Origin of the sequence: Shinella sumterensis, assembly GCF_004514425.2 — a bacterium.
GTDB lineage: Bacteria > Pseudomonadota > Alphaproteobacteria > Rhizobiales > Rhizobiaceae > Shinella > Shinella sumterensis.
In genome coordinates, this window is the sequence record NZ_MYFN02000001.1 from 1 (window position 1) to 227,948 (window position 227,948).

215 protein-coding genes and 7 pseudogenes (1 of these 222 running past the window's edge) are annotated in these 227,948 nt (G+C 64.1%); 95 read left to right on the forward strand and 127 right to left on the reverse strand.

Going from position 1 to position 227,948, the window contains the following annotated elements:
- From B5M41_RS00005 to B5M41_RS00065, 13 genes and pseudogenes are all read left to right on the forward strand, one after another.
- Positions 1–265: pseudogene (locus tag B5M41_RS00005) on the forward strand (ABC transporter permease); the annotation flags it as partial.
- Positions 265–999, forward strand: a complete 735-nt coding sequence (locus B5M41_RS00010; protein WP_134652671.1) for an SDR family NAD(P)-dependent oxidoreductase — start codon at positions 265–267, stop codon at positions 997–999. The pseudogene B5M41_RS00005 and the gene B5M41_RS00010, both read left to right, overlap by 1 nt.
- Positions 1,000–1,013: 14 nt before the next feature.
- On the forward strand, positions 1,014–1,781 hold the full coding sequence (locus B5M41_RS00015) for an SDR family NAD(P)-dependent oxidoreductase (RefSeq protein ID WP_134652669.1): 768 nt from the start codon (positions 1,014–1,016) through the stop codon (positions 1,779–1,781).
- Between the two features lie 72 nt (positions 1,782–1,853).
- The gene (locus tag B5M41_RS00020; protein ID WP_134652667.1) at positions 1,854–3,086 is read left to right on the forward strand and encodes an ABC transporter substrate-binding protein; all 1,233 of its coding nucleotides are present in this window, start codon (positions 1,854–1,856) and stop codon (positions 3,084–3,086) included.
- Between the two features lie 68 nt (positions 3,087–3,154).
- Positions 3,155–4,249, forward strand: a complete 1,095-nt coding sequence (locus tag B5M41_RS00025; protein WP_134652665.1) for an ABC transporter ATP-binding protein — start codon at positions 3,155–3,157, stop codon at positions 4,247–4,249.
- 37 nt (positions 4,250–4,286) lie between these two features.
- Positions 4,287–5,168 carry a polysaccharide deacetylase family protein gene (locus B5M41_RS00030; protein WP_134652662.1) on the forward strand — a complete coding sequence of 294 codons (882 nt, stop codon included), beginning with the start codon at positions 4,287–4,289 and terminating at the stop codon, positions 5,166–5,168.
- Between the two features lie 56 nt (positions 5,169–5,224).
- Positions 5,225–5,557, forward strand: a complete 333-nt coding sequence (locus B5M41_RS00035) for a hypothetical protein (protein ID WP_134652660.1) — start codon at positions 5,225–5,227, stop codon at positions 5,555–5,557.
- Complete coding sequence (locus B5M41_RS00040) at positions 5,550–6,617, forward strand: CobW family GTP-binding protein (RefSeq protein WP_134652658.1); 1,068 nt, start codon at positions 5,550–5,552, stop codon at positions 6,615–6,617. Before B5M41_RS00035 ends, B5M41_RS00040 begins: the two co-directional genes overlap by 8 nt.
- Positions 6,618–6,625: 8 nt before the next feature.
- Positions 6,626–7,858, forward strand: coding sequence for an ABC transporter substrate-binding protein (locus B5M41_RS00045; protein WP_134652656.1), 1,233 nt, complete (start codon positions 6,626–6,628; stop codon positions 7,856–7,858).
- A 2-nt stretch (positions 7,859–7,860) separates the two neighbouring features.
- On the forward strand, positions 7,861–9,216 hold the full coding sequence (locus B5M41_RS00050; protein ID WP_134652654.1) for an amidase: 1,356 nt from the start codon (positions 7,861–7,863) through the stop codon (positions 9,214–9,216).
- Positions 9,217–9,472: 256 nt separating this feature from the next.
- Positions 9,473–11,641, forward strand: coding sequence for an ATP-binding protein (locus B5M41_RS00055; protein WP_134652652.1), 2,169 nt, complete (start codon positions 9,473–9,475; stop codon positions 11,639–11,641).
- Between the two features lie 3 nt (positions 11,642–11,644).
- On the forward strand, positions 11,645–12,103 hold the full coding sequence (locus tag B5M41_RS00060) for a response regulator (RefSeq protein ID WP_134652650.1): 459 nt from the start codon (positions 11,645–11,647) through the stop codon (positions 12,101–12,103).
- 10 nt (positions 12,104–12,113) lie between these two features.
- Positions 12,114–13,106 carry a sensor histidine kinase gene (locus tag B5M41_RS00065; RefSeq protein ID WP_230639929.1) on the forward strand — a complete coding sequence of 331 codons (993 nt, stop codon included), beginning with the start codon at positions 12,114–12,116 and terminating at the stop codon, positions 13,104–13,106.
- A gap of 99 nt (positions 13,107–13,205) precedes the next feature.
- On the opposite strand, the gene B5M41_RS00070 is transcribed toward B5M41_RS00065, so the two are convergent.
- Entirely contained in the window at positions 13,206–13,577 is a 372-nt protein-coding gene (locus B5M41_RS00070; RefSeq protein WP_134652646.1) for a response regulator, read from the reverse strand.
- Between the two features lie 264 nt (positions 13,578–13,841).
- Here B5M41_RS00070 and B5M41_RS00075 point away from each other — a divergent pair.
- The 3 genes and pseudogenes from B5M41_RS00075 to B5M41_RS00085 form a co-directional block, all read left to right on the forward strand.
- Positions 13,842–14,393, forward strand: a pseudogene (locus tag B5M41_RS00075) (hybrid sensor histidine kinase/response regulator); the annotation flags it as partial.
- 167 nt (positions 14,394–14,560) lie between these two features.
- On the forward strand, positions 14,561–15,148 hold the full coding sequence (locus B5M41_RS00080; RefSeq protein WP_167719466.1) for a biliverdin-producing heme oxygenase: 588 nt from the start codon (positions 14,561–14,563) through the stop codon (positions 15,146–15,148).
- Complete coding sequence (locus tag B5M41_RS00085; protein ID WP_413713154.1) at positions 15,132–17,675, forward strand: HWE histidine kinase domain-containing protein; 2,544 nt, start codon at positions 15,132–15,134, stop codon at positions 17,673–17,675. The genes B5M41_RS00080 and B5M41_RS00085 overlap by 17 nt, the downstream gene beginning before the upstream one ends.
- A gap of 14 nt (positions 17,676–17,689) precedes the next feature.
- On the opposite strand, the gene B5M41_RS00090 is transcribed toward B5M41_RS00085, so the two are convergent.
- The 3 genes and pseudogenes from B5M41_RS00090 to B5M41_RS00100 all read right to left on the reverse strand — a co-directional run bounded on the left by B5M41_RS00090 (position 17,690) and on the right by B5M41_RS00100 (position 22,238).
- Positions 17,690–18,967, reverse strand: coding sequence for an arsenic transporter (locus tag B5M41_RS00090; protein WP_134711020.1), 1,278 nt, complete (start codon positions 18,965–18,967; stop codon positions 17,690–17,692).
- 8 nt (positions 18,968–18,975) lie between these two features.
- A pseudogene (locus B5M41_RS00095) lies at positions 18,976–19,686 on the reverse strand (MFS transporter); the annotation flags it as partial.
- Positions 19,687–19,775: 89 nt separating this feature from the next.
- Positions 19,776–22,238 (reverse strand): PAS domain-containing protein, encoded by a 2,463-nt coding sequence (locus B5M41_RS00100; protein WP_209020890.1) that lies wholly within the window; start codon positions 22,236–22,238, stop codon positions 19,776–19,778.
- 488 nt (positions 22,239–22,726) lie between these two features.
- Here B5M41_RS00100 and B5M41_RS00105 point away from each other — a divergent pair, with 488 nt between their 5' ends.
- The 8 genes from B5M41_RS00105 to B5M41_RS00140 all read left to right on the forward strand — a co-directional run bounded on the left by B5M41_RS00105 (position 22,727) and on the right by B5M41_RS00140 (position 30,799).
- On the forward strand, positions 22,727–23,680 hold the full coding sequence (locus tag B5M41_RS00105; protein ID WP_134651121.1) for a DUF1403 family protein: 954 nt from the start codon (positions 22,727–22,729) through the stop codon (positions 23,678–23,680).
- Between the two features lie 2 nt (positions 23,681–23,682).
- A complete protein-coding gene (gene scpB, locus B5M41_RS00110; RefSeq protein ID WP_134651119.1) occupies positions 23,683–24,381 on the forward strand; it encodes an SMC-Scp complex subunit ScpB in 699 nt (232 codons plus the stop codon).
- 95 nt (positions 24,382–24,476) lie between these two features.
- A complete protein-coding gene (locus tag B5M41_RS00115) occupies positions 24,477–25,436 on the forward strand; it encodes an AraC family transcriptional regulator (protein ID WP_134651131.1) in 960 nt (319 codons plus the stop codon).
- A gap of 186 nt (positions 25,437–25,622) precedes the next feature.
- Entirely contained in the window at positions 25,623–26,900 is a 1,278-nt protein-coding gene (locus tag B5M41_RS00120; RefSeq protein WP_134651117.1) for an ABC transporter substrate-binding protein, read from the forward strand.
- A gap of 65 nt (positions 26,901–26,965) precedes the next feature.
- Entirely contained in the window at positions 26,966–27,829 is an 864-nt protein-coding gene (locus tag B5M41_RS00125) for a carbohydrate ABC transporter permease (protein WP_134651115.1), read from the forward strand.
- Positions 27,826–28,638, forward strand: a complete 813-nt coding sequence (locus tag B5M41_RS00130) for a carbohydrate ABC transporter permease (protein ID WP_134651113.1) — start codon at positions 27,826–27,828, stop codon at positions 28,636–28,638. The genes B5M41_RS00125 and B5M41_RS00130 overlap by 4 nt, the downstream gene beginning before the upstream one ends.
- A 17-nt stretch (positions 28,639–28,655) precedes the next feature.
- A complete protein-coding gene (locus tag B5M41_RS00135) occupies positions 28,656–29,699 on the forward strand; it encodes an NAD(P)-dependent alcohol dehydrogenase (RefSeq protein WP_134651111.1) in 1,044 nt (347 codons plus the stop codon).
- Positions 29,700–29,701: 2 nt separating this feature from the next.
- On the forward strand, positions 29,702–30,799 hold the full coding sequence (locus B5M41_RS00140) for an ABC transporter ATP-binding protein (RefSeq protein ID WP_134651109.1): 1,098 nt from the start codon (positions 29,702–29,704) through the stop codon (positions 30,797–30,799).
- Between the two features lie 45 nt (positions 30,800–30,844).
- On the opposite strand, the gene B5M41_RS00145 is transcribed toward B5M41_RS00140, so the two are convergent.
- The 4 genes from B5M41_RS00145 to B5M41_RS00160 all read right to left on the reverse strand — a co-directional run bounded on the left by B5M41_RS00145 (position 30,845) and on the right by B5M41_RS00160 (position 33,286).
- Positions 30,845–31,312 (reverse strand): DoxX family protein, encoded by a 468-nt coding sequence (locus B5M41_RS00145; RefSeq protein ID WP_230639931.1) that lies wholly within the window; start codon positions 31,310–31,312, stop codon positions 30,845–30,847.
- A 20-nt stretch (positions 31,313–31,332) separates the two neighbouring features.
- Positions 31,333–32,085, reverse strand: coding sequence for an HvfC/BufC N-terminal domain-containing protein (locus B5M41_RS00150; RefSeq protein WP_134651129.1), 753 nt, complete (start codon positions 32,083–32,085; stop codon positions 31,333–31,335).
- Positions 32,086–32,087: 2 nt separating this feature from the next.
- Entirely contained in the window at positions 32,088–32,942 is an 855-nt protein-coding gene (gene bufB / locus B5M41_RS00155; protein ID WP_134651105.1) for an MNIO family bufferin maturase, read from the reverse strand.
- Between the two features lie 62 nt (positions 32,943–33,004).
- Positions 33,005–33,286, reverse strand: coding sequence for a BufA1 family periplasmic bufferin-type metallophore (locus B5M41_RS00160; protein ID WP_134651103.1), 282 nt, complete (start codon positions 33,284–33,286; stop codon positions 33,005–33,007).
- A 201-nt stretch (positions 33,287–33,487) separates the two neighbouring features.
- Here B5M41_RS00160 and B5M41_RS00165 point away from each other — a divergent pair, with 201 nt between their 5' ends.
- Both B5M41_RS00165 and B5M41_RS00170 read left to right on the forward strand, forming a co-directional pair.
- Complete coding sequence (locus tag B5M41_RS00165; protein ID WP_134651101.1) at positions 33,488–34,042, forward strand: sigma-70 family RNA polymerase sigma factor; 555 nt, start codon at positions 33,488–33,490, stop codon at positions 34,040–34,042.
- Between the two features lies 1 nt (position 34,043).
- On the forward strand, positions 34,044–34,679 hold the full coding sequence (locus B5M41_RS00170; RefSeq protein ID WP_134651099.1) for an NrsF family protein: 636 nt from the start codon (positions 34,044–34,046) through the stop codon (positions 34,677–34,679).
- A gap of 12 nt (positions 34,680–34,691) precedes the next feature.
- Here B5M41_RS00170 and B5M41_RS00175 read toward each other — a convergent pair whose 3' ends face one another.
- The gene (locus B5M41_RS00175) at positions 34,692–35,708 is read right to left on the reverse strand and encodes a helix-turn-helix transcriptional regulator (RefSeq protein ID WP_134651097.1); all 1,017 of its coding nucleotides are present in this window, start codon (positions 35,706–35,708) and stop codon (positions 34,692–34,694) included.
- 141 nt (positions 35,709–35,849) lie between these two features.
- Here B5M41_RS00175 and B5M41_RS00180 point away from each other — a divergent pair, with 141 nt between their 5' ends.
- From B5M41_RS00180 to B5M41_RS00200, 5 genes are read left to right on the forward strand one after another with little or no spacing between them, the layout of a single operon-like run.
- Complete coding sequence (locus B5M41_RS00180; protein WP_160871112.1) at positions 35,850–36,710, forward strand: sugar phosphate isomerase/epimerase family protein; 861 nt, start codon at positions 35,850–35,852, stop codon at positions 36,708–36,710.
- Positions 36,707–38,224, forward strand: coding sequence for a sugar ABC transporter ATP-binding protein (locus B5M41_RS00185; protein ID WP_134651093.1), 1,518 nt, complete (start codon positions 36,707–36,709; stop codon positions 38,222–38,224). Before B5M41_RS00180 ends, B5M41_RS00185 begins: the two co-directional genes overlap by 4 nt.
- Complete coding sequence (locus tag B5M41_RS00190; RefSeq protein WP_134651091.1) at positions 38,221–39,198, forward strand: ABC transporter permease; 978 nt, start codon at positions 38,221–38,223, stop codon at positions 39,196–39,198. The genes B5M41_RS00185 and B5M41_RS00190 overlap by 4 nt, the downstream gene beginning before the upstream one ends.
- A complete protein-coding gene (locus tag B5M41_RS00195) occupies positions 39,195–40,178 on the forward strand; it encodes an ABC transporter permease (RefSeq protein WP_134651089.1) in 984 nt (327 codons plus the stop codon). The genes B5M41_RS00190 and B5M41_RS00195 overlap by 4 nt, the downstream gene beginning before the upstream one ends.
- A gap of 52 nt (positions 40,179–40,230) precedes the next feature.
- Entirely contained in the window at positions 40,231–41,361 is a 1,131-nt protein-coding gene (locus tag B5M41_RS00200) for a substrate-binding domain-containing protein (RefSeq protein ID WP_230639932.1), read from the forward strand.
- A gap of 110 nt (positions 41,362–41,471) precedes the next feature.
- Here the strand turns inward: B5M41_RS00200 and urtE are convergent, their stop codons facing one another.
- The 8 genes from urtE to B5M41_RS00240 form a co-directional block, all read right to left on the reverse strand.
- Positions 41,472–42,167 carry an urea ABC transporter ATP-binding subunit UrtE gene (urtE, locus tag B5M41_RS00205; protein WP_134651087.1) on the reverse strand — a complete coding sequence of 232 codons (696 nt, stop codon included), beginning with the start codon at positions 42,165–42,167 and terminating at the stop codon, positions 41,472–41,474.
- Positions 42,167–42,916 carry an urea ABC transporter ATP-binding protein UrtD gene (urtD, locus tag B5M41_RS00210; RefSeq protein WP_134651084.1) on the reverse strand — a complete coding sequence of 250 codons (750 nt, stop codon included), beginning with the start codon at positions 42,914–42,916 and terminating at the stop codon, positions 42,167–42,169. The genes urtE and urtD overlap by 1 nt, the downstream gene beginning before the upstream one ends.
- Position 42,917: 1 nt before the next feature.
- Positions 42,918–44,057 carry an urea ABC transporter permease subunit UrtC gene (gene urtC / locus B5M41_RS00215; protein WP_134651082.1) on the reverse strand — a complete coding sequence of 380 codons (1,140 nt, stop codon included), beginning with the start codon at positions 44,055–44,057 and terminating at the stop codon, positions 42,918–42,920.
- Between the two features lie 4 nt (positions 44,058–44,061).
- Positions 44,062–44,955 carry an urea ABC transporter permease subunit UrtB gene (urtB, locus tag B5M41_RS00220; RefSeq protein ID WP_134651080.1) on the reverse strand — a complete coding sequence of 298 codons (894 nt, stop codon included), beginning with the start codon at positions 44,953–44,955 and terminating at the stop codon, positions 44,062–44,064.
- Between the two features lie 67 nt (positions 44,956–45,022).
- On the reverse strand, positions 45,023–46,270 hold the full coding sequence (locus B5M41_RS00225; protein WP_134651078.1) for a transporter substrate-binding domain-containing protein: 1,248 nt from the start codon (positions 46,268–46,270) through the stop codon (positions 45,023–45,025).
- Between the two features lie 249 nt (positions 46,271–46,519).
- Complete coding sequence (locus B5M41_RS00230; protein WP_134651076.1) at positions 46,520–47,128, reverse strand: ANTAR domain-containing response regulator; 609 nt, start codon at positions 47,126–47,128, stop codon at positions 46,520–46,522.
- Positions 47,129–47,136: 8 nt separating this feature from the next.
- The gene (locus tag B5M41_RS00235) at positions 47,137–48,288 is read right to left on the reverse strand and encodes a transporter substrate-binding domain-containing protein (RefSeq protein WP_134651074.1); all 1,152 of its coding nucleotides are present in this window, start codon (positions 48,286–48,288) and stop codon (positions 47,137–47,139) included.
- A 222-nt stretch (positions 48,289–48,510) separates the two neighbouring features.
- Complete coding sequence (locus B5M41_RS00240; protein ID WP_134651072.1) at positions 48,511–50,058, reverse strand: amidase; 1,548 nt, start codon at positions 50,056–50,058, stop codon at positions 48,511–48,513.
- A gap of 456 nt (positions 50,059–50,514) precedes the next feature.
- On the opposite strand from B5M41_RS00240, the gene B5M41_RS00245 reads away from it, so the two are divergent.
- The 4 genes from B5M41_RS00245 to B5M41_RS00260 all read left to right on the forward strand — a co-directional run bounded on the left by B5M41_RS00245 (position 50,515) and on the right by B5M41_RS00260 (position 54,664).
- On the forward strand, positions 50,515–51,411 hold the full coding sequence (locus B5M41_RS00245; RefSeq protein WP_134651070.1) for a fructose bisphosphate aldolase: 897 nt from the start codon (positions 50,515–50,517) through the stop codon (positions 51,409–51,411).
- A 59-nt stretch (positions 51,412–51,470) separates the two neighbouring features.
- Positions 51,471–52,379: a LysR family transcriptional regulator gene (locus B5M41_RS00250; RefSeq protein ID WP_134651125.1), complete on the forward strand. Its 909-nt coding sequence runs from the start codon at positions 51,471–51,473 to the stop codon at positions 52,377–52,379.
- A 117-nt stretch (positions 52,380–52,496) separates the two neighbouring features.
- On the forward strand, positions 52,497–53,522 hold the full coding sequence (gene mgrA, locus B5M41_RS00255; protein WP_134651068.1) for an L-glyceraldehyde 3-phosphate reductase: 1,026 nt from the start codon (positions 52,497–52,499) through the stop codon (positions 53,520–53,522).
- Between the two features lie 80 nt (positions 53,523–53,602).
- Positions 53,603–54,664, forward strand: coding sequence for an aldo/keto reductase (locus B5M41_RS00260; RefSeq protein WP_134651066.1), 1,062 nt, complete (start codon positions 53,603–53,605; stop codon positions 54,662–54,664).
- Positions 54,665–54,714: 50 nt separating this feature from the next.
- On the opposite strand, the gene B5M41_RS00265 is transcribed toward B5M41_RS00260, so the two are convergent.
- On the reverse strand, positions 54,715–55,215 hold the full coding sequence (locus B5M41_RS00265; RefSeq protein WP_134651064.1) for a gluconokinase: 501 nt from the start codon (positions 55,213–55,215) through the stop codon (positions 54,715–54,717).
- A 22-nt stretch (positions 55,216–55,237) separates the two neighbouring features.
- Positions 55,238–55,993, reverse strand: coding sequence for an SDR family oxidoreductase (locus B5M41_RS00270; RefSeq protein ID WP_134651062.1), 756 nt, complete (start codon positions 55,991–55,993; stop codon positions 55,238–55,240).
- Between the two features lie 97 nt (positions 55,994–56,090).
- Between B5M41_RS00270 and B5M41_RS00275 the strand changes: the two genes are divergently transcribed.
- The gene (locus tag B5M41_RS00275; RefSeq protein WP_167719350.1) at positions 56,091–56,753 is read left to right on the forward strand and encodes a methyl-accepting chemotaxis protein; all 663 of its coding nucleotides are present in this window, start codon (positions 56,091–56,093) and stop codon (positions 56,751–56,753) included.
- A gap of 31 nt (positions 56,754–56,784) precedes the next feature.
- Here the strand turns inward: B5M41_RS00275 and B5M41_RS00280 are convergent, their stop codons facing one another.
- From B5M41_RS00280 to B5M41_RS00295, 4 genes are all read right to left on the reverse strand, one after another.
- The gene (locus B5M41_RS00280) at positions 56,785–57,303 is read right to left on the reverse strand and encodes a hypothetical protein (protein ID WP_134651058.1); all 519 of its coding nucleotides are present in this window, start codon (positions 57,301–57,303) and stop codon (positions 56,785–56,787) included.
- A 140-nt stretch (positions 57,304–57,443) separates the two neighbouring features.
- Complete coding sequence (locus tag B5M41_RS00285; RefSeq protein WP_134651056.1) at positions 57,444–58,640, reverse strand: M20 metallopeptidase family protein; 1,197 nt, start codon at positions 58,638–58,640, stop codon at positions 57,444–57,446.
- Entirely contained in the window at positions 58,627–59,805 is a 1,179-nt protein-coding gene (locus B5M41_RS00290) for a M24 family metallopeptidase (RefSeq protein WP_134651054.1), read from the reverse strand. The genes B5M41_RS00285 and B5M41_RS00290 overlap by 14 nt, the downstream gene beginning before the upstream one ends.
- A 43-nt stretch (positions 59,806–59,848) precedes the next feature.
- Positions 59,849–60,715, reverse strand: coding sequence for an urea carboxylase-associated family protein (locus B5M41_RS00295; protein WP_134651049.1), 867 nt, complete (start codon positions 60,713–60,715; stop codon positions 59,849–59,851).
- Positions 60,716–60,940: 225 nt separating this feature from the next.
- Between B5M41_RS00295 and B5M41_RS00300 the strand changes: the two genes are divergently transcribed.
- Positions 60,941–61,531 (forward strand): YqaA family protein, encoded by a 591-nt coding sequence (locus B5M41_RS00300; protein ID WP_134651048.1) that lies wholly within the window; start codon positions 60,941–60,943, stop codon positions 61,529–61,531.
- On the opposite strand, the gene B5M41_RS00305 is transcribed toward B5M41_RS00300, so the two are convergent.
- The 3 genes from B5M41_RS00305 to B5M41_RS00315 all read right to left on the reverse strand — a co-directional run bounded on the left by B5M41_RS00305 (position 61,510) and on the right by B5M41_RS00315 (position 67,337).
- Complete coding sequence (locus B5M41_RS00305; protein ID WP_134651047.1) at positions 61,510–62,166, reverse strand: 4'-phosphopantetheinyl transferase family protein; 657 nt, start codon at positions 62,164–62,166, stop codon at positions 61,510–61,512. The two genes, B5M41_RS00300 and B5M41_RS00305, sit on opposite strands and share 22 nt — an antisense overlap.
- Positions 62,163–66,134, reverse strand: a complete 3,972-nt coding sequence (locus B5M41_RS00310) for a Pls/PosA family non-ribosomal peptide synthetase (RefSeq protein WP_230639972.1) — start codon at positions 66,132–66,134, stop codon at positions 62,163–62,165. The genes B5M41_RS00305 and B5M41_RS00310 overlap by 4 nt, the downstream gene beginning before the upstream one ends.
- 300 nt (positions 66,135–66,434) lie before the next feature.
- Positions 66,435–67,337 carry a LysR family transcriptional regulator gene (locus B5M41_RS00315; protein ID WP_134651045.1) on the reverse strand — a complete coding sequence of 301 codons (903 nt, stop codon included), beginning with the start codon at positions 67,335–67,337 and terminating at the stop codon, positions 66,435–66,437.
- A 130-nt stretch (positions 67,338–67,467) separates the two neighbouring features.
- Between B5M41_RS00315 and B5M41_RS00320 the strand changes: the two genes are divergently transcribed.
- From B5M41_RS00320 to B5M41_RS00380, 13 genes are all read left to right on the forward strand, one after another.
- Positions 67,468–68,241: an SDR family oxidoreductase gene (locus tag B5M41_RS00320; protein WP_134651044.1), complete on the forward strand. Its 774-nt coding sequence runs from the start codon at positions 67,468–67,470 to the stop codon at positions 68,239–68,241.
- A 62-nt stretch (positions 68,242–68,303) separates the two neighbouring features.
- Complete coding sequence (locus B5M41_RS00325; protein ID WP_134651043.1) at positions 68,304–68,570, forward strand: hypothetical protein; 267 nt, start codon at positions 68,304–68,306, stop codon at positions 68,568–68,570.
- A gap of 194 nt (positions 68,571–68,764) precedes the next feature.
- A complete protein-coding gene (locus tag B5M41_RS00330; protein WP_134651042.1) occupies positions 68,765–70,156 on the forward strand; it encodes a sigma-54-dependent transcriptional regulator in 1,392 nt (463 codons plus the stop codon).
- Positions 70,149–72,164, forward strand: a complete 2,016-nt coding sequence (locus B5M41_RS00335; RefSeq protein WP_134651041.1) for a sensor histidine kinase — start codon at positions 70,149–70,151, stop codon at positions 72,162–72,164. The genes B5M41_RS00330 and B5M41_RS00335 overlap by 8 nt, the downstream gene beginning before the upstream one ends.
- Positions 72,165–72,396: 232 nt before the next feature.
- Entirely contained in the window at positions 72,397–74,049 is a 1,653-nt protein-coding gene (locus B5M41_RS00340; protein ID WP_134651040.1) for an OFA family MFS transporter, read from the forward strand.
- Between the two features lie 274 nt (positions 74,050–74,323).
- Positions 74,324–75,352, forward strand: a complete 1,029-nt coding sequence (locus B5M41_RS00345) for a substrate-binding domain-containing protein (RefSeq protein WP_134651039.1) — start codon at positions 74,324–74,326, stop codon at positions 75,350–75,352.
- Between the two features lie 196 nt (positions 75,353–75,548).
- Positions 75,549–77,075: a sugar ABC transporter ATP-binding protein gene (locus B5M41_RS00350; protein WP_134651038.1), complete on the forward strand. Its 1,527-nt coding sequence runs from the start codon at positions 75,549–75,551 to the stop codon at positions 77,073–77,075.
- Positions 77,076–77,097: 22 nt separating this feature from the next.
- Positions 77,098–78,087, forward strand: a complete 990-nt coding sequence (locus B5M41_RS00355; RefSeq protein WP_134651037.1) for an ABC transporter permease — start codon at positions 77,098–77,100, stop codon at positions 78,085–78,087.
- Between the two features lies 1 nt (position 78,088).
- Positions 78,089–79,108 (forward strand): sugar-binding transcriptional regulator, encoded by a 1,020-nt coding sequence (locus B5M41_RS00360; protein WP_134651036.1) that lies wholly within the window; start codon positions 78,089–78,091, stop codon positions 79,106–79,108.
- Complete coding sequence (locus B5M41_RS00365) at positions 79,105–80,100, forward strand: aldo/keto reductase (RefSeq protein WP_134651035.1); 996 nt, start codon at positions 79,105–79,107, stop codon at positions 80,098–80,100. Before B5M41_RS00360 ends, B5M41_RS00365 begins: the two co-directional genes overlap by 4 nt.
- Positions 80,101–80,112: 12 nt before the next feature.
- Entirely contained in the window at positions 80,113–81,837 is a 1,725-nt protein-coding gene (locus B5M41_RS00370) for a glycerol-3-phosphate dehydrogenase/oxidase (RefSeq protein WP_167719348.1), read from the forward strand.
- The gene (locus B5M41_RS00375) at positions 81,834–82,676 is read left to right on the forward strand and encodes a class I fructose-bisphosphate aldolase (RefSeq protein ID WP_134651033.1); all 843 of its coding nucleotides are present in this window, start codon (positions 81,834–81,836) and stop codon (positions 82,674–82,676) included. The genes B5M41_RS00370 and B5M41_RS00375 overlap by 4 nt, the downstream gene beginning before the upstream one ends.
- 74 nt (positions 82,677–82,750) lie before the next feature.
- Complete coding sequence (locus tag B5M41_RS00380; protein ID WP_134651032.1) at positions 82,751–84,280, forward strand: FGGY-family carbohydrate kinase; 1,530 nt, start codon at positions 82,751–82,753, stop codon at positions 84,278–84,280.
- A 10-nt stretch (positions 84,281–84,290) separates the two neighbouring features.
- Here B5M41_RS00380 and B5M41_RS00385 read toward each other — a convergent pair whose 3' ends face one another.
- The 12 genes and pseudogenes from B5M41_RS00385 to B5M41_RS00435 form a co-directional block, all read right to left on the reverse strand.
- Positions 84,291–84,998, reverse strand: coding sequence for a ParA family protein (locus B5M41_RS00385; RefSeq protein ID WP_134651031.1), 708 nt, complete (start codon positions 84,996–84,998; stop codon positions 84,291–84,293).
- Between the two features lie 105 nt (positions 84,999–85,103).
- A complete protein-coding gene (locus tag B5M41_RS00390) occupies positions 85,104–86,204 on the reverse strand; it encodes a protein-glutamate methylesterase/protein-glutamine glutaminase (RefSeq protein ID WP_134651030.1) in 1,101 nt (366 codons plus the stop codon).
- Positions 86,204–87,067 carry a CheR family methyltransferase gene (locus tag B5M41_RS00395; RefSeq protein WP_134651029.1) on the reverse strand — a complete coding sequence of 288 codons (864 nt, stop codon included), beginning with the start codon at positions 87,065–87,067 and terminating at the stop codon, positions 86,204–86,206. Before B5M41_RS00395 ends, B5M41_RS00390 begins: the two co-directional genes overlap by 1 nt.
- A 16-nt stretch (positions 87,068–87,083) precedes the next feature.
- Entirely contained in the window at positions 87,084–87,578 is a 495-nt protein-coding gene (locus B5M41_RS00400) for a chemotaxis protein CheW (protein WP_134651028.1), read from the reverse strand.
- Positions 87,579–87,580: 2 nt separating this feature from the next.
- Positions 87,581–89,392, reverse strand: coding sequence for a methyl-accepting chemotaxis protein (locus tag B5M41_RS00405; RefSeq protein WP_230639933.1), 1,812 nt, complete (start codon positions 89,390–89,392; stop codon positions 87,581–87,583).
- Positions 89,393–89,577: 185 nt separating this feature from the next.
- The gene (locus B5M41_RS00410) at positions 89,578–91,491 is read right to left on the reverse strand and encodes a HAMP domain-containing methyl-accepting chemotaxis protein (protein WP_134651025.1); all 1,914 of its coding nucleotides are present in this window, start codon (positions 91,489–91,491) and stop codon (positions 89,578–89,580) included.
- A 176-nt stretch (positions 91,492–91,667) separates the two neighbouring features.
- Positions 91,668–92,783 (reverse strand): annotated as a pseudogene (locus B5M41_RS27105) (methyl-accepting chemotaxis protein); the annotation flags it as partial.
- A gap of 483 nt (positions 92,784–93,266) precedes the next feature.
- Positions 93,267–93,767 (reverse strand): annotated as a pseudogene (locus B5M41_RS27110) (MCP four helix bundle domain-containing protein); the annotation flags it as partial.
- 12 nt (positions 93,768–93,779) lie between these two features.
- A complete protein-coding gene (locus B5M41_RS00420; protein ID WP_134651023.1) occupies positions 93,780–94,298 on the reverse strand; it encodes a chemotaxis protein CheW in 519 nt (172 codons plus the stop codon).
- Positions 94,295–96,295 carry a chemotaxis protein CheA gene (locus B5M41_RS00425; RefSeq protein ID WP_134651022.1) on the reverse strand — a complete coding sequence of 667 codons (2,001 nt, stop codon included), beginning with the start codon at positions 96,293–96,295 and terminating at the stop codon, positions 94,295–94,297. Before B5M41_RS00425 ends, B5M41_RS00420 begins: the two co-directional genes overlap by 4 nt.
- Positions 96,292–96,660: a response regulator gene (locus B5M41_RS00430; protein WP_134651021.1), complete on the reverse strand. Its 369-nt coding sequence runs from the start codon at positions 96,658–96,660 to the stop codon at positions 96,292–96,294. Before B5M41_RS00430 ends, B5M41_RS00425 begins: the two co-directional genes overlap by 4 nt.
- Positions 96,657–96,986: an STAS domain-containing protein gene (locus tag B5M41_RS00435; protein WP_134651020.1), complete on the reverse strand. Its 330-nt coding sequence runs from the start codon at positions 96,984–96,986 to the stop codon at positions 96,657–96,659. Before B5M41_RS00435 ends, B5M41_RS00430 begins: the two co-directional genes overlap by 4 nt.
- Positions 96,987–97,349: 363 nt before the next feature.
- Here B5M41_RS00435 and B5M41_RS26965 point away from each other — a divergent pair, with 363 nt between their 5' ends.
- On the forward strand, positions 97,350–99,074 hold the full coding sequence (locus B5M41_RS26965; protein WP_167719345.1) for a type VII secretion target: 1,725 nt from the start codon (positions 97,350–97,352) through the stop codon (positions 99,072–99,074).
- A 162-nt stretch (positions 99,075–99,236) separates the two neighbouring features.
- Here the strand turns inward: B5M41_RS26965 and B5M41_RS00445 are convergent, their stop codons facing one another.
- On the reverse strand, positions 99,237–100,592 hold the full coding sequence (locus B5M41_RS00445; protein ID WP_134651018.1) for a sigma-54-dependent transcriptional regulator: 1,356 nt from the start codon (positions 100,590–100,592) through the stop codon (positions 99,237–99,239).
- On the reverse strand, positions 100,589–102,430 hold the full coding sequence (locus tag B5M41_RS00450; protein WP_134651017.1) for a sensor histidine kinase: 1,842 nt from the start codon (positions 102,428–102,430) through the stop codon (positions 100,589–100,591). Before B5M41_RS00450 ends, B5M41_RS00445 begins: the two co-directional genes overlap by 4 nt.
- Positions 102,431–102,652: 222 nt before the next feature.
- Here B5M41_RS00450 and B5M41_RS00455 point away from each other — a divergent pair, with 222 nt between their 5' ends.
- Positions 102,653–103,984 carry a dicarboxylate/amino acid:cation symporter gene (locus B5M41_RS00455; protein ID WP_134651016.1) on the forward strand — a complete coding sequence of 444 codons (1,332 nt, stop codon included), beginning with the start codon at positions 102,653–102,655 and terminating at the stop codon, positions 103,982–103,984.
- A 92-nt stretch (positions 103,985–104,076) separates the two neighbouring features.
- On the opposite strand, the gene B5M41_RS00460 is transcribed toward B5M41_RS00455, so the two are convergent.
- From B5M41_RS00460 to B5M41_RS00545, 19 genes and pseudogenes are all read right to left on the reverse strand, one after another.
- Positions 104,077–104,559 (reverse strand): Lrp/AsnC family transcriptional regulator, encoded by a 483-nt coding sequence (locus tag B5M41_RS00460; RefSeq protein ID WP_134651015.1) that lies wholly within the window; start codon positions 104,557–104,559, stop codon positions 104,077–104,079.
- Positions 104,560–104,693: 134 nt separating this feature from the next.
- Entirely contained in the window at positions 104,694–104,939 is a 246-nt protein-coding gene (locus tag B5M41_RS00465) for a hypothetical protein (protein ID WP_134651014.1), read from the reverse strand.
- Between the two features lie 465 nt (positions 104,940–105,404).
- Complete coding sequence (locus tag B5M41_RS00470; RefSeq protein ID WP_134651013.1) at positions 105,405–105,791, reverse strand: DUF983 domain-containing protein; 387 nt, start codon at positions 105,789–105,791, stop codon at positions 105,405–105,407.
- A 101-nt stretch (positions 105,792–105,892) separates the two neighbouring features.
- Positions 105,893–107,296 carry an aminotransferase-like domain-containing protein gene (locus B5M41_RS00475; protein WP_134651012.1) on the reverse strand — a complete coding sequence of 468 codons (1,404 nt, stop codon included), beginning with the start codon at positions 107,294–107,296 and terminating at the stop codon, positions 105,893–105,895.
- 137 nt (positions 107,297–107,433) lie between these two features.
- Entirely contained in the window at positions 107,434–108,807 is a 1,374-nt protein-coding gene (locus tag B5M41_RS00480; protein WP_134651011.1) for an aspartate aminotransferase family protein, read from the reverse strand.
- Between the two features lie 142 nt (positions 108,808–108,949).
- Positions 108,950–110,446: an NAD-dependent succinate-semialdehyde dehydrogenase gene (locus B5M41_RS00485; protein WP_134651010.1), complete on the reverse strand. Its 1,497-nt coding sequence runs from the start codon at positions 110,444–110,446 to the stop codon at positions 108,950–108,952.
- Positions 110,447–110,578: 132 nt separating this feature from the next.
- The gene (locus B5M41_RS00490; RefSeq protein WP_134651009.1) at positions 110,579–112,192 is read right to left on the reverse strand and encodes a GMC family oxidoreductase; all 1,614 of its coding nucleotides are present in this window, start codon (positions 112,190–112,192) and stop codon (positions 110,579–110,581) included.
- A 10-nt stretch (positions 112,193–112,202) separates the two neighbouring features.
- Positions 112,203–113,420 (reverse strand): mandelate racemase/muconate lactonizing enzyme family protein, encoded by a 1,218-nt coding sequence (locus B5M41_RS00495; protein WP_134651008.1) that lies wholly within the window; start codon positions 113,418–113,420, stop codon positions 112,203–112,205.
- A 33-nt stretch (positions 113,421–113,453) separates the two neighbouring features.
- Entirely contained in the window at positions 113,454–114,878 is a 1,425-nt protein-coding gene (gene aldA / locus B5M41_RS00500) for an aldehyde dehydrogenase (RefSeq protein ID WP_134651007.1), read from the reverse strand.
- A gap of 199 nt (positions 114,879–115,077) precedes the next feature.
- A complete protein-coding gene (locus tag B5M41_RS00505) occupies positions 115,078–115,977 on the reverse strand; it encodes a LysR substrate-binding domain-containing protein (RefSeq protein ID WP_134651006.1) in 900 nt (299 codons plus the stop codon).
- A gap of 84 nt (positions 115,978–116,061) precedes the next feature.
- Positions 116,062–117,387: a GGDEF domain-containing protein gene (locus B5M41_RS00510; RefSeq protein WP_167719342.1), complete on the reverse strand. Its 1,326-nt coding sequence runs from the start codon at positions 117,385–117,387 to the stop codon at positions 116,062–116,064.
- A gap of 157 nt (positions 117,388–117,544) precedes the next feature.
- Complete coding sequence (locus B5M41_RS00515; RefSeq protein WP_134651004.1) at positions 117,545–117,763, reverse strand: hypothetical protein; 219 nt, start codon at positions 117,761–117,763, stop codon at positions 117,545–117,547.
- A 222-nt stretch (positions 117,764–117,985) separates the two neighbouring features.
- Complete coding sequence (locus B5M41_RS00520) at positions 117,986–120,157, reverse strand: TonB-dependent siderophore receptor (RefSeq protein WP_134651003.1); 2,172 nt, start codon at positions 120,155–120,157, stop codon at positions 117,986–117,988.
- Between the two features lie 165 nt (positions 120,158–120,322).
- A complete protein-coding gene (locus B5M41_RS00525) occupies positions 120,323–121,207 on the reverse strand; it encodes a helix-turn-helix transcriptional regulator (RefSeq protein ID WP_134651002.1) in 885 nt (294 codons plus the stop codon).
- 153 nt (positions 121,208–121,360) lie between these two features.
- A complete protein-coding gene (locus B5M41_RS00530) occupies positions 121,361–121,564 on the reverse strand; it encodes a hypothetical protein (protein ID WP_134651001.1) in 204 nt (67 codons plus the stop codon).
- Between the two features lie 188 nt (positions 121,565–121,752).
- Positions 121,753–122,253 carry a heme-degrading domain-containing protein gene (locus B5M41_RS00535; protein ID WP_134651000.1) on the reverse strand — a complete coding sequence of 167 codons (501 nt, stop codon included), beginning with the start codon at positions 122,251–122,253 and terminating at the stop codon, positions 121,753–121,755.
- Positions 122,254–122,358: 105 nt separating this feature from the next.
- Positions 122,359–122,652: a DUF6074 family protein gene (locus B5M41_RS00540; protein ID WP_134650999.1), complete on the reverse strand. Its 294-nt coding sequence runs from the start codon at positions 122,650–122,652 to the stop codon at positions 122,359–122,361.
- A gap of 96 nt (positions 122,653–122,748) precedes the next feature.
- A pseudogene (locus B5M41_RS26970) lies at positions 122,749–122,823 on the reverse strand (helix-turn-helix domain-containing protein); the annotation flags it as partial.
- Entirely contained in the window at positions 122,823–123,359 is a 537-nt protein-coding gene (locus B5M41_RS00545; RefSeq protein ID WP_230639974.1) for a DUF2585 domain-containing protein, read from the reverse strand. The gene B5M41_RS00545 and the pseudogene B5M41_RS26970, both read right to left, overlap by 1 nt.
- Positions 123,360–123,490: 131 nt before the next feature.
- Between B5M41_RS00545 and B5M41_RS00550 the strand changes: the two genes are divergently transcribed.
- On the forward strand, positions 123,491–124,507 hold the full coding sequence (locus B5M41_RS00550) for a fumarylacetoacetate hydrolase family protein (RefSeq protein WP_134650997.1): 1,017 nt from the start codon (positions 123,491–123,493) through the stop codon (positions 124,505–124,507).
- Between the two features lie 102 nt (positions 124,508–124,609).
- On the opposite strand, the gene B5M41_RS00555 is transcribed toward B5M41_RS00550, so the two are convergent.
- Positions 124,610–126,091 carry an NAD-dependent succinate-semialdehyde dehydrogenase gene (locus B5M41_RS00555; protein ID WP_134650996.1) on the reverse strand — a complete coding sequence of 494 codons (1,482 nt, stop codon included), beginning with the start codon at positions 126,089–126,091 and terminating at the stop codon, positions 124,610–124,612.
- Between the two features lie 91 nt (positions 126,092–126,182).
- The gene (locus B5M41_RS00560; RefSeq protein ID WP_134650995.1) at positions 126,183–127,457 is read right to left on the reverse strand and encodes a 4-aminobutyrate--2-oxoglutarate transaminase; all 1,275 of its coding nucleotides are present in this window, start codon (positions 127,455–127,457) and stop codon (positions 126,183–126,185) included.
- Positions 127,458–127,646: 189 nt separating this feature from the next.
- Between B5M41_RS00560 and B5M41_RS00565 the strand changes: the two genes are divergently transcribed.
- Positions 127,647–128,462, forward strand: coding sequence for a MerR family transcriptional regulator (locus B5M41_RS00565; RefSeq protein ID WP_134650994.1), 816 nt, complete (start codon positions 127,647–127,649; stop codon positions 128,460–128,462).
- Between the two features lie 2 nt (positions 128,463–128,464).
- Here B5M41_RS00565 and B5M41_RS00570 read toward each other — a convergent pair whose 3' ends face one another.
- Positions 128,465–128,773, reverse strand: coding sequence for a ribbon-helix-helix domain-containing protein (locus B5M41_RS00570; RefSeq protein ID WP_134650993.1), 309 nt, complete (start codon positions 128,771–128,773; stop codon positions 128,465–128,467).
- A 212-nt stretch (positions 128,774–128,985) separates the two neighbouring features.
- Here B5M41_RS00570 and B5M41_RS00575 point away from each other — a divergent pair, with 212 nt between their 5' ends.
- From B5M41_RS00575 to B5M41_RS00590, 4 genes are all read left to right on the forward strand, one after another.
- On the forward strand, positions 128,986–129,381 hold the full coding sequence (locus B5M41_RS00575; protein ID WP_134650992.1) for a VOC family protein: 396 nt from the start codon (positions 128,986–128,988) through the stop codon (positions 129,379–129,381).
- Between the two features lie 57 nt (positions 129,382–129,438).
- Complete coding sequence (locus B5M41_RS00580) at positions 129,439–129,969, forward strand: gluconate 2-dehydrogenase subunit 3 family protein (RefSeq protein ID WP_134650991.1); 531 nt, start codon at positions 129,439–129,441, stop codon at positions 129,967–129,969.
- Between the two features lie 77 nt (positions 129,970–130,046).
- Positions 130,047–131,618, forward strand: a complete 1,572-nt coding sequence (locus B5M41_RS00585; RefSeq protein ID WP_134650990.1) for a GMC family oxidoreductase — start codon at positions 130,047–130,049, stop codon at positions 131,616–131,618.
- A gap of 112 nt (positions 131,619–131,730) precedes the next feature.
- Positions 131,731–132,111 carry a c-type cytochrome gene (locus tag B5M41_RS00590; RefSeq protein ID WP_134650989.1) on the forward strand — a complete coding sequence of 127 codons (381 nt, stop codon included), beginning with the start codon at positions 131,731–131,733 and terminating at the stop codon, positions 132,109–132,111.
- Between the two features lie 6 nt (positions 132,112–132,117).
- Here the strand turns inward: B5M41_RS00590 and B5M41_RS00595 are convergent, their stop codons facing one another.
- The gene (locus B5M41_RS00595; protein ID WP_134650988.1) at positions 132,118–133,020 is read right to left on the reverse strand and encodes a DMT family transporter; all 903 of its coding nucleotides are present in this window, start codon (positions 133,018–133,020) and stop codon (positions 132,118–132,120) included.
- Positions 133,021–133,176: 156 nt separating this feature from the next.
- Between B5M41_RS00595 and B5M41_RS00600 the strand changes: the two genes are divergently transcribed.
- Positions 133,177–134,961, forward strand: a complete 1,785-nt coding sequence (locus tag B5M41_RS00600) for an IlvD/Edd family dehydratase (protein ID WP_134650987.1) — start codon at positions 133,177–133,179, stop codon at positions 134,959–134,961.
- A 6-nt stretch (positions 134,962–134,967) separates the two neighbouring features.
- Here B5M41_RS00600 and B5M41_RS00605 read toward each other — a convergent pair whose 3' ends face one another.
- From B5M41_RS00605 to gcvA, 7 genes are all read right to left on the reverse strand, one after another.
- Positions 134,968–135,846 (reverse strand): DMT family transporter, encoded by an 879-nt coding sequence (locus tag B5M41_RS00605; RefSeq protein ID WP_134650986.1) that lies wholly within the window; start codon positions 135,844–135,846, stop codon positions 134,968–134,970.
- 202 nt (positions 135,847–136,048) lie between these two features.
- On the reverse strand, positions 136,049–137,482 hold the full coding sequence (locus tag B5M41_RS00610) for an aldehyde dehydrogenase family protein (RefSeq protein ID WP_134650985.1): 1,434 nt from the start codon (positions 137,480–137,482) through the stop codon (positions 136,049–136,051).
- Positions 137,483–137,610: 128 nt separating this feature from the next.
- Positions 137,611–138,021: a Cu(I)-responsive transcriptional regulator gene (gene cueR, locus B5M41_RS00615; protein WP_134650984.1), complete on the reverse strand. Its 411-nt coding sequence runs from the start codon at positions 138,019–138,021 to the stop codon at positions 137,611–137,613.
- Positions 138,018–140,504, reverse strand: a complete 2,487-nt coding sequence (locus tag B5M41_RS00620) for a heavy metal translocating P-type ATPase (RefSeq protein WP_134650983.1) — start codon at positions 140,502–140,504, stop codon at positions 138,018–138,020. Before B5M41_RS00620 ends, cueR begins: the two co-directional genes overlap by 4 nt.
- A 72-nt stretch (positions 140,505–140,576) precedes the next feature.
- A complete protein-coding gene (locus tag B5M41_RS00625; RefSeq protein ID WP_134650982.1) occupies positions 140,577–140,789 on the reverse strand; it encodes a heavy-metal-associated domain-containing protein in 213 nt (70 codons plus the stop codon).
- A 52-nt stretch (positions 140,790–140,841) separates the two neighbouring features.
- Entirely contained in the window at positions 140,842–142,020 is a 1,179-nt protein-coding gene (locus B5M41_RS00630; RefSeq protein ID WP_134650981.1) for an aminotransferase, read from the reverse strand.
- Positions 142,021–142,036: 16 nt separating this feature from the next.
- The gene (gene gcvA / locus B5M41_RS00635) at positions 142,037–143,053 is read right to left on the reverse strand and encodes a transcriptional regulator GcvA (protein WP_134650980.1); all 1,017 of its coding nucleotides are present in this window, start codon (positions 143,051–143,053) and stop codon (positions 142,037–142,039) included.
- A gap of 172 nt (positions 143,054–143,225) precedes the next feature.
- Between gcvA and speB the strand changes: the two genes are divergently transcribed.
- The 6 genes from speB to B5M41_RS00665 all read left to right on the forward strand — a co-directional run bounded on the left by speB (position 143,226) and on the right by B5M41_RS00665 (position 149,002).
- On the forward strand, positions 143,226–144,278 hold the full coding sequence (gene speB, locus B5M41_RS00640) for an agmatinase (RefSeq protein WP_134650979.1): 1,053 nt from the start codon (positions 143,226–143,228) through the stop codon (positions 144,276–144,278).
- 69 nt (positions 144,279–144,347) lie between these two features.
- Positions 144,348–145,436 (forward strand): ABC transporter substrate-binding protein, encoded by a 1,089-nt coding sequence (locus B5M41_RS00645; protein ID WP_167719339.1) that lies wholly within the window; start codon positions 144,348–144,350, stop codon positions 145,434–145,436.
- Positions 145,437–145,529: 93 nt separating this feature from the next.
- The gene (locus B5M41_RS00650; RefSeq protein WP_134650978.1) at positions 145,530–146,564 is read left to right on the forward strand and encodes an ABC transporter ATP-binding protein; all 1,035 of its coding nucleotides are present in this window, start codon (positions 145,530–145,532) and stop codon (positions 146,562–146,564) included.
- Positions 146,561–147,415 (forward strand): ABC transporter permease, encoded by an 855-nt coding sequence (locus B5M41_RS00655; protein WP_134650977.1) that lies wholly within the window; start codon positions 146,561–146,563, stop codon positions 147,413–147,415. The genes B5M41_RS00650 and B5M41_RS00655 overlap by 4 nt, the downstream gene beginning before the upstream one ends.
- Positions 147,412–148,215 (forward strand): ABC transporter permease, encoded by an 804-nt coding sequence (locus tag B5M41_RS00660; RefSeq protein ID WP_134650976.1) that lies wholly within the window; start codon positions 147,412–147,414, stop codon positions 148,213–148,215. Before B5M41_RS00655 ends, B5M41_RS00660 begins: the two co-directional genes overlap by 4 nt.
- Before the next feature lie 4 nt (positions 148,216–148,219).
- Positions 148,220–149,002, forward strand: a complete 783-nt coding sequence (locus tag B5M41_RS00665) for a carbon-nitrogen hydrolase family protein (protein WP_134650975.1) — start codon at positions 148,220–148,222, stop codon at positions 149,000–149,002.
- Positions 149,003–149,643: 641 nt separating this feature from the next.
- Here the strand turns inward: B5M41_RS00665 and B5M41_RS00670 are convergent.
- From B5M41_RS00670 to B5M41_RS00695, 6 genes are all read right to left on the reverse strand, one after another.
- On the reverse strand, positions 149,644–151,314 hold the full coding sequence (locus B5M41_RS00670) for an amidohydrolase (RefSeq protein ID WP_134650974.1): 1,671 nt from the start codon (positions 151,312–151,314) through the stop codon (positions 149,644–149,646).
- 18 nt (positions 151,315–151,332) lie between these two features.
- Complete coding sequence (locus B5M41_RS00675) at positions 151,333–152,514, reverse strand: serine hydrolase domain-containing protein (protein WP_134650973.1); 1,182 nt, start codon at positions 152,512–152,514, stop codon at positions 151,333–151,335.
- 71 nt (positions 152,515–152,585) lie between these two features.
- The gene (locus B5M41_RS00680) at positions 152,586–153,626 is read right to left on the reverse strand and encodes an ABC transporter substrate-binding protein (protein WP_134650972.1); all 1,041 of its coding nucleotides are present in this window, start codon (positions 153,624–153,626) and stop codon (positions 152,586–152,588) included.
- A 36-nt stretch (positions 153,627–153,662) separates the two neighbouring features.
- Positions 153,663–154,466: an ABC transporter permease gene (locus tag B5M41_RS00685; protein WP_134650971.1), complete on the reverse strand. Its 804-nt coding sequence runs from the start codon at positions 154,464–154,466 to the stop codon at positions 153,663–153,665.
- On the reverse strand, positions 154,459–155,382 hold the full coding sequence (locus B5M41_RS00690; RefSeq protein WP_134650970.1) for an ABC transporter permease: 924 nt from the start codon (positions 155,380–155,382) through the stop codon (positions 154,459–154,461). The genes B5M41_RS00685 and B5M41_RS00690 overlap by 8 nt, the downstream gene beginning before the upstream one ends.
- Positions 155,383–155,384: 2 nt before the next feature.
- Positions 155,385–156,485 (reverse strand): ABC transporter ATP-binding protein, encoded by a 1,101-nt coding sequence (locus B5M41_RS00695; RefSeq protein ID WP_134650969.1) that lies wholly within the window; start codon positions 156,483–156,485, stop codon positions 155,385–155,387.
- Between the two features lie 258 nt (positions 156,486–156,743).
- Here B5M41_RS00695 and B5M41_RS00700 point away from each other — a divergent pair, with 258 nt between their 5' ends.
- Entirely contained in the window at positions 156,744–157,430 is a 687-nt protein-coding gene (locus tag B5M41_RS00700; RefSeq protein WP_134650968.1) for a GntR family transcriptional regulator, read from the forward strand.
- A gap of 78 nt (positions 157,431–157,508) precedes the next feature.
- A complete protein-coding gene (locus tag B5M41_RS00705; protein ID WP_167719335.1) occupies positions 157,509–157,673 on the forward strand; it encodes a hypothetical protein in 165 nt (54 codons plus the stop codon).
- A 19-nt stretch (positions 157,674–157,692) separates the two neighbouring features.
- Here B5M41_RS00705 and B5M41_RS00710 read toward each other — a convergent pair whose 3' ends face one another.
- The 13 genes from B5M41_RS00710 to B5M41_RS00770 form a co-directional block, all read right to left on the reverse strand.
- Positions 157,693–158,538: an amidohydrolase family protein gene (locus B5M41_RS00710; protein WP_134650967.1), complete on the reverse strand. Its 846-nt coding sequence runs from the start codon at positions 158,536–158,538 to the stop codon at positions 157,693–157,695.
- A gap of 182 nt (positions 158,539–158,720) precedes the next feature.
- Positions 158,721–161,102 (reverse strand): aldehyde dehydrogenase family protein, encoded by a 2,382-nt coding sequence (locus tag B5M41_RS00715; protein WP_134650410.1) that lies wholly within the window; start codon positions 161,100–161,102, stop codon positions 158,721–158,723.
- A 9-nt stretch (positions 161,103–161,111) separates the two neighbouring features.
- Positions 161,112–162,065: a deoxyribose-phosphate aldolase gene (gene deoC / locus B5M41_RS00720; protein WP_134650409.1), complete on the reverse strand. Its 954-nt coding sequence runs from the start codon at positions 162,063–162,065 to the stop codon at positions 161,112–161,114.
- A 29-nt stretch (positions 162,066–162,094) separates the two neighbouring features.
- Positions 162,095–163,096, reverse strand: a complete 1,002-nt coding sequence (locus B5M41_RS00725) for an ABC transporter permease (RefSeq protein ID WP_134650408.1) — start codon at positions 163,094–163,096, stop codon at positions 162,095–162,097.
- A complete protein-coding gene (locus B5M41_RS00730; protein WP_134650407.1) occupies positions 163,089–164,582 on the reverse strand; it encodes a sugar ABC transporter ATP-binding protein in 1,494 nt (497 codons plus the stop codon). The genes B5M41_RS00725 and B5M41_RS00730 overlap by 8 nt, the downstream gene beginning before the upstream one ends.
- Positions 164,579–165,565 carry a sugar-binding transcriptional regulator gene (locus B5M41_RS00735; protein WP_134650406.1) on the reverse strand — a complete coding sequence of 329 codons (987 nt, stop codon included), beginning with the start codon at positions 165,563–165,565 and terminating at the stop codon, positions 164,579–164,581. Before B5M41_RS00735 ends, B5M41_RS00730 begins: the two co-directional genes overlap by 4 nt.
- Position 165,566: 1 nt before the next feature.
- Complete coding sequence (locus tag B5M41_RS00740) at positions 165,567–167,078, reverse strand: FGGY-family carbohydrate kinase (RefSeq protein ID WP_134650405.1); 1,512 nt, start codon at positions 167,076–167,078, stop codon at positions 165,567–165,569.
- A 61-nt stretch (positions 167,079–167,139) separates the two neighbouring features.
- Entirely contained in the window at positions 167,140–168,162 is a 1,023-nt protein-coding gene (locus B5M41_RS00745; protein ID WP_134650404.1) for a galactitol-1-phosphate 5-dehydrogenase, read from the reverse strand.
- Positions 168,163–168,261: 99 nt separating this feature from the next.
- Complete coding sequence (locus B5M41_RS00750; protein ID WP_134650403.1) at positions 168,262–169,245, reverse strand: substrate-binding domain-containing protein; 984 nt, start codon at positions 169,243–169,245, stop codon at positions 168,262–168,264.
- Between the two features lie 331 nt (positions 169,246–169,576).
- Positions 169,577–170,416 (reverse strand): alpha/beta hydrolase, encoded by an 840-nt coding sequence (locus B5M41_RS00755; RefSeq protein ID WP_134650402.1) that lies wholly within the window; start codon positions 170,414–170,416, stop codon positions 169,577–169,579.
- 16 nt (positions 170,417–170,432) lie between these two features.
- Positions 170,433–171,896, reverse strand: coding sequence for an NAD-dependent succinate-semialdehyde dehydrogenase (locus B5M41_RS00760; RefSeq protein ID WP_134650401.1), 1,464 nt, complete (start codon positions 171,894–171,896; stop codon positions 170,433–170,435).
- A gap of 21 nt (positions 171,897–171,917) precedes the next feature.
- Entirely contained in the window at positions 171,918–173,117 is a 1,200-nt protein-coding gene (locus tag B5M41_RS00765) for an iron-containing alcohol dehydrogenase (protein WP_134650400.1), read from the reverse strand.
- Positions 173,118–173,138: 21 nt separating this feature from the next.
- Positions 173,139–174,143, reverse strand: a complete 1,005-nt coding sequence (locus B5M41_RS00770; protein WP_134650399.1) for an Ldh family oxidoreductase — start codon at positions 174,141–174,143, stop codon at positions 173,139–173,141.
- A gap of 72 nt (positions 174,144–174,215) precedes the next feature.
- On the opposite strand from B5M41_RS00770, the gene B5M41_RS00775 reads away from it, so the two are divergent.
- From B5M41_RS00775 to B5M41_RS00800, 6 genes are all read left to right on the forward strand, one after another.
- Positions 174,216–174,929: a GntR family transcriptional regulator gene (locus tag B5M41_RS00775; RefSeq protein ID WP_167719234.1), complete on the forward strand. Its 714-nt coding sequence runs from the start codon at positions 174,216–174,218 to the stop codon at positions 174,927–174,929.
- Complete coding sequence (locus B5M41_RS00780; RefSeq protein ID WP_134650397.1) at positions 174,926–176,518, forward strand: sugar ABC transporter ATP-binding protein; 1,593 nt, start codon at positions 174,926–174,928, stop codon at positions 176,516–176,518. Before B5M41_RS00775 ends, B5M41_RS00780 begins: the two co-directional genes overlap by 4 nt.
- Positions 176,481–177,479 (forward strand): ABC transporter permease, encoded by a 999-nt coding sequence (locus tag B5M41_RS00785; RefSeq protein WP_134650396.1) that lies wholly within the window; start codon positions 176,481–176,483, stop codon positions 177,477–177,479. The genes B5M41_RS00780 and B5M41_RS00785 overlap by 38 nt, the downstream gene beginning before the upstream one ends.
- Positions 177,480–177,526: 47 nt before the next feature.
- Positions 177,527–178,492 (forward strand): substrate-binding domain-containing protein, encoded by a 966-nt coding sequence (locus B5M41_RS00790; protein WP_134650395.1) that lies wholly within the window; start codon positions 177,527–177,529, stop codon positions 178,490–178,492.
- A gap of 63 nt (positions 178,493–178,555) precedes the next feature.
- The gene (locus B5M41_RS00795; RefSeq protein ID WP_134650394.1) at positions 178,556–179,143 is read left to right on the forward strand and encodes a DJ-1/PfpI family protein; all 588 of its coding nucleotides are present in this window, start codon (positions 178,556–178,558) and stop codon (positions 179,141–179,143) included.
- Between the two features lie 174 nt (positions 179,144–179,317).
- Positions 179,318–179,944: an RBBP9/YdeN family alpha/beta hydrolase gene (locus B5M41_RS00800; protein WP_134650393.1), complete on the forward strand. Its 627-nt coding sequence runs from the start codon at positions 179,318–179,320 to the stop codon at positions 179,942–179,944.
- Between the two features lie 3 nt (positions 179,945–179,947).
- Here the strand turns inward: B5M41_RS00800 and B5M41_RS00805 are convergent, their stop codons facing one another.
- From B5M41_RS00805 to tauA, 3 genes are all read right to left on the reverse strand, one after another.
- Positions 179,948–180,787: an ABC transporter permease subunit gene (locus B5M41_RS00805; RefSeq protein ID WP_134650392.1), complete on the reverse strand. Its 840-nt coding sequence runs from the start codon at positions 180,785–180,787 to the stop codon at positions 179,948–179,950.
- Complete coding sequence (locus tag B5M41_RS00810; protein ID WP_134650391.1) at positions 180,784–181,590, reverse strand: taurine ABC transporter ATP-binding protein; 807 nt, start codon at positions 181,588–181,590, stop codon at positions 180,784–180,786. The genes B5M41_RS00805 and B5M41_RS00810 overlap by 4 nt, the downstream gene beginning before the upstream one ends.
- Before the next feature lie 87 nt (positions 181,591–181,677).
- Positions 181,678–182,682 (reverse strand): taurine ABC transporter substrate-binding protein, encoded by a 1,005-nt coding sequence (gene tauA, locus B5M41_RS00815; protein ID WP_134650390.1) that lies wholly within the window; start codon positions 182,680–182,682, stop codon positions 181,678–181,680.
- A gap of 464 nt (positions 182,683–183,146) precedes the next feature.
- On the opposite strand from tauA, the gene B5M41_RS00820 reads away from it, so the two are divergent.
- On the forward strand, positions 183,147–183,614 hold the full coding sequence (locus B5M41_RS00820; protein ID WP_134650389.1) for an RrF2 family transcriptional regulator: 468 nt from the start codon (positions 183,147–183,149) through the stop codon (positions 183,612–183,614).
- A 21-nt stretch (positions 183,615–183,635) separates the two neighbouring features.
- On the opposite strand, the gene B5M41_RS00825 is transcribed toward B5M41_RS00820, so the two are convergent.
- From B5M41_RS00825 to B5M41_RS00840, 4 genes are all read right to left on the reverse strand, one after another.
- Positions 183,636–184,715, reverse strand: a complete 1,080-nt coding sequence (locus tag B5M41_RS00825) for an acyl-CoA dehydrogenase family protein (RefSeq protein WP_134650388.1) — start codon at positions 184,713–184,715, stop codon at positions 183,636–183,638.
- Positions 184,716–184,976: 261 nt separating this feature from the next.
- A complete protein-coding gene (locus B5M41_RS00830; RefSeq protein ID WP_134650387.1) occupies positions 184,977–186,461 on the reverse strand; it encodes an NAD-dependent succinate-semialdehyde dehydrogenase in 1,485 nt (494 codons plus the stop codon).
- Positions 186,462–186,738: 277 nt separating this feature from the next.
- Positions 186,739–188,007, reverse strand: coding sequence for an SfnB family sulfur acquisition oxidoreductase (locus B5M41_RS00835; protein WP_134650386.1), 1,269 nt, complete (start codon positions 188,005–188,007; stop codon positions 186,739–186,741).
- Between the two features lie 312 nt (positions 188,008–188,319).
- Positions 188,320–189,561, reverse strand: coding sequence for an AGE family epimerase/isomerase (locus B5M41_RS00840; protein WP_134650385.1), 1,242 nt, complete (start codon positions 189,559–189,561; stop codon positions 188,320–188,322).
- Between the two features lie 359 nt (positions 189,562–189,920).
- On the opposite strand from B5M41_RS00840, the gene B5M41_RS00845 reads away from it, so the two are divergent.
- The 4 genes from B5M41_RS00845 to B5M41_RS00860 all read left to right on the forward strand — a co-directional run bounded on the left by B5M41_RS00845 (position 189,921) and on the right by B5M41_RS00860 (position 192,114).
- Positions 189,921–190,073, forward strand: coding sequence for a hypothetical protein (locus B5M41_RS00845; protein WP_160871198.1), 153 nt, complete (start codon positions 189,921–189,923; stop codon positions 190,071–190,073).
- A 467-nt stretch (positions 190,074–190,540) separates the two neighbouring features.
- The gene (locus tag B5M41_RS00850) at positions 190,541–190,819 is read left to right on the forward strand and encodes a hypothetical protein (protein ID WP_134650384.1); all 279 of its coding nucleotides are present in this window, start codon (positions 190,541–190,543) and stop codon (positions 190,817–190,819) included.
- 184 nt (positions 190,820–191,003) lie between these two features.
- Positions 191,004–191,525: a YcxB family protein gene (locus B5M41_RS00855; RefSeq protein ID WP_134650383.1), complete on the forward strand. Its 522-nt coding sequence runs from the start codon at positions 191,004–191,006 to the stop codon at positions 191,523–191,525.
- Between the two features lie 58 nt (positions 191,526–191,583).
- Positions 191,584–192,114 (forward strand): hypothetical protein, encoded by a 531-nt coding sequence (locus B5M41_RS00860; protein WP_134650382.1) that lies wholly within the window; start codon positions 191,584–191,586, stop codon positions 192,112–192,114.
- 142 nt (positions 192,115–192,256) lie between these two features.
- Here B5M41_RS00860 and B5M41_RS00865 read toward each other — a convergent pair whose 3' ends face one another.
- From B5M41_RS00865 to B5M41_RS00880, 4 genes are all read right to left on the reverse strand, one after another.
- Positions 192,257–193,309 carry a hypothetical protein gene (locus tag B5M41_RS00865; protein WP_167719231.1) on the reverse strand — a complete coding sequence of 351 codons (1,053 nt, stop codon included), beginning with the start codon at positions 193,307–193,309 and terminating at the stop codon, positions 192,257–192,259.
- A gap of 79 nt (positions 193,310–193,388) precedes the next feature.
- The gene (locus B5M41_RS00870; RefSeq protein WP_134650380.1) at positions 193,389–195,347 is read right to left on the reverse strand and encodes a DKNYY domain-containing protein; all 1,959 of its coding nucleotides are present in this window, start codon (positions 195,345–195,347) and stop codon (positions 193,389–193,391) included.
- 95 nt (positions 195,348–195,442) lie between these two features.
- Positions 195,443–196,627, reverse strand: a complete 1,185-nt coding sequence (locus B5M41_RS00875) for a hypothetical protein (protein WP_134650379.1) — start codon at positions 196,625–196,627, stop codon at positions 195,443–195,445.
- Positions 196,628–196,742: 115 nt separating this feature from the next.
- Positions 196,743–197,300 carry a hypothetical protein gene (locus tag B5M41_RS00880; protein WP_230639935.1) on the reverse strand — a complete coding sequence of 186 codons (558 nt, stop codon included), beginning with the start codon at positions 197,298–197,300 and terminating at the stop codon, positions 196,743–196,745.
- 11 nt (positions 197,301–197,311) lie between these two features.
- Between B5M41_RS00880 and B5M41_RS00885 the strand changes: the two genes are divergently transcribed.
- From B5M41_RS00885 to B5M41_RS00895, 3 genes are all read left to right on the forward strand, one after another.
- A complete protein-coding gene (locus B5M41_RS00885) occupies positions 197,312–197,905 on the forward strand; it encodes a Crp/Fnr family transcriptional regulator (RefSeq protein ID WP_230639936.1) in 594 nt (197 codons plus the stop codon).
- 149 nt (positions 197,906–198,054) lie between these two features.
- On the forward strand, positions 198,055–198,567 hold the full coding sequence (locus tag B5M41_RS00890; RefSeq protein WP_230639937.1) for a sigma-70 family RNA polymerase sigma factor: 513 nt from the start codon (positions 198,055–198,057) through the stop codon (positions 198,565–198,567).
- A gap of 117 nt (positions 198,568–198,684) precedes the next feature.
- Positions 198,685–198,912, forward strand: a complete 228-nt coding sequence (locus tag B5M41_RS00895) for a hypothetical protein (RefSeq protein ID WP_134650375.1) — start codon at positions 198,685–198,687, stop codon at positions 198,910–198,912.
- A 9-nt stretch (positions 198,913–198,921) separates the two neighbouring features.
- On the opposite strand, the gene B5M41_RS00900 is transcribed toward B5M41_RS00895, so the two are convergent.
- Both B5M41_RS00900 and B5M41_RS00905 read right to left on the reverse strand, forming a co-directional pair.
- Positions 198,922–199,302, reverse strand: a complete 381-nt coding sequence (locus B5M41_RS00900; protein ID WP_134650374.1) for a hypothetical protein — start codon at positions 199,300–199,302, stop codon at positions 198,922–198,924.
- A gap of 64 nt (positions 199,303–199,366) precedes the next feature.
- Complete coding sequence (locus B5M41_RS00905) at positions 199,367–200,698, reverse strand: NAD(P)/FAD-dependent oxidoreductase (protein ID WP_134650373.1); 1,332 nt, start codon at positions 200,696–200,698, stop codon at positions 199,367–199,369.
- Positions 200,699–200,846: 148 nt separating this feature from the next.
- Here B5M41_RS00905 and B5M41_RS00910 point away from each other — a divergent pair, with 148 nt between their 5' ends.
- The gene (locus tag B5M41_RS00910) at positions 200,847–201,122 is read left to right on the forward strand and encodes a hypothetical protein (protein ID WP_134650372.1); all 276 of its coding nucleotides are present in this window, start codon (positions 200,847–200,849) and stop codon (positions 201,120–201,122) included.
- Positions 201,123–201,405: 283 nt separating this feature from the next.
- Here the strand turns inward: B5M41_RS00910 and B5M41_RS00915 are convergent.
- Positions 201,406–201,603: pseudogene (locus B5M41_RS00915) on the reverse strand (hypothetical protein); the annotation flags it as partial.
- 113 nt (positions 201,604–201,716) lie between these two features.
- Between B5M41_RS00915 and B5M41_RS00920 the strand changes: the two are divergent.
- Positions 201,717–202,061, forward strand: coding sequence for a DUF6894 family protein (locus B5M41_RS00920; protein ID WP_134650371.1), 345 nt, complete (start codon positions 201,717–201,719; stop codon positions 202,059–202,061).
- Here the strand turns inward: B5M41_RS00920 and B5M41_RS00925 are convergent.
- Complete coding sequence (locus B5M41_RS00925) at positions 202,042–202,776, reverse strand: Crp/Fnr family transcriptional regulator (RefSeq protein WP_230639938.1); 735 nt, start codon at positions 202,774–202,776, stop codon at positions 202,042–202,044. The genes B5M41_RS00920 and B5M41_RS00925 overlap by 20 nt on opposite strands.
- A gap of 215 nt (positions 202,777–202,991) precedes the next feature.
- Here B5M41_RS00925 and B5M41_RS00930 point away from each other — a divergent pair, with 215 nt between their 5' ends.
- The 3 genes from B5M41_RS00930 to B5M41_RS00940 are packed head-to-tail and all read left to right on the forward strand — an operon-like array spanning position 202,992 to position 204,568.
- The gene (locus tag B5M41_RS00930) at positions 202,992–203,216 is read left to right on the forward strand and encodes a hypothetical protein (protein WP_134650369.1); all 225 of its coding nucleotides are present in this window, start codon (positions 202,992–202,994) and stop codon (positions 203,214–203,216) included.
- Between the two features lie 13 nt (positions 203,217–203,229).
- Positions 203,230–203,451 (forward strand): hypothetical protein, encoded by a 222-nt coding sequence (locus tag B5M41_RS00935; RefSeq protein WP_134650368.1) that lies wholly within the window; start codon positions 203,230–203,232, stop codon positions 203,449–203,451.
- Between the two features lie 37 nt (positions 203,452–203,488).
- On the forward strand, positions 203,489–204,568 hold the full coding sequence (locus tag B5M41_RS00940; protein ID WP_134650367.1) for a DNA topoisomerase IB: 1,080 nt from the start codon (positions 203,489–203,491) through the stop codon (positions 204,566–204,568).
- Between the two features lie 59 nt (positions 204,569–204,627).
- Here the strand turns inward: B5M41_RS00940 and B5M41_RS00945 are convergent, their stop codons facing one another.
- Both B5M41_RS00945 and B5M41_RS00950 read right to left on the reverse strand, forming a co-directional pair.
- Complete coding sequence (locus B5M41_RS00945; RefSeq protein WP_134650416.1) at positions 204,628–204,924, reverse strand: DUF3175 domain-containing protein; 297 nt, start codon at positions 204,922–204,924, stop codon at positions 204,628–204,630.
- Between the two features lie 2 nt (positions 204,925–204,926).
- Positions 204,927–205,544 carry a flavodoxin family protein gene (locus B5M41_RS00950; protein ID WP_134650366.1) on the reverse strand — a complete coding sequence of 206 codons (618 nt, stop codon included), beginning with the start codon at positions 205,542–205,544 and terminating at the stop codon, positions 204,927–204,929.
- A gap of 181 nt (positions 205,545–205,725) precedes the next feature.
- On the opposite strand from B5M41_RS00950, the gene B5M41_RS00955 reads away from it, so the two are divergent.
- From B5M41_RS00955 to B5M41_RS00965, 3 genes are all read left to right on the forward strand, one after another.
- On the forward strand, positions 205,726–206,220 hold the full coding sequence (locus B5M41_RS00955; RefSeq protein ID WP_134650365.1) for a BON domain-containing protein: 495 nt from the start codon (positions 205,726–205,728) through the stop codon (positions 206,218–206,220).
- A gap of 400 nt (positions 206,221–206,620) precedes the next feature.
- Entirely contained in the window at positions 206,621–207,490 is an 870-nt protein-coding gene (locus B5M41_RS00960; protein ID WP_209020883.1) for an SDR family oxidoreductase, read from the forward strand.
- 11 nt (positions 207,491–207,501) lie between these two features.
- On the forward strand, positions 207,502–207,762 hold the full coding sequence (locus tag B5M41_RS00965; RefSeq protein WP_134650364.1) for a hypothetical protein: 261 nt from the start codon (positions 207,502–207,504) through the stop codon (positions 207,760–207,762).
- 156 nt (positions 207,763–207,918) lie between these two features.
- Here the strand turns inward: B5M41_RS00965 and B5M41_RS00970 are convergent, their stop codons facing one another.
- From B5M41_RS00970 to B5M41_RS01025, 12 genes are read right to left on the reverse strand one after another with little or no spacing between them, the layout of a single operon-like run.
- Positions 207,919–208,239, reverse strand: coding sequence for a type 2 periplasmic-binding domain-containing protein (locus B5M41_RS00970; RefSeq protein WP_230639939.1), 321 nt, complete (start codon positions 208,237–208,239; stop codon positions 207,919–207,921).
- A complete protein-coding gene (locus B5M41_RS00975) occupies positions 208,223–208,450 on the reverse strand; it encodes a hypothetical protein (protein WP_230639940.1) in 228 nt (75 codons plus the stop codon). The genes B5M41_RS00970 and B5M41_RS00975 overlap by 17 nt, the downstream gene beginning before the upstream one ends.
- A gap of 29 nt (positions 208,451–208,479) precedes the next feature.
- Positions 208,480–209,517, reverse strand: coding sequence for a Gfo/Idh/MocA family protein (locus B5M41_RS00980; RefSeq protein WP_134650362.1), 1,038 nt, complete (start codon positions 209,515–209,517; stop codon positions 208,480–208,482).
- A 7-nt stretch (positions 209,518–209,524) separates the two neighbouring features.
- On the reverse strand, positions 209,525–209,974 hold the full coding sequence (gene aroQ / locus B5M41_RS00985; RefSeq protein ID WP_134650361.1) for a type II 3-dehydroquinate dehydratase: 450 nt from the start codon (positions 209,972–209,974) through the stop codon (positions 209,525–209,527).
- A gap of 32 nt (positions 209,975–210,006) precedes the next feature.
- A complete protein-coding gene (locus B5M41_RS00990; RefSeq protein ID WP_134650360.1) occupies positions 210,007–210,375 on the reverse strand; it encodes a 5-carboxymethyl-2-hydroxymuconate Delta-isomerase in 369 nt (122 codons plus the stop codon).
- A gap of 13 nt (positions 210,376–210,388) precedes the next feature.
- Positions 210,389–211,243, reverse strand: a complete 855-nt coding sequence (locus tag B5M41_RS00995) for a shikimate dehydrogenase (protein ID WP_134650359.1) — start codon at positions 211,241–211,243, stop codon at positions 210,389–210,391.
- Between the two features lie 21 nt (positions 211,244–211,264).
- Complete coding sequence (locus B5M41_RS01000) at positions 211,265–211,999, reverse strand: amino acid ABC transporter ATP-binding protein (RefSeq protein ID WP_134650414.1); 735 nt, start codon at positions 211,997–211,999, stop codon at positions 211,265–211,267.
- 45 nt (positions 212,000–212,044) lie between these two features.
- Positions 212,045–212,869 (reverse strand): transporter substrate-binding domain-containing protein, encoded by an 825-nt coding sequence (locus tag B5M41_RS01005; RefSeq protein ID WP_134650358.1) that lies wholly within the window; start codon positions 212,867–212,869, stop codon positions 212,045–212,047.
- 35 nt (positions 212,870–212,904) lie between these two features.
- Positions 212,905–213,555: an amino acid ABC transporter permease gene (locus tag B5M41_RS01010; protein ID WP_134650357.1), complete on the reverse strand. Its 651-nt coding sequence runs from the start codon at positions 213,553–213,555 to the stop codon at positions 212,905–212,907.
- 10 nt (positions 213,556–213,565) lie between these two features.
- A complete protein-coding gene (locus tag B5M41_RS01015) occupies positions 213,566–214,234 on the reverse strand; it encodes an amino acid ABC transporter permease (RefSeq protein WP_134650356.1) in 669 nt (222 codons plus the stop codon).
- A 53-nt stretch (positions 214,235–214,287) separates the two neighbouring features.
- Positions 214,288–215,103 carry a sugar phosphate isomerase/epimerase family protein gene (locus tag B5M41_RS01020; RefSeq protein ID WP_134650355.1) on the reverse strand — a complete coding sequence of 272 codons (816 nt, stop codon included), beginning with the start codon at positions 215,101–215,103 and terminating at the stop codon, positions 214,288–214,290.
- Entirely contained in the window at positions 215,100–215,822 is a 723-nt protein-coding gene (locus B5M41_RS01025; RefSeq protein WP_134650354.1) for a GntR family transcriptional regulator, read from the reverse strand. The genes B5M41_RS01020 and B5M41_RS01025 overlap by 4 nt, the downstream gene beginning before the upstream one ends.
- Before the next feature lie 250 nt (positions 215,823–216,072).
- On the opposite strand from B5M41_RS01025, the gene B5M41_RS01030 reads away from it, so the two are divergent.
- Genes B5M41_RS01030 through B5M41_RS01045 form a run of 4 tightly spaced genes read left to right on the forward strand, consistent with a single transcriptional unit; the run spans position 216,073 to position 219,228 of the window.
- Complete coding sequence (locus tag B5M41_RS01030) at positions 216,073–216,966, forward strand: intradiol ring-cleavage dioxygenase (RefSeq protein ID WP_134650353.1); 894 nt, start codon at positions 216,073–216,075, stop codon at positions 216,964–216,966.
- A gap of 20 nt (positions 216,967–216,986) precedes the next feature.
- Positions 216,987–217,769, forward strand: coding sequence for a 2-oxo-hept-4-ene-1,7-dioate hydratase (gene hpaH, locus B5M41_RS01035; protein ID WP_134650352.1), 783 nt, complete (start codon positions 216,987–216,989; stop codon positions 217,767–217,769).
- An 8-nt stretch (positions 217,770–217,777) separates the two neighbouring features.
- Positions 217,778–218,548 carry a 4-hydroxy-2-oxoheptanedioate aldolase gene (hpaI, locus tag B5M41_RS01040; RefSeq protein WP_134650351.1) on the forward strand — a complete coding sequence of 257 codons (771 nt, stop codon included), beginning with the start codon at positions 217,778–217,780 and terminating at the stop codon, positions 218,546–218,548.
- On the forward strand, positions 218,548–219,228 hold the full coding sequence (locus B5M41_RS01045) for a transporter substrate-binding domain-containing protein (RefSeq protein WP_134650350.1): 681 nt from the start codon (positions 218,548–218,550) through the stop codon (positions 219,226–219,228). Before hpaI ends, B5M41_RS01045 begins: the two co-directional genes overlap by 1 nt.
- A gap of 122 nt (positions 219,229–219,350) precedes the next feature.
- Here B5M41_RS01045 and B5M41_RS01050 read toward each other — a convergent pair whose 3' ends face one another.
- The 3 genes from B5M41_RS01050 to B5M41_RS01060 all read right to left on the reverse strand — a co-directional run bounded on the left by B5M41_RS01050 (position 219,351) and on the right by B5M41_RS01060 (position 221,562).
- Positions 219,351–220,832, reverse strand: a complete 1,482-nt coding sequence (locus B5M41_RS01050) for a phospholipase D-like domain-containing protein (RefSeq protein ID WP_134650349.1) — start codon at positions 220,830–220,832, stop codon at positions 219,351–219,353.
- A 160-nt stretch (positions 220,833–220,992) separates the two neighbouring features.
- Positions 220,993–221,163: a hypothetical protein gene (locus B5M41_RS01055; RefSeq protein WP_167719228.1), complete on the reverse strand. Its 171-nt coding sequence runs from the start codon at positions 221,161–221,163 to the stop codon at positions 220,993–220,995.
- A gap of 96 nt (positions 221,164–221,259) precedes the next feature.
- Positions 221,260–221,562 (reverse strand): DUF982 domain-containing protein, encoded by a 303-nt coding sequence (locus B5M41_RS01060; RefSeq protein ID WP_134650413.1) that lies wholly within the window; start codon positions 221,560–221,562, stop codon positions 221,260–221,262.
- A 223-nt stretch (positions 221,563–221,785) separates the two neighbouring features.
- Here B5M41_RS01060 and B5M41_RS01065 point away from each other — a divergent pair, with 223 nt between their 5' ends.
- Positions 221,786–222,322: an acyloxyacyl hydrolase gene (locus tag B5M41_RS01065; RefSeq protein WP_134650348.1), complete on the forward strand. Its 537-nt coding sequence runs from the start codon at positions 221,786–221,788 to the stop codon at positions 222,320–222,322.
- Between the two features lie 422 nt (positions 222,323–222,744).
- Here B5M41_RS01065 and B5M41_RS01070 read toward each other — a convergent pair whose 3' ends face one another.
- The 6 genes from B5M41_RS01070 to B5M41_RS01095 form a co-directional block, all read right to left on the reverse strand.
- Complete coding sequence (locus B5M41_RS01070) at positions 222,745–223,554, reverse strand: IclR family transcriptional regulator (protein ID WP_134650347.1); 810 nt, start codon at positions 223,552–223,554, stop codon at positions 222,745–222,747.
- Positions 223,555–223,567: 13 nt separating this feature from the next.
- Entirely contained in the window at positions 223,568–223,963 is a 396-nt protein-coding gene (locus tag B5M41_RS01075; RefSeq protein WP_134650346.1) for a RidA family protein, read from the reverse strand.
- 19 nt (positions 223,964–223,982) lie between these two features.
- Positions 223,983–224,753, reverse strand: a complete 771-nt coding sequence (locus tag B5M41_RS01080) for an amino acid ABC transporter ATP-binding protein (protein ID WP_134650345.1) — start codon at positions 224,751–224,753, stop codon at positions 223,983–223,985.
- Positions 224,754–224,764: 11 nt separating this feature from the next.
- The gene (locus tag B5M41_RS01085) at positions 224,765–225,430 is read right to left on the reverse strand and encodes an amino acid ABC transporter permease (protein ID WP_134650344.1); all 666 of its coding nucleotides are present in this window, start codon (positions 225,428–225,430) and stop codon (positions 224,765–224,767) included.
- A gap of 4 nt (positions 225,431–225,434) precedes the next feature.
- Complete coding sequence (locus B5M41_RS01090) at positions 225,435–226,097, reverse strand: amino acid ABC transporter permease (RefSeq protein ID WP_134650343.1); 663 nt, start codon at positions 226,095–226,097, stop codon at positions 225,435–225,437.
- Positions 226,098–226,185: 88 nt separating this feature from the next.
- A complete protein-coding gene (locus tag B5M41_RS01095; protein ID WP_134650342.1) occupies positions 226,186–227,025 on the reverse strand; it encodes a transporter substrate-binding domain-containing protein in 840 nt (279 codons plus the stop codon).
- A 160-nt stretch (positions 227,026–227,185) separates the two neighbouring features.
- On the opposite strand from B5M41_RS01095, the gene B5M41_RS01100 reads away from it, so the two are divergent.
- Positions 227,186–227,948, forward strand: partial view of a D-TA family PLP-dependent enzyme gene (locus B5M41_RS01100; protein ID WP_134650341.1) — the 5' portion only. 329 nt of this gene lie beyond the right edge of the window; 763 of the gene's 1,092 nt are visible here — the first part of the coding sequence; it begins with the start codon at positions 227,186–227,188; the stop codon falls past the right edge of the window.

The following is a 227,948-nucleotide window of genomic DNA, read 5'->3' on the forward strand; positions in this document are numbered from 1 at the left end:
GATCTTTCCCGGCGTGCTGTCGGCCATGCTGTTTGCCTTCACGCTGTCCTATGACGAGTTCTCGCGCACCCTGTTCGCCTCGGGCCGTGACCTGACGCTGCCGCTCGCCATCTACGGCACCTTCTCCGTGGAAGTGCATCCGAACGTCTTCGCCTTCGGTGTGCTGACCACGCTGTTCTCCTTCGCGCTGCTCGGCACCTATGCCGTGCTGATGGGCATGTCCGTCAGACGCGCCAAGCGCATGGCCATTCAGGAGGAGGCGTGATGAGTGGCGTCGCTCTCGTCACCGGTGCGGGTTCCGGCATCGGCCGCGCCATCGCGCTGAAGCTCGCCGCAGACGGTTATGCCGTGACGGTCAACGACCTCTCGCTTGACCGTGCCGAGGCGGTGGCAAACGAAATCCGCGGTGCAGGCGGCAAGGCCGTGGGCGTGGCCGGCGATGTGTCGAGCGAAGCGGATGCGGCCGCCATTCACCGCGCCGCGATCGCCGCGCATGGCGATGTCACGCTTTTGGTCAACAATGCCGGCATCGCGCATCAGGCGCTGTTCGAAAACCTCGACGTGGCCGACTTCGATCGCATGTTCGCGGTCCACGTGCGCGGCACGTTCCTGATGACCAAGGCCGTGCTGCCCGCGATGCTGGCGGCCGGTGCGGGCGTCATCGTCAATGTCGCCTCGCAGCTCGGCCAGATCGGTGGCGTCGAGCTGGTGCACTATTCGGGCGCGAAGGCTGCGATCATCGGCATGACCAAGGCGCTTGCCCGCGAGGTTTCGGCTCGTGGAGTACGCGTGAATGCCGTTGCGCCGGGGCCGATCAACACGCCGCTCGTCATGCAGCTTTCAGAGGAGTGGCGTGACGCCAAACGCGCCGGCCTGCCGCTTGGCCGCTTCGGCGAGCCGCAAGAGGTGGCCGAGACCGTCGCCTTCCTCGCATCCCCCGCCGCCAGCCTTTTTGTCGGACAGACGCTCGGACCGAATTCCGGCGACGTGATGCTTTGATACCGGAGAAAACCATGCCTGCAGAAAACAAACGCATCGTCATCGTCACCGGGGCCGGCATCGGCATTGGCGCGGCAACCGCGAAAGCCTTCGGCGCGCTCGGCGACCACGTCGTCGTCACCGATATCCTCGAAACGGAAGGTCGCGAGACCGCCGAGGCGATCGTCGCGGCCGGCGGCTCGGCGGAATTCCATCGCTACGACGTTCGTTCCACCGCCGCGACGGATGCGCTGGTTTCCGATATCGAGGCGCGGCATGGCCGCATCGACGTGATCGTCGCCAATGCCGGCATTGCTCATCGCACGCCGCTTGCCGACCTCACCGACGAAAAATGGGACCTGACCTTCGATATCGACCTGAAGGGCATCTTCCGGCTCGTGCGCGCGGCCGCGCCCGGCATGCGCAGCAGACGCTCCGGCGCGGTCATCGCGCTCTCGTCCATCATGGGTGTCGCCTATGGTTGGGACGAGCACGTGCATTATTCCGCCGCGAAATCGGGCGTCGTCGGCCTCGTGCGCGGTCTGGCGGTTGAAATGGCGCGCGACGGCGTTCGCGTGAACGGCATCGCGCCGGGCTACATCCGCACCGCCCAGCTCCTCTCCGAAGAGAATTCGCTCGGGCCGGCGGGTGCTGAAAAGGCGGCCGAATTCATTCCGATGGGACGGCTCGGCACGGGCGAGGACATCGCCGATGTCGCTGCATTCCTCGCCTCCGACAATGCGAGATACATGACCGGGCAGGTGCTGGTCGTGGATGGTGGCCTGCTGGTGGGCCGGTACTAGCCGCCCCCAAAGGGCGGAGAACAGGGGCCGCAAAACGGCTCCAGGGAACGACAAACAAACTGGAGAAGAGATATGTTCAAGTCGGAAATAAATCGCCGCTCGCTCCTTAAGCGCTCGGCCGGAGTGATGGCGCTTGCGATGGGCGGCGGCACGCCGTTCCTGTCCTCGCGCATGGCATTTGCGCAGGCCGCCGATCTCGCCGGCCAGCAACTGCGCACCATCGGTCTTTCCGTCACGGTGCAGGAGCGCATTCTCGAGGAGTTCAAGAAGGAATCGGGCGTCGGCGGCACCTCGGGCACGGCAGCGACCTTCCCCGACGCGCAGACCAAGATCCTTTCGGGCTCGAAGGATTATGACTGCTGGGAGATCATCGCCGAGCGCCTGCCATCCATCGTCATGACCGACAATGTCGAGACGATTCCGGCCGCTTCGCTGAAGAACTGGGCCAATATCCGCGATACCTTTACCACGGCCAGCGACAAGTGGGACCGTTCCGCGCAGATCGTCGGCCAGATCTGGGCCGATGAGGCGCAGACCGTGCTCAACATGGTTCCGGCCGTCTACAACTACGACTCGATCGGCTACAATCCGGATGTGGTTTCCGAGGAAGAGGCCAATACCTGGGCCTGCATCTTCGATCCGAAGTGGAAGGGCAAGTCGGGCCTGAATACCGACCCGCTGATTGCTTTCGGCCAGGCCATCATGGCCATGAACTCGCTCGGCCTGTCCGACGTGAAGAACCCGGGCAACCCGACCGCCGCCGAAATCGACGAGGCCGCGGCCTTTCTCATTTCCAAGAAGAAGGAAGGCCAGTTCCGCGCGCTGTGGGGCGATTTCGGCGAACTCGTCAACCTCATGGCATCTGGCGAAATGGTCGTCTCCGACGCATGGCAGCCGGCCGTCATGGCCGTAAAGGCACAGGGCAAGCCGGCGAAGTATGCCGTTCCGAAGGAAGGCTATCGCGGCTGGGCCATCGGTCCGTCGATGATCGCTGGCACCACCAACCGCGACGCCGTCATCGCCTATGCCGATTACTGGCTGTCGGGCGAGCCGGGCATCACGGTTTCCGAGCAGGGCTACTATTCGCCGTCCACCAACATCAAGGATGTCATGGCGCCGGAGAAATACGCCTTCTGGTATGAGGGCAAGCCCTGGGTCGGCGCGGAAGAGCGCGGCATCAAGGAAGGCGACCTGCGCGACGGCGGCTCCCTTGAGGAGCGCGCCAAGAACGTCGCCTACTGGCACCAGTGGCCGGAAGAATACGACCACCTCATCCAGAAGTGGGACGAATTCCTCAACGCTTGATCCCAAGACGTGTGGACCGGGGCGCGCATGGCCCCGGTCCACGGACCGACAATTCGCGAGATGTCCCCATGATTTTCGACCTGGAACTCAAATCCGTCGGCAAGGTCTATGATAACGGAACGCCCGCCGTCATCGACTTCAACCTGTCCGTCACCAAGGGCGAGTTCATCGCCTTTCTTGGGCCGTCGGGCTGCGGCAAGACGACGACCTTGCGCATGATCGCCGGCTTCGAAGGCATATCCTCGGGCGACATGCTGATCCGCGGCGAGCGCATGAACGACGTTCCCCCGCAGCGCCGCCCGACGTCGATGATCTTCCAGAACTATGCGCTCTTCCCCCACATGACCGTGCGCCAGAATGTGGGTTATGGGCTCGATGTGAAGGGCATCGCCAAGACCGAGCGTGATGCGAAGGTCGACCGCATCCTCGCGACGCTGGGCCTTGAGGATATTGCGAGCCGCAAGCCCGACAAGCTGTCCGGCGGCCAGCGGCAACGCATCGCGCTGGCACGCGGCCTCGTCGTGGAACCGGATATTCTGTTGCTGGACGAACCGCTCGGCGCGCTCGACGCGAACCTGCGCAAGGCCATCCAGAACGAGCTGAAGCTTTTGCAGAAGAGCCTCGGCGTCACGTTCATCTTCGTCACCCACGCGCAGTCCGAGGCGCTGGCGCTGTCAGACCGCATCGTGGTGATGAACCAGGGTCGGGTCGAGCAGGTGAGCCCGCCCCACCAGCTCTACACCCGGCCGAACACGCCCTTCGTCGCGCAGTTCATCGGCCGCAACACCGTCCTTTCGGGCGAAGTGGCCGGCAACGAGGGCGAGGACGTCGTGGTCACGACCGGCATCGGCACGCTGTCCGGCCGGGCCAACGGGACCGTTGCCCACAAGGGCCGCGTTAACCTCGTCGTGCCGGCGGAAGCGATCGAGGTCTATGTCGCGGGTGAGGGGACGGCCCCGGGCGCCAAGAATCGCGTCGACGCCCGGATCGAACGGTCGGAGGTGGTCGGCCATATCGCGCATCTGACGGCACGGCTGGGCGACGGCCGATCCGTCTCGCTGGAAGCCCATGTCGATAAGTACCGCCCGGGCAGCTTCCCGGCCGGCACGCCCGTCCTTTTGAGCTGGAACCCCGCCGAAGCGACGGTCATTCCAGCCCACTGACAATTCGAAAACACGTAGGGAACCAAGGAGATACCCCATGGCAAAAGAGATTTTTTGTAGTTTCGGCATCGACGTCGATGCCGTGGCCGGATGGCTCGGCTCCTATGGCGGCGAGGATTCGCCCGACGATATCTCGCGCGGCCTGTTTGCCGGCGAGGTTGGCAGCCCGCGGCTTCTGAAGCTCTTCGAACGCTTCGGCATCAAGACGACCTGGTTCATCCCCGGTCACTCCATCGAGACTTTCCCTGAGCAGATGCAGGCTGTTGCCGATGCCGGCCACGAGATCGGCATCCACGGCTACACCCATGAAAACCCGATCGCGATGACCCGCGAGCAGGAAACGGAAGTGCTCGACAAGTGCATCGAGCTCGTCACCAAGCTGTCCGGCAAGCGTCCGACCGGCTATGTCGCGCCCTGGTGGGAGTTCTCCAACGTCACCAACGAGCTGCTGCTCGAGCGCGGCATCAAGTACGACCATTCGCTGATGCACAACGACTTCACGCCCTATTATGTGCGTGTCGGCGACAGCTGGACGAAGATCGACTATTCCAGGAAGCCGTCCGACTGGATGGTGCCCTTGAAGCGCGGTCATGAGACCGACCTCATCGAAATCCCGGCCTCCTGGTATCTCGATGACCTGCCGCCGATGATGTTCATCAAGAAATCGCCGAACAGCCACGGCTTCGTGAATCCGCACGACATCGAGCAGATGTGGCGCGACCAGTTCGACTGGGTCTATCGCGAGATGGACTATGCCGTCTTCCCGATCACCATCCACCCTGACGTCGCCGGGCGCCCGCAGGTATTGATGATGCTGGAACGTCTTTATGCCCATATGATCAAGCATCCGGGCGTGAAGTTCGTCACGATGAACGAGATCGCGGACGATTTCGCCAAGCGCTTCCCGCGCCAGAAGTAAATATCGAGGGAGCGGGTTTGCCCGCTCCCTTGCCCGGTTCGGAAAGGAACGGCGTTATGTGTTCGCTGTGCGGCGTCATCGGCGGAAACGAACATTGGACGGATGCAGTCGCCCGGCCCGGCGTCTTCACGCGCAATGTCGAGCGGCTCGACCGCCGGCGCGAACGTGCCCGGCGCGTTTCGGCGGCAAACAGCGTGCTGTCGGCCTTCGGCATGAGCGTCTCGGACTGGCAGGGGTCTGCATTTGTGCTGGCGACCCGCACTGGCAAAAGCGAGATGATCGAGGACCTCGGCCATCTCTGGCCGGCGGCGGAGCGGCTTTCCGGGCGGGTGTGCGATCCGCTCGACCCGCAGCTGATTTCGTGCATGGAAGAGGCGAACCATGGCTGAGATGCCCGCCTTCACGCCCGTCCACCTGCTGACCGGTTTTCTCGGTTCCGGCAAGACGACGCTGCTCAAGCGGCTGCTTGCCGCTCCCGCGCTTGCCGATACCGCCGTTCTGATCAACGAATTCGGCGAGATCGGCCTTGATCATCATCTTGTCGAGCGTATCGACGACACGATGGTTCTGCTGCAATCGGGCTGCGTGTGCTGCACGGTGCGCGGCGAGCTTGCCGATGCGCTGCGCGAGCTCCATTCCAAGCGCGACCGTGGCCTCGTGCCCTCTTTCACGCGTGTGATCATCGAAAGCACTGGTCTGGCGGACCCTTTTCCGGTGCTTTCCACGCTGAAATCCGATCCCGTTCTGCGTCACCATTTCCGGGCCGGCACCGTCGTCACGACAGTGGATGCCGTCAACGGCTTGGCGCAGCTCGATACCTATGTGGAATCCACCCGGCAGGCGGCTATCGCCGACCGGCTCGTCATCACCAAGGCCGATCTGTGCGAGGACAAGGCCGGCCTGAGCCGCCTCCTGTCGCGCCTGACGGAGTTCAACCCGGATGCCCAGCGTATCATGGCCGGCAGCGACGATCCGGATGCCGATGCGCTTTTCGGTGACGATGTGGCCCAGCGCGCCACCAAGCTCCAGTCGCCGAGCGGTTTCTACTGCGATACGCCGACGTTGCGGGTGACGGCCGAGGGCGTGGCGCTGCATACGGCCATCTCCTCCTTCGTCATCACCGTCGACAGGCCGATCGACTGGACCGGCTTCGGGATCTGGCTCACCATGCTGCTCAACCGGCATGGCGAACGTGTGCTGCGGGTGAAGGGCATCCTCGACCTCGTGGGCGAGGATCGCCCCGTCGCCGTGCACGGCGTACAGCATCTCGTGCACCCGCCGGTGCACCTCGATGCGTGGCCTCTTGGGGAGCGTGTCTCGCGCCTCGTCTTTATTGTTGACGGTCTCGATGCGAACCTGTTGAAACGGTCCTTCAACGCCTTCGCGCTTGCCGGGAACAGCGATGCCCGTCCACAGCCAGAGGCCGCAGCGCAGATCCGGAACGCCTAGAGCCCTTCATGAACAAGCATTCCCCGAAAGCGGTTCCAGCAGCTCCGGCCGTCCACACCGCCGGACGCCCGAAGCTGCGCGTGCTGGGAACCGCAATCTCTCTCCTGGAGGAATTGCGGCTCAAGGCGGAGGCCGATCTGGGCATCGATATCTGCTTCGACAACAACGATTTTATCGTGACCCAGCACAAGGCCGCGCAGGAGCCGGACAGCTACGATATCTACGATCAGTGTTTCCACAATCTCGATATCGTCTGGTACTGGCGGGCCATCCAGCCCATCGAGACGGCGCGCATAACGCTGTGGGACGAAATCAACGATCTGACGAAGACCGGCCAGATCGGTCCCAGCGCCCGCATGGGGCTGGGCGATGTTCCGGCGCGCAAGCTCTATGTGCAGCCGAGCCTCGCGCTCGGTGACGCGCCGACAGCGCGCATCTCGATGCTGCCGACGACCCACAATTTCGACAGTTTCGCCTATCGGAGCGATGCCGTGGAGCACCGGCCGGGCATGGCGAGCTGGGCCGCCCTTCTGGACGAGCGTTGGAGCGGCCGGGCCGCCTTGGTCGACGAGCCGGCCATCGGCATCTTCGATGCGGCACTTGCAGCCCAGGCCGCCGGCCTGATGACCTTCGGCGACATCGGCAACATGACCGTCGCGGAGATCGATCAACTGGTGGATATCCTGGAGGCGCGTCGCAAGGCGGGCTTCTTCCGCAGCTTCTGGCGTACGGCCGAGGATGCCGCCCGGCTGATGATCGACGGCGACACCGATATCCAGAGCATGTGGTCGACGGGTATCGGCATTCTCAACAGCCAGGGCCTGCCCGTCGAGCAGGCGGCGCCCGCGGAAGGGTACCGCGCCTGGCACGGCGGTCTCTGCCTGTCGCGCAACCTGTCCGGCCGCATGCTCGATGTCGCCTATGAATATCTCAACTGGTGGATTTCCGGTTGGCCGGGTGCCGTGGTGGCGCGGCAGGGCTATTACATCTCGACGCCGGAGCGCTCGCGCGGCTATATGACGCCAGCGGAATGGGACTACTGGTACGAGGGGCTTCCGGCGCGCGAAGACCTGCCCGGGCCGGATGGAACCGTCCGCATCAGGCGCGGCGCGGTGCGCAGCGGCGGTTCCTACTGGCAGCGTGCCAACAGCATTGCCGTCTGGAACACCACCATGGATGAACACAACTACCTCGTCCGACGCTGGATGCAGCTGGTCGGTCGCGCAGACAAGGATATCTGAGCATGACCCCTCGCTCGATCGCGCAGCTTTCGGTTCTTCTCCAGTCGGGTGCGCTCGACCCGGTCGATCTCGTGGAGGAAACGCTCGCCGCCATTGCCGGCCACCCGGACCAGACCATCTTCACGACGGTGCTGGCCCAGCGCGCGCGAATGGAGGTAGCGGCCTCCCGCAAGCGGCTGGCGGAAGGCCGTTCGCGCGGCGTTCTCGAAGGCGTGCCGCTCGCCTGGAAGGATCTTTTCGACATCGAGGGCCTGCCGACCACCGCCGGCTCCCGTGTGCTTAAGGACAGCGCGCCCGCCAGACAGGACGCGGCCGTGGTGCGTGCGCTTGCCGATGCCGGCATGGTGAGCGTCGGACGGGTCAACATGAGCGAGTTTGCCTTCTCCGGCCTCGGCATCAACCCGACGTTCGGCACGCCGCGCAATCCGGCTTCGCCGCAGGGTGAGCACCGTATTCCGGGCGGCTCGTCGTCCGGCTCCGGCGTTGCGGTCGCCGCCGGGCTTGTGCCCGTCTCCATCGGCACGGATACGGGCGGATCGGTGCGCATTCCCGCCGCCTTCAACGGCGTCGTCGGCTACAAGGCGACGCGCGGGCGCTACGCGATGGATGGGGTCTTTCCGCTGGCAAGGAGCCTGGATTCGTTAGGGCCGCTCTGCCATACCGTGCAGGATGCGGTCTGGATCGATGCGGCGATGCGCGGCGCGCCGGCCGCCGGTGTCTTGAAGCGCGTGGCGGTTTCCGACCTCTCCTTCGTCGTCCCGGAGACCGTGATGTTCGACGGCGCGGAACCAGAGGTCGTCACGGCTTTCGAGGCGGCCGTCGAGCGGCTGGCGAAGGCGGGTGCCCGCGTCCGTCGCGAAGCCTTTCCGGAATTCGCCGCCATCTTCGACCTGATGGCCAGGCACGGTGCGCTGGTAACCGCCGAGGCCTATGTGCTTCACCGCGAGCGCATCACGGGCGCGGCGGCGGCTGACATGGACCCGCGCGTCGTCAAGCGCACGCTCATGGGTGAGAAGATTTCCCTCGCCGACTATATCGCGACGCTTGAAGCGCGCGAAAGGCTGATGGCGTCGTTTACGGCTCGCCTCGGCCCTGGCGATTTCCTCATCAGCCCGACGCTTCCTCATGTCGCGCCGGCAGTTCAGCCCCTGCTCGACGATGAAGACTTGTTCTTCGCGACGAATGCCAAAACGTTGCGCAACACGCTGATCGGCAATTTCCTCGACGTCTGCGGCGTTTCCCTGCCATGCGGCACGGGCGCGGCCGGCATGCCGGTGGGCCTCCTCGTCTCGGGCCCGAAGGATAGCGACGACGCCCTCCTTGCGGTGGCGGGTGCCGTGGAAAGCCTGCTTGGCTGACAATTGCGCCGCCGGTTTCGGGTAAAGCCTTTCCGATTCAGCGCGTTCGTGCCATCCGGGGTAAAAATCCGCGGCCGGGCCTTCCCCTTACGTGAGGGATGTGCCGTTCTGGCCTTTCCAAACACGCTTCGGGCCTTACATTGAGCAATGAACGGCTTTGCGGCTGTCAGGGCTTGGATGCCGACCCGTGACGTCGGGCCGGTGGTGATGTGAGGCGCATCTGGGTGTTGTTTGCGTTTTGCCGACGGAGGATTTGATGCACGCAAACGGTGTTGACCTCGATAGCTGCGCGCGCGAACCCATCCACGTTCCCGGATCGGTCCAGCCGCATGGCGCGCTGCTCGTGCTCGATCCCGCCGATCTCCGCATTCTGCAGGTTTCCGCGAATGTCGCCGACATCGCCGGTACGGATGCAGCCGGCATTGCCGCGGTGCTTTCGCCCGAGCTTGCCGCTTGGAAGGCGTCGGGATCTCTCCCGGCGCGCCTCGCTGCGCCCGGCTATCCGCTCGATATCGCCGTGCATCTTCATGATGGCCGCGTCATCGTGGAGCTGGAGCGGGCCGCATCGGAAGCGATGGACGATCCGTTCGCGCGGCTGACCGCATTCGCGCAACAGATGGCCGGCAACATCGAACTGGGCGACGCGCTTTCGGCTGCGGCCCGGCTGATCGTCCAGCTCTCGAACTTCGACCGTGCGCTCGTCTACCGGTTCGATGCGGACTGGAACGGCCACGTCGTCGCGGAAGCCGGCAACGGCACGCTGCCGTCCTATCTGGATCTGCGCTTCCCGGCGGGCGACATCCCCGCCCAGGCGCGCGACCTCTATCGTCTCAATCCCTTGCGCCTGATCCCGGACGCCGACTATACGCCCGTGCCCTTGCTCGCCCTGGACGAGGAGCAGGGCCTGGCGCCGGTCGACATGACGTTCACGCAGATTCGCAGCGTGTCGCCCGTCCACCTCGAATATATGCGCAACATGGGCACGCTGTCGTCCATGTCCATATCGATCCTGATCGACGGCCGGTTATGGGGCCTGCTCGCCTGCCATAGCCGCCAGCCGCATATCGTTCCGGTCCGGGTGCGCGACGCCTGCAATTTCGTCGCTCAAAGCCTTGCGATGCAGATCGGTGCTGCCTCGCGTGCGCAAACGGCGGCCATCGGCGTCGAGCTCGGGCGGCTGCATACGAAGCTCCTGGCATCCATGGCCGATGCGGACCGCTGGGACGACGGGCTGGCGAATGCGTCCGACACTCTGCTGGCCCTCACACGCGCGTCCGGTGCGGCGATCCTCTCGCAGAACGGCTTCTCGCGGGTGGGAGATGCGCCGGACGAGGAGGCGGTGCGCCGGCTGACGCAATGGCTGTCCGAAAACGGCATCGCATCCGATGTCTATGCGACGGACTGCCTGGCTGCCGCCGGTTTCGACGACAGGAGCGTGACGGAGACCGCCTGCGGCATTCTCGCGTGCCGCATCTCCGAAAGCGATGACAATTGGCTCGTCTGGTTCCGGCCGGAGGTCATCCGAACCGTCACCTGGGGCGGCGATCCGCACAAGGTGGTGCGCGAAAGCGGCCGGATCCATCCGCGCAAGTCTTTCGAGGCATGGCGGGAAAGCGTACGTGACAGGAGTGCGCCCTGGCATGAGGCGGAGATCGGCGCGGCACATGATCTTCGTGCCTCCATTGTCGAGATCGTCCTGAAGAAGGCCGAGCAATTGGCGCGGCTTGCGGCCGACCTGCAGAAATCCAACAAGGAGTTGGAGGCGTTCTCCTATTCGATCTCCCATGATCTTCGCGCGCCGTTCCGGCACATCGTCGGTTTCTCGCAGCTCCTGACCGAGCGCGAGAAAAATCTCGACGAGCGTTCGCGCCATTATCTCAAGATGATATCGGACTCGGCGCTGGCTGCCGGCGAACTGGTCGATGACCTCCTGACATTCTCCCATCTCGGACGGGCGACGCTGGCGAGCGGCAAGGTCGATATGAACAAACTCGTCGAGGAAGTGCGGCTGGGCCTGGCCGAAGATATCAAGGACCGCGCTATCGAATGGCGGGTCGGGGATCTGCCGATGACACGGGGCGACGGCGCACTGTTGCGTCAGGTCTGGCACAACATGATCGAAAACGCCGTGAAGTACACCCGCCCGCGCGCGCCCGCGCGCATCGACATATCGGGCGAGCCCGTTGATGGCGGCCTTTTATACCGGGTGCAGGACAATGGCGTCGGCTTCGACATGGCTTATAAGGCAAAGCTCTTCGGTGTCTTCCAGCGCCTTCAGCGCAGCGAGGATTTCGAGGGAACCGGTATCGGTCTTGCACTTGTCAAACGCATCGTGGAAAGGCATGGCGGCAGCGTTGATGCCACGGGTACGGTCGATGGCGGCGCCTGCTTCACTTTTTTCCTGCCCGTTCTACCGGAGGAGTAACGCGTGTCCGACCTGAGGCCCATCTTGCTGGTGGAAGACAATCCCCGAGACCTCGAATTGACCTTGACGGCCCTGGAGAAGTGTCAGATCGCCAACGACATCATCATTGCGCGCGACGGCGCCGAGGCGCTCGATTTCCTGAACCAGGACGGGGCATTCGCCACGCGCGAACCGGGCGACCCTGCCGTGGTGCTGCTGGACCTCAAGCTGCCCAAGGTGGACGGATTGGAGGTGCTGGCCAAGGTGAAGGGCGATCGGAACCTGCGCCACATTCCCATCGTTATGCTGACGTCCTCTCGCGAAGAGCAGGACCTCGTCAACAGTTACGAACTCGGCGTGAACGCCTTTGTCGTGAAGCCGGTCGAGTTCAGCCAGTTTTTCAAGGCGATCCAGGACCTCGGCGTGTTCTGGGCGCTGCTCAACGAGCCCCCGCCGAAGTCCCGGCAACGTGGCGGGAGCTGATATGGATTGCATGCCCAAGATTCTTCTTCTGGAAGACAGTGCCGTCGATGCCGAACTGATCGAAGCCCAGCTCGAAGGTCTGGAGGGGACGGTGACCCTGACCCGGGTCGCGACGCGGGCGGCGTATGAGGCCGCGCTCGCGCGCGAGAGCTTCGATATCATTCTCTCCGATTTTTCCCTGCCGGACTTTGACGGCATGGCCGCGCTCGATGTCGCGCTGTCGGCCGCGCCCGGTGCGCCGTTCATCTTCGTGTCTGGGGTGCTTGGCGAAGAGGCGGCGATTGCGGCCTTCCGCAAGGGCGCGACCGATTATGTCCTCAAGCAACGCCTGGTGCGCCTGCCGGCGGCCGTCACGCGGGCGCTGAACGAGGCGCGCGAACGGGACACGCGCAAGCGGATCGAACAACAGAAGGATTTGCTGGTCCGTGAACTCAGCCACCGCGTCAAGAACAACCTCGCCGTCGTCCTGTCGCTGATCCGCCGTACCGGTCGAAACTGCGCCACCGTCGCCGAGTTCGAGGCGAAGCTTGTTGCCCGTGTCCGCGCCATGGCAGATGCCCACGAGCTTCTTTTCGAAGGCAACTGGGATGAGACCGAGCTTCTCAACGTCTTCCGCAGGGCGGTACGCCCCTACAACGCCGATCTGTCACGCTTTGATTTCGGCCGTCACGATCTCGTTCGGCTCGATCCGAAGGCCGCGCTTTCGATCGGCATGGTGGTCAGCGAACTCGTCACAAACGCAGCGAAATACGGGGCTCTGACGAATGATCAGGGGCGTGTGGCGATCGAGTGGTTCGTCCAGCAGGACACGAATTCAGGCGCTATTCTGCACTTCACATGGTCCGAAAGCGGCGGGCCAAGTGTTGCGACGCCTGACGGCGAGGGCTTCGGCACGCAGCTGATCAAGACCAATATCGAATATGAACTCGAGGGTCAGGCAAGGCTCGACTACAAGGATCAGGGCTTTGCGGCGGAGATCAGCATTCCGCTTCCCGTGACCTAGAGCATTTCCAGCCGGAGCGAAGTCGCTTCGGCGTCGGATAATGCGGTAAAAACAGGGATCTAGAGCATTTCCGGTGAACCGGAGTTTACCGGAAATGCTCTAGGATGCCTTGTCGATCTGCTCCAACAGGCGGCGATGCAGGAGGCTGAGGTCGCAGGGCTTTGGCAGGAGCACGACATTGCTGAGATCCGCCTGCGTTTCCGGAAGTTCGGCATAGCCCGAGCAGACGACGAGCGGGGTGCCTGCCTTGTCCAGTTGTTCGATGACGGGATAGGAGTAGACCCCGCGCAAATTGAGATCCAGAACGGCAGCGTCGATGCCTTCGGAGACCGCTCGCAAAGCCTGCTCGACGCTGGACACGGGACCGACGACCCTCGCACCGAGGTCGGTGAAGAAGTCCTCCAGGTCGAGAGCCAGGAGCGGGTCGTCCTCCAGAATGAGGACGCGCTTGTTTTCAAATCCGTTGTTCACTTGATATTCCGATATTTCCTGTTAGCGAGCGCTCGCTGTAAGTAGAGCCTTGTCGGCCTTGTTCAATATCGGCAGCAAAGTTGTTTCGGTGGGAGCTGAGCACCGTTGGCAATTGGCGGCCGGCTCCTATGTTATGCAAGCGTTGCACCGAAGGCGGATTTTTGAGTGGATTTGAAAGCGTTGTCCCGAGACGAACTCGAACGCGAGGTCGTTCGTCTTCGCGCGTTGGGGACGGAGGCGGAAGCCGATACGGCCGAGGGCGCCATGCTGCGCGCGCAGGCGCGATACCGCGCGCTGTTCGAGGCGATCGACGACGGTTTCTGCATTATCGGCTTCATCGACGGGCCGGAAGGTCCCATGAGCGACTATGTGCATGTGGAGGCCAATTCCGGCTACGAGCGCCACACCGGTATCCCCGATATCGTCGGCAAGCGCCTCCGTGAAATCGAGCCCGCCAATGCGGATATCTGGCTGGAGCTGTATGGGGGTGTCCTGCGCACCGGACGGGCGGTTCGTTTCGAACAGGAATTCAAGGCGGTCGGCCGCTTCATCGAAGTGTCAGCAACCCGTATCGAGCCTGAAAGCCTCTGCCAGGTCGCGGTCCTGTTCCGTGACGTGACCGCGCGCAAGCTTGCCGAGGCGGCCCTGCGCGAGAGCGAGAGCCGTGCGCGCTACAACATACAGCGTGTCCAGCTCGCGATGGCCGCGGGTGCCATCATAGGCACATGGTTCTGGGACGTTCCTTCGGACCGCTTCACGGTCGATGAGGGTTTCGCCGAGGCTTTCGGGTTTGATCCGCAGAAAGGCCGAAGCGGCTTTGAACCACGGCCATCTGGAGCGCGGCATGCAGGTGGTGACGAAACCGTTTCCCTCTGAAACCCTCGCACGCCGTGTTAAGGACCTTATCGGCGGCGCGGCGGCGTAGCCGTCCGTCAGTTGTCCAGATCCGATTCCAACACTGCCATGCCGCGATGGAACGCGACATGGCGCCTGAATTCGAACGACCGAGGCACATGGCTTACAGCGAACGACGCTTTGAACTGAGAGACCGGACACGCGATGGCCACGAGCGGCTGGACGCGGCCATTGGCGCGTTTGACAGCGTGCAAAGCTATGGCCGCTATGTCGGCTTTCTCGGCACATTCCGAGCCACGATGGATGACCAGCTGGCAGGTGTCGCCTGGCCCGCTCAGTGGCGTTGGCGACCCACCATGGTCTCGGCAGCGTTGGCTCAGGATGCGCACGATCTGGGGCTGGAGGTCGCCCGGTCGATGAAGGTGGTGATCGACCTCGGCGATCCAAGTGCCCTGCTCGGTGCCCTTTATGTGCTTGAGGGATCGACCCTCGGTGCGCGCGTTTTACGGCAGCGCGCTGCGGACCTTGGCATGACTGGCGGATACGGGGCGAGACATCTGTCCCTTATGTCAAATGATATAGCGCAGTGGCAGTCGTTCCTAGTATTGTTGGACGACGCAGGCGATTTCGATATGGACCGCGCGGCCGCGACGGCCAATGAGGTCTTTGCCCTTGCCTTGCGATGCTTTGAAAGTGGTCGTGTTGTCTACCAGTGATGCTGTAAACCTGAGTACCTGCGATCGTGAGCCGATCCACATTCCCGGCAGCATCCAGCCGCACGGATGCCTGATCGCGTGCGATATAAGCCTGACGCGGATCGAGCGTGCGTCCGCCAATGCCGCCGATATTATCGGATATCCCGGCAACCTTGTCGGCCGGGACGCTGCCGAGGTGCTCGGCGAACAGTTGCTGCACGATCTTCGCAACGCCATGGCTGCCACCAATTCGGCATCGCGGCCGGCGCTTATGCTGGACGTGGCACTTGGTGAACGCGTCTTCGATATCGCAATCCATCATTACAAGTCTGCGGTCATCATCGAATTCGAGCTGGCACCGTCTCTCGGCCAGCCCTTGCACATTGCCCGCGAGATGATCGGCCGGATCAGCGATGTCACGGAGGTGGAGCGGCTCGTGCAGCGCGCGGGCCGCGTCGTCGCTGGCGTGACAGGATATGACCGGGTCATGGTCTACCGCTTCGAACAAGACGGTTCGGGCAAGGTGGTGAGCGAAACCAAGCGTGCGGATCTGGAGAGCTTTCTCGGGCAGTACTTTCCCGCGAGCGACATTCCGCAGCAGGCGCGAACGCTCTACCTCAAGAACACGATCCGGGTGATTGCGGATTCCAGCGGCAGCCGCGTGCCGATCGAGCCCGTGCTGGATGCGTCCGGTGAACCACTCGATCTCAGCTTCGCGCATCTGCGCAGCGTATCGCCGATCCATTGCGAGTATCTGCGTAACATGGGCGTTGCCGCCTCGATGTCCATCTCGATCGTGCTCGACGGCTCGCTGTGGGGACTGATCGCGTGCCACCACTACGCGCCGCGCGTTCTACCGATGGCGCAGCGTGTCGCGATGGAGGTGTTCGGCGAGTTCTTCTCCCTGCACCTCAAATCACTCAAGGAGCGCCAGCGCGTAGCCGCCGTGGCGGGAACGCGCGAGGCGCTCGATCGCTTTCTGATCCTTTCCTCCCATCATGAAGATCTCGGCGCCCTGCTGCGGCAGAGCCTGCAGGAGTTTTCCCGGCTTCTGCCCAATGATGGCGCCGGCGTCATGTTCGATGGCCGGTGGACCGGCACGGGTGCCACGCCACCGGATGATGCGTTGCCTGGTCTTCTCGATTTCGTGCAGCGGGTGGGAGAGGGGCGTATCTGGGCGACCCACAGCCTGTCGCAGAAAATGCCCGAAGCGAGCGCCTACGGCGACCGCGTGTCCGGTGTGCTCGCCATTCCGCTGTCGCAGACGGGATCGGACTGCCTGTTCTTCTTCCGCAAGGAACTCGTCCAGACGCTGAATTGGGCGGGCAATCCCGATAAGACCTACGAGGCAGGCCCGCTCGGCGATCGTCTGACGCCGCGCAAGAGCTTCGCGATCTGGAAGGAGACGGTGAAGGGACAGGCGCAGTCCTGGGTCGAATCCGAGCGCGAGATCGCCGAGATTGTGCGCGTCGCAATCGTTGAAATCGTTCTTCGGCAGAACGAGCTTATGGCGGGGGAACGGCGCAAGTCGGAAGTGCGCCAGCGCATGTTGAACGAGGAACTAAGCCACCGGGTGAAGAACATCCTGGCGGTCATCAAGTCTCTGGTGACGAGCCCGCAGCAGCACAAGAATACGCTGGAGCAATATGTCGCGACGTTGCAGGGACGGATCGAGGCATTGGCCATCGCCCATGACCAGGTGGTGCGCGGCGATGGCGGCGGCATACTCTCCGAGCTTCTCGATGCCGAACTCCGGCCCTACCGGGCCAAGGAGGCGACGATCGTCCTCGAAGGCCCGGCGATCTGGCTGGACAGCCGCGCTTTTTCCGTCATGGCGCTGGTCTTTCACGAACTTGCCACCAATGCGGCGAAGTATGGTGCCCTTTCGGTGCCGACCGGCACCGTCGCTGTGACGTGGGAGATGACGGCGACGGGAACCTGCGAAATCCGCTGGCGGGAGCAAGGCGGACCGGTTGTCAGTGTTCCCTCGCGCAGCGGTTTTGGCAGTGCCCTTATCGATCGCAGCGTGCCCTATGACCTTGGCGGCGAGAGCGTGGTCAAGTTCGAGCCGTCGGGCCTCGTTGCGGAATTCCGCATTCCCCCGCCGCATGTGAAGCTGACAGCGTCCAAGGTGCAAACGACGATGCGGGCCGCCGAGCGCGCTCCGGAGGCCGCCGACACGCTGGCCGCGGCCGATCCTTCGGTTCTGATCCTGGAAGACCAGATCCTCATCGCGCTGGATCTGGAGGCTATGCTTGCGGACGAGAGACTGACCAGAGTGATGACGACGAGTTCAGTCCGGCAGGCAATGGCACAGATCGAAACCGAGGCGCCGGACCTTGCCATCCTGGACATCAATCTGGGGCAGACCACATCCTTCCCCGTTGCCGAGGAGCTTCGGCGGAAATCCATCCCGTTCGTCTTCGCGACCGGCTACGGCGAAAATGCACAGCTCCCGGAAGAGCTTGCGGGTGTCCCGATTGTTCACAAACCCTACAGCCGAAACACCATCGTTTCGGCGCTGACGTCGCTCCTGCAAAAGCGATAGAGGCACGCCTCGGCTTACTGCAGGGATGTGAGCGGCCCCACGATAATGAGCGTCGCGAGCGACAGGATGACGGCCGGTGTGGCAACGACTGCACCGATTTTCAGGAATTGCCATGCGCCGATATGCAACCCTTCCCGGCGCAGCGCCGTCAGCCACAGGATGGTGGCGAGCGATCCGGTGACGGACAGGTTGGGGCCGAGGTCGACGCCGATCATGGTAGCCGCCGATACGAGTTGCGGCATGTCGGCCGTGTGAAGGGCGCTTGCCGCGAGAAGCCCGACCGGAAGATTGTTCGCAAGATTGGAGAAGAGTGCCGCGGCAATGCCCGATGCGAAGGCTGTGGCGTAGACGCTCTGCGCTGCGCTCTGCACGATCCAGCCGCCGATCAGGGTATGAAGACCGGTGGCTTCCGTCGCCTCGACCACGACGAAGAGGCCGGCCACGAGAAGAAGGGCGGTCCAGGAAATGCCACGGAGGATGTCGCCCGGCCCCTCGCGATTGGCGATCAGGATCAGGGCGGTCGTCACCGCGCCGGCGAGGAACGTTGTCAGGCCGAGATCGCCGCCGAGCGCCGATACCGCCACAAGCAGAACGGCGGTGACGCAAAGCGCCAGGCCGGCAAGCCGCGCCTGGCGTGTCAGTGAAACGACTTCGACCGTGGTGGAGACGGTGTCTTCTGTCAGGGCCTTGCGCTGTGTCCACCAGAGTGCGGCGAAGGTGACGAGGATGGCGACGACGGAGGGAAGCGCAAACAGGCTCAGCCAGTGCAGCAGCGAGGGCATGGTGCCGTTGCCGAAGAGGACGAGATTGGCCGGATTGGAAATGGGCAGCACGAAACTCGCGGCGTTGGCGATGAACGCGCAGATCAGCAGGTAGGGCATGGGATCGCGCACCTTTGCCGCCTTGCACGCGGCGTAGACGGCGGGCGTGAGGACGACGGCGGTGGCGTCGTTCGAGAGAAACGCGGTGACCAGAATGCCGCATCCATATATCAGCACGAAGAGCCGGCGCGGCGAGCCGCGGGCATGCGATGTGGCGAAGGCGGCCAGCCAGTCGAACAGCCGCTCGCGGCGCGCGATCTCCGACAGCAGCATCATGCCGATGAGGAAGAGGTAGACATCCGTACCTCGCCCTACGGCCTCCAGCGCTGTGGATGGCGCAAGCGAGCCGACAACCACGAGCAGCGTGGCGCCGGCGAGCGCCCAGACGGCCTCCGGCCAGGCGAAGGGACGAAGGACGACGCCGGTCACCGTAAGGCCCGCGACAATCCAGGTCAGTGAAAAGGTGCTCATAAACGTTCTCAGGAGGGCGCGGTCATCGCGTTGCGGTGGTCTCCCTCGTCGTCCGACCGTGCCGGCGCGATCAGGCGATGCGCGGTACAGAACACGACGAAGGCCAAGATCGACACTGCGCCATGGACCCAGTAGGCCAAGCCGTAACCGCCGATATCGGTCAGCCACCCCGCTACCACATTGCTGAGCGATGCGCCAATCCCCTGCACCGTCATGACGGCGGCAAGGCCCACGTTAAAGCGCCCGGTTCCCGCCAGGATGCGCTCCGCGGCGATGGGGGCGGCAATGCCGAGGAGGCCTGCGCCCACGCCGTCGAGGATCTGCACGGGGTAGATCCAGGCAAAGCTCGAAAACGTGCCCGCAAGGGCCCCGCGGATGGGAAGTGCGGCAAGCGCCAGGAGAAAGACGCTTGCCAGGCCGAACCGGCGGATGAGCAGGGGGGCCGCCACCGCCATGACGATCATGGAAAGCTGTGCGACACCGGTGGTGATGGCGGTCGTTCGGAAGGGGGTGCCAAGCTGGATGGAAAAATCCTGGGCGATCAGACGGCTGATGGGGGCGTTGCCGAAGTGAAAGATCATCAGCGTGATCGCGAGAAGGATCAGCCCCTTACGGCTCACCAACACGGCAAAGCCTGATGGTCCCGGCTCGCCTTCGTCATGGGCGAGGCCGCGCGCCACCGCATGGTCTACCTTGGACGGATCGATGGCGTGGACTGCATGCGCGGCGGCCTCGATCAAGCGCGATGAGTGGAAAAAGCCTCCTGAAATGGACAGAAGGAAAAAAGGTTCCACGCCGCCGAAAATGGCTATCCATCCAAAACGTGGCGGATCTTCTCGGCAAGCTGGTCGAGGCTGAATGGCTTCTGGAGCAGATGCGTGCCGGGGTCGAGGATGCCGTTATGGACCACGGCATTGCGCGTATATCCGGTCGTATAAAGCACCTTGAGATTGGCGACCTTCGAGGCTGCGATTTCGGCAAGCTCGCGACCGCTCATCTGCGGCATGACGACGTCCGTAAACAAAAGGGTCGGCTTCAATCCGGCATCGAGGAGCGCCAGGGCCGCAGGCCCGTTCGCGGCTTCCGCGACGGTATAGCCAAGTTCTCGCAGCGCTTCGGTCGAGAAGGTGCGGACGCGCTCGTCATCCTCCACCACGAGAACAAGTTCGTCACGCCTGCCGCGCGCCGGCTCATTGCCGAGCGGCGCGAGGTTCTTGGTTTCGCCGGTACCGTAATGACGGGGAAGGTAGATCTTCACATTGGTGCCGTGTCCAAGCTCGGAATAGATCCTGACATGCCCGCCCGATTGCCTGACGAAACCGAAAACCTGGCTGAGACCGAGGCCGGATCCCTTGCCCACTTCCTTGGTCGTGAAGAACGGATCGAACGCTTTGGCCAGCGTGTCTTTCGTCATGCCCGCGCCGGTGTCCGTCACGGCGATCATGACATATTGACCGACGGACATGGAATGCTCTCTGGCATAATCCTCGGCGATGAAGGTATTGGCGGTTTCCACCGTGAGCTTGCCGCCCTGGGGCATCGCATCGCGGCCGTTGACGGCGAGGTTGAGGATGGCATTCTCCAGCTGGCTCGGATCGGCGTTGATCCTCCACAGCCCGGCCGCCATCACGGTCTCCACCTGGATCTGTTCTCCAAGCGCGCGGGCGAGCAACTCCGTCATGCCCGACACCATGCGGTTCGGCTCGATCACCTCGGGCTGGAGCGGTTGCCGGCGGGAGAAGGCCAGCAGGCGCTGGGTGAGGGCGGCCGCCCGGTTCGCGCCGTCCTTGGCTGCCTCGATGTAGCGGCTGAGATCGGTTTCGCCGCGCGCGAGCCGCCGTTCCAGAAGGTTCATCGCGCCCAGGATAACCGCAAGCATGTTGTTGAAGTCATGCGCGACACCGCCCGTGAGCTGGCCGACCGCTTCCATCTTCTGTGCATGGCGCAGCTGGGCTTCGGCTTCCATCAGCTTGGCTGTGCGCTCCTCGACGGCCTTCTCGAGCTCTTCACGCGAACGGGCAAGGACTTCCCGCGCGTCGACGATGTCCTGGATATCCGTGCAGGAGCCGAACCAGCGCGTGATGCTGCCCGCATTGTCGCGCACCGCCTGCGCGCGGCCGAGCACCCAGCGGTAAACGCCTGATTTGTGCCGGAGGCGGTATTCGATGTGATAGGGCTCGCCGGTCGTCAGGCATTGACGCCAGACGTTCCAGGCGCGCTCCTGGTCGTCGGGGTGGAACATGCCGTTCCAGCCTTCTCCATCCGTCGAACCGACGGGAACGCCGGTGAAGTCGTACCAACGCTGATTGTAGTAGTCGTGATGGCCATCCGGCAGCGTCGACCAGAGCATCTGGTCGATCGAGTTGGTGATGGCACGAAACCGCTCCTCGCTGTCGCGCAGGGCGGCCTCGGTCTTCTTTCGCTCTGTGATGTCGAAGCTGACGCCGGGAAAGCGCAGGACGGTTCCATCCGGGGCAAGCGTCGGCCTTCCTTCGGCGATCACCCATCGGCTCGTACCATCCGGCTGCAACAGCCGGTACTCCTGCGAGAAGTTTTTTCCGGTCTTCATCGCCGTGTTGATGGCGTCTCGGACCGCTGGCAGGTCGTCGGGGTGCAATCCAGCGAAAAATTCGGCGATCGGCGCGCCCGCGGCGGCTCGCTCCCGCGGAACCCCATAGAGTTTGGCAAAGCGCGCGTCCGCGATGATCGTGTCGTTCGGGACGTCCCAATCCCAGGTCCCGACCGTGTTGGAGGCGCCCAGCGCGAACTCCAGTCGCTCTTCGCTGGCGCGAAGCGCGCGCTCCGCGGAAAGGCGCGCCGTCGTCTCGTTGCCCTGGTTGAAGATGCCGAGAACGCGATCCCTGTCATCGACGATGGGCGCAAAGCTGTAGTCCCAATGGGTCTGCTGCACGCGGCCGCCGCGCTCCATCGGCAGCATCTGGTCGGCGACGGAAAATCCCTTGCCGGTCGTCATGACCGCCGCCAATTGCGGCTGGATCACATGCCATATGTCCGCCCAGACCTCACGGGCCGGTCGCCCCAGCGCCCACGGATGCTTTTCCCCGGCAATGGGCGCCCAGGCATCGTTATAGATGAGCCGCAACTCGTCGCCCCAGTAGATGGCAGTGGGCAGAGATGTGTTCAGGCACAGATTGACCGCCATCCGCAATTCCGATGGCCATTCGGACGGGTTGCCCAAGCCATGGCTGCCCCAATCGAGCGCCTGGACATGTCGGCTCATTTCACTGGTCGGCTCTGCGGGGATCGTCATCAGGTGATCTCGGATATTTGTTCGACGTATATGGGCTTCGATCCCGGTTTGGAAAGCACATATGCAAGAGTTTCCGATCCGTTACATCTGTTTCGAAAGAATGGCCGATGTCGTTGCGGATGAGACCGCATCGACCGCTGAAAATCCGGGCGCGGTGAGACCAGCACGATGCCGCTCGACCTTGCACGAAGCTGCCGACGATATCGCCGAAATCACCGCCGCGGTCAGCGACGCCGCGGGGGACTTGATATCTCCGCGAGGCTCCCCATCTAACGCTCACAACCCGTCATCGATGACTGCCTGCAGCGATAACCCCCTCGTCGCGCGTTCGTAGTTGTCCGGGTCCAAAGGGCGCTCCCCGAAAGGGTCGAGCGCCCTTTTTGTTCTGGAGGCGGCGACGGGCCTTCGAGTTCCCGCGCGCCGCATTTCATGTGCGGTTGTGCACGATCCGTCTGGCAAGAACCGCACGCGGAATGTAGGCTGCCGACATGGATTCGCGCGTTTCATCCCCTCGACCGGCCGCCACGCCGGTACCGCAGCTGCCGGGCTGGATCCGCTCGCGCGGGGGCGAACCTAATGAGAGCGATGCCGCTTTCGCCGCCGGCGTTGCCCTGAAAGCGCTCGACGACCTCGTGCGTTCAACGCCCGTCTGGGCCGGCTGCTGGCGCGCGCGGCAGGCCTTGAAATGTGCAGGGGTCGCCGTGCGTCTGATGGGACGCAACGAAGACGAAGCGGCGCTGCGCGACGCCGTGCTCCTGACATCGGCGGGCGACGATCCGGGTCCGGCCGGGCGCGTGTCTGTGGCGTTCCGGCGGATTGCGGCGCGAAAGCCCGGCTTTTCCTCCAAGGCCGTCGGCGAACTGGCCGACCTGTTTGGCCTCGCCTCGGACGAGCGGCTGCTGGCGGCGGTCGATCACGCGGATGCAGCGCTGCAATCGGGCCGGGCGCCGCCCTTCGCGGCCGTTGCACTGGTGACGGCGATCATGCGTGACCGGCCCGATGGCGAGATGCTGGCCTGGGCGCTGGCCGACCTGCTCATCGCGCGCATGCTCGACTGGCCTTCCACGGTGCCACTCCTGATGGCGGAGCGTTACGGAGCGGCTTTCCGCACGCCGGCGGGCCGGGGGCGCTTGCAACCCGGCGAACCCGCTTTTTCCGGCGCCGTCTGCGTCGCGCTCGCCGAGGGGGCCACGACCGCCTTGCGGTCTGCCGGCGAAATCGCGCATCGCGCCGAAACACTTCTCGCCGTCGCGCCGAAGGTGCGCACCAAGGGAGCCGCGCCTGTTATCGCAAGGCTGCTCGATGACGACGCCGTGCCGGCATCGGCGCCCGGCAGCAACCTGTCCCGCTGGGCCGCCACCCGCCTGTTCGAACGACTGGAAGGTTTTGCCGCCGTCCGGGAGCTTTCCGGGCGCGCATCCTTCCGGATTTACGGGCTGTGACGATGGACGCACCTGATGGCACGAAGGCACGGCGTGGCCGCAAATCCAGGGCGCAGGACCAGCAGTCGCTCGACCGGGAGCTTGCCGACCTGCCTGCCGAGCTGCGCTGGCGCGAGTGGATGCTGCGCATCGAGGCGGTCCTGTTCGCCGCGGCCGCGCCGGTCGGTCGCGAGACGCTGTCGCGCGTCGTCGGCAAGGATTGCAGCCTCGATCTCCTGATCGACGATCTGCAGGAGGAACTGCGCGGCCGGCCCTACGAGATCGTGTCGGTCGCGGGCGGTTGGCAGCATCGAACGCGTCCCCGTTACGCGGAGACGGTCCGGGCGTCGCAGGCGCCGACGCGCAGCGCATCCGCTGCCTTATCGGACTTCGAGGCCATGGTGCTGATGGCGATCGCCTATTTCCAGCCGGTGACCCGAGCCGAGCTGTCGCGGGTTTTCGGCAAGGAGATAAGCCGCGACACGATCGCGTCCCTGCGCAATGCCGGCTTCCTTGCTTCCGGCCCGCGCAGCCCCACACCGGGCGCGCCCTATACCTATGTGACGACGAAGCAGTTCCTGACCGCCTTCGGCATGCAGACGCTGCGCGACCTGCCCGATATCGAGGCGCTCGAGGATGCGGGTCTGCTCAGCCGGCAGGCTGTGCAGACGGAGGCGGTGGAGGCCGGCGTCGAGACGGATGCCGAGGGCGAGGAGCCGTAGCAGCTGGGGCGGTTGTCCGGCCGCGGTTTTGTGGTCAAAATGCCCGCTATGATGTCGTGGCAATGCAGGAGCACGGATTGAGCAGCCCCACCAGCATGCGGGAGCGCAGGAGCATACCGGAGCCGAAGTTCAGCCCGCTTTCGGCCAGCCCGCCGACCTTCGAGCACATCATCACGGGCATCGACGAGAGCTTTCTCTGGCGCATCGACGATTATCCGTGGGAGCGCAATGTCTGGAACTTTCATCCGGAATTCGAGATCCATCTCATTCGCAAGGGCACCGGAGTGGCCTTTGTCGGCGATTATATCGGCGCGTTCTCCGCGACCTATCTGACCGTTATCGGCAGTGACCTGCCGCATGACTGGGTGACGATGACCGCACCCGGCGAGGTAATCGAGGGACGCGACGTCGTCTTGCAATTCCATCCTGATCGCATCCGCGAGGCGACCCGGATGCTGCCGGAATTCGCGCAGCTGGAGGACTTCTTTGCTCGCGCTCAAAGAGGCCTCGTCTTCAGCGGCGAGACGCTGGCGCGCGGCGCCGATCTCGTCGAGCGCATGGGCACGCAGAAGGGCTTGGCGCGGCTCGTGCTTTTCCTTCAGCTGCTCGATCTGCTTGCCGGCTCGACGGAATACGAGGTGCTGTCATCGCCCGAATATTCGCCAAAGCTCGACGCCGAAACCCTTGATGCTCTCCAGCGCGCGCTCGTCTTCATCTACCGCAACTTCGCGACAGATATCCGCCTGTCTGATGTCGCCGATCTCGCTGGCATGAGCGAAAGCGCCTTCTCCCGCTTCTTCAAGAAGAACACCGGCAACACCTTCACAGACCATGTCAACAAGCTGCGCATCTGGCAGGCCTGCAAGCTTCTGGCGGAAACCGACATGCCGATCACCGATATCTGTTTCGAGGTCGGCTACATGAACATTTCCAATTTCAACCGGACCTTCCTGCGCCAGCATCGCATGACGCCGTCCGCTTATCGCCGGCTCACGCCGCAACGCCGCTCCCTGCGGGGCGATGTCCCCGTCCCCGATGAAACCTTGCGCGGATAGTGTTGTTTTTTCGCAGTGCAGCATGAAATTGCGCATTAAAGTACAGATTCACTGCAACAGACACGCTAGTTTCCGCGATTTCCCGGCATAATATGCATTTTAGCGAAGTCATTCGCTGGACGATTGGCGCAGGCGACGAGGAGGTCGTGCGGCGCCGACCAACGATACCTTGAGGGAGGTTCACCCATGACATCCGTGAAAACGCTCGTTTCGAGCATCGCCTATGCATGCCTTCTCGCCAGCTCTGTCTCATCGGTCGCGCTGGCGGCGGAATGCTCCGGTACCATCCGTGTGCTGGCCCAGCCGCGCGACGGCCTGACGCTTCTGGAAAGCCACAAGGACGAGTTCGCCAAGCTTTCCGGCGGCGCATCCTTCGAAATCGACTATCTCAACGAGAACGACCGTCGCGCCAAGACCAAGGCGGATGCGTCGACCATCGGCAAGTACAATGTCTATTACATCGACGAGGCCAATGTGGCGCTGTTCGCGTCTGCCGGCTGGGTCGCGCCGCTGATGGATTATTATCCCGCCGAATATGATTATGCCGACTTCGACCCCGGCCGCCAGAAGGTCGCGACCTATGACGGCAAGGTCTGGTTCGCACCGCTGACCGGCGGCGGCGACCTGCTTGTCTACCGCAAGGACCTGCTGGAAGCTGCCGGCGTCAAGCCACCGACGACGCTCGACGAGATGAAGGAAGCCGTCAAGAAGCTGCATCAGCCGGACAAGGGCATCTATGGCATCGCGTTGCGCGGCCAGCGCGGCTCGGGCGCCAATGTCTGGCGCTGGATGCCTTATTTCAAGGGCTTCGGTGGCGAGTGGTTCGACGGCAACGAGCCGAAGTTCAACAGCGAGGCGGCCGTGAAGGCCACCGAGACCTATCTCGAACTCTTCAAGTATTCCGCACCCGGCACGCAGACCGGCGGCTGGGATGAATCGGTCGGCGCTTTCACGTCCGGTCAGGTCGCGATGCTGGTGGAGTCGACTCCGCTTGTCGGCATGGCGATCGATCCGAAGTCGTCGCAGGTCGCCGGCAAGGTCGGCTACCTGCCGCCGCCGACGCCGCTCACCGGCGGTGGCTACGGCCATGGTCTTGCGATCGGTACCAAGGCCAATGCGGATGACGCATCGAAGGCCTGCGCGGGCCTGTTCATCGCCTGGGCAACATCCAAGGAGAACGAGCAGCGCCGCCTGGAGGCCAACCAGTTCAGCGAACTGAACCGCACCAGCATCATGACCAGCGACACCTTCGCCAAGCTCTACGGGCCTGACCTCGGCCAGGCGCTTGCCGACACCGGCAAGGTGACGGCTGTCAACTTCTGGCAGAGCCCGCTCTGGCCTGATCTCGGCGACCGCTGGGGCATCATTCTCGAAGAGTTGATTGCCGGTTCACGCACGGACATCAAGGACGGCCTGAACGAACTCGAAGGCTTCGCCAAGGAGCTCGTCGCTCGCAGCCAGTAAGCCTTGAGCAGCGCGGCCGCCACCGCACTCCCGAGACGGCGGCCGCGCGATCACGAGGAAAATCCATGACATCGAGAACCCGCCTGCCTGCCGTCTTCCTCGCGCCGCCGCTGCTCATCCTGGCGGTGCTTGCCTTCGTGCCGACGGCCTATGCGATCTACATTTCCTTCCGCAACCGCGAGCTCAGCCGCCCGGACGGCAGCTTCGTCGGCCTTGCCAATTACATCGATCTCTTTTCGGATCGCCGCTTCGTCAATGCCATCGGCGTGTCGCTGACCTGGGAGCTTGTCACGGTCACGCTGACGTTGCTGGTGGCCATCGTGCTCGGCATCCTGATGTTCGAATTCGCCTCGGCGCGCCAGCGGGCGGTGCTGACGCTGATCTTCCTCGTACCGGTCATCCTGCCGCGCGTTTCGGCCGCCTTCGTCTGGAAGTTCGCCTTCCATCCGCTCTACGGCATCGTCACCTATCCCTACAAGGCGATAACCGGCCAGCCGCTCGACCTGCTGTCGAACCCGGCAACGGCGCTGATGACGGTGGCGCTCGTCGATGTCTGGCAATGGGGGCTGTTCTTCGGTGTCATCGTGCTGAAGCTTCTGGAAACCCTGCCGCCGCAGCCCTTCGAGGCCGCCCGGCTCGATCACGCGCGCCCCTGGGAAGTCTATCTCTATGTGGCACTTCCCATGCTCAAGGCGCCGCTCATCTCGCTCACCTTCATCAAGATGATCGAGTCACTGCGCGCGTTCGACCTCATCTATGTCATGACCCGTGGCGGGCCCGGCATCGTGACGGAAACGCTGGATATGTACGCCTTCTCGCAAGGCTTCATCGAATCGGGCCGCATCTCCTACGCCTCCAGCATGGCGGTGCTGATGATGGTCGCGACGACGGTCATCTTCACGGTGATCTGGAAGAGGGTGAAGCCATGAGCCTGTCACGTTTCCTCGGCAAGTCCGTGCTTTATCTCGCGGCCTTCTCCGCCGTGTTTCCCATGGTGTGGACGGCGATCAACGCCTTCAAGAACCGCGTCGACATCGTGACGCCGACGCCGCTCTTCATCTTCACGCCGACGCTCGACAACTTCGCCTATGTGCTGGGGCGCGACAGCGTGGCGGCCGGCCTCGTCAATTCGGTGATCGCCGCGGGCGGTTCCGTCCTGATCGGTGCGCTGCTCGGCCTGCCGGCCGCCTATGCGATCGCCCGCTATCCCAACCGCTGGTCCGCCGACATCCAGTTCTTCGTGCTGTCCCTGCGGTTCCTGCCGCCGGTCGCCGTGGCGATCCCGCTCATGGTGATATGGCTCGATCTTGGCTTCTATGACACGCGGCTCTCGCTGATCGTCACCTATACCCTGCTGACGCTCGCCACCGTCATCTGGCTCGGCGTCCCGGCCTTCGCCCGCGTGCCGAAGGAAGTGGAGGAGGCGGCAAGGGTCGATGGCTACGGGCCCTATGCCGTGTTCTTCCTGATCGCATTGCCCATTGCCTCGCGCTCGCTGATCGGCGCCGTTGCCTTCGCCTTCGTGCTTGTCTGGAACGAGTTCCTGATCGCGCTGATGCTGACGACCTCGGATGCCAAGACGCTGCCGATCGTCGCCTCGGAACTCACGCAGCTCGGTCGCGACGTGCCCTGGGGCATCCTCAATGCCTCGGTGGTTCTGCTTTCCATACCGCCGCTCCTGCTCATCGGCATTCTGAGCGGCCTTCTCAACAATGCCTTCCGGCGCAAGAGCAATTGATGACAGGACATATAGCCATGCAAGCCTTGGTTCTCGAAGAAAAGGGCGTGCTTGCCCTTCGCGACATCGACCTCCCGCAGACCGTCGGCCCCGACGATGTGAAGATCGCCATCCACACGGTCGGTGTCTGCGGCAGTGACGTCCATTACTACACCCACGGCGCCATCGGCCCCTATGTGCTGCGCGCGCCCATGGTGCTCGGTCACGAGGCGGCGGGCACCATCGTCGAGGTCGGCGAGAATGTGCGCTCGCTCGCCGTCGGCGACCGGGTGTGCATGGAGCCCGGCATTCCCGATCTCTCCTCGCGCGCCTCGAAGCTCGGCCTCTACAATGTCGATCCCGCCGTCCGCTTCTGGGCGACACCCCCCGTGCACGGCATTCTCGCGCCCTATGCGGTGCATCCCGCCGCCTTCACCTATCGCCTGCCCGACAGCGTTTCCTTCGCCGAGGGCGCGATGGTCGAGCCCTTCGCCATCGGTATGCAGGCTGCGACGCGCGCCCGCATCGTGCCGGGCGATGTGGCGGCCGTCATCGGCGCGGGGCCGATCGGGATCATGGTGGCACTCGCGGCACTGGCCGGCGGGTGCAGCCGGGTGCTGATCTCGGACTTTTCCGCCGAGAAGCTCGCCATCGCCGCCGCCTATCCCGGCATCGAAGCGGTCAACCTCAAGGAAACCACCTTCGCCGCTGCCGTCGATACGGCCACCCGCGGCTGGGGCGCCGACGTGGTGTTCGAGGCGAGCGGCAGCGCGAAGGCCTTCGAAGGCCTCTTCAATCTGGTGCGGCCGGGCGGCGCGGCGGTGCTCGTCGGCCTGCCGGTGGATGCCGTGCGTTTCGACGTGGCCGGCGCCATCTCGCGCGAGGTGCGCATCGAGACGGTTTTCCGCTACGCCAATGTCTTCGACCGCGCGCTGGAGCTCATCGCGTCCGGCAAGGTCGACCTTAAGCCGCTGATCACCGGCACCTATGCCTTCAAGGACAGCATCGCCGCCTTCGACCGGGCGGTGGAGGCGCGGCCGACCGATGTGAAATTGCAGATCCTTGTCGCGGAGGAGGGGTGAGCATGGCCAATATCGTCTGTTCCCATGTCGACAAGGCCTACGGTGCCGTCAACGTCATCAAAGACTTCAACCTCGAAATCGACGACCATGAATTCGTGGTCTTCCTCGGCCCGTCCGGCTGCGGAAAATCCACGCTTTTGCGCATGATCGCCGGGCTGGAGGAAATCTCCGGCGGCACCGTGTCGATTGCCGGGCGCACGGTCAACGACCTGGAGCCGCGTGACCGCGGGGTCGCCATGGTGTTCCAGAACTATGCGCTCTACCCGCACATGACGATCCACGACAACATCGCCTTCGGCTTGAAGCGCATGAAGGTCGACAAGGCGGAAATCGAAAGCCGTATCAAGACGGTTGCCGGTACGCTCGGGTTGGAGCCGTATCTCTCCCGCAAGCCGACGGAACTGTCGGGCGGCCAGCAGCAACGCGTGGCGATCGCCCGCGCGATGATCAAGACGCCGCGCGTCTTCCTCTTCGACGAGCCGCTTTCCAACCTCGACGCCAAGCTGCGCAATCACATGCGCGTCGAGATCGCGCGCCTGCATCAGAGCCTGAAGACCACCACGATCTACGTGACCCACGACCAGCTCGAGGCCATGACGCTCGCCGACCGCATCGTGCTGATGAAAGGCGGCGCCATCGAGCAGGTCGGCACACCGGCGGAGATCTACGAGCGGCCCCGAACCCTGTTCGTCGCCGGCTTCATCGGCACGCCGAACATGAACTTCCTCGACGTCACGGCGCGCGCGGACGCCGGCACATGGCTGCTGGATGGTGACGGCGTGCGGTTCCGCGTCAGCCGCGAGCGCTTCGAGATCACCGAAGGCCAGGCGCTGACGCTCGGCGTTCGGCCCTCGGCCCTGTCGCCGTCGGCGGATGCCCGCGGCGGCGAGAACACGCTTGCCGGCGTCACAGATCTCGTCGAGTTCCACGGCGACAGCGCGCTCATCTCCTTCCGTGTCGGCGGCAAGGAAATCGGCGCCCTCGTCCCGGCCGGCAGCCGGCCGACGCGCGACGCCCCGGTCTCTTTCTCCGTCAGCGGCGAAAACCTGCACGCGTTCGATCGCACGACAGGCCTGTCTGTGCTGCGCCGTAATGCCTAGGACAGACCCAGGCGTTCAAACGCGGTGGCTGGGAATGAGGCCCCCTCACTTTCCCCGCCGCCTCGTTTGACCCGCGATCAGCGCATCCAGCGATAGGGGACACGGTCCCCGGGCTGCGATGAAAAGCAGGCAGGCCGCCCAGGTGCCATGAGTCGGCCAGGCCCCGGGATAGACGAAGATCTCGATCACCAGCGTCATGCCGAGGAGCGCCAGCGCGGACAGGCGGCTCGCCAGGCCGATGACCAGCAGAAGAGGAAATATATGCTCTGCCAGAGCTGCGAGATGAGCGGCAAGCCAGGGGTCTATAAGGGGGAGCTTGTATTCATTCTCGAAAAGGTAGAGCGCATTGTCGGAGAGCATCCAGCCATTGACCTTCGTCTGGCCCGACTGCCAGAAGACGGCTGCGATGGAGAGGCGTGCGATCAGCGCGATCAACCCGTTCGGGATGCGTTCGAGCGCCGCGACCACCCTTTCGGAAAGGCTGCGGGCGACGCCTGTTTTATGATCAGTCATCGCGTCGGTTTTCATTGGCTTTAGCCCTCCCTGAATGTCGTGAAAGCCCCGGAACGGAGCAGGATGGCAAGGGCATGCGAAAGATCGAAATCCTCGCCGCCGGCAAGTGCTGCTGCTTCGCCGAGCATTGATCCGGCAGCAAGCCTGCGCAGGAAGTTCGCGCAATCGCCCGGCAGCGGGATGACGTCGACGATCAGGCGTGGGCGAACGACAAGCACGTGCTCTCCATCCCAGTGCTCCAAGTCGGCGAGCGGCCGCTCGCCGGTATTCATCGCCCAGATGGTATGAAACGGATGGAGCGAGGACAGGATCGATAGGGATGGATGGGGAACGAAGATCAGCTCCCCAAGCCGGTGCGGATCGATACCGGCGAGCTTATCGGGATCGAGCGATAATGCGTCGGCCGCGTGATAGGCCTGGCCACGCGCGAACTCCAGCCGCATCACATCCGCCAGATAGACGACGTCTCGTGCCGGCTCGAAGCGCGCGGCAAAATCCGGGAACGCGTCGCCATAGGCAAGCAGCACGGGTGAGCGCGGTGGACAGGCCCTGATGAACGCGCCGGCCATGGCGCGGAAGAAATCCGCTCCCACGATGCGTTCGGCTGCCGGAAAGCGAGCGGCGAGCGCCCCGGTCAGGCTTGTCTCGACATTGTTGCTGTAGACGGCGTAGCGCCTCCGAGGCGTCGCCTTGTTCCAGGCGGCCAGGCCCGGCGGTGGCGGGTGCGCGTCGAACAGCCCGGCGGCGAAAGCGGATTGCATGGTTTGCGACATGGTCAAGCCACTCTCTTGCGTGCGGCCGCGTCGAGCAGCCGCTGCGCGGCCGACGCCTCCTCGCGCAACACCGGCCAGGCGGGCACGTCGTTGTCCCATTCGATCAAACTTGCGATCGGGCCGGTGTTTTGAAGAACCGTCCGATAGAGCGCCCAGACGGGGTCCTTCACCGGCGTATCGTGGCTGTCGACGAGCAGAGGGGCGCCGAGATCGTCGACGGTCTCGGAATGACCGCCGAGATGGATTTCGCACACGGCCTCCAGCGGGAAGCGGGCGATGTAATCGTGCGGGTCGATATTGTGGTTGGTTGCGGCGACAAAGACGTTGTTGACGTCGAGCAGCAGCCCGCAGCCGGTTCGCCGCGCGATTTCCGCAAGAAACGCCGTCTCCTCGATCGTGCTTTCGGCGAAAAGAAGGTAGGTCGCAGGATTTTCCAGAAGCATGCGGTGGCCGAGAACCGCCTGTACCGTGTCGATATGATCGCAGACACGGTCGAGCGTCTCCCGTGTATAGGGCAAGGGCAGCAGGTCGTTGAGGAAGACGCCGTCATGCGTGGACCAGGCGAGGTGCTCGGAAAAGCTTTCCGGCTGGTAGCGGTCGCAAAGCGTTTTGAGGCGGGAAAGATGCGGGCGGTCCAATGCCTGCATGGAGCCGATGGAAAGGCCGACACCGTGGATGGAGAGCGCGTAGTCTTCACGCAGCCGGGCAAGCTGGGCATGCGGTACCCCACCGTCGCCCATGTAGTTTTCCGCATGCACTTCGAAAAAACCGACGGGCTGCGGCTCGGCGAGGATGTCGGCGAAATGCTCCGGCTTGAAGCCGATGCCCACGCGCGAGGGAAGGGAGGACGCAATCATGGCAAACCTTTCGGACGGGAGGTGACGGCGTCGTATGACGCCGTCCGTTGGCAATCCGGCGATCAGGCGGGAGCCGGGCCCTGTTCCAGCATGCCGTGGCCGGTCGGGGTCTTCATCGAAACGCAGGTGCCTTTCGGGACCAGCTTGAAGGCGTTCTGCTGATAGTCGACCTTGGAGGTGCCTGCGCAGGTGGTGCCAGGTCCGGCGGCGCAGTCGTTCTGGCCCTTCATCGCAATGCCGTAGCACTTCTCCTTGGCGTCATCGGCGGCGGCTGGCGTGGCGATGGCGGCAAGCGCGGACGCGAGCGATCCTGCAAGAGCGAGGGTGGCGATCGTGGTCTTCATTCTTCATCTCCGTTTTCGGCCCAGCCGTCATTGACTGAACATGAACGGCTACGCTGAGCACCGGGGCGGCGTTACAGGATCGAGAGCGAATTTTCGTGCAACGCTGTTTCATCGTGCCGTGTGCCGCCTTTTACGAGGCGGGTCGCATTTCTTTTGCGGGTCGGGTAACAATCGCGTGTTTGCCAGCGTAGGCCATTAGACGTGAAACAGTCGGCGCGCGAAGAGGAATGGGCGGCCTGGCTGCGCCTTGCCATGAACGGCGATGCGCAGGCCTATAACCGTTTCCTGATTGCAGTGACGCCGCACCTGCGCGCCATGGCGCGGCGGCGCTGCGACCAGTACGGCGCGCCGGCAAGCGAAGCGGAAGACGTGGTGCAGGAAGTCCTGCTGGCGGTTCATCTGAAGCGTGCCACCTGGGACACGACCCGACCCCTCGGCCCTTGGCTGACGACGATCGTGCGCAACAAACTTGTCGACAGCCTGCGCCGCCGCGGCCGTCATGCGCATGTTCCGATCGAGGATGTCGCGGATTTTCTGGAGGCGGGGGAAGTGTCCAGCGATGCGGCCGACCGGCTCGACACGGAAAGCGTTCTGGCGCGTCTGAAGGATCCGCAGCGTGATATCGTGCGTTCCATCTCTCTGGAAGGGAAGGGCGTGCGTGAAACGGCGGCGCGGCTGAAAATGAGTGAGGTCGCGGTGCGCGTTGCTCTCCACCGAGCGCTGAAATCGCTGGCCGCCCTTTACCGGAGCGAATGACATGAAGACAGACGATCTGATCACCCTAATGGCGCAAGATGCGCCCGTTCGGCTTCGTTACAGCCGCGGGATGATGCTTGCGCTGGGGGTGGGCATCGTCTTGTCGGCTCTGCTGCTGACCTCCACCGTCGGCCTGCGGCACAACCTGGCCAGCGTCGTCGAGACGCCGCGGGTGTTCTTCAAGATCATGGTCACGGTACTGCTCGCCGTACTTGCCGCGCGGCTTGTGTCGCGCATCGGCCGGCCCGGGGCCGCAACGCGGCTCCCGGCCTTGCTGCTTGTCGTGCCCGTTGTGGCCGTTTCGGCAGCGGTATTCACCGAACTTGTGGCGCTGCCGGTCGCTTCCTGGCGGGCCGCCTGGCTCGGTGGCAATGCTCTGTTCTGCCTGTTCTTCGTGCCGCTGCTGTCGCTTGCGCCGCTTGCAGCGCTTCTTTTCATTTTACGCAATGGCGCGCCGGAAAACCCGACATCTGCGGGGGCTGCGGCCGGTCTTGCCGCCGGTGCAATCGCCGCCGCCATCTATGCATGGCATTGCCCTGATGACAGCCCGCTCTTCCTTGCGACCTGGTATACGATCGCCATCGGGGCCGTAACCGCCGTCGGGGCGCTTCTCGGCCGCAGGCTGCTGCGCTGGTAACCGGCCAGGCGCCTAGCGCGCGTGGCTCGGGGCATGGCCGTAGCGCTTCTTGAAGGCGTTGGAGAAGTACTGACTGGAATTGAAGCCGCAGCTGAGCGCGATTTCCGTCACGCTCGTATTGTGCGGCTCCCGCAGAAGGCGTGAGGCTTGCTCCAGCCGCAGGTGCTGGAGGTACTGGCGCGGCGCCATGTTGGTGAGCTTCTTGCAGTAATCGGAAAAGCGGGTGCGCGACAGGCCGCATTCCTCCGCCATGCCTTCCAGCGTCCAGTCCTCGTCCAGCGCATGCGCGAGACGGCGCAGGAAAATCGCGACCGTGTGCTGCGAGGTGGAAAGGTCGGGATCAAGTGCCGGCACCTGCTCGCTCATACGATCGATGAGGCTCAGCATCATTGCGTTGATCGCGACCTTGAGGCGAGTCTCGCCGTCCTCGGGGCTGCGTTCCAGAAGGATGGAGGGGATCGCCTCGAAGGCCCGGCACAGTTCGAGGCCGCCGTCCCAGACGGGCTGGTTGTTCTGCGTCAGGATTTCGCCGAGACGGGTCGCCTCCGCGCGGGAAAAGACAAGCCAGTCCGGCCAGTCCGGTGTCTCGCTCGGCCGGCGCAGGCCGGCATCGAGGATGATCCAGAGCAGCCGGCTCGGCCCGACATTCGGGCTGCCGATCGAATGCAGCTGCCATGGGCGAATGACGATGAACTGCCCCTGGCTCAGCGTATGGGGCGTGTCGTCCACGACGAGATCGAGGCTGCCGCGCGCGAGGTAGGCTATCTTGAAGCCTTCGTTGCAATGCCGGCCGAGCCCCCAGGTCTGGCTGTGGCGCGCGTCCCAGAAACCGACGGTCCGGATGCCCGACAGTCGCCCATCCAGCGAAATGCCGGGATAATTTCCCCGCGTCCAGGCATGCAGTTCGACCTCGCCGCGGCGCGCCGCGGCCTGCAGTTCCTTGCAATTGTCAGCATACATGACCGAGTCTGGCTGGCGGAAAACCGAGGGCCTGTAGCCGGCCGGGGAAATCACCGTGTGCCTGTTCATTTCGCGCCTCCCAACACAAAACGACTTAAGAAATTTACCACTGTTGTCATCCGCAAGATTGCACGAGTCAAGTCTGTCATTGTGGGTCTCGTTGACGGTGGTCCTGAGGAGAGGGCCATCGCGGCGAAGGGGAGGACGTCAGTGAAGGTCGCATTCAACCTGCTGGTCATCGGTGCGGATATCGGCATGCAGCACGCGCGCCAGCTCGAGCGGCTGAAGGCGCTCGGCTACGATGCCGTAGAGGTTCCCGTCTTCTCCGGCAAAGAGCAGCACTATGCGGCGGTCGGCCGGCTTCTTGCCGATATCGGCCTCGTCGCCGGTGCCGCGGCCGTCGCGACGCCGGAGGCCAACCCCATCAGCGCAGACGCGTCGGTGCGGGCGAAAGCCCGCGATCACCATCGCTGGATCGTCGACTGCACCGCAGCCATGGGTGGGGAGATTGTCGCCGGCCCGCTGCACTCCCCTGTGGGTGTCTTCACCGGGTTTGGGCCGACGCCGGAGGAATTCGATCGCTGTGTGGAGGCGATGCATGCACTGGCCGACTATGCGGCACCGGCGGGTGTCCGCATTTCGGCCGAAGCGGTCAACCGTTTCGAATGCTACATGATGTCGACCGTCGCGCAGGCGTCGGCCGTCTACCGCGCCGTCAATCACCCGAATTATGGCTACATGTTCGACACGTTTCACGCCAATATCGAGGAAAAGGATCCGCCGGCGACCTACGAGCGCTACCATAATGAGATCAACCATTTTCATGTTTCGGAGAACGATCGGGGCGTCCCGGGCTCCGGCCATGTGCCCTTCGCCGCGCATTTCGATGCGCTGCGCCGCTGCCGCTACGATGGCTGGCTGACGGTGGAATCTTTTGGCCGTGCCCTGCCGGAGCTTGCCGGTGCCACACGCGTCTGGCGCGATCTTTTCGATGACCTCGACAGCCTCTTTGCCGAAAGCGTCGCCTTTGTCAGGCGCGAATGGGCGGCGGCGGGAGAGCGGCTGGCATGACGGTCGAACCCGCCCTCGCCATGACCGGCATCAGGAAGGCCTTTCCGGGCGTGCGTGCACTCGACGCGGTGGATTTCGAGTGCCTGCCGGGCGAGGTCCATGCGATCTGCGGCGAGAATGGCGCGGGCAAATCCACGCTGATGAAGATCCTTGGCGGCAGCTACCGCCCGGATGCGGGCGAGATTCGTCTAGCGGGCAGGGCGGTGCATTTCACGCATCCACGGCAAGCGGCCGAGGCGGGCATCGCCATCATCCACCAGGAGCTCAGCCTCCTGCCGCACCGCACGGTGGCGGAAAACATCTTCATGGGCCGCGAGATCGCCAAACGCGGCATGCTCGACAAGGCAGCCATGCGGGACAGGGCGGCAGGGCTTCTTGCGCGCGTTGGCGCGGATGTCGATCCGCAAACGCTCGTCTCCTCGTTGTCCATCGCCGTGCAGCAGCTTGTCGAAATCGCCAAGGCGCTGCTTCTCGACGCGCGCATCCTTGTCATGGACGAGCCGACGGCGGCCCTCGACGAGCGCGACAGCCGCACGCTTCTTAATCTCGTGCGCATCCTGCGCGGCGAGGGGGTATCCATCGTCTATATCTCCCATCGCATGCCCGAGGTCACGGCCATCGCCGACCGCATCACCGTGCTGAAGGACGGCCGCAGGATCTGGACGCGACGCACCGGAGAGGCGCCGGTCGGCGAGATCGTGCGGGCGATGGTCGGCCGTGACCTCAAGGATTTCTACCCAGCCCCGCCATCGTCCGCGCCCGGCCCTGTGCTGCTTGCGGTTGAGGAGGGTGCGAATGCCTACATGCGGGACATCGCCTTCGAGGTGCGCACAGGCGAGATCGTCGGCGTGGCAGGACTGGAGGATTCCGGCAAGGCGGCGCTGGCGCAGGCGCTGGTCGGCGACGCGCCGTTAACGAGCGGAACGGTGTTCCTGCGTGGTCAGCCGTTGGCGCTTCGAACACCCCGCCAGGCGACGGCAGCAGGCATCGGCTATCTGCCGGGCGACCGCAAGGGCGAGGGGCTGGCACTGCGCCAGTCCGTGCGCGACAACGCGCTTCTTGCCCTGCGCGCCATCGCGGGGCTTTTCACGCGGCCGGAACATGGCCGTCTGGCGCCCGATGCCATCGACGAGAAACTGCGTGCCATGGATGTGCGCGCGGCGGATTTCGGCCAGGAGATCGGCACGCTCTCGGGCGGCAACCAGCAGAAGGCGATCATCGCGCGCTGGCTGGCGCAGGAATCCGACGTGCTGGTCTTCGTGGAGCCGACACGCGGCATCGACATCGCCGCCAAGGCTGCGATCTACGAGACCATGCGCCGCTTCGCCGATCTGGGGCGCGGCATCGTCGTCGTCTCTTCAGATATGCCGGAGCTGATCGGCATCGCTGATCGCATCGTCGTCATGCATCGCGGCCGAATGGCTGGAACAGTACCGCGTGGCGCGCAGGAGGAGGACGTCATGCACCTCGCGCTCGGCACCAGCGGTGCGCCGGAAAAGGAGGAAAGCCCATGACGACGGATATTACCAGGATCACGCCGCGTGCGCCGCGCCTGCCGGTCTCCGTACTGCTCGCGGGCTTGTCTCTCGGCTTCTACATCATCATCGCGCTGTCGACCGGCGAAACCGCGCAGTTGAGCCCATCGGGCATCCTCGGCCTCTTCCAGCGCATGGTGGCGCTGGGTCTGGTGGCCATCGGGCAGACCTTTGTGATCCTCGTCGGCTCGATCGACCTTTCGGTCGCGGCACTCATCAGCGCCGTCGCCGTTCTCGCCTCGCACGTCATGCAGGGCGATCCGACCATGATGCTGCCGGCCATCGTGCTTTGTCTTGGTCTCTGCCTCATGGTCGGCCTGATCAACGGCGCGCTGGTCGCATATGGCGGGATCAATCCGCTGATCGCCACGCTCGGCACGGGGCTCGTCATCCAGGGCGTTCTGGCGGCATCTTTCGGCATGTTGCAGGGGGCGGTTGCGCGCGAGTTCCAGGTCCTGGCCTATGGTGGGCTACTAGGGGTGCCCTATTCGCTCGTGCTTCTCGCCGCGCTGTCGCTGGCCGCCGCCTTCGTGCTGGACCGCACCCTGTTCGGCGCGCGCATCTATGCCGTCGGCGGCAATCCGGACGGCGCGCGGCTTGCCGGTATTCGCACCGAGCAGGTGATCCTGTCCGCCCATGTCGTGGCCAGCCTCTTCGCCGGTGCGTCGGGGCTCTATCTTGCCGCGCGCCTGCAATCGGGCACGCCCTGGATCGGCCGCGACGGCATCTACGATCTCGAATCCATCGCCGTCACGGTCATCGGCGGCACGATCCTGGCCGGCGGCAAGGGCGGGGTGGCGGGCACGCTTGCCGGCGTGCTGCTCTTTGCCAGCCTAGATGCGGGCTTCAACATGCTGGGCATCGATGCCTTCCTGAAACAGGTGCTGCGCGGCGCCATCGTGATCGCAGCCGTCGCCGTCCACGCCGTCCGCACGAAGGGGCATGTCGCATGACCACCGCGCCGCAGGCCTCTGCGCTTCCCCGCCGCCCCGCGCGCATCGCGCTCAATGCCGGCCTCGTGATCTTCGTCGTGCTCTATGCCGCCATCGCCTTCATCCAGCCGAACTATCTGGAGCCGGGGCTGTTCATGAACTTCCTGCGCCGCGCGGCACCGCTCGTCATTCTCGCCTGCGGCCAGCTTTACGTCATCCTGACCGGCGGCTTCGACTTGTCCATGGGCGCCGTCGCGACGCTCGTTGTTCTGGCGGCATCGATCCTCATCAACGGTGATCCGGAGACGACCTGGGCCGTGATCGGCGCACTCTATGTCATGGGTATCGCCGTCGGTCTGGTAAACGGCCTCGTCGTCGCCTTTCTCAAGGTGCCATCGATCATCGCGACGCTCGGTGCCATGCTGTCCGTCAACGGTCTGGCGCTTGCCTGGTCGGGGGGGGCGGCGCGCGGCGACCTTCCCGAGAACTTTCGCAATCTTGGTCGGCTCGTGCTGCGCGACGTGCCGTTCGTTGGCACGCTTCCACTGGCGGTGATCGTCCTCTTGGGCTTCGTCGCGATCGCCTGGTGGGGGCTGAACGGTACGGTCTATGGCAAGCGCGCTCTTGTGGTCGGCGACAACCCGCGCGCGGCGGAACTGGCCGGCACGCCGGTCGCCGCCACGCGCATCCTCGCTTTTGTCGTCTCGGCCGTGTCGGCGGTGACGGCGGGCATCCTGCTTGGCGGCTTCTCCGGCGTTTCGGTGAATGCCGGAGAGGGACTGGAACTGCAGGCCATTGCCGCCTGCGTCATCGGCGGCGCGCAGCTGCTCGGCGGGCGGGGCTCGGTGTGGAGCGCGGTGTTCGGCGCCCTCAGCCTCTTTGCCCTTTTCACCCTGCTCAATCTGCTCGGCCTGCCGCAGGCGCTGCGCGACAGCATCCAGGGCGCGATCCTGATTGCCGCCGTGGGCGCAACCGTCTGGCGTGGCCGCCGGAGGGCCTAGGGGGAACTCGACATCAACCGCCGGCAAAGCCGGCATTCTGGAGGAGGAAGACATGACATTCAGGACACTTATGGCGACCACGGTGGCGCTCACATTCGCCAGCCAGGCGCTGGCGCAGGATTTCAACGATCCAGCCGAGTTCAAGAAGCAGCGCGAGCAGTTGGCGATGACGCCTCAGGGCCCGGAAGGCCAGCCCTGGGCGCAGCATCTCGGCGAGGGAATGGTCGATACGGTGAAGTACAAGAAGGACGGTCAGGTCACGCTCTGCTTCTCCAATGCCGGCGTCTTCAACCCATGGCGCGTGGTGGGCCTCAACAACCTCAATGCCGAGGCTGACCTGCACAAGGATCGCCTCAAGGAACTGATCGTCGTTGACGCGGAAGGCAAGGACGACAAGCAGATTTCCGATATCGAGGCGCTGGTCAGCGGCGGCAAGTGCGATGCGCTGATCGTGTCGCCGAACACGACGGCGGCGCTTACCCCGGCTGTCGAGGCGGCCTGCGACAAGCTCCCGGTCATCGTCTTCGACCGCGGCGTCAACACGTCCTGCCCGGTCACCTATATCCATCCGGTCGGCGGCTACGGCTTCGGGATTACGTCGGGCGAGTTCATAGCCGGCAAGCTGAAGAAGGGCGACAACGTGCTGGCGTTGCGCATCATGCCCGGCGTCGACGTGCTGGAGACGCGCTACTCGGCGGCGAAGAACATCTTCGATGAAGCCGGCATCAACGTGATCGGCTCTGAATTTACCGGCAGCGACCGGGCGAAGACAAAGTCCGTCGTGGAAGACTACATCAATCGCGGGGTCAAGATCGACGCGGTGTGGATGGATGCCGGGGATACGGCGACGGCTGCGCTGGAAGCCTTCGAGGATGCGGGCCTGCCCTATCCCGTCATCAGCGGCGAGGACCAGCAGGACTTCCTGCGCAAGTGGCAGTCGGACAAGCTGACGGCTATCGGCCCATCCTATCCGACTTATCAGTGGCGCACGGCCGTTATCGCCGCGCTGGATGTGCTTGACGGCAAGCAGGTGCCCGGACCCGAATGGGTGCTTCCGCAGCCGGCGATCACGCAGGACGTGCTGGCCGACTATGTCGACGAGCGGATGCCGCCGCTGCACTACAGCCTGTGCGGCTGCCAGGATCTGCCGGGCTATCCCGAGCGCTGGGGCGGCAAGAAGTAAGGGAACGGAAAAGCAGGGGGAGGGGGCGGTTTCGCCCCCTCGTCGCGTGGAGCGGCGGGCCGGCTCTCTCGGCCCGCCCTGTCTCCGGCCCTCCCTGCTTTCCGCACGGACTAAACCGTCATATGGCGATGCACGAGGTCATCCGTCAGCGCGGAAACCGGGCCTTGCGCGACGATGCTGCCCTTTTCCATCATGGCGAAATGATCCGAGGCCTCGCGCGCAAAGGCGATGTTCTGCTCCACGAGGATCACGGTCATGCCGAGTTCACGGTTGAGACGCACGATGGCACGCTCGATTTCCTCGACGATGGAGGGCTGGATGCCTTCGTTGGGCTCGTCGAGCAGCAGAAGCTTGGGGCCTGTGGCGAGCGCCCTTGCAATGGCCAGCTGCTGCTGCTGCCCGCCCGACAGGAGGCCGCCCTGACGGTCGAAATTCTCGACCAGATAGGGAAAGAGCTCCCCGACCAGTTCAGGCACGACATGCTTGCGGTCGGCACGTGCGAACGAGCCCATGAGGATGTTTTCCCGCACGGTGAAATCGGGAATGATCTCGCGGCCCTGCGGCACATAGGCGATGCCGGCGCGCGCGCGTTGGTGGGTCTGCGCAGATGAGATATCCTGGCCATCCAGCACCAAGGCGCCGGTGCTGCGGTCCGTCAGTGCCATCAGGGTCTTGAGGAACGTCGTCTTGCCGGTGCCGTTTCGACCGAGAACGCTTGTAATCCTGCCGGCGGGCACTTCCAGCGATATGCCTTGCAGAACATGACTGCGGCCGTAATAGCTGTTCAGGTTCTTGATCGAGAGCATCAGGATATTCCCTTCGAACCGAGATAGGCCGCGCGCACCCGCGCATCGGTCTCGATCTCCGCCACGCTGCCTTCCGCCAGCACCTCGCCGAGATGCAGGACGGTAATGTGCTGGGCGATTTCACGCACGAACCCCATGTCATGCTCGACGACGAGCAGGGTGTGGCGACCCTTGAGGCGGTTGATGATATCGGCGGTCTTGGACGTCTCGGCATGGGTCATGCCGGCCGTCGGCTCATCGAGCAGAATGACCTTCGGGTCCTGCGCCATCAGCATGCCGAGCTCCAGCCATTGGGTTTGCCCGTGGCTGAGGAACGCCGCCGTCTTGCGCGCGACCGCAACCAGGCCTGTCAGGTCCAGTATCTCGGCGATGCGACGCCGCTGCTCGGCCGAAACACCGAAGCGAAGATTTGCGAAAACAGACGGATGCTTGTTGCAGCAGGCCACCTGAATGTTCTGCTCGACGGTGAGATCGCGAAACACGCTGGGTATCTGGAACTTTCGGCCGATGCCGGCTCGGGCGATGCGGTGCTCCGGCCAGTTCGTGATGTCATGGCCGAAGACGCGCACGCTGCCGTCGGTGCTGCGGATCTTGCCGCTGATGAGATCCATCAGCGTGGTCTTGCCCGCGCCATTGGCGCCGAGGAGGACCCTGAGCTCGCCGCTCGCGACGCTCAGGCTGACATTCTTGATCGCCTTGAAGCCGCCGAAGGCAACGCTCAGACCGTTGAGTGCGAGTGCCTGGTTCATGTCACGCGGTCTCCGATCGTGCGGCACCCGCGGTCGCGGAGACCGAAGGCTGTTCATCCCGTTGGAAGCGGGCGACAAGCGAATGGGCGAGCCCGCCCAGGCCGCGCGGCATGAAGAGCACGACGAGCACGAAGATGAGCCCGATAATCGCCTTCCACGCTTCGACAAGCGCCTCGGTCTCGCTGACTTGCGCTTCGATCATGTTGATCAGGATGGCGCCGATGCAGGCGCCGAGCAGCGACGAGCGCCCGCCGACGGCCGCCCACACCACCATCGTCACCGAGAAGGAGAGGTCCATGAAGGTCGGCGAGGCGAATTCGGTGACGACCACGTAGAGCATGCCGGCATATCCGGCGATGGCCGCCGACACGACGAAGAAGAACGTCTGGTAGACGGGCACGTCGAAACCGAGGTAGCGGGCGCGCAGCTGGTCGTCGCGGATCGCCTGGAGGATAAGGCTCGCCCGTGTGTCGGCCAGCAGCCGTGCGGCAATCAGAGTGAGCGAAAGCGATGCCGCGCAAAGATAGTAGGTGGCCCGGCTGTAGGGATCGAACTCGATGCCGCCGATCGTCAGCCAGCCGAGGTCCGTCAGGCCGTTGAAGCCGTTGGTTATGGGTTGCGCGTCGACCAGGACGAGCCGCACGAGAAGCACGAGCGCCAATGTGATGATCGACACGAAGACGCCGGAGATGCGTTTGCGGAAGATGATGGCGCCGAGCACGCCTGCGATGACGACCGGCAGGACGATACCCATGGCAAGGCCGAACCACTGGTGCTGGAAAGGCAACCAGAGGACGGATCCCTTGTTGATGCAGCACAGGTCCGTCGGCGCTCCGGGCTCTGCGTTCCACAGCATGAAATCCGGCACTGGCGTGTCCGAGCCCTGCGCCAGGCTTGTGGGACTGGAAAGCTTCAGCGACATGGCGAGCATATAGGCCCCCATGCCGAAGAACAGGCCCTGTCCCAGGTTGAGAATGCCGGCATAGCCCCATGTCAGGGCGATGGCGACCCCGAGCATGCCGTAGACGAGATATTTCGCGATGCGGTTCAGCCAGAACTCGTCGCCGAAAGCCGGAGCGAGGAAGAGCGCGGCAATGAACAGTCCATAGGCCGCGAGCTGGATCTTGCGTTCGAGCGCCATGGGGTCAGCGTCCTTTGTATGAGAAGAGCCCGTTGGGCCTGAACAGGATCACGCCGATCACGACCGCGAAAACCACCGCGCGCGCGATGATGTCGTTCGTGCCGATTGCGACGAGCGCATTGATCTCACCGAGAAGGCCCGAGGACAGGATCGTGCCGAAAATGCTGCCGACGCCGCCGGTGACGACGACCATGAAGCCATCGACCACCATGGTCGCGCCCATATCGGGAAACACGGTCTTGAAGCCCGACATCATGACGCCGGCAACGCCTGCGAGCCCCGAACCGAAGGCGAAGGTCAGCGCGTTGACGCGCTTGACGTCGATGCCGCAGGCGGCGGCCATCTTCGGATTGCGGATGATCGCGCGCACCTGCACGCCGGCCGATGTGCGGTAGAGGATGAGCCAGGTCAGCGCCGTCAGCGCGAGCGTCACGCCGATGATGAAGGCGCGGTAGCCGTTGAATTCCAGCCCGGCGACGGAGACCGTACCCTGCAGATAGGCCGGCACGGTCACGTTCTGAAGACCAGGGCCGAGCCCGTCGATATGGATGCCGAAGAAGGTGAGGCCGAATTCGAGACGCACGGCCTGCTGGATGAGGATGGAAATCCCCCAGGTGGCCAGAAGCGTATCGAGAAGGCGGCCATAGAGGCGACGCACCACGAGGCGCTCGATGAGAAGCCCGAGCAGGGCGGTCACCACGAAGGCGATGGGGATGGCGAGCAGGAAATTGGCGCCGAGCCAGATGCTCGACAGCACGGCGACATAGGCGCCGATCATCACCATTTCGCCATGCGCCATGTTGATGACGCCCATGGCGCCATAGGTGATGGCAAGCCCCAGCGCCACCAGCAGCAGGATCGAGCTGAGGCTGAGGCCAATGAAAATCACATCAAACATTGAGCTGTTCCTTCCGGTCAGCGAAAGCCGCCGGGCCGCAAGGACCCGGCGGGCGCTGTTCGCCGCCTTAGCCCTTGAGCTTTGCCTGATCGAGGCCCTTGGCGGTGCAGAACAGGTTGTCTTCGGTCTCGCCATAAGCGGAATAGGGCAGCGGCTTCACCGGGGCCGGCTCCTCGCGGACGATCTTGCTCTGGCCGTCGGCCTGCCACTGGCCGATGCGCGGCGTCATCCAGCAATGCAGATTGTCGGCGTCGATCGTCACCTTGCCGCCGGGCGCATCGTAGCTCTGGCCGCGAATGGCGTCGCGCACACCCTGCGGATCCAGATTGCCAGCCTTCTCGACCGCCTGTTTCCAGAGGAAGACCTGGAAGTAGGCCGCTTCGAGCGAGTGATAGGTAACGGCCTTCGGATCGTTGGTGAACTTGCGGAAATTGTCGATGAAGGTGCGGTTCGCAGGCGTATCGATCGACATGAAGTAAGGCACCGACATGTAGCTGCCGGCCGCATATTCCGCGCCCATCGCGGCGATCTCGATTTCCGAGGTCACCGTCGCGCAGATCGGGATGGTCTCATGGGAAAGACCCTGGTTCTTGAACTCGCGATAGAAGGCGATGATGCTGTCGCCGACCACGTTGGAGAGCACGACGTCGGCGCCCGATTCCTTGATCTTGTTGACCATGACCGCCCATTCGGAATGGCCGAGTTCCAGATACTCGTCCGCCACCCATTCGGCGCCGCTGGCCTCGATGAGCTTCTTGGAGACCTTCGCCATCTCGCGCGGATAGACGTAGTTCGAGCCGACGATGAAGAACTTCTTCTTGCCGAGCGTCTCCACGATCCAGGGAATGTACTTGCCGAGCTGCTGGTTGGGCACCGCGCCGGAATAGACCACGTTTCGCGAGCACTCGAAGCCTTCGTAGTGGGTCTGGTAGAACAGCGTGGCGTTGCGGCGCTCGAAGATCGGCAAGACGGCCTTGCGGCTCGCCGAGGTGTGGCAGCCGAACACGGTATCGATCTTGTTCTTGAGGATGAGGGACGAGGCCTTCTCGCTGAAGGTCTTCGGATCGGAGGCGCCGTCTTCCACGACGACCTCGATTGGCCGGCCGAGCACGCCGCCTGTGGCGTTGATCTCGCTTGCGGCCATCTGCACTGCATTGGCAAGAAGCTTTTCGACGACCGACAAACCGCCGGTCTGGGAGTAAAGTGCGCCGACGCGGATCGGGTCGGCAGCAAAGGCGCGGCCGATGAGCGTCGGCGCCGAAAGGACGACCGATGCGGCCGCTGTGGTCTTCAGGAAATTGCGTCTGTTCAACATTGTGTTCCCCTTGTTGATGAACGTTGCATGCCGCGACGCCTCCGAACGCCGTAGAACGGCATTCCGGCGCTGATTTTCGCTTTGGTGGGACTGACGACCTTGTCAGGCGACAATAAAAAAACCCGCGAGGCTCCTTCGAACCTGCGGGCTACCTTGCCGTTGGCACTTTCCTCTGTGCCGCTTCCATGAATGGCCATGACGTTGCACGGGGACCCATGGATATATTGTGTCCCTCAGGACAGGGACGAACTAAGCACGTTTCGGAGAGGCGCGCAAGTGCTCCTCGGATAGAACGATGGACTTCGCCACCTCCTCGATGGAAACGCGGCGCTCCATCGCCTGTCGCCTAAGATCTTGATATGCTTCGTTTTCCGTCGCCCCATTGTGGGCCATGAGAATGGCCTTGGCGCGGGCGAGCTGCTGGTCGCCCATGGCTTTCCTGCGGTACTTGCGTGCCTCCTTGAGGAGGCGCTGCTGCTCCAGCCAGAGGTTTCTGGCAATGGCGAGATTGGTCAGCAGGCCGAAAGGTTTTATCGGCCGCTCGACCACGGCCTGGGCTCCGCTTTCCAGCACGATCTGGAGTGTCGACGGGTTCTCGTAACCGACGATCGCCAGCATGGTCGGGCCGGGTTTGGGCTGGTTCTTGATGAACCGCTCGATCTCGGGACGGGCGTCGTCCTCGATCGCCAGGAAGACCACGTCGGTGCCGAGGGGCAGCTCCGGTGGAACGGGCCAGATCTGGGTGGGAGTGCAGCCGATACGCCTTAGATGCTCGGTCAGCGACTGGCCCTCGGCGTTGTTGGGATGGAGCACGAGCACCTTGAGGTCCCGGAGATCTCGTAGAAGCGCAAATGACATCCTGCCTCCTAAAGACCGACGGCATCGCGGGTCGCCGACATCGCCGACTCCGGTCTGTATTCCAGCATGAACGGATCGGGCGCGACGCGGACGGAGGGATCGTAGACGATGTCGTATTCGCCGTTTGCGTTCACCTTCGCCACCCGCGGCCACAGATGGGTGTGATTGGTGGCGCCGTCTATCTTCACCAGCCCCTGCGGTGCATCGTATTCGACGCCCGCAAGGGCCGGCAGCAGATCACCGAGCGCCATGCTGCCTGTCCGTTCGAGGGCCTGGGCGAAGAGGTGGACCTGGAAATAGGCCGCCTCGGCCGGTGCGGTCGGAAGGACGTCGTCACCGAATGCCTTGTGGTAGCTTGCGACGAATTCCCGCGCCTGGGGGCGGTTGATCGTGGAGAAGAACGGCGCTGCGGTGACGTGACCCTCGGCGACGCTGGGCGCCAGCTGCCGGAAGTCGGCCTCGCTGGTCGATTGGCTGGCGATAGGCATGTGTTTGGAATCGAAGCCCGCCGCTTTGAAGGCCTTGAAGAAGGGAACGATGCCGTCTCCCACGACCGTGGAATAGATGACGTCGGGCTTCGTGCGACGGATGCGCTCGATGATCGTTGCGATGCTGGCGTCATCAAGGGCGAGTGGAACATACATCTCGTCCACCACCTGGCCGCCGCCGCGCAGGAAGAGATCGGCGATGGTGCGGTTCGATTCATAGGGATAGACGTAGTTCGAGCCGACGAGAAACACCCGGTTGCCGTAGTTCTGCGTGAGGAACTGGACGAGCTGCACGGAATTCTGGTTCGGCGCCGCGCCCGTATAGATGCAGTTGCGCGAATATTCGAAGCCCTCGTAGAGGGTGGGATAGAACAGAAGCGCGCCGCGCGCCTCGATCACCGGCAGTGCGGCCTTGCGTGTGCTGGACATGTGGCAGCCGAAGACGACGTCGACCCGGTCCTGGTCGACGAGCTTCAAGGCCATGTCGCGATAGTTCGCGGGGATGGACGCGGGGTTGTAGGCGATCGGCACGATGGGCCGCCCCCGCACCCCGCCGGCGCGATTGATCTCGTCTATCGCGAGGAATGTCGCGGCGCGCTGTGTGCGCTCCACCGCGCCGGTCACCCCGGTTTCCGAAAAAAGGACGCCAACGCGCCAATCATCATTTCGCATGCCTACCGCCAAAACAAAAAAGCTCCCGCCCGTTGCCGGTCGAGAGCCACCCCGCTCAAGGATCCTGAAATACCAATAGCCCGGATCATGTCAGGCCGCCGGCAATCTGGCAAGGGCGACATTGCCACGCCGCGCATAAGAGTGAGCGTCGCCGTGCCGTCACACGACCGTTCGAGACGAACCGGGCCGGCACGCCATGCCGGCCCGGCTTTAGCGCAGCGGTCAGACCGCCGGCTTGCGATGCAGCGTGGCCTGCTCATAGGCATAGGCGAAGTTGATGATCTTGGCGTCATCCCACTGCCGCGCGAGGAAGATGAGTTCGAACGGCGCGCCCGAAGCATAGTATCCGGCGGGCACGGTGATGCCTGGAATGCCGGCAATGTTGAGCTCACCCACCGTGGTTTCCTTGATCGCATCGCCGGAATGCAGGCCGGGCAGTTCGCCGAGCATCTGCGGATAGGCGAGCGCGTCGAGCTGGTGGTGCGCGAACACCGTATCGAGCAGCCTGAGATAGGTTTCCTTGAGGGCCGCGAATTCCGGCATGGCCGGCGGCACGGCCGGCGCCTTCACGGCTTCCAGGAAGTCCGGCAACTCGTTGAGGTAGCCGAGGATCGCGCCGGGGGCGAGCGGATTTTCCGCGCTCGTCGCAGCGGCAAACTCCTCCCAGCTCTTCAGAGCCGCCTCGGGACCGAGGCGGCGCAGATAGCAGGTGATGTCGTAGGGCAGGGATTCCAGTCCGCGCCCGTCGAAGAACGGCGTGCCGGGCGTGATCTGCCGGTGGGTGTTGAAATCCGTGCCGGCAAAGGGATCGTCGACGAGGATGGCGCCGGCGGCGGCCAGTTCGCCCTTGGCGCGCTCGTAAAGTGCCGCCGTCTCGTCGGAAAGCGTATCCTTGCGCCAACCCGGACCGTAAAGGCCGATCCGCTTGCCCTTGAGGGCGTCGCGCGAGAGATTGGCGGCAAAGCCGCCCGGCGGAATGTGACCGATGGATGCGAGCGTCTTGGGGTCCTCGCAGGTGAAGCCGGCGATAGCGTCGAGGCAGAGGGCGGCGTCTGCGACCGTGCGGGCGATCGGCCCGACGACATCGCGATTGCTCGAAAGCGGAACGACGCCGGCATTCGGCACCATGCCGATGGTCGGCTTGATGCCGACGAGACCCTGTGCGGAGGCGGGGTTCTGGATCGAGCCGCCGGTTTCCTCGGCAAGGCCGACAAGGCACATATGCGCGGCGACGGCACTTGCCGTGCCCGCGCTGGAGCCGCCCGGCGCGCGGTCCTCGATGGCGACGTTGATCGTCGGTCCCGCCCAGCTGTCATTGGCGTGGGTGCCGGTCCAGCTCAGGATCGGCACATTCGTCTTGCCGAGGATCACGGCGCCCGCGGCCTTCATGCGCGCCGCCACCGGGGCATCCCGCTCGGGGAAGAGATCGACGCCGCCGGTGCCCGAATAGAGCAGGCGCCAGCCTGCCGTGGTCGGATAGCCCACCATGTCGACCGTATCCTTGATGACGACGGGGATGCCGGCCAGCGGCCCGAGCGCTTCGCCGGCCGCCCGGCGGCGGTCGATCTCGCGGGCCTGCTCAAGGGCGTCGTCGCACGAGAAGATAATGGCATTGTATTTGCCGTTCAGCTTCTCGACCTGGGCGAGCGAGGCGCGCACGAGGTCTTCGGAAGTCAGCGTGCCGGCCGCGAAGGCTGCCTGCACCTGCGCAATGGTGAGGCTGCCGAGATCGGCGAGCAGATCGGGAACGATTCTGGCAGAGACGGTCATGATGGGTCCTTTCCGCGCGAGACAAGCGCATGGGGCACCCGGAGCGGTGCTCCGGCTGCGCAAGATGGACCGCAACAGGCAAGACGCGCGCCTTTGCGCGGCGCACGACATCGACGGTTGCGGGTTGATTGTCTGACGTCCTTGTCAGGAGGAGGATCGGCTCGCATCCCCATGTGGCGGGGCAGATGCGCCTGGCCGTGACCGTGGCCTTGCGGCATGGCCGGAGCGGGCAAGGGGACGGTCGAAGAGAGTGTGCGACGCCTGCGAATGTCCGTCAAGGTGGATTCTTGCCGGACACCCCGCAACCCCGCGGCGTTTTGGCGGACACGGTTCGCCAGTCGCGCGGCGTATTGAAAAAGCGACCGGGTACCGGTTGGATTACGTCCGTTCTGGTCTATGTTCACAGTCAGAAACAGGCCCGGCCGGAGCGAAGCCGGTAAAACAGGAGGAGGCGAGATGACCGATCCGAAAATGATGTCGCAGATGGAAGACAAGCCCGGATTTATCGCCGCGCTCGACCAGAGCGGCGGTTCGACGCCCGGTGCGCTGAAGCTCTACGGCATTGCCGAGACCGACTATGACGGCGATGAGGCGATGTTCCGCCTGATGCATGAGATGCGGGTGCGCATCATGACCGCGCCGGCCTTCTCCGGCGACCGGGTGATTGGGGCGATCCTGTTCGAAAAGACGATGGATGGCGAGGCGGGCGGCAAGTCCGTGCCGACCTATCTCTGGGAAGACCGCGGCGTCGTGCCGTTCCTGAAGGTCGACAAGGGCCTAGCGGCAGAAGAAAACGGCGCACAGGTGCTGAAGCCGATGCCCGATCTCGACGCGCTGCTCAAGCGCGCGACCGCCAAGGGCATATTCGGCACCAAGATGCGCTCGGTCATCGCCAAGGACGACAAGGCCGGTGTCGGCGCGGTCGTGCGCCAGCAGTTCGAGATCGGCCGCCAGATCCTTGACCACGGCCTCGTCCCGATCATCGAGCCGGAAGTCTCCATCGGCAGCCCCAGCAAGCAGGAGGCGGAAGCGCGCCTGCGCGACGAACTCGCCCGCGAGCTGGATGCGTTGCCGGCCGGCACGCGGGTTTTCCTCAAGCTCACCCTTCCGACCCAGGCGGATTTTTACAAGCCGCTGGTCGAGCACAAGGCCGTCGCGCGCGTCGTGGCGCTGTCGGGTGGTTACAGCCGCGCGGATGCCTGCGAAAAGCTCAGCCGCAACCACGGCATGATCGCCAGCTTCTCCCGCGCGCTCACGGAGGACCTGCGCGCGACGATGGACGACGCGGCGTTCAATGCGAGCCTCGGGAAGACGATCGAGGAAATCTACGCGGCGAGCGTCAACAAGGTCTGACCGCGCTTTGACGCGCTCCGTCGCGCGATTTATGACGGGGCGAGGGGGTGACGGTGAGCATGGTTTCCAATCGCAACGAGCTATCCGATCTGGCGGTGTTCCTCCAGATCGTTCGCGCCCGCAGTTTCCGCAAGGCCGCCGACCAGCTTGAAATCTCCGTGTCCGCCCTCAGCCACCGCATGAAGGCGCTGGAGGCGAGGCTCGGCGTGCGGCTCTTGAACAGGACGAGCCGAAGCGTTTCCCCCACGGCGGCGGGATCCGCACTGGCCGAGAAGGTCTCGGCCGGTCTCGATCTCATCGCGAGCGGGCTGGAGGAGTTGCAGGGTCGCTTCAGCGGTATCGCGGGCAGCGTGCGCATCAATGTGCTGCGCGATGCCGTCGACCTGCTGCTCACGCCGGTGCTGCCGCTGTTTCGCGAGCGCTATCCGAATATCGAACTGGAAATCGCCTCCAACGACTACTTCGTGGACGTGACGGCGGAGGGCTTCGATGCGGGTCTGCGCTACGCCGGCACCATTCCCGAGGACATGATCGCCGTGCCGGTGACGGAGGCGCTGAACTGGGTGGCTGTCGCCTCGCCCGCCTATCTCGCCCGCTCGGGACGGCCCACCAAGCCCGAGGACCTGCTGTCGCACAATTGCATCCGTATCCGCACGGGGCGTGGGCAGATCTATCACTGGGAATTCGAGCGCGGCGAGGACAAGCGGCAGATCGATGTGCCCGGTGCGCTGATATCGGGCTCGACGGATGTCTCGGTGTCGGCGGCGCTATCGGGCATCGGCATCGCCTATTGCCTGGAGAAGGTGGCCGAACCGTATCTGCGGGCCGGTCGGCTGGAGCGTGCGGTGCCGGACTGGTCGTCGCTCGGGCCGCCGCTGGCCTTCTACTATTCCAGCCGGCGGCAGGTGCCCTACGGTTTGCAGGCGCTGATCCAGACCATCCGCGAAGTGCAACCGCGCCATCGTTGAGCCTGGCTCAATGATCCGTTGAGCGATTGGTCATTGATGCAATGATCGCGACGGCGTACCCCTGATGCCGGACTGCCGGAGCCCGGTCCCGCCCGGCTGAAATACAAAGGAGACAGCATGTATCTCGCCAATCCCAACCGTTACGACGGCACCGATTATCGCCGCAGCGGAAACGCCGGTCTCCGCCTGCCGCCGATTTCGCTCGGCCTCTGGCACAATTTTGGTGGCATCGATCTCTTCGAGACCGGTCGAAGCGTCGTGCGCCGCGCTTTCGACCGTGGTGTCACGCATTTCGACCTCGCCAACAATTACGGCCCGCCGCCCGGTTCCGCGGAAGAGAATTTCGGCGTCATCCTGAAGAAGGATTTTCTCCATCACCGTGACGAGCTCGTCATCTCGTCGAAGGCGGGCTGGGAGATGTGGGACGGGCCCTATGGCCGCGGCGGCTCGCGCAAGCACTTGCTCGCGTCCCTGGACCAGAGCCTGCAGCGCATGGGTCTCGACTATGTCGATATCTTCTACTCCCACCGTCCGACGGAGGATGTGCCGCTCGAGGAGACGATGGGCGCGTTGATCCACATGGTGCGGCAGGGCAAGGCGCTCTATGTCGGCCTGTCCTCCTATGGGCCGGAGCGCACCCGCGCGGCCGAGCGCATCCTGCGTGCCGAAGGCGTGCCCCTGCTGATCCATCAGCCGTCCTATTCCATGCTCAACCGCTGGATCGAGGACGGCCTGCTCGACACGCTGGGCGAACTCGGCGTCGGCTGCATCGCATTCTCGCCGCTCGCGCAGGGTCTGCTCACGTCCAAATATCTCAACGGCGTTCCGCAGGACGCGCGCGCTGCCCGCGCAGGCTCGTTCGACGAGGCCCTGCTGAGCGAAGGCAACCTTGCCCGCGTGCGCGCGCTGAACGAGATCGCCAAGCGCCGCGGCCAGTCGCTCGCCCAGATGGCGATCGCCTGGGTGCTGCGGGATCCGCGCGTGACGTCCACGCTGATTGGCGCGCGAAACGTCGCCCAGCTCGACGATTCGCTTGATGCGTTGCAAAATCTCGCCTTCAGCGAGGAAGAGCTGAAAGAAATCGATACCCACGCCACGGAAGGCGGCATCGACCTCTGGCGCGATATGATCAGCGCGAAATGACGCGGTTCTGAAACACGGCCTGCGCCGCACCCGGCTCACCGTGTGCGGCGCAGGCTCTGCAATCTGAAGGGAGAAGGCGAATGGAATATCGGCAGCTTGGCCGCTCCGGCCTCAAGGTTTCGGCAATCACCATGGGCACCATGACCTTCGGGGGCGTGGGCTGGGCGAAGACGGTGGGCGATCTTGGCGTCGCCGATGCGCGCCGCCTCGTCGACCTCTGCGTCGATGCCGGGGTGAACCTCATCGATACGGCGGATGCCTATTCGCAGGGCGTGTGTGAGGAAATTCTCGGCGAAATCCTCGGCGGCCCGCGCCGAAGCGGCGTCCTGATCGCTACAAAGGCCCGCTTTCCGATGGGCGACGGCCCGAATGACCGCGGTCTGTCGCGCCAGCACCTCATCGCCGCCTGCGAGGCAAGCCTGAAGCGGATGAAGACCGACGTGATCGATCTCTACCAGGTGCACGAATGGGATGGCCTCACCCCGCTGGAAGAGACCATGGAAGCGCTCGATACGCTCGTGCGTCAGGGCAAGGTGCGCTATATCGGCTGCTCGAACTTCTCCGGCTGGCACATCATGAAGGCGCTCGGCGTGTCGGAGCGCGACAGGCTCCAGCGGTTCGTGAGCCAGCAGATCCACTATACGCTGGAGAGCCGCGACGCTGAAAACGAGCTTGTTCCCATCAGCATCGACCAGGGCCTCGGCATCCTCGTCTGGAGCCCGCTCGCCGGCGGCCTTCTGTCCGGCAAGCATCGCCGCGATCAGGGTGCGCCGGAAGGCACGCGCCAGTTTGCCGGCTGGACGGAGCCGCCGATCCGCGATGAAAACCGCCTCTGGTCCATCGTGGAGACGCTGGTGGCCATTGCCGGAGAGCGTGGTGTCTCGGCCGCACAGGTGGCGCTCGCCTGGCTGCTTGGCCGCAAGGGCGTGACATCCGTCATCATCGGCGGGCGCACCGAGGCACAGTTCAAGGACAATCTCGCCGCCGCGGAGCTGAAGCTGAGCGACGAGGAACGTCGTCGTCTCGACCAGGTCAGCCAGCCGTGGCTGCAATATCCCTACTGGCACCAGAGAAACACTGCCAACGACCGTCTGGGCGAGGCCGATCTCAGCCTCATCGCGCCCTATCTGAACGGCGCCTGATGAGATCGACGATCCCGTGCGACCGACCACATTGGCGGCGCGCGGGATCGTCACGCGTTCCCGGCATCATCCCGGGTGGTCTCTTCAAGTCTCGTGGCGATGGTTCCGACCAGCACGTCCAGCGGTGCATCGATGTCCACGGTGACGGCGCTTTCATCGGCCTCCGGCGGCTCGAGCGCCGAAAACTGGCTGTCGATGAGGCTCGTCGGCATGAAATGCCCGGCGCGGGCGCCCATGCGCCTAGTGATCAGCTCGCGGCTGCCGGCAAGGTGCACGAACGTCACGGGTGCGCCGGCCTCTGCGCGGATGTGGTCGCGATAACGACGTTTCAGCGCCGAGCAGCCGATGATCAGGATGCTCTCCGGCTTTGCCAGTTTTCGGCCCACAAGGGTGAGCCATGGCCATCGGTCCTCGTCCGTAAGCGGCTCGCCGCGGCTCATCTTTTCGATATTCGCCTGCGGATGCAGGTCGTCGCCATCGAGATAGCGGGCGCCGAGACGTGCGGCGAGCGCCGCCCCGACGGCGGATTTTCCCGACCCGGCGACGCCCATGAGGACGATGCGCCGGGGCGTTTCAGAGCGAGGCCGTGATGCCGCCATCGACATAGAGCGTGTGTCCATTCACGAAAGAGGAAGCGTTGGAGGCGAGGAAGATGCAGGCGCCGACGAGTTCCTCGACCTTGCCCCAGCGCCCCGCCGGCGTGCGCTTTTCCAGCCAGGTGGAAAAGGTCTCGTCGGCGACGAGGGCCGCATTCAGCGGCGTCTCGAAATAGCCGGGCGCTATGGCGTTGCATTGCAGACCGTATCGCGCCCAGTCCGTCGCCATGCCCTTGGTGAGATTGCCGACGGCCCCCTTGGTGGCCGTATAGGGCGCGATGCCGGGGCGCGCGAGCGCGGTCTGGACGCTCGCGATGTTGATGATCTTGCCCGTGCCGCGCGCGATCATGTGGCGGGCGACAGCCTGTCCGACATTGAAGACGCTGGCGATATTGGTCTTCAGCAGCCGCTCGAAGGCGTCGGTGGGAAAGTCCTCCAGCGGCGCGCGGTGCTGCATGCCGGCATTGTTGACGAGGATGTCGATTGCGCCGACCTTCGCCTCGAAGGCATCGATCGAGGCGCGCACGGCTGCGTGATCCGTGACATCGAAGGCGAGCCTGTGGCTTGCACCGATCTCGCCTGCGGCTGCCGCGAGCTTGGCTTCGTCACGGCCGTTGAGCACGACATCGGCGCCTGCGGCCTTCAGGCCCCGCGCCAGAGCGAGGCCGATGCCTTGCGAGGAGCCTGTGACGAGGGCACGTTTTCCGGTCAGATCGAAGAGTTGGATGCTCATGGGCGAGACCTTAAGCGAATGCCCATGCCTAGCCAACGGCTTTACATGGATCAAGTCATCCTGAGGGTCGTGGCCCCTCGTCATACGGGTGGTGGCCGTGCCACCCCAACTGCGGGACTGCGTCGCGCAAGCACAACCTGTATTACATAATCTAAATATTTGCCGGATCACCTGCGAGATCGACGAGGCATTCATCCCCGCCCTCGATCAGTTGCGCCTCGATTTCAACGCTTCCGTCGCAACGCTCCGGACCGCGCTGCGAAAGGTTGGTGAAAACGCCTTCAGCATCGATGCGTCGGCCGGCGAACTGAGCGAAGCGGCGTCCAATCTTTCCATGCGGACCGAAAGACAGGCCGCGTCCGTGGAGGAAACGGCCGCGGCCCTCGACGAGATTACCGCGACGGTGAAAAGCTCCGTGGCCCGGGCCGAGGAAGCCGGCCAGATCGTCGCGCGGATGAAGGCCAGCGCCGAGCTTTCCGAGACGGTCGTCAAGCGCGCCGTCGCGACCATGGGCGAAATCGAATCCTCCTCGCGTGAGCAGTCGACCGGCTTTGCGGAGATCAACGCCGCCGTCGGTACGGTCGACCAGGGCACGCAGCAGAATGCCGCGATGGTGGAGCAGACATCGGCCGCGAGCGCCAACCTCGCCTTGCAATCCCAGGCGCTCAATGCGCTTTTGGCCACCTTCCAGCTCGGCGGAACAGTGCTGTCGCCTCGTCACGCAACGGGGCGCACCTCCGCCGGGCTTGCCGCGGCCTGAGCACAGGCCACGATGTTGTCGGCGCCGGACTTCAGTTCAGCAGGGTGCGCCGCAAGGTTTGCAGCGTTTCGGCCTGTTCGGGCGTCGGCTCGCCTTCGACCGCGGCCACCGCGTCGGCAATGGCGATCAATTCCTGACGTTCGGCGATATCGAGCCTGTTCAGCCAGAGATCCCGGAAGCGTCGGATCGGGTCCTGCGGGTTTACGACGTGGCGGGTTGCCCAGTCGGCGAAGATCATCACCTCGTCCATGTCCTGGGGTTTGATGATCCCGTTCATACGCGTCCGGATGACGGCCGACGCCTGGTCCTTGGCATGCGGCTTCTCGGCCGCAAGGGCCAGGAAGAACGCCACGGCGGCGATGGCCGGATCGGCAATCGAGGCGAGCGGTGCCGCTTCCGCCTTCTGGCGGAACTGCTTGCGCTTGTAGGCGCCGCGCATTCTTTCGATCGAGTCGATCACTTCGCTGCCGGCTTCCCGCACCATCTTGAAGCGCCAGTACCAGACCGCCGCACCACCGAGCACCATCACCAGAAGACCCACAAGATGCATCGCTCAAACCTCGTTTCGATTGCTTCGTTCAGGGCATACCCTGTCGGAACGGGCAAGCCGTGCAATCAATTCGATATTTCTTTCGATAATCTCGGCGATACGCCCTTTGGCTGGCGTGTGATCGCGCACGGCGCTGCCGCCTAGCGCGGCTTCTCGAGAAAGGCGCGTGCAGCTTCGGCAAGCACCATCGCGCCCTTCGGCAGGGCGGTCTCGTCGACGCGGAACTGCGGGTGATGCAACGGATAGACGGCGTCGATATCGGCGTTGCGGATGCCGAGGCGGAAATACACCGATGGGCACTTCTCGCTGTAGAAGGCGAAATCGTCGGCGGCGGTCCAGCCCGGCGCCATCAGGACATTGTCGCTGCCGACAACCGTCGCACCCGCGCGCTTGATGATATCGACCATGTCGGGGTCGTTGACGACGGCCGGCTCGCCACGCCTGATATCCACGGCGACCTCAGCGCCATGGGCGGCCGCAATACCGGCGAGAACCTGCCGCAGCCTTTGCCACGCCTTCTGCCGCGTCTCTTCAAGCCCGCTGCGGATCGTACCCCTGAGGCGGACTTCGGAGGCGATGACGTTATAGGCGCCGCCGCCTTCGATGCCGGTGACGGACACGACCAACGGATCGTAGGGATCGATCTCGCGCGCCACGATCTTCTGCACCTCCGTGACCATGGAACAGGCGACGGCAATGGCGTCGACGCCGTCGGACGGCTTGGCGGCATGCGCGGAATTGCCGGTGACGACGACATCGAAATTGTCGCAGGCCAGTGTGTAGGGACCTGCACCGACGGCGACCCGGCCGGCCGGCGTATAGGGATCGACGTGGATGCCGATTGCGGCATCCACGTCGTCGAGCAGGCCTTCTTCGATGACGCGCCGGCCGCCCAGCGGCTCGGCCTCCTCGGCCGGCTGGAAGATCAGCCGGACCGTGCCGCTGAAGCTCTCCCGGTGCGCGTCGAGCAGCACGGCGGCGGCATAGCCCATCGCCGCGTGGGCGTCGTGTCCGCAGGCATGCATGACGCCGGCCCGCTCGGACGCGAACGGCACGCCGGAAGCCTCGGTGATCGGCAGCGCATCGATATCGGCGCGGATCACCACCTTGCGGTTCGATGGTCCTGCGGTGCCGACGATATCCACGGCAAGGCCGAACCCGGCCACGGGACGGACTGTCTCGAAGCCCGCATCGACCAACGCCTCCCGCAGATAGGCCTGCGTCTTGCGTTCCTCGTTGGACAATTCGGGATGGCGATGCAGATGGCGGCGGATATCGATCATCCGGCCTGCCAGCGCCGCATCCATCTTCATGCCGGTATCGTCAGGCTTTGACATGGATATCCCGCGGGAAGCGCGTGAGGGTTTCGCAGCCGCTATCGTTGACGAGGATGGTTTCGCTGACCTCGATGCCCCAGCCGTCCATCCACATGCCGAGAATGGAGTGCAGCACGTTGCCGGGTTTCAGGATGGTCGTGTCGCCGGGGCGCAGGCTGATCGTGTGTTCGCCCCAGTCCGGCGGATAGGCGACACCGATCGAATAGCCGATGCGTGATTCCTTCTTGAGGCCATAGCGCTGGATCACCTGGCGCCAGGCCGCCTCGACGGCTTCGGCCGTCACGCCCGGCCGGATGGTCTCGAGAACGGCTTCCATGCCCTCCAGAACCGCCTTGCTCGTGTCGCTCACCTTGGCGGGCATGGCGCCGAGCTGCATCGTTCTGGCAAGACCCGCCGTGTAGCGGCGCACGACACCCGCCAGTTCAAGCGCCACCGTTTCGTTTTCGCCAAACCGCCGGTCGCTCCACATGACATGCGGCGCCGACGCGTTCTCACCGCCGAGGATGGTCGGCGGCAGCGCGGTGATGTCGCCGGCGAAGTCCGGCGAGCCGGCGACCTGCGCGGCCTGGATCTTCGCGATGGCGTCGCATTCGCGAACACCGGGTGCGATGACATCATAGGCGGCGGTCACGGCAGCCTCGGCCAAACGCGAGGCCTTGCGCAGATAGTCGATCTCGGCAGGCGATTTCACGCTGCGCACCCAGTTCACCAGCAGGTCCGCATCGTGGAAGGTCGCATTCGGCAGGCCGGCGGTGAGGCGGGCATGCGCCTTGGGCGAATAGTAATAGGCTTCCAGCTCGATGCCGATACGCCCCTTGCCCCAGCCCTTGTTGGTCATCCATGCGGCGATCCAGTCCATGGGATGGCGGTCGGCGCGCTGGACGTGGTCTTCGGGAAAGCCGACCACGTTTTCCGGCTTCATCCACGCCGTGAGCAGGCCACCGGCCGCATCCATGGCACGGCCGATCCAGACGGGCTCCTCGTCGGCCAGCGGCACGAGCACGACCTGCGGCGTATAGAAGGACCAGCCGTCGTACCCGGTGATGTAATGCTGGTTGGCGACGTCGTTGACGATGAGCAGATCGAGATTGCGGCGTGCCATCTCCGTTCGGATGGCCTGGAGACGGGCCTTGTATTCCGTCAGCGCGAAGGGAAGCTGGATCATGAAGAACACATCCTGTTCATAGGGAGCGATGGTCTAAGGCGCGTTAGGCCTGAACACCGTGGCTGCGGTCGTAGCCGTTGCGGGGCGGGGACTGCCAGCCTTCCGGCAGGCGCTTGGGCTTGTAGACCTCCACGACCATGGGGTAGCAGGCGGCCGTATCGGAGGAATGCTGCGCCGAGCAGTCGCCGCCGGGGCAGGCCGACATGCAGCCGAGAAGATCGATTTCCGCGAAGAATTCCAGGTAATCACCCGGCCGCACCGGGCTCGCCTTCATGAAATACTGCCCGGTGTCGCGCGTGAAACCGGTGCACATGAAGACGTTCAGCACATCGTGCACATGGCGCTCGGCCTCGGCGAGCGGCAGGCCGGTTTTCTGCGACAGCGCGCGCGTGAGATTGGAATGGCAGCAATGGTGGTACTGGCCGCCGTTGCTCAGCAGGTTGTTGGTATAGGGGTCGCAGCGCGTGCCGATGACATCGTGCACCGATCCGCCGAATTCATCGAAGCCGTACCAGTCGAGCGTGTCGTGGGTGATGGTCGCGATGGGCCGCATATAGGGGAAGTTCGAGAAGAGCTGGTCGCCGAGCCCGACATGCGTTCCGTTGAGCGCGCGCGTCTTGCCGCTGAAGAACCGCTCCTCGATGTCGTGCAGGTTGAACAGGTTGAGATCGCCGACCTGCGGCCCCTCGGAACACAGCATGCGGCAGAAATGGCCGGCCGGCACCTCCCAGGTTGCAGCCTCGCGCGGCGGTATGACCACCGTCTCCACGAGCTCCATATCGTCGCGCACGGCACGGTAAGCGGCAAGATCGGCCAGCGGCAGCGTATCACGCGGATAGCAGACCACCGGCTGGATCGCCTTGCGCGCGCTGGCGTCGGATGGCGGTTGCGTGATGGGATCTGGCTTCATGGGTCTCCGTCCTGTTTACCGCTGACGTTGTCTGTTTCGGCGCGAGCATAATGGCCAATAATTTGATCGGATAATCAATGTTCTTCATGCATCCGGCCGGCGATCCCCACGGTTTGTCGCGAAGGGCCATTGGCGGTTGGCCGGTGCTTCACTGGATTTCGGCGAACGAAGCGTGTAGGCAGCGGCCACACCCTCCCAGCCACCTGCAGCAGATACCCGAGCCCCATGTTACGAAAACTCTATGCCTGGACCCTCTCGCTTGCCGGCCGCAAGGCTGCGGAAGTGTGGCTTGCGGTCATCGCCTTCGTCGAAAGCTCTGTGTTTCTCGTGCCGGCGGATGTGTTGTTCGTGCCGATGGCACTGGCCCGGCGCGAGCGGGCCTATCGCTACGCCTTCGTCGCCACGGTATCGTCCGTTGCGGGCGGGATCGCGGGCTGGCTGCTCGGCTATTACGCTTATGCGACCATCGCCGTGCCGGTGCTGGAATTCTACGGCAAGCTTGAGGCCTTCGAGCGGTTGAAGGCGCAGGTCACGGAAGAACAGCTCAACCTGCTTCTGGTCACATCCGGGCTTGCGCATCTTCCGCCGATCAAGATCGTCACCATCCTGGCGGGCGTGGTGCATATCAAGCTGTGGCACTTCATCGTCTCGGCGGTCATCGCGCGCGGCCTGCGCTTCTATCTGCTCGCCTTCCTGCTGCGCCGCTATGGCGAGGCGATCCAGGCTTTCGTGGAAAAGCGCCTCGGGCTCATTCTGGGCGCGGTCGCCGTCCTGCTCGTGGTGCTCTACGTTGCCTACAAGATGCTGCTCGGCTGATCTTCCGTCGAGACGGCCAGCACGACCACGCGGGGATGAAGGCAGAAGAACAGCCGCATGCCGTGGCCGGTCGTGGTGACGGCCCGGCCGCGTGCGAAGTCCACACGGATATGCTCATAGTCGAGGATTTCGCCGTCGAGCGGATGGACGGCCTTGTACACGGCCTCCTTGGCGCTGAAGAGGGCACGCCCGGACAGCATCGGCTCGACGCCGCCGACCGCATCGCCGTCATGGAAGACGAGGGCGGCGATGTCGTCCGGCAACGGATCGGCCGGCTCCACATCGATCCCGACCGAGGGAACGTCGGCCACCCTGGCGATGGCCGCCACCGCCATTTCGTCGTCATGGGCAAGCGAGCCGATCACGCCTGGCGGCCAGAGCGGAGCGCCCGTCGCCGACCGGCCTATGATGGCGTCTGCCATCCCCTCGTTCTTCAGCAGATGCCGGGCAAGGGCGCGCGCGGCACCGCTGGCACGCCGGGCGGCGGGCCGTCGGGCTCGAAGGGCTGCGGCCTCTTCGGGAAGGAGCAGCGCCTCGTCGCCCTCGCGGATAAGGCGGCAGCCGAGGCGGATGCCCGGCGGGGCCATCCGCTCCATTGCGGCTGACAGCGCGACGTGCCGCGCGCTGTCGCTCATTCGGCCGCGACCGGCTTGACCCAACCATGGAGCTTGGCGGGGTTGCCGCGCCAGATCGAATGCGGTTCGAGGATCTCGCCCTTCATGACGAAGCAGTCGACATCGGCAACGGAGCCGTCGCCCATGGTGACGCCATAATGCACGAAGGCGGCCGGGCTCAGCGTGCAGCCATTGCCGATGCGGATATGGTCGGACTTGAAGGCGCCTTCCTCCAGTGAATGCGCCTGGATGACGCAGCCCTCGTTGAGCGTGGCGTCGTCGCCGATCTCCACCAGCGAGCGTTCGGTGAGGTTGGCCCCGCCATCATAGACGCGCTTGCCGACCTTCACGCCCAGCGCCCGCAGGATCATCGGGCGGAAGGGCGTGCCGGCGAAGAGGCGCACGATGGGCGAATCCGACAGCTTCCAGTGGCGCTCGTGCCGCCAGAAGGCGACGTCGTAGATGGTCGTCACCTGCGGCTGGAGCTTGCGGAAGCCGAGGCTCGCCCATTCCATGAAGATGTAGAAGGGAATGGTGATGGCGCCGGTCAGCACGACGGCGGCGAACAAGGCGACATTCGCCCATTCCGTATAGTAGTTCAGCGCGCGGTCCCAGATGGCGAGCGTCACGAACAAGGTCGTCCACTGCACGGCGATGAACATCAGCGCGGTGGCGAGGTTGTGGCGGTTCTTGTGCGGCAGGCGCGCGCGGCGCTCCTCGTCGCTCACGCCCTGGATGAGCTCCTTGTCGCGCTTGACCATGCGCGGGATCTCGAAGGGTGGCGAGCCAAGCAGGCCGACATTCTCGCGCAGCGGCCCGTCGATCGGCACCATGACCTTGGTGCCGAGAAGCACGTTGTCACCCGTCTTCCCGTCCGGGGGGTAGAAGATGTTGTTGCCGAAATAATTGCGCTCGCCGACCTTGGTATGCTCGAGCCGGAAGGCGGAAGCCGACTTGTGAACGTTGATCATGTAGAGACCGTCCGACACCATCGTGCCCGTGCCGATCTCGCAGAACAGCGGGTTGTCCTGCTGTTGGTTGCTGCCGAAGTTGGAGCCGGTCTGGACCACCGTGTTGAGGTTCCAGCCAAGCGCGCGGATATAGTGCACGACGGCCGAACTGTCGCCGAAGATCAGATTGAGCAGCCGGGCGTTCGTGCAGGCCTCGACGATCGATTGCAGCCAGAAATGGAAGCCGTAGAGCCGGTAGACGCGGCCCGGCTTCAGGACGAGGCTGAACAGGCGCGGCAGCGCCAGCGCCGCAAACAAAAGCGCAGCGATGAGGATGAAGAGCGTCACCGTCGTGCCGATGGCGACGATGCCGATGGATTCCTGGTAGTCGTCGCTGACATTCTGCCAGTAGCTGTGGAACAAGAGCGGGAAGGGTGTCACGACGGCAAACAGCGTGACCAGCTGCACCGCCTCGTAGAGGAAGCGCCTTGTCTTCGACAACGTGACGACGGGAACCGCGCAATAGTCGGCCGATGTCGGAACGGCCGGCGATCCGTGCCAGTGCGCGTCATCGGGAATGTGCTGGCCGCGCTGGAGCGAGGAGCCATGCCCGAGCTGCGCCCGGTCGCCGATTGCGGTGTCGATGTCGATCATGCAGCCGACGCCCACAAAGGCATCGCGGCCAATGGTGATGGGACCGGTATGGATATAGCCGGACTGGGCGCGGTATCCGAGAACCATCGATTCCTTGCGCAGGATCGCGTTTTCGCCGATGGAGATGAGGTCGGTGCAGACGGGCACGGCCCGGCATTCGACGGTCGTGCTGCGGCCGAGCCGCGCGCCGAGCAGGCGCAGATAGAGGCTGTAGAGCGGACTGCCGCGGAACAGCACGACGGGCGCGGTGCGGATCAGCGTCTTGACGACCCAGAACCGATAGTAGCGCAGGCCCCAGATCGGAAAGCTCTCGGCCTTCCATCGCCCGACCAGCAGCCACTTCATCGCCACGGCGAAGCCCGACATGCCGAAGAACACGGCAGCCGACAGCACGGCGCATCGGAAATAGAGCTGAACCGGGTCGTCCAGCATGTCATAGACCCAGTTGAGGCCCGAATTCAGGATCCAGAAGCCGAAATAGCTGTAGAGGCCGTAGAAGGCGAGCTGGGCCGCACCACAGGTCCAGTAGGCGAGGTTCGAGGCGCGGTGCGTCAGGCACGGCTCCTCCGGGAGCGACACGTCCTCCTGCGGACCGCGCAGGTGGCGGGCGAGCCCGGCGACCGTCGGATGCATGTAGATATCGCGCATCGAGGTGCCGGCCCATTCCCTGCGTGTGCGCAGCCTGGCGCAGAAGCGCGCCATCAGCAGGGAGTTGGCGCCGAGATCATCGAAGAAATGATCCTCGACATAGATATCGTCCATCTTCAGGACGTCGCGCAGCGCCTCCGTCATGAAGCGCTCATCGTCCGTGGTCGGCAGGATTTCCTTGCGCTCGCCGCCGAGCCTGAGGCCGGAGGGCTTGGGAAGCTTGCGGGTGTCCACCTTGTCGGACACGGTCATCGGCAGCGCCGGCAGCTCCTCCAGGAACGACGGCACCATGTAGTCGGGCAGACGCTGGCGCAGCGCCTTGGCCAGATCGGCACGCACGATGGCGTCCGCGCCGGATTTCAGCGCGTAGTAGCCGACGAGTTCCACGCGGCCGGGTTCCATTTCCCATGTGGTGACGGCGGCCTGGGCGATGCCCGGCTGGTCGAGCAGCACGGCCTCGATCTCGCCGAGTTCGATACGGTAGCCGCGGATCTTCACCTGGGTGTCGATACGGCCGTGGTATTCGACCTCGCCGTCGGCGTTGATGCGGCCGAGATCGCCGGTGCGATAGATGCGCTGCGAGGGATTGTTCGGCAGGCCGAGAAAATCGGGAATGAATTTCTGCGCCGTCAGGTCCGGGCGGTTGAGGTAGCCGACGGCGACCCCGATGCCGGCAATGCCGATCTCGCCGAGTTCGCCGGGCGCCGTCAGCTGCGGCGCGTCGGCATCGAGGATGACGATGGAGTAGGTCGGCAGCGGCGCGCCGATGGTGACGGCGCGGTCGGGCGACAGATAGCCCATCGTGGCCGTGACCGTCGCCTCCGTCGGGCCGTAGGTGTTCAGGATCTGGCGGCCGGGCTTCGACCAGCGGGTGACGAGATTGTGCGGGCAGGCCTCGCCGCCGACGAGGATGGCGCGCAGGCTCGGCACGTCGCTTTCGATCGAGGACAGGAGCGTCGGCGAGCAGGCCATGCAGGTGATGGCGTTGGCGCGCAGGAAGTCCGCCAGTTCCTCGCCCACCAGCGTCATGCGGCCGGGGGCGGGCACCACGGTCGCGCCGGCGGCGAACGGCACCCAGATTTCCTCGGTGGAGAAGTCGAAGGCGATGGTCATGCCCTGGTAGACCCGGTCGCCCGGGCGATAGCCGTAGGCATGCGCGGCCACGCGCACGAAGTTGCAGATGCTCTGGTGGCGCACCGCCACGCCCTTGGGCCGGCCTGTCGTGCCCGACGTATAGAGGATGTAGCAGATGTCGTCGCCGGCGGTGTCGACGGCCGGCGGCGTTGCTGGATAGCGGGCGGTCTCCTCGCCGCCGGCGGTGACCACGACGTGCGGCACCGCAAGCGTTGCGGCGCGCGGCGCATAGCCGGCAACGGTGACGACGAGGCGGACCCCGGCATCCTCGACGATCAGCGCCATGCGCTCATCCGGGAAGGCCGGCGCCAGCGGCACGAAGGCGGCCCCCGCTTTCATCACGGCGAGGATGGTGATGTAGGTCTCGGCGGAACGGTCGAGCAGCAGCGCGACGCGGTCGCCGGGGGCGACCCCGCGTTCGGCCAGCAGGCGGGCAAGGCGGTTCGCCTCCGCATCCATCTCCCGGTAGCTCCAGACCCTGCCGTTATCGAGAACGGCGGGCTCGTCGCCGAAGGTTGCCGCCAATCCCTCGAACACGCCGGAAAGCCGCTCGCCAGGATGGCCGGGATGGGGAAAATCGGGACCGCAGAGGATTTGCGGCATGAGGCCGCTCACCGTGGTTTCGACAGCGCCCTGGGTGAGGCCGCGCAAAAGGGACCCTGCATCATTCATGTTCTAAAATCCTGCTTGTGCCTTGTCCGGCGAACTGGCGTTCGGCAGTGGCGCGCCTGTGGCGCGGGACCGTTCGAATCGCCTGGCGGGGGCCGTTGCGACTGCCGTCATCGTCGATGGTGGCGCCATACGCCCCGCTCTAGAAAAAGAAAAGTGGCTTTTTGAGGCGGAAAACGCGCCGCCGAGAAATTCTGTTTGCTGTTGTGCCGCCGCACCATGGCGGCGCGCCTGTCACGGCAGAAGATGCTGTTTCAGCAGGGCTTCGAGCCATTCAATAAAGACCTGGAGGCGCTGCGACAGGAACTGCCGGTGCGGATAGAGCAGGGTCATCGGCATCGCCTGCGGGCGATGGTCCGGCATGACCTCGACGAGTTCGCCCGCCTCGATATGGCGGCGCACGTCATAGGCTGGAATCTGGATGAGGCCGAGCCCCGCAAGGCAACAGGCGATATAGGCTTCCGCGCTGTTGACCGTAACGCGGCTCCGGACGGTGAGGGTCCGCAACGCGCCGTCCTCCAGCCACTCCCACTCCTCGACGCGGCCTGATGACGGGGAGGCGTAACTGATGGCCCAATGCGCGGGGAGGTCGCCCGGCGCTTGCGGCGTGCCGTGGCGTGCCAGGTAGGCAGGGCTTGCGACATTGATCAGCGGCAGCTTGCCGACGGGTCGGGCGATCAGTCCGGAATCGCTGAGCGGCCCCACGCGCAGCACGCAGTCCAGGCTGTCCTCGTAAAGGTTGACCGCGCGGTCGGTGACGCCGAGGCTGATATCGATCTTCGGATAGCGCTCCAGGAATTCCGGCAGCGCAGGCGCAATGATCAGCCGGCCGATCCGGCCTGGAACGTCGACGCGCAGCATGCCGGACGGCTGGGCGGCGTCGTGGCGGAACAGGCTCTCGGCCTCCTCGACATCGAAGATCAGCCGCTGGCAGCGCTCATAGAAGGCAAGGCCCTCCTGCGTGGGCGAGACGCGCCGCGTTGTGCGTTGCAGGAGGCGCGCCGAGACGCGGGTCTCGAGCTCCTGAACTGCCGCCGAGACCGATGATCGCGGCATGCCCAATGTATCGGCGGCCCGGGTGAAGCTGGAGCACTCGATCACCCGGCAGAAGATACGAAACAGGTCGATCCGGTCCATCGCGCTCGATCATTGTTCTTGATTTCTGACAAGTGATGTCATGATAGACCGCTTTATCCCGAAATCCTAGACCGTAGATTGATCGTGTAAGCGCGGCATAAGGCCGTGCCAGAGAAGGAGATCACCTCCCATGACCGATCATAGCATCAAGGGCAAAACCGTCATCATCGCCGGCGGCGCGAAGAATCTCGGCGGCCTGATTGCCCGCGACCTCGCCGAGCACGGCGCCAGGGCCGTCGCCATCCACTACAACAGTGCTGCCAGCAAGGCCGATGCGGACACGACCGTCGCCGCCATCAAGGCCGCCGGCGCCGAAGCTGTCGCCTTCCAGGCCGACCTCACCTCGGCGGGCGCCATGGAGACGCTCTTTGCCGATGCCGTCGCCGCCGTCGGCAAACCCGATATCGCCATCAACACGGTCGGCAAGGTGTTGAAGAAGCCGATCGTCGAGATCACCGAAGCCGAATATGACGCCATGAGCGCGGTTAACGCCAAGTCGGCTTTCTTCTTCCTCAAGGAAGCCGGCAAGCATCTGAACGACAACGGCAAGATCTGCACGCTCGTCACCTCGCTTCTCGGCGCCTACACGCCGTTTTACGCGAGTTATGCCGGCACGAAGGCTCCGGTCGAGCATTTCACGCGGGCCGCATCGAAGGAGTTCGGTGAGCGCGGCATCTCGGTGACGGCAATCGGCCCCGGCCCGATGGATACGCCCTTCTTCTACCCGGCCGAGGGCGAAGATGCCGTTGCCTATCACAAGACGGCGGCGGCCCTGTCGAAATTCTCGAAGACCGGGCTCACGGATATCGAGGATATCGTGCCGTACATCCGTTTCATGGTATCCGAGGGCTGGTGGATGACCGGCCAGACCATTCTCGTCAATGGTGGTTACACCACCAAGTGACGGGATGGCCACCGGCGGTCCGTCCCGCCGGTGGTCTTTTTAATCTCAACGGGAGACGCCCCATGCACATGCTTCTTGTCATCGCCGGCGGGGTCATCCTGCTTGGCGTTTTTGCGCTGTTCGGAAAGCTGTGGGGCGCGGATGTCGCCGGCATTGCCGCGGGCGCCCGCCTGTTCATCCCGGTCTGGCTGGTGGTCGCGATCACCAACATGTGGGTGGGCGTCACGAAGGCGGGCTACACCGTCGCGCAGGAGCTGCCGATCCTTGCGGTGGTTTTCATCGTTCCGGCGATCCTTGCCGCCGCGCTTGCGTGGCAGCTCGCGAAGTGATCGTCGTCTCCATCTTCCGTTAGCAACAGGAAAACGCACAAGCCCGTTTCTCTTCCTCCTGCGCTCCAGGCCGCCGTCCCGCACAATAAAAGGGCGTGAGTGGCCATGCGAGCAGCAGCCCGGCCGCCTTGTGCTTGCGGCCGCGGCTTCTTATGGTGGCGGCGTGATGCGAATGACCGCCGGGAGGGAACCAGGTGTCGAGTGAAGCCGCGCGCGTGCCGCGCGACACGTCCGTCGATCCGGAATTCGGCCCCTGGCTGGCGCAGGCCTCGATCCTGGTGGTCGACGACGAGCCCGGCATGCGCAACTTCCTGATGCGGACACTGGGGCCTCGCTGCGCCCGGCTGGAGCTGGCGGCGGATACGGAAGAGGCGTCGGTGAAGCTCGATCAACACCATTTCGACGTGGTGATCCTCGACAACATCATGCCCCGCAAGAACGGCGTGGAGTGGCTTGCCGAACAGCGCGCCATCGGTTTTTTTGCCGATGCCATCCTGATGACGGCCTATGCCGACCTCGAGACGGCCATCCAGGCGCTGCGGGCCGGCGCAGTCGATTTCATCCTGAAGCCGTTTCGCTCCAACCAGTTGCTCAACGCTGTCGCCCGCTGCCTGGACCGCATCCGCCTGCAGCGCGAGAACTATGTGTTGCGCTACGAGCTGAAGGCAGCGTCCGACCACATTCTGCTGCGCGACCGGCTGATCGGGCAGTCCTCGGCGATTGCCCGCGTGCGCGATGCCATTGCGCGCGTCGCGCCGCTGCCGACCACGGTGCTGCTCACCGGGCAGTCGGGCACGGGCAAGGAGGTGGCCGCACGCTCGTTGCACACGCTCTCCGACCGGGCGCTCAAGCCCTTCGTCCCCGTCAACTGCGGCGCAATCCCGCCCGACATGATCGAAAGCGAACTCTTCGGCCATCTGAAGGGCGCCTTCACCGGTGCCGAGCGGGCGCGCGAAGGTCTGTTCCTGCATGCGCAGGGTGGCACGCTCTTCCTCGATGAGATCAGCGAAATGCCGATGGCCACGCAGAGCAAGCTGCTGCGCGTCCTGGAGGACCGCAAGGTACGGCCCGTGGGCTCCGAGCGCGAGGTGCCGGTCGACCTGCGGTTCGTTTTCGCCACCAATGCGGAACTGGAGAAGGAGGTGCAGGCCGGCCGCTTCCGCGCCGATCTGTTCTTCCGCATCAATGTCATGCAGATCCATCTGCCGCCGCTCAAGGAGCGGGACGGCGATGCGGTGGAGCTTGCCGCGCTCTTCATGAACAAGCTGTCGGCGCAGCTCGCCATGCCGGCCGTGCCCATCGACGATGCGGCGCGCCAGGCGCTTTCGAGCTACGACTGGCCGGGCAACGTGCGCGAGTTGCGCAACCTCATCGAGCGCACGCTGATCCTCGGCCGCTTCCCGGAGGGTTTCGGATCTGCCATCACGTCCCCCTCGGCCGGCGATGGCGGATCGCTTGCCGATGTCGAGCGGCGCCATATCCTTTCGGTGCTCGCCGCCTGCAACGGCCAGAGGGACGATGCCGCACGGCAGCTCGGCATTTCGCGCAAGACCATCGAGCGCAAGCTGGCGGCCTGGGATGGCTGAGGTCGAGCCCGCCGGGGTCGTGCGGCCCGCGCGCTCCGTCCGCTACCGGCTGCTCGCCATCGCGCTCCTGCCGATGCTGGTCATCCTGCCGCTCCTGCTCGGGGTGACGGTGTATCGCTGGAACGAGAAATTCGACGCGACGCTGATCTCCAAGGTCAATGGCGACCTGACCATCGCGCACCAGTATCTCGCCCATATCCTCGACAACACCGGTGAACATGTCACCGCTCTTGGCGGCTCGGCCCGCTTCCGCGACGTCGCCGACGACCCCGCCGCGCTCAAGGCGCTGCTCGACGATGCACGGGCGCGGCTCGAACTCGATTTCCTCTATGTCATGCAGCCCGATGGCCGGCTCGTCGCCTCCGTCATCACAGAGACGGCGGATAGGCTGCGCACCGACTGGCCGGTGATCCAGGATGCGATCGCGGGCAAATCGGCAACCGGCATCGACATCTTCGAGAATGCCGATCTCGAGCGGCTATCATCGGATCTCGCCGCCCGCGCGCGTCTGCCGCTCGTGCCCACGCCCAATGCCGTGCCGACCGAGCGGCAGGAGGAAACGCGCGGCATGGTCGTGCAGAGCGCGAGCCCCGTGACGCTCGGCGGCGGGCGTGGCGCGGTTCTCGTCGGCGGCATCCTGCTCAATCAGAACCTCGTCTTCATCGACACGATCAACGACCTCGTCTATCGCGAGGCGAGCCTGCCCGAGGGCAGCCAGGGCACGGCGACGCTCTTCCTCGACGATGTGCGCGTGAGCACCAATGTCCGGCTCTTCGAGGGACGGCGTGCGCTCGGCACGCGCGTTTCCTCCGCCGTGCGCGCCGCCGTGCTGGACGAGGGGCGGACCTGGCTCGACAGCGCCTTTGTCGTCAACGACTGGTACATCTCCGCTTACGAACCGATCGTCGACAGTCACGGCAAGCGGGTCGGCATGCTCTATGTCGGCTTCCTGGAGGCACCCTTTACGGCGGCGAAGTACCAGACGGTCCTGACCATCGTGGCAGCCTTCTTCGCGATCGCCGCCGCCAGCGTACCGATCTTCCTGCGCTGGGCGCGCGGGATCTTCAAGCCGCTGGAGCGCGTCGATGCGACAATCGCGCGGGTGGAAAGCGGCGATCTCGGTGCGCGCACCGGGCCGGTGGACAGTCAGGACGAGATCGGCCGGGTCGCCGTGCATCTCGACGCGCTGCTCGACCAGCTCGAACGTAACGACCAGCAGCTGCGCGGCTGGAACGAGGAACTGAACGCCCGTGTCGACGAGCGAACGCGCGAACTCCAGCTCGCCAACCGCAAGCTGGAGGCCACGACCAAGCAGCTCATCCTGTCCGAAAAGCTCGCCGCCATCGGCGAGATCACCGCCGGTGTGGCGCACGAGATCAACAACCCGATTGCCGTCATGCAGGGCAATCTCGAGGTCGTGCGCTCCGTGGTGGGAGACCGGGCGGAATTGGCCAAGGTCGAGTTCCAGCTGCTCGACGAGCAGATCCAGCGCATCAGCCAGATCGTCACCAAGCTCCTGCAATTCGCCAAGCCCGAGGAATTCGCGGGCGTCATCGACCGGCATGCGCCCGGGCTTGCCGTGGCCGATTGCCTGCCGCTCGTCCAGCACCTGCTTGCGAGGGCCGATATATCCGTGACGCTCGACAACACGGCCGCCCGGCAGGTGCTGATGAACCGCACCGAGCTTCAGCAGGTGGTCGTCAATCTCGTGGTCAACGCCATCCATGCCATGCCGGATGGCGGGCGCCTGACGATCAAGACGCATGACAGCGACCGCGAGGGGCGCCCCGGCGTGGAGATCGTCGTCAGCGATACGGGCGTCGGCATGGACCCGGAGCTCGCCGCCAAGATCTTCGATCCGTTTTTCACGACCAAGCGGCAGGAAGGCACCGGGCTCGGCCTGTCGATCAGCCAGACGCTGGTGCGCCGTCAGGGCGGCAGCATTTCGCTGGCCAGCCTGCCGGGTGAGGGCGCGACCTTCACGGTCTGGCTGCCGGAGGCGGAGTGACCGGACACTTTGTCCGGATTTTAGGACAATTTGTCCGGTTTCCGGGGCGCATATTTCTTAACGGTTTGATATAAAAGGAAATATTCTCTGGCATGGCACTTGCAGAGGTGCGTGCGGGAGGGCCGGTGGCCTGCGCTCACATGGGGGTGCGGCCTTGGACGCCGGAAGGACATTCAGCCACCTCCCGCCACGAAATCTTCGCATCCGAGGGGTGCGTTGCGGAGGAGACACAATGACTGCATCGACCGAGACCTATGTCGGCGGCAATGGCGCCGGCATCCTCGACCGGGAGCGCATCATCGCGAAACCCGGCTTCAACCGCTGGCTGGTTCCGCCGGCTGCTCTCGCCATCCATCTGTGCATCGGCATGGCCTACGGCTTCAGCGTGTTCTGGCTGCCGTTGTCCAAGGCCATTGCCGGCGATCCCGATCCGGCCTGCGCCGACATGAACCTTCTGTCCGCGCTGTTCACCACGAGCTGCAACTGGCGCGTCGCCGATCTCGGCTGGATCTACACCCTGTTCTTCGTGCTGCTCGGCTGTTCGGCCGCGATCTGGGGCGGCTGGCTGGAGCGGGTCGGCCCGCGCAAGGCCGGTTTTGTCTCGGCCTGCTGCTGGTGCGGCGGCATGGTCGTCGCAGCGTTCGGCGTCATGACCCACCAGCTGTGGCTGATGTGGCTGGGCGCCGGCTTCATCGGCGGCATCGGTCTCGGCCTCGGCTACATTTCCCCGGTGTCCACGCTGATCAAGTGGTTCCCCGACCGCCGCGGCATGGCCACCGGCATGGCCATCATGGGCTTCGGCGGCGGCGCCATGATCGGCGCGCCGCTTGCAAACATTCTGATGAACGTTTTCAAGACGGATGTGAGCCCGGGCGTGTGGCAGACCTTCCTGGTCATGGCCGCGATCTACTTCTGCTTCATGATGGGCGGCGCCTTCGGCTACCGTATCCCGCCGGCCGGCTGGCGTCCGGAGGGCTGGACGCCGCCGGCTTCCAAGACCACCATGATCACCACCAAGCATGTACACCTGCGCGATGCGCACAAGACCATGCAGTTCTGGATGATCTGGATCGTGCTGTGCATGAACGTGTCCGCGGGCATCGGCGTCATCGGCATGGCCTCGCCCATGCTGCAGGAAATCTTCGGCGGCCGCCTCATCGGTCAGCCCGAGCTTTCCTTCGGTGATCTCAGCCTCGAACAGAAGGCCGCCATTGCCGCAATCGCGGCTGGTTTCACCGGCTTCCTGTCGCTGTTCAACATCGGCGGGCGCTTCTTCTGGGCGTCGCTGTCCGACAAGATCGGCCGCAAGAACACCTATTATACGTTCTTCATCCTCGGCATCGTGCTCTATGCGCTGGCGCCGACCTTCGCCGACATGGGCAGCAAGGTCCTCTTCGTCTGCGCCTTCGCCATCATCCTGTCGATGTATGGCGGCGGCTTCGCCACCGTGCCGGCCTATCTTGCCGATATCTTCGGCACGCAGTTCGTGGGCGCCATCCACGGCCGGCTCCTGACCGCATGGGCAACCGCCGGCATCGTCGGCCCCGTCGTGGTCAACTATATCCGCGAGGCGCAGATCTCCGCGGGCGTGGAGCCCGGCCCGGCCCTCTACAGCGGAACGATGTATATCCTCGCGGGCATGCTGGCCGTGGGCTTGATCGCCAATGCGCTGGTTCGGCCGCTTTCCGACAAATGGTTCATGTCGGACGAGGAGGTCGCTTCCCTGCAGGCCAAGACCGCGGCGGCGAATGCCGGCCCGACCGGCTCGTTCGGCATCGGCACCGGCGGCTTCGACGCCAAGGCGGCCGTTGCCTGGGCCATTGTCGGCCTGCCGTTGCTCTGGGGCATCTGGGTTACGGTCAAGAACACCGCAGCCCTGTTCTAGCCTGCGTCTTCAAGCACAAACAGGAGCCCCGGTGAGAGCCGGGGCTTTTTGCGTTTGCAGATAGCGCACGGATACACACGAGAGCGGGAAGGTCGTTTTCGACCGTTTGCGTGAAATATATTTCTTGATGTGAATTATATTGACAACGCTTCGAGCTTGCCGTTAGCTGCCCTCCATCGGATTTCGAGGAGGAATTCCGGTCTTCATGCAAACATCGGCGCGGTTGCTGCGCCTTGGGGTTATTTGGGAGGGGCTTCGGCCTCAAGGAGGAAACGTGCGCACTTTTTTCACGACGACCGCCATGGCGGTTCTTGCGACGACGCTTTTTGCCGGTGCGGCCGCTGCTGAGACGGAAAGCCCGTTCCGCTGCAAGCCGGGCGAGAAATACGTCATGAACGTCATGGTATCCGGCGTCGAATACTGGTTCCCGGTCTATGAGATGTTCAAGCAGGCCGGCCAGCAGATGGGCTGCGAGACCGAATATACCGGCACACCGGAATATGACGTCAACAAGCAGATCGCCACCTTCGACCAGGCGCTGGCGCAGAACCCGGCCGGCATTCTCGTGCATCCGATGAATTCGGATCCGTTCATCGAGCCGATCAACCGCGCCATCGAACAGGGCACGGCCGTCGTGACCTTCGCCGCCGACTCGCCGCTGTCGAAGCGCGTTTCCTTCATCACCTCCGACAACACGCGCGAAGGCACCTATGCTGCGGACGCGATTGCCGAGAAGATGGGCGGCAAGGGCGAGTATGCGGTTCTGGAAAATCCCGGCCAGGACAACCACGACAAGCGCATCGCGGCCTTCATCGCCCGCATGGAAGAGAAGTGGCCGGATATGAAGCTTGTCGGCCGCGCGGCCTCCAACCAGGATCCGACCAAGGCCTATCAGGGTCTTTCCAGCATCATCCAGGCCAATCCCGATCTCGGCGCCGTCTTCATGCCGGAGGCGAGCTCGGCCATCGGCGCCGCACAGGCGGCAAAGGAAGCGGGCGGCAAGGTTCTCGTCATGTGCGCGGACGTCAACGCCAATATCCTCGACATGATCAAGGCCGGCGAAGTCTTCGGCTCGATCAACCCGAACCAGGGCATGCAGGGCTATATGGGCTTCATGCTGCTGTGGCTTGCCAAGCATCCCGAGCTGATCGATCCGATGAACGACGCCAAGCGCGCGGGCTTCAACCCGATGAGCATCCCGGTCGTCGATAACGGCCTGTCCGTCGTGACAGCCGAAAACGCCGACGATTTTTACTGGGACAAGTATCTGAAGCGCCGCGGCACCAAGGGCATCGAGGAGTAATCTCCGCTTAGGCGCGGAAGGGGTGGGTCGGTCGGCGCCACCCCCTCATCCGGCCCTTCGGGCCACCTTCTCCCCGACGGGGAGAAGGAAACGAGGTGTCGGCGGTCTTCCCCTTCTCCCTGTCGGGGAGAAGGTCCCGGCAGGGGGATGAGAGGGGAGGATTGCAAGGCGTGACCTGCATATGAGGAAAAAACCGATGGCGGAGCCGGTGCTCACCATTCATGGCGTGACCAAGCATTTCGGTGCGGTGAAGGCGTTGACGGATGTCAACTTCACGTTGGAGCGCGGCGACGTCCATGCGCTCTGCGGCGAGAACGGCGCAGGCAAGTCGACGCTGATGAACATCATCGCCGGCGTCCTGCAGCCGACATCCGGGGAGATCCGTGTCGACGGCGCGCCGGTGCGCATCGCGTCCCCCGCCGTTGCCCAATCGCTCGGCATCGGCCTGGTGCATCAGGAGATCGCGCTCTGCCCGGATGCGACGGTCGCCGAGAACATGTTCATGGCGGCCACCAACCGCCGCCGGTCGCCCTTCATGAATTACCGAGCGCTGGAACGCGATGCACAGGCCGTGATGAACCGCCTCGCCGCCATCGATGTCCGTCGCAAGGTCGCCGACCTGCCGATTTCCAGCCAGCAGCTCGTGGAGATCGCCAAGGCGCTGACGCTCGACTGCCGCGTCCTGATTCTCGACGAGCCGACAGCGGCACTGACGGAAACCGAGGCGCAGCAGCTGTTCTCGATCATCCGGGACCTCAAGGCGAACGGCATCTCGATCATCTATATCAGCCACCGCATGGCCGAGATCTTCTCGCTCTGCGACCGCGTGACCGTGTTTCGCGACGGGCGCTATGTCTGTACCGATCGCATCGCCGACGTCACGCCTGACGATGTCGTGCGTCGCATGGTGGGCCGCGAGATCACGCAGCTTTATCCCGACAAGCGGGATGCAAGCGCGCCCGCGGGCAAAACCATCCTATCCGTGGAAGGCCTCTCCGACGCAACGCGCTTCCACGACGTCGACTTCGAACTGCGCGAGGGCGAAATCCTCGGCATCGGCGGCCTCATCGGGTCGGGCCGGACAGAGATCGCCGAGGGCATCTGCGGTTTGCGCCCGCGCACGGCTGGATCGGTCTCGTTGCATGGCGTGCCGCAGAAGATCCAGTCCTATTCCGACGCCGTGAAAGCAGGCATCGTCTATCTCTCGGAAGACCGCAAGGGCTCCGGTGTCTTCCTCGAAATGTCCATCGCGCAGAACGTCTCCGTGCTGGAGCTGAAGGCGCTCACCAACGGCGCCGGGCTCTTGAAGCGCCGCGCAGAAACGGCGCTGGCGGAGGATTTCGCCAGGAAACTTGCCGTGCGCATGAGCGGGGTCGAGGCACCGGTCAAGTCGCTGTCGGGCGGCAACCAGCAGAAGGTGGCGATCGCCAAGCAACTGGCCGTCAAGCCGAAGGTCATCCTGATGGACGAGCCAACGCGCGGCATCGATGTCGGCGCCAAGACCGAAATCCACCGCCTGCTGCGCGAACTGGCGCAGGCCGGCATCGGCATCATCGTCATATCCTCGGAGATGCCCGAACTGCTTGGCCTTTCCGACCGCGTGCTCGTCGTCCGGGAGGGACGCATCGCGGGCGAACTCGGCGCCGACGCGATGTCGGAAGAGGCCGTCATCCGCCTTGCCTCCGGGCTCGGCAACGAACAGGCGGCACACCATGCCGCATAAAAAGGAAGCGGGAGAGAAGACCATGGCAATCGATACGATGACGGCACCGTCGCCGAGGACATCGTCTTTCAAGCGCGTCGGCACCATGCGCGAGGCCGGGCTGATCGCCATCATTCTCGCGCTCAGCATCGCCATGACCTTCGCGTCACCGCACTTCCTGACGCTCGGCAACTTCCGCGCCATGCTGATGAGTTTCTCTGTCGACGGCATCGTCGTCGTCGGCATGACGATCCTGCTCATCGTCGGCGGCATCGATCTTGCGGTCGGCTCCGTCGTCTGTTTCGCCATGGTGCTGTCGGGCTCGCTCTTCCTCGCCGGGCTCGATCCCTGGTCGGCCTCGCTTATCGGTATTTTCGCGAGTGCGGCGATCGGCGGCGCCATGGGCTTCTTCGTGACCGTTGTCGGCCTCAACCATTTCATCACGTCGCTGGCGGCGATGGTGATCGTGCGCGGGCTCTGCCTCATCATCACCAAGGGCACGCCGCTGTCGCTCTTCACGCTGCCGGCGTCCTTCAAGCAGGTGGGGCAGGGCACCTTCTACGGTGTGCCCTATGTCATCCTGATCTTCGTCGCCGTGGTCGTGCTGTTCGATTTCCTGCTGCGCCGGGCGACCGCCTTCCGCAAGGTGTTCTACACCGGCAGCAACGAGAAGGCCGCGCTCTATTCGGGCATCAAGACCAATCAGGTGAAGTTCTGGGTCACGGTGCTCTGCTCGACGCTCGCAGGCGTTGCAGGCGTGATCTACATGTCCCGCTTCGGCGCCGCCACGCCCACATTCGGCGTTGGCATGGAGCTGAACATCATTGCGGCGGCCGTCATCGGCGGGGCCTCGCTCAATGGCGGCTCGGGCACCATTCTCGGCGCCATCCTCGGCATCGCGCTGCTGTCGCTCGTCACCTCGTCGTTGATCCTTCTGAACGTTTCGGTTTACTGGCAGGATATGATCAAGGGTTGCATTCTTCTCGCAGCCGTTTCGATCGATCATTTCCTGCACAAGCGGAAGGCCGTCTGACATGCCGATCGCCAGACTGAAACCATCGCTGAAACCCCGGGCAACGGCGCCGCGCGAGGAAATCGTCATCGCCCGTCAGATGCACCAGGCGCTCGTGCTGCATTTTCTGGAGGGCCTGACGCAGGCGCAGATCGCCGACCAGCTCGGTATCTCGCATGCCACCGTCAACCGGCTGATCAAACGCGGCCGCCAGCTCGGCCTCGTCGAGATCAAGATCAAGTCGCCGGTCGAGCCGCTGGTCGACCTGGAGGAACGGCTTCTGGCGCTCGGCGGCATCAGCCGCGCCGTGGTGGTGCCCACGGTTTCCGACAATCCGCAGACCGCGCTTCTCGCCGTCGGCGAGGCGGCCGCCCGGCTGCTGTTGGAGGAGATCGGCGATGGCGACACGATCTGCATCACCGGCGGCAAGGGTGTGAGCGCCGTGGTCGCCGGCCTTCAGGCGCCGCATCGCTTCGATGTCGAGGTCATTCCCGCCACGGGCTGCGTGCAGGGCAAGCACTATACCGACGTCAACCACGTCTCGACGCTGATGGCCGAGCGCCTGGGCGGCCGCTCCTGGCAGATCCATGCGCCGCTGTTTGCAGACGATGCCGCCCAGCGCGCCATGCTCATCAACATGCGTTCGGTGGCCGATGTCTTCCAACGGGCTCGCGAGGCGAAGGTCGCGGTGGTCGGCATCGGCTCGATCCTGAGTTCGGATTCGACCTACTATGACCTGCACCCCTCGCCGAGCGCGGACCGCAGCGCCATCGAGCATTCCGGTGCGAGTGCGGAACTGCTCGCCCATCTCCTGGATGGCGACGGGCAGGTGTGCGACTACTCGCTCAACCGTTCCCTCGTTTCGTTGACGCTCGCGGAATTCGCCTCGATCCCGACGAAGATCGGCGTGGCGAGCGGCCTCAACAAGGCAAGCTCCATTCTCAGCGTGCTGCGTGGCAATCACTTGGACACACTCGTCACCGACGAGGCGACCGGCGCGCGCATCCTCGAATTGGCCTCCGAAGAAGGACTTTCCGCATGAGCGGCGAACAGTTGATCCGCGATATCGGGCGCTCCGGCGTCAAGGCCTCGGCCGTCGGCCTCGGCACCTGGGCCATCGGCGGCTGGATGTGGGGCGGCACCGACGAGGCGCAATCCATCGCCGCCATCCAGGCGTCGCTCGATGCGGGCGTGAGCCTCATCGACACCGCGCCGGCCTATGGGCTCGGCCGTTCCGAAGAGATTGTCGGCAAGGCCATTGCCGGCCGGCGTGACAAGGCGGTCATTGCGACGAAGTGTGGCCTGGTCTGGCATACGCAGAAGGGCAGGCACTTCTTCGATCAGGACGGCAAGCCGGTCCACCGCTATCTCGGCCGGGATGCAATCATTCATGAGGTCGAGCAGAGCCTGCGCCGGCTCGGCACCGATTACATCGATCTCTACATCACCCACTGGCAGGACCCGACGACACCCATCGCGGAGACCGTCGCGGCACTGGAGGAACTGAAGAAGGCCGGCAAGATCCGCGCCATCGGCGCCAGCAACGTCAACCGCGCCGAACTGGAACAATACATCGCGACCGGCGCGCTCGACGCGATCCAGGAGCGGTTCAGCATGATCGATCGCGAGATCGAGGCGGACCTGCTGCCGCTCACGGTTCCAAACGGTGTTGCAACGCTCAGCTATTCCTCGCTGGCGCTTGGCCTGCTCTCCGGCGCCATCGGCCCCGACCGCGTCTTTGCGGGCGACGACCAGCGCAAGGACAATCCGCGCTTTTCCGTCGCCAACCGGCAGAAAGCCAAGGATTTCGCGCAGGCGATCGGCGCCGTGGCCGAGCGGCATGATGCCAGCATCGCGCAGGTGGTGATTGCCTGGACGCTGGCGCAGCCCGGCGTGACCTTTGCGCTGTGCGGGGCGAGAAACGCCACCCAGGCGCTCGACAATGCACGGGCCGGCACGCTCCGGCTCTCGCAGGAAGACCTCGCGGTCATCAACAATGCCATAGCGGCGAAACTGGCCAATATGGACGGATAACGGACTGCCATCATGAACCGGAACGAGATTTTGGACGGGCTTCGCCAAAGCCCGAAGGTGGACGTGTGCGTCCTCGGCGGCGGCATCAACGGGCTCAGCGTCTTCCGTGAGCTGGCGTTGCAAGGCGTCAACGTGCTGCTCGTCGAGAAGGCGGACTATTGCTCCGGCGCGAGTGCGGCGCTCTCGCGCATGGTTCATGGCGGGCTGCGCTATCTCGAAAACGGCGAATTCAGCCTCGTCAAGGAATCGCTCATGGAGCGCGACAGGCTGTTGCGCAATGCACCGCATTACGTCGCGCCGCTGCCGACGACCGTGCCGATCTTCGATACCTTCTCGGGGCTTGCCAACGGCCTCGTGCGTTTTCTGGGCCTGACGCGACGCCCCAGCCGGCGTGGCGCCATCGCCATCAAGACCGGTCTCGGAATCTACGATTTCCTGACGCGCAAGCGCGCACTGATGCCCAAGCACCAGTTCCGCAGCCGCAAGGCGACGCTTGCCAAGTGGCCGTCGCTCAATCCGTCGATCCGCAATTCGGCGACCTATTACGACGCCTGGGTCAGCCATCCCGAACGCATCGGCATCGAGCTTTTGCAGGATGCGTTGTCTGCCGGGCCGAACGCCAGAGCACTCAACTATGCGACAACAGAGCAGGCCGGCGAGGGGACCTACCTGCTGCGCGACGGCGTGACCGGCGCGACGCTGCCGATTGTGCCGCGGCTGATCATCAATGCCACCGGCGGCTGGATCGATATCGCCAACCGCACGCTGTTTGCCGATGCCGATACGCCGCCGCCGCTGATGGGTGGCACAAAGGGCTCGCATCTCATCGTCGACAATCCGGCGCTGCGCGACATGCTCGATGGCCACATGGTCTATTACGAGAATGAGGACGGGCGCATCTGCATCCTGTTTCCCTATCTCGGCAAGGTGCTGGTCGGCTCGACGGATATCCGTGTCGACGATCCCGGCACGGTGCGGTGCGAGGCGGATGAGCGGGACTATATCCTGCAATCGCTCGCCTTCGTGCTGCCCGGTGTCACCATCCGGCCGGAGGAGATCGTCTTCCAGTTTGCCGGCGTGCGCCCCCTGCCTGCCAGCAAGGACAGCTTCACCGGCCGCATCCCGCGCGATCATTTCTGTACGGTGCTGGAGGGCAAGGATGGCGGCCCGCCGGTGCTGTGCATGATCGGCGGCAAGTGGACGACCTTCCGCTCCTTCGGGGAGCTTGCCGCAGACATGGCGCTCGCCCGGCTGGGGCATGCGCGCCGCGTTGCCACGGGTGAGCGCGCCATTGGCGGCGGGCGCGGCTTCCCCGGGGATCGCGGCAGCTGGATCAGCCGTGTTTCGGCATCGACAGGCGTACCCGTCTCACGCATCGAAACGCTTTTCGCGCGCTACGGCACGGAAACCGAGGATATCGCCCGCTTCATCGCGGCGGAAGCCGACCGGCCGCTGCCGCACGAAGGATACAGCGTGCGGGAAGTCCTCTACCTCATCAGGGGCGAGGCCGTCGAACATCTCGACGACCTGCTTTTACGCCGCACGACGCTCGCCATTTCCGGCGAAGTGTCGCTTGCAATGGTCGATGCGACGCTGGACGTGCTGGCCGGCGAAAAAGGCTGGAGCGCAGAGCGCACCGCGGCGGAGCGCGACCGATTTCTCACCCTCATGCGCGAGCGCCATGGCGTCGCGGAGGAAACCCTGTCCGCAAGGAACGAACAAAGGAGTAAACGATGAGAGACAACCGCAAGGTCAGGATGAACCGGCTGTTCGGCAACGGCCGTTGCCTGGACGTCGCGATCGATCACGGCGTGTGCAACGAACCGTCCTTTCTGGACGGGCTGGAGAACATGCCCGCCGTGGTAAGGTCGCTGGTCGATGCGAAGCCTGACGCCATCCAGATGAATTACGGCCAGGCGGACCTGTTGCAGGCCTTGCCGGGCAAGGACAAGCCGGCGCTCGTCATGCGCGTCGATATGGGCAATCCGTATAACCGCATCCGCCACCGCGACATGTGGGCCGTGCTCCAGAACGAGGCGGAGCCGTTGATCGGCGCACTCGAGATGGACGCTGCCTGCGTGGTGGTCAACCTCTTCATGCTGCCGGACGAGCCCGATCTTTTCCGCCAATGCGTGCAGAACATTGCGCGTGTGCGTGCCGACTGCGAGAAATACGGCATGCCGCTGATGATCGAGCCTTTGGTCATGCAGCCCGTCACGGAGCGTGGCGGCTACATGGTGGATGGCGATGCAGACAAGATCGTCACGCTCACCCGCCTTGCCAGGGAAATGGGCGCGGATATCGTCAAGGCCGATCCCACGAGCAATGCCGAGGATTTCCACCGCGTCGTCGAGGCGGCGCGCTGCCCGGTGCTGGTGCGCGGCGGCGGCAAGGAAGACCTCTCGGCCGTCTTTGCGAAATCTGCCGCCTTGATGCGGCAGGGCGCAATGGGCATGGTCTATGGGCGCAACATCTACCAGCATGCCAATCCGAGCGCCGTCGTGCGCGGCCTGATGGCGATCATTCATGCGGATGCGAGCGGCGAGGAGGCCTATTCGCTCTATCAGCAGGGCTGATGTGAAGCATGCACCGGGGACGCCAGCGCGTTCCCGGCGCCGCGAAGGAAAGCGAACCTTGGGAGGGGTTCAGGATGCCGAAATATCTGTTGGGGCTCGACGCGGGCAATACCGTCATCAAGGCGGTGATCTTCGATCTCGATGGGCGCGAACTCGCCCATGCGGGGCAGGAGGGCAAGAGCCGCATGCCGCGGCCCGGCCATGTCGAGCGCGATCTCGGCGAATTCTGGGAGAATGCGAAGCGCGTGATCGCCGCCTGCCTGGAGAAGGCGGGCATCGCTGCGAGCGACATCGCGGCCATCGGCTGTGCGGGCCACGGCAACGGGCTCTACGCGCTCGACCGCGACGGCGAGCCGCTCATCGGCATCCAGTCGATCGATACGCGCGCCACCGGCCTTGTCGAGGAATGGGCGTCACAAGGCGTCGGCGACCGGACCTACCCGATCGGGCGCCAGCGTCCCTGGCCTGCCCAGACACCGACTCTTCTTGCCTGGCTGAAGCGCTCGGAGCCCGCGCTTTTCCAGCGCATCGGCACGGTGTTCTTCGCCAAGGATTTCGTCGTCAACCGCCTCACGGGAAAGCGGATCAGCGAGATGTCGGACATGTCCGGTGCCGGCCTGCTCGACCTTGCTGCCCGCCGCTATGACAGGACGCTGATGGAGGCCTATGGCCTCGGCGACTGCATGGACCTCCTGCCGCCGCTGATCGAAAGCGCCGACATCGCCGGGACGGTCACGCAGGCCGTTGCGCTGGAAACGGGTCTTGCGGCGGGCACGCCCGTCGTCGGCGGGCTGTTCGACGTCGTCGCCTCGGCGCTCGGTTCCGGCGTGTCGCGCACCGGCAGCGCCTCGGTCATTGCCGGCACATGGAGCATCAATCAGGTCGTGATCGACGGGCCGGATCTGGACGGTCCCGTCTTCATGTCGTCGACCTTCGACCGCACGCGCTACATGGCCATGGAGAACAGCGCGACTTCGGCGGCCAATCTGGAATGGCTGGTGCGGGAGTTCTTCGAGGGCGCGCATGACGAAAGCGTCTCGCCCTTCGATGCCTGCTGTGCGCTTGCCGCCGCAGTCACACCGGCGGCCGACGATCCGCTCTACCATCCCTATCTCTACGGCGCCCAGCAGGACGGCCATGCACGGGCGGGCTTCTACGGCATGGCGGGCTGGCATACCAAGGGTCATCTGATCCGGGCGCTGCTGGAAGGCGTCGCCTTCGGCCACCGCCAGCACATCGAGACCATCCGCAAGGCCGGAGCGCGCTTCGAGGAGGCGGTGCTGTCAGGCGGCGGGTCGCGCAGCATGCTCTGGCCGCAAATCTTCGCGGATGTGCTCGGCGTGCCGGTGTCCGTCGCGGTGTCGCGCGAGACGGGTGCGCTCGGGGCGGCTATTGCCGCCGGCACGGGTGTCGGTCTCTTTGCCGATTTTACCGAGGGCGCGAATGCGATGGTGCGCAGTGACCGGCACTACCGGCCGAATGCCGCGATGGCGGCACACTACAGCCGCCGCTATGCCCTCTATGCGGATATCGCCGCCGCGATGACGCCGCTCTGGCGGCGCCTTTCAATGACCGACAATACCGCGACCGGTGTCGCGGCGTGACGAAAGGGATTTAAGCCACCTTGCGCAGCACGGTCGCGCTCGCCGTGGCGGGGATCGCCATCTGCCGCAGCACGTCGATCGCCATGGCGTGGGCGTTTTCCTGCGCCTTGTCGAGATTGCTGACGCGTCGCGGATCCATCGAATAGAGCGTGCCGCCGCAGCCGAAGATATCGCGGAAGGCCGCGCGCTCGCCGATGACTGTCGGAAGCAGGTGCACGCGGCGCGCCGCCAGCAGGTCCTTCACCGCGTTCATCGCGCGCGTCGTCACCATGGCGTTGACGCGGGTCAGCACGACGGAATGGCGGATGCGGATGTTCGCCTTGTCTTCCAGATATTGCAGAAGCTCGATGACATTGGCGCCGCCCTGGGCATCCATGGCCGAGCCCTGAACGGGGATCAGCACGTAATCAGCATGGCCGACGGCCTTGGCAAGCAGGGAACTGCGCGAGCCGGGCAGGTCGATCAGCACGAAATCGGCACGCGCTTTCTCTTCGGCGAGCTGGCGGTCGATGGAATTCATCGTGACATAGGGAACGACGTTCAGGCGTTTGCCCAGCAGGCCCTCGGAGGTCTCGTACCAGCGGGTGATCCAATGCTGCGGATCGGCGTCGAGCACGGAGACGCGGTAGCCCATGCGGGCAAGTTCGGTGGCGAGCAGCAGGACGGCGGTGGTCTTGCCGGCGCCGCCCTTGGTGTTGGCGAAGGTGATGACGGGCATGAGGTCCCCCGGAATGGTTCTCGAGCCGATCATTGCTCGCCTGGGGCACCTTGCATGGTGCGTCGTCATCCTCGCCAACTATGGTTAATCGTTGGTGTATTTTTCTCAATGCCGCCGGTCGGCAGCGAGAATTTCACGCGCGATCTGGTCGAGCGACACGATCTTGTCGACGCCTCCATGCGCGATCGCTTCCTTCGGCATGCCGAAGACGACGGAGGAGGCCTCGTCCTGTGCCACGGTATAGGCGCCGGCCTGGTGCATCTCGGCCATGCCGCGTGCGCCGTCGTCGCCCATACCCGTCATGATGACGCCCATGGCGTTGGCGCCGGCCGCGCGCGCGGCGGAGCGGAACAGCACGTCGACGGACGGGCGGTGGCGGGAAACAAGCGGCCCCTCGCGCACGGCCACATGGTAGCGCGCGCCCTGACGCTCCAGCATCATGTGCCGGTCGCCCGGGGCGATCAGCACATGGCCGCGCAGCACGGGATCGCCGTGAACCGCTTCCTTGACCTCGACCTCGCACAGCGAGTTGAGGCGCTTGGCAAAGGCGGCGGTGAATTTTTCCGGCATGTGCTGGACGATGACCATACCCGGCGAATTGGCCGGAAGCTGTTCCAGCATGACACGTAGCGCCTCCGTGCCGCCGGTTGAGGCGCCGATGCATGCCACCATCTCGGTGGTCTTTGCCATGGCCCGGCCGGAGGGCGGCGGCAGAACGGCATCGGCGGTCAGTTTCGTGGTCACGTTGGCGCTGGCGCTCGCGGCCGCCATCGCGCGGCGAACGGCCCCGAGACGGGCGACAGCCGCACCTTTCACCGCCTGGCGGATACGCGCGCCGGATTCCGCGAGGTGGTCGGCAGCGCCGATCTTCGGTTTGAGGATGATATCGACGGCGCCGGCTTCCAGCGCCTGCATCAGCGTCTCGGAGCCTTCTTCCGTCAGCGAGGAGCACATCACCACCGGGATGGGCCGCTGCGACATGATCTTGCGCAGGAAGGTAATGCCGTCCATGCGCGGCATTTCCACGTCGAGCGTGATGACGTCGGGCATTTCCTCCTGGATCTTCTTGGCCGCCATGAACGGATCGGAGGCGGCCCCCATGACCTCGATTTCCGGATCCTGCTCCAGCACATGGGTCAGCGCCTGGCGCACGCTGGCGGAGTCGTCGATGATGAGAACGCGGATCTTCTTGGTCGGAATGGGCATCAGATCTTCTTGAAAACCGTGTTGGCGACCTGGCGCACCGGCAGGGAAATGCCGGTGACCGTTTCGGAATGCCCGACATAGAGGAAGCCGCCGGGCAGCAGGCAGTCGCACAGGCGCGTCAGCACCTTGGCCTGGGTCGGCTTGTCGAAGTAGATCAGCACGTTACGGCAGAAGATCATGTGCATGGGTTCGCCCACCTTGTAGGCGTTGTCCATGAGGTTCATGCGCGCGAAGCCGACCGTCGCGCGCAGGCGCGGATGGACACGGACCTCGCCACGCGCGGCGTCCTTCGAAACCATCACGTATTTGCGACGCATTTCGGGGGACACGGGCTGGATCATGTCGCGCGGATAGACGCCGCGCCGCGCGGCCTGCAACACGTCGGTCGACAGGTCGGTGGCGAGGATGCGATAATCCATGCCGGACGTCTTCTCGATAAAGTCCTGCATGACCATGGCCATCGTGTAAGGCTCGGCGCCGATGGAGCAGGCCGCGCTCCACAGCCGGAAGCGCTTGTGGCCGGCTGCCGCCATTTCCGGCAGGCCCGTCCGTTCCATGAATTCGAAATGCTTGGGCTCGCGAAAGAAGTCCGTCTTGTTCGTCGTGACGGCGTCGATCAGGAAGATGGCTTCCTTCTCGATGCCGCCATGCTTGAAGAGGTAGTCGCAATAGCTGTTGAAGTCCGGGATGCCGGTGGCCCTCAGGCGCCGCCGAAGACGGCCCTCCAGCATCGTCAGTTTGGTGATCGGCATCTTGATGCCGCTGTAGTCGTAGATGAAGCGGGACAGGGCGTCGAAGTTCCGGCTGTTCAAACCGTCCGGGCCCGTCTGCGCCTGCGTTTGTAATGCTGCTGCTGCCGCCACGCGGTCCTCCTGAAACTTATGCCGTGGCCGCAAGGCGGTTTGCCGTGCCCATCATCGCCACTTCGGAACTGGAGAAGAGGCGTGCGAGATCGACGATGACGACGAAGGCGCCGTTCCGGCGCACGACGCCGGAAATGTAATCGGAAGGCCAGCGCACGCCGATATCGGGCGCGCCCTCGATCTCGTCGTTACGGAACGGCACCACTTCGTAGACCCGGTCCGCGACGAGGCCGAGCGTCAGGATCTTCCCGTCGATCGGCACGTCGAGCACGAGCGCCCGCGTGTTGTGCGTCTTCTGCGTCTTCGTCATGCCAAGACGAAGACGCAGGTCGATGACCGGCACGCCCTGGCCGCGCACGTCCCTCAGCCCGAGCAGGTAGTCGGGGCCGTGCGGTATCCGGAAGGCATCCTCATGATCGAGGATTTCCCGGACGACCGAAACGGGCACCGCGAAGACCTCGTTGTCGAGAGAGAAGGTGACGTATTGGGATTCGGAGGACGGACCGGTCATGATCAAGCGCTTTCTCTGAAGTCGGCGTCGTCGGCGTCGGGGCCACCCATCGACATGTCGAGGGCAAAGCCGCGGGCACGAGCCTGCTGGGCATTGACGCTGTTGTCTGCCTTGCGGAACGCCGTGGCGGCCGGCTTGGCGGGCTGGCGAGCGGCGACGGGAGCGGGGCGGCGCTGCATGGAGACCTGGGCGCCGCCCGATGACATCTCGACCCGGAAGAAGGCGATCGATGTCTGCAGTTCCTCGGCCTGGGCGGCGAGTTCTTCCGACGTGCCCGACATCTCCTCGGATGCGCCGGCATTCTGCTGCGTCACCTTGTCGAGCTGCTGGATCGCTTCGTTGATCTGCGAGGCGCCGATATCCTGTTCGCGGCACGCGGCCGAGATTTCGGAGATCAGTTCGGCCGTCTTGCGGATATCCGGCACCAGGCGGGTCAGCATCTCGCCGGCTTCGGTCGCGACGGAAACCGTCTGGCCGGAAAGCGTGCTGATTTCGGCGGCCGCAGCCTGGCTGCGTTCGGCGAGCTTGCGCACTTCCGAGGCGACGACCGCAAAGCCCTTGCCATGTTCGCCGGCGCGAGCGGCTTCCACCGCGGCGTTGAGGGCGAGCAGGTCGGTCTGGCGGGCGATTTCCTGCACGATGGAGATCTTTTCGGCGATGGTGCGCATGGCGCCGACGGCACGGCCTACGGCCTCGCCGGAGGCTTCGGCATCCTTGGCCGACTGACGCGCGATCTTCTCGGTCTGTGCGGCGTTGTCGGCGTTCTGCTTGATGTTGGCGGCCATCTCTTCCATCGAGGCGGATGCCTCTTCGGCGGACGATGCCTGTTCAGTTGCGCCCTGCGAGAGGGTTTCGGAGCTTGCCGAGAGTTCCTGGCTGCCGGACGAGACGTTGCTTGCGGCCGAAAGCGCATCGGCGACGACGCCGCGCAGGCGCTCCACCATGCTCTCCAGCGAAAGGCCGAGCGTATCCTTGTCGGAAAGCGGCTTCGGCGTGACCGTCAGGTCGCCATTGGCGATCTGGTCGGCGATGGTGGCGGTGTTGCGCAGGTTGCCGGTCATCACGTTGATGGTGTCGACAAGGTCCTTGATTTCATCGTTCGTCCTGACATCGATATTCTGGTCGAGGTCGCCGATCGCGACAGCTTCCGCAGCTGCCTTGATCTTGCGCAGGCCGACATTGATGCCGATGGCGATCCAGATGGCAGCGCCAACCGCGAGAAGCAGAGCGACGCCGGAAATGGCCATGATCAGGTTGCGCGTCGTGGCATATTGCGCATCGGTTGCATGATCCGCCGCCGTCATCATCTCCTTGTTGGCTTCGATGCGAGTCTTGATGGTCTCTTCCATCTCGTCCATGACGCGACGGCTGTCCGTCGCGACGAGACGAATGGCTTCAGACGCATTGCCTGCCGCTATCAGGGAACGGACCTGATCGTCGAGGCGGACAACCTGCTTCTGCTTTTCGCCGATATCCTTCCACTGCTGCAGCGCAGCCGGATCCGAGGCCAGGCCGATGAGCGTGTTGAGTGTGTCGTCGAAGCCCTGGCGGTTGCGATCTCCGGCCTCGATGTAGGACGCGGCATCACGCGGGTTTGTCGATGTCGCGAGGTTCATCTGCGAGCGTACGAGACGCAATTGATAGTTCGCAAGATTCTGCGCGGCTTCAAGCCGGGCCGCCGGGCCTGCGATCATGTCGCTGATCGCCGTGTTGAGCGCAGAAAGGCTGGTTATGGCGTAAACCGACGTGCCGGCGAGCATGACAATGATGATGCCGAACGCGATCGCGAGTTTGAGTTTGATGGTGAAACGCATCTCAAGAGGTCTCCTTGATCACAGATGCCGTATTGTGGCGAGACACCGATGCGGTGTCCGTTATGCGTGAAGACCGATACACTCACCCTTCCGCGGGCCGCCGAAGCGACCCTTGAGCCGGCGCGTACACACGCCGGATTTCTTCCGCCGCGCCTCCGTCTTGGGTGCGCGGCGGTCATGTTCAATCACGCGCTTTCGCGGAAATCGTCATCGTCCGCGTCGGGGCCACCCATCGACATGTCGAGGGCAAAGCCGCGGGCGCGGGCCTGCTGGGCGTTGATGCCGTGGTCCGCCTTGCGGATCGGCTTGGCCGCCGGCTGGCGGGCGGCGACAGGCGCTGGGCGACGCTGGGCGGCGGCCTGGGCACTGGACGAAAGATCGACCCGGAAGAAGGCGATGGATGCCTGCAGCTCCTCTGCCTGTGCGGCGAGTTCTTCCGACGTGCCCGACATCTCCTCGGATGCACCGGCATTCTGCTGCGTCACCTTGTCGAGCTGCTGGATCGCTTCGTTGATCTGCGAGGCGCCGATATCCTGTTCGCGGCAGGCGGCCGAGATTTCGGAGATCAGTTCCGCCGTCTTGCGGATGTCCGGCACCAGGCGGGTCAGCATGTCGCCGGCTTCCGTTGCCACGGATACGGTCTCACCGGAAAGCGTGCTGATTTCGGCGGCGGCAGCCTGGCTGCGCTCGGCGAGCTTGCGCACTTCCGAAGCAACCACGGCGAAACCCCTGCCATGTTCGCCGGCACGGGCGGCTTCCACCGCGGCGTTGAGGGCGAGCAGATCGGTCTGGCGGGCGATTTCCTGTACGATGGAGATCTTTTCCGCGATGGTGCGCATCGCCCCGACGGCACGGCCTACGGCCTCGCCGGAGATTTCGGCATCCTTGGCCGACTGACGCGCGATCTTCTCGGTCTGTGCGGCGTTGTCGGCGTTCTGCTTGATGTTGGCGGCCATCTCTTCCATCGAGGCGGATGCCTCTTCGGCAGAGGACGCCTGTTCGGTCGCACCCTGCGACAGCGTTTCCGAACTCGACGACAGTTCCTGGCTGCCCGACGACACGTTGTTGGCGGCCGAAAGCGCATCGGCGACGACGCCGCGCAGGCGCTCCACCATGCTCTCCAGCGAAAGGCCGAGCGTATCCTTGTCGGAAAGCGGTTTCGGCGTGACGGTCAGGTCGCCATTGGCGATCTGGTCGGCGATGGTGGCGGTGTTGCGCAGGTTGACGACCATGCCCAGCATGGCGTGACCCAGCGTATCCTTGTCGGAAAGCGGCTTCGGCGTGACCGAGAGGTCGCCCTTGCCGATCTGGTCGGCAATATTGGCCGTTTCGCGCAGGTTGCCGGTCATGATATTGATGGTCGAGACAAGGTCCCTGATCTCGTCATTCGTCTTGACGGAGATCGTCTGGTCGAGGTCGCCGATTGCGACGGATTCAGCGGCTTCACGGATTTTGCGCAGGCCGGAATTGATCCCAAGGGCGATCCAGAACGCCGCACCTATGGCAAGAACGAAGGCGATCGCGGTGAGGGCTGCGAGGGTGTAGAACGCGCTTGCATAGCGGGCATCGGCGGCGGCGTCGGAATCCTTGATCGCCACTTCGGTCAGTGCGGCCAGGTCCTCGGTCATCTTGTCGAGCTTCTCACTGGCGATGGTTCCCTCCGTCTGGTTGAGCTCGATCGCCATGTCACGCTGTCCCGACGCGACGAGCGCGACCATTCGTTCGTTGATCGCGAGGTAGTCGTCCCAGAAGTCGTTTATTTCCTGCCACTTCGCCTTGAATTCATCCGTGGCGGTTTCCTGGCCATGCTTCAGCGCCGTCTCGAAAGCCTCGCGCTCCGCGGCCATTGTCGATTTCGCCTTGTTGGCGCGCTCGAGCGTCGAGGCCAGCAGGAGGTCCGCTTCGGCGAGGCCAAGGCCGTCGAAGGCGCCGGCGAGCTCGTCGGCATAATCATCCTGCTGGATTGGACCTTCAAGAAGGCTGTCACGGAGCGCGTTCATCTCGCTCATGCTCCGGACGCCGATACCAGCGGAAACACAAAGCAGAATGATCAGAAAGCCGAAGACGAGGGCGAGCTTGAATTTGATGGTCAGGCGCATCTAGTAGGTCTCCTTGATCACAGATGCCCTGTTCCGGCGGCACACCGAAACGTGGCGTTCTTTATGCGTGAAGACCGATACATTCACCCTTCCGCGGACCGTCGAAGTGGCCCTTGAGCCGGCGCGTACACACGCCGGTGTTCCGCCGCGCAGGTTCTGCGCGGCGGATTGTTCAATCACGCGCTCTGGCGGAAATCGTCATCGTCGGCGTCGGGGCCGCCCATCGACATGTCGAGGGCGAAGCCGCCGCTGCGGGTCGTCTTGGCCGTGGCCGGCGCCGCACGATAGGCCGGGGTCGCGGCCGGGCGCTTGGCGACCGGCGCCGCCATGCGGGCTGCCGTCGCACGCAGCTTGTCGGCATGGTTCTGCTCGCTGCGCGCGGCGTTGTCGACCCGGAAGAAGGCGATGGAGGCCTGGAGTTCCTCCGCCTGGGCGGCGAGCTCTTCCGACGTGCCCGACATCTCCTCGGATGCGCCGGCATTCTGCTGCGTCACCTTGTCGAGCTGCTGGATCGCTTCGTTGATCTGCGAGGCGCCGATATCCTGTTCGCGGCAGGCGGCCGAGATTTCGGAAACCAGTTCGGCGGTCTTGCGGATGTCAGGCACCAGGCGGTTCAGCATCTCGCCGGCTTCGGTCGCGACGGAAACCGTCTGGCCGGAAAGCGTGCTGATTTCGGCGGCCGCAGCCTGACTGCGTTCGGCGAGCTTGCGCACTTCCGAGGCGACGACCGCAAAGCCCTTGCCATGTTCGCCGGCACGGGCGGCTTCCACCGCGGCGTTGAGGGCGAGCAGGTCGGTCTGGCGGGCGATTTCCTGCACGATGGAAATCTTTTCGGCGATGGTGCGCATGGCGCCGACGGCGCGGCCCACGGCCTCACCGGAGATTTCGGCGTCCTTGGCCGACTGACGCGCGATCTTCTCGGTCTGTGCGGCGTTGTCGGCGTTCTGCTTGATGTTGGCGGCCATCTCCTCCATCGAGGCGGATGCCTCTTCGGCAGAGGACGCCTGTTCGGTCGCACCCTGCGACAGCGTTTCCGAGCTCGACGACAGTTCCTGGCTGCCCGACGACACGTTTTCGGACGCGGAGAGGGCATCGGCCACGACGCCGCGCAGGCGCTCGATCATGGTGTTGACATAGCCGAGCAGGTCGCCGATCTCGTCCTTGGTGGTGATATCGGCAAAGCGGGTGAGATCGCCCTCGGATACGGAACGAACTGCCTCGTTGGCCTTGCGCAGGCCGCGTGCGATGGAAACCACGATCCATGACGCGGCGGCGGCGGCGATCAGTGTCGAGATGGCGAGAAGACCGATCAGCAGCGAACGGCTCGCCTCGTAGGTCTCGACCGCGGCCTGGAGATCTTCCTTCTGGCGTTCACCGTTGAAGGCGACGAGCTCGTTCAGCGAGGCGACGGCCTCTTCGCGCGCGGCGCGCATCTCGTGGTTGGCAAGCCGGCCGGCTTCGAAGTTGCTGCGCTCGAGTGCCAGCGCGTTGCCGCGGTCCGCGGCATTCTTGACGGCCGCGAAGCTCTTCTGCACCTCGACGGCCAGCTGGCGGGCGTTGCCCTGCAAGCCTGCGACGAGCATCGAGATGTTCGTTTCGACATCGGAACCGGCCTTGGCATAGTCTGCCGCCCAGTTCGTCTGGCGCTCCGGATCGCCGCTGGCGAGAAGGATATTGCGGTGCTGGCGGAAGAAGTCGCTGATGCCGGCGCGCAACTCCGAGACGCGGCTGAAGTTTTCGATCGCACCCGGCTCACCGCGATTGGCAGCCTCCTGCAGCGTCTTCGACAAGCGGATGATGTTTTCTTCAGCAGCGGATATGGCCGCACTGCCATCCGTCGTGGAAATCCGCAGGGCCTCGGCATCGGTGTTCTTGCGCGTCAGCGCCTGCATCTTCAGGTTCTGCGCCCAATAGAGCTCCCACTTCTTGGCGAAACCGTCGAGGATGGCGCGGCCCGCGTCCGTCGTCAGCTTCGAGCGGACGTCTGCCAGCGTCGCAGCGATCTCACCGTTTCTTGCCTCAAGGGTCCGGGCAATTGCCGCCATCTCCTCGGGGTCCTCGCTGAGGATCATCTGGCGGGTCTGGGACGCGACGTCGGTGGTCAGGGTCTCGGTCCGGCTCAGGCCGAGCGTGGCGGCCGCGCGGCCGTTGACGACCCGTTCCATGCGGTTGTTCAGCTCGCCGAGATCCTGCACCGCGACGTACATGCTGACGCCGGAAAGCAGGATGACGGTCGTGAAGGTCGCTATAAGCTTTGTCTTGATCGCAATACGCATCGTTTAAATCCTTTAGTTGGTCCCGGCTGCAACGCCGACACGGTCTCTCTGCGGGGCAAAAATCGCCTGCAGGTTCGGGACGATGATGAATTCTCCGTCACGTTTGACGAGGCAGCTGATGTAGTCCGCCCGCCAGCGCATGCCGACGCTCGGCGGCGGTTCGCTCGCGACCTTGGGCAGCGTGGTGACTTCGTTGACCTTGTCCGTGCGGATGCCGATCAACGTCGTCTCGTCGTCGAGCAACAGCTCGATGACGATGATGCGGCTGTCGATCGTCGCCTCGACTGCCTCCATCCCGAAGGCAAGGCGGATATCCGACAGGGGGATGACCTTGCCTCGGAAGTTGATGACGCTGGAGACGAAGGGCTTGCTGCCGGGAACGTGGGTCTCCGGCAGGAGATCGAGGATTTCCTGCACGACGGTCGCTTCGATGGCGAAGGTCTCACCGTTGAGATTGAACGTCAGGACCGAAAGGTCCTCGTCCGCGCCCCAGATTGCATCATGGTCGAGTTTTCGTGCTGCTTCGCTCATCCTGCCGCCCGCAATTGCGCCTCCTGCTGCTGTCCGACCGCGACCAGGTGGGTGACGTCGAGGATCAGCGCCACGCTGCCATCGCCGAGGATGGTCGCGCCGGAGAAGGTGACGACGTCATGGTGCAGTTTCGACATGGATTTGATGACTGTCTGGTGGTCGCCGATGATCTGATCGACGACGAGGCCGACGCGCTCCGAACCCGTCGAGATGACGACGACCTTCTGGTGCGGATCGGGTTGCGTTCCCGTGCGGAAGAGCTCGCGCAGGCGCAGGAAGGGCACGAGGCTGTCGCGCAGCGAGATGAAGCTGCGGCCGCGCGAGCGGACATCGTCCTCCAGCGAGATTTCCAGGCATTCCTCGACCGCCGAGAGCGGGATGACGTAGCTGCCGTTGCCGACGCGCACGAGCAGGCCCTCGATGATGGCGAGCGTCAGCGGGATGCGCAGCGACACTTCGGAACCTTCGCCGGGCCGGCTTGCAATGTCGATCGTGCCGCGCAGCGCTTCCACCGTCTTCTTCACGACATCCATCCCGACGCCGCGGCCGGACAGGTTCGTGACCTGCTGGGCGGTCGAGAAGCCGGGCTGGAAGATCAGCTGGAGAAGATCCTGGTCGGCAAGCGTTGCGCCCGGCTGGATGAGCCCGGAGGCCTCCGCCTTGGCCCGGACGCGATCGCGGTTGATACCGCGGCCGTCGTCCTTGATCGTGATGATGACCTCGCCACCCGTCTGGTGTGCCGAGAGCGCGACGCGGCCCTTGGCGGGTTTGCCGGCTGCCACGCGCTCATCGGGCTGTTCGAGGCCATGGTCGATCGAGTTGCGTACGAGATGCACGAGCGGATCGGCCAGCCGGTCGATGACCGTCTTGTCGACTTCGGTGCTTTCGCCTTCGGTGATGAGCTCGATCTCCTTGCCCGTCTCGCGCGACAGGTCGTGCACCAGGCGGCGGAAGCGGCTAAAGAGGCTGGCGACCGGCATCATGCGCAGCACCATCATCGTGTCACGCAGTTCGCCGGACAGCCGTTCGATTTCCTCCGAAACCGAGCGCAGGCCAAGATCGGCGGCGGTGCCCGCGAGCTGCGTCAGGCGCGACTGCGCGATGACCAGCTCGCCGACGCGGTCCATCATCTCATCAAGGCGTTCGGCCGGGACGCGGACATTCTCGGCGGTCTTGTTCTGCTTGGGATCATTGGCCGCCTGCGGGGGCTCGCGCTCGGTGAAGACGGGCGTCAACGGTGCGGCCGGCTCGACTTTGGCGGCCGCTGCAGCGACAGGGCGCTCGGCGGCGATTTCCGTGATATCAAGCTCCATCTCGTCCATGACGAAGATGAACACGTCCTCGATCTCGCTGCGTGGACGTTCCGTCTTGAGCGTCACGAGCCAGTGGAGATGGATGTCGCGCGGATCGAGCGCATCGAGCGAGGGCACTTTGGCAGTGTCGGCGACAATCGTGCATTCGCCCAGATCACGCATCTCGTCGAGCAGGCCGAGCGGGTTGGTGCCGTTGGCCATGGCGTTGGTCGGCAGGCTGAAGCGGATGCGCCATTCGCGCATGCCACCGGCATCGTCGCCGGCAGCCGCAACCGCCTCGACGTGTTGCGGGGCCGAAGCGGGCATGCCCGCACCGTTGACGGCGCGGTGGAGGCCTTCGAGCAAGGCTGCGCTGACGGCGTCGTGATCGCCGTTCGGTGTTTCGAGCAGGGCGCGCATATGGTCCTGCGCGGAGAGAACCGCCGAGACGAGTTCCTGCGTTGCCGGGACATCGCCTTTGCGCACCCGGTCGAAAGCGGTCTCGCAATGGTGCGTGAAGGCGGCGAGCTGGTCGAAGCCGAACATCGCGCCGGAGCCCTTCAGGGTGTGCAAACCGCGAAAGACCGCGTCGATCTGATCGCGGTCGTCAAGGCGGCGGGTGAGGTCGAGAAGGCCGGACTCGATCTGCTCCAGCAGTTCGGCAGCTTCTGTCCGGAAGACTGAGATCGGGTCCGGGTTGCTCATCTGCCGAGGACCTTTCGGGCGATCTTGACGAGGCTTTCGGGGTCGAAGGGTTTGGTGAGCCATCCGGTGGCGCCGGCCGCCTTGGCCTGTGCCTTCAGCTCGCCGTCGGACTCCGTCGTGAGAAAGACGACCGGAACGCCGGTATGCGCGGGCAGCTTGCGCAGCTCGCGGATCATCGTGAGGCCGTCCATGTTGGGCATGTTCAGGTCGGTGACGACGAGGTCGTATTCCCCGCCCTTCAGCTTGTTCAGACCGTCAAGGCCGTCGACGGCCTCTGTGACGGTGTAGCCCGCATTGCCGAGCGCAATGCGTGTCGTCAGCCGGATGCTGGCTGAGTCGTCGACGGTCAAAATCTTTGCGGTCATAAAGTCTGCTCCTGATGTAACCAGAATTGGGCGGCGTCGGGTGTCAGCTCATCGAGAAAGCCACCGCGCCGGAGAGCCTCGCGCAACTCGCCTGCCGCCGGTCGCGCAAGTAGAACACGTCCTGTCTTCTCTGCGGCGTGGCTGCGTGCTGCAACGACAAGCTGCACGAAGCTGAGATCGACCTGCGCATCATCGGCGATATCAAGTACAATATCGGCATTATTGTCGATGGCGCCCAGAATTTTCTCGTGAGCTTCAAGTATATTTTTGATCGTTAGCGTTTTTGGTAAGGTTAACGACGTGTGATCGGGCGCGGGCGACGACATGGAGGCCTCGATATAAGGTTTTTGCGTAGATTATTTTCCTGTGCAAATTCCCAGCTCATGCTTAACGAACTGTGAATTGTGAGAGGCAAAATCCACCAGTTGGGGGGAATGCAAAAAGAACATCATTATTCAATGGATCTAGAATATAAGATTAAACAGTTGAATAATATGAGAAATCAAGTCAATTAGCGATAGTTAATACTATTTATGAACCACTAATTCTAGGGATGCGTGCAAGCAGCGCATAATGCGTGCCGAGGGCCCAAAAGAGCGTTTTCGCCTCTATGAGGGAATCCGAATTTACTGGCCGTTACATTGTTTGCCTTAGCGTCGGCTCTGGGATTCTTGAAGATGGGGTATGGCGTGTCAGGAACAGCGGGCGCATTGCGGCTTGAGCAGCAGACGAATGAAGCCGAACTCGTATCGCGGCTCGAAGGCGCGCGTTCTCGCATCGAGCAACGCTTTCTCGATGGCGGCGTCGTGCTGCTCGGCGTGCTCGACGTGCTCAACCGGCTCGTTGCGTCGCTGGAAAACCTCTCCGGTTCGCTGGGGGGCGATGAGACGGAAGCCACCACCGCGCGCCTCCTGGCGACGATCGACCAGCTGACGGCCTTGCCCGGCATCGAGGAGACGCGCCAGCAGCGGCTCGCCGGTGTGGCGCTCACCGAAAAATCCCTCGGCGCCCACATCGCCGCCATGCAGGAGACGTTGCGCTACCTGCGCACCTTCGCCACCACAGCCAAGATCACCGGCGCCGCGATCCCCGATTTCGCCGGCTTTGCGGAAGAAATCCTCGAACGCATTCAGTTCGGCACGCGAGAGGTCAACGCCCTCGGCAGCAAGATCAGCACGCTCGGCACCGTCATTTCCAGCGCCTCGGCCGGTGGCGGAGATGCGCTGGAGCGCTTCCGCAGCAGCGTTCCTGATATCGCCGGCAACCTTTCACGCAACGCCGCGGACCTCGGCACGCAGCGCCGGCATCTTTCGCAGCTGGCCGGCAAGGTCGGCGCGTTGGCTCGCGGCGTGCAGGGCAAAGTGGCAACGACGCTCTCGGCCATGCAGATCGGCGACATCACGCGCCAACGCATCGAACACTGCCAGTCGGCCCTGACGATGCTCGAAGCGGAGCTGACGGCGGGCGGCTTCGACAAGGAAGCATCGGCGCGCCTGACGCAGTTCATCCGCCATCTCGTCCACGCCCAGTTGGCGGAAATCGCGCGTGATTTCGAGCGCGAATGCCGCACCGTCGTCCAGACGATCCGCAGTTTCGGCGCCGATGTCGATAACCTCATGACGCTCTATCGGGAGATGGATGCCGGCGACGGCGCGTCCGCCGACCGCGCAATGCGCACGCTGGAGGCGGATATCGCCGCTGCGCGTGCGGTGGTGCGCGACATCGAGCAAGTGGCCGACAAGGCCAACACCCTTGGCGAAAGCACGGTCGCCACGGTGCGCGAACTTCTCAACGGCGTGAAGACCATCCAGCTGGTGCGCACCGATATCCAGTATATGGCACTCAACACCAACCTGCGCTGCAGCAAGCTCGGCGAGGAAGGCCGCGCGATCAATGTCGTCACGGCGGAGCTGCGCAGTTTCTCCAGCCAGCTCGACGAGACGGCGGAGCGCATCCTCACGGCGCTGCAATCGCTTGAAGAGGATGCCGGCAAGCTTGGCGCCGTCGGCGCTGTGGCCGGTGACCCGCTCGATGCGCGGCTTGAGGACGTTCTCGGCCATCTGCGCCAGACCGGTGACCGCATGGAAGAGGATATGACGGCCCTGCGCGCCTGCGCGGTCGATGTCACCGCAACGGCCGGACGCATGGTGGAGGGCCTCGATTTCAATGCCGAACTCGGCGATGTCCTCGCGGATTGCACGGCGCGGGCGGGCGATCTCAGCGGGCCTGAGCTGCCGGATACGACCGGCCTCGAAGCCGTGCTTGCCGATCTCGGCGCGCGGATCGCCAGGACCTATACGATGGTGTCCGAGCGGGATGTGCACGCCCGCATCTTCGGCGTGGCCGCCGAGCCGACGGCCGCACCCGCTGCCGCCGGCAGCGACGAGGACCTCTTCGAGGACGCCCTGTTCTAGAGCATTTCCGGTGAACTCCGGTTCACCGGAAATGCTCTAGATTCCTGTTTTTACCGCATTATCCGACGCCGAAGCGACTTCGCTTCGGCTGGAAATGCTCTAAGCAGTGCCACGAGACGCCCGCTCGCTCCGGCGCTCGGATCGTGCGGCGATGACGATCGCTCAGCCGTCCGTTTTCTGCGTGAAGTCGCGGCGCACGATGCCGTGGCGCTGGAGCTTGTCGTAGAAAGTCTTGCGTGGAATGCCGAGTGCGGCGATCGTCTCCTGCACGTCGCCGCCTTGGGCGGACAGCGTATCGCGGATGATTTGCGCCTCCACCCTCTCCAGCCGCTCGGGAAGTGTGCCACCGTCACCACCGGCAGGCGCGGTCGTCGTCTGCGGCGCGGCGGGTGGCATCATGCCCAGCACGGCGCGTTCTGCGAAATGGGAAAGTTCGCGCACGTTGCCGGGCCAATCGTGCTCGGCCAGATGTTTGAGGATGGCGGCGGACAGGGGCGGGGCTTCACGCTGGAAGCGCCGCGCCGCGCGCTCTGCAAAATAGCTGAACAGCAGCGGAATATCCTCGCGCCGCTCGCGCAGCGGCGGGATTGTCAGCGACACCACATTGAGGCGATAATAGAGATCCTCGCGGAAGGTCTTGCGCTGTTCGGGATCGGCAAGATCGACCTTGGCGGCCGCAACGATGCGGATATCGACGGGGCGCACCTCGTTGGTGCCGAGCGGGGTTACTTCGCGCATCTCGAGAACGCGCAGCATCTGGATCTGCGTCGAAAGCGGCATGCTTTCCAGTTCGTCGAGAAAGAGCGTACCGCCGCTGGAATGTTCGATGCGGCCGACACGCTTCTTCTGCGCGCCGGTAAAGGCGCCGGGCTCGTGGCCGAACAGTTCGCTCTCGATGACCTGTTCGGGCAGGGCGCCACAGTTGAGCGCGACGAAATTGCCCTTCGAGCGCCGGCTCCAGCCATGCAGCAGGCGCGCCACCACCTCCTTGCCGCTGCCCGTCTCGCCCGTCACGAGCACGTCGACATCGGTATCGGCGATCTGGCGCAGCGTCTGGCGCAGACGGTCCATCGCCATGGTCTGGCCGATCAGCGGAAAATCATCCTCTGCCTGCCGGGCGGCGTGCTTCAGGCGGCGGTTCTCCATGACCAGGTGGCGCTTTTCGGCGGCGCGATGCACGCACTGGATCAGGCGTTCGGCCGGGAAAGGCTTGGCGATGAAATCGTAGACGCCGTCCTGGATGGCCTTCACCGCCGTCGGGATGTCGCCGTGGCCGGTGACGAGGACCACCGGTATTTCGGCATCGATTGCGCGGATCCGCTCGAAAAGTTGCAGCCCGTCCATGCCCGGCATGCGGATATCGGAGACGACGACGCCGGCAAAGCCGCTGTCTATAGAGCCGAGGGCATCGGTCGCGCGGCCAAGCGGCGTCACGTCGAAGCCCGCCAGTTCCAGCGTCTGCGCGGTCGCGTGCAGCAGCTGCCCGTCGTCGTCGATGAGGAGAACGGGTGTGCTCATGGCGCGGCCTTTCTGAGATGCACGCGGAATGTGGCACCACGCGTGTCCGTTTCGACCTCCAGCCGGCCGCCGTAATCGGAAACGATGTCCTTGACGATGACGAGACCAAGCCCCAGGCCCGCCTCCTTGGACGTGTTGAAGGGCTCGAACAGGGAGGCGAGGATCGTGTCTGAAAGGCCGGGACCGTTGTCTGCAACCGTCAGGGCGATCTCCGTCCCGTTTTCCTCGACGGTAACATCCACCCGGCCGTCCGCCTTTTCCGCAACGGCTTCCAGTGCGTTCTGAAAGAGGTTGATAAACACCTGTTCCAACCGAAGCCGGTTTCCCATGACCTCCAGGCCGGCCGGGAAGGGGGCGATGATCAGACGATCGAGACGGCCGGTGAAGCGGCTGCGCAGCAGCAGGACAGCGCCGTCCAGGGCCGCGCGCAGGTTCACCGGCTCCTCGCCCGAGCGGCCCTTGCGCGCCAACGCCTTCAGGTCTTCCGTGATCGTCGCGATGCGGTCCGTCAGGCCGGCGATATGATCGAGATTTTCCGCCACGGGCTCCGTGCGGCCGCGCCCGAGGAAGACCTTGGCGTTGTCGGCATAGGCGCGGATGGTGGCGAGCGGCTGGTTGATCTCATGCGCCACGCCGGCGGCCACCTGGCCAAGGATGGCAAGCCGGTTGGCCTGCACCAGATCCTGCTGCACGGCCTGCAATTGCGTCTCGGTTCGATGGTGATCGACGATTTCGGCCTCCAGGCGGTCGCGGGCGAGACTGAGGTCACGCGTGCGCTCCACCACCCGGCGCTCGAGCTCCTCGCGCGCCGCCTGGTCGCGTACCGCGCCCGCAAGCGCCGTCTGGCGGCGGCGCAGCCATATCGCGGCGGCAATGGCGGCCACGCCGATGAGGAGCAGGGCCAGCAACTGTGCCTGACGCCGTCCGGCCGCAACCGCCTCCGTCACCGGTACGAGATACTCGAACCGCCAGGGCGTTGTGGCCACGGGTACTGAAATGCGCAGATAGTTCTCGCTTCCGCCGCCCGGTTCGACGACGCGGATGATGTTGTCGTCGGCCGTGGGCATGAAGGGCAGCGGCAAAAGCGGGGCCTCGCCGAACTGAAGGCTCTCGCGGATGGCCGCGAGGTTTTCGGCGGGCAGCGGCTGCGTGGTCATGAAGCGCCAGGACGGGATGCTGGTGATCAGCACCACATGGCCGGGATCGACCACATAGGAGGGGCGCTGCGTTTCATGCCAGTCCTGTTCGAGCTGGTCGAATTCCATTTTGACGACCACGACCCCGAGCGGCGCGGACGGCGGGCCGATCCGGTGCGAGATGTACAGGCCCGGCCGTTTGCTGACGGAGCCGAGCGCGAAATGCTCCGCCGTGCCGTCCTGCATCGCGCGGAAGAAATAGGGACGGAACGAATAGTCGTTGCCGACGAAACTCGTCGGTTCGCGCCAGTTGCTGGCCGATATCGTCATGCCGGCCGCATCCATCACATAGATCACCGCGGCACTGGTGCCGGCCACCAGTTCCTCCAGCTTGCGATCAAGCGTGGCGCGGGGCGCAGGATCGGCGGCCGTCAGGGCGTCGGCGAGATCGCGGTCGCGCGAAAGAAGGAAGGGCAGGGCGCGGGGGCGCTCCAGCACGGCGCGCAGCAGCGCGACCTTCAGATTGGCATCGGTGCGGCCCTGCTCCTCCAGGCCGGCAAGCGCGGAGGCGCGGCCATAAAGACCGGCGGCATGGAGCGCACCGATCAATGCAAACAACAGCACGACTGCAAAGGCGAGCCATTGCCGCCGCGCGATGCGCGAAAGCTCTGTCTGGTCGGGGCTCGCCGCAGAAGTTTCCATCGGCCATTTCGAGCACAAATCCGCACAGAGCTCAATGAAATTCGTGCGGATTATCGCACATTGCTGAGGGGGTCGGTTGCCGATGCCAAAAATTATTCTTTGATTTCAACAGTGTAATGCACGGTCCGCGATCTGGCACAGCCTTTGCTGAAGGAATGTCATGTTCAGCAAACCACCCCGGGAAGAGCCGGTTTTCCGGTTGGGGTGTCACAGGAGGAAATCATGCAGATCTCGGCTGTCGATACGCATCCGCGCACACCTCTCCCATTTTATCGTCACCTCTATTTCCAGGTGATCGTCGCCATCGTTGCCGGCATGCTCGTCGGCCACTTCTATCCGGATTTCGGCGCCAGCCTGAAGCCGCTCGGCGATGCCTTCATCCGTCTCGTCAAGATGATCATCGCACCGGTGATCTTCCTGACGGTCGCCACCGGTATCGCGGGCATGTCGGATCTCAAAAAGGTCGGGCGCGTCGCCGGCAAGGCGATGATCTACTTCCTCACCTTTTCCACTCTGGCGCTCGCCGTGGGCATGCTCGTCGCGAATGTCGTGCAGCCGGGTGCGGGCATGAATATCGATCCGGCCACGCTCGATGCCAATGCGGTGGCGACCTACGCCACCAAGGCGCATGAATCGACCATCACCGGCTTCCTGATGAACATCATCCCGCAGACCATCGTCGGCGCCTTCGCCGAAGGGGATATCCTGCAGGTTCTGTTCTTCTCGGTGCTGTTCGGCGTCGCGCTCGGCATGGTGGGCGACCAGGGCAAGCCGGTCGTCGACTTCCTCCAGTCGCTGACCAGCCCGATCTTCCGCCTGGTCGCCATCCTGATGAAGGCTGCGCCCATCGGCGCCTTCGGGGCCATGGCCTTCACCATCGGCAAATACGGCATCGGCTCGGTGGCCAATCTCGCCTTCCTGATCGCCACCTTCTACATCACGTCGTTCCTCTTCGTCTTCGTCGTGCTGGGTGCGGTCGCGCGCTACAACGGCTTCTCCATCATCGCGCTCATCCGCTACATCAAGGAAGAACTGCTGCTCGTGCTGGGCACGTCGTCCTCCGAGGCGGCGCTTCCCGGCCTGATGCAGAAGATGGAAAAGGCCGGCTGCAAGCGCTCGGTCGTCGGCCTCGTCATCCCGACGGGCTACTCCTTCAACCTCGACGGCACCAATATCTACATGACGCTGGCGGCCCTGTTCATCGCGCAGGCGGTGGGTATCCAGCTGTCCTTCGCCGATCAGGTCCTGCTTCTGCTCGTCGCCATGCTGAGCTCCAAGGGTGCTGCCGGCATCACCGGCGCCGGCTTCATCACGCTCGCCGCAACGCTGTCGGTCGTTCCCTCCGTGCCGGTCGCCGGCATGGCGCTGATCCTCGGCATCGACCGCTTCATGTCGGAATGCCGCGCGCTCACCAACTTCGTCGGCAACGCGGTCGCGACCATCGTCGTGGCCCGTTGGGAAAACGAGCTTGACGTGGAGCGTCTCAACGAAGCGCTGAACGGCAATGCCCTTCCGCTGCCCGAAGAGGTTCCGGTGCTCCAGCCGGCCGAATAAGCCGCACACCATCGTATGGTCCCGCCAAGGCGGTGCCGTAGCGCCCGGGCCCTGCGCCCGGGCGTTCTGCTTTCAGGCGTTTGCCCTGCGTTTCAGTCGCGCGCGGGCAGGAGGGTCGCGAGCGGCAGCACCGTTTCCTCCTTCACCGTCTTGGTGACGATGTAGGTGAAATAGCGGTCGATGCCGAGTTCGCGGTCCAGCAGGCCGTCGACCAGCCGCTGATAGGCGTCGATGTCGGGGGCCATGATACGCAGGATGTAATCCACGCCGCCGCCGACGGACCAGCAGGCCACGATTTCCGGCGTGGCGGCGACGGCGCGCTCGAAGCGTTCGAAATCCGCCTGCCGGTGATTTGCCAGCGTCACTTCCATCATGACGCTCGCCACCGGCGCGACACGCCGCACGGCAACGCGCGCATGATAGCCGGTGACGATGCCGGCCTTCTCAAGCTTGCGCAGCCGCAGCCAGCAGGGCGTGGGAGACAGGCCCGCCTTCTCCGCCAACGCCAGCTTGGTGATGCGCCCGTTCTCCTGGATGGCTTCCAGGATGCGCAGGTCGATGGCGTCGAGTTTCATGCGGGGCGCTCTCCGGGCGGCGTCAGATCGGTGGCGACCTGCTATATCCGAATTGCAGCGGCCGGCCTATCTCTCCCGTGCCGCGTCGTACAAGCTCTCCACCATATCCGGTCCGCCCGGGCTCGGGATCAGGCTCAGGATATGGCGGCAGGCACGGGCATGTCGGCGGGGGTGATCCAGACGCGCCCGTCGAAGGCGAGTTCGCCATCCGCGAGCTTGCGGCTGGCAATGGCCTCGATAAGGCCGAGCTTGGTGGTGACGTCGCCGATCGTGCCGTCATCGACGATGCAGACCGCCTGGCACCTGCGCTCGTCGCGCATGACGAGGAGCGTGTGCTGGCCATCCTGCCTCATCTTGCCCGGCATCGTCATCAGTGTCATTCGGCGTCTCCTTCCGTTCGGATATCGAGCCCCAGATCGGCGAGGGTCCGGCAGTTTGGTTAACAAATGGTTAACGTGGCCGTCTTGACGCCCGGCGGAGCCGGCAGCCGCGTGGTAATGCGCCCGCCGTTGTTTCGTTCCAGAGCTTATGGGCCAGAGCTTACGGGCATTGCCTATCCGCCCGCGAGGCATGCGGTTTGCGTCGGGGCGCTGAACGGAAAAGAACGTTCCGAAAAGAAGTCTATAAAAGAGATGGAATTTGTGTTGCCGCATTGGGGGCAGCATGGACCGACGCAGCATCAGCGACGGTCGTGCCAAACAGCGGCTGCGACGCATGAGGAGAACGGCAAATAGGGGGCAGGACAGCCGTCAGGCGTCTGAGGTCGGCGGACCGTGACCGCACGCGCGGCTTCACGGCAGGACCGGACGGTCGCACCGGCATGGCCGGCACGACACAGGGTTGGGTCAGGTGTTCTCGGACCGGCGTACGAGCTGGCCCTGTTCGGCCTTGTAGAAATATTGGCTCGCGACGAGCCATCCCTTGAGCGGGCGCAAAGGCGGGATACAGGTGAGCAGCATGAAGGGGCCGGTCACAAAGAGCTGCGTCAACAGCGACGCATTGTAATTCACCTCCAGCCACACGGCGAGGGCCGCGCTCGGGATACAGGCAAAGATCATGACGAAGAAGGCCGGGCCATCGGCGGGATCGGCGAAGGCGTAATCAAGCCCACAGGCCTCGCAGCGCGGCGCCATCTTGAGGAAACCCTTGAACAGGTGACCCTGGCCGCAGCGCGGACACCGGCCGCGAATGCCCGTTTGGAGGGGCGGAAGTGCGGGATAGGTCTCACTCATGACACATGCCTTTTCGTAACCGTTCAATCCTGTCATTCAATGCAGTCATATAGATGTGCGTATCCTGTCAATCTGTCGATTAGACATGATGACGCAGGTCGTCAGAAGAAGGAGCCGGCCATTTCCGGCGGCCCTTCCAGCGCATGCGCCATGAATTCCAGCGCGGATTGCAGCTGCGCGCGCGGGATGGGCCCGCCGAGGCAGACGCGCACGGCTTCGGGCGGCGTGCCATCCACGGTGAAGGCGTCGCTTGCGACCACGCCCAAGCCGCAGCTGCGCATATGGGCGCTGAAGATGGAACGGGTCCAGCCATGCGGCAGCGGCAGCCATATGTTGAAGCTGACGGCGTCAGCGCTGTAGCTTCCGGCAGGCAGCAGCCCGGCGACGATTTCCTGCCGCGCGGCGGCTTCCGCGCGCAGGAAGGCGAGGATCGCGTCCGCCGTGCCGTCGCCGATCCAGCGGGTGGCGAGCGCCGTTGTCAGCGGCGAGGCCATGACATTGCCGCTGCGCATGGCGCCCGCGAAGGACCAGAGGGAACGGCTGTCATCGGGTGCCGCAACGTAGGCAACGCGCAGTCCCGCGCCGATGCATTTTGAAAGCCCGCCGATATACCAGGTCAGCTCGGGGGCGAGCGAGGCCAGCGCCGCCGGCCCCCGTGTCGGCAGGAAGCCATAGGCGTCGTCCTCGATTACGGGCACCCGGTAATGCCGTGCGATGTCCACGATCGCCTGCCGCCGGGCTTGCGACATGGTCAACGTCAGCGGGTTTTGCAGGGTCGGATTGAGATACAGCGCTCTCGGTTGCTCGCGTTTGCAGGCATCGGCGAAGGCATCGGGCAGGATGCCATCCGCGTCCATCGGCAGGCCGCAGATCCTGAGCCGCAGTTGCGCGGCGATGGAGCGCAGGCCCGGATAGGTGATGTTTTCCGAAAGCACCGTCTCGCCCGGCTTCGCGAGTATTGAAAGGATAGCCAGCAGGGCCGGGTGCGCGCCCGGCGTGACGAAGATGCGCTCGGCCGGCGCGCGCACGTCGCGGCGTCCAAGCCAGGACGCGGCCGCCTCCTTGTCCATCGCGGCGCCGCCGAAACCCTGGTAGCGCAGGAGCGGCAGAAGATCGGCGGAAACGGTCGCAAGGCCTTCGCGCATGCGCGCGATGAGCGCCGGGTCGTCCGGCTCGGGCGGCATGTTCATGGAGAGGTCGAGAACCGCGGCGCGGCGATCGTCGGGAGGCGTCGTGGCCGGCGGGTTCGCCCTCGGGCTCTCGATACCGGAGACGAAAGTGCCGCGGCCGACATGGGACTGGACGAGCCCGCGCTTTTGCGCCTCCACATAGCCGCGCGCCACGGTGGTGACGTCGATGGCGAGCCGGCGGGCGAGATCGCGATGGGTCGGCAGCTTGTCACCGGGCGAAAGCTGGCCGCTTTTCAGGTCCAGTTCGATCAGGTCGGCGATTGCCATGTAGAGGGGACTGCTGCTCCGACCGAGATCGGGATGCCAGGTCTTCATGTCACAGGTTCCAGTCAAACGGGTATTGACTGTATATTGCCTGTATGTCCGCCTGTCATCAGGAGAATGCGCCGTAGCGGCTTTCTCTATCCTCAAGGAGCGAGGGCCGCCGGATGACGGCCCTCGTTTCTGTCACGTCAGCCGAGCACGGCCTTCACCGCGTCGGCGGTCGCCTTCACGACGATATCGGCCTCGTCCTTCGTCAGGCAAAGCGGGGGCGCAAAGCCGAGGATATCGCCCTGCGGCATGGCGCGGCCGATGACGCCGCGCTCGAGAAGCGCGGCCGAGACCTGTGGTCCGATCTTCTTCGCAGGATCGAAGAAGACGCGGTCGTCGCGGTCCTCGACGAATTCGACTGCCGCCATCAGGCCATCGCCGCGCACGTCGCCGACATGCTTGTGGTCGCGCACGGCCTTGGCGAGTTCGCTGCGGAAATAGGCGCCGACGGTTCCGGCGTTCTCGACGAGGCCGAGTTCATCGACCAGCTCGAGATTGGCGACGCCGGCCGCCGCGCAGATCGGATGCGACGAGTAGGTCCAGCCATGGCCGATCGGGCCGAGCTCGTCGGAACCCTTGACGAGGACCTCCCAGACCTTGTCCGAGACAATGGTGCCGGAGAGCGGCGCATAGGCGGAGGTGAGACCCTTGGCGATGGTGATCAGCGCCGGCTTCATGCCGTAATGATCCGAGCCGAACATCGTGCCGAGACGACCGAAGCCCGTCACGACCTCGTCGGCGACCAGGAGGATGTCGTACTTGTCGAGCACGGCCTGGATCTTCTGCCAGTAGCCCTTCGGCGGCGGGACGATGCCGCCCGTGCCGAGGATCGGCTCACCGATGAAGGCCGCCACGGTGTCCGGCCCCTCGGCCAGGATCATTTCTTCCAGCTTGTCGGCGCAGTATTGCGCGAACTGCTCCTCGTCCATCGAGCGGTCCGGCCGACGATAGAAATAGGGGGCCTCCGTGTGCAGAACGGGTGCGCGCGGCAGGTCGAAGGCATTGTGGAAGACGCTGAGGCCGGTGAGCGAGCCGGTCATGACGCCGGAGCCGTGATAGCCGCGCCAGCGGGAAATGATCTTCTTCTTCTCGGGGCGGCCCAGAATGTTGTTGTAGTACCAGATGAGCTTGATGTTGGTTTCATTGGCGTCCGAGCCGGACAGGCCGAAATAGACGCGGCTCATGCCCTCGGGCGCGCGGTCGATAATCATCTTGGCAAGCGTGATCGACGCTTCCGTGCCGTGGCCGACATAGGCGTGGTAATAGGCGAGGTTCTTGGCCTGCTCGGCGATCGCATCGGCGATCTTCTGGCGACCGTAGCCGACATTCACGCAATAGAGGCCGGCAAAGGCATCGAGGCTGGTCTTGCCGCTGGTATCGGTGATGTAGACGCCTTCGCCGCCGCCGATGACGCGGGTCGGCGTTTCGCCGCGCGCATGCATGCCCATATGGGTGGAGGGATGGAAGAAATGGTCGCGGTCCCAGGCGGTCAGTTCGTTGCGTTGGTCGAGCATGGTCTTTCCTTTCAAAGTCGTTGTTTCAGAATTCTGGATCACGGTCGTACACTCTTCCCGTTTTGATCCTTGGTGTCTGCCCTCTCCACCGTCATCCTCGGGCCAAGCCCGAGGATGACGACCGAGAAATTGAAGCCCGGGATCAGGCAGCCGTGTCGATGCAGAGATATTTCAGTTCGGTGAAGGCCTCCATGCCGTGGCGGGAGCCTTCGCGGCCGAGGCCGGACTGTTTCCAGCCGCCGAAGGGGATCGGGCCGCCGGTGATCTTCACGCGGTTGATCGCCACCATGCCGTATTCCAGCGCGCGGGCAAGCCGCATCTGGCGGGCGCCGTTTTCGGTCACGACATAGGCGACGAGGCCATATTCGGTGTCGTTGGCGCGCGCCACCACCTCCGCCTCGCTGTCGAAGACGCTGATGCCGGCGACCGGGCCGAAGGTTTCTTCACGCATGATCAGCGCGTCGTCCGTCACGCCGGCCAGGAGTGTCGGCGTGTAGAACAGCGGGCCGGCCGGGTGGCGGCTGCCGCCTGTCAGCAGCGTCGCGCCGCGCGCGACAGCGTCGGCCACCTGTTCCTCCACCTTGGCGACGGCGCGTTCGTGCATCAGCGGGCCGATCTCGACACCGTCCTCCAGCCCGCCGCCGACCTTCAGCGCCTCGATGCGGGCCTTGAAGGCGGCCGTGAAGGCGGCAAGCACAGGGCGCTCGACATAGATGCGGTTGGCGGCGAGGCAATCCTGCCCGGAGGTCGCGAATTTCGCGTTGATCGCGATATCGGCGGCCTTGTCGATATCGGCGTCGGCGAAGATGACCAGCGGCGCGTGGCCGCCGAGTTCCATGACGAGCCGCTTCATGGTGGGTGCGCACTGGCCGGCGATCAGCTTGCCGATTTCCGTCGAGCCGGTGAAGCTGAGAGCACGCACGCGGGCATCGGCATTCATCCGCCCGACGATGGTCGCGGCGTCGCCCGTCACGACATTGAAGACGCCGGCGGGAAGGCCGGCCCGCTCGCCGAGTTCGGCAAGCGCGAGCGCGGAGAGCGGGGTTTCACTGGATGGGTGGGCGACGACGGTGCAGCCGGCGGCAAGCGCTGCCGCGGCCTTGCGCGTCACCATGGCAGACGGGAAATTCCACGGCGTGACGATGCCGGCGACGCCGAGCGCCTCGCGGCGCACGATCATCTCGGCGCCGGGAAGGTGGCTGGTGACGCTTTCGGCGTTGAGGCGCTTTCCGTCCTCGGCATACCACTCGATGAAGGACGCCGCATAGTCGATCTCACCGCGGGATTCGGCCAGCGGCTTGCCCTGTTCCAGCGTCATCAGCAGCGCGAGGTCCTCGCGGGCCTCCAGCATCAGGTCGTGCCATTTGCGCAGAATTTTCGCACGCTCCTGCGGCAGCCGGTCCCGCCATGCCGGGAAGGCGCTGCTTGCGGCGGCAATCGCCTGATCCGCCTGCGCGCCGTCGAGCGCCGCGACCCAGCCGAGCGTCGTGCCCGAGCCGGGGTCCGTCACCGCAAAGCTTGCGCCATCACGCCCCGCCACCCAGCGGCCATCGACATAGGCGAGGCTGCGCAACAAATGTGGATCGGCAAGCCGGGCAAGGGCTTCGTGAAAAGCGGGACGGGCGAATGTGGCGGTCATGAAGGCCTCCTCTGATGTGCCGAAAGTCTGCCAGAGGATGGCGGTCAAATTGTCTATTGGGTGGGCTGGCAGCAGAGACTTGGGCCAAATGCGTCTCGGCGTGTAGACAATCTCTCTACCCGATGGTGTCGCCTAGCGTGCCTCTTCGAGGATCATCGCGGCGCCCTTTTCCGCCACCATCATGGTCGGCGCGTTGATGTTGCCGGCGGTGATGTTGGGAAAGATCGAGGCGTCGACAACGCGCAGGCCCGCCACGCCATGCACCCTTAGCCTGCTGTCGACGACCGCCGTGCCGGCATCCGGGCCCATCGCGCAGGTGCCGCACGGATGGTAGATCGAACCGGCATTGTCGCGGAAATAGGCCAGCAGCGCCGCGTCGCCATCAATTGCGGGTCCGGGAGACACTTCCTCCGATGTCACGGTGGCGAGCGCGGCCTGCGCCGCGATCCGCCGCACCAGCCGGTTGCCCTGCAACACGTCCGCAATATCCCTGTCGGTGGAGAGATAGTTGGGCCGGATCGCCGGCGCGACATGCGGCTCGGCAGAGGTGATCGTCACGCTGCCGCGGCTTTGCGGCCGGCAGGCATTGAAGCAGATCAGGTAGCCGGGATAGGGCTCGGGCTTCAGTCCTGCCTTCGGCTCGGCTGGAATGCGGTAGGAGAGAGGGTTGAAATAGAGCTGGATGTTCGGCCCTGCCTCGTCCGGCGCGCCGCGAAAGAAACCGCCCGCCTGGTTGACGCTCATCGCGAACGGACCCTTGCGGGTCAGAAGATATTGCAGCCCGAGCCGCGCCTGGCCGAACAGGCTGGCGAATGCGCCGTTCAGAGTCGGGATCGTTGCGCGAAAATAGTAGCTGGCGCACAGATGGTCCTGAAGGTTTTGGCCCACGGCGGGCAGATGCCGGCGCACGGCAATGCCGAGATCCTTCAGCCGGTCGCCGTCGCCAAGGCCGGAAAGCTGCATGATCTGCGGACTGCCGATGGCGCCGGCTGCCAGCACCACCTCGCGACGGGCGGTAAAGCGGCGCTTCACACCGTTTTGGACAACCTCGATGCCGCTGACGCGGCCGTCTTGCGCAAAGGTCAGCCGCTCGACCAGCGCGTCCCGTTCAATCGCCAGATTGGCACGGTCGAGTGCCGGGCGCAGATATTCCGCACTGGAATGGGAGCGCCGCCCCTTGTTCGTGTTGATATCGTAGACGCCCGCGCCCTCGATGTCCGCGCCGTTGAAATCCGCGTTCATGGGCAGGCCGAGCGCGCGGCAGCTCTCGAGAAAGGCGTCGGTGATCGGATGCGTCATGCCGCGCATCGGCGTGACATGGATCGGTCCCTCGGCGCCATGCCACTCGGACGCCCCGCCGGCATGGCTTTCGAGTTGACGAAAATAGGGCAGGACGTCGTCATGCCCCCAGCCGGGATTTCCCGCGCGGGCCCAATCGTCGAAATCCGCTTTCGCCCCGCGCACGAAGATCATGGCGTTGATCGAGCCCGACCCGCCCTGCACCTTGCCGCGCGGCACGTAGACGCGCCGGCCGTTCAGTGCGCCTTCCGGCTCGCTCTGGTACATCCAGTTGACGCGCGGATCGTAATAGCTGCGCGCATAGCCGACGGGGATCTGGAACCAGAAGGAACGGTCGCTGCCACCGGCCTCGACCACGAGCACGGAATGCCGGCCGTCCTGGCTGAGACGGCTCGCCAGGATGCATCCCGCGGATCCGGCACCGACGACGATATAGTCGTATTGCATGGCCGCGCCCTCAGCCGCGCGCCGGGGCAAGCGCCTTCACGTCGGCAGGCTCGCTTGCCATCTGCAGGTGAAGCCGCGCGCCGGTATAGGGCGAGTGGCGCTCCACCACGTCGAGATCGAGTTCGACGCCAAGGCCGGGCTCGCGCGACGGAATGATGTAACCGTCCTCCACGCAGAGCTTCGTCTTCAGGATCTCGGCGTGGAAGCCCGAGAAATCCACGATGGCCTCGTGGATAAGGAAGTTCGGGGTCGCTGCCGAAAGCTGGATGCTGGCGGCCGCGCCGACGGGGCCGTTGTAGAGGTGGGGCGCGATCTGCGCGTATTGCGCCTCTGCCATGCCCGCGATCTTCTTGGCTTCCAGCAGGCCGCCGACACGCGCCACGTTCATCTGAAGGATCGAGGCGGCCTTCTCCTCAAGAACGCGCTGGAATTCGTACTTCGTCGTCAGCCGCTCGCCGGTCGAGATCGGGATGGAGGTCGCCCGCGCGACCTCCGCCATCGCGGCCTCCTGGCCGGGCGGCACCGGTTCCTCGAACCAGAGCGGATCGTATTTCTCCAGACGCCGGGCGAGGCGGATCGCCGAGGAGGGCACCATCTGGCCATGTGTGCCGAACAGGATGTCGGCGCGCGAGCCGATGGCGTCGCGGATCTTGCGGCAGAACGCCTCGCAGCGGTCCATCACGGCGAGCGAGAGCTGATGGCCGGAGTAATCCGTATAGGGGCCGGCCGGGTCGAACTTGACCGCGGTGAAGCCCATCTCGACCATCTTCACCGCATAGTCGGCGGCAAGGTCCGGGTCGTTGTAATCATATTCGCCGGCCGCATTGACGGGATAGAGATAGGTATAGGCGCGCAACTTCTCGTGCACCGTGCCGCCGAGCAGGTCGCAGACCGGCCGGCCGGCGGCCTTGCCGATAATATCCCAGCAGGCGATCTCCAATCCGGAGATGATGCCCATCATGGTGGGGTCGGGGCGCTGGGTGAAGCCGCTGGAATAGGCCGCTCGCCAGAAGCGCTCGATCCGGTGCGGATCATGGCCCAGCAGGTAGCGCTCGAAGACGTCGTCGATCAGCGCCGTCATCGCGGCCGGATGAAAGGCGGTGGCGTAGATTTCGCCCACGCCCTCGATGCCGCATTCGGTGCGCAGCCGCACGAAGATCCAGTACATGCCGCCGATATGCGGCGGCGGCACCGCGACGATATGGGTCGTGAGAGAGGCGATCTTCATGGTTTCCCCCGTCTTCGTGAAATCGATGGGCGCTCAGTGCTTGAACACGACAAGCCGTGTTTGCGTGAATTCCAGCATGCCGTGCTTGCCGTCGTCGCCGCCAAGGCCGGATTTCTTCCAGCCGGCATGGAAGCCCTGATAGGGATCGGCGGGCAGGCGGTTGATATAGAGTTCGCCGGCCTCGACGGTCGCTGCGGCGCGCATGGCCTTGCGATAGCTCTCGGTGAAGAGCACGGCACTGAGGCCATATTGATGGTCGTTCGCCAGCGCCAGCGCCTCCTCGAAGGTGGCATAGCGCAGCACGGCGAGAACCGGGCCGAACACCTCCTCGCGCACGATTTCCATATCCTGCCGGCAGTCGGAAAGCAGCGTGGGCGGATAGAAGAAACCCGCGCCTTCGGGCAGGAAACCACCAACTTCGACGCGGGCGCCCGCCGCTCGCGCGCGCTCCACCATGGCATGGACGCGCTGTCGGGCGGCGTCACTGACGAGCGGGCCCATGCGCGCGGCATCCTCCGCACGGTCGCCGAACGTCCGGGCGGCGAAGGCCTCCTTCAGCCTCGCCAGCAGGCGGTCATGCACTGCCTCGTGCACATAGAGCCGTTCCGGACTGGTGCAGACCTGGCCGCAATGGTTCGTCTTGGCTGCGACGATCATCGCCGCCACCGCGTCGATATCGGCGTCGGGCTCGACGATGACAGGCGTCTTGCCGCCCAGTTCCAGCGAGGGCTTGGCGATGTTTTCCTTGCAGTAATCGAGGACGACCTGCCCCGCGGCCACGCTGCCGGTCAACGTGATCATGCCCACGGCCGGATGGGTGCAGAGCGCACGGGCGGTATCGTGGTTCATGGCGAGAATGCTGACGAGCCCCTCCGGCAGACCCGCCGCCTGCACCGCCTCGGCAAAGACCAGGGCGGAGAGGGGCGTGTTGTTGCTCGGCCGCACGAGGACCGCATTGCCGGCAATCAGCGCGGGCGCGATCTTCCGCACCAGAGTATAGATCGGATAGTTGAACGGGATGAGGCAGGCGACGACGCCGATGGGCTCGCGACGCAGCATGAGCGTCTCGTCTGGATTGTCGCTCTCGATGACCTCGCCCTCGATGCGCCGCGCCCATTCGGCGTGGTAGCGCAGCAGTTCGACGCCGTAGGTCACTTCGCCGGTCGCATCGTCAAGGCTCTTGCCGGATTCGGCGGCGAGTGCCGCGCCGATCTCGCTGGCCCGGGCGGTCAGCGCATCGGCCAGCCGGCGTAAGGCGTCGCCGCGCGCGATGGCGGGCAGGGCGCGCCATGCGGGCTGTACCCGCCGGGCGGCGGTGGCGGCGGAAAGCGCCTCCGCCTCGCTTGTGGCCGGCAGGGTGGCGATGACCTCGCCCGTGGCGGGATTGCGCACGGAAATCTCTTCGGACGAGGCGGCCCGCTCGAAGCGGCCGGCAATGAAGTTGCGGAATTCGCGCATGTGTCCCATCTCGGCTGGCGCCCTCTTCGCTGGAGGATGGCCGGGAGAGGATGAGCGAGCGGCGCACGACGCCTCTCCGGCGCCAGTCCACTTGGACACTCCACTTGGCCAGTCCACCGGGCAAGTGTCGCGGGGGTGGTGGAAATGCGCAAACGAGGAATTTTCGGGTGAGGTATTCCGCCGGGGAATGCTCGAGGCCTCAGCCGGCCCGCCCGGCTTGCGCGAAGAGCCAGGTCCGGAATGCGGCGAGTGCGGGTGAGACCACGGCACGGGGACGGGTGACGAGCCAGTAGGATTCATGGCCGTCGACGGCGATATCGAAGAGCTGGCGCAGCGTGCCGGCAGCCAGATCGGCGGCCACCATGGAGCGGTCGGCGATGGTGACGCCGAGGCCCGCGCGCGCCGCCTCGATTGCGAGGTCGAGCACGTCGAATTCAAGGCCGTGGCTGGTGTCGAGTTCGGGACAGCCGGCTGCGTCCAGCCAGTGCCGCCAGGTGAGATAGCGCTGGTCGGGGGCAGCCAGCACATGCAGGAAGGTGAATTGCGCAAGGTCGGCGGGTGTGGCAAGCGGCCTGCCGTCGACAAGTCCGGGCGCAGCGACGGCGATATGTTCCTCGCTGATCAGCAGGCTGGCATCGAGCGTGGGCCACTCGCCATCGCCGAAGCGGATGGCACAATCAAGGAGACCGCGCTCCGCAAGGCTGTCTGCGGCCTCGGTACCGATGCTGAGATCGATGTCGGGCAGGGTGCGCCTGAGATCGGCAAGCCGCGGCATCAGCCAGCGCCGGGCGAATGTCGCGGGAACGTTGATGCGCAGCCGGTTGCGGTTCTGCTTGTCGGCAATGCCGCGCAGTGATGTCTCGATATCGTGAAATGCCTGCTGCACGGTTTCGAGCAAGGCGGCGCCGGCCGGCGTCAGCTCAAGGCGGTGATGGCGCCGGATGATCAGCGGCTCGCGGATATCGTCTTCCAGGCTCTTGATCTGCTTGCTGACGGCGCTCTGCGTCAGGTTCAGCCGCTCGGCGGCCCGCGTGAAGCTGCGGGTCTGGCCAACCACTTCGAAAACCTTCATGGCCGACAGGCCGGGAAGTTTGCGCATCGTCCTCTCATGCGACATTGGAACTCGCCGGTATCATACGCCAAGTCGGCGCACGGCATAGCGAAATGGGCGGCTGGCGGCCGGTTAGGGGGCTTTCCACATGATGACGCGGTCACGCCCGGCTTCCTTCGCCATGTAGAGCGCGTTGTCGGCCCGTGAAATCCCGGCTTCAAGGCTTGTCTCGGGGTCGCACAGCACGGCGCCGATGCTGACGGTAATGGCAAGGTCGTGGTGATCGATCCGGAAGGGCGTGGAGCCGACGGCAGAGCGGAGCTTTTCCGCCGCGTCGGCGATTGCGGCGCCATCCGGCCGCCGCAGGAGCACGGCGAATTCCTCGCCGCCCATGCGTCCAAAACGATCCCGCGGCTCCAACGCGTCGAGGCAGCGCCTGGTGAAGTCCACCAGCACGCGGTCGCCCACGCTGTGGCCATAGCGGTCGTTGATCGACTTGAAGTGGTCGATGTCGAGCATCAGGAAGGCACAGGCGGCGCTGCGATTTTCGCTCTCGGCTTGCAGGCGCGCGGCCTCGTCCATCAGGCGGCGACGGTTCATGGCACCCGTCAGGGCGTCTGTCTCGGCGAGCCTCTTCAGCTCGCGTGCGGCGGCGCGCTCCTGCGTCACGTCGATATAGAGATTGATGTTGAAATTGCCGATCGTGCGGTGGCGGAACTGGATCGTCCGCGTCCGGCCGGTTGCCGTGGCAACATCGAGGTCGAAAGGTGTCATCTCCCGCTGCTCGGCGCGGGCGGCGGCAATGGAATCGTACCACTGTTTGCGGGCGTAGGCGCGGTACTCGGGATCGGGATAGGCGACGCGCCACCAGTCCTCGATGTCGGAGATGTCGTCCTGCGAGAAGCCGAACAGCTCCTTGAAAGTGGAGTTCGCGAACTGAATCTGGTCGTCGGAGCTGGCGATCTCGAAACCGAAGGGCAGCCAGTTGAGCATCGACAGCATGTTGTCCTGCCATCCGGCGAGCGCGACCGAGCCCTGCGGCGGCGCGTCCATGAAGGTGAAGAGGCGAAGCGTCTCGTCCTCCACCGCGATCTTCGTGACCTGTACCATGAGCGAGCGCTCCTGGCCCTGCACCTGTGCCGGGATGATGAACGGCTCGCCGGGCGTTCCCACGGGCGCGACGTTCCAGATCTGGCCGAGCATCATGGTGGCTTCCGGCCCGACAAGTTCTTCCATTTGACAGTGGTTGAAGGCTTCCAGGCCGCGGCCGAAGAGGATCGCAGCGTTGCGGTTGGCCTGACGAACGGTCAGGTCTTGCATCTCGACGAGCACCAGGGGCGCGCCGACGCAGTTCATCCAGAAATCGACATCCTGGCGGGAACGGCCATGCGCAGGAATGCCCACGGCTTCGGTCTCCTGTGGGAGCGCGCTTTTCACTGCGATTTCGGGCATTCTCATGCGCTCGCTTCTCGCCTCGGACAGCGGTTTCATTCCGCGTGAGCTGCAAATATGCGCGAGCCGAATTAATGCAGAATTAATAGGGTCGGCGCGGTCACGCGAGAGGGAGCGCCCGAGCGGCGACGATGAGACGAGGCAGAGCGGCAGCCACTCTACCTTACGGTTCCGTCAGGCCGTCGAAGACTTCCAGGAGCGCATCGACGATGGCCTGGCCGAGCGCGTTCGCTGACGTGGCAATCTCTTCGTCGCCGTGATCCCGGGTGGCGACCGCGAGGTTGCCGCCCTGTTCGGCGACAATCGCCTTCGCTCGCTCGATAGCCCAAATGGCAAAATCGCCGCGGCTGGCGATCGTCATCGTCTCGGTCGTCTCATCCATGGCGCTCACTTCTGATAAGCATAGCACGGCGGCTCGTTGCTCTCTCGATGAATTGAGCCATATCGCTTGGCGGGGACGAGGGAAACCATTTTCAGCAGCTTACCGACCGTCTCCCCGCTCGGGGAGCAGGCATGATTCAGCTTGGATGAGCGTCTCCAGCCCGGCGAAAAACCGCCGGGTCTTCCGTTGAAACGTCATGCTGGCGAAAACCGTCCGCCCGAACTACCAGCTCGTGCTCGCCTTCAGCATGAAGGTGCGCCCCGCGCCGTAGCCGCACGAGCCGAGCCCCTGGCAACTCGCCACATAATCCTTGTCGAACAGGTTGGCGACGTTGAGCGCGACGGCCCAGTTGTCCTTCTGGTAGCGGATGGCCGCGTCCACCAGCGTCGCCGACGGCACCTTGAGCGTATTCGCCCGGTCCGCCCAGGATTGGCCGACATGCCGCACGCCGGCGGCCACGCTCACGCCGTCCAGCGTCTCGTTCTGGAAGGCATAGTCCAGCCATAGCGACGCGGTCACGTCCGGAACCTGGATCGGTGTATTGCCGGCCGGCGTGCCGTCGAATGCACCGCCGGTCGCCTTGGTCACTTCCATGTCGATATAGGTGAACGCGCCGATGAGCTTCAGGCCCTCCGTCACGTTCGCCTGGACCGAGGTCTCGAAGCCCCGCGCATCCACCTCGCCAATGGCGAAGTTGCGGGAAACGCCGTTCTCCATGAGCGCGGTCGGCACGTTCTGCCGGGTGATGTCGAAGTAGGCGGCCGAGATCAGGCCGTCCATGAAGTCCGGCTGGTATTTTACGCCCAGCTCCAGCTGCTTCCCCTTTTCGGGCGGCAGCAGCCCGTTGACCGGATCTGTCGCCGTGGTCGGGTTGAAGGAAGTGGTGTAGCTGACATAGGGCGTCAGGCCATTTGAAAACTCATAGGCGAGCCCGGCGCGCCAGGTGAATTCGCGGTCGTCGCTGCTCATCGACGTGCCGTTGTTGCGGTTGTCGATGTCGGTGGAAACGAGGTCGTAGCGACCGTTCAGCGTGACGATCCAGCCGCCGCCGAACTTGATCTGATCCTGCGCGTAGAGACCAAGCTGGTTGCGGGTGAGGTCTTCGTTCAGATAGGGCGGGAAGAGCGGTGAGGGGGCCGCGCCATAGACCGGGTTGAGCAGATCGATGCCCGGAGCATTGCCGGACGCCTGGACCTGATCAATTCCATAGCGGCGATAGTCCAATCCGAACAAGAGGTTATGTTCGACTTCGCCGGTCTGCACAGCGCCTTCAAGCTGGTTGTCCACGGTAAACAACCCGACATCCGTATCGTGGGCGAAGCGGAACCGATTCAGCGTCGTACCCGTAATGCCGTTGGCATAAAGCGCATCTTCCTCAAGCGAAACACGCGCATAGCGCAGGTTCTGGCGCACCGTCCAGTCATTGTCGAACCGGTGTTCGAAAGCGTAGCCGATCATCGCCTGCTGGCGATCGTAGGTGTCGAAGTCCTCTTCCCCATAGAAGAAGTCACGGGGGATACGGATGCCCCCGGGCGCGTCGATGACCGTCCCGACATAGGGCAGGAAGCCGGTGCTGGTATGCGTCAGGTCGATATGCTGATACGAGCTCAGGATGGTGAGGCTGGTATCCTCGTCCGGCTGCCAGGTAAGGCTTGGCGCAATCGTGCCGCGGAAATCCTTCGCCTTGTCCGTTTCCCAACCGCCGCCGGAAACCTTGCCGGTCACACGATAGCGGGCCGCGTCGTCCGCGCCGAGCTGATCGCTGAAGTCGAGCCCAAGATAGCCGTTGCCGAAGCTGTTGATGCCGGTCTCGACATAGCGCAGCGGCTCATCCGTCGGCCGCTTGCTGATCAGATCGACGAAACCGCCGGGATTGCCGCTGCCATAGAGCGCGGAACTCGGCCCTTTCACCACATCCATGCGCTCCAGGAAGAACGGATCGATCAGGAAGGTGCCGAAGCCGGATTGATAGAGCGACAGCCCGTCCAGGAAAATGCCGGACTGTTCCGCCTGGAAGCCGCGAATGAACAGCCAGTCCGTATCCGCATCCGTGCCGTAGGTCGATGCGTTCACGCCGGCAACATAACGCAGCGCCTCGTCAACCTTCTGTGGGCTTTGCGCATCGATCTGCTCGCGGCCGACGACCGTGACCGACTGCGGAATCTCATTGATTTTCGTGGCCGCCTTGCTGCCTGCACGGGTGGTTTTTGCGACAAGACCCTTGACCGGCTCGATACCGGTATCGGCATTCTCCGCACCTTGCTCGACGCGTACTTCCTCAAGCTGGGTCGCACGCTCCTGGGCGAACGCGCCTGCCGACGCGATCATGGCGCAGACGGCGGTCCCGCAGGCGAGGGCCAGTCTGATTTTCTTTTGGTTTTTCAACGTGATCATCCCCTACACATCCCACGCAGTTCAGGCTCGGCCCCGTTCGGCCGAGCGAATGGCAATAAGATGAGTAATTAACTCAGTTTTAATATTCGGGATTGTCACATTCCGCGAAAATTGAACGTTCTTGGGCTATTTTCAGCCGAGGTCGCGGGCACGGATGGCACGCCTTCAGGCACCATTGGACTTGCGCCAATTGGCGGGCGTGGTGCCGAAGTTCTTGCGGAAGACCCGGGTGAAATGCGCCTGGTCAGCGAAGCCCGTCTCGACCGCAATGTCGATCAACGACAAATTTCCACGTCGAATCAATGCCTTGGCGCGACGTAGGCGCGCATTGACCTGCCACTGATGCGGCGCCATGCCGGTGGAGGCCTTGAAGGCATGGCTGAAATGCGATTGGGAAAGCCCCACGAGCCCGGCCAGTTCCTCAAGCCTGATATTGCGCAAGCAGTTTTCTTCAATGAAGTCGGTCGCGCGACGCAGTTGCCACCCCGCAAGCTTGCTTCTTTTGCGGCCCTGCACCTTGGCCAGTTTCATGACATCGATCAGCAGGGCGAGCGAAAGGCCGTCGCCGTAGAGGTCGTGCAGGGGGAGGGGGTTGCAGCATTCCGCAGCGATCAGGTGCGCCAGGGAGAGAAGCCGGTTGTCGGAGAAAAACAGTTGCGGCGTCGCCAGGCGCTCGGCGTCCAGATCATCGGCCAGCCTCCGGCGGATCGTCTCGACATCGAAATGCAGGTCGAGATGGCGCATGAAGCGGTGGTCGGCAAGTTCGGCCCAAAGCTCGAAATCCGCCGGGATATAGGCAATCGGCTGCAAGCCCCAATCCGCGACCGTCTCCTTGCCGCCGGATGACAGGCGCATTCGGGAGGATCCGGGGCCCCGCTTGTCGAGCAGCACGAACAGGCGAGGATCGCGCCCGACATAGTAACCGCCGGCATGCGGTGCACATTCCACATTCCAGACGTCGGCGACGATGCCGTTCCAATGCCGCCGGCTGAGATCGCCCACAACGGAAAAGCCTTCGATCCTGTTTTGCATGCGCGGCTGGAAGGTCATCTTGCCGTCCGGTTATACCTTCTTATCTCCCTCAAGTTTTCTACAGGCAAACGGCGCCGCGTGCAACATGGCCCAATTCGAGGGGACCGGTTTGGAAGGGAAATCGCTTGTCGTTAGCCTCCGCACCCACGCCAGGAATCGTCGCGAAGCCGGTCATTGCGTTAGCGTATGCTTACGTTTCAGGGCAAGGACGTCGTTTATGGTTGCTGCCATTTTTTCGGTGACGACCGGTCGCGCCCCAGGCGCGGGAAACAGCACAAACGGCAAGCTTTCTGCGAAAAGCGGAACGGCCAGATTGAGGTTTCCAAGGTCGTTGGCATCCCATTCGGTCAGATCGGCGATTTCGACGACATCCATTGGTCTCTCCCGGTAGTGCTTCAAGGAAGCATAGGGCGGCTCAGCGGCCTGGCAATGCTGCGATTGCCGCTTTGCCGCCGAATACAGCGCTCCCGGGTAACGGCTCACGCACGCCATAAATTCGGGCGTTCCGACCGCCTGACAACGTCAGGGCGTCGGTCATCCCATTCCGCGGCAGGGGGAGGGTGTTACTCCGGCAACCGGCTGTCGCCGAGATCGATGTTGAGGAAACGCGCCATCGCGTCGGTGACGATGGCATGGTCGATGCGCTCCGGCACGCCGGAGACGGTGACCGCGCCGACGCAACCGAGATCCGCGACGAAAAGCGGAACGCTGCCGCCATGCACGGAAAAATCCGCATAGGCGAGATTGCGCGCCTCCACCTGGTCGCGGCCCGAAAGCGCGAAGCGTCGGCCGACGAGATAGGAAGCGCTCCACAGACGCAACACGGTGTTGCGCTTGCGCCGGATCCACTCCCCGTTGTCCGTGGTGGTGCCAGGCAGGGCGCAATGGAACAGGGGCCGGTCCCGCAGCGAAATATCGATCGCGACGCCGGCGCCGCGCGCCATGGCCACCTCGCGAATGCGGTTGCCGAGCGCCCAGGCATCATCGGGACTGAACCGGCTGAAACGCAGCAGGCGTTCCTGTTCTTCAAGCCGGCGGATATCGTCCGCAATCGCTTCCGTCATAGCCATCCTCCCAGTGCTTTCCCGACCGTTCCTAGCCGGCCTTCTTGGGAAAGGGAAGGGCAGGAGGGTGGGGCTCACCCTCGATGACGGCAAACGCCAATCGGATCAGTCCTGTTCGCTTTCATGCTGGCGCAGAAGCTCGCGCTGCACTTCATCCTGGAAGGCCAGCACCGCGGATCGTGCCTGGCTTTCGCTCGAACCGAATTTCAAAAGCTCGTCGGCAAGCTCGCGGCAGACCTTCAACCAGTAGCGGCGTGCGTCCTCGCCATGCAGCCCGCCCAGTTCGCCTGCGCATTGACGGACATGCGCGGTGCGACGCGCAGCAGGAAACGGCACGACCGGGCCGGCTTCGATAGCGGTGGAACGGCGGCGCGGCTGGGCCGAGGCAGGTGACGGCATTGATTCGGATTTCCCTGTTGCTCCGCCCATCATTAGGAAGTCCGTGGTTAACACGCGGTTTCCAATCGCAAATCCGCTGTGCCGCCATCATACGATCCGCCCGTAACCTTTGCCGTTCGGGCTGTCCTGCCGCGCGAGAAGACCGGCTCCCACGAGTGCTGCCAGATGTCTCAGCCGCCCTGCCACGCCTTCACGGCGTCGATCGGCCAGACGAGCATCAGGATGTTCAAAGCCAGTCCGTCGCGGATGAGCCATGTCGTCGTCGCCTCGAAGACGATGATGATCGCCACACTCGCCCAGACCGGCAGGCGCGCTGCGAGGAAGAAGCCCACCACCATGGCCAGGATGTCGGCGCTCGAATTGATGACGCTGTCGCCGAAGTAATCGAGCGCGATCGTCGCCTCGCGATAACGGTTGATCACCATGTCGGTGTTTTCGACGATCTCCCAGGCGCATTCGAGAATGAGCGCGAGCGTCAGGCGAACATTGATGCTAGCCTTGCGCAGGATGAGGGTGAACAGACCGAAGAACAGGATGCCGTGAATGATGTGGCTTGGCGTGTACCAGTCGGTGAGGTGCTGCGAGTTCTCCGAGGAGACCACGACCCCGTGCCACAATTTGACATATCCGCACTTGCAGATGAGCGGCTGGCCCATCGTATAAAGGATCGTGGCCGTCGCGGCGACGAAGGCTGCGACGATCAGCAGGGCGTTTCGGACCGTAGGGTTCAAGCGGAATGTCCTTGAAAGCGGTGCGCCGGGGAGGGCGCGGGAAGGTTCATGCGACCGGTAGATGACACGATCGCAGGGCAGGAAACAAGACTGGGAGAGAGAGACTTATGAAACTGGCGACACTGAAAAGTTCCACCCGTGACGGCCGCCTGGTGGTCGTCTCGCGTGACCTGACGCGCTGCTCGGAGGTCGGGCATATCGCCCGCACGCTGCAGGACGCGCTCGACGACTGGGAACACGCCGCACCGCGCCTGGCACGGGTCGCCGAGGGGCTCGAGACCGGCTCGCAGCCCATCATGCGCTTTCACGAACACGATGCCGGCTCGCCGCTGCCCCGCGCCTATCAATGGGCCGACGGCTCCGCCTATCTCCATCATGTCGAACTCATGTACAAGGCGCGCAACGCCGAGCTGCCCGACGGCGCGCACACCGATCCCCGGCTCTACCAGGGCGGCTCGGACACGTTCCTCGGTCCCCGTGACCCCATCGTCGTACAGGACGAGACCTGGGGTATCGACATGGAGGGCGAAGTCGCCGTCATCGTCGATGACGTGCCGATGGGCGCAAGCGTGGAGGAGGCAGGGGCCGCCATCCGGCTGATCATGCTCGCCAATGATGTGTCGCTACGCGGCCTCATGCCGTCGGAACTCGCCAAGGGGCTGGGCTTCTTCCAGTCGAAGCCATCCTCCGCCTTCTCGCCCGTCGCCGTCACGCCGGATGAGCTCGGCACGGCCTGGGATGGCCGCAAACTCCATCTACCGCTTCTGGTCTCGCTCAATGGCAGCCCCTTCGGCAAGGCCAATGCGGGCATCGACATGGTGTTCGACTTCGCGCAGCTCGTCGCCCATGCCGCGAGGACCCGCCCGCTCGTCGCCGGCTCCATCATCGGCTCCGGCACCGTGTCCAACAGGTTCGACGGCGGTCCGGGCAAGCCGATCGCCGAGGGCGGTGCCGGCTATTCCTGCCTTGCGGAGCTGCGCACCATCGAGACCATCACCACCGGCGCGGCGAAGACGCCGTTCCTCAAGTTCGGCGATGTCGTGCGCATCGAGATGAAGGACGAGACCGGCCACTCCATCTTCGGCGCCATCGAGCAGACGGTGACGCGCTACGAAAGAGGCTGAGCCAGCACGGCATTCCCCTGCTCTGTAAAGGCGACGATTTCGCCCGCACCGACGTCGACAGGGCATGAAGGCCGCCCGCGTCATGCGGGCGACCTTCATTCATCAGGCGAGGTCGCCGATGCAGACATATTTCATTTCCAGATAGTCTTCCGCACCATGGGCCGAGCCTTCGCGGCCGAGGCCGGATTGCTTGATGCCGCCGAAGGGCGCGGCTTCAGAGGAAATGAGGCCCGTATTGACGCCCACCATGCCGTATTCCAGCGCCTCGGCCACCTTCCAGACCTTCTTCAGGTCGCCGGCATAGAAGTAGGCGGCGAGACCGAATTCGGTGTCGTTCGCCTGTTCGATGACGTCCTCGACCGTGTCGAAACGGAAGAGCGGCGCGAGCGGGCCGAACGTCTCCTCCCGCGCGACCGTCATGCCGCGGGCGACGCCCTTCAGCACGGTCGGCTCGAAGAAGGTGCCCTTGCCGGCCACCCGCTTGCCGCCGGAAACCACCGTCGCGCCCTTGGAAACGGCATCGGCGATATGGGCCTCGACCTTCTCGATCGCGGCTTCCTCGATCAGCGGACCGACCGTCGTGCCCTTGGCGAAACCGTCACCGACGGAAAGTTCGGCCACCTTCCTGGCCAGCTTCTCGGCAAAGGCGTCGTAGACGTTCGACTGCACATAGAGCCGGTTGGCGCAGACGCAGGTCTGTCCGGCATTGCGATACTTGGAGGCCATGGCGCCTTCCACGGCGGCGTCGAGATCCGCATCGTCGAAAACGATGAAGGGCGCGTTGCCGCCGAGCTCCAGGCTCATCTTCTTGATCTGGTCCGCGCACTGGCGCATCAGGATGCGCCCGACTTCCGTCGAGCCCGTGAAGGAGATCTTGCGGACCTTCGGATTGTAGCACAGTTCCTTGCCGATCGCCGGACCGTCCGTGCCGAGCACGATGTTGAACACACCGGCGGGAATGCCGGCCCGCTCGGCCAGAACGGCGAGCGCAATGGCCGAAAGCGGCGTCAGCTCGGCAGGCTTGGAAACTACCGTGCAGCCCACGGCGAGCGCCGGCGCCACCTTGCGGGCGATCATCGCGGTCGGGAAATTCCAGGGCGTGATCGTGCCGACCACGCCGACCGGCTGCTTGATGACCATCATGCGCTTGTCCGCACTGGCGGCGGGGATCGTCTCGCCGTTGATGCGCTTTGCTTCTTCCGCATACCATTCCACATAGGAGGCGGCATAGAGGATCTCGCCCTTGGCCTCGGCCAGCGGCTTGCCCATTTCGGCGGTCAGGATGGCGGCAAGCTCGTCGGCATGGGCGATCATCAGATCGAACCACTTGCGAAGGAGAATGCTGCGCTCCTTTGCCGGCCGCGCGGCCCAGGCGGGCTGAACCCGGTAGGCGGCGTCGATTGCGGCCTTCGTCTCGGTCGCCCCCATTTCCGGCAGGGTCGCCAGTGTCTCGCCGGTCGCGGGATTGAGCACGTCGAAGGTTCCGGCCGCGCTGTCGCTGATCCACTTGCCGTCCACATAGCCGGCATCGCGCAGCAGGTCGCCCGACGTGAAGTGCCGGGTCAGAGCATCATAGAAAGCCATTGTCGTTCCTTTCGGGCAGCAAAGCGCCTTCACCCGGAGCCTCTGCTCCGGGTGTCGCTTGCTTCATCATGTGTCGTCTGTCTCGTACCGCTCAGCCGCGGGCTTCGATCATCGCCGCTTCGAGGATATCAAGGCCTTCGGCAAAGACGTCGTCCTGGATGGTGATCGGCGCGAGGAAGCGGATGACGTTGCCGTGCACGCCGCAGGTCAGCAGGATCAGGCCCTTTTCGAGCGCTTTCAGGCGAACCTTGTTGGCGAATTCGGCGCTCGGCTGCTTCGTCGCGACGTCGTTGAACTCGACGGCGTTCATGAAGCCCGGGCCGCGGATGTCGACGATTTCAGGAACCTTGTCGCGCAGCGATGCGAGGCGCTGCTTGAGGCGTGCACCGAGGTTTTCCGCGCGGTTGCACAGGTCTTCGTCCTTGATGACATCGAGAACGGCATGGGCCGCCGCAACGCCGATCGGGCTGCCGGCATAGGTGCCGCCCAGGCCGCCCGGGCCGGGTGCGTCCATGATGTCGGCGCGGCCGGTGACGGCCGCGATCGGGAAGCCGCCGCCAAGGCCCTTGGCCATGGTCACGAGGTCGGCCGTGACGCCGAAATGCTCCATGGCGAACAGCTTGCCGGTACGGGCAAAGCCGGTCTGGACTTCATCGGCGATCAGCAGGATGCCGTGCTTGTCGCAGATTTCGCGGATCGCCTTCATGAAGTTGACCGGAACCGGATAAAAGCCGCCTTCGCCCTGCACCGGCTCGATGATGATCGCGGCGACGCGGTTCGGGTCCACATCGGCGGCAAAGAGCTTCTTCAGTACATCGAGCGACTGCTCGACGGTCGTGCCGTGCATCTCGACCGGGAACGGTGCATGGTAGATGTCGGCCGGCATGGCGCCGAAGCCGACCTTGTAGGGAACGACCTTGCCGGTCAGCGCCATGCCCATGAAGGTGCGGCCGTGGAAGGCGCCGGAAAATGCGATGACAGCCTGGCGGCCGGTGGCGGCGCGGGCGATCTTCACGGCGTTCTCGACGGCTTCGGCACCGGTGGTGACGAAGATCGTCTTCTTCTCGAAATCGCCGGGGGTGATGGCGTTCAGGCGCTCGGCGAGTTCCACATAGTTTTCATAGGGCACGACCTGGTGGCAGGTATGCGTGAAGCGGTCGAGCTGCTTCTTGACGGCCTCGATGACGCGCGGATGGCGATGGCCGGTGTTGACGACGGCGATGCCGGCGGCGAAATCGATGTAGCGATTGCCTTCCTTGTCCCAGATCTCCGCATTTTCCGCGCGGTCGGCGTAGATCTGCGTGGTCATGCCCACGCCGCGCGAAATAGCGGCGTTCTTGCGGTCGGTCAGCGGGGAGGCGGTCATGGCGCTATCCTGAATCTGGAGGCTTCGATCAATAACTTGCATTTTTTCTGCAAGCTTCGAGTGGAATTCCTACATTTTTTCTGCAAGAATGCAACTGGCATTCTGCGCGGGAAATGCGACCGATTTTCAGGCCGCCCGCCCGCGTGGGTGTGTATAAGCGAAACGAACACAGAATCAGGGATTGGCGCGATGGGTTCCCCGGAACCGGTGCACTATAAGGTGACGGAGGCGGCACGCCTTGCCGGCGTCTCGGCCTCCACGCTGAGGCTATGGGAGACGCAGGGTCTCGTCGTGCCCGGCCGCTCGGACACCGGCCACCGGCAGTACAGCGCCGACGATGTCAACCGCCTCAAGCGCATTGCCTGGTATCGCACCGAGCGCGGCCTCAACCCGGCCGCGATCCGCGAGGCGCTGGAGGCGGAAGAGCCTGCGGCGGAAACGCAGGCGTCGGACGGCGATGCGCCGCAGGGCATCGGCCGCAAGTTCCGCAGCCTGCGCCATGCCGAGGGAAAGACGCTGGAGCAGGTGGCCGGCGATATCGGCATCGCGACCTCCGTTCTCTCCACCTTCGAACGCACCTCGCAGGGCGTGACCTTCCGCGTGCTGCACGATCTCGCCGACTATTACGGCACGACCGTCTCCAAGCTTTCCGGCGAGGAGGAGACCGACAACCGTGCGGTGGTGCGCTCGGGGGAATGGAAGCTGTGGCCGGAGACATCGCCGGGCGTGACCGTGCAGGTGCTGGCCGACGGCCGCAACATGATGGATTGCCACCGTTTCGTGCTGGCGCCCGGCGCCACCTCTGACGGCGCCTACCAGCACGACGGCGAGGAATTCGTCCATGTCCTGGCGGGGCGCGTCGAGATCGTGCTCGACGGCCACGAATTCCACGACCTCGGCCCCGGCGACAGCCTCTATTTCGAGAGCACCCGCCACCATTCCTGGCACAACAGCCATGACGGCGAGACGGTGCTGATCTGGATCAACACCCCGCCGACCTTCTGACGCTACTCGGCCGCGACGATGTGGAAGGCGCGCGGTTCGGCCTCCCTGGCGGTGCCGCCCATCAGGTAGATGAGACAGCTCGTGCGCAGCAGCGACGCGAAGTTCGACACCGTGCCGTTGCGCTCCAGCGCCTCGTCATAGAGCGTCGAGAGAAAGCGGGACGTCGACATGCCCTGACCGCTGGCGATCTCGTCGATCAGCACCCAGAAGGCCGCCTCGAGCTGGATGCTCGTCGAATGCCCGCCGATGCGCACCGACCGGTTGACGGGCCGGTAGCGTTGCGGATCCTGGCCCGCGAAAACCTCACACATTGGCATATCCTCCAGTCTTGTTTTTATGCCCTCGATTATGCGGCGACGCTTGTATTTGGTCAAATCATCCCGGCGCGCGCGAACAGATAAAAATTCCTTCTCCATATACTCCGGAAATGAAAATCCATGTGCGGTAACGGGCTGCTACCCGCAGCCCCGATTCCGGACGCACACTCCTTCTACAAGCGAACTGCAAGCGGGGGAAACCAGGCGTGGCGAAGACGATACATTCCATGATCCGTGTTCTGGACGAAGACCGGTCCGTGGATTTCTACAACAGGGCCTTCGGCCTCGAAATCGCCGAGCGGCTGGATTTCGAGACCTTCACGCTCGTCTACATGAGCAATGCCGAAAGCGAATTCGAACTCGAGCTGACGATCAACAAGGGCCGCACCGAACCTTACAATCTCGGCGATGGCTACGGCCATCTCGCCGTCTCGGTGTCCGATCTCGACAGCGAGCATGCCCGCGTCTCCGCGCTCGGCTTCACCACCGGCAAGATCGTCGAATTCAACCGGGACGGCGGCCTGCTTGCCCGCTTCTTCTTCGTCACCGATCCGGATGGCTACAAGATCGAGGTTCTGCAGCGGCACGGCCGCTACAAGTAAAGAGGCCGGCGGCCCGGGGGAGGCCGCCCGCCATGAATGCAACGGGAGGAACGTGACATGACGACCATCTACGAGCAGCGCCCCGGCATTTCCCGGCGCGAGCTTCTGAAGCGCGGCACGGTCGGCGCCGCACTCATCATCGCCGGCAACGCCGTCATCAGCCCCGACCGCGCGTGGGGCATGGAAACGACGGCGCTGAAGCCGGAGACCATGGCGACGCTGATCAAGCTCGCCCGTGACATTTACCCGCACGACGCGATTTCCGATCGCTTCTACGCCATCGCCGTCAAGGGTCACGAGACCAAGGCCGGCACGGACGCCGCGCACAAGACGCTGATCGAGGACGGCATTGCCGATCTCGACAAGCGCGCCGGCGCCAACGGTTATCGCGGCCTCGGCTGGGAAGACGACCGCGTCGCGATCCTGCGCGACATCGAGGCGACACCGTTCTTCCAGGCGGTGCGCGGCGATCTCGTCGTCTCCTTCTACAACCAGAAGGAACTCTGGCCGCATTTCGGCTACGAGGGCGAATCCTACTCGAAGGGCGGGTACATCGCCCGCGGTTTCGACGACATCGAATGGCTTTGACGACGGTCTGACGGCCAGCGCCGGAGGAGGCGCGGCCGCATGGCGCAACGCCGACCGTCCCGTTTCAGGAGGAAACCATGGCAGCTCCTTACGATCTCAACGACGACAGCGTGGTCGTCATCATCGGTTCCGGTGCCGGCGGCGGTACGCTGGGCAACGAACTGGCGCAGAAGGGCATCGACGTCGTCGTGCTCGAATCCGGCGCGCGGCACGAACACGAGGACTTCATCAACGACGAGTGGGACAGTTTTGCCCAGCTCGCCTGGCTCGATCACCGCACGACGGGCGGCGGCTGGCGTGTGGCCAAGGACTTCCCGAACCTGCCGGCCTGGATCGTCAAGGCGGTCGGCGGCACCACCACCCACTGGGCCGGCGCCTCGCTGCGCTTCCAGGAGCACGAGTTCAGGACGCTCAGCCATTACGGCAAGATCGACGGCGCCAACCTGCTCGACTGGCCGATCACGCTCGCCGAGCTGGAGCCCTACTACGCCAAGGCCGAAGACAAGATGGGCGTGACCCGCACCAACGGCATCGAGGGCCTGCCGGGCAACAACAACTTCAAGATCCTCAAGGCCGGCGCCGACAAGCTCGGCTACAAGGAATGTCACACCGGCAACATGGCGATCAACTCCGCCGATCGCGACGACCGCATGAGCTGTCAGCAGACCGGCTTCTGTTTCCAGGGCTGCAAATGGGGCGCCAAATGGTCGACGCTCTATACGGAAATCCCCAAGGGGGAGGCCACCGGCAAGCTGGAGGTGCGCCCGCAGTCGCATGTCGTGAAGATCGAGCATGATGCCAGCGGCAAGGTCAATGCCGTGGTCTATGCCGACAAGGACGGCAAGCTGCACAGCCAGAAGGCCCGCATCGTCGCCGTCGCCGGCAACTCCATCGAAAGCCCGCGCCTGCTGCTCAACTCGGCCTCGGCGAAGTTCCCCGACGGCCTTGCCAACTCTTCCGGCCAGGTCGGCAAGAACTACATGCGCCACACGACGGGCTCGGTCTATGCCGTGTTCGAGAAGCCCGTGCACATGTATCGCGGCACCACCATGGCCGGCATCATCAGGGACGAGGCGAAGCACGATCCGTCGCGCGGCTTCGTCGGCGGCTACGAGCTGGAAACGCTCTCCCTCGGGGTGCCCTTCATGGCGGCCTTCCTCGATCCCGGCGGCTGGGGCCGCTCGTTTGCCTCGGCGATGGACAGCTACGCCAACATGGCGGGCCTGTGGATCGTCGGCGAGGACATGCCGCAGGAACAGAATGCCGTGAAGCTGCACGGCGAACTGAAGGACCAGTACGGCATGCCGATCCCGGATGTCTGGTTCACCGATCACGCCAACGACGTCGCGATGCGCAACCATGCCTACCAGCAGGGGCAGGCGCTCTACGAAGCCGTCGGCGCGACGCGCAGCTTCCCCACGCCGCCCTATCCATCCACGCACAATCTCGGCACAAACCGCATGAGCGAGAAGGCAAGCGACGGCGTGGTCAACAAGTGGGGCCAGACGCACGACATCAAGAACCTGTTCGTGTCGGACGGCAGCCAGTTCACGACGGGCGGCGCGGAAAACCCGACGCTCACCATCGTGTCGCTTGCGATCCGCCAGGCGGATTACATCGCCAAGGAAATGGCCGCCGGCTCGATCTGATATTTCCGCGATCCTCCCCGGCCGCCTTCGGGCGGCCGGTGATCGCGTGCGGCCGGCAGGCCGCGCCAACTCCGGCCGGCTCACGCCGGCCGCCTTTTCGATGGAACGACGCATGAAGACGCTTGCCGCCCTGATCCTCCTGACGCTTTCCTCGACCGCGCTGGCAGCCGAAGGCTCCGCCGAGGCGGGAAAGGTCGTGTTCAAGAAATGCACCGCCTGTCACAATGCCGAGCAGGCGACGAACAAGGTCGGCCCGCATCTGGACGGCGTCGTCGGCCGGCCCGCGGCGGCGCTTGCCGACTACACGAACTATTCCGATGCCATGAAGGAAGAAGGCGCCAAGGGCCTGACATGGGACGAGGCGACGCTCGCCACCTATCTCGCCGGCCCGAAGAAGATGATCCCCAAGACGCGCATGGCCTTTTCCGGCCTCAAGTCCGAGCAGGACATCGCCGACGTCATCGCCTATCTGAAATCGGTCAAGGCGCAGTAAGCCCGCTCAGCCGCCACGCCGCTTCAGCTGCAATTCGCGGAAGAAGATGAAGAGGCCGGAGGCCACGATAAAGCCTGCGCCGATGAGCATGGCCGGGCGCGGCGCATCGCCGAAGAACAGCCATCCGAACAGAACCGCCCAGATCAGCAGCGTGTATTGCAGCGGCACCACGGTCGCGGCATCGCCCAGCTTCAGCGAGCGGTTGACCAGCATATGCGCCGCCATCGCCACGATGCCGAGCAGGCTGAGCAGGCCGAAATCGACGGCACTGACCGGTGCCCAGCCGCCGGGATCGGAAAGACACCAGACGCCCGCGAAGAGCGCCGCACCGGTCACCTGCCAGAACACCAGCGTCGTGTCGGGCGTGGCGCGCAACGAGCGGCTGAAGACCATGGCAAGCCCGAAAGCGAGGCTGCCCGCAAGCGCGATGAGGGCCGGCAGCGTGAAGCTGTCCCTGGAGGGCGACAGCGCGATGATGACGCCGGCAAAGCCGACGAGAATGGCCGACCAGCGCCGCCAGCCGACATGCTCGCCCAGCATCAGCGGCGAGAGGGCGGCGACATAGATCGGTGCCGCGAGCCAGTAGGTCATCGCGTCGGCCAGCGGCATATAGGCCACCGCGAAATAGAACGCCGATGCCTCGAAGGCGAAGAGCGCGGAGCGCAGCAGGTGCAGTTTCGGCTGCTCGACCTCGATCAGCCGGCGCCAGCCGACCCGCCAGAAGAACGGTGCCAGCACGACCATGGCGGCCAGACTGCGGATCAGCATCAGCTGCCCGACCGAATAGGTCGAGACCAGCCACTTGCCGAGCACGTCGTTCAGCGAAAACATCACCATGCCGAGCAGCATCAACAGCACGCCGAGGCGGGCGGAGCCGGTGGCGGGCGTGGCGGCGGCGGTGTCTGTCATGTCGGCAACTCTGATGGCGGTTGACGCGCTGTGACACATTCGCCGTCCCCGATCCAGCGACTATTTTTGATGGCTCCATAATCCCCTATCACCACCTGGCGGTTGATCCCCGTCGCCGGCAATGAAACAGTGCGGCCGTTGCGGAGGAGCTTCATGATGACGGACACCAAGACGACGAAACGCCGGCTGCGCTCGCAGGACTGGTTCGACAACCGCGACCACGTCGACATGGCCGCCATCTATCTCGAACGCTTCATGAATTACGGCATCACGCCGGAGGAGCTGCGCTCGGGCAAGCCGGTGATCGGGATTGCCCAGAGCGGCAGCGATCTCACGCCCTGCAATCGCCACCATGTCGATCTCGCCAGGCGCGTGCGCGACGGTATCCGCGATGCCGGCGGCATTCCCATCGAATTCCCCACCCATCCGATCTTCGAAAACTGCAAGCGGCCGACCGCGGCGCTTGACCGCAACCTCGCCTATCTCGGGCTGGTCGAAATCCTCTACGGCTATCCGCTGGATGGGGTCGTGCTGACGACCGGCTGCGACAAGACCACGCCCTCGGCCCTGATGGCCGCCTCGACGGTCGACATTCCCGCCATCGTCCTGTCGGGCGGGCCGATGCTCGACGGCTGGCACGACGGCGATCTTGTCGGCTCGGGCACCGTCATCTGGCGCTCACGCCGCAAGCTTGCCGCCGGCGCCATCGACGAAGAGGAATTTCTGCAGGCCGCGATGGATTCCGCACCCTCCATCGGCCATTGCAACACGATGGGAACGGCCTCCACCATGAACGCGCTGGCCGAGGCGCTCGGCATGTCGCTCACCGGCTGTGCCGCCATTCCGGCCGCCTATCGCGAGCGCGGGCAGATCGCCTATCGCACCGGCCGGCGCGCCGTGGAATTGATGCTGGAGGATATCCGCCCCTCCCACATCCTCACGCGGCAGGCCTTTCTCAATGCCATCCGTGTCAATTCCGCCATCGGCGGCTCCACCAATGCGCAGCCGCATCTGATGGCCATGGCGAAACATGCCGGTGTCGCGCTGGAGCCCGACGACTGGCAGCGGTACGGCTACGATATCCCGCTGCTGGCGGACGTGCAGCCGGCCGGCCGCTTCCTCGGCGAGCGATTCCACCGTGCGGGCGGCGTGCCCGCCATCATGCGCGAACTGCTCGAGGCGGGAAAACTCGATGGCACCTGTCCCACCGTCACGGGCCGCACCATGGCGCAAAACCTGGAGGGACGCGCCGCAAGCGATCGCGAGGTGATCCGGTCATATGATGCACCGTTGAAGGAACGCGCCGGTTTCCTTGTCCTCAAGGGCAATCTCTTCGACTTCGCCATCATGAAGACCTCGGTCATTTCCGAGGAATTCCGGCAGCGCTATCTGAGCGAGCCCGGCCGCGAAGGCATATTCGAGGGCAGGGCGGCGGTCTTCGACGGCTCGGAGGATTACCACGCGCGCATCAACGACCCGGCGCTCGGCATCGACGAGCGCACGATCCTCGTCATCCGCGGCGCCGGGCCGCTTGGCTGGCCGGGTTCGGCGGAGGTCGTCAACATGCAGCCGCCGGACCATCTGCTCAGGCGCGGCGTCACCAGCCTGCCCACCATCGGCGACGGCCGCCAGTCCGGCACCGCCGACAGTCCGTCCATCCTCAATGCCTCGCCGGAAAGCGCGGCCGGTGGCGGACTTGCCTGGCTGCGCACCGGCGACATTATTCGCATCGACCTCGAACATGGCCGCTGCGACATGCTGGTGGCAGAGGAAGAGATCGAAAAGCGCAAGGCCGATGGCATTCCCGCCGTTCCGGCAGACGCCACGCCGTGGCAACGCCTCTATCGCCAGACGGTCACGCAGCTCTCGGATGGTGCGGTGATCGACGGGGCGGCAGATTTCCGCAGGATCGCGGAAACCCCGCCGCGCCACAACCACTGATGCGGTTCAGCCGCGGCGCGCGACGAGGATGCCGAAGAGCACGATCACACCCCCGATGGCCTGCATCAGCCCGACAGGCTCGCCCAGCAGCAGCCAGGCGAGGAGTGCGGCGACGACCGGCTGGAGAAGCAGCGTCAGCGAGGAGAACGCCGTCGGAAGATAGGCGAGCGCGTAGGTGACGAGGCCCTGCCCGCCGACATGGCTGATGAGCGCGAGACCGAGCAGCATGCCCCAGCCGAAGAGCGTCGCCGGCGCCAGGTCGGCTTCCAGGACGAAGGCGACCGGCAGCATGCAGGTCATTGCGGCGAATGTCGTCCACACCATGATGCGCGACGTGGAGAACCGCGCCCGCAAATGGCCGATCGACAGCATGTAACCGGCGTAGAACATCGCCGCGACGACGGCCGTCGCATCGCCCGCCATCTGCCCGCCGCCCAGCGCTGCCGGCCCGCCCTTCAGCACGACGACGCCGATCAGCGCCAGCGCCAGCCCGGCAAGAAAGACGGGCGTGATGGTCGTGCGGAAAAGCAGCCAGGAGCCGAGCGTGACGAAGACGGGTGCAACATTGGCAAAGAGCGTCGCATTGGCAACCGAGGTCATGTGCAGCGAGAGATGCCAGGACCCCAGGTCGGCGGCCAGAAAGATGCCGGGCAGGAACAGGAAGAGGCGGTCGCGAAGACCGGACGGCCGCTCGTCGGCCTGCGGGAGCGCGCGCGAGACGATGAAGAACGGCACGAGCGCGAGCGCGACGCGCCAGAACGCCGTCGCCATCGGCCCGACTTCGGAAAACCGCACGAAGATCGGCGAGCCGCCGATGGCGATGCCGCCAACGAGGAGAGCGATGAGCGCGAGTCGCGCATGCGATGGGGATGCAACGGGGGACAAGGCGGACGTCCAGGAAGCGGCGATGCCGTGCGCGCTATCAGAGCGCGGCGGCTTCAGCCAGAGGCACGCCGCGTATTCTCCGGAGATCTTCGGCGAGTGGCGGCAAAGCGACGGGCTTTGGCCGACGGCCGGTCATCGGGCGAAGACGCGGAACGAGGAGGCCGGGCCACCCGCGACGGCGGGCGGCCCGGCCTCTGGGTCATTACGCCGCCTCGGGGCGGTGCACGGTCTTGATCTCGAGGAAGTCCTCCAGGCCGAACATGCCGCCCTCGCGGCCGTTGCCGGACTGCTTGTAGCCGCCGAAGGGGCTGCCATAGCGGTGCGGGCCGCCATTGATATGCACCATGCCGGCACGCAGGCGGGCGGAAACACGTTCCGCGCGGTCCGGGTCGCCGGTCTGCACATAGGCCGCAAGCCCGTAAGCCGTGTCGTTGGCGATCGCGATCGCCTCCTCCTCGGTGTCGAAGGGAATGATCGACAGGACCGGACCGAACACCTCCTCACGCGCGATGCGCATGGTGTTGTTCACATCGGCGAAGATCGTCGGCTTGACGAAATAGCCGGTCTCGTAACCATCGGGCTTGCCGGGACCGCCGACGAGAAGCCGCGCCCCCTCTGCAACGCCCGCCTCGATCAGCGCCTGCACCCGGCCGAACTGGATGTGCGAGACGAGCGGGCCGATATGCTCGCCTTCCTCCTCGGGATTGCCGACCCTGGCTTCCTTGCCGGTGCGTTCGGCGATCTCCACCACCTTGTCATAGACAGAGCGCTCCACCAGCATGCGCGTCGGCGCATCGCAGGACTGGCCGGAATTGTTGAAGCATTCGCGCACGCTGCCGGCCACGCGGTCCTCGAGATCGGCATCGGCGAACACGATGTTCGGCGACTTGCCGCCGAGTTCGAGCGTCACGCGCTTGACCGTGTCGGCCGCATCCTTGCTGACGGCGATGCCGGCGCGGGTGGAACCGGTAAACGACATCATGTCGATGTCCTTGTGGCGCGACAGGGCCGCACCGCATTCCGGGCCGTCGCCGTTGACGAGGTTGAATGTCCCCGCCGGGAAGCCGGCCTCATGCACCATCTCCGCATAGAGCATGGCGTTGAGCGGCGTGAATTCGGAAGGCTTCAGCACGCAGGTCGAGCCCGTCGCCAGCGCCGGAACCACCTTCAGCGCGATCTGGTTGATCGGCCAGTTCCACGGCGTGATCAGGCCGCAGACCCCGATGGGCTCGCGGCGCACCACGTCGCCGTTCGGCAGCACTTCGCGGTTCTTCAGCCGCTTCAGCGCATCGATGAAGCCCTGGAGGTGGCCGACCCCGACATCCGCCTGCTGCTCGGTGCTCATGGTGATGGGCGCGCCGAGTTCCTGCGTGATGGTGCGCGCCATCTCGTCATAGCGGCGCTTGTAGATTTCGAGGAGCTTTTCCAACAGCGCCAGCCGCTCTTCCGTGCTGGTCTGGCTGTAGGTCGCGAACGCCTTCTTGGCGGCCGCCACGGCGCGGTCGATATCGGCGGCCGTGCCCATCGAGATGACCGCGATCGGCTTTTCCGTCGCCGGGTTGATCACCGAAAGATCGTTCGGCGTCAACGGATCGACCCACTGGCCGTCGATATAGAACTTGCGCCTGTCGAGCATGCTTTTCTCCCGTCATTCCCGTTTTATCGCGCCGACCCTGCATGAGCCGGTCCGTCTTTCCGGCAGCGAATGTCCTTCGGCGCGGCGAAAAGCGCAAGCCCCCGAAAGTGCCAACGATGGAAAGGCGGCTAGCAACAGGACGTCTCGGCATTGCCGGTGGCGAGCTGCTGCAGGATCGGACAATCGGGCCGCGCGTCACCATGGCAGTTCGCCGAAAGATGCTCCAGCGTGCCCACCATGTCCTCCAGCAGCCGCATCTTGGCGCGCATCTCCGCGATATGGTCGCTGGCGATGCGCTTGACCTCGGAGGAGGCGCGGGCGCGGTCCTGCCACAGCGCAAGCAGGTCGCGGATCTGCGCGATGGAGAAGCCAAGATCGCGCGAGCGGCGGATGAAGGACAGCGTCGAAAGGTCGTTTGGACCATAGACGCGATATCCCGCGCCGGTGCGCCCGGCCGCCTTGATGAGGCCGATCTGCTCGTAGTGCCGGATCATCTTGGCGGTCACGCCCGTGGCCTCCGCCGCTTCGCCGATATTCATGCATTGTCTCCCTTGAAGGACGGCCTGTAGCGCTTCAGCCTCAGCGCATTCGTCACCACGAAGACGCTGGAAAGCGCCATGGCTCCTGCGGCGAGCGCCGGTGAAAGCTGGATGCCGAAGGAGGGATAGAGCAGCCCGGCGGCGACCGGCACGAGCGCCACATTGTAGCCGAAGGCCCAGAACAGGTTCTGCCTGATATTGCGCATCGTCGCGCGCGAAAGGCCGATGCCGGTCGCCACACCCCGCATGTCGCCGGCCATCAGCACCACGTCGGCGCTTTCGATGGCCACATCGGTGCCGGTGCCGATGGCGATGCCGGTATCGGCCGCCGCCAGCGCCGGCGCGTCGTTGATGCCGTCGCCGACGAAGGCGACCTTCTTCGCGCCGCCCGCCGACAGTTCGCGCACGGCGGCAACCTTGCCATCGGGCAGCACCTCCGCCATCACCCGGTCGATGCCGAGCGAGGCGGCGACGGCCTGTGCCGTACCCCTGTTGTCGCCGGTGATCATCGCGACCTCGATGCCGAGCGCCTTGAGCGCGGCAATCGCCTCGCGCGTCGTCGGCTTGACGGGGTCGGTCACGGCAAAGAGCGCGGCAAGCCTGCCGTCGATGGCGGCATAGAGCGGCGAGGCGCCCTCGGCGGCAAGACGCGCGGCCTCAGCCGCGAATGGCCCGACGTCGAGGCCAAGCCCCGCCATGAAGCCAGTGGATCCGACCTCCACCCTGCGACCGGCCACCTCGGCGGCGATGCCCTGGCCCGATGTCGCCACGAAGCCGGATGCCGCGGGCAGCGCCACGCCCTCCGCAACGGCCGCGCCATGGATGGCGGCCGCGATCGGATGTTCGGAATGCATCTCGGCAGCAGCGACGAGGGCAAGCACCTCGTCGCGGCCGAAGCCCTCTGCCGGCACGATGCGCGTCAGCGTCGGGCGGCCGAGCGTCAGCGTGCCTGTCTTGTCGACGGCGACGATATCGGTGCCTTCGAGCGTCTGGAGCGCTGTGCCCTGCCGGAACAGCACGCCGAGTTCCGCCGCGCGGCCGGTGCCCGTGATGATCGAGGTCGGCGTGGCGAGCCCCATGGCGCAGGGGCAGGCGATGATGAGCACGGCCACGGCATTCACCAGCGCATGGGCGAGAACCGGGCTCGGCCCGAAGATCAGCCACAGGCCGAAGGTGAGGAGCGCCACGGCGATGACGGCCGGCACGAACCATTGCGTCACGCGGTCGACCAGCGCCTGGATCGGCAGCTTCGCCGCCTGCGCGTCCTCCACCATGCGGATGATCTGCGAGAGCACCGTATCGGCGCCGACACGCGTGGCGCGGAAGGTCAGCGAGCCCGTCGTGTTGACGGTGCCGCCCGTCACCGTGTCGCCGGGCTTGCGGGCGACCGGCATCGGCTCGCCGGTGATCATGGATTCGTCGAGATAGCTTTCGCCCTCGATCACCTCGCCGTCGACGGGCACCTTCTCGCCCGGCCGCACCAGAACGACATCGCCGGCCACGACGCTTTCCAGCGAAACGTCCTCGGTCCTGCCGTCGCGGATCACGCGTGCGGAGCGGGCGTTCAGGCCGGCGAGATGGCGGATCGCCTCGCCGGTGCGGCCCTTGGCGCGCGCCTCCAGGAAGCGGCCGGCCAGGATGAGCGTCACGATGACGGCTGCCGCCTCGAAATAGACATTGGCTGTACCGCCCGGCAGAAGAGCCGGTGCGAAGGTCGCGACGGTGGAGAATATCCAGGCCGCGAGCGTACCGATCACCACCAGCGCGTTCATGTCGGGCGCAAGCCGGACAAGGCTCGGTATGCCCTTCAGGAAGAAGCGCCGGCCGGGCCCGGCGAGCACCAGCGTCGCCAGCACGAACTGGATGACCCGGCTCGCCTGCATGCCGATGGTGTCGTGGATATAATGGCCGAAGGCGGGCACGGCGTGCGCCCCCATCTCCATCACGAAAAGCGGTGCCGTCAGCACGGCCGCGATGATGAGATCACGCTTGAGCGCGCTTGCCTCCGCCGCGCGGCGGTCGTCCTCTGCGGGTGTGTCGGCGGCAACGCGCACCGCCTTGTAGCCCGTGCGCTCGATGGCGGCGGCAAGGTCGTCGAAAGTCGCGGCACCCCTGGCAAGGCGCACGCGCGCCCGCTCCTGCGCAAGGTTCGCCGTGGCGTCCACCACGCCGGGCACCGCCTTTAGCGCCTTTTCGACGCGGCCGATGCACGAGGCGCAGGTCATGCCCTCGACGGGAAATTCCAGCACGTCCTCATCGACGCCGTAACCCGCGCCGCGCACGGCTGCGGCAACGGCGGCAATGTCAGGCGCGCCGTCGAAGGTCACGTCGGCCTTCTCCGTCGCCAGATTGACGGCGGCGCCGGAAACACCCGGCACGGTCTCGATGGCCTTCTCCACCCGGCGCACGCAGGACGCGCAGGTCATGTCGGAAATGGAGAGCTTGATGGTCTGCCGGTCGCCCGGTCCCGTCGTGGTGAGCATGGTGCACCTTTCATCCTTTTGGATAGATCGTGCACCTTCCCATCATGTCAAGGTCAAGCCCCGTTTCGCCGATTATGCATCGGCGGGTGAATATCCCTCGGCCTCGATGACCGATGCGACCGCCGCCCGGTCGCCGGCGTTTTCGACGGTGACACGTTTGGACGCAAGATCGATCTCGACCTTCGCGTCAGGATAGGCGGCCACCACCGCACCGGTGATCGCCTTGACGCAGTGGCCGCAGGTCATGTCGGGAACGGTGAAGGTGAGGCTGTTTTCGGCAGGCATGGCAAACTCCTTGATGGTTGGACCGAGGCTAGCGCCTTCCCGCGTGGGAAGGTCAAGCCCCATCCATCGAGAAGCCGGCAAGGCGCGCGCCGAGCTTGCCGATCGTCTCGACATCCGCATTGGCGAAGGCGAAACGCAGATAGCCTTCCTGCCCCGGCCCGAAATAGCTGCCCGGCAGGCAAAGAATGCCGGCCTCCTTGGCCAGGCGCTCCGCCACCGCCGCCGATGGCGTGCCGGCGAAGGGATGCCCGATGAAGGCGAAATAGGCCCCGACCGCACCCACGCGCCAGTCCGGCGCCGCTGCCATGGTCGCGCGAAGCGCTTCCACCCGGCGCGCGATCTCGCGCCGGTTTTCCTCGCGCCATTCGGCCAGAAGCGGAATGGCCGTCGCCACGGCGGCCTGCGCCGAGCGGGGCGGGCAGATCTGCAGGTTGTCCATGATCTTGGCCACCTGCGTCACCACCGCGTTGCCAGCCGTGATCGCGCCAAGGCGATGACCGGGAATGCAGAAGGACTTGGAGAAGCTGTAGAGGCCGATCAGCGTATCCTCCCAGCCCGCGCGCCCGAACAGGTCGTGCGGCCGGCCGGCGCCGGCGGGCAGGAAGTCGCGATAGGTCTCGTCGAGGATCAGCCAGATACCGCGCGCGACGCAAAGATCGTAGATCGCGCCCAGCATATCCGGCGGATAGACCGCGCCGGTCGGGTTGTTCGGCGAGACGAGGGCGATGGCGCGCACGTCGGGTGTAACGCCGGCGGCCAGCGCCGCGAGGTCGGGCAGGAAGCCGTTTTTCGGGTCGCAGGCGGCAAACCGGGTCTTGATGCCCAGCATGGCCAGCGTCGTTTCCTGGTTGAAATAGTAGGGATCGGTCATCAGCACCGCGTCGCCCGCACCCGCCACCGCCATGGCGGCGCAGATGAAGGCCTGGTTGCAGCCGGCGGTGATATGGACGTTGCCGGCGGCAAGCGCCGCGCCGTAGCTTTCCGAGAGATGGTCTGCATAGGCCTTGCGCAGCACCGCCTCGCCCTCGATCGGGCCGTAGCCGGTATAGGCGCGCGAGGCGGCGTATTCGCCCAGCAGCCGCAGCATGTCCGGATGCGGCGGATAACCCGGCACGGCCTGCGAGAAGTCGATCATCGCGCCGCCGCGCCCGTCATAGGCGTCTGCCCAGGCGAAGACGGAGGGGATCGGCGGGGCGGCGAGGGTTTCGACGAGAGGATTGAAGCGAGGCATGGTCGGTCCGTTGGTATCAGGCGCGGGTCTTGCGCGGAGGGCTTGTTGGTATCAGGCGCTTGGCCGGTGTCGTGGTGGCGCGGTAGGCATCGGCGCTACGGCCGCCGCGCCCGCGCAGATGCAGGCGGGCGGAGGCCTGCGGCTCGGGCAGGGTTTCTTCCAGCGCGGCAAAGAGCCAGTCGATGAACACCTTGACGATGGGTGACTGGCGCAGCGCCTGCCGGCAGGCGACATAGAAGGCATCGTTGGCCGGCACCGAAAGGTCGAAGGGCACGACAAGCTCGCCGCGGGCGATCAGGTTGCTCGCCGTGATGTTGTCGCCGAGCGCGATGCCCTGTCCGTATAGCGCCGCTTCCGTCGAAAGACGTGCATCGCTCATGAAATGCTGGCGGTCACGCGGCATGTCGATGGCGTCGGCGGCGGCCAGCCATGTGTTCCATTCGCGCCCGTCATCGCCGTGAAACAGCGCGTGATCGGCCAGATCGCGAACGGAGCGCAGCGGGCGGCTGTTGAGGAGCGTCGGGCTGGCGACCGGGAAAAGCCGCAGGTTCGACCACAGCCGCGTCCAGCAGTCCGGCCAGTTGCCATCGCCATAGAGCAGGCTCACATCCGTATCGAGCGAACGCAGGTGCTCGGGGTCGTTGGAGGCGATCAGCGTCACCTTCACGCCGGGAAACTGGTCCGTGAACGTGTTCAGCCGCGGCAGAAGCCAGAGCGACAGCAGTGCGGGCACGCAGCTGATGGTGATGTCGCCGCGCGTTTCGGGCTGTTTCATCAGCGCGGTAGCCGCGGCGATCTCGCTGAAGGCGTTGGTGACGGCCGGCAGAAGCAGCGCGCCCTGCGGCGTCAGCTTCAGGCGCTTGCCGTTGCGTTCGAAGAGCGTGGTCCCGAGCGATTCCTCCAGCGCGCGGATCTGGTGGCTCACCGCGCCATGCGTCACGTTCAGTTCCCGCGCGGCCGCCGAGACGGCGCCACGGCGGGCGGTCGCCTCGAAGGCGCGCAGCGGGTTGAGTGGTGGAAGGCGCGAAGCCATGGCAAACCTGTATGTGAGTTTTTCTCACGAATACCGCTACAACAATGTCAATTGATTTTCCATATGGATTGCCGCGATAATGCTGTCAACGAGGGCAAAGCCCCGGGGAACGTTATCAGGCTATCGCATACCGGCCCCGGACCGCCCGCATCTCAACAGGTGAGGCAGGATCATGAGCGACACGAAGCTCGAAGAGCTCAGGGCAAAATACGGCGAGAGCCATGGCGGCGACATCTTCGACCCGGCTTTCCGCAAGGTAGCGGACAAGATTTTCAACAAGAGCGGCACGCGTCTGGCGCCCTATGCCGGCGTCCCCACCTTCCTCTCCGCCCCCTATATGCCCGTCGATGCCGAAGCGCCCGATTTCGGCAATCTCCAGGTGGCCATAACGGGCGTGCCGATGGATCTCGGCGTCACCAACCGTCCGGGCTCGCGCTTCGGGCCCCGCGCCATGCGCGCCATTGAGCGCATCGGCCCCTACAACCACGTGCTGGATTGCGCACCGGTGCAGGAGCTGCGCGTGGCCGATATCGGCGATGTGCCGTTCCAGAGCCGCTACCGGCTCGAGCTCAGCCACGACGATATCGAGAAGCGCTTCAACCAGATCGTCGATGCCGGCGTCATTCCGCTCGCCGTCGGCGGCGACCACTCGATCACGCATCCGATCATGAAGGCCGTCGGCAAGAGAGAGCCGGTCGGCATGATCCATATCGACGCCCATTGCGACACCGGCGGCCTCTTCGACCAGACGAAGTTCCACCACGGCGGCCCGTTCCGCAACGCCGTGCTCGACGGCGTGCTCGATCCGAAGCGCACCATCCAGATCGGCATCCGCGGCTCCTCGGAATATCTGTGGGAGTTCTCCTACGATTCCGGCATGACCGTCATCCACGCGGAAGAGGTCACCGGCCTCGGCATCCCCGCCATCATCGAGAAGGCGAAGGCGATCGTCGGCGATGGCCCGACCTACCTTTCCTTCGACATCGACAGCCTGGATCCGAGCTTCGCGCCCGGCACCGGCACGCCCGAGATCGGCGGGCTGACGACGCGCGAGGTCCTGGAACTCATCCGCGGCCTCAAGGGCATCAATCTCGTCGGCGGCGACGTCGTGGAGGTCGCGCCGCAGTACGACGCCACGACCAACAGCGCCCATGCCGGCGCGCAGGTGCTGTTCGAAATTCTGAGCCTGATGGTATTCAGCCCTTCCGTGGCGGCGAAAGCCTGACATACAATAGCAACAACGGGAACATGCCGGCGGGTCCAGACCGGTCGGCCTAACAGGAGAAAAACGACCATGCGTGATATCCTCAAGACCACTGTCAGCCGCCGCGCGGTATTGGGCGCCGGCGTCGCCGGTGCCTCGCTGCTGGCCATGCCGGCCGTCCTGCGCGCGCAGGACAAGTCGCTGAAGGTCGGCGTCTACGGCGGCTACTTCAAGGATTCCTTCGACAAGAACATCTTTGCGGATTTCACCAAGGAAACCGGCATCGCGGTCGAATCCGTCGCCGAGCCGACCGGCGAGGCATGGCTGGTCCAGCTCGAGCAGGCCGCCAAGGCCGGCCAGGCCCCGGCCGACGTCTCGATGATGTCGCAGGTCGCCATGCTCAAGGGCCAGTCCACCGAGCTGTGGGCGCCGCTCGATGCGGCGAAGATCCCGAACGCCTCCAACCTCATCGACCATTTCGTCAACAAGTACCCGGATGGCCGCATCGCCGGCATCGGCGCCGTCGCCTGGTACATCACGCTCGTCACCAACACGGATGTCTACAAGGAAGCGCCGACCTCGTGGAACGCGCTGTGGGATCCGGCAAATGCCGACAAGCTCGGCCTGCTGGCGCTCGTCTCCAACTCGTTCCTGCTGGAAGTGACCGCCAAGACCCATTTCGGCGGCACCAACGCGCTCGACACCGAGGACGGCCTTCTCAAGGCCTTCGAGAAGCTCGCCGAAGTCAAGCCGAACGTGCGCCTGTGGTATCGCGACGAAGCCCAGTTCGAACAGTCCCTGAAGTCGGGCGAAATCCCGATGGGCCAGTACTATCATGACGTGACGGGCCTTGCCGCGGCCGATGGCCAGCCGGTGCGCTCGACCTTCCCCAAGGAAGGCGGCATCATGGATTCGGGCTGCTGGGCGCTGTCGCGCGCCTCCGCCAAGGTCGAGGAAGCCCATACCTTCGTCAACTATATGAGCCAGCCGAAGATCCAGGCGCTCTTGTCGCGCAAGGTCGGCACCGCGCCGACCGTCAAGCGCGATCTGCTCGACCTGACGGCGGAAGAGTTTGCCGCCGTGTCGTCGGACATCGAGCCGATCATTCCGCGCTACGACCTCTACCAGACCAAATCCGACTGGCTGAACCAGAAGTGGACGGAAATGATCGCCGGCTGATAGCCCGATCCATCGAAACCTTGCCCGGCCGCCAGCGTGAAGCCTATGCTGGCGGCCGCGTGCCTTGAACCGAACGCGCCGAGCGGAGAACCAATGTCCGGACTGACCCTCCAGAACGTCACCAAAGAATTCGGCACGTTTACCGCCGTCAGGAACGTCGAACTCACGGTGCCGCACGGCACCTTCGTCTGCCTGCTCGGCCCGTCCGGCTGCGGCAAGACCACGCTGATGCGCATGGTCGCGGGGCTGGATCTTCCCACCAGCGGCTCCATCCGCCTGGATGACCGCGACATCACCAATGTGCCCACCCACAAGCGCGACCTCGGCATGGTCTTCCAGTCGCTGGCGCTCTTTCCCCATCTGACCGTCGGCGAGAACATCGCCTATTCGCTGCGCATCCGCGGCGTCGGCAAGGCAGAGCAGAAGAAGCGCGTCGACGAGCTTCTCGCCATGATCCACCTGACCGGCTACGCCGACCGCCCGGTGGCCAAGCTGTCCGGCGGCCAGCGCCAGCGCGTGGCGATCGCCCGTGCGCTCGCCATCTCGCCCAAACTCTTCCTGCTCGACGAGCCGCTCTCCGCTCTCGACGCCAAGCTGCGCGAGGCCATGCAGGTCGAGCTGCGCCAGCTCCAGCAGCGCCTCGGCATCACCACCATCGTCGTCACCCATGATCAGCGCGAGGCCATGACCATGGCCGACACCGTGGTCGTGATGAACGGCGGCGAGATCCGCCAGGCCGCGCCCCCGGTCGAGATCTACCGCCGCCCGGCCGATACCTTCGTCGCCGATTTCATCGGCATGACGAACCTCATCGATTTCAAGGCCGATGGCGCCGGCACGCAGGTTCTCGGCGCCTCCGTTCCCGGCCTCGTCATACCGAACGGCCTGCCATCCGGCATCATCTCGGTGCGCCCGGAGGATGTGCACCTCACCGCACCGGGCAATGCGCCGATCACGGGCACCGTCACCTTCGTGCGCGATCTCGGCGGCACGATCGAGACCTTCGTGGAGGCCGCCGGCAAGCAGATCGTCGCCGTGTCCATGCCCAATGCCCGCCCCGACGTCGCCGTCGGGCAGAGCGTCGGCATTGCGCTCAACCCCGATGACTGCGTGGTGCTCAAGGCATGAGACGCGAGACGCCGCAGAAACTCACCGATTACAGCCCGCTGGTCTTCCCGGCCGGCATGCTCATCGTCTTCTTCGTCGTGCCCTTCGCGACGATGATCGCGGTCTCCTTCTTCAAGCGCAATCCGTCCGGCTTCTACACGCCGGATTTCGTCTTCGACAATTACGCGCGCTTCCTCAGCCTGTTCTTCGGCAAGGTGCTCGGCTTCTCGCTGATGCTCGCCATTGCGGTGGCCATCTGCTGCATCGTGCTCGCCGTGCCCTTCACCTACCTGCTGTCGCGCGCCAGGCGCCGCACGCAGGTGCTCTGGCTCGTCGCCCTTCTGTCGATCCTGTCGCTCTCGGAAGTCATCATCGGCTTTGCCTGGTCGACCCTGTTTTCGCGCACCGCCGGCATCACCAATCTCCTCGTCATGCTCGGCATCATGGATCAGCCGGTGGCGCTCAATCCGAGCTTCGGCGCGGTGCTCACGGCCATGACCTACCAGGCGCTGCCCTATACGGTGCTCGTGCTCTATCCCGCGCTCGTGCGGCTCGACCCGACGCTGACGGAAGCGGCGCGCACGCTCGGGGCGTCACCGATCCGCGCCTTCTTCACCGTCGTCGTTCCGGCGCTGCGCAACACCATCGTCGCCACGCTGATCATGGTCTTCATCTTCGCGCTCGGCTGCTATCTGCTGCCGCAGATCCTCGGCCGGCCGCAGCACTGGACGCTCTCGGTGCTGATCACCGACCAGGCGATCTACCAGTCGAACATGCCGTTCGCCGCCGCCATGGCCGTGTTCCTCGTGCTCGTCACGCTCGGTCTCGTCGGGCTCACCGTCTATGCCGGGCGCAAGGGAGAAACCGCATGACCGTGTTTCTCCAGCGCCTCTATTTCGGCCTGATCGGCCTCTTCCTCGCCCTGCCGATCATCGTGGTCGCCGGTGTCTCCGTCAACGAGAAGCAGGATCTCGCCTTCCCGCCCAAGGGCTTCTCGCTTGGCTGGTACGCAGAGATCTTCACCAATGTCGAATGGCGCAACGCGCTTTTCGCGTCGATCACGCTCGCCGCGCTGTCGGCGGCCGTGGCGCTTCTCATCGCGCTGCCGCTCGCCTGGTTCCTGTGGCGGCGCCATGCGCCCTGGGCCAATATCTTCCAGCTGCTCGGCATCGCACCCTTCACCCTGCCGCCGGTCATCACGGCGCTCGGCCTGCTCACCTTCTGGGCGGCGACGGGCTTCTATGGCCAGCCGGCGACGGCCGTCATCAGCCACGCCATCTTCTTCGTGACGCTGCCGCTGGTGACGCTGTCGCTCGGCTTTTCCTCCATCGACCGCTCGCTGGTGGAGGCCGCCGCGACCATGGGCGCGGACGACCGCACGGTCTTCCGCACCGTCGTCCTGCCGTTGATCCTGCCCTATCTCGTCTCCGGCTATGCCTTCGCCTTCGTGCTGTCGCTCAACGAATATATCGTCGCCTACATGACCGTCGGCTTCACCATGGAAACGCTGCCGATCAAGATCTTCAACGCCCTGCGCTACGGTTACACGCCCACCATGGCCTCGGTCACGATCCTGTTCGTGGCCATCGCGGCCACCATATTCGGCCTCGTCGCGCGTTTCGGCGACCTGCCCAAGCTGCTCGGCGCCATGTCGTCGCGCGACCAGGAGTAAGAACATGCGCATCGCCGCCCTCCAGATGAAAGCCGTCGCCGGCAATGTCGAAGCGAACATGGCCCGCATCGCGGCCGCCGCCGCCGATGCCGCGACGGGCGGCGCGAGCCTGCTCGTCGTGCCCGAACTTGCCGTCACCGGCTATGGCGCGGGCGAGGCGGCCTTCGCGGACCTCGCCTCTCCGGCATCCGGCGACACCGTCGCCCGTCTCAGCGCCATCGCGCGTGAGAACGGCATCGCCATTATCGCCGGTTTTGCCGAGCGCGAGGGCACGGCGGTCTATAACAGCGCCGTCTTCACCGATGGCATCGGCACCAATGCCGTCTACCGCAAGTCCCATCTCTACGGCGAATACGAGCGCGCCGCCTTCAAGCCTGCGACACCGGCCTCCGTCCTTGTCGAGCTTGGCGGGCTGAGGCTCGGCATGCTGATCTGCTACGATGTGGAATTCCCCGAGAATGTCCGCCGCCTCGCCCGTGCCGGCGCCGATCTCGTCGTCGTCCCGACCGCCCTGCCGGAGGGCGCCTCCGGCACCTTCATCGCCAATCACATGATCCAGGTGCGGGCCTTCGAGAACCAGGTCTTCGTTGCCTATGTCGATCATTGCGACAGTGATGGCCTTTTCGCCTATGCCGGCCTCTCGCGCATCGCCGCCCCGGATGGCGCGCTGCTCGCCGAAGCCCCGGCGCAAGGCGAGGCCCTGCTTTTCGCCGACATCCGGCCGGCCGACTACGAGGCCTCACGCGCCGAAAACACCTACCTGGCCGATCTCGACCGCCCCGCCTGAGCGCCTGGCGGCGGGTTCCAGAGGGCTGCTGCCGGGGACAATCCCCCAAGGCGCCCTTTGATTTTCAAGCAAAATCCCGCGCCGATTTCCCCGCACAGTCAGGTCGCGCCTACAATCGTTTCATCCCGCCCTCGGATACACCGCAAGGCGTTGCGGCGAGGCGGGGTCGGCGCGGGGCGTGAAGGAAGGACGCAGGACTTCACGCATCGGGTCTGCGGAAAATGGTCTCCCTCCGGAAAGGGACGGGGCGAGGGGCGTCGGACCGCCTTTTCGACCAAGCCTTAACCGGGCGTGCCTGTGTGGCACACAAGTGGACGGATGCGCCGCGGGGCGTCCGGGGGACGTGTCCCTGTCGCGCGGCGCAGTGGAAGACGATGCCGACCGGCAGTCATGGCTGCGGCATCGTAAGTCTGAGGGCGTGCATGACCCCGTCTGCGGAGGGGCGCGCCACCGTTCCCACGTACCCCGTCATCGCAGAGAGACCGAAGTCGCAGGCAAAAACCGCCGAACGGGGCGCCGGAAGGTGTCACCTAAATACATTTCAGTCGAGGCAGCTTCCGGCGCCCCGTCCGAACGCTTTTTGAAACCACGGGCGAAACCGCCGCGTGGATACAGTCGTTGCCGCTATAGGCGGCCCTTCATCAGGCCTGGTAGGTGATCCGCCCGTCGCAGATCGTCGTGACCGGACGCACCGTCGCGAGCGCCGTGACGTCCGTCGCCTCGATATCGGCCGAAAGCACGACGACATCGGCGAGATAGCCCGTCTTCAGCATGCCCTTGCGGTCTTCCATGAACTCGACCCAGGCGCCGGTCCTGGTATAGGCGGCGAGCGTCTCGTGCAGCGAGAGACGTTCGTCCTTCAAACCGTCCTTCCAGACCGTGCGTGACATCGCACACTCTATGGAATGCATCGGATCGAGCGGCGAGACCGGCCAGTCGGTGGCAAACACGATCGGCGCGCCGGCATCGACCAGCGTGCGCCAGGCGAAGGCGTAGGGCCAGCGCTCCTCCCCGATATAGGAGAGGTAGGGTTCGAGCGGCAGGCCGGCGCTGCCCGGCGGATGTGTCGGCTGCATGGAGGCGACCGTGCCCAGTTCCTTGAAGCGCGGGATATCGTCGGGGTGAACCACCTCGATATGCTCGATGCGGTTGCGGCTGTCGCGCTTGCCGTTCGCCTTGATGGCGGCCTCGTATCCGTTCAGCACCATGCGCACCGCGCCATCGCCGATGGCATGGACCGCGACCGGCAGGCCGAGCTTGTCGGCGGCGATCGTGATGGTGTCGAACTGCTCCTGCGTGAAAAGCGGCTCGCCCTTCCAGCCGGGCTGATGGGCATAGTCGTCGACGAAAACAGCCGTACCGGATTCCGTCACCCCGTCCATGAACAGCTTGACGAAATCCGAACGCAGCCGGTCCGTGTCGAAGCGCGCCCGCCAGGCGGCGGCCTTTGTCTCGAGGTCGGACAGCGGCATGAAGTTCTTCATGTGGAAGGGCATGCGCACCCGCACCGGCAGGCCCACGGTCTTCTCGATCTCCTCGAGCATTTCCAGCTGGTAGAGGCTGCCGTCCATATTCTGCAGCGAGGTGATGCCGAGCGAGGCGACGTAGGCGAGACCTTCCTTGAGGATCGCGATATCGCCGGCGCGCTCTTCGTCCGTCACATGCTCCGGGTCACCGCCGGTGCCGACGCCGAGCATTTCGCGGCCGCCCGTTTCGCCGAGCGCCGAGACGGGACGGATGGCGTTGCTTTCGCGCAGTTCGCCGGTGGCGAGCCCGTCATCGCCCATCACGATCTCGTTGCCGATGCCGACATCGCGGCCTTCCAGGATGCCGCCACCCTTCAGCGCCAGCGTGTTCGCCCAGGCGGTGTGATGGTCGGGCGCGAAGATCAGCACCGCGCGGTCCGGCAGGATGCGGTCGAGATGGTGCCGCGTCACGCGCTCGTCGTCGGACAGGACCGTGTAGTCGGCATGCTGGGCGATCAGCAGCGCCCTGTCGGGATATTCGGCGGCATAATCCCGCAAGGCCTTTGCCAGCGCATCGAAGCCCTTCACGCCGGCGAGCGAGAGTTCGCGCAGCTCGGCCGAGCCGCCGAAGATGTGCATATGCGCCTCGTTGAAGCCCGGCAGCACCGTCCCGCCCTTGGCGTCGATGACATGCGTGTCGGGACCGGAGAAGGCATCGATCTCGGCTTCCGAGCCGACGGCGAGGATGCGGTTGCCGGCAAGCGCCACGGCACTTGCGCGCGGATTGGCGTCGTCCATCGTTAGCACCCGCGCATTGCGGATGATAAAGCTCGCCTCGGCCTGCATGGAATGCTCCTTGAAGGGTCAGATTGCCCGGCGGCAAAGCGCGCGGAAGAAGGTGAAGACGTCCTGGTTCTCCTCGTCGCCCAGCGGTTCGGGCTGGGAGGAGAGCTTGACGATGACGGTCTCGGTGCTCGGATCGACATAGAGCCACTGGCCGTGGATGCCGATCGCGCAGAACGCGCCGTCGGCCTCGCCGGACTGATACCACTGGCTGCGGTAGCGGCCGTTCGGCAGGTCGACATTGCGGCCCTGTTGCCAGGCCTCGCGGTCGCCATTGTCCTGCATATCGCGGATCCAGCCTTCCGGAATGACCTGACGGCCGTTGCGCACACCGTGATTGCGCAGCAGTTCGCCAAGCCGCGCCAGATCACGCGCCGTGATGGAAACGCCGCCAGCGGTGCGCGGCGTGCCGATGGCATCCACCGTGACCTCGGCATTGTTCCGGGCGCCCATCGGCTTCCACAGCAGATCGGAGGTCAGGTCGGCAAAGCGCGCGCCCGTCGCCCGTTCGATGATGACGCCGAGCAGATCGGCATTGGGCGAGGCGTAGTAGAACGGTCCGCCATGCGGCCGTTCGGCCTTCTGAAGCGTCAGCAGGAAGGAGGCCAGCGTTTCCGGCTCCGCATCCGGCATCGGCGGGTTCCACAGCATGGCGCGGCGATAGCGGGCAAACGCGCCGTACGGGTCGAGATAGGCTTCCTCGAAGTCGAGGCTCACGCGCATGTCCAGCACGTCGCGATAGGTGCAGTCGCCATAAACGCTGCCCTTTGCCTCGGGCAGGTAGTCCGTCACGGGGCGGTCGGGATCGATGATGCCCTCGGCTTCAAGGATGCCGGAGACGACGGCCGTCAGCGACTTGGAAATCGAGAACACGAGGTGCGGCGCGTTGGGATCGGTATGCGGGGCGTAATATTCAGCGACGATCTCGCCCCGGCGCATCAGGACGAACGCGTCGGTATGGGCAAAATCGAGGAAGGCGCGTGCGGTGGCCGCCCCGGCAAGGCCCGTCTCCATCGCCGCATCGAGGAAGGCATCGCTTGAAAGTGGCTGCTCCGCGCTGACCAGCTCGGCGGCGATCACGGCCGTCGGCACGAAATCGCGCACGTTCTGGAATGTCCAGCGGCTGTAGGGAGCGGTGCGCCAGTTGGCGAGCGTGACATCGGCACGGGCAAAGCCGTGCGTTTCCTTGAAGGTCTTGATCATGAGAATGCCGCCGGTCTGCGGGAAGGCGTCAAGCCTTCCCGCATATGGCTGTCCTTGTTACATGCGACGCGTTACTTCTGCAGTTCGGTCCAGATCCGGGTGTAGAGCTGCTGCGTCTCCGGCTCGCAGCTCAGCAGGAACTCGCCGGCCTTCTCGTATTCCGGCGGAACGACCAGTTCCGGTGCGGTCTTCATCTCTTCCGGCAGGAACTTGTCCGACCCCTTGATGCCGTTGGCATATTTCGCGAAGGCCGAAATCATCGCGGCGTTTTCCGGGTCCATGATGAAGTTCATGAACAGCTTGGCGTTTTCCGGGTTCTTCGCGTCCTTGAGAAGCGCTGCGCTGTCCATGAAGTAGGGGAAGCCCTCCTTCGGATAGCCCATCTTGACATCGGGGTTCTTCAGGCGCGAGCGCATGATGGCGCCGTTCCAGTAGTAGACGCCGGCATAGTCGCCGGAGGGCAGCTTCTCGGTGACGCTGTAATCCATGGCGAGCCACTTGGTCTTGGCTTCCACCAGCTTGTCGCGGACCTTGCGCAGCACTTCCTTGTCGGTGGTGCACCAGTCGCCGCCGAAATACTTGATCGCGGCGAAGAGCACGTCGTTCATTTCCGGTGCGACGTTGATCTTGCCGACCAGTTCCGGCGGCGGATCGAGGAAGATGGCGGACGTGTTGATATCGCCCTTGTAGACCGCGGTGTTGACGCCGATGCCGGTCAGGCCCCACTGCCACGGAACGGTGTAATGACGACCCGGATCCCAGGGAACATCCACCCAGCGCGGGTCGACGTTCTTGAAGTTCTCCATCTGGTCCGGGCGGGCCTCCTCGATGAGGCCTTCCTTGACCCAGATCTGGACGTAGTTGGCCGAGGGAACGACGATGTCGAAGCCGTGGCCGCCGGCGCGGACCTTGGCAAGCGCCGTATCGTTCGAATCGTAGTCGGTCACGGTGACCTTGACGTCGAACTCTTTCTCGAACTTCTTGATCAGTTCGGGGCTCGTATAGTCGCCCCAGTTGTAGATGTTGAGTTCGCCTGCGGCCGATGCGCTGTTGGCGAAGGCCAGGGCGGCGACCGCAGCCATTGCCGTCGTGGTGATCCATTTCGATTTCATGTCTGTTCCTCTCTGTCGTTGGTCTGTCGGATTTGGCTATTGTTTTTTCCGGTTGATGAAGAAGAAGATCACGACCAGCACGGTCGAAAGCGCGAGGAACACGGTGGCGATCGCGTTGATCTCGGGCGTGGTTTCACGGCGAAGCTGTCCCAGCATGTAGGTGGGCAGCGTATCCTGCCCGCCCGATTTGACAAACTCGGTAATCACGACGTCATCAAGCGAAATGACGAAGGCCAGCATGAAGCCGGCGATGACGGCCGGCCGCAGGAGCGGCAGCGTCACATGACGGAAGGTCTGCCAGCGCGAGGCGTAGAGGTCGGCCGCCGCGCGTTCCAGCGTGAGGTCCATGCTTTCCAGCCGGGCGCGGATCGGCAGATAGGCAAAGGGAATGCAGAAGGCGGTGTGCGCGAGGACGAGGTATCCGAGGCCGGAATAGCCGGTCCAGACCTTGATGCGCGAGAAGACGATCAGCAGCGCAACGGCGGTGACGATTTCCGGCACCATCAGCGGCTGGTTGATCATCGCGTATTTCAGCGTCTGCCCGCGATAGGGCGCGGTGCGGGTCGTGGCGAGCGCCGCCATCAGCGCCGCGACCGTCGCGAGGCTTGCCGCCCAGAGCGCGATGATGAGCGAGCGGATCGCCGCGTCCTGCACGGCGGAGTTCTGCCATGCCGCCACGAACCAGCGCCCCGAAAAGCCGCCCCATTGCGACAGCGATTCCGCGTCGTTGAAGGAATAGACGACCAGCGCGCCGATCGGCAGGTAAAGCGCGAAGAAGGTGAAAAGCGTGATGAAGCCGAAGCCCGGCTGCGACTTGATGTCGAAACGCGATCTAAACATGTCCGGACCCTCCGCGCGAGGCGTTGCGGACATAGACGATGAGAGCGACCATCACGATGATCATCAGCGTGATCGACATAGCCGCACCGAGCGGCCAGTTGCGGCCGGCGCCGAACTGCATCTCGATCAGGTTGCCGAGCATCATGTTCTTGCCGCCGCCGAGAACGCGCGGGATGACATAGGCGCCGAGCGAGGGAATGAAGACCAGGATCGAGCCTGCGATGATGCCGGGCTTCACCAGCGGGATGACGATCTTGCGCAGCACCTGGAAACGTGTCGCGTAAAGATCGTATCCCGCCTCGACCAGCCGGAAATCCAGCTTCTCGATGGAGGCATAGAGCGGCAGCACCATGAGCGGCAGATAGACATAGGTCATGCCGAGCAGGTTGGCGGTGTCGGTATAGATGATCTGCAGCGGGCTCTTGATGATGCCGAGCCATATCAGCGCATTGTTGAGAAGGCCTTCGTTGCGGATGACCTGCTGCATGGCGAAGGTGCGGATGAGAAGGTTTGTCCAGAACGGGATGGTGACGAGGAATACCCAGATCTCGCGGGTATGCGGCGGCCGTGTCGCGATGAAATAGGCGGTCGGGAAGCCGAGGATCAGGGTGAGGATGGTGGTGAAGAACGACAGCTGGATGGAGCGCCAGATGATCGAAATATGCGCATCGGCCAGTCCGAGCGTATCGTCGAAGATATCCCGCTGGAAGAAGACGGAGGTCCAGCCATCGAGCGAGAATTCCCAGGGCTTCACATCCCCGTAATCGCCCTTGACCATGAAGGAGTAGAGCAGCATCACGAAGAGCGGCCCGATCGCCGCCACGAAGATGATGACAAGGGCCGGCGCGCTCAGGAGCCAGCGGGAGCGGATATCCTGTTTCCTGGCCTCGATCGCGACCTGTTCTGCGCCGTTCATCGTCAGTCCCTCAGAATCTGAGCGACGTCGTCGCTGAAGTCGATGCCAACCGTATCGCCTTTGGAAAAGCCGCAATGGCCGCTGCGCGCATTCTGCTGGCGCACCATGAAAGCGGTGCCGTCGTCCAGTCGCACGTGAACATGGGTATCGGTGCCGAGATAGACGATATCATGCACGACGCCCCGCAGCGCCGACGTGCCGGTCGGCGCGCCCGCGCGGGCATGTTCGGGCCGAACCACGACGGTGACGGAGCCGTTGGGCGTCACATCCGCGGGGAAGCTTGCGGAAATTTCGGCGCCGGAAGAGAGCCGCACCCGCGCCCGGTTATCCGCCACGGAGACGACGTCGGCAGAGAGGAAATTGGTCTCGCCGATGAAGTCGGCGACGAAACGCTCGGCCGGGCGGTCGTAGATATCCCAGGGCGAGCCGACCTGACGAACCGTTCCCGCCGACATGACCGCGATGCGGTCCGACATGGTGAGCGCTTCTTCCTGGTCGTGGGTGACGAAGACGAAGGTGATGCCGGTTTCCAGCTGAAGACGCTTCAGCTCGATCTGCATCGACTTGCGAAGCTTGAGATCGAGCGCCGACAGCGGCTCGTCGAGCAGGAGGACCTTCGGTCGCGGGGCCAGTGCCCGGGCAAGGGCGACACGCTGCTGCTGGCCGCCGGAAAGCTGCGTGACCGGATTGTGGCCACGGCCGTCGAGATGAACGAGCTTCAGCATGTCGTTGACGACGGAGGTTATTTCCGCCTTCGGCCGCCCCAGCATCTTGAGGCCGAAACCGATATTCTCGGCGACCGTGAGGTGCGGGAAGAGAGCGTAGTTCTGAAAGACCGTGTTGACCGGGCGCTGGTTGGGCAGAAGCCCCGAAATATCCGACCCGTCGAGCAGGACCTGCCCTTCGGTCGGCATTTCGAAACCGGCGATCATGCGCAGGAGCGTGGTCTTTCCGCATCCCGACGGGCCGAGGAGCGTGAAGAATTCATTGGGGCGGATATCCAGCGTGACATTGTCCACGGCCTGGAAGTTTCCGAACCATTTCTTGATACCGTGCAGGCCAATGGCACCGCCATGCGCCGCAGTCGTTCGCGATTCAGTCATCGGTTCCCCGTTCGTCGACCGACACCCGAGACTTCCTCTGTCCGGATCGCCGGCTTACCATTGTCTGACCGTCGATCACGGCTCTTATGTGATATGCTTGTCTTGCTTATGATCACAACAAATCATAATTTGATCAAATCTGTAAAGGGTCATTTTCGGCTTCGCAACATTATCAGTTCTGCGTGCAATCTACCGAGAATTCAGCCCTGAGTCGGCTTTTGGCACAGATTGGCGGACCCGCACAGGGAGGGTAAGGGCATGCTGGTTTCCGAGCGGCGGGAAGAGAGCGAATCCGCCAAGCAGTGGGTGTATCGTGTCCTGCGGCACAGCATCATGACAGGCGGTTTCGAACCGGGGGAACCGGTGACGATCAACGGCCTTGCCGACATGCTTGGCGTCAGCGCCATGCCGGTGCGCGAAGCGCTGCACCGGCTCGTCTCCGAAGGTGCGCTGGAACTGCTCGACAATCGCCGGGTCCGCGTACCGGACCTCGATTCCGCCGGTTTCGATGAGGTTCTTGAGGCGCGCATCGCGCTGGAGACGCGCGCCGCCGAACGGGCGATGCCCTTTATAGACCCGCCTGCGCTCGCCCGTATGCGCGCCTTCGACCGACAGGCGGACGAGGCATTGGCCGCGGGCGATTTCCGCCGGCTGGTGGAAGCCAACTTCGCCTTCCACCGCGCCCTGTATGAGGCGCGCCCGGGCACCGTGATGCTGCCGCTGATCGAATCCCTCTGGCTGCGTCTTGGCCCCTTCATGCGACGGGCCGGCGAAAACCTTTCCCAAACCTACCAGGTCGATCGCCACGCCGAAGCGCTGTTGGCCATAACAAGACAGGACGCCGAGGCGCTGAAGGCCGCCATAACCGCCGACATACGTGACGGTGCCGGCCATCTCGGCCGCGGGCATTTCGAACGTGTGGCGATCACCGGCAGGGCAGATTAGGCGAGCAAGCCACACCGCTCTTGCATTGCATGGCGAAGCACCGGTAAGTCAGCGGTGCTGCCATCGGGAGGAAACGCCTTGGACGACGACAATGTAGTGAAGTTCGAACGACGCAAGCCGCAGCCGGAAAAGAAACCCGCCGCCGCGCAACGGCTCCAGGCCGGGCACATCTGGCTCGCCGTGCTTGCCGTGATCGTGCTGGCGTGGGCCTACTATCAGTTCATCGCGCCGCAGACGCTCTGACCGCTGCGGCAAGCCGGCGCTACGCTCGCGGGCTGATCTTCCACAAGCGGCGCGCATTGTCGCAGAGCACCCCGGCCTTTTCCGGCAGGCTGACGCCCGACAGAAGCGCATGCGTGGCGCCGATCCAGGTGGAGAGGCCGCCGCCGAGCGTGCAGACCGGCCAGTCGCTGCCCCAGACCATGCGGTCGAAGCCGAAGCAGCGCACGACGTGGGCGAAATAGGGTTTCAGGTCCTCCAGCGTCCAGTTTTCCGCGCCATAGGCCGGAATCCCCGACAGCTTGACCGTGACGTTGGGGCGCCGGGCGATCTCCGACAATGGGCCCTGCCAGCGATCGTACCCGCCGCCGGCGATGTCAGGCACGCCGCAATGATCCAGCACGAAGGAGACATCCGGCGCGAGATCGACAAGGGCGATCGCCCGTTCGATCTGGTGCGGCTTGACGCAGAGATCGAAGGTGAGCCCGCTGCCGGAAAGCCTTGCGATGTTTTCGCGGAACAAGGCCCCTTCCGACACGTCGTCCGGCACGACATGCAGCACGCGGCGGAAGCCGCGCACGAAGGGGTTGGCGCGCACGCGCTCGAGATAGGCGGGAAAGTCCGGCAGCTCCGGCCGGCAACTGGCAATGGCGCCGACGAGCAGGCTGTCCGCAGCGGTGGCGAGCGCCTCGATGACCTCCGTCTCCCGCGCGATGTCCGTCTCGGCGACATCCACTTCCATATGCAGCGAGGCCGCGATGCCGAGACGCCGGGCCTCCCTGGCGTAAAGATCGTGGGTAAAATCGGCGTTGAGAGGCGGCACGTCGGCAAGCCAGGGATAGGTCAGGCGGTCCCGATAGACGAGATGCAGGTGGGTATCGATGATCATGGTGCGTGCCTCCTCCGCGCGGCCACACTGCCACAGAGGAATTGATCATTCAAATACGAATTAAGACCGGATGCGCTGGTCGCTGGAGGTCGTGCGGATGCGATATGCCGCGGGTCCAGGGTGTCAAAAGTCGAGATCGGGGACGGCGGGGCGGGGAGGCTGTCGCTCCCCGCCTGTCTTGGTCATTCGCCGTAGGGCAGCCAGATCGTCTTCACCTGGCTGGCGCGGCGCAGATACTCCTGGCCCTGGCCGAAGCGCGGGTCCAGCCAGTCGCGCAGGCGGCCGAGATCGGACCAGACCGGCTTGAGGTTGCCGGCCGACGCCACTTCCACCATGCGCGAGCCGTCCTCACTTCCGCAGTACCAGAGTGCTGCCACGTCGTCGTGCTCGGCAAGCGTCTTTGCCAGCGCATCGCGCTCGCCGGTCAACAGGTTGACGACGCCGGCGGGAATGTCCGACGTTTCGAAGACTTGGTAGAGGCGGGCGGCGATGAGCGGATGCGCCTGCGAGGCGATGGCCACGACGCGGTTGCCCATGGTGATCGCCGGCAGGATCAAGGAGAGGAGGGCGAGAAGCGGCGCCTCGTCGGGCGCCACGACGCCGATCGTGCCAAAGGGCTCGTTGACCGTCATCGTCACGTGCTGCGACTTCGTCGCGGTCACGGCGCCGTCGAACTTGTCGGCCTGCGCGGCATACCAGAAGCACCGGCGGATCGCCGCCTCGAACTCCTCTTCCGGCTTCGCGACGGTGCCCGTTGCAGCGAGTGCCGCCACGAATTCATCGCGGCGCTGCACGAGGTTTTCGGCGAGGAAATAGAGCACCTGCGCGCGGTTATGCGCGGTCACGCCGCCCCAGGCGGTCGCCTTGTTTGCCGCTTCGACGGCGTTGCGCACATCCTTGCGGTTGGCGAGGCCGGCCTCGCCGATGGCCGCACCTGCCTTGCCATAGACCGTGTAGCTCTGGCCGCCGTCCGGCCGCGCCTGCTTGCCGCCGATATAGAGCTTTGCCGTGACGTCGACTGCCGTGCGGTCGGCCTTGCCCGTGGCAGGGGCCACATCGATGGGGGCGGCCGAGACGGCGCGGACCTTGCCCTGCTTGTCCCAGCCGGTGGTGAGATATTCGAGCATGCCGGCGCGGCCGCCCTCACGGCCATAGCCGCTTTCGCGATAACCGCCGAACGGTGCGGCTGCGTCGAACATGTTGGTGGCGTTGATCCACACGACGCCCGCCTTGACGCGCGCGGCGAGCTCGATGGCGCGGTTGACGTTCTCCGACCAGAGAGAGGCGGCCAGGCCGTAGCGGGTGTCGTTGGCGAGCGCGACGGCTTCGTCCAGCGTGCGGAAGGTGAGCGTCGTTGCCACGGGGCCGAAGATCTCGACCTGCGACACGCTGTTGGCGGGATGGCTGTCGGTGAAGAAGCCCGGCGTGCAGAAGGCGCCCTTTTCCGGCAGGGCCACGGGAGCGAGATTGAGCGTCGCGCCTTCCTCTTCACCGGCCTTCAAAAGGGTCTTGATGCGCGAAAGCTGCTTCATGGAGACGACGGCGCCCATGTCCATCGTCTTGTCGAGCGGATCGCCGACGCGGAGCGTCGCCATGCGGGCTTTCAGCTTGTCGAAAAAGCGCGGCGCGACGCCTTCCTGGACGAGGAGCCGCGAGCCGGCGCAGCAGACCTCGCCCTGGTTGAACCAGATCGCATCCACGACGCCTTCGACCGCGGCATCGAGATCGGCATCCTCCAGCACGATGAAGGGTGACTTGCCGCCGAGTTCCAGGCTGAGCTTCTTGCCCGAGCCGGCGATCTGGCGGCGAATGAGGCGGCCGACATCCGTCGAACCGGTGAAGGCGACCTTGTCGACATCGGGATGGCCGGCAATGGCGGCTCCTGTCTCGCCGTCGCCCTGGACGATGTTGACGACGCCGGCGGGCAGGCCGATCTCGACGAGAACCTCGGCGAAGGCGTGTGCGGTCATCGGCGTGAGGTCGGCCGGCTTGAGCACGACCGTGTTGCCGGCCGCAAGCGCCGGCGCGACCTTCCAGGCGAGCATCAGCAGCGGGAAGTTCCACGGAATGATCTGGCCGCAGACGCCGACCGGCCTGTGTTGCGGGAACGCGTCGGCGACGAGCTCGGCCCAGCCGGCGTGATGGTAGAAGTGGCGCGCGACGAGCGGGATATCGATATCGCGGGTCTCGCGGATCGTCTTGCCGTTGTCCATGGTCTCCAGCACGGAGAAGAAGCGCTCGCGCTTCTGGATGTGGCGCGCGATGGCATAGAGATATTTCGCGCGCTCATGGCCCGGCAGCGCCGACCATTCGGGGAACGCCGCGCGCGCAGCCGCGACCGCCGCATCCACATCATCAGCGGTGCCCTTGGCGACACGGCCGATGACGTCCTCCGTCGCGGGGTTGACGACATCGATGAGATCGCCGGCGGCGCTCGTGAACCTGCCGTCGATGAAATGGCCGATGCCGGCGGAGCGGGCGGAAAGCCAGGCCTTGACCTCTGCGTTGCTTTCGGGAGCGGGGCCGTATTCCATGGTCTGCATAATGTCCTTGATGGAAGGCATGGTCTAACCTCAGGCCAGCGCGTGGCGGTTGGCGGCCGAGTAGCGGCCCGTAATGTGATGTTCGAGCTGGCGTTCGATGTCGCCGAGCATGGAGGACGCGCCGATGCGGAAGAGATCGGGCATCATGAAGCGCGTGCCGAGTTCCTCCTTCATGAGGATCAGCCAGTTCATCGCATCCTTGGCAGTCTTCAACCCGCCGGCCGGCTTGAAGCCGACCATCTGGCCGGTGCGGTCCTTATAATCGCGCAACGCCCGCACCATGGTGAGCGACACCGGCAGCGTGGCATTGACGTCTTCCTTGCCGGTCGAGGTCTTGATGAAATCCGAACCTGCCTGCATCGCGACCATCGAGGCCTTGTAGACGTTGGAAAGCGTCTTGAGGTCGCCCGTCGCGAGGATCGCCTTCATATGGGCGTCGCCGCAGGCTTCCCGCATCTGGCGCATCTCGTCATAGAGTGCCGACCAGTTGCCGCGCAGCACATGCTCGCGGGTGATGACGATGTCGATTTCCTTGGCGCCCTGCTCGACGGCGTAGCGGATTTCGCCGAGCCTGAGCGGCAGGGGCGTGAGGCCGGCGGGAAAGCCCGTCGCGACGGAGGCGACCGGGATGCCGCTGCCTTCGAGCGCCTTCACGGCATGGCCGACCATCGTCGGGTAGACGCAGACCGCGCCGACCGTCAGGCGCTCGATGCCGAGCGCTTCGAGAAGATCCGCGCGCACCGGTGCCTTCGCCTTGGCGCAGAGACGCTGGACGCGGCCTTCGGTGTCGTCGCCCGCCAGCGTCGTGAGGTCGATGCAGGTGATTGCGCGCAGCAGCCACGCCGCCTGCCACTCCTTCTTGACCGAGCGCCGGGTGGGCAGGGTCGCGGCACGACGCTGCGCGGCCGACAGGTTGACCGAATGCGTCTCGAACCAGTCGAGCGTCAGCGGCGTGCCCTCGGGCCGGGGGAAGTGATCTGTCATGGTGGTTTCCAGCGATTTTTCTTGCGGTTTCATGCCCGGCCTCTGCGGATGTCGATGAAGCGGTTGAGAAGGATGGCCGCGACGATGATCAGGCCCGTCACGGTCATCTGGTAGAAGGAACCGAGCCCGAGCAGGTTGAAGATATTGCGCAGCACTTGCAGCAACATGACGGCAAAAAAAGTGCCGAGCACGCCGCCGCGCCCGCCAAAAAGCGATGTGCCACCAAGCACCACCGCCGCGATGGCGTCAAGTTCAAGTCCCTGTGCGGCGGTCGGCTGGCCGATGCGCAGGCGCGATGTGAGGAGAATGCCGGCGAGCGCGCTCATGACGCCGGACACCGTGAAGACGAGGACGAGAATGCGGGTGGTGGGCAAACCCGAAAGTCTTGCCGCCTCCGCATTGCCGCCGGTTGCATAGACGGATTCGCCGAACACCGTGAGGCGCAGCAACGCGCCGGCGGCAATGCACAGCACGACGAAGATGATGCCCATCGAGCTGACCTGCAGGCCGGGCAGCACCGGGACCATGGTCGAGGAAATCGCGCCGAAGGATGGCGGCAGGCCGGAGACGGGCACGCCATCCGTCAGCAGGTAGGTGATGCCGCGGAACGACACGAGGCCGGCAAGCGAGACGATGAAGCTCGGCACCTCGGCAAGCGCGGTGATGAGGCCGATGACGGCGCCCGCAAGTGCGCCGGTCAGGATGGTGATGGCCAGTGCGGGCACGATCGGCATGCCGCCGGCAAGCAAGACGGCGACGAGCATGCCGCACAGCGCCACGACCGACCCGACGGAAAGATCGATATTGCCCGTCAGGATGACGAAGGTCATGCCGACCGCCACGACGCCGACCACGGCCGCCTGCTGAAACAGGTTGGCAATGTTGGTCGACGTCAGGAAGTTCGGCGACAGGATCGCGGCGATCGCGACGACGACGAGGAAGATCGCGATGAAATTGTACTCGATCAGAAGATCGGCGACGCGACGCCCGGAAGTGCGTGCCGGCGCAACGCCCGTCACAGTATCAGTCATGATGGTGGTCTCCGAGAATCTGATGTTTCAGGATCGTGTCCTGATCGGTGGTGGCGGGGTCGAAGCGGGCGATGTTGCGCCCCTCATGGAACACCCAGATCGTGTCGCAGGCGGCGTAGAGCTCCTCCAGCTCGGACGAGGCGACGATGACGGCCGCCCCATCGGCGGCCAGTTCGTCGACCAGCCGGTAGAGATCGGCCTTGGCGCCGATGTCGAGGCCGCGCGAGGGTTCGTCGAGCAGCAGAAGCCTGGCGCCCTTGATGATCCACTTGGCCAGCACGACCTTCTGCTGGTTGCCGCCCGAGAGCTGGATGACCTTCTGCTCCGGTGAGCCGTATTTGGTGGAAAGCTGCCTGAGCACCGGCACCGTCTTCGCCTTGAGCTCGCCGTGCCGTGCGAGGAACCGTCCCTGCATGGCGGGCAGGGTGGCGTTGCGATAGATCGGCGCGTCGAGGATGAGCCCTTCCGTCTTGCGGCTCTCCGGCACGAGCCCGAGGCCGGCGGCGATGGCATCGCGTGGCGTCTTCGCCTTGTAGGGCTTGCCGTAGAGCGACATGCGCGCCTCGTGCGCGTCGGCCCCGAACAGCGCCTTGAGGAAGGATGTGCGGCCGGAGCCATTCAGCCCGGTGAGGCCGGCGATCTCGCCGCGCCGCAGTTCGAAATCGCGGATATCGAGGCCGTTCGCCGCCGTCAGACGATCGACCTTCAGCACGACCTCGCCCGTGACCGGCGGCCGCTCGCGGCGTTCGACGAAGCCGCGATCGCGCCCAAGTATGGCTTCCACCAGCGCGCTGTCGGGCGTACCCTCGACATCGAAGGTCTCGATGGTGCGCCCGCCGCGCAGCACGGTCACGCGGTCGCCGATCTCGCGAAGCTCACCCAGGCGGTGGCTGACATACAGGATGGCGACGCCCTGCGCCGTCAGTTCGCGGATGACGCGGAAGACGGATTTCAGCTCGGTCTCGTTGAGTGCCGCCGAAGGCTCGTCCATGATGATGACCTTGGCCTCGCGCGTCAGCGAACGGGCAATCGCGGTCAATTGCTGGTTGGCGATGGAAAGGCTGCCGACGCGGTCCTCCGGCGTGAAACTCGCGCCGACCCGGGCAAGCGCCTCGCGGGCGCGCGCCCGGCGGCTTCGTTTATCAAGGAAGCCGAAGCGCGACGGCGGGTGACCGAGGAAGAGGTTTTCCGCCACCGTCAGCTGCGGCACGAGATCGAGTTCCTGATAGATCATCGATATACCGGCGCGCGCCGCCTCCGCCGGCGCGCGGAAATGCACCGGCGTGCCATCCACCTGAATCTTGCCGGCCGATGGCGATAGCGCGCCCGCGATGAGCTTGAGGAAGGTGGACTTGCCGGCGCCATTCGCGCCGAGAAGGCAATGGACCTCGCCCTTGCGCACGGCGATATTGGCCTCGTCGAGCGCGATGATGCTGGGCGGGAAGCGTTTCGACAGGCCCTCAATCGTCAATACGTCCGGCGTCATACGCCCTCCTCCAGAATGCGGCGTGCCGTCACTTCGTCGGTCACGAGATCGGTGACGTAGCCCGCGCGCAGGCAGGCCGCGGCGATGCGGTGCTTGTCCTCGCCCGCCGCGACACCGATCACCCGCTCCTTGGCCGCAAGCGCTTCCAGCTTCAGACCGATGGTTCGGTCGTCGAGCTGGGTGTCGGCGATGCGGCCGTTGCGATCGACGAAGCGGCCCATGATGTCGCCGACGGCCTCCAGATCGCGCAGCCGCGCGATATCCTCGTCGCCGAGATAGCCGGAACCGAGCAGGACTGACTGGGATGTGAGGCCGCCGAGACCGAAGCAGAGCACCGGCGCCTCTTCGGCCAGCGCCAGAACGCGGCCGAGAATGGGATCCTGTTCAAGCGCCTGGCGGGTGGATTTCGAGCCGATGATCGCCGGCACGGGCAGCAGCGTCGCGCGCCCACCCGTCGACTGCGCGAATTCCTCCGCGACGGCGGAATTGCGGCTGCTGGTCGCCGTCAGCGCGGTCGATCCGTTGACGAGCACGACATGAAGCCCAGGGCACCAGTCCTTCGGAAGCGCGCGGGCGACCGCCGACATGGTGCGCCCCCAGCTGACGCCGATCAGCTTCGGCTTGGGGCTGAGGCTTGCCAGATGCGTGGCGGCGGCCTGGGCGACGCTGTCGATGACGAGGCTGGGGTCGTCGATCTCGCCGGTCGGCACGACGATGGCCTCCTTGACGCCGAAGCTGCGCTGCAATTCGAGTTCGACCGTGGTCCTGCGGCCGGCGCGCGGCGTGATCTCGATGCGGACGATGCCCGCCTCCTTCGCCTCGGTCAAAAGCTTGCCGACCTGCCAGCGCGTGAGGCCGAGTTCGTTTGCGATTTCCGACTGGGTGCGGTCGAGGTCGTAATAGAGCTTGGCGACCTGGACGATCAGGTGATCGCGCTGATCGGAGGAGGGCAGGCGGGCGGAATAGGGATTGCGTTCGGCCATGTCACGCCTCCCTCTGGCGGCTTGCCAGCTGGTGGAGCACCGGCCGCAGCCGTTCCGTCGCATCCTGATAGAGCGGCAGCATCTTCTGGAACCATTCGGCGCGCGCCGGATCGGGCAGCAGTTCCTTCGACGGCGCCACGCAAGCGGCGGCGGCGGCGCGAAGATCCGCGAATTCGCCGATGGCGGCCGCGGCAGCGGCCGCGGTTCCGACGAGCGAAAGATTGTCCTCGCGCGCAACCTGCACCGGCTGACCGATGGCATCGACCGTCGCCTGAAGCCAGGCGGCGTTCTTGACGATGCCGCCCGCCATCATGACGCGGTCCACGGAAACGCCGCGCGCCTTCAGCACCGACAGCACATTGGCCGAGCCGAGCGCGATGGAATCGATCGAGGCGGCATAGACGTCCGTTCGGGTATGGCCGAGCGTCAGGCCCATCAGTGCCCCGCGCAGGGCGGCGTCGCGATAAGGCGTGCGGTTGCCCATCATGTAATCCAGCGCCAGCAGGCCTTCCGATCGCGACGGATTGGCCGCGACATCGGCGATCAGCGCGGCGTGGCCGGCGGCATCCAGCCCGAACATCTCGCCGGCAAGCCAGTTGAGCATCGAGCCGGCCGCCACCTGTCCGCATTCGACCAGCCAGCGGCCGTCGTTGAGCGCGTTGGGGTAGGGACCCCAGAAGCCGGAAACGTCGGACTCTTCTGCAAGCTGCACCAGCTGGACGATGGACGTGCCGCCGATGAACAGCATGCCGCCGGGCTCGATGGTATCGGCACCGAGAATGCCGATATGGGCATCGATGCCGCCCTGCGCGACGACGGGCCGGTTTTCCAGTCCCAGTTCTGCCGCCATCTCGGCGCGCATCGGCGCGATCACGCCGCCGACGGGCACGATGCGCTGCGGCAGGCGCTTGGTCAGGTCCGGAATGCCGAAAGCTTCATAGACCTCTGGCACGAACTGGCCGACGGCGCTGTCGTAGTTCCATTTGCAGGCGGCGTTCATTCGTGAGCCGACCCATTCGCCCGTCAGGTCGAAATTGACGTAATCGAGCGCCTCGCAGACGACCTCGGCGGCATCCCAGATGTCGCGGCGGTTGCGCTTCAGCCACATGGCCTTGGGCACCAGCCATTCGACGGCATCGGAGCCACCGCAATAGCGCATGACGGGATGGTCAAGGCTCGCCGTCTCGCGCGCTTCGGCTTCAGCGCGGCAGTCCATCCAGAGCAGGGCGGGCGAGAGCGGCGTGCCGTCGCGCCGGCAGATCGCCACGGTGGAGGCGGTCGTGGCGGTGCAGACGGCATCGACGGTGCGCCGGCCCGCCTTTTCGAGCACGGCGCGGCCCGCCGTGCGCAGGGCCGCACGCCACTCGGCAGGGGATTGCTCCGCCCAGCCGGCGCGCGGATAGTGCGTCGCGTAGGCCGCCTCCGCCTGGGCCAGCATCTGGCGCCGGTCCGTGTCGTAGACGCCGGCGCGAAGGCCGCCCGTACCGAAGTCGAAGCTCAGGATATGAGCCATGACCGATGATCCTCCCTAAATTCTCCGTCGCCCGGCAACGCCTCCAGTGCCGGGCACCCCGTCAGGGGTGGAACATGATCTTCGAGAAGAAGAATTCGCGGTCGGTGCGAAGCCGCTCGAAGATACCAGGCAGTTCCTCCAGCTCCAGATCGTGTGTGATCATGAACTCCCACTTCAGCGCACCGGACGCAAGCTTGTCCAGCGTCACCGTCCACTGCGGGCCGGGATAGGGTGCACCGAAGGAGTTCCACGAACCGTGCAGCGACACTTCCTGGCGCAGGAAATGCTGGAAGGCGGCATTGGTGAGGGGTATGTCGCCGACGGGAATGCCGATGAAGACCACATGACCACCCGGTGCGGCGAGCCTGACGGCGGCGTTGACCGATGTCGGATGCCCTGCTGCTTCCACGATGATATCGGCGAGAAGCTCCTTGGGTAGTTCGGCTCCGGCGAGGAAGGCATGCGTCGCGCCGGCCTGCCGGGCAAGTTCCAGCTTTTCCTCGGAAACATCGATGGCGACGACTTCGCGCGCGCCCATCAGCAGCATCCACTGAATGGCGAAGAGGCCGATCGGGCCGCAGCCGATGACCGCGCCGCGATCGCCCATGCGCACGCCGCCGGCCTTCCAGATGGCGTGAAGGGCAATCGAGGCGGGATCGACCATGGCGGCGGCACGCGGATCGCAGCCTTCGGGCGCCTTCAGGAGGTTTTCGACCGGCGCGCAGACCCATTCGGCATAGGCGCCGTCACGGCGCGAGCCGAAATAGTCGTAGTTGCGGCACCGCGAGAAATTGCCGGTCGCGCACTGGTCGCAGGTGCCACACGGCAGCATGGGCGGGACCGTGACCAGGTCGCCCCTGGAAAAGCCCGTGACCGAAGCGCCCAGTTCCTCGATATGTCCGGAAAATTCGTGGCCGCAGATGATGGGCATCTTGTGCGCGCCCTTGATGAGCATGCGCGGCAGGTCCGATCCGCAAACACCGACGGCGGCCACGCGCAGCAGGACCTCGTTCGCCTTCGGAACGGGCTTGTCGACATTTTCGAGGCGGATGTCTCCGGGCGTGTGGAGGACGGCGGCGCGCATGAATGGGTTCCTTTAAAAACGAAATGGCTTGCGCCGGCGGACAGCCGCCAGCGTTCGGAAGAGCGGGAGGAGCCGGAGCTCCCCCCGCCGCCCTGGGAGTTACTTGTCGAGAACCTGCGGACGGTATTCCGCAAACAGTTCCTTGTGCGGGTATTCGCCGACCTTGTCGGGCGTCACGAGGGCCGTGCCGGCATCGACGAAAGCGGGGACCGTCTTGCCGGCAGCAGCCTCGCGTGCGACCTGGATGGTGACGTCGCCGAGATATTGCGGGTCGTTCAGCGCGGTGGCGATGTACTTGCCGTCGGCCATGGCTTCGAGCGCCTCGGACAGGCCGTCGACGCCGGCGATCAGCACGTCGTCGCGGCCATTTTCCTTGAGAACCTGCAGGGCGCCGAGCGCCATGTCGTCGTTGTGGGCGTAGACCACTTTCACGTCGGCATTGGCCTGAAGCAGGTCCTGCATGGCGGTCACGGCGTTGGCGCGGATATATTCCGCATAGGGGCCTTCGACGATCGTGTGGCCGGAGCCTTCAAGCGCGGCATGGAAGCCATCGCGACGGTCCATCATGACTGCACCGCCGGCATCGCCCTGGATCTCGATGACCTTGGCGCCGGTGACACCATCGGCCTTCAGCTTCGCGATAACGGCTTCGCCGACCAGCTTGCCCATCGCCTTGTTGTCGCGGCCGACATGGGCGGCGACCTTGCCGCCGGTGACGGGACGGTCGACGGTGATGACGGGAATGCCGGCAGCGGCGGCGGCCTCAAGCGACGGGGCGACGGCTTCCGGGTTGACGGGGTTGATGATGATCGCGCTCACACCCTGGGTGATCAGATCCTGGATATCATTGTTCTGCTTGCTGACATCGCCATTGGCATCGAGGAAGACGAGCGTGTCGCCGGATGCCTTGGCGGCGGCCTCCGCACCGTTCTTCAGCTGCACATAGAAGGGCGACTGAAGCGTGACCTGGCTGAAGCCGATCTTCAGGCCCTCGGCATGGGCGGCGGCAGGCGAAAGCGCCATGACGGCGAGAACCGAAACGGTGCCGGCGAGACTGGCAAGAAATGTACGACGCGTGTTCATTGGTTTCCTCCCTAAAGAACCGAAAATCGCCCTCTCTCCCAGAGGGCAACATAAGTGATATTATTTCACATATGTTGCTAGCATGGCATCATGGGCGCCGGAACCTTGTCAATCCCGTGACGAGGCCTTGACGGAAAGAATATCCAACCGATTGAATTCGCTTCATTTATCGGTGATTTTTCCGGGAAGATTCATCCCGCCTGCGCGACGGCGGCGTGCAAAATTCCGTTTGCGGGAATTTTCCGGGCGAAAATGCCGGCAACATTTGCAGCTTTGGCAAATGGAGGGGAAGAGACAGGGCGGCGCGGCTTCGCTTTCCGCCCGGATCGCGTCAGCTCGACGCGACCATATCCGCGATGCGGCCGCCGGCGATGCCGAGCGGGTTTGCCAGGTCCAGCACGACCGACATGTGGTTGAGGCCGGGCAGCGGGAGAAGCTGGGCAGCCTCGCCCTGCGCGTTCAATCGGGATTGCAGTGCCGATGCGGGCTCAAGGAAGGGCGTCGTTTCCTCCGCACCAAAGGCGATCACACGCAGGGGGCAGGCACGCTGGGCGGCGGTCAAAGGCGACCACGCCGCCGCCTCCACGGGCGTCATCCGCGCCTCGTCACGCAGGAAGCTGCCGGGAATTCCAGAGAGGTCGTAGATGCCGCTGAGCAGGAAAAGTCCCTTCAGGGCGGGAAGCTGTGGCGGGTCTTTTTCTTCGAGGCCCGTCGCGGCAAGGAACGAGGCGAGATGGGCGCCCGCCGAATGGCCGCTGACGGTGAGCCGCGCGGGATCGGCGCCAAAATCGCGTGCGTGCTCCTGAAGCCAGAGCACGGAACGCCGCACCTGGCCGACGAGCACATCAAGCCGCTCGCCGGGCATGAGATCATATTCGACGAGGGCCGCGACACCGCCGGCGGCCAGGACCGGTGCGGCAACGACGCGATAGTTCTCCTTCTCGCCGGAGCGCCAGTACCCGCCGTGGACGAAGACGTGCATCGGCGCACCGGCCTTCGGGCGCTCCGGCAGGATGACATCAAGGACCTCGCGCGGCCGCGCGCCGTAACGCAGATCGGCCAGCACCTCCGCACGAGCCGAAAACGCCCGGCTGCGCTCCGCAAATTCGGCCGCGATCGCGTCGAAATCAGGCACGAAATCGCGAATCCGGTAAAGGTCCTGTGACGTCATCCTGTTATCCCCCGCGTCAGTACTCGACGGCGTAATACTTCGCCTCCATGAATTCCAGAATACCGGTAACGCCGCCTTCACGGCCGAGACCGCTCTGCTTCACGCCCCCGAAGGGTGCCGCCGGGTCAGACATCAGCCCCCTGTTGATGCCCAGCATGCCGCTTTCGAGGCGCTTGCCGACCTTGAGCGCCCGCTTCAGGTCTCCGGAATAGATATAGGCGGCCAGACCATACTCGGTGTCGTTGGCAAGGCGAACCGCCTCGTCGTCGGTGTCGAACTTGTAGACGGGCGCGACGGGGCCGAAGATTTCCTCGCGCGCAATGGCTGCGTTGACGGGCACGTTTTCCAGAACCGTCGGCGGATAGAAATAGCCGTTTTCGCCAAGCGGCTTGCCGCCCGTCGTGGCGCGGGCGCCTGCGGCCACAGCGTCGGAAACGAGGCGGTCGATCTTGCGCACGGCATTCGTCGTGATCATCGGACCGCATTGCGTCTCCGGATCATAGCCGGGACCGATCCTGAGCGCCGCCATGCGGGCCGTCAGGCCGGCGACGAAGGCGTCGTGGATGCCCGATTGCACATAGAAGCGGTTGGCGGCGGTGCAGGCTTCCCCGGCATTGCGCATCTTGGCGATCATCGCGCCGTCGAGTGCGGCTTCGAGATCCGCGTCGTCGAAGACGAGAAACGGCGCGTTGCCGCCAAGCTCCATCGAGCAGCTGACGACCGACTTGGCGGCCTCGGCCAAAAGCATACGACCAACGCCCGTGGAGCCGGTGAAGGAGAGTTTTCGCACGCGCGGATCGGCCAGCATGGTATTGGTCACGCCACTTGGATTGGTCGTGGTCAGCACGTTGACGACGCCGGGCGGCACCCCCGCCTCCTCGCCGAGGCGCGCCATGGCATAGGCGGTGAGCGGTGTCTCGGAGGCGGGCTTGAGGATGACGGTGCAGCCCGCGGCAAGCGCCGGGCCGATCTTGCGCGTCGCCATGGCGGCAGGGAAGTTCCACGGCGTGATGAGCACCGCAATGCCGATCGGCTCGTGATCGACGAGGATATTGTGCGAGCCGGACGGCGTATGACGATATTCGCCCGGAATGCGCACGGCCTCCTCGGCATACCAGCGGAAAAACTCCGCCGCATAGGCCACTTCGCCGCGTGCATCGGGCAGCGCCTTGCCGTTTTCGAGCGAGATCAGTGTGGCCAGCTCCTCGGCGTGCTGCGTCATCAGCTGGAACCAGCGGCGCAGGATTTCGGCGCGCTGGCGGGCCGGGGTGGCGCGCCAGCCAGCGGCAGCCGCCTCGGCCGCATCGACGGCACGGCGGGCATCGTCGATGGACGCGTCGGCTACCTCGGCGAGCAGGTTTCCGGTCGAGGGGTCGAGAACCTTTATCCCGTCGCCCTTGACCCAGCTGCCGCCGATATAGAGGCCCTGGGCGTGGAGTGCGGGATCGGCATAGCCGGAAACTTTGGCGTGGAACGTCATGGCTTGTCCTTTCAGATCAGATCAGATCAGGCTGGCGCGGTCGCCGCCATGCGCGGCGGCGACGAGGGAGCGCATTTCCTGCGGGTTCAGCGGGCGGGGATTGTTCTGGATGAGGCGGGCGATACCGGAACTCTGCTCGGCCACCCAGTCGATGCGGTCTTCGGCCAGGCCAAGATCGCGAAGCGTGACGGGAATGCCGATCCGTTCGAACAGCGCGGCAAGCGCAGGAATGACGTCCTCGGGGCCGTCGAGACCCGCGGCGTCGGCGATCTCGACAAGTTCCGGCCCGATGGCCGGCTGGTTCCAGGTCATGACATAGGGCATGAGGCAGGCGACGCCGAGGCCATGCGCGGTGTGTGTGAGCGCGCCGACGGGATACTGGATGGCATGGGCCGCAGCCGTGCCGGCCACGCCGAAGGCAAGCCCCGCAAGCGTCGCACCGAGCATGACCTTTTCGCGCGCGGCCTGATCGGCGCCGTCCTTGCAGGCCGCTTCAAGCCCCTGCCACAGGAGGCGTATGGCGCTCAGCGCAAAATGATCCGACAGCGCATTCTTGCCGACGAAGACCCGCTGCAGCGCAAGGCCGGGCACGGGATCGCGCCGGATGGCCGTGAAGGCCTCGATGGCGTGGGTCAGCGCATCCGCGCCGGCAATCGCCGTCAAACCGGGCGGGCAGGAAAGGGTCAGTTCGGGGTCGCAGATCGATACGGTCGGAATGAGATGAGGGCTGGAAATGCCGACCTTCAGGCTGCGCTCGCTGTCCGACAACACCGCGACCGGCGTCACCTCGGACCCCGTACCGGCGGTGGTGGGAATGGCGATCAGCGGCAGAACCGGCCCGGGAACCGTGTGTTCGCCGTAGTAGTCCTGCGGGCATCCGCCATGCGCAAGAAGAAGCGCCACGCATTTCGCCATGTCCAGGCAGGAGCCGCCGCCGATGCCGATGACGAGGTCAGGCCGGAATATCCGCGCATTTTCGGCGCTCGCGACGGCCTGCTCGACGGGAACGTCCGGCAGGGTGGAGCTGTCGATGAGCACGGCAAGGCCTGCGGTCTCCAACTGGCCGACCAGCGCACGGAAATCGGCGTCCGCCGCAAGGCGGATATCCGTGACGACCAGCGCGCGCCGGCCGAGCGTGGCCGCGACGCTGCCGAGCGCGTGGCGCTGGCCGGCCCCGAAGAGCAGTTCGCGCGGCGCCCTCAATGTGCCGAATAGGTTCATTCCGTGTCTCCTCCAGTGAATTCAGGCGGCCTCAAGGGCCATAAGCTGTTCGAAAAGCGGCTGCGGCAGGGTGATGCCCTCGGCCATCGCGGCGGCCCGGCGGCTGCGCGCACCATCGCCGGGAACGGCGACGGGTCTTGCAGGATCGAGCGGGCGGGAGAGCCGCAGGCTGTCGAGATAGGCGGTCAGCGCGGGGGCCGCGCCCTTGCCGGCCGCGGGGTCGATGAGGACGAGAAGATCGCCCTTGTTGGCGGCGTGAGCGTCATCGAGCGTGCCGTGCACGTCAGGCGACAGGGCCGAACCGGCAAGCGCCGCCACAAGAAGCTCGATGGCGAGGCCAAGACCATAACCCTTCGCATCGCCGAACGGCGCGATGGCGCCGGTCTGCGCGGCGAGGGGATCCTCGGTCGGCTTCCCGTGCGCATCGACGGCCCAACCTGGCGGGATCGGCACGCCGCGCAGCGCATGGTTGCGAATCTTGCCCATGGAAACGACGCTGGTCGCGAGGTCCAGCACGAACGGTCGCTCGCCTGCGGGAATACCGATCGCAACCGGGTTCGTGCCGAGCACGGCCTCGGTGCCGCCGAAGGGATGGACGAGGGCTTCGCTCGTGGACATCACGATCGCGATCAGCCCTTCGCGCGCGGCGATCTCTGCATAATAGGCGAGCATGCCGATATGGTTGGCGTTGCGAATGGCCGCCACCGCTATCCCCGTTTCGGGCAGGTTCTGCCTCAGGCGCTGCATCGCATTCATCAGCACGACGGGACCAAGGCCGCGCTCGCCATCCACATCGAGAAAGGCCTGCCGCGACCATTTGAAGGCCCCCTGCGCGCGCCCGTCCGCCAGCCCCTTCTCAAGGCGTGACAGCAAAAGGGGCAGGCGTTGCAGTCCGTGCGAGGGCAGGCCGCGCAACTCCGCCTCGACCAGAAGGTCGGCCTGGAGCGCTGCGGCCCGAGGCTCCACGCCCCGGCTTTCGAGCAGCGCCGTCGCCAGCCTGCGGAGTTGATCGGGCATCACCTGCATTTCATATCCTATATCGGATCATATACGATATTGTATTTGACATAGGATATCTTATTTGCAACAAAAGATCGCATGTCAATAAGCAGTCGGAGAGCAAACGTGGCAATTGCAGCGGAGCGGGAAGGCAAGGCGCCGGTTATTCGCCCCATCAGCGTCGTGGAAGGTGTTTACGACAGTATCTACCATCGCCTGATGTCGCTGGAGATCGCGCCGGGAGCGCGCATTCCGATCGACGTGCTCTCCCGGGACCTCGGCGTATCGCAGACGCCGATCCGTGAAGCGCTGAGCCGTCTGGAGCGCGAGGGGCTGGTCCGCAAGGAACATCTCGTCGGCTACAGCGCTGCCCCGCAGTGGACGCGCAAGCAGTTCGAGGACCTTTACGTCTTCCGCCTTCTGGTCGAGCCGGAGGCGGCGCGGCTTGCGGTCATCAACATGACGCCTGAGGCGCTGTCGCAGCTGGAGACCTCCGCCGCCGATATGGGCCATGGCGAGACGCCGGTCGACCGCAACACGCGCTATTCCCGTTTCGCCCGCGCCGACGCGCAATTCCACGACGCCATTCTCAAGATCGCCGGCAACGAGATCATCCGCAGCACGCTGTCGAACCAGCATGTCCACCTGCATATCTTCCGGCTGATGTTCCATACGCGGGTCACGCAGGAGGCTCTTGAAGAACACGAGAACCTGCTCGCCGCCTTCCGCTCCGGCGAACCGCAGGCGGCATACGATGCCATGCGCATCCACATCGAGCGTTCGCGCGACCGCCTGTTGTCGGCCTTCGAATGAACGCCGTCGTCACCCCACAGCTGGCCATGGCGCCCGCAGGCACGGCCGCCGCCCTCGGCGCCGAAGGGCTTGGCAAGACCTATGGCCAGATCACCGTGCTGTCGGATGTCACACTCGATATCCGTCCCGGCGAGGTGCACGCGATCATCGGAGAGAACGGCGCCGGCAAGTCGACGTTGATGAAGCTTCTTTCCGGCCATGTGGCGCCGACCGAAGGCAGCCTCTTCCTGGACGGCAGGCCGGTCGCGTTCCGCAATGCGGTGGAGGCCGAGGACGCCGGCATCGTGCTGGTTCACCAGGAAATCCTGCTGGCGGCCGACCTGACGGTCGCCGAAAACCTCTTTCTCGGCCGTGAAGTCGGCCGCGGCCTGATGGTCGACGATCGGTCGATGAACCGGCGCACCGCCGAACTCCTGGCAAGGGTGGGCTCGACTGCGCGTCCGCGCGACCGCGTCTGCGACCTGCCGCTTGCCCAGCGCCAGCTCGTGCAGATCGCCCGCGCCCTGCTGGACGAGCGCAAGGTCGTGATCCTCGACGAGCCGACGGCCGTGCTGGCGAATGACGAAGTGGCGGCGCTGCTCGATATCGTGCGCAGCCTGCGAGACCACGGCGTCGCCGTGCTCTACATCTCGCACCGCCTCGACGAGGTGCAGGCGCTGGCCGACCGCATCACCGTGCTGCGCGACGGGCGGATGATCGGCACCTGGCCTGCCGCCGGCCTTGGCCAGCGCGAGATGGCGGAACTGATGGTCGGACGCGAGCTGGACATGCTCTATCCGCACAAGCGGCCGCAAGCCACGGCCGAGCCGATCCTGACCGTGACCGATCTTGCCGTCGATCACGGCTCCGAGACGGTATCCTTCGACGTGCGTCCGGGCGAGGTGCTCGGCATCGGCGGCATGATCGGGGCAGGACGCACGGAACTGATCGAAGGCCTGATGGGGCTTCGCCCTTCGCAGGCGGCGCGCGTGACCGTGAATGGCAAGGAGATCGCCGGCCGGTCGGTGCGCACGCTGATGGAAGCCGGGCTCGTCTACCTGACCGAGGACCGAAAGGGAAAGGGCCTTCTTCTGGAGGAGAAGCTCGGCCCCAACCTGACGCTCCAGGCGCTCGATTCCGTCAATCCGGGCGCCGTTCTCGACAAGCGGGCGGAAGTCGTGCGGCTGGAAAAGGCGGTGGCCGATTATGACATCCGGGTGCGCTCGCTGCGCCTGGAGGCCGGAAAGCTTTCCGGCGGCAACCAGCAGAAGCTTCTGCTGGCCAAAGTCATGATGGCGGATCCTTCGGTGGTCATCATCGACGAGCCGACCCGCGGCATCGACATCGGCAACAAGAGCCAGATCTACGACTTCATCGACGCGATGGTGCGCGCCGGCAAGGCCTGCATCGTCATCTCGTCGGAAATGCCCGAACTGGTCGGCCTCGCCGACCGGGTTCTGGTGATGCGGGCCGGCCGGATCGTCGCCGAGCTTCGCGGCAATGACATCAATGAGGAGAATGTCGTCTATGCGGCCACGACGGGTGGCGGTGCGGACGGCGGGGAGGAAGACCATGACCACCGCAGCGACCATAACAATCCCGCCGGCTGACGACGCCGCCCGCATCCGCTGGGCCGATCTGGCGCCGTTCATCGCCCTTGCGCTGATCGTGCTCTTCGGCGCGCTGGTGAATTCCAATTTCGTCTCGTCGGCCAACCTGATCAACGTCATCACGCGCAGCGCGTTCATCGCCATCATTGCTGTCGGGGCGACCTTCGTGATCTCCTCGGGCGGGCTGGACCTGTCGGTCGGCTCCATGATGGCCTTCGTTACCGGCATCATGATCATGGTGATGAACCATCTTGCGCCGAATTTCGGCGCCTGGGCCATCCCGATGGGGGCTGGGGTCGCCCTGGTCGTCGGCTCGCTGTGCGGGCTCTTCAACGGCCTGATCGTGACGGTCGGGCGCATCGAGCCCTTCATCGTGACGCTCGGAACGATGGGCATCTTCCGCGCCTTCATCACCTTCATGACGGACGGCGGATCGCTGCCGATCGACCGCAGCCTGCGCGAGGCCTATCGCCCGGTCTATTTCGGCAGCCTGTTCGGCATTCCCTATCCGGTGCTGATCACCTTCGTCGTCGTGCTTGTCGGCGCCTTCCTGCTCTACAAGACGAAGTTCGGCCGGCGCCTCACGTCGGCGGGTTCGAATGTCGAGGTCGCGCGCTTCTCCGGCGTCAATGTCGCTGCCGTGCGCACCATGGCCTATGTCATCCAGGGCGTCTGCGTGGCCGTCGCCGCCATCTGCTACGTGCCGCGACTTGGCGCCGCCACCCCCACGACGGGCCAGCTCTGGGAATTGCAGGTCATCACCGCTGTCGTCATCGGCGGCACGCTGCTGCGCGGCGGACGCGGACGTATCGGCGGCACCGTCGCCGGCGCGCTGATCCTCGAGGTCATCGCCAATGTCATGGTGCTCTCGGACATGGTCTCGGAATATCTCGTCGCCGCCGTGCAGGGCGCGATCATCATCATCGCCATGCTGGCGCACCGCTTTACCGCCAACCGCTGATATCGGCCCTCGGTCGAGACCGGCATTGACTTCAAAAGGAGGAGAAAATGAAGTCTATCATGCAGAAAGCAGCACTCTTGCTGTCAACGGCCGCCCTGGCCATCGCCCTGCCGCTCGCCAGCGCCCAGGCGGAGGAGAAGGTGACGATCGCCGTGTCCATTCCGGCCGCAACGCACGGCTGGACGGGCGGCGTGGTCTACCACGCCGAGCAGGCCGAGAAGGAAATCGAGGCCGCGTTCCCGAATATCGACGTCGTCCTGTCCACGGCGTCCTCGGCGACCGCGCAGGTTTCCGCGCTGGAGGACCTTTCGGCGAGCCGCAAGCTCGATGCGCTTGTCATCCTGCCCTTCACGTCGGAGGAACTGACGGGGCCGGTCGAGCAGATCAAGCAGAAGGGCACCTTCATCTCGGTCGTCGACCGCGGCCTGACGGACCCGGCGGTGCAGGATCTCTATGTTGCCGGCGACAATATCGCCGTTGGCGCCAACACCGCGCACTGGCTCGTCGACAAGCTGGGCGGCGAAGGCCAGATCGTCGTGCTGCGCGGCATCCCGACGGTCATCGACGACGAGCGCATCAAGGGCTTCTCGGATGTCATCGCCAAGTCCAACATCAAGATCCTCGACATCCAGTATGCCAACTGGAACCAGGACGAAGCCTTCAAGCTGATGCAGGACTATCTGGCGAAATATCCGAAGATCGACGCCGTCTGGGCCAATGACGACGACATGCTGCTCGGCGTGCTCGAGGCCGTCGACAATGCCGGCCGCAAGGACATCAAGTATGCGCTTGGCGGCAACGGCATGAAGCAGGTCATCGAGATGGTGAAGGAGAAGAACGAGCGCACGCCGATCTCCACGCCCTATCCGCCGTCGATGATCAAGTCGGCCATCTACATGACGGCTGCCCAGTTTGCAGGCCAGGCGCCGGTGCGCGGCTCCTTCCTGCTTGGCGCGCCGCTCATCACCCCGGAAAATGCGGACCAGTTCTACTTCCCCGCATCCCCGTTCTGATCGCAGACCGTGCCCGGCTTCGGCCGGGCACACCACGACAACCATGAGACAAGGAGACAAGACATGAGCGGCAAGAAAATCCTCATGCTGACCGGCGAATTCACCGAGGAATACGAAATCTACGTCTACCAGCAGGGGATGGAGGCTGTCGGCCACACGGTGCACGTCGTGTGCCCGGACAAGAAGGCCGGCGACCGCATCAAGACCTCGCTGCACGATTTCGAAGGCGACCAGACCTATACCGAAAAGCTCGGCCACTACGCCGACATCAACAAGACCTTTTCCGAAGTCCGCGTCGAGGAATATGACGCCGTCTACGCCGCCGGTGGCCGCGGCCCGGAATATATCCGCACCGACAAGCGCGTGCAGGACATGGTGCGCCATTTCCACGAGACCGGAAAGCCGATCTTCACCATCTGCCACGGCGTGCAGATCCTGATGGCCGTGCCCGGCGTGCTGAAGGGCAGGAAGGTCGCCGGCCTCGGCGCCTGCGAGCCGGAAGTGACGGCCGTCGGCGGCATCTATATCGACGTGAAGCCCACCGAGGCCTATGTCGACGGCAACATGGTCTCTGCCAAGGGCTGGACGGGCCTCGCCGCCTTCATGCGCGAGTGCCTGAACGTGCTCGGCACGAAGATCACGCACAGCTGATCGGCAGCGCTCCTGGCACGCCCCGGGTTAAACGCCCGGGGTTTTGCCGTTCGCGGCCCAAGCTTCCGCAAGGAAATTCTATGGATTTGCAGGACTATAGGAGGGACTTTCTTATCTTCCGCAGCCTTCGCGCGCATCATCGCAAGCATTCCGATTTGCGAAGGAGATTGCGCGATGCGCTCGATCGATATTCCGCTCGACACACTTATCCTGCCCGGCCTCAACGGTTCGCCCGAGGCCCACTGGCAGCGCCACTGGGTGCGTGACAATCCGCAAAGCCGTGTCGTCGAGCAATATGACTGGACCTGCCCGGAGCGGCAGAGTTGGCTCAGCCGCGTGGAAGAGGATATCGAGCGGGTGGGCCACGACGTCTGGCTGGTCGCCCACAGCCTCGGCTGCGTGCTGGCGGCGCATCTGGCACAAAGCCCCATCGCCTCGCGCATCCGCGGCGCGCTGCTCGTCGCGCCCTGCGACCTCGATACGACGGAAACGATGCATCCGTGTATCATCCGGTTCGGCGCGATGCCGACAGCGCGCCTGCCGTTTCCCTCGCTTGTCGTCGGCAGCCTGAACGATCCCTATATGCCGGTGGCGCGGCTCAAGAAGACGGCGGACAACTGGGGCAGCGATCTCATCGATATCGGCGAAGCCGGCCACATCAACATCGCGAGCGGCTTTGGCCGCTGGGCCGCGGGCTACGACTTCCTCGAACTTCTGAAGGAACGCGCGGCCTTCGCCGCAACGAAAGACGGCCGCCTGTTTTCGGCGGCCGTGTCGAATACGGGGCTGATGCTCAACTGAGCATCAGCGATGCGCCGCCCACGGCACAAGCCGGCGCTCGATCAGCCGCGCGAGAAACTCCAGCAGGATCGCGATCAGGGCGATGACGACGATGCCGGCAATCACGATATCGGTGACGAGAAACTGCGCGGCCGACTGGATCATGAAGCCGATGCCGCTCGTCGCGGCGACGAGTTCCGCCGCAACCAGCGTCGTCCAGCCAGCCCCGAGCGCGATGCGCACGCCCGTCAGGATCGATGGCACGGCGCTTGGAAGGACGACTTCGGCCAGCACCTGCCGCCGGGTGGCGCCAAGCGAGCGCGCCGCGTTGACGTGATCCTTCGAGACGGAGCGTACGCCGGCGGACGTCGAAAGAATGATCGACGGCAGCATGGAGAGCGCAATCACCGTGATCTTCGACGCCTCGCCGATGCCGACCCAGATGATGATGAGCGGAAGATAGGCGAGCGGCGGCAGCGGGCGCAGGAATTCCACGATGGGATCGAGAATGCCGCGTCCGACGCGGCTCGTGCCGATGGCGATGCCGGCCGGAATGCCGATCAGGATCGACGCGATCAGCGCGCCGAAGATCCGGTAGAGGCTGGCGCCGACATGTTCGGCGAGCGTCGCATCGACGAAGCCCGTCACGACGAGATTGTAAAGGGCCACGACGACCTGCCGGGGGGAGGGCAGGAACACGGGCGATACGAGCGCATAGGAGGCTGCAACAGCCCACGCGCCGATGATTGCCGCGACCGTGACCGCGGAGATAAGGGCCACGGGAATGGGGCGGCCGGCGGCCTTCTCGTCGGTTGCGGTGTCGGCCGCGGGGGCGAGCGTTTCGATGTCGGTGGAGAATGTCATGCCGCGAGCTCCTCGTCGTCACCGGAATGGATCAGGCCGGTCAGCCCGGCATGCATGCGCTTGAAGATCGGCGAGGCCTTCACGGCTGCCACGGAGGCGCCTGCGCGCACCTCGGCATTGAAGCCGGCCTCGATCTCGGCGGTGAGACGACCCGGATTGGGAGAGAGAACGACGACGCGCGTGCCGAGCAGCAGCGCCTCCTCGATGCTGTGCGTGATCAGAAGCGCACCCGCGCCGCTTTCCGCCTTGATGCGCAGCAGGAATTCCTGCATGCGCGTGCGGGTCAGGGCATCGAGGGCGCCGAGCGGTTCGTCCAGCAGCAGGAAGCGCGGTTCGGCCGCGAGCGCGCGCGCGATACCGACGCGCTGGCGCATGCCGCCCGACAGCTCCCAGATATTCCGGTCGCCGGCATCCGCGAGGCCGACACGATCGAGCAGCGCCTGTGCACGCGCGCGCCGCTCGCCGAGCGGCACACCCTTGAGCTTGAGAGGAAAGGCGACATTGTCGCGCGCATCGAGCCAGGGATAGAGCGCATCGTCCTGGAAGACGACCGCGCGGTCCGCGCCGGGCCCGCGCACCGGCGCGCCATCCACGGTGATCGTGCCGGTGCTCGGTGCCAGGAAGCCGGCGGCGAGGTTGAGCAGGCTTGTCTTGCCGGAGCCCGAGCGGCCGATGACGGCCACGAGTTCATCGGAGGCGACCTGCAGGTTGATGCCGTCGAGGACACGCTTTTCACCCGCGCCCTTGCGGCCCGGCTGCGGCGGATAACGAAGCGACACGTTGCGGAATGTCAGGATGCTCATGAGACCTCCGGAAGGGAAAGGGTTCAGCCGATGGCCCGGCGGCGCTTTCGCGCGACCGGGCCATCTCCGCCGCAGGATCGTCGCGCGTCAGTTGACGAGCTTTGCCGCATCCGTCACCCAGCGGGTGGAGACGTAGGGCGTGTAGTCGGAGAGTGCCGCCGGAATCTTGCCCTGTTCGAGCAGGAAGGCGGACGTATCCGAAACGGCCTTCACCGTGCCGCCGCCCAGAAGCGGTTCGCCGGCTTGCTCTTCGAGCGTCGGGAAGATGTACCCCTTGAGCAGGGCCGGCACCTCATCCTGCTTGGCGCCGGTGAGGCGGGCGATCTTTTCCGCTTCAGGCGACGTCGCGTTCCAGGCATCCGGGTTGGCGCGATAGGCCGCGGTCGCATCGCCCGTCACCTTGACGAAGGCCGTCACGACATCGGGATGTTCCTCGGCGAATTTCTTGCTGACGATCCAGGCGTCGAAAGTCGGCCCGCCCCATTCGGCGACATCCGCCGAGGTCGCGAGCACCTTGCCGCTCTTCTTCAGCTGGGCCAGCACCGGATCCCAGACATAGGCACCCTCGATGTCGCCACGCTCCCAGGCGGCTGCGATTTCCGGCGGGCGCAGATTGAGGATCTCGACCGACTTCGGATCGACATTCCAATGCTTGAGCGCGGTCAGGAGGCTGTAATGCGCGGTGGAAACGAAGGGCGTCGCGATCTTCTTGCCGACGAGGTCTTCCGGCTTTTCGACCGACTTGACGGCCAGCGCCTCGGCTTCGCTGATCAGCCCGACGACGAAGATCGCCTCGATGGGCAGTTCGCGGCTTGCCGCCGCCGCGAGCGGCGACGAACCGACATAGCCGATATCGAGCGAGCCGGAAGCGATCGCCGCGATGACATCGGCGCCGCCATCGAACTTCTGCCAGTTGATCTTGGCGCCCGTCGCCTTCTCGTACGTGCCGTCGGCCTGCGGAACGCGCGACGGCTCGACGATCGGCTGGTAGCCGATATTCAGCGTCACATCGGCGGCGCGGGCGGTGCTGAACGACGCCGCCATTGCAACGGCGGCGGTGGCGGCCAGCAGGGTCCTGCGGGTAATGGTCATGGTCCTCTCCTCAAATTGCCGTCGCCCTGTCTGCGGGCCGGTTATTCAAGGCTACATAATCAATAATTTTAGTAGAGAAATTTTCGCCTCAATCTTGGTGGCTGTCCGCGATTGGTTTTGCGTTTTGCACGCGCACCGCGAAAACCGGGTCGAGCGGCGCTATCGGCCGCGCAATGGCAGGCCGAGCGCCATATCGGCAAGGAGAAATCGCCCGAGATGGTGCCGAATGGGCACGGATCGAACGAAAACGACCTAAGGGCTTGACAGAAGCAGCAATTTCCTTGCGGGCGATGCCGTAAATAAATTATACCGTTTTTATATGTTTTTCGCACTTCGGTGCCTAGAATGGGCCAGAATCACCCGTCAAAGGGGAATCGGTCGATCTTCCCGAAGAAGACGAGGAAACGCGGCGTGCGCAAACGTGCGGCACGCGACGCATAGATGCTGATGGAAAGCAGGCAAGAATGCTGACGAAAAAGGGAAAATACGGTCTGAAGGCCCTGGTGGACCTCGCACGGCTTCAACCGGGCGAAACGGCTTTCGTCAGCGAAATCGCCCTGCGCAACAATATCCCGAAGAAGTTCCTCGACACGATCCTTCTGGAACTGCGCAATGCCGGCATGCTGCGCTCCAAGAAGGGCCCGGGCGGCGGTTATTCGCTCTCCCATCCCGCGTCCGAAATCCGCATCGGCCACGCCATCCGCGTGCTCGACGGCCCGCTGGCGCCCATCCGCTGTGCCAGCCGCACGGCCTATGAGGCCTGCGAGGACTGTGCCGATCCGGAGACCTGTCAGGTCCGCCGCGCCATGACGGATGTGCGCGATGCCATCGCCTCGATCCTCGACACGATGACGCTGGAACAGTTCGTCGCCGTGCCGGGTGCTGCGGCAATCATCGAGGACGAAGACGGGCGCGAGCAACTGGTGGGCTGATCGCGCCCGCCGGATCTGCGGCTAGCCGTCCCGCGCCCCGCCGCTCCTGTGCGCATCGATCGTGATCCGTCCGCTTTCGGCCAGCGCTTCCATCACCTGCGCGGTGAGGGGGATATCGGCCGGCGGCTCGCGGCCGGCTGATGCGGCGTCATGCGCTACCGCCTGCGCAGAAGCCAGCGCGGACGCGGATGCCTGGAACGCATTGATGCGATGTTGATCGGCAAGGCCGATCTGCGCCGCGTCGATCGCGCGCCCTGCATCCGCGATGATCGCTTCGGTAGCGGCAAGGCGGGCCGAGAACAGCCCGACCGCGAGAGGGTCCGCATCACCCGTATCCAGAAGCCGTTCCAGGACGCCCCGCGCGGCACCGAGCCGGCACGCCGCCTCCAGAAGCAGGCCGAGCGAGCGGGGAACGGCCACGGGCGCCGCATCTCCGGAGGCCTGAAGCAGGAAGTCCGGCTCCACCGCGACATCCTTCAACAGCACATTTTCGGCCGCCTGTGCGGCTCCCGGCGCAGGTTCGCAGGTATTCGCGACGAAATGCACGCCTTCGGCGCGAACGGGCAACAGGAGTTTCCCGGTCCGTCCGCCGGTCTGCACCGGCAGCAGCATCCAATCGGCGTGGCGAGCGCAGGGGGTGCAGAAGACCTCGCCACCAAAGCGCAAGGCAACCCCATTCGACTGGATCGGCAGGGCTTCGCCCGACCGCGCGGCGCCGCGAGCCACACGCGCGCCGGCGAGCGCAGCGGCGAACACGGTCTTGCGCTGGCCCTCCGTTCCGTGGCTGCGCAGAGATTCAAGCCCGACGAAGTGGGCGGCCAGAATATCGGCGAGCGGGGCGGAGCGCACCGCAGCCTCGCAACAGATCGTCGCCAGCACCGTATTGGAAACATCGATGCCACCATTGTCGGTGGGCACGGATATGCCGAAGAGGCCGGAGCGCGAAAGCAGTTCCAGCCGCAGCTCGGCCGTGCCGGGCTCGCCCGTAGTACCGCCGAAGACACCCGCGAGCGTGCGGATGATCGTTAAGGCCTCGTCCTCCGTACCGATAACGGCGGCAGTGCGCGAGGGATGGTCGAGCGTCGACGAAATCGTACCCATGTCGTCTGCTCCTTGCCGAAGGTGGTTTCAGGTCGCACAGGCTCAAGCGGGTAAAAAATCACATTCTATAGATACTGTATAGATTCTTTTCGATGGTTTTCAGCGCCAATCCGATGCCGGCGGCGCCGGGTCATCATGCCGGCCTCCATCGTGCAACCAGCATTTTACCGGTCTCATACACAGGGAACGCCGACATCATTACGGATGCCGGTTCCGCAATCGGGAAGAAAACGGGGCAGGGCGCTTGCTGTTCCCGTCCCGTCAGATCCCGCCCATGCAGAGATACTTCATCTCGAGATAATCCTCCAGCCCGTGGCGGGAGCCTTCACGACCCATGCCGGATTGCTTGACGCCGCCGAAGGGGGCGGCTTCAGAGGACATGCGCCCGGTATTGATGCCGACCATGCCGTATTCCAGCGCTTCGGCAACGCGCCAGACGCGGCTGAGATTCGAAGCGTAGAAGTAGGCGGCGAGCCCGTAGATCGTGTCGTTCGCCTCCCGCACGACAGCATCCGCATCCTCGAAACGGATGATCGGGGCAAGCGGCCCAAAGGTCTCCTCCTGGGCGACGCGCATGTCGCGCGTGACGTCCGTCAGGACCGTCGGCGCGAAGAAGGTGCCGGCACCCTCGTAGCGCCGGCCACCGCAATGAATGCTGCCGCCCTTGGCCACGGCGTCGGCGACATGGGCCTCGATCTTGGCGAGCGCGCGGTCGTCGATCAACGGACCGATGGAAACGGCCGGATCGAACCCGTCGCCGACCGACAGCGTGCCGACGCGCTCGGTGAACTTCCGCGCGAATTCGTCATGGACGCCGGCCTGCACATAGAGCCGATTGGCCGAAACGCAGGTCTGGCCGGCATTGCGGAACTTCGCCTGGATGGCGCCATCCACCGCAGCATCGACATCCGCATCATCGAAAACGATGAAGGGTGCGTTGCCGCCGAGTTCCAGGCTGAGCTTCTTCACCTGGTCGGAACATTGCCGCATCAGCAGCCGACCCACCTCCGTCGAACCGGTGAAGCTGATCTTGCGCACCTTCGGATGGCTGCAAAGCTCTCGACCGACAGCATCGCCTTCCGATGCGTAGATAAGGTTGACCACGCCTTCGGGGAACCCGGCCTTCTCGGCCAGCGCGAACATGGCGCCGGCGACGAGCGGCGTCTGCTCGGCGGGCTTCAGGACGACCGTGCAGCCCGCCGCAAGCGCCGGCGAAATCTTGCGTGCCACCATCGATGCCGGAAAATTCCAGGGCGTGATGGCGCCCACGACACCGATGGGCTGCTTGATGACCATCATGCGCCGGTCGCGGGAAGGGGCGGAGATCGTCTCGCCGTAGATGCGGTTGGCCTCTTCGGCGTACCATTGCAGATAGGCGGCGGCGTGCGACACCTCGGACTTCGCCTCCGCGAGCGGCTTGCCCATCTCGGCCGTCAGGATGATGGCGAGATCGTCGGTGTGTTGCACGATGAGCTGGTGCCACCGCCAGAGCGTGTCGGAGCGCTCGCGCGCGGTCTGGGCTGCCCATTCGGTCTGCGCGACGGCCGCGCGTTCGATGGCCGCCCGCGTCTCTTCCGCGCCCATATCGGGAAGCGTGGCAAGGACCTCGCCGGTGGACGGGTTGAACACCTCGAACGTCGCCGCACCCGCGCCATCGGCAATAGCCCGGAACAAGGCCGGATTTTCCAGCCGGCGAACGAGATTCTGCGACAGACCCACCTGATTCCTCCCCGGACGAACGCGCATCGAGAGATAATCAGATACGAGCGGGCCCCGCCGTCCGCAACCCGTCATTCTGTCACGGAGGCAAGTTCTGTTATGGGAGGAGGGCTCTCATGTGCAATGCCCGTCGTAATCGGACAGTTCACGATCACGGAACGTGTCGCGCTTGATCCCGCAGTAAATGGTCGAACGGTGGCCCGCCAGGCTCGCGGGCCATCTCGTTGGCGAGAACTTTGCCGCCGCATGTCGTACCCAGCCTATGGCGGCCTTCCTCAGTTTACGGCGGTCAACCTTTCGGTTCTTAGCTCCAGGCGTGGCGCGGTGGGTTGAGGTCGTTCAGGTAATAGTTGCCGACGTGGAAGAACTTCCATCGCACGGGGTCGTGCAGGGTGTGCGCCCGCGCGTTGCGCCAGTGGCGGTCGAGATTGTGCTTGGCAAGGGTGGAGCGCGTGCCGGCCAACTCGAAGAGCTTGTTCGTGGCGAGGATGGCGATCTCGGTCGTGAGCACCTTGGCCTCCGCAGTCTTCACGGTCGCCTCGGCGATGGTGTCTTCCGTGGCGTTTGCCAGACCGGCATCGATAGCTTCGCCTGCGATATCGAGCAGCGCTTCGGCGGCATGCAGCCTGATCTTCAGATCGCCGATGGCGGCGATGGTGAAGGGGTCCTCGCCCGCGGTTTCCTTGCCGCTATCGATCCACGGACGGCTCTGCGTCTTGATGAAGGCAATCGCGTCATCAATGGCGCCGCGCGCAATGCCGGCATCGATGGCCGCCTGGATGATCTGCGAAACCGGGCCGGCCACTGTCGGCCGATCGAAGGCGAGGACAGGCAGCGCGCGGCTTTTCGGCACGCGCGCATTCTCGATCCTGACCGAGCCGGATGCCGTCGTGCGCTGGCCGAAGCTCGACCAGTTGTTCGTCACGGTGATGCCGGGCGCCTCCCTGTCGACGAAGACGAGGTAGCTTTTTTCGTCATCGTCCAGGGCAACGACGGGAATGATATGGGAGAGCAGGGCGCCCGTCGTGTAGAACTTCTCGCCGTTCACGACGGCCTCGTCTCCATCGAACGCCACCCGCGTCTCGAAGGTGCCGACATTCTTGCTGTTCAGCTCCGAGAAGGCGTTACCGAAACGCAGGCCGGAGAGGACCCAGCCGAAGAATTCGCGTTTCTGCGCTTCCGTGCCGTCGAGATCGATATGGCCATTGATGGAGAGATGGTTCTGGGTGATCTGTGCGATGGAGGAGTCCGCCGCCGCGATGATGGCGATCACGCGGGCGAGGGTACGGTAGGAAACGCCCGCCCCGCCATAGGCCTTGGGCACGTTGATGCCCCACAGGCCGCTCTGGGAATAGGCGTCGATTTCGGCGAGAGGAAGCAGGCCTTCACGGTCGCGCAGTGCCGCGCCGGCGGTAAACTCCGCAGCCAGTCGCTGAGCAACCTCGATGGCTTCGGCATCGCTTGTGATGATATGGGCCGGCGTCTGTGGCCGCGGCCGCGGCGGGACCGGATCGCTGGAGTTGACGCGCGGATGAACGGTGTAGTCGATCGGCTGCTGTTCGATGATCCCCATGGCGGTGCTCCCTGTTGGCGGAAAGCGTAGCCTTTCAGGATTTCTATAAAATCAGTAGACAATCTATTTTACGAAAGGGTCTGCGGGAGAAAAATCCTTCGCCGGCGACGACGGCCGGCATGGAGACGATTGCGGCCTGGAGGATGTCGTTAAAAGCCGAGCCGGCTTCCGGGCCGGGGAGGGCGCCGTCGCTATCGTTCCCTCGGCGATCCTGCGTCGTCGTGCGCGCATGATGCCGGGAACACCACATAGTAAAACGCCGCCGGAGCGGCGGCGTTTCGGATCCCGTCGGTCTCGGCGCGGCAGCAGATGTCAGCGCTGGCCCGCTTCGATGATGCCGCGCGTCAGGCTGCCGGTTGCCGGATAGAGCGGGATGAGGCAGGCCTGGAGGGCGTGATAGATATCGCTCTTGCCCGCAAACAGCGTGTAGCTCGGCGTGAGGTCTTCCGTGAGCTCTTCGTGCCAACCACCGCGCTCGTTGTCGAGGAAATGGCGGGAAATCGAGTCCCAGATCCGCCGATACCAGATTTCATGCTTATCATCGGGCAGATGTTCGCACAGAAACGCTGCGGCGCCCACGCCTTCGGCCATGGGCCACCAGAGCTTGTTGCGCTTGGCCGGGGCGTCGTCCCAATCGAGCGTGTAGTAGAAGCCGCCCTTTTCCGTATCCCAGCCCAATGCGATGGACTGGTCGAACAAGGCCTTCGCCGCCTCCGGCATCCAGGCATGCTTGCGGCCGCCGAGTGCATAGAGCTGGAGCACCAGGCGGGTCCATTCCAGCCAGTGGCCCGGCGTGGTGCCGGAAGGACGGAACATCTCGTTACCGCGGTAATCGCGATCCAGCACCCAGTTCTCGTCGAAATGTTCTCCCACGCGGAAACCGCTCTCGGCGGCACGACGGCGGATAATGAGGTCGGCGATGCTCTCGGCCCGGTCGAGATAGAAGCGCTCGCCGGTCGCCTCGTATGCCGCCATGAGGGCCTCGGTGAGGTGCATATTCGAGTTCTGTCCGCGATAGCCGGCAACCGGCGTCCAATCGGCCTCGAACTCCTCCGCGATGGCGCCGTGGCGGTCTTCCCAGAAGTGCTTGTCCAGGACCTCGGTCACGTCGGCGATCATGCGGTCGGCATCGGGGTGGCCGGCAAGCTTGGCGCTCGAGGCGGCCAGCAGCACGAAGGCGTGGCCGTAGCCCTGCTTGGTGGCATCCAGCAGGCCGGCATTGTCGAGCGACCAATGATAGCCGCCGCGTTCGTGGTCGCGGTGCTTTTCCCAGAGGAACTTCATGCCGTGGTCGACGATCTCGTCGGAGCCGGGGCGGCCAAGCAGGCTGCCGATCGCAAAGCAATGAACCATGCGGGCGGTGGAATGAATGCCGCGCACCGGGTTGCCGGCATTGAGCGGGCGACCGTCGACGTCGAGCTCGTGAAAGCCGCCGAGCGGATTGAAGGCCCGGTTCTGGAAGAAATCGAACAGGCGGTTTGCCTCCCGCCAGAGCCACTGGCGGTGATAGTCGCGCTTGCGCCAGGCTTTGCCAAGGTGTCCCGTTGCGCCCATGATGCGTTCTCCTTTTTGGTCGGTCCGCAGTCGTGTCCGGTGCTGTCGGGGCGGGAGGAGCGCAGGGGAGGCGTCGTGGCGTGACATTCACGCACGGCCCGCAACACTCGCAATGACGGCTGCCTCCGACAGGTGGGGCGGGATTTATGGCCCAGAACGCCTTGCCCTGCAACCCGTCACCCACTGTGGCAAGTCATCACCGGAAGAAGGGAGAAACGCGAATTTACGATTGCGGCCAAAATGAGAAAAAATACCCTACCAATCTTATAGGGATCCTATAGAAATATCTCCGGAGCGGAGTGAAGCGCTCTTCTTGGCCAACCTGCGATAAGCAGACGCTCGAGCAAAGGACGGTGGTAATGCGCGATATGAAACTCGACAGCCGTGCGACTTACGCAACCTTCGGCTCGCGCCGTGCCCGCCGGGCGGAGCGCCAGGCGCTCGTCAGCACCGTGCTCTTTGCCGGTGCCTTCATCTTCGTCAGCGCCGTGGTTTTCGGCTTCGTCGGCTGAAAAAGCCTTTCCGTTTTTTAGACCCCCAATTTTTAAACAATGAATGAACCGTATATCGGACGTTACTATACAGTGACGGCCGCGGCGGTCATGGCTTTTCGACTGCGAACCCTACCCGGGCCCTGTCGAGCGGTCATTTTCGCTTCATCCGAACCAGTGGCCGCGAGCCGCTTTCCCGGCTCGTCGCGTGCGACGCAAGGGAAAGCCGCCGGTCTTCGTGAGCAAGACGACAGGATTTACCTGGCCGCAATTGGTGCTGTTTCAGCACGGCCATGGCCTATTCCAGGAGAAGAACCTCGTCGAGATATCGAACGAGGCGATGGACTGACCGGTTCTCGCCCATGGGCTGACAGACCGGGTTTACACGCGTCTTAGAAGCGTCTCAAAGGGAGCGCATCGCCATTGGTCATCGAGATGCTGGCTGCTATTTATTCCTGCCCCGGGAATTAAAGAGGAGTCTTCCAGTTTTGCTGTTATTGGAAATCTTGCTTTTTTCAGCAGCGTTTTTGGCGGTCATTCTTCTGGCGGCTCACCAAATTGTCACGCAGGTCAGGGAGTACCGATTTTATAAGAGCAACGGCGGTGATTTTTCCGTCGACAGCGGCGTGGACAATCTGAAGCTTGATGAGCGTGTTCATATCAATGCTCTCGGCCTCACGAATTGGCAGCGCTTCTATCTCTTCCGTCCGTTTTACATCGTATTGCTCATAGCCTTCGCCGGCATGATGATCTTCTCCTTGTTCTGACCGGCATGACAATAGCCCGCTGTTGTGCGTGGAGGCCGAGTTTGTTCATCGTCAGCTCGTTCAGCACCTCCTTATCCACCAGATGTCGCCGAAATCCTGATTTTTCGCCCGTCGCAGTCGTTGCTTTTCCACGTCACAAACGTTTGCTGTTAAAGAGCTGAAACAGACCCTTACCAGGCAGGCAATGAGCGATACGAACCGCAGTGTTACCCTCACCTTGACCGCCGACGACTATGTCGCGGCCAACAAGCTGTTCATCCTGAAAAGCGCAACGTCACTCCGGCCGCTCGTTTGCTGGCTGATATTCGTTGCGCTGCTGCTCGGCTCGTTCTTCGTACCGGCGCTGCGACTTCGTGTTGAGCCTTACGCGGCATTCTTCTACATCTGTGTGGCGGTTGTGATCGCGATACCGTTCTATCAATATTTCTTCGCTGCTCCCGTGTTTGCCCGCAAGGCCTACGCAGCGCAGAAAACCCTTCAGCACCCGATGAGGGTTTCATGGTCGGAAGGTGGCTTCAAGAGCACCGCAGAGCAGGGCGAATGGAACATCCCCTGGGCCGACTACCTCAAATGGACCGAGGACAGCAAGGTAATCCTCCTCTTCCAGGGACCGCGCCTGTTCAACATGCTGCCCAAGCGTGTCCTCACGCCAGCCCAGATCGACGACCTCAGGCAAATGCTGGCAGCCAACATCAAGCGCGCGTGAGGACACCCGAACGGGTTTGCGGAAGGGTCTTACTTTCAATCCCATATGAACCGGTAAAATGGGTCAAAACGATCGAGGCGAAAACAAAGAAACAGGAGTTGGCGCATCGGGAATGTGGTCACTGCGTGCGCGCGGTGTTTACATTGCTGAACTGGCTGTCTTTGCGCTTCCAGCGACGCTCCTTGCCGGCTATTTTGCTGTGCTGGTCGGGATGGATAGCGGTCGTTTCTTCCTGGAAAGCGCGTGGTCTGCGCTTTTACATGGCGGGGTCGAAAATGTACAGCGCACCGTTGGTAGCGGAATGGGTATCGGCCTGGCGATTCTCAGCCTGTCGGCAATTTGTATATTTCTCAGGCTCTCGTTGGATTATATTCGCGGGAGGCAAACGGTATTGGCGCAAGCAAGGCGGCGATACTGGTTTGGTCTGGGTTGCGCGGTGCTTCCGCTGATGGTCGTTTGCTACGGAATCTTCGTGTCGATCGTCGCTGAATTGATGCACGGTCTTCTTCCCATCCTAGCCGTCAGTCTTACCATTATAATTCCAGCGGCTCATCTCGGTTTTGCCCTTCATGCGGGACGCCTACCTTAGTCTGTAATCCATTGATTATCGCGCATTATGCACGTCCGACGGGCTGTGCGGTTTTGCGGGATGTAGCGCGGTATAACTGCACCTTCGCATGAGTGGTCTCGCGGCCGCCTGACCCGACAGTTCAGTTGACCGGCCAAATGCCTCATCGGGTCTGCCGGCGGTCGCTCACCAGAACCCGCCCCAGGGCGAGGACGACCGTGACGCAGACGATGAGCGCGGGGCCGGTGGGTGCCGCCGGCGCGAAGACGATCAGGTGCAGCAGCCCCAGGCCCGCGCAGAGCAGGACTTGCGCCAAGGCCACGACGGTCAGGATCGGCTTCATGTCTGCCCGGCGGTCGAACGGCAGCTGCCGGAAATAGCCATAGACGAAGAGCGGTATGAGCACGCTCATGAACACGGTCTGCATCGCCGTGGCGAGCCATGGCGCTGTTTCGAGCGAAGCCGGCAGCAGGATGATGGGAACGACCATCAGATATCCGGTGGCGATGCCCGCCAGAAACGGAGGCCAGAGGAGAACGCTCAGGGGCGTATCCTGCCGCATGCCGTCGTCCCGGCCGGTAGCGAGCAGCAGCCGGTTCAACGCCACGACGATGGCGACGGCTACGACGACGGCGCCGGCAAGCATCCAGAGATGCCACGGCGGCATGATGCCGGATCGGACCGTTTGAATGGACATGACGATTTCCCGAGGCACGCGCGAGAACATGGGGATCGTCATGAGCAGCCAGATGCCGCTGCCGAGGCCCGGAAGCCGGATCGCATCGTTCAGCCACAGCAACAGGGCGGATACGCCGACAAAGGCTGCGATCCCCAGGACCATGGCGCTGAGCGTATCGGCCATGAGGCCCATGGTGACGAATGCCGTCAGCACACCATACCCCTGCAGGGCGGTCAAAAGCAGCACGGCAATGCCGAAGAGCAGCCTTGGCCAGCCGGCATGGCCCAGCCGTTCCGTCAGGTCCGGCGCCATCAATCTCACGAGTTCGACAAGCGCCAGCAGGCTGAACAGCGGAACGGTTCCCAAAGCGAACAGCGACAGCCGCTCCATGCCGCCGGACTGCGCCAGCTGGAGGCTTGCCGGAATAAGATCGATGCCGGGAATGGGAAGACGCATGCAGGCCGCGATGATGATGAATGCCAGCACGGTCATGAGGATCGTGTATCGTCTATGGTCGCGGCGTGGAGTGGTCATCATCTGGGTTCGCTTCGCCTCGGTGTTTTGATGTCGATCGTGGTCACAGTCATGACGTATGGCAAGGGGATCCGCCAGTCGCTCACACCTGCTCCTCCAACGGGAATTGTCGAACGCGGCCGCTGACGACCTGGAATTTGACGTCTCCGACATGCACGGCATAGTGCCCCAGCGTATGCACGCGGGTGCGGTCGACGTCCGGGCAGGCGACGAGGCCGGAATCGGTAAGGGCATAGACATGCCGCGCGTCGGCCGCGAAAATGCGGTTGAGGAAGGTCAGCGTGGCGGGATCGATGCCGGGGAGGGGCTTGCGATAACTGCCGCCGAAAAGCATGTGTCCCTCAGCATCGATCAGAAGCTGCTCGTCGACGCCACGCGCCGTTGCGGGATCGACCTTGCCGGGCCTGGTGACGGGTTTACCACGGTAAAGCAGCGTCTCGCCCATTCGGGCGAAGGTGCAGCCGAGCGCTTCGACAGCATCGGGATCATCGATGCCGCGTTTGCGCACGCCCTCGACGATCAGCCCCTTGGCATCGCGCGCATAGGCGCCGCCGAGCACCTCGAAACTCTTCAGATCCGCCTTGACGATGACAAGCGCCGGCATGGGCGCCGTGCTGTCGAAATAATAGGCCTGCCGGCGATCGCGAAACCAGGGGCCGGACACACGCTCGAAACTCGCGGCGTCGGCACCCTTGACCGGCGAGCATCCGTAACGCTCCATCCCCGGTTCGAAATAGCGCAGCCCGTGCCTGTCCTCGGCAAAGACATCGACGATGTGGCGAAGGCTGTCATGGTCGAAATGATCCAGTGAGACCCACGCGCCATCATGCGGACGTGCCGGTCGGACCACGACACGGCTCCCGTCGCTGAAATAGGGTCCGCCCATGGGGACCGGCTCGGCGGCGTCCGCGGCCCCACGCTCCCGCCGTGCCTTTTCGCGATGCCACCAGGTGCCGGTGAGCTCGGGATGCGACTCGAAATAGGGGCTCCAGTGTTCGAATTCGGCGGATACCGATTTCGGCTCCCCACGCGAGAAGGGCCGGTCCTTGTCGTAGGCGCAATATTGGCCGGCCTCGGACGCGCAGGTGAAGCTTTGCCGGTCCGCCTCGGGGATCGGACGGTTTTCCCAGTAGATGCGGTTCCGGTCGGCGAAATACCGACCCTCGTCGCCGATCGCGTGGAAGCTGGGCGCGTCCGCGCCCTTGATTTCGACGCCATAGGCATAGACCTTGCGGCTGTCCTTGGCATAGTGGCTTTCATCGACATGGATGCCGGGTTTCTGGCCGCGTCCGTAATAATAACTCACGATTTCGAACGTGCCGGGCTCCGCCATCGGCAGGCGCAGGTTGGTGATGTAGAAGCCGGCGGCCTTGTCGGCGCCGTAGCGCTCGTTCAGCACGGTGAAGCTTTCGGGATCGGCGCCGCGCGCGACGAACCAGAAGATTTTCGTGGGCGTCTCGCCCTGGCCGTAGACGCGCTTGGCGTCGCAGAACCAGCGATCGCCAAGCTGGCGGAAGGTCAAAGGGTCGAGGCCGGCGAGAGGCACCCCCTTTCGATCTGCGATCGGAGCACCGTCGACGCAAACATGGCTGCCATCGTGAACGTAACGGATGACGGGAAAGCGCCGCTCGCAGATGTAGTGCGCGACCCAGTCGACATCTGCGAAGGGGCCGATGTGCGGGTTGGCTTCGACCGCCCGCCGCAGGGTGCCGAGTTCCCGGCGCATGCTGAACGGCTCGGGCACGGGCAGGTCGATGCCGTCATGTTCGGTCAGATGATCGAAGAGCGCGCGGTCCTGCTCGGGCTCAGGCAAGCCCTCGCGGGCATAGGCGCCGGCAACCCAGCCCGTATTGGCGAAGTGAAGCTGCCCGTAACGGTTGTTGCAGTGCTGCCAGCGGGCAGCGTCGATGCCGAGCCGGGAGAGGATTTCGCGTGCGGGGCGCCCCACATCGGCAAAGAGGGATGCCGCGTACCAGTGCGCATAGGGAAGGGGGAAAAGCTCGCTCAGTTCCGGTCTGTTCGAAATCGTGCTGTCCTCCATCTGCGTGTTCGTAGTGCGCCCCAGCCCGTACCCGATTGTTCGACGTCCGCGCGGCCTGGAATATTCTTCGGAGATTCGGTTTGGCGCGCCGGACGCTACGGCGCGGCCATCATCCGGTCGGCCGCCCGCCTTGCCAGATCGAAAGCCGTCATGCCGGGCAGGCGGGCCACGAACGCGGCGCGACCATCGCCGGACACGGGCGGCGACCACCATGCAGCGGTGTAGAGCCTGTCGCCGCTCAGGGTGACGGTTGCGAAAACCTCTCCGGCCTCGCCTCCGGTTTTCGTGGCGATGTCAAAGTGGAAATGGTTCTTCGTGCCCTCGACGCCATCGGGCGGCGAAGCGCTGTCGCTCGACAGCAGTTTCGCGCTACCGAAATCCGGCGACTGCCTGGCGATGAAATCGCGCAGGAACGTCTCTCCATCGCGTGCGATGTCGAAGCCGGCGGGCGCATCGAAAGCGCCCAGCCAGACGAGGCCGGCATCCTTGCCATCGCGCTTGCGCACCATGCTGAGCTCGGCGGGGACGCCGCCCTGGAAGTCGTTGATGGCGATGCTCCAGGCGGACGAAACCGGCAGGGCCACGGTGCGTGACCCGAGTTTCAGCGGGACATCGGTCATGCCGGCCCAATGGCTGACCGGCTTGCCGTCGGCAAAGGTCAGGCCATCGAGCGCCGTTCGTGCGAATGTCTCGATGTTCCCGCCGGTCGCGAAGGCGCTTTCCTCGTCCGTACCGGCGGGCGTGGCGATGAAATGAAAGACGAGGAGCTTGGTGCCGCGTGTCAGGCAGTGCGAATAGGCCACCTGCTCGAACCGGCCGTCTTTGACGCGCATGCTGCGCACGGATGCGCTCGACAGGTCGTCCGCGATGGATCGCGAGAAAACTTCGAGGCCAATCAATCCCACCTCGTAGAGGCAGACCCGTAATGCCGCCGCCGGATATTGGAGATCCAGCGCCATGATGGTCACGTCCGCCGGCACGGTCGCCGATGGTGCGATCTTGCCGACCACCGTCACGTTGCCGGCGGTACCCGCCTGGCGGGGCTGGATTTCCACGGTCTGGAAATCGGCGTTGGCGGGAACGAGGATTTCGCCCCGCAGGTCCGTACTTCCGAAGTCGAAGGTCTGTTTCCTCCAGCCCGCCGGTACGGGCTGTTGCGCCCACACGTGGCACGATGCCGCAAGCCAGATCAGGAGGCCGATGACACCGTAGCGGAACGCAGCGTCCAGGCGCCGGTTACGGTCGAGTTTTGTTTCCGGATGGCTCAGTCTGCGCGTCACGAATGCCCTCTGTCGCACTGCTGTTCAGTCCGACAAGATATAGGCGCGGGCGCGAGAGTTAAACCGCAAGCGTTCTATATCAGAACATCGTCAAGGACGGACGGCCTCCGCTGGCCTAGCGGAAACGGACTGGTCGTTTCGTCAGGTTCATCTGGATCGCCAAGCGGTCCGCGAATGGCCCGATCAGGCGGACCAGCTTCCGGGCTTCCGCTTCGTGTATGCCCTGCTGCCTGCAGTAGAGCACGACGTCATACACCCTGACCTGCGCTACGGAGCGATTGCTGTCGACGTGTTGCATGGTGTTCCTCCCGGTGAAGCCGGCAAAATGCGCGCGGAGGCGGGAAGTTCCGCGGGGAAAAGCTCCGTACGAAACCGTACGAATGCGATGCGGCGCCTGCGGGCGGGAGACCTCTGTCCGCTTTCGTACCGACCCTCCGGACCGGGTTGTTTCGCCGATTGTATGGCCATAGATGGACAGCCATTGACTTTGGGAGAGACCGAGGCCTTTGGCGGATATGCGGTCGATGAACTGCATTGGATTTATTGATGGCAGCTGGTTGTGACGGCGGGTTTCGGAACAACCTTCTTCGGCGTCTACCGGCAGCGAGCCTGCAACGGATTTTGCCGCATCTCGAACGGGTGCGGCTTCCCCGATGGCATCAGCTGTCTTCACCCCAGCAGCCGATGAAACACGCCTATTTCTTCGAAAGCGGCATAGCATCGGTGGTTATCCGCTCGCCTGATGGACGGTGCAGCGAAATCGGCATCGTCGGCAGGGATGGCATGTATCCCGCCTCGGCCATTCTGGACGTGGACGCTGATCCATTCTCGGTCCACATGCAGATCCAGGGCGAAGCGCACCGGATTGCCACGCCCGCTCTCAAGTCGATGATGGCCGAAGATCCGGAGATCCACCGGTTGCTTGCCTGTTACGTCCAGGCGCTGACCGTCCAGCAGGCCTACACCTCGCTCTCCAACGCGGTGCACCAGATCGGCGAGCGTCTCGCCCGCTGGATCCTAATGTGCCATGACCGTGTGGACGGAACGGAGATCAGTCTGACGCACGAGTTCATGTCGATGGTGCTTGCGGTCAGGCGTCCCAGCATCACCACGGCGCTCCACGTGCTGGAAGGCAAGAAGCTCATCTATTCCGAACGGGGTGTCGTCAGCGTCCGCGACAGAGCGGGGCTGGTCGCCTTCGCGCGGGACGCCTATGGCGAATGCGAGCGGGAATATGAACGCCTCATCGGGGCAAGCATCGCGCGTCCCTCGGACTGATCGGAATATGCCTTCACGTTTTGCCGGAAACCGTGCGGTCCCGCCGATCGCGAAGCGCGACCACGTGCGCATTTCCGCGCGGTGATCCGTACGATAACGTACCGCAACCTCTTTGAAGCCGTCTCGTTCCCTTTGAAATGGAGGAACGAATGGACGCCGTGGTTACTGCCCCAATCGAGCAGACAGTTCATGCCCAGATCGAAGCCCAGTTGCCTGCCCTCAGGCGGTTTGCGCGGCAATTGTGTCGTGCAATCAGTGATCGCGAAGACCTCGTTCAGGAAACGGTGATGCGGGCCCTGCGGTCCTCCCATCAGTTTCGCCCGAACACAAATCTCCGCTCATGGTTGTTCACGATCATGCGCAACACCTTCAACACCGAATATCGTCGCCGCTGCCGGGAGCCCGCCGGCATGGATCCGGAGCGTTTCGAACGGATCAGCATCAGCGCGCCGCAGGAATGGGCGGTCTGCCGCAGCGAATTGCGATCAGCGCTCAAGCGCATTCCTTTCAGCACCCGCCGCACATTGCTGCTGGTGGCGATGGGTGTCAGCTACATCGACACGGCAAGGCTTTGCGCCTGTGAAATCGGCACGGTCAAGAGCCGGGTCAACCGTGCGAGAAAGATGCTCGAGGACGATATCGGGCGGCCCGGGGTCATGTAGGCGTCCACGCGCGCCAGCGCTGAGCGGCGGGAACACTGTACGCTTTCGTACAGTGTTCCCGCTTTGTATTGGGCCGCAAGTTCTCTAAGCTTTCCTCTTCTCATTCAGGAGGTGAGCATGTGCAGCTACACACATTACGGCGCATTCGATCCTGAAGAACTGGGCGCGTTGCAGTCGGTCTTCGACGAGTTGACCGCACAGCCATGGTTTGCTGCCTCGGACGAAGCGCGAGAGAGCTTTGCCAGATATCTCTTCGATACCTTCGCCGATGCTACATTCGATCCCGCCAAGCATCGCTTTGTCGTAGAGTCGTCGGCCCGCATGTTTTACGCGAAAGAGACGTAGGCTGCGCGCTCAGGACTGGCCGGGCAGGGCATTCTTGTCAGCCGGTGCGGCAGGTTGGGCGTCATTGGTTTCCTTTCCCTCGACGGAAGGTGAGGGCGCCGTCGGCTGCCTGATGACGAAATAGCCGAGAATGCAGCCCACCACGACGAACAGGACCGCCAGGATAAGAGGCCCGGTCCGTGCGCGGGGTTGGTCCGAACCGTCGTCGACCGGTGGCGTTGCGGCGGCGGTATCCTTTCCATAGAGGCTTCTGACCTTCCGGTTTTGCTGCGCGCGCTCCGTCGGTGACAGGCGTCGCTGCTTCATAACACCGTAAACCAGCACAGCCCCCAGGAGCAGCGCGCCGCCCGCAATCGCGAGAAACCAGAACTGTTCTTCCATCGCTTCCATAGCGTCCTCCTGTTCGGTTCGTGAGCGCGACGCAGGCCGCCTCCGGCTTGTCGACCTCGCGGAATTAACGCCCCGCTGCCGGCGGGTTCTCGAACGGTTTGTCGGGTGGATCCGATGTGTCGTCGTCACGACCGTGGTTCTCGTCGATCAGGCGTGCACTGCGTTGCCGGGTGAAGTAACGCGTTATCCACTGAATGCTGACCAGCAGGCGTTTTTCGAAATTCACCAGCAGATAGACGTGGACGAGGGCCCACAGGAACCAGGCCATGCGGCCCTTCAGGGTCCAGGACCCGAAATCGAAGATCGCGGCGTTGCGGCCGATGACGGCGGTGTTGCCACGGTTGTGAAACCGGAACGGTGCCGTGTGTGTGCGGCCGGTCAGTTTATGGCGCAGGCGGTCCGCCACATACTCGCCCTGCTGCTTGGCGACCTGCGCCAGTGCCGGAAGCGGCTTTCCATCCTCATCCGTCGCCAGGGCCGTATCGCCGATGACCGCGATATCAGGATGCCCGGGCAGCGACAGGTCCGGTTCCACGGGGATGCGGCCCTGCTGCCCGCCTTCCACGCCTAGCCAGCGCGCAGCGGGCGAGGCACGCACGCCCGCACCCCAGACGATGCAGCTTGTTTCGATGCGCTCGTCGCCCAGCGACAAGGAGTCGGCGTCGATTTTGGTCACGCTGCGTCCGGTCAGGACCCGAACGCCGATATCCTTCAGATAGGCATGCGCGTAGGCCGCGAGTTTCTCCGGGAAGGCGGCAAGGATGCGGGGCCCGGCTTCGATGAGAAGGACATCGACCTCGTTCTTGTTGATGGCCTTGAAGTCGTGATGGATCATCTGGCGCGCCAGCTCGGAAATGGCGCCGGCCATCTCGACACCGGTCGGACCGCCGCCGATGATGGCGAAGGTGAGCAGGCGTTTGCGAATGGCGGGATCGGTTGCGCGCTCCGCGCGCTCGAAGGCGGACAGCAATCGGTGGCGGATGAGCCTTGCTTCATGAATGGTCTTGAGGCCCGGGGCGAATGGCTTCCACCCGTCGTTGCCGAAATAGTTGTATTCCGAGCCGGTCGCGATGACGAGGTCGTCATAGGGGAGCGACGTGCCGTCCTTCAGCAGAACACGGTGCCCGGTGCTGTCGATACCGACGACCTCGCCCAGCAGGACACGGATATTGTCATATCGCCCGAGCGTCCGACGCACGGGTTCTGCGATATCGGCCGGCGACAGGGCGGCAGTGGCCACCTGGTAGAGCAGGGGCTGGAAGAGATTGTGGTTGCGCCGGTCCACGACGGTAACGGTGATGCCCGACTTGCCGAGGCCCTTTGCGCAGGCGAGACCGGCAAAGCCAGCGCCGATGATGACGACCTGTGAATGCGTGTAAGGGTCATGGGTGGACATGGTCTCTTGCGCGCCTCTTTCATGACATGTGCCGCTGCACATCAGGACAATGGGCCAACCTCGGCCTTCAAGGATTGTTCCAACCTTGGCAGGGAACAATGGAGGCTGGCGGGGATTGGCAGTGTAGTGCCAACGAGGAAAAACGGCCATGCCGCATCAGCACGCTATCGAGCCTCCCAAGGAGAGTGCAGACTATCCCGGTCGCAGCGCCGACTGCGTCGCCGCGCTGCGGCCTGCCGTCGCAGACCTCGCGATAGCGGCGCCGGAGGATCTGACGACAACGATGACCACCGGGCCTGTGGGCAATTTCGCGGAGCTTGTTGCAGGAGCGGAGAGAGCAGGGTGGCGCGCCGACGAGGCGCAAGACGCCATAAGGCAGCTGGCACGCGAGCAGGAAGGCGCCCGCGGCACATTGTTCGACTGACAGGAGCCCGCTCTTTCTATCGTACCGCCTCAGAAGAAACGGCGGCATCCGGAATGCCGCCGTCTTTCATCTCGTTGTTGCGGTGCCCGATCAGGGGCTGCGATGGCTATGTTTCATCCTGGGGAACGTGTTTCTTCACGGTCGAGGTATTGGCGGCTGAAACCGGGTCGGAGGCGGGGAACGTGTCTTCCAGCCCTTTCTGGAGCTCTCCTTCCTGACTGGGTCGCGCCTGGCGGGATTGTTCTTCCTTGAGCGATTGCACGGCCGGAGACTGTCCGCCTTGATCACCTTTGGCTTTCATCGCGTCCGCTACCCCATTGCGCTCGGGATCCTTGTTCGTTTCACCGACGGCGTCGCGCGCGGTGTCGGGATCGTCCTTGGCAGGCAGGTAGCCGCGCGGTCTGGATGATTCCGGCCCTTCCCAGCGAGGGGACTGATCCGTGGTGCCCGGTGCGCCGTCCTGCGGTTTGTTCATACCCATGTGACATCTCCTTTCACGCTTTAAACCGTCTGGATCGCGGGATGTTCCGTTTCCACAGGGACCGACAGGCGTGAAAACAAGGCGGGCGCTGGTCTCTAAGCGGAGTATCGGGCGTGCGGCGTCGCCTTGTGCGCGACCCGTCGAACCGCCGGGTCAAACACCGTCCGGAACAAAGCACCGCAGCTTTCTGTTCGCATGGTTTGCAGGAGGAAATAAGAGTGCGATACTTCTTTAATATTCGCGACGGAGAGCGCACGGAAGAGGATCTCGAAGGATCGGAATTCGATACTTTGGAGCTTGCGATCGAGGACGCACGGTTGGCGGCGCGTGAGATCATGGCGGAGCATGTTCTGGCGGGATATGAGCCGGACGGGCAGTTTTTCGACATCGCCGATGAAGAGGGCCGGGTTCTTGTGAGCGTGCCGTTTCGCTCAGCGCTCAGATCGAAGTCTCAATGAGTGGTGGCGACGGTTCGGAATGACCCGTTATATTCCGTTGGTATTCCATTTCAGGCATTCCGTATGAAGCACCGGCAATGTTTTCTAGTCCTGCACGGTCACGGATCTCCACTAGGCGGCGACTGGACTGTATCAGTCGTTTTCCCTCAAGCAGATGCAGGGCGTCCGTTACGCTGGGCCGACGCACGCCAAGCATAAGCGCGAAAAAATCGTGGGTGAGGGGAAGGCGGTCGCCCAGGCGATCCTGCGACATCAGCAGCCAGCGCGCGAGGCGTTGCTCCACATTAAACCTTCCATTGGCCAGGCTGGTGGCGGCGATCTGCATCATGAAGACATGCGCGAAACGCAGGAGAAACCACCTTAGCCGCGGGCGCCTGTCCATCAGGTCCCTCAGGGCGTCGCTGCGGATACGCAGGGCCGTCCCGCCGACCTGCATGAAAGCATAATGCGGGCTGCTGTCGACGCCGAGAAGCGCGGGCACGCCGGACAATCCCTCGGCGCCGACGCAGCCGACCTCGACTTCCTTGCCGCGTGGGCCGGCGATTTCCGACGATAGACCGTTCAGGAGAAAATAGACGTGCTCGATGGCCTCGTGGGCGTGGAACAGGAATTGCCCTTGATCCAGATCCACGCGCTCAAATTGCGCCGATAACGCCGCCAAATCGTCGGGGTCGACGCGTGCAAGCAGTCCGTTGCTATGATTATCCTCGGCCAAGGCCGGCTCCTTCCCGCAACAGCATCCGGTTTCAGGTCTTTGACGAAAATGCTGCGTTGCCCCAACATCTCTTAACCGCCAAGTGCCGATACAGTTCCATCTTCGCGCCGTCTGATCCATCCCGCGAAACCTGACGCCATTTCAGGCGTTACGCCACGAGATATCACCGCGCCTGACGCATGACGTTAGAGCGCCACCACAAGAAGGCCAGGCATATGCGTGATTCCCGTGACGACCGGACCGAAGAACTGAACGCCGTCATCGATACCAAGCTGACCGCTCTCGTTGTGGAACTGGAAGATGCCGGCTGGAACATGGAGGACATCGCTCTCGCGATCCAGCAGGTCTTGAGCCGCAATTGGCTCGATCAGATCGAGGCGATGAGACGCGCACGTGCGGCTGTGCCCGACAATTTCGTTTCGGATGGAAATGAGGGTTGAAGAGGAGAGGCGGATGCCGACTACCTATCAGATCGTCGCGCTCAGCGCGCTCGATCCCGAAGGCACGGACACGCGCGACGAGCCGAAACTGGTCTTTCCGGATGCGCTGAAAATGGCGCAGGGGCTGAAGGACCAGGGAAAGGCTTTCCGCGTCTTTGCCGATGGCGAGCCTTCCGGCGACCAGCTTCAAGCTCTGCGCGATCTTGGAGCCGTTGAGGTCCTTCCGACGATTTAGACCGGGAACAGCGGACGGGTCTGCGAGTTATCGCGTCATGAACCAGATGCCCCGCGTGTTCGCCGATGCCCCTTCCGATGCCGACCTCCACGCGAAGTTGGTTTACATCGAAGGTTTGGAGACCGGTATCACGCGCAAACCGGGCGCAAAGGGATATCTCTATTACGGGCCCGACGGGCGAAGGATCACAGACCGCGCGGAAATCGCGCGCCTGAACGCTCTGGCGATTCCACCGGCCTATACCGACGTGGTGATTTCCACCAACCCGTATTCTCATTTGCAGGCGATCGGCAAGGATGCGCGCGGCCGCCGCCAGTATCGCTATCACGCCGACTGGCATGCAGAGCGCGGCCGCGCCAAATTCGAACGGCTCATCGACTTCGCGAACCGGCTGCCGGACCTGCGCGAGCGTGTGGAACACGACCTGCGTTCGCCCGGCCTGACTTTCGACAAGGCGCTGGCGACCGTCATCTGGATGCTCGACAATCTCTATATCCGTGTCGGCAACGCGGCCTATGCCGAGGCGAACAAATCCTATGGCTTGACGACATTGCGCAGGCGGCATGTCAAGGTCGACGGCGGCAACCTCAGGTTCCGTTTCAAGGGAAAGTCGGGCAAGGAGTGGAACCTCGTCCACAGCGATCGCCGGATTGCCAATGTGGTCCGCAAGCTGCAGGAGCTGCCGGGACAGCACCTTTTCAAATATGTGTGTGATGAGGGCGGCTGCCGGCCGATCTCCTCGCAGGACGTGAACGACTATATTCGCGAGATCGCCGGCGACGGTTTCAGCTCGAAGCAGTTTCGCACCTGGGGCGCAACGTGCATGGCCGTCCAGGCGCTTGCCACCGTCGATGTTCCGCCGACCAAGCGCGAACTCACCCGACAGATCAACCAGGCGATCGACACGGTCGCGGCAAGACTGGTGAACACCCGTGCCGTCTGTCGCTCATCCTACATTCATCCGGCCGTTTTCGAGGATTTTCATGCCGGCAGGCTGGGCGAGGTGCTGAAGATGAAGACGAGCGCAAAACGTCTTCTGGACTGGATGGACGAGGATGAAATCCAGGTGTTTCGCTGGTTGAAAAAGCGTTCGTCCATCATTGCGCAGGATAGTTGAGACGACGCCTTGGCCTGGAGGGTGACGCCTTTGGTGCCCTGAGTATCATCAATCCCAAGCTACTTGCCCTTCTTTGGCTGCTTGTCGAAATCCTTTCGCAACTCCGCTTTCGCGTCTTCCAGTGTGTCGCGCCGGCTCTTCGAGAGCTGGCTGCCGGCGCGGTTGATGTAGAACGTCAGCATGGACATGGCCGAGCGGAACGGGCTCGATTTGCGCCGGCCGCTCTCTTCGGCAGACTGCTTGAGCGAACTGGCGATCTTCCTGGCGCTCTTCTGTTTGAAGACGCCGTTTTCGAGGTCCATGGCGTCGCTGTTTTCCGTGACGTCCCGCGACCACTTCTTCTTTTTCTTTCCCATGGTCATGCATCTTCACCTGGATAGGGACGGGCCTTCAGCAGCGTCGCGGCGTGCACGGTGTTGCGTGCGACAAGCGAGAGCGTGGAGCGCACGGCCTCCGGGATTTCCTCGAGATCGACGAAATTCACGGATCCCATCGCCTCGCCGACCCAGTAGGTCACGGCATTTGCGGGAATGGTGAAGCCGACATCGTTGAGCGCTTGAAAAAGCTCCGCGGAGACATGATGCGCGCCGTCCTCGTTGCCGACGACGGCAACGGCGGCGACGCGACCGTAGGACAGCATGCGCCCCTCTTCGTCCTTTTCCTCCAGAAATGCATCCATGCGTTCAAGCGCGCGCTTGCAGACGCTGGACGGCTGCCCCATCCAGATCGGCGTGCCCATGATGAGGATGTCGGCGTCCAGTATCTTCTGGCGGATGGCCGGCCACGCGTCGCCATCGCCTTCATCGGACGTGACGCCCGGCTTGATATCGTGATCGGCCAGTTGCACGAACTGCGTGGTGACGCCGAGCGGCTCCATGGCCGCGGCGAGGAGTTTCAACATACGGTCGGTCGAGGAGGGATCTTCGGCCCTCTTCGTCTTCAAGGTGCAGTTGAGCGCCAGTGCTGTCAGTGCCATCTTCGCCTCTTGTGTTGGGCATCGTGTGTCGGGATGGATGACCAACCACGCTTTTCGCCGATTGTTCCTCAAAAGCCGCATCGTCGCCGCCGGTCTTCCCGGCGAGCGAAATGCGACGTGGAACAAGGGCGAACCCTGATCGGTTAGGGATGCAACGCCAATTGTGAGCGAGGAAACGACGATGACCGATCGCAAACACCCATCCCGCGAAGAGGATTTTCGCGACTATGAAGAGCGGGATATCCGCGACGGCTGGCCTTATTCGGATAATGACGACGGCCGAAAGGCCGGCGGCAACGCACCCTATGGCGCCGGCGGCGCGGAACTCGACCAGATCGACAACGAGCGTCTTGCGGTGACGTCGGATCCTAAGGAGCGCGCCGTCGCCGGCGCACCGACGCCGTTCTCCCACGAGGAAGGTGGAACGATCAGCGACGATGATCTGGAGGCCCGCATCATGGAGGCGCTCGAGGACGATGGCCGCGTGGAACTGGACATGCTGCAGATCACCATCCGCGACGGCGTTGCCGAACTCGATGGCGCCGTCGACAGCGAAGATGACCGAAACCATCTCATCCGCTTCGTTCGAGGCGTGGAGGGTGTGCGCGATGTGACGGCCGAAGGCCTCGCGACACGCGGCATCGATAGCCATATCGCTGCAGACTCGACGGAATAGGAGGCCTGCTTGCGCTTGCGGTATGTCTTCCATGCCGAAGCGGTGGCCAACTCTCTTCTGATGGCCGTTGACTGACCAGGGCGCGTTTGATGCGAGGTGAGCCTCGCATCAAACGCGCCTCTTGTATGAAGATGTTGTCGCTTGAGGCGTCGGACCGCATAAACGGAAACTGCAGGCGCGACATGTATCGCGCCTGCAGTTCCAGGGACCGCTCCAGGCTATGCTCGAAGCAAGTCTCCAACATGGAGCGGGCGGATATGTTCCCGCAGCCTTCGATAAATTGGCGGACGATAACGAGGCTGGAGCCGGCGGCGGGCTCGGATTGCCTGCGGCTGTGCAATAGGGAACATCGCGGCGGACGCCGAGTTGGGTGATCGAACCCACTCATACGGAGACCGAGATGTCTGAGAACAACGTGCATCGTCCTGTTCCGCCCCAGCCGGAACAGCAGCAGAACCCTCCCGGCCTGACGAACGCGATGAACCCGCCGCCCGACCATGGCGAAGACAGTTATGTCGGGGCCGGCCGCCTCGAAGGGAAGGTTGCGCTTATCACTGGTGGTGATTCCGGTATCGGCCGCGCGGTCGCCATCGCCTTTGCGCGAGAAGGCGCTGACATCGTGATTTCCTACCTGAGCGAGGATCAGGACGCGAACGACACCGCGCGTCTCGTCGAGGCCGCCGGCCGCAAGGTCGTGGTTCTGCCGGGCGACATCACACGCGAGGAGCATTGCCAGCATCTCGTCCGCCAATGCCTTGAAAATTTCGGCCGGATCGACGTTCTCGTCAACAATGCCGCCTTCCAGCGCACCTATGGCGATATCGCCGATATCAGCACCGAGGAGTGGGACCAGACCTTCCGAACCAATATCTACGCGCCGTTTTTCCTGGCGCGGGCTGCGATCCCGCACATGAAGCGGGGCAGCGCGATCATCAACACCACCTCGATCCAGTCCCGCCAGCCCTCGCCGCATCTGCTGGCCTATGCGTCGACGAAGGGCGCGATCTCCAATTTCACCGCCGGCCTCGCGGAGATGGTTGCCGACAAGGGAATTCGCGTGAACGCGGTCGCCCCGGGTCCCATCTGGACGCCGCTCATTCCCTCCACCATGCCGCCTGACAAGACGAAGGACTTCGGCAGGCAGGCGCTGCTCGGGCGCGCCGGGCAGCCGGCCGAACTCGCCGGCGCCTATGTCCTGCTCGCCTCGGATCTCGGCAGCTACATGACGGGGGCGGTGATCCCCGTCACGGGCGGCGAGATCATGATCTAAGGGAGGTTGAGATGACGGATATCCGCAAACACGGCTTTGAAAGCGATGCGCAATGGCGTGAATACCTCGAAGAGATCGACGAGCGGGTGATACGACCTGCCCCAAGGCCGCGCGACACGCAGGCCGACCTCGACATCCTGGCAGCGATGCGCGCCGAAGTCGCCGATATGCGCCAGCGTGTCCGCGCCCGCCGTCGTCAGGACACGACGCGATGGTGGAATATTGCCGGCGCCGCTGTGCTCATTGCCCTCGCGGCAATTGCCAGCCGGTAAGCAAAAGCCCCGGCCTTGGCCGGGGCTGTTCACTTCTTGCGGGAGGATGTGCAGCGCTACAAACCCCCTTGCGGAGAAGCGGATTCCATGCGGGGCGAGCGGATATGGTGGTTCCGCCGCCGGCGATCGTTGAACTGCTACAACGGGGAGCCTGCCTCATTCCACCGTGAACGGGACGTCCGGGACGGAATCCGGGAATGTCGGAAGGTCCTGCAGCATCCATTTCCTGTAGAGATCGGCCAGTTTGCCGTTCGCCTTGATGGTATCGAGAAACGCGTTGACCGAAGCGTTGATCTCCTTTTCACCCAGCCGCGTACAGGCACCGATATAGAGGCTGGTGAGTTCGATCTTGTTCTCGTAGTTGCCGGGGCTGCTTTGCTCCAGCTTGTTTATATAGAAAATGTTGCCTCCAATCGCATCGACCTGTCCGGAAAGCAGGGCCTGGATCGTGGCCGCGTCGTCATCGTAACGCAGCACCCTCGCGCCGGCGCATCCCTTTACGGAGTTCGAACACACCCGGACCGCCTTCGCCCGGAATCTCGCTGATCCGTGAAAAGCTCGATCGCTCGAGCGCAAAGACCCAGGCCTTCACGACCTTGTCACGCAGATCGTCAGATACGATGTCCCTGATTTCCGGAAGATCTTCCAAGATGGCTTCTGTATCGATTGTCCTGCCGGAAGGTTGCACGGTCTTTCCTCCTTGGATGGATTTGGGGGTCAACTCACCAGAACACGCTCTGCGGACTTCGCCGATCTTTTCACGGCATCGATCACCTTCAGCGTTTGCAGCCCCTCGAGACCACTGACGAGCGGCTGTTCCTCACCCCTGATGACCTTGCAGAACTGCCTGATCTGCAGGACGAGCGGATCCTGCGGCTCGTATTCCACCCGTTCCTTCTCGAAGGGCTCCCACCAGCTGCGCTTGGCGGGATTGCGCCAGACGTCAAGCGATGGGATTGCAAGGGAACCGTGCGTGCCGCCGATGACGTAGCAGGCCTCGTCCGCTTTCGGATAAACCGGGTTTTCCCCTGTCGTCATCTCCCAGCTCCAGGGCGCCACGACGGCGTCGGAAACGGATGCGGTTGCGAGAACGCCGTTCTCGAATTCGATGAGGATCACGGCCGTCTCCTCGACCGCGTTTCCACGAACCGCATTGGATTCCCGTGCCTGCACGGCGGTGATATTGCCGAACAGATACCGAAGATTGTCGATGTCATGAATGAGGTTGAGGAAAACCGGTCCCGCGCCTGCCTGGCGGCGCCAGTCAATATCGAAATAGTCGTCCGGCTTGAAAAGCCAGAACATCGCATTGACGACAAGCACCCGTCCAAGCCGGCCGCTATCGATGATGTCCTTGGCTTTGCGCATCATCGGGTTGTGCCGGCGATGGTGGCCGGTGAGGATAGGCACCCCTTTCGCCTGCGCTGCCGCGATCATCCGCTCTCCGGACGCGATGTCGTCGGCGATCGGTTTTTCGATCAGGGCGGGAATGCCGGCCTCGATGGCTTCGAGACCGTTCTTCACATGGACCTGGTTGGGGGTCGCGACGATGATGCCGTCGGGCCGATCCACGGCGATCATGTCGGCAAAGCTGGCGAACCACTGCACGCCGGCTTCCCTGGCTATCGCCTCGCCGGCAGGCGTGGGATCCACCACGGCGCTGAGCACCGCATCCGGTTCGCGCGCCACATGCTCGATGTGCCGCTTTCCGATGAGGCCGGCTCCGAGCACGGCCAGTTTCACAGGCGCAGTCATTGCGGGCTCATTTCTTCTCTGCGGACTTGATCAACGTCGCGACCCGGCGCAGGCCGAGCTGGTAGCCTTCGGTGCCGAGCCCGCAGATGACCCCATCGGCCCGATGGGAAACGAAGGAATGATGCCGGAAGCTTTCGCGCTTGTGGACGTTGGAGATGTGAATTTCGATGACCGGGCCTTCGAACGTGTTCAAGGCATCGAGAATGGCGAGCGACGTATGGGTGAACGCAGCCGGATTGATGACGATGCCGGCGCCGTCCTCGCGCGCTTCATGGATCCAGTCGATGATCTCGTATTCGCGGTTGCTTTGATGGAAACGAATGTCGTGACCGAGCTCGGTTGCCAGCTTGCGGCAGTCCGCCTCGACGTCGGCAAGTGTTTCATGACCGTAGATATGGGGCTGGCGTTTGCCGAGCAGGTTGAGGTTGGGACCGTTCAGGACATAGATCAGGCTCACGAGGTTCTCCTCTCATTCTGAAAGCCGGCAGTTCAGTCAAGCGTGCTTTCCTGAACCGCGAGTGCGGGATCGGATTCATAAAGGTCGACGCGAAGGCCGAGACGGCCCTCGCTGAGTGCTGGTGCGGCGACGACACGGGCCGCCTGCAACGTGGCCCGCACAAGCTGCTGTTTGGTTTCCAGCGAGCGGCCGGGCGCCATGCGAATGATGATCTGGATGAAATGGTTCTGCGGATGCTCATCCGCGACGCAGGAAAACGTCGCCTCGCGGGCGAACGTGCGGACGGCTTTCGGCTTCACGACGCCGCCATCGCGAATGCAGCGGTGGACCGCCGTGGTCAAGGCTTCGATCGCCACGCGTTCACCGGCACCCCGGCTGTATTCGATCACAATGTGAGGCATCGATTCCGGCCTTTCAACGCGTGGTCAGGTCGTCGAAATGGCGCGACATGCGTTCCGTATCGGGGGCGATGCCCGTGAAAAGCTGGAACGCGGCCGCTGCCTGAAAGACCGTCATGCCACTGCCGGGCAGGGTGCGGCAGCCCTTGCCCTTCGCCAGGGCAAGGAGTTCGGTTTCCAGCGGCATGTAAACAATGTCGGCCACCCAGTGACGCTGCTCCAGCCATTGCGGTTCGATCGGCAGGCCGGGATGGCTCTTCATTCCGGTCGGCGTGGCGTGGATCAGCCCGTCTGCGGCACGCAACGCGGCGCCGACATCGGTCGTCGCCTCCGCACATGCCCGGCCGAACCGGTCGTTCAACTGGGAAGCCAGGCGTGCGGCGCGGTCGCTGTCCTGGTCGAAGATCGACAGGCGCTCTATTCCGAGCTTGATCGCCGCATGGGCCACTGCAACGCCTGCGCCGCCTGCGCCGAGCAGAACGGCATGAGATTTGGCGACGTCCGGCAGGCCGCGCTCGAAATTCTTGTAGAAGCCATACCAGTCGGTGTTGTGACCGACCCGCTCGCCGTTCTGGAACACGACCGTGTTCACGGCGCCGAGCATTTCGGCGTCGTCTGACAGCCGTGTGAGATAAGGGATCACCGTCTGCTTGCAGGGATGGGTGATGTTGCTGCCGGCAAAGCCTCTTTGCTCCTCCTCGTCGAGAAGAGCGGGAAGGGCAGATGCCGGCAGGCCGCGCTCCGTCAGGTCGAGCAGCTCGTAGTGATAGTCAAGGCCCTGATGCCGGCCTTCGGCCTCGTGAAGGGCCGGCGACTTCGACATCTGAATATCCGCGCCGATGAGGCCGACCAGGTAACGCCTGTCGCTCATGCTTCAAGTCCTTGTCTATGTTCAGTGATGAGCGAGAATTTCACCAAGGAAGGTCTTGGTGCGCTCGTGCTTCGGCGACGTGAAAAAAACGTCCGGTTCCGCTTCCTCGATAATCTCGCCGGAAGCCATGAAGATGACGCGGTCGGCAACCTGGCGCGCGAAGCCCATCTCGTGGGTAACGCAGATCATCGTCATGCCGTCGCGCGCCAGTGAAATCATCGTGTCGAGGACTTCCTTGACCATTTCCGGGTCAAGCGCCGATGTCGGCTCGTCGAACAGCATGATTTTCGGCTCAAGGCAAAGCGCACGCGCAATGGCGACGCGCTGCTGCTGGCCACCCGAAAGCTGCGCTGGATATTTGTCCGCCTGGTCGAGGATGCGGACGCGCTCGAGATACTTCCGCGCCAGCGTTTCGGCCTCGGCGCGACCCATTCCGCGCACCCGCATGGGCGCCAGCGCGCAATTCTGCAGCACGGTCATGTGCGGGAAAAGATTGAAGTTCTGGAAAACCATGCCGACTTCCCGGCGGATGGCATCCACAGCCTTGCCGCTGCCGTCGAGCACCCGGCCTGCGACCGTTATCTGCCCGCTTTCGATGGTCTCCAGCACATTGATACAGCGGATCAAGGTCGATTTTCCGGAGCCGGACGGCCCGCAAAGAACGATCTTCTCGCCTTTGCGGACCGTCAGGTTGATGTCCTTCAAAGCATGAAAGGCGCCGTACCACTTTTCCACTTTTTCAAGTGAAATCAGCATCGATTGAGTGTTGTCGGAAGCTGTCACGACGCCCTCCTTGATAGGTCAGTTCACGGTGAAGGGGATGTTGGGAATGGATTCCGGGAATTGCGGAAGGTCGATCCCCATCCATTTCTTGGTGATGGCGGCCAGTTCGCCGTTCGCCTTGATCTTGTCGATGAAGGCGTTGACGGCGTCGTTCCAGTCCTTTTCGCCCAGTCGCGTTCCGACGCCGTTATAGGTCGTCAGGAAATCGATCTTGCGCTCGTAGGTGCCGGCCGCCGCGGCCTCGAGCCGCTGGCCATAGAACTGATTGCCGCCGACGGCCTTTACCTGGCCTGAAATCAGCGCCTGGATGGTGGCCGCATCATCGTCGAAGCGACGGACCGTGGCCGTTGAGCCGACGGCATCGGTGACGGCCTTGTCCTGCGAGCTCGACTTCGGCACGCCGATTTCCCAGCCTGCCACGTCTTCGACGGTCGCAACCTTGTCCGCCTTGGCGACATAGAGTGCGATCGTGTTGGCGGCATACGGCTTGCTGTACTGGATCGACTTGGCGCGCTCTTCCGTCATCGCCATCGTGGCGAAGAGGATATCGACTTTGCCGGTCGTCAGGGCGGGGATACGGTTCGCCACGGCGAGCGGCTGGAACTGAACCTGAACACCGATCTCCTTGGCAAAGAGCGTCGCCACGTCGGCATCGAAGCCGTCCTGGGTGCCGCTCGAGTTCACGAAGCCCCAGGGTGCGTTGTCGCCCTGGATGCCGACGACGATCGTGCCCTTGGCCTTCACCTCTTCAAGGCTGGCCGCAGATGCGGCGGTCGTGCCGCCCATGACCAAGGCCGTCGTTGCCAGCACCACGCCCATGAATGTTCTGCGATTGTATTTCATGTCATTTCCTCCTCTTTGAATTGTCGTTTGAAGGGTCAGCGGGCGGCCTTGGCCATCCGTTTTTCGAGAGCCGTTCCGAAATGGGAGAGCGGCCAGCAAATGATGAAGTAGATCGCGCCGACGATGCCGAAGACGAGCAGGGGGCGGTACGTCTGGTTCGAGATGATCTGCCCGGCGCGGGCAAGTTCGATGAAGCCGACGATTGCCGCAAGCGACGTGCCCTTGATCAGCTGCACCAGGAAGCCGATGGTTGCCGGCATGGAAATCTTCAGGGCCTGCGGCAGGATGACGTCCTTCATGCGCGACACGTAATGAAGCCCGAGCGCGTTGGCGGCTTCCGTCTGTCCCTTCGGCACAGCCTGGATGGAGCCGCGCCAGATTTCACCGAGGAATGCACTGGCATGCAGCGTGAAGGCGATCGCGACGGCGAGCCAGGCGCTCACATTGATGCCGAGCAGGGCGACGCCGTAATAGACGACGAAGAGTTGCATCAGCAGCGGTGTGCCCTGGAAGAGCCCGATATAGGCAGCGGCGGTGGCGCGCGCCGCAGGGCTCTTGGACACGCGCGTCAGCGCAATCAGGATACCGAACACGCCACCACCGATGAAGCCGATGATTGCAAGCAGGGCCGTCCATTTCAGGCCGTGCAGGATGAACAGGAATTCGTTTGCTCCGATAGGTCCCATGGCCAAACCTCTATCGTGTCGGGTAGCTGAAGTAGCGGCGGGAAATGAGAGCGAAGATGCCCATCATCACGGTGGAAATGACGAGGTAGATCCCGGTCACGATGAAATAGACTTCGAAGCTTCGGAAGGTATCGGATTCGATCCTCTGCGCCGCCGATGTCAGCTCATAGGCCGCGATCGACGTGCAGACGGAGGTCGTCAGCGTCAGCATGATGAACTGGCTGGTCAGAGACGGATAGATCGCGCGCAGGGCCGGCTTCAGAACGATGAGCCGGAAGACGTCGGCCTTGTGGAGGCCCAGGGCGTAACCGGCCTCGACCTGGCCTTTGCTGATGCTTTCGACACCGCCGCGGATGATTTCGATCGCGTAGGCGCCGCCATTGATGCCAAGCGCGATGATGGCGGTTGTCGTCGGATTGAGGCGGATGCCCATCAGCGGCAAAGCGAAATAGATGTAGAAGATCTGCACGAGAAAGGGCGTGTTGCGCACGATCTCGACAAACGCGATGACGGGCGCACGCACGATCTTGTTCGGCGATGTCCGGCCGATGACACCCACCACGCCGATCACCAGCGCGAGCGCCATGCCGGCGAAGGCGAGCCCGAACGTTCCGAGCGTAGCCCACAGCAATTCGGGGGCGCGCTCGAAGACCACGCCGAAGTCGAACTGGTAATTCATGAAAGGGTGTTCCTCCTCCGGGCGCAGCCTCCACCGCGCCAGATCCAGAATGTCTAAGTTTCTGCTCGTAGAATTTCGCGTGCTTTCAGATTGAGATTTCGCAGATGCGCCGACGCCGGTGTGTCACCCACCAGCGGCACTTCGACCGAAATCGCGGCCTTGCCGGAAAGCTTGGCAACCAGGTCCTTGAGCGCAAGTATTCCGTCGCCCGGCGCCAACCGTCCGGCCCGCGCCTCGTTTATCATGCCTTCGGCGCCCTCCGGCGGCGGTCCGGCCACATCGCAAAGCTGAACGTGCCGCACGATATCGACATCGATCTCATCGACGCTTCCGCCGTTGCGAAAGAAGTGGATGGCATCCACCAGGGCGCCGGCATTGTCCTGCCCGCAGGCATGGACGAGTGCGGCGCTGTCGCTGTAGCTGCTGACCGCGCGCCAGCCCATGTTTTCGATGTCGACAGCCATGCCGTACCGCCCGGCGAGCTGGCAGAAAGCATTGAAATTGTCGACGAGCCGGCTGCGATCCGTATCGTCGCCGCAGGTCGATAGCCTTCTGGCGCCGATATCCGATGCGGCCGCAACGATATGTTCGATGGCGGTCGGGTTGAAATCCGGGCCGACAATGAAGAACTCGATATCGAAAACCCTCATGCCTTCACTGTCGAGCAGGGTGCGGAACTCCGATGCGGCCCGGCTGCCCTGCGGCAGTTCGTAGTAGGGCGCGCCGGCGAAAGCGGGATGAAGCCGAAGCCCGACGGCGCTGAACCCGGCCGCCGCCGCCTGCCGGACGAATTCGTGCGGCGGCAACTGGATCGCGGAGAAATGCGCGACGCCGAGCGGGCTTTCCTGCATCTGCCGGGCGTCCGTCATCGTACCGCTCCGGTGCGGGCCAGGTGGGCCAGGAGATTGGTCCCCGTGCGATGGATATGCTGGCGCAGCTTGTCGGCGGCATAATCGCTGTCGCGGGCGACCGCGCCCTGTGCGATCTCGCTATGCTCCTGGTTCACATTCCGGTCGCCGGACGTCTGCTTGAGAAATGTCCGGCGGTAGCGATCGTTGAGATTGAGCAGCGTCTTGCAGAAATGCAGAAGAAGCGGCTTTCCGCAGCCTGAAATCAGGGTGAGGTGGAAGTCCCGGTGGACCGCCTCCCAATGTTCCAGCGTTTCCGGCTTGCTCGCATCGCGCTCGGCGCGGTTCAGCTTATGAAGGGCGCGCATGACGTTGCCCTCCCATTCCACGTCGCCGACCCGAATGGATTCCTTGAGCGCGAAAACCTCGAACTCCTCGCGAAGCACTGTGATTTCCTCAAGGTTCGCCAGCGAGACGGGGGAAACCCGATAGCCGCGATTGTCCTCGAACTCGACCAGGCCGTCCGAGATCAGGCGCGCCAATCCTTCGCGCAACGGGCTCAGGCTGACATTGAACGCCTGCCGTTCCTTGTCGAGATTGATCTTGCTGCCGGCTTCCAGGCTGCCGGAAATGATGGCTTCCCGCAGCCGGGACGCAAGCTGGCTGCCGATCGTGTTTTTCCCGTCGTCGGAAAAACTGCCGATCTCGGCTGGGCTTATTGCGCCGACCTGCTGCTTCATTCGATCCTCCCGAACGGAAATCGTCCGTCGTCGATGATGGATAGGATAAACGATTATTCTTGTCAACTGTCAGGAAAATTGTTGTGCGACTTCGGTGGACGCCGGTGAGTCAGCTTACGTAAATATAATTAAATCAGTGAGGTGCTGAATCACCTTTGTTCGTCCGCGGATTGAAAACGGCCATGTCGCCCTCCATCGCTTGACAAATAATCGATTATCGCTGTATCGGTTCGCTATCGGGAGGTGGCATATGGTCATTAAAACTGAAAGCGACGTAACGCCCGCCGTGGTGGCGGCGATGCAGCAGACGTCCGACCCAAGGACGCGCGAAATCCTCGTGGCCCTCGTGAAGCATCTTCATGCCTTCGTGCGCGAAGTGCGTCTGACGGAGGCGGAGTTTCGCGACGCCACCGCCATCCTGAACGAAATCGGGCAGCTTCAGACCGACAGTCACAACGAGTTCGTGCTGATGTCGGGCTCGCTGGGCGTTTCCTCGCTCGTCTGCCTGCTCAACAATGGTGACAAGGGGCAGACAGAGACGTCCCAGTCGCTTCTTGGTCCGTTCTGGCGCCTGAATTCTCCACGGGTCGAAAACGGCGGAACGATCATTCGTTCCGATACGCCCGGTACGCCGCTTTTCGTGCATGCCCGCGTCGTCGACCGGGAGGGCAAGCCGATCGTCGGCGCCGAAGTGGATGTGTGGCACGCATCGCCTGTGGGTCTTTACGAAAACCAGGATCCCGACCAGGCGGAGATGAACTTGCGCGGCAAGTTCCTGACCGATGCGGACGGGCGCTTCTGGTTCCGCACCGTGAAGATGGTGGGCTATCCCATTCCCGTCGATGGTGTCGTCGGTCGAATGCTCAAGGCGCAAGGCCGTCATCCGTATCGGCCGGCACACCTGCACGCCCTGATCTTCAGGCAGGGTTACAAGACGCTCATTTCGCAGGTCTTCGATCCCAGCGACCCGCATATCGCATCGGATGTGCAGTTCGGCGTGACCGCCGCGCTCACAGGGGACTTCGTCCGTCATGACGAACCGCATCCGACGGACCGCGACATCGAGGGCGAATGGTACTCGCTCGACTACACCTATGTCATGGAGCCGGGCGAGGCGGTCCTGCCGCGCCCGCCCATCAAGTAACGAACGCCCGGAGCCAGTTCATGATCACCGAAGAGCAACGTCAGGCGGCGGCAGACGCCATATTGAAGGCGGAGACCGAGCGAAAGCCGATCGTACAGCCCAGCAAGACCTATCCCGATCTCGACCTCGAGGACGCCTATCGTATTCAGGCGCTTTGGGCGCAGTCGCGCATTTCCCGCGGCGCCCGGGTCGTCGGCCACAAGATCGGCCTCACCTCCCGTGCCATGCAGATGGCATCCAAGATGACGGAGCCGGACTACGGCGTCATTCTGGACGACGCGCTCTATAACGACGGCGCGCAGATCAAGGCGGATCTGTTCATCAAGCCGCGGCTTGAAGTCGAGCTGGCGTTTATCATGGGCGAGGACCTCTCGGGGCCGGGCACCCGGATCTACGACGTGATGCGCGCGACGGAATTCGTCGTGCCGGCACTCGAGATCATCGACTATCGCACGGAAGTGCCGCGGGCGATCACCGATACGATCGCCGACAACGCAGCCTTCGGCGCCATCGTGGTCGGAGGACGCGTCATTCGACCCATGGATATCGATATCCGCTGGGTCGGCGCGACGCTGTCGAAGAACGGCATTATCGAGGAGTCGGGTGTGTCGGCGGCGATCATGGGCCATCCCGCAGCCGGCATCGCTTGGCTCGTCAACAAGCTGCATGCCGTTGGCGGCGGCCTGAAGAAGGGGCAGATCGTGCTGGCCGGCTCGTTCACGCGCCCCGTCGATATCGCCGCGGGTGACGTTATCCAGGCCGACTACGGCCCGGTCGGGTCTATCGGCGTTTCGTTTCTGTGAGGTGGCAGATGGATCTTCCCGTCAATAAATTCAAAGCGAAGCTGCAGGCAGGCCAAAGCCAGCTCGGCCTCTGGTGCGGACTTCCGGGAAGCTATGCGGCTGAAATCGTCGCGCCGGCCGGGTTCGACTGGCTGCTGTTCGACACGGAGCATTCCCCGAGCGACGTGCTGACGGTGTTGCCGCAGTTGCAGGCCGTTGCCGCCTATGATGTCGCGCCCGTCGTGCGGCCAGCGATCAATGATCCGGTCCTCATCAAGCGCTTTCTGGATATCGGCGTGCAGACGCTGCTCATTCCCTATGTCCAGAACGCAGCAGAAGCCAAGGCCGCCGTCGAGGCGACCCGCTACCCGCCCGAAGGCATCAGGGGCGTTTCGGCGCTGACGCGGGCCACGCGCTTCGGCAGGGTGAAGAATTATGCGCAGCAGGCAGCGCAGGAGCTCTGCGTTCTCGTCCAGGTCGAAACACGCGACGCGATGGCGCATATCGAAGCCATCGCGTCGGTCGATGGCGTGGATGGCGTCTTCATCGGCCCGGCGGATCTTGCCGCGAGCTTCGGTTATCCCGGACAGCCCGGCCACCCGGAAGTGGTGGAGGCCATTGAGAAGGCCATCGGGCTGCTCAAAAGGCTCGGAAAGCCGGCCGGAATACTCACGCCGGATGAGAAATTCGCAGCGCGGTGCATGGAGCTGGGAACGCTTTTCACGGCGGTTGGCGTCGATGTCGCCGTGCTGGCGCGCGGTGCGGAAGCCTTGGCGGGCAGGTTTGCGGGGCGGGCTTGATGGCGATCCCGGACAGCGTTCTCGCCGAACTGGCACCGATCGGCACGCTCCGCGCGGCGGTAAACGGCAGCAATGCCGCCCTTGTCCGTATCGATGAACGCACAGGGGTGCCGACCGGACCGAGCGTCGATCTGGCAAGCGCTTTGGCAGACGAAGCCGGCTGCCCGCTTTCCATCGTGAAATATCCGTCGGCGGCAGCAATTCTGGCGTCGGCGGAGCGGAACGAATGGGATATCGCCCTGATTGCGGCAGATCCATCGCGGACGGATCGCTTCGCGTTTTCCCCGCCCTACACGTTTGTAACGGCAACCTACCTGGTGCCCGAGATGTCCGATACCCAATCCGTGGCGGACATGGATGTTTCAGGCCGTCGCATAGCGGCCGCTCGTGGCGCCGCCTACACCAAAGAGATCGAACGTCAGGTAAAACACGCGACGATCGTTTACGTCGAAACCCCATCGGCGGCGGTGGAGATGCTGAGAGCCGGCGGAAGCGATGCTGCTGCAGGGCTGAGGCAGTCCCTCGAACCCACGGCGCTCGGGGATCCCGCATTTCGCACACTGCCTGATGCGTTTTCCGAAATTCCCCAGACCGTTGCCGTCCTCAAGGACAACAAAGCCGCGGCGGCCTTCGTCGCAAAGTTCGTCGAGAGCTATTTGCGTAAGGGTCCGCTCCAATAACAAGCGACCGATGGCATATATGTATGCGCCAGCTGGCGGCGGTTCGCGACCATCTCAGCGAAAGATTATAGCTCCGCGGGAGATATTCGGGACGTGAGCGCCCGCGCGCTAAGGACACCGGCTCAGCCTTCGCGCTTTCGCCACCGACGCGGCAAGTGCAGCCCGCCTCGAAACAAGCCACGGCGTGCTATCGTTTCGAACATCTCCTCGGGTCCTTCCGGATCGAAGATTTCATTATCGGCGAGCCACTTCTCGAGATCAGAAACATCGGGCGTCTGGTAAGGGATCAGGGTGCGTCCCGGCTGCGATGTGCGGAGCGTTTCAATCGCAGCGATCAGGGATCCGGACCGCGCCGCTTCCTGCGCCACGGTGTGAACGGACACGCCGAGATGTTCGGCGAGCAGGTCGTTTCTGAACGCCGCAATCCGATGACGCTTCTCTTCAGAGCCGCCGGCTTCGAATGCGACATCACATTCCCGGTCGAAGCGCATGGACCGGTTGTTCATGTTCGAGGAGCCGACGCGCACAATCGCGTCGTCCACGATCATCAGCTTCGAATGCACGTAAATCGGCTGCTTGCGCACGGTTACCGGGTGATACATCCGGAACCGGTTGTGCGGATCGTGCCGTCTCAGCGATTCCCGTAAGCGTGCTCTGGCGGTGTCCATCGCGAGCGCGCCAAGCCAGTTGTCTGAGGCGATGGGATTGATGAGCACGACCTCCGGACCATCAGGCTCGGCCAGCCGGTGGGCGATTGCCTGGGCCACCGCCCGCGACGCGAAATACTGGCTTTCCGCGTAGATCAATGTGCGGGCGGCGGCGATCATGTCGAGATAGAGTTTCTCGATCTCGACGACCCGGCCCTCGTCGAGATGCAAGGGCTCCGTGCGGGCAACGGCCAGGTTCACCGAACCGAACGAGAAGCCCGCATTCGGCCTGTCGATAACGGTTTCTCTTGACGGAGCCTGAGGCACTTCATCGCCGCCGGCGCGCCGCCATCGCATGCGACAAAGTTCTGCCAGGGCACGGGCCGCCTCGCCGGTGAACATGCTGGAGGCGTCGTGCCATGGTCCGTAAGGTGCGCCGCTCGGCCGGCGCCGTAGCCGATTGTCGTCAAGATGGTCGCGCGTATCCCAACGGTCCAGCGTGACATCGATTCCCCCGCAGAAGGCTATTTCGTCATCGACGACCAGCATCTTCTGATGGTGGGAACTCCCGACGGGATGTTTTCCATCCAGTTTCACGGAAATCCGCGGATGCCATTTCCATCGCAGGAGGTAGGGCAGGTTGGATGGCCTCATCCAACTTGCGAGCAGTGCGGGGCTCCACAGGAGTATTCTGATCTCGAGATCGGGATTTTGGCGTGCCAGCCAGAGAATGAAGTCGCCAACCTTGCGCGGCGCGCCGTCATCGACATCCGGTCGACCGAGCGCCGTACCTGCATCGAAGTCCCATCCTACAAGGAATATGGAATGCCGAGCGGTTCGCATGACATTGCGGATCGCACCGAAATAATCGTCGGCATCGACGATGATCGAAAAATCGTCTGCCCGCGCAATACTCCAGCAGTTGGATCCGGGCCGGAACATTGACCCGTCAGACATTCAGACCTCCCTTAACGCGCGCGTACAATACCTATAACCGAGACGTCTTCAATCAATCCTGCAAAGGTGGAAAGTTGAAAAATTCCCGGTCACTTGTATTGCCCTTACGGCGCTTCGGAGCGTTTCTCCAGTCTGTGCGAATCTCTTACATGCCGGCGATCTACAGCCTCTTCGGCAGATCGTCGTTCTCATCCGGGTTCGGGTTCGGCAACTCGTCGGGCAGCACGTCAGGGTCCGGTTCCTGGATCGGCGGCTCGGGCAGATCGGGTGTCGGATCGGGAACGATGCCGGGCGGGTTCTTCGGGGTCGGGTCGACTGGTGCAATGGCCATGATGGTCTCCTTCTGAGGGAAAGGCCTGCCGGCGGCCGAATGTTCCGCCGGCCGTGGAGAGGCCACGATCGTAGCCTCCCCATCATCATCGACGCATCAAGCGGAGACGCGGCCGCCGCCGGACCGCGAGCGGATCATCCACGGCTGCACACCGGGCGATTTCACCAGAATGCCCTTTTTGTCGCCGAATGCGCGGATGGCATCACGCCCGACTTTGACGGGTTTGAGGCCATCGAAGGCCATGTGGCAGGTCTTGAGCGTTGCGTCGTGAACGATATCACGATCATTTCGAGGCCACGCTTCGAGAAAGTCGATGGCATCTTCCAGGCACGTTATTTCTTCGATCAGATCTCTGCCTTTCTTGAGATATACCGGCCGATCGAAAACCTTGGCATTCATTTCTACCTCACTGAAAACGTTGGTGATCAACAAGGATGGCGCTCACGATGGCGCCGATTCAGAATCTATTTTCGGTCGTTTGCGTTTTCAAGATGGAGCTTGCGGCACGTGTTATTTTGGCGCGGGCACGAGCAAAAACGCCGGCGAGTAACCCGAAGGTTAACACGGTGACATCGGGTGCATTCCGGGCAATAGTCGAAGCGGTTGATTCGGGGCGCTCGCAATGAAACGATTGATTGCTTCACTCGCGGTGGCTCCGCTGGTTTTCTTGCCGGCGGCTGCTCAGGCGGGAGAGTTGCTGGACGAGTTCAGAATCGGCGGAAGCGGGATTCTCGATAGCGATTCATCGGGAGACAAGGGGTTCGTCGGTTCCGCCGAAGTGTTCCTCGCACCGTTCGAAAGCACGCATAGTGGCGTTGCGAAGGTTCTTCTGGAGCCGCGGGTCCAGCTCGGCGTCTCCGGCGGGTCTTCCGGTACCGATCAAGTTTACACCGGTCTGAACTGGCATCTGCCCCTCGGGGAAACGTTCTTCGCTGAAGCCGGCTTTGGCGGTACGGTTCACAATGGCAATCTTGATTCCGGCGAGGGCCCGCTTCTCGGTTGTCGCTTCCTTTTCCGCGAGCATGTCGCTTTCGGTATGAAGGTGACGGATACTGTGAGTGTCATGGCCACCGCGGACCACTCCTCGCATGCAAACCTCTGCGACGGGCCGAACGATGGCATCACCCATGCCGGCTTGGCAATCGGCGTAAAATTCTAGACAGCGTACGGTCGAACCGCCGCACCATTCCGCCGAAACCAAGCCGCATTCGCGCCATCCGCTTCAGGAGCCGTAAGCGCCCTTGTTGGGATGTCTCGGCGCTTCGGCGTTGACCGCTTTCCGGCCCGGCTCAAGAGGGCGCTTGTCGGCAGAGCCGGAAACGCGCTCAGCCTCTTTCCTGCCTTTGTCCGGCTTCGGCTGCTTGTGTTCCATCGCCGCCGGATGTGTGCCATCCGAAATGCTGCCTTGGGTGAGGATCCTCCACCTGCGGTGTCGGCGCGACGGTCCGGCTGTCGTTGGGTTTTGTCATATCCGGTCTCCCTTTTCAGGGAAATGCCGACAGGCTGCCGCCGGTTCCGTCGGACGGGCGGATCGCGCTGCTTCTCATCTGCGGAGGTTGGAAGTGGGGCAGGGGCTGGACGTTATCCGCTTCTGGCTGTCGATCGGTCCCTGATCTGCTGATATCCAAGCTTATCGGAGATTTCATTCGCGGCACTGAGCAGACTTTCGAGATACCCCGTCCGATTTCGCAGACCGTCCTCACGCGGGGTGACGAGGCACAGTGTGGCTATACAGGCGCCGTCGGCCTGGCGTACCGGGACGGCAAAGCAGTGCGTAAAATTTTCAACCTCGCTGTTGAATGTGAAGAAACCGTCCCGGTCGGCCTGACGGACCTGCGAGATGAATTCAGACGGATCCATGCGCCGGCCGTTGGGAAGAACGAAGTCTTCCGGCGGGATAAGGTCGATAATCTGCTGGTCGGTGAGATGGGAGACCAGCAGGCGGCCGGACGCCGTCCAGGCGATGGAGACGAGTTCGCCGACATTGGAGGAAATGCGGAACGGACGAACGCCCTCTCGCATCATGGCGACCGTATATTTCCGGCCTTCGAGAAGGCACATCTGCGCCGTCTCGCGGGTCTCCTCGGCAAGCCGAACCAGCATGCGGTCGCACTCGCGCATGAGATCGAACTGTTCGGCATAGGCCGTGCCGAGGAAGTAGAGGCGGCGGCCAAGAAAAACGCGTCCGTCGCCGCCTTGGTAATCCAGCATGCCGTGGCTGAGCAGCAGGTTGACGAGCTCATAAACCGATGAGCGCGGCGCACCGATCTCGGCGGCGATCTCGTTCGGGCGCATGGGCTGGCGTTTTACGCGCAGAAATTCGAGGATTTCGAAGGCGCGGTCCAGTCCCCGGGTGCGTCGCGATACGCTATCGCCTGCGGCCTCGGTCATGCTGTTCTCCAGTTTATCTTTGCTTGCGATCGGCGCGGTAGGCCACGCAATCGACTTCCACCTTGCAATCGACCATCATCCGCGACTGAACACAAGCGCGTGCCGGCGGGTTTGCGCCGAAGTACTCCGTATAGACCCCGTTGAAACTCCAGAAGTCCCGGGGATCGTCGAGCCAGACGCCGACGCGGACGACGTCTTCGACGCCGTAGCCGGCTTCGTGCAGGATGGCGATCAGGTTTTCGATTGCCTTGCGCGTCTCGGCGACGATGCCGCCGCGGACGATCTCGCCCTTTTCCATGGGCACCTGGCCGGAAACATGGAGCCAGCCGTCGGCTTCGACGGCGCGTGCGAATGGAAGGGGTTGTCCGCCAGCGCCGGTTTCGCCTGCGCCGTACCGTTTGATCGTCATGTCGTATCTCTCTTTTGTTTTAGTTGAAGCTGGAAGTCTTGAGGAATTCGGCCAACCGCTCGGTCCTGGGGTTGATGAACATGTCCTTCGGGTCGCCTTCCTCGCAGATGACGCCCTGGTTCATGAAGATCACGCGGTTGGAAACCTCATAGGCAAATCGCATTTCGTGGGTGACGAGCAACATGCTCATGCCATCGGCGGCGAGGCCCTTGATGACCTGCAGCACCTCGCCCACCAGTTCGGGGTCGAGCGCCGAGGTCACCTCGTCGAACAGCATCAGCTGCGGCGCCATGGCGATCGCTCGTGCAATTGCCACGCGCTGCTGCTGGCCGCCGGAAAGCTGGCCGGGGTAATGTCCGCCGCGCGTGCCGAGCCCGACGCGGTCGAGCCACGTCTCACCGATAGCACGGGCCTCGTCGCGGCTCATTTTCTTGACCTTCACGAGGCCGAGCATGACGTTCTGAAGCGCGGTCATATGCGGGAAGAGGTTGAACTGCTGGAAGGCCATGCCGGTCATGGCACGCTGGCGCGCGATTTCCTTTTCGCTCTTGCGCCTGCGGACCGAGCCGGATTGCTCGTAGCCGATCTCCTCGCCTGCCAGACGGATGCTTCCTCCATGGAACTCTTCCAGCATGTTGATGCAGCGGAGCATCGTCGTCTTGCCGGAACCGGAGGAGCCGATGATCGAGATCACCTCGCCCTCCCGCATGGTGCAATCGACGCCCTTTAAGACTTCAAGCGAGCCATATTGCTTGCGCAGGCCCTGGATTTCGAGAAGTACCTTGCTCATGACATGCGGCCTCAGGACGGAACGGCGGTCTTGCGTTCGACATATTTGCCGAAGCGCTCGATGCTGTAGTTGATGACGAAATAGAGAAGCCCGGCAAAGAAATAGAACTGCAGGCTCATGAAGTTGCGGGAAATGATCTCCTGGGTGCGAAGCAGAAGTTCGGCTACCCCGATGACCGACAGAAGCGTCGAGGCCTTCACCATCTCGGCAGCCGTGTTGACCCAGGCGGGCAGGAACTGGCGCAGTGCCTGGGGCCAGAGCACGTAAGCGAATGTCTGCACGAAGGTCAGACCGATCGCTTTGGCAGCCTCCGTCTGGCCTTGCGGGATGGCCTGCAGTCCGCCGCGGACGATCTCGCCCACATGCGAAGAGCAGAAGATGGCCAGTGCCAGCACGCCGGCCTGGAACGGGCCGAGCTCGATGCCGATGGTGGAAAGCACGTAGTAGCTGGCCAGAACAAGCACGAGCACCGGCGTGCCGCGGATGAAATCGGTGTAGGCACGTACGACGAAGCGCAGAAGCTTGTTGCCATAGACCAGCGACAGGCCGACGAAAACGCCGAGGATCGAGCCTGCGACAATCGCCAGCAGCGAGATCGATACGGTCACGCCGAGCCCCTTCAGGATGACGACGCGGGCAAGCCAGACCTGCTCGAGAAAGGTGGAGAGTTCCGTCATGGCATCACCTCGGAACGGAAAGCCGGCGCTCTGCGACACGCATCAGCGCGGCAAGAACGGAGCAGGTGGCGACATAGAGCCCGGATGCGACGATCCAGGTCTCGATGACGCGGAAGGTCTCGACATTGATCTTGCGCGCCTCGAAGGTGAGCTCCGGTACGGCGATTGCCGCTGCGAGCGAGGTGTCCTTGAAGAGTGATATGATCGTCGACGACAGGGACGGAAGCACGTTTCGGAACATCAGCGGTGCGATAATCGAGCTGCGGATCTGCATCGGCGTCAGCCCGATGGCGAGGCCGGCTTCCGTCAGTCCACGCGGGATCGAAAGCAGGCCGGCGCGAAACACTTCGGCGAGGTAAGCGCCGGAATAGAGGGCGAGCACGGCCACGAAGCTTTCGATCTTGCCGAGCCGGACGCCGAGCTGCGGAAGCGCGAAATAGGCAAACAGCACGAGAACCAGGATCGGCAGATTGCGGATAACGGTGACATAGGCGGCGGCCGGTGCCTTGGTCCAGGCACTCTTCGAGATCAGCGCGAAGGCGAGGAGCAGGCCGATAAGCGCGCCGATCAGTATCGATACGAAAGCCAGGCCGAGACTGAGCAGCAGACCTTCCAGAAGCTGGTCGAAGCTGCGCCAGACGGCGGCGAAATTGAGCGAATAGCCCATGGCGTCATCCTGCCATCATAGGGTTGGAGGACGAAGGACAGCTGTCCTTCGTCCCAAGAATGTAAGCTTCGGCTTACTTGTATTCGCCTTACTTGTACTCGACCGGGAAGCCGATCTGGGGCGGCGTGAGTTCCTTGCCGAACCAGGTCTTGTAGGAATTGGCGTAGAAGTCGAATTCCACACCGGTCATCGCTTCGTGGAGCGCAGTGTTGACGAAGTTCAGCCAATCCTGGTCGCCGCGCTTGACGCCGCAGGCATAGGTCTGCGGGTTCCAGCCGTAGCCGGCATCCTTGTAGCGGCCCTGGTTCTGGGTCATGTACCAGGCGAGCGACGACTGGTCGGTCGCGGCGGCGTCGGAACGGCCGGATTCGAGCGCCTGATAGATCATGTCGACGGATTCGTATTGATCGACATTGGCTTCCGGCAGGGCGGCGTGCACCATGGCCTCTGCATAGACATTCTGCAGCACCGAGATGGTGACGGACGAGCCAGCGGCCTTGAGCGCGTCATAGTCGGCATATTTGCCATCAGCCTTGAGCATCAGGCCGACGCCTTCCCGATAGTAGGGAATGGTGAACGCGATCTGCTGAGCACGCTCGCCGGTCACCGTCATGAACTGGCATGTCAGGTCCACCTTGTCGGTGGTGATGTTCGGAATGCGTGCGTCCGACGACTGGTTCACATATTCGATCTTGTCGGGATCGCCGAACAGCGCCTTGGCGACGATGCGTCCCATGTCGACGTCGAAACCCTGCAGCTTGTCGTCGGCACTTTTGAAATGCCATGGCGCATTGGTGCTGCCGGTTCCCAGAACGAGATGACCGCGTGCGAGCACTTCATCGAGCTTGCTTCCGTCAGCAAGCACCGGAGTGGCGAAGAATGTGGCTGCGGCCATCGCAATCATACCGGCGCGTGAGAAATTGTTCATCGTGTTCCCCTGATATCTGAGCGCTTCTTAAATCCAGTATATTGGACACATGTCTGCATTACCGGATTGACATATGAAGTCCCTTAGCCGATGGATTGTCAATAGTGGTTCACGGATAATTATGGAGACGCGGAGGAACCCCTCTCGCCGTCTATACCGCATGGAGGTCCTTGTGACATTTTCGCCAGCTGATATTGCCGAGATACAGACGCCGGCCGTGTTGATCGACCTCGATGTGGCCGTCGCCAATATCCGTCGGTTCCAGGAATATGCCGACAGCCACGCCTTGAACGTCCGGCCGCATATCAAGACCCACAAATTGCCTGCGATCGCGGATCTGCAGATAGCGGCGGGTGCGATCGGGATTACATGCCAGAAGGTTTCCGAAGCCGAGGCGATGGTTTCGGGTAGTCGCTCGATCGCTGACGTTCTCATCACCTACAACATCGTCGGCGCGGAGAAACTTCAGCGTATCAAGGCGTTGGCGACACGCGTGAAGCTTTCCGTCGTGGCCGATAGCGTGGCGATCGTGGACGGCCTTTCATCAGCGTTCCGCGATGAAGCGCAACCGCTCACGGTGCTGGTGGAATGCGACACCGGTGCCAACCGGTGCGGTGTGCTGACCCCTGATGCGGCCACGTCTCTCGCGGCATATATCCACAAGATGCCGGGCCTGGTTTTCGGTGGTTTGATGACCTATCCGCCGGCTGGGGGCGAAGCGGCGGTCGAGGCGTTCATGCGCGTGGCCAAAGCGGACATCGAGGCCCTGGGAATAAAGGTTCCCGTCATCACGTCCGGCGGCACCCCCTCCATGATGCACGCGGCCGAGGCGCCAACGACAACGGAGTACCGGCCCGGTACCTATGTCTACAATGACCGGTCGCTCGTATCCCGCGGCGCCTGCGGATGGGAGGACTGTGCCC

Coding starts and splice junctions, on each gene's coding strand:
- B5M41_RS00755 (WP_134650402.1), bottom strand. CDS start 170,416: ATGACGTCACAGGACCTTTACCGGATTCGCGATTTCGTGCCTGATTTC.
- B5M41_RS00295 (WP_134651049.1), bottom strand. CDS start 60,715: ATGAAGCCAGATCCCATCACGCAACCGCCATCCGACGCCAGCGCGCGC.
- scpB (WP_134651119.1), top strand. CDS start 23,683: ATGGACGCACCTGATGGCACGAAGGCACGGCGTGGCCGCAAATCCAGG.
- B5M41_RS00550 (WP_134650997.1), top strand. CDS start 123,491: ATGAAACTGGCGACACTGAAAAGTTCCACCCGTGACGGCCGCCTGGTG.
- B5M41_RS01070 (WP_134650347.1), bottom strand. CDS start 223,554: ATGACCGAGGCCGCAGGCGATAGCGTATCGCGACGCACCCGGGGACTG.
- B5M41_RS01025 (WP_134650354.1), bottom strand. CDS start 215,822: ATGAAGCAGCAGGTCGGCGCAATAAGCCCAGCCGAGATCGGCAGTTTT.
- B5M41_RS00460 (WP_134651015.1), bottom strand. CDS start 104,559: ATGAAACTCGACGCCATCGACCTGCGCATCCTGGAAGCCATCCAGGAG.
- B5M41_RS00430 (WP_134651021.1), bottom strand. CDS start 96,660: ATGACCGCAAAGATTTTGACCGTCGACGACTCAGCCAGCATCCGGCTG.
- B5M41_RS00750 (WP_134650403.1), bottom strand. CDS start 169,245: ATGAACACGCGTCGTACATTTCTTGCCAGTCTCGCCGGCACCGTTTCG.
- B5M41_RS00045 (WP_134652656.1), top strand. CDS start 6,626: ATGAACAAGCATTCCCCGAAAGCGGTTCCAGCAGCTCCGGCCGTCCAC.
- B5M41_RS00435 (WP_134651020.1), bottom strand. CDS start 96,986: ATGTCGTCGCCCGCGCCCGATCACACGTCGTTAACCTTACCAAAAACG.
- B5M41_RS00685 (WP_134650971.1), bottom strand. CDS start 154,466: ATGTTTAGATCGCGTTTCGACATCAAGTCGCAGCCGGGCTTCGGCTTC.
- B5M41_RS00630 (WP_134650981.1), bottom strand. CDS start 142,020: ATGCCTCGCTTCAATCCTCTCGTCGAAACCCTCGCCGCCCCGCCGATC.
- B5M41_RS00845 (WP_160871198.1), top strand. CDS start 189,921: ATGCGCGATATGAAACTCGACAGCCGTGCGACTTACGCAACCTTCGGC.
- B5M41_RS00935 (WP_134650368.1), top strand. CDS start 203,230: ATGCCGACTACCTATCAGATCGTCGCGCTCAGCGCGCTCGATCCCGAA.
- B5M41_RS00820 (WP_134650389.1), top strand. CDS start 183,147: ATGCTGACGAAAAAGGGAAAATACGGTCTGAAGGCCCTGGTGGACCTC.
- B5M41_RS00665 (WP_134650975.1), top strand. CDS start 148,220: ATGCGCATCGCCGCCCTCCAGATGAAAGCCGTCGCCGGCAATGTCGAA.
- B5M41_RS00580 (WP_134650991.1), top strand. CDS start 129,439: ATGACGACCATCTACGAGCAGCGCCCCGGCATTTCCCGGCGCGAGCTT.
- B5M41_RS00485 (WP_134651010.1), bottom strand. CDS start 110,446: ATGACCGCCACATTCGCCCGTCCCGCTTTTCACGAAGCCCTTGCCCGG.
- B5M41_RS00310 (WP_230639972.1), bottom strand. CDS start 66,134: ATGCCGCAAATCCTCTGCGGTCCCGATTTTCCCCATCCCGGCCATCCT.
- B5M41_RS00385 (WP_134651031.1), bottom strand. CDS start 84,998: ATGCCCGTCATCACCTTCGCCAACACCAAGGGCGGCGCCGGCAAGACC.
- B5M41_RS00905 (WP_134650373.1), bottom strand. CDS start 200,698: ATGTCCACCCATGACCCTTACACGCATTCACAGGTCGTCATCATCGGC.
- B5M41_RS00565 (WP_134650994.1), top strand. CDS start 127,647: ATGGGTTCCCCGGAACCGGTGCACTATAAGGTGACGGAGGCGGCACGC.
- B5M41_RS00945 (WP_134650416.1), bottom strand. CDS start 204,924: ATGGGAAAGAAAAAGAAGAAGTGGTCGCGGGACGTCACGGAAAACAGC.
- urtC (WP_134651082.1), bottom strand. CDS start 44,057: ATGGCGCTCGAACGCAAGATCCAGCTCGCGGCCTATGGACTGTTCATT.
- B5M41_RS00765 (WP_134650400.1), bottom strand. CDS start 173,117: ATGAACCTATTCGGCACATTGAGGGCGCCGCGCGAACTGCTCTTCGGG.
- B5M41_RS00790 (WP_134650395.1), top strand. CDS start 177,527: ATGAAGTCTATCATGCAGAAAGCAGCACTCTTGCTGTCAACGGCCGCC.
- B5M41_RS00100 (WP_209020890.1), bottom strand. CDS start 22,238: ATGACGATCCCCGCAGAGCCGACCAGTGAAATGAGCCGACATGTCCAG.
- urtE (WP_134651087.1), bottom strand. CDS start 42,167: ATGCTCTCGATCAAGAACCTGAACAGCTATTACGGCCGCAGTCATGTT.
- B5M41_RS00125 (WP_134651115.1), top strand. CDS start 26,966: ATGACATCGAGAACCCGCCTGCCTGCCGTCTTCCTCGCGCCGCCGCTG.
- aldA (WP_134651007.1), bottom strand. CDS start 114,878: ATGCGCGAATTCCGCAACTTCATTGCCGGCCGCTTCGAGCGGGCCGCC.
- B5M41_RS00290 (WP_134651054.1), bottom strand. CDS start 59,805: ATGATCCAGCTTCCCTTCGCGCTGACGGAATACAAGGCCCGTCTCCAG.
- urtD (WP_134651084.1), bottom strand. CDS start 42,916: ATGAACCAGGCACTCGCACTCAACGGTCTGAGCGTTGCCTTCGGCGGC.
- B5M41_RS00715 (WP_134650410.1), bottom strand. CDS start 161,102: ATGCCTTCCATCAAGGACATTATGCAGACCATGGAATACGGCCCCGCT.
- B5M41_RS00990 (WP_134650360.1), bottom strand. CDS start 210,375: ATGCCTCACATTGTGATCGAATACAGCCGGGGTGCCGGTGAACGCGTG.
- tauA (WP_134650390.1), bottom strand. CDS start 182,682: ATGACCATTACCCGCAGGACCCTGCTGGCCGCCACCGCCGCCGTTGCA.
- B5M41_RS00030 (WP_134652662.1), top strand. CDS start 4,287: ATGGCAAAAGAGATTTTTTGTAGTTTCGGCATCGACGTCGATGCCGTG.
- B5M41_RS00245 (WP_134651070.1), top strand. CDS start 50,515: ATGACCGATCCGAAAATGATGTCGCAGATGGAAGACAAGCCCGGATTT.
- B5M41_RS00425 (WP_134651022.1), bottom strand. CDS start 96,295: ATGAGCAACCCGGACCCGATCTCAGTCTTCCGGACAGAAGCTGCCGAA.
- B5M41_RS00700 (WP_134650968.1), top strand. CDS start 156,744: ATGCTGGTTTCCGAGCGGCGGGAAGAGAGCGAATCCGCCAAGCAGTGG.
- B5M41_RS00360 (WP_134651036.1), top strand. CDS start 78,089: ATGCCGATCGCCAGACTGAAACCATCGCTGAAACCCCGGGCAACGGCG.
- B5M41_RS00860 (WP_134650382.1), top strand. CDS start 191,584: ATGGGTCAAAACGATCGAGGCGAAAACAAAGAAACAGGAGTTGGCGCA.
- B5M41_RS00645 (WP_167719339.1), top strand. CDS start 144,348: ATGCGTGATATCCTCAAGACCACTGTCAGCCGCCGCGCGGTATTGGGC.
- B5M41_RS00795 (WP_134650394.1), top strand. CDS start 178,556: ATGAGCGGCAAGAAAATCCTCATGCTGACCGGCGAATTCACCGAGGAA.
- B5M41_RS00380 (WP_134651032.1), top strand. CDS start 82,751: ATGCCGAAATATCTGTTGGGGCTCGACGCGGGCAATACCGTCATCAAG.
- B5M41_RS00150 (WP_134651129.1), bottom strand. CDS start 32,085: ATGTCGCAAACCATGCAATCCGCTTTCGCCGCCGGGCTGTTCGACGCG.
- B5M41_RS00195 (WP_134651089.1), top strand. CDS start 39,195: ATGACCACCGCGCCGCAGGCCTCTGCGCTTCCCCGCCGCCCCGCGCGC.
- urtB (WP_134651080.1), bottom strand. CDS start 44,955: ATGTTTGATGTGATTTTCATTGGCCTCAGCCTCAGCTCGATCCTGCTG.
- bufB (WP_134651105.1), bottom strand. CDS start 32,942: ATGATTGCGTCCTCCCTTCCCTCGCGCGTGGGCATCGGCTTCAAGCCG.
- B5M41_RS00350 (WP_134651038.1), top strand. CDS start 75,549: ATGGCGGAGCCGGTGCTCACCATTCATGGCGTGACCAAGCATTTCGGT.
- B5M41_RS00465 (WP_134651014.1), bottom strand. CDS start 104,939: ATGACACTGATGACGATGCCGGGCAAGATGAGGCAGGATGGCCAGCAC.
- B5M41_RS00020 (WP_134652667.1), top strand. CDS start 1,854: ATGTTCAAGTCGGAAATAAATCGCCGCTCGCTCCTTAAGCGCTCGGCC.
- B5M41_RS00775 (WP_167719234.1), top strand. CDS start 174,216: ATGTCAATAAGCAGTCGGAGAGCAAACGTGGCAATTGCAGCGGAGCGG.
- gcvA (WP_134650980.1), bottom strand. CDS start 143,053: ATGGCTTCGCGCCTTCCACCACTCAACCCGCTGCGCGCCTTCGAGGCG.
- B5M41_RS00175 (WP_134651097.1), bottom strand. CDS start 35,708: ATGAACAGGCACACGGTGATTTCCCCGGCCGGCTACAGGCCCTCGGTT.
- B5M41_RS00135 (WP_134651111.1), top strand. CDS start 28,656: ATGCAAGCCTTGGTTCTCGAAGAAAAGGGCGTGCTTGCCCTTCGCGAC.
- B5M41_RS00480 (WP_134651011.1), bottom strand. CDS start 108,807: ATGCTCGACCAACGCAACGAACTGACCGCCTGGGACCGCGACCATTTC.
- B5M41_RS00450 (WP_134651017.1), bottom strand. CDS start 102,430: ATGGAAACTTCTGCGGCGAGCCCCGACCAGACAGAGCTTTCGCGCATC.
- B5M41_RS00510 (WP_167719342.1), bottom strand. CDS start 117,387: ATGAGAATGCCCGAAATCGCAGTGAAAAGCGCGCTCCCACAGGAGACC.
- B5M41_RS00690 (WP_134650970.1), bottom strand. CDS start 155,382: ATGAACGGCGCAGAACAGGTCGCGATCGAGGCCAGGAAACAGGATATC.
- B5M41_RS01050 (WP_134650349.1), bottom strand. CDS start 220,832: ATGTCTGACGGGTCAATGTTCCGGCCCGGATCCAACTGCTGGAGTATT.
- B5M41_RS00590 (WP_134650989.1), top strand. CDS start 131,731: ATGAAGACGCTTGCCGCCCTGATCCTCCTGACGCTTTCCTCGACCGCG.
- B5M41_RS00895 (WP_134650375.1), top strand. CDS start 198,685: ATGTGCAGCTACACACATTACGGCGCATTCGATCCTGAAGAACTGGGC.
- B5M41_RS00515 (WP_134651004.1), bottom strand. CDS start 117,763: ATGGATGAGACGACCGAGACGATGACGATCGCCAGCCGCGGCGATTTT.
- B5M41_RS00610 (WP_134650985.1), bottom strand. CDS start 137,482: ATGCTCGACAGGCGCAAGTTCTATATCGACGGCCAGTGGGTCGATCCG.
- B5M41_RS00015 (WP_134652669.1), top strand. CDS start 1,014: ATGCCTGCAGAAAACAAACGCATCGTCATCGTCACCGGGGCCGGCATC.
- B5M41_RS00780 (WP_134650397.1), top strand. CDS start 174,926: ATGAACGCCGTCGTCACCCCACAGCTGGCCATGGCGCCCGCAGGCACG.
- B5M41_RS01085 (WP_134650344.1), bottom strand. CDS start 225,430: ATGACGGAACTCTCCACCTTTCTCGAGCAGGTCTGGCTTGCCCGCGTC.
- B5M41_RS00370 (WP_167719348.1), top strand. CDS start 80,113: ATGAACCGGAACGAGATTTTGGACGGGCTTCGCCAAAGCCCGAAGGTG.
- B5M41_RS01015 (WP_134650356.1), bottom strand. CDS start 214,234: ATGAATTACCAGTTCGACTTCGGCGTGGTCTTCGAGCGCGCCCCCGAA.
- B5M41_RS00130 (WP_134651113.1), top strand. CDS start 27,826: ATGAGCCTGTCACGTTTCCTCGGCAAGTCCGTGCTTTATCTCGCGGCC.
- speB (WP_134650979.1), top strand. CDS start 143,226: ATGAGCGACACGAAGCTCGAAGAGCTCAGGGCAAAATACGGCGAGAGC.
- B5M41_RS00010 (WP_134652671.1), top strand. CDS start 265: ATGAGTGGCGTCGCTCTCGTCACCGGTGCGGGTTCCGGCATCGGCCGC.
- B5M41_RS00120 (WP_134651117.1), top strand. CDS start 25,623: ATGACATCCGTGAAAACGCTCGTTTCGAGCATCGCCTATGCATGCCTT.
- B5M41_RS00040 (WP_134652658.1), top strand. CDS start 5,550: ATGGCTGAGATGCCCGCCTTCACGCCCGTCCACCTGCTGACCGGTTTT.
- B5M41_RS00320 (WP_134651044.1), top strand. CDS start 67,468: ATGACCGATCATAGCATCAAGGGCAAAACCGTCATCATCGCCGGCGGC.
- B5M41_RS00670 (WP_134650974.1), bottom strand. CDS start 151,314: ATGCAGGCCGAGGCGAGCTTTATCATCCGCAATGCGCGGGTGCTAACG.
- B5M41_RS00090 (WP_134711020.1), bottom strand. CDS start 18,967: ATGAGCACCTTTTCACTGACCTGGATTGTCGCGGGCCTTACGGTGACC.
- B5M41_RS00655 (WP_134650977.1), top strand. CDS start 146,561: ATGAGACGCGAGACGCCGCAGAAACTCACCGATTACAGCCCGCTGGTC.
- B5M41_RS00305 (WP_134651047.1), bottom strand. CDS start 62,166: ATGAGCGACAGCGCGCGGCACGTCGCGCTGTCAGCCGCAATGGAGCGG.
- B5M41_RS00475 (WP_134651012.1), bottom strand. CDS start 107,296: ATGAAGACCTGGCATCCCGATCTCGGTCGGAGCAGCAGTCCCCTCTAC.
- B5M41_RS01030 (WP_134650353.1), top strand. CDS start 216,073: ATGGTCATTAAAACTGAAAGCGACGTAACGCCCGCCGTGGTGGCGGCG.
- B5M41_RS01075 (WP_134650346.1), bottom strand. CDS start 223,963: ATGACGATCAAACGGTACGGCGCAGGCGAAACCGGCGCTGGCGGACAA.
- mgrA (WP_134651068.1), top strand. CDS start 52,497: ATGTATCTCGCCAATCCCAACCGTTACGACGGCACCGATTATCGCCGC.
- B5M41_RS00420 (WP_134651023.1), bottom strand. CDS start 94,298: ATGAGCGAAGCAGCACGAAAACTCGACCATGATGCAATCTGGGGCGCG.
- B5M41_RS00950 (WP_134650366.1), bottom strand. CDS start 205,544: ATGGCACTGACAGCACTGGCGCTCAACTGCACCTTGAAGACGAAGAGG.
- B5M41_RS00185 (WP_134651093.1), top strand. CDS start 36,707: ATGACGGTCGAACCCGCCCTCGCCATGACCGGCATCAGGAAGGCCTTT.
- B5M41_RS00680 (WP_134650972.1), bottom strand. CDS start 153,626: ATGAAATCGAAATGGATCACCACGACGGCAATGGCTGCGGTCGCCGCC.
- B5M41_RS00495 (WP_134651008.1), bottom strand. CDS start 113,420: ATGAAGATCGCCTCTCTCACGACCCATATCGTCGCGGTGCCGCCGCCG.
- B5M41_RS00230 (WP_134651076.1), bottom strand. CDS start 47,128: ATGTCATTTGCGCTTCTACGAGATCTCCGGGACCTCAAGGTGCTCGTG.
- B5M41_RS00335 (WP_134651041.1), top strand. CDS start 70,149: ATGGCTGAGGTCGAGCCCGCCGGGGTCGTGCGGCCCGCGCGCTCCGTC.
- B5M41_RS01000 (WP_134650414.1), bottom strand. CDS start 211,999: ATGCTGATTTCACTTGAAAAAGTGGAAAAGTGGTACGGCGCCTTTCAT.
- B5M41_RS00835 (WP_134650386.1), bottom strand. CDS start 188,007: ATGGGGATCATCGAACAGCAGCCGATCGACTACACCGTTCATCCGCGC.
- B5M41_RS00940 (WP_134650367.1), top strand. CDS start 203,489: ATGAACCAGATGCCCCGCGTGTTCGCCGATGCCCCTTCCGATGCCGAC.
- B5M41_RS00365 (WP_134651035.1), top strand. CDS start 79,105: ATGAGCGGCGAACAGTTGATCCGCGATATCGGGCGCTCCGGCGTCAAG.
- B5M41_RS00455 (WP_134651016.1), top strand. CDS start 102,653: ATGCAGATCTCGGCTGTCGATACGCATCCGCGCACACCTCTCCCATTT.
- B5M41_RS00800 (WP_134650393.1), top strand. CDS start 179,318: ATGCGCTCGATCGATATTCCGCTCGACACACTTATCCTGCCCGGCCTC.
- B5M41_RS00730 (WP_134650407.1), bottom strand. CDS start 164,582: ATGACGCCGGACGTATTGACGATTGAGGGCCTGTCGAAACGCTTCCCG.
- B5M41_RS00595 (WP_134650988.1), bottom strand. CDS start 133,020: ATGACAGACACCGCCGCCGCCACGCCCGCCACCGGCTCCGCCCGCCTC.
- B5M41_RS00160 (WP_134651103.1), bottom strand. CDS start 33,286: ATGAAGACCACGATCGCCACCCTCGCTCTTGCAGGATCGCTCGCGTCC.
- B5M41_RS00065 (WP_230639929.1), top strand. CDS start 12,114: ATGCCCAAGATTCTTCTTCTGGAAGACAGTGCCGTCGATGCCGAACTG.
- B5M41_RS00340 (WP_134651040.1), top strand. CDS start 72,397: ATGACTGCATCGACCGAGACCTATGTCGGCGGCAATGGCGCCGGCATC.
- B5M41_RS00830 (WP_134650387.1), bottom strand. CDS start 186,461: ATGCGCGTTCGTCCGGGGAGGAATCAGGTGGGTCTGTCGCAGAATCTC.
- B5M41_RS00625 (WP_134650982.1), bottom strand. CDS start 140,789: ATGCCTGCCGAAAACAGCCTCACCTTCACCGTTCCCGACATGACCTGC.
- B5M41_RS00105 (WP_134651121.1), top strand. CDS start 22,727: ATGGATTCGCGCGTTTCATCCCCTCGACCGGCCGCCACGCCGGTACCG.
- B5M41_RS00980 (WP_134650362.1), bottom strand. CDS start 209,517: ATGACTGCGCCTGTGAAACTGGCCGTGCTCGGAGCCGGCCTCATCGGA.
- B5M41_RS00555 (WP_134650996.1), bottom strand. CDS start 126,091: ATGGCTTTCTATGATGCTCTGACCCGGCACTTCACGTCGGGCGACCTG.
- B5M41_RS00315 (WP_134651045.1), bottom strand. CDS start 67,337: ATGGACCGGATCGACCTGTTTCGTATCTTCTGCCGGGTGATCGAGTGC.
- B5M41_RS00265 (WP_134651064.1), bottom strand. CDS start 55,215: ATGGGCGTCGCCGGGTCGGGAAAATCCGCCGTCGGGGCGGCGCTCGCC.
- hpaH (WP_134650352.1), top strand. CDS start 216,987: ATGATCACCGAAGAGCAACGTCAGGCGGCGGCAGACGCCATATTGAAG.
- B5M41_RS00740 (WP_134650405.1), bottom strand. CDS start 167,078: ATGGCTCATATCCTGAGCTTCGACTTCGGTACGGGCGGCCTTCGCGCC.
- B5M41_RS00140 (WP_134651109.1), top strand. CDS start 29,702: ATGGCCAATATCGTCTGTTCCCATGTCGACAAGGCCTACGGTGCCGTC.
- B5M41_RS00225 (WP_134651078.1), bottom strand. CDS start 46,270: ATGTTGAACAGACGCAATTTCCTGAAGACCACAGCGGCCGCATCGGTC.
- B5M41_RS00035 (WP_134652660.1), top strand. CDS start 5,225: ATGTGTTCGCTGTGCGGCGTCATCGGCGGAAACGAACATTGGACGGAT.
- B5M41_RS00525 (WP_134651002.1), bottom strand. CDS start 121,207: ATGACCTTCCAGCCGCGCATGCAAAACAGGATCGAAGGCTTTTCCGTT.
- B5M41_RS00840 (WP_134650385.1), bottom strand. CDS start 189,561: ATGGGCGCAACGGGACACCTTGGCAAAGCCTGGCGCAAGCGCGACTAT.
- B5M41_RS00870 (WP_134650380.1), bottom strand. CDS start 195,347: ATGGAGGACAGCACGATTTCGAACAGACCGGAACTGAGCGAGCTTTTC.
- B5M41_RS00620 (WP_134650983.1), bottom strand. CDS start 140,504: ATGCTCACCACGACGGGACCGGGCGACCGGCAGACCATCAAGCTCTCC.
- B5M41_RS00080 (WP_167719466.1), top strand. CDS start 14,561: ATGGCGCCTGAATTCGAACGACCGAGGCACATGGCTTACAGCGAACGA.
- B5M41_RS01045 (WP_134650350.1), top strand. CDS start 218,548: ATGGCGATCCCGGACAGCGTTCTCGCCGAACTGGCACCGATCGGCACG.
- B5M41_RS00470 (WP_134651013.1), bottom strand. CDS start 105,791: ATGAGTGAGACCTATCCCGCACTTCCGCCCCTCCAAACGGGCATTCGC.
- B5M41_RS01060 (WP_134650413.1), bottom strand. CDS start 221,562: ATGAATGCCAAGGTTTTCGATCGGCCGGTATATCTCAAGAAAGGCAGA.
- B5M41_RS00810 (WP_134650391.1), bottom strand. CDS start 181,590: ATGAGCATCCTGACATTCCGCAACGTGTCGCTTCGTTATCCGCCGCAG.
- B5M41_RS00900 (WP_134650374.1), bottom strand. CDS start 199,302: ATGGAAGCGATGGAAGAACAGTTCTGGTTTCTCGCGATTGCGGGCGGC.
- B5M41_RS00855 (WP_134650383.1), top strand. CDS start 191,004: ATGAGCGATACGAACCGCAGTGTTACCCTCACCTTGACCGCCGACGAC.
- B5M41_RS00445 (WP_134651018.1), bottom strand. CDS start 100,592: ATGAGCACACCCGTTCTCCTCATCGACGACGACGGGCAGCTGCTGCAC.
- B5M41_RS00805 (WP_134650392.1), bottom strand. CDS start 180,787: ATGACATTCTCCACCGACATCGAAACGCTCGCCCCCGCGGCCGACACC.
- B5M41_RS00890 (WP_230639937.1), top strand. CDS start 198,055: ATGGACGCCGTGGTTACTGCCCCAATCGAGCAGACAGTTCATGCCCAG.
- B5M41_RS00260 (WP_134651066.1), top strand. CDS start 53,603: ATGGAATATCGGCAGCTTGGCCGCTCCGGCCTCAAGGTTTCGGCAATC.
- B5M41_RS00280 (WP_134651058.1), bottom strand. CDS start 57,303: ATGCATCTTGTGGGTCTTCTGGTGATGGTGCTCGGTGGTGCGGCGGTC.
- B5M41_RS00745 (WP_134650404.1), bottom strand. CDS start 168,162: ATGCGCGCCGCCGTCCTCCACACGCCCGGAGACATCCGCCTCGAAAAT.
- cueR (WP_134650984.1), bottom strand. CDS start 138,021: ATGAATATCGGCGAAGCGGCGGAGGCCACGGGCGTGACCGCCAAGATG.
- B5M41_RS00885 (WP_230639936.1), top strand. CDS start 197,312: ATGAAACACGCCTATTTCTTCGAAAGCGGCATAGCATCGGTGGTTATC.
- B5M41_RS00760 (WP_134650401.1), bottom strand. CDS start 171,896: ATGACGTTCCACGCCAAAGTTTCCGGCTATGCCGATCCCGCACTCCAC.
- B5M41_RS00250 (WP_134651125.1), top strand. CDS start 51,471: ATGGTTTCCAATCGCAACGAGCTATCCGATCTGGCGGTGTTCCTCCAG.
- B5M41_RS01020 (WP_134650355.1), bottom strand. CDS start 215,103: ATGACGGACGCCCGGCAGATGCAGGAAAGCCCGCTCGGCGTCGCGCAT.
- B5M41_RS00055 (WP_134652652.1), top strand. CDS start 9,473: ATGCACGCAAACGGTGTTGACCTCGATAGCTGCGCGCGCGAACCCATC.
- B5M41_RS00530 (WP_134651001.1), bottom strand. CDS start 121,564: ATGGATGTCGTCGAAATCGCCGATCTGACCGAATGGGATGCCAACGAC.
- B5M41_RS00410 (WP_134651025.1), bottom strand. CDS start 91,491: ATGCGCCTGACCATCAAATTCAAGCTCGCCCTCGTCTTCGGCTTTCTG.
- B5M41_RS01080 (WP_134650345.1), bottom strand. CDS start 224,753: ATGAGCAAGGTACTTCTCGAAATCCAGGGCCTGCGCAAGCAATATGGC.
- B5M41_RS00190 (WP_134651091.1), top strand. CDS start 38,221: ATGACGACGGATATTACCAGGATCACGCCGCGTGCGCCGCGCCTGCCG.
- B5M41_RS00540 (WP_134650999.1), bottom strand. CDS start 122,652: ATGCCGTCACCTGCCTCGGCCCAGCCGCGCCGCCGTTCCACCGCTATC.
- B5M41_RS00560 (WP_134650995.1), bottom strand. CDS start 127,457: ATGACCGCCTCCCCGCTGACCGACCGCAAGAACGCCGCTATTTCGCGC.
- B5M41_RS00650 (WP_134650978.1), top strand. CDS start 145,530: ATGTCCGGACTGACCCTCCAGAACGTCACCAAAGAATTCGGCACGTTT.
- B5M41_RS00375 (WP_134651033.1), top strand. CDS start 81,834: ATGAGAGACAACCGCAAGGTCAGGATGAACCGGCTGTTCGGCAACGGC.
- B5M41_RS00050 (WP_134652654.1), top strand. CDS start 7,861: ATGACCCCTCGCTCGATCGCGCAGCTTTCGGTTCTTCTCCAGTCGGGT.
- B5M41_RS00785 (WP_134650396.1), top strand. CDS start 176,481: ATGACCACCGCAGCGACCATAACAATCCCGCCGGCTGACGACGCCGCC.
- B5M41_RS00505 (WP_134651006.1), bottom strand. CDS start 115,977: ATGCGCAAACTTCCCGGCCTGTCGGCCATGAAGGTTTTCGAAGTGGTT.
- B5M41_RS00115 (WP_134651131.1), top strand. CDS start 24,477: ATGCGGGAGCGCAGGAGCATACCGGAGCCGAAGTTCAGCCCGCTTTCG.
- B5M41_RS00660 (WP_134650976.1), top strand. CDS start 147,412: ATGACCGTGTTTCTCCAGCGCCTCTATTTCGGCCTGATCGGCCTCTTC.
- B5M41_RS00270 (WP_134651062.1), bottom strand. CDS start 55,993: ATGAGCATCCAACTCTTCGATCTGACCGGAAAACGTGCCCTCGTCACA.
- B5M41_RS00200 (WP_230639932.1), top strand. CDS start 40,231: ATGACATTCAGGACACTTATGGCGACCACGGTGGCGCTCACATTCGCC.
- B5M41_RS00930 (WP_134650369.1), top strand. CDS start 202,992: ATGCGTGATTCCCGTGACGACCGGACCGAAGAACTGAACGCCGTCATC.
- B5M41_RS00695 (WP_134650969.1), bottom strand. CDS start 156,485: ATGACTGAATCGCGAACGACTGCGGCGCATGGCGGTGCCATTGGCCTG.
- B5M41_RS00325 (WP_134651043.1), top strand. CDS start 68,304: ATGCACATGCTTCTTGTCATCGCCGGCGGGGTCATCCTGCTTGGCGTT.
- B5M41_RS00995 (WP_134650359.1), bottom strand. CDS start 211,243: ATGAGCGACAGGCGTTACCTGGTCGGCCTCATCGGCGCGGATATTCAG.
- B5M41_RS00355 (WP_134651037.1), top strand. CDS start 77,098: ATGGCAATCGATACGATGACGGCACCGTCGCCGAGGACATCGTCTTTC.
- B5M41_RS00025 (WP_134652665.1), top strand. CDS start 3,155: ATGATTTTCGACCTGGAACTCAAATCCGTCGGCAAGGTCTATGATAAC.
- B5M41_RS00400 (WP_134651028.1), bottom strand. CDS start 87,578: ATGACCGGTCCGTCCTCCGAATCCCAATACGTCACCTTCTCTCTCGAC.
- B5M41_RS00490 (WP_134651009.1), bottom strand. CDS start 112,192: ATGCAATACGACTATATCGTCGTCGGTGCCGGATCCGCGGGATGCATC.
- B5M41_RS01005 (WP_134650358.1), bottom strand. CDS start 212,869: ATGAAATACAATCGCAGAACATTCATGGGCGTGGTGCTGGCAACGACG.
- B5M41_RS00955 (WP_134650365.1), top strand. CDS start 205,726: ATGACCGATCGCAAACACCCATCCCGCGAAGAGGATTTTCGCGACTAT.
- B5M41_RS00960 (WP_209020883.1), top strand. CDS start 206,621: ATGTCTGAGAACAACGTGCATCGTCCTGTTCCGCCCCAGCCGGAACAG.
- B5M41_RS00520 (WP_134651003.1), bottom strand. CDS start 120,157: ATGATCACGTTGAAAAACCAAAAGAAAATCAGACTGGCCCTCGCCTGC.
- B5M41_RS00725 (WP_134650408.1), bottom strand. CDS start 163,096: ATGACTGATACTGTGACGGGCGTTGCGCCGGCACGCACTTCCGGGCGT.
- B5M41_RS01090 (WP_134650343.1), bottom strand. CDS start 226,097: ATGGGCTATTCGCTCAATTTCGCCGCCGTCTGGCGCAGCTTCGACCAG.
- B5M41_RS01095 (WP_134650342.1), bottom strand. CDS start 227,025: ATGAACAATTTCTCACGCGCCGGTATGATTGCGATGGCCGCAGCCACA.
- B5M41_RS00770 (WP_134650399.1), bottom strand. CDS start 174,143: ATGCAGGTGATGCCCGATCAACTCCGCAGGCTGGCGACGGCGCTGCTC.
- B5M41_RS00710 (WP_134650967.1), bottom strand. CDS start 158,538: ATGATCATCGATACCCACCTGCATCTCGTCTATCGGGACCGCCTGACC.
- B5M41_RS00390 (WP_134651030.1), bottom strand. CDS start 86,204: ATGCCCATTCCGACCAAGAAGATCCGCGTTCTCATCATCGACGACTCC.
- B5M41_RS00235 (WP_134651074.1), bottom strand. CDS start 48,288: ATGCGAAATGATGATTGGCGCGTTGGCGTCCTTTTTTCGGAAACCGGG.
- B5M41_RS00300 (WP_134651048.1), top strand. CDS start 60,941: ATGTTACGAAAACTCTATGCCTGGACCCTCTCGCTTGCCGGCCGCAAG.
- B5M41_RS00405 (WP_230639933.1), bottom strand. CDS start 89,392: ATGCGTTTCACCATCAAACTCAAACTCGCGATCGCGTTCGGCATCATC.
- B5M41_RS00825 (WP_134650388.1), bottom strand. CDS start 184,715: ATGGGTACGATTTCGTCGACGCTCGACCATCCCTCGCGCACTGCCGCC.
- B5M41_RS00585 (WP_134650990.1), top strand. CDS start 130,047: ATGGCAGCTCCTTACGATCTCAACGACGACAGCGTGGTCGTCATCATC.
- B5M41_RS01065 (WP_134650348.1), top strand. CDS start 221,786: ATGAAACGATTGATTGCTTCACTCGCGGTGGCTCCGCTGGTTTTCTTG.
- B5M41_RS00145 (WP_230639931.1), bottom strand. CDS start 31,312: ATGACTGATCATAAAACAGGCGTCGCCCGCAGCCTTTCCGAAAGGGTG.
- B5M41_RS00240 (WP_134651072.1), bottom strand. CDS start 50,058: ATGACCGTCTCTGCCAGAATCGTTCCCGATCTGCTCGCCGATCTCGGC.
- B5M41_RS00735 (WP_134650406.1), bottom strand. CDS start 165,565: ATGGCCGAACGCAATCCCTATTCCGCCCGCCTGCCCTCCTCCGATCAG.
- B5M41_RS00570 (WP_134650993.1), bottom strand. CDS start 128,773: ATGTGTGAGGTTTTCGCGGGCCAGGATCCGCAACGCTACCGGCCCGTC.
- B5M41_RS00535 (WP_134651000.1), bottom strand. CDS start 122,253: ATGACGGAAGCGATTGCGGACGATATCCGCCGGCTTGAAGAACAGGAA.
- B5M41_RS00170 (WP_134651099.1), top strand. CDS start 34,044: ATGAAGACAGACGATCTGATCACCCTAATGGCGCAAGATGCGCCCGTT.
- deoC (WP_134650409.1), bottom strand. CDS start 162,065: ATGACAGATCACTTCCCCCGGCCCGAGGGCACGCCGCTGACGCTCGAC.
- B5M41_RS01055 (WP_167719228.1), bottom strand. CDS start 221,163: ATGGCCATTGCACCAGTCGACCCGACCCCGAAGAACCCGCCCGGCATC.
- B5M41_RS00965 (WP_134650364.1), top strand. CDS start 207,502: ATGACGGATATCCGCAAACACGGCTTTGAAAGCGATGCGCAATGGCGT.
- B5M41_RS00910 (WP_134650372.1), top strand. CDS start 200,847: ATGCCGCATCAGCACGCTATCGAGCCTCCCAAGGAGAGTGCAGACTAT.
- B5M41_RS00675 (WP_134650973.1), bottom strand. CDS start 152,514: ATGATCAAGACCTTCAAGGAAACGCACGGCTTTGCCCGTGCCGATGTC.
- B5M41_RS00865 (WP_167719231.1), bottom strand. CDS start 193,309: ATGATGACCACTCCACGCCGCGACCATAGACGATACACGATCCTCATG.
- B5M41_RS01010 (WP_134650357.1), bottom strand. CDS start 213,555: ATGGGACCTATCGGAGCAAACGAATTCCTGTTCATCCTGCACGGCCTG.
- hpaI (WP_134650351.1), top strand. CDS start 217,778: ATGGATCTTCCCGTCAATAAATTCAAAGCGAAGCTGCAGGCAGGCCAA.
- B5M41_RS00285 (WP_134651056.1), bottom strand. CDS start 58,640: ATGTCAAAGCCTGACGATACCGGCATGAAGATGGATGCGGCGCTGGCA.
- B5M41_RS00600 (WP_134650987.1), top strand. CDS start 133,177: ATGACGGACACCAAGACGACGAAACGCCGGCTGCGCTCGCAGGACTGG.